Consider the following 186,739-nt stretch of genomic DNA (forward strand, 5'->3'; position numbering starts at 1 on the left):
TATTCCGTTTATCTTGCGGTTACTGATATGGGGGGCATGAATGCTTTACAATCAATTACCCCGACAAAACCAATTGATTTTAACCTTGCATTAGCCATGGTCGTAGGGTCTTTTGTGAGTGCAGGCACATTAACTGCTGATTTTGTTCGCTTTGGTCGTAGGCCAAAAATCGCCGTCCTCGTCGCCATTGTTGCCTTTTTCCTTGGTAATTCATTAATGTTTATCTTTGGCGCGGCAGGAGCCGCTTCATTGGGTATGGCAGACATTTCTGATGTTATGATTGCTCAAGGACTTTTATTACCCGCAATTATTGTTTTAGGGCTAAATATATGGACTACCAATGATAATGCCCTCTACGCATCTGGCTTAGGCTTTGCAAATATTACGGGGCTATCCAGCAAAACCTTATCTATCATCAACGGCTTAATAGGTACTTTATGTGCTTTATGGCTATATAATAATTTTGTTGGTTGGCTCACTTTCTTATCTGCCGCTATTCCTCCAATTGGGGGAATTATCATTGCAGATTTCTTAATGTATCGTCACCGTTATAGCACCTTCGATAGCAATAAAATGCGTGATGTTAACGTTAGTGCATTATTGGCCGTTGCTGCTGGTGTCATTGCAGGTAATTATTTACCTGGGATTGTCCCAGTTAATGCCGTGCTCGGTGGCGCATTATGTTACGCTGTTCTTAACCCATTATTAAATCGCCGCCGCACAACAGACTCGGAGATGACACGTGCTTAATCAAACTTTCAAACATATTCATAATGCCCATTTAGCAGAACGTGATGGACTATGGCGCATTGATATCGAAAACAAAAAAATTCAAGCCATTGTGCCACAACCCGCCGGGGAAATATTGCCTGAAAGCTTGGATGCTGAAGGTGGCTTAGTGACTGCTCCCTTTGTTGAGCCACATATCCATTTAGATACAACGCAAACTGCTGGGCAACCTAGCTGGAACCAATCAGGCACCTTATTTGAAGGTATTGAGCGCTGGGCTGAACGTAAAGCAATGTTGACTCACAATGATGTTAAAAGCCGAGCGTGGCAAACATTAAAATGGCAAATTGCTAATGGAATTCAACATGTTCGTACCCATGTGGATGTTTCTGACCCCACATTAACAGCCCTGAAAGCCATGTTAGAAGTTAAGCAAGAAATCGCCCCTTGGGTCGACTTACAAATTGTCGCCTTTCCACAAGAAGGGATTTTGTCATATCCAAATGGCGAAGCCCTATTAGAGGAAGCATTACGCTTAGGCGCAGATGTGGTAGGAGCAATTCCACATTTTGAGTTTACCCGCGAGTATGGTGTTGAGTCGTTACATAAAACCTTTGCACTGGCTCAGAAATACGACCGCTTAATTGATGTGCATTGTGACGAAATCGATGACGAACAATCACGCTTTGTGGAAACCGTAGCCGCATTAGCGCATGCACAAGGGATGGGGGCTCGTGTGACTGCTAGTCATACAACTGCCATGCATTCCTATAATGGCGCTTACACTTCGCGTTTATTCCGTTTATTGAAAATGTCAGGGATTAACTTTGTCGCGAACCCACTCGTCAATATTCACTTACAAGGCCGATTTGATACTTACCCTAAGCGCCGTGGTATTACACGTGTTAAAGAGATGCTAGCAGCAGATATTAATGTTTGCTTCGGTCACGATGATGTATTTGACCCTTGGTATCCTCTCGGTACAGCAAATATGCTGCAAGTGCTACATATGGGGTTACATGTTTGCCAGTTAATGGGTTATCAACAAATCAATGATGGGCTGAAGTTAATTAGTGAATACAGTGCGCGTACATTGGCTTTAGCTGACTATGGTATTGGTGAAGGGAAGCGGGCTAACCTGCTAGTTTTACCTGCCGAAAATGGTTTTGATGCGGTACGCCGACAAGTCCCTGTTCGCTATTCTATCCGTGATGGGCGTGTGATAGCCAATACTCAACCTGCGGTAACACAAATCCAACTTGAGCAAGCCGAAATTATCAATTACGGTTATTCAGATCGAACTAAATAAGTTATTTAGCCGTTTAAATGGTTCTCTGTGGCCAACAGGTGAACCATTTAAGCTGTCTTCCTATATTTCATTCCCCCCATTTTAAATTTGCTGTTCATCTTTCATACCATTGCCATATTTATATACTAAGCTTATTATTTACATAGTTGATTTCTATAAAATATTGACAATTTTTGATAAGCAATAAACGTCTAGTTACCCCTTATTTTTGGTTATAAGTGCCATTTATAAAAATTAAGTGCAATTTTTATTGAAATTAAACCTGAAGGTTTTATATTTTTTAAAGAGTTATCTAAAACTGGATTTGAGCTTTATTTATAGCAACAATAACGCTAATACACTGACTGTCATACCGTGGTGGTCAATATTCCTGTTTTGCTGTACCGCGAATACGTCACAAATAAAGTTCTCTGAATCCCACTTTGACAAAAATTGGAGATCAGATGAGTACTGAAAATGTAGTTAACCAGAAAGCCTCTATCGACTCTTGGCGGCGTATTGCTTCAGAGCTATTAAATGAAGCAGGCATTGAAATTAATGGTTCCCGCCCTTTCGATATACAAGTTCATAATAACCAATTCTTTAAACGTGTCCTACAACACGGTTCAATAGGGTTGGGTGAAAGCTATATGGATGGCTGGTGGGATTGCGAGCGGTTGGATATGTTTTTTCAGCGCGTTTTACGCCATGGGCTTGATAACAAATTACCCCATCATTTCAGTGATACGTTGAAAGTCGCTGTAGCACGAGTGCGAAATTTACAAACCCTAAAACGGGCTCGTATCGTTGGTGAAGAGCATTACGACCTAGGTAACGATTTATTTTCTTTGATGCTAGACCCTTACATGCAATATTCCTGTGGTTACTGGAAAGGCTTAGACCATAGCCCTGAAAACCTCCCTCTAGCTCAAGAACAAAAATTAAATTTAATTTGTGAAAAATTACAATTAAAACCAGGTATGCGGTTACTTGATATTGGCTGTGGTTGGGGAGGTCTTGCTGCCTATGCAGCTAAACATTTTGGCGTTTCCGTCACTGGTGTCACAATTTCAGCTGAACAGCAAAAATATGCACAGGCTCGTTGTGCTAATATGGATGTCAAAATTTTATTAGAAGATTATCGAAACCTTAATGACCAATTCGACCGTATTGTTTCAGTGGGTATGTTTGAACATGTTGGGCCAAAAAACTACGCAACCTATTTTGATGTTGTCCAACGTAATTTAGCCTCCAATGGTTTATTTCTCCTTCACACCATTGGGTCTAATCGCAATAAAGTTAATGTTGATGCGTGGATCAATAAATATATCTTTCCAAACGGCTGTTTACCCTCAATACAAAATATTGGCGAAAGTAGTGAAGGCAAATTAGTGATGGAGGATTGGCACAATTTTGGTGCGGATTACGACCATACACTGATGGCGTGGTATGCTCGTTTTCAATCAGCTTGGCCTGAGCTTGAAGCTAATTATACACCTCGTTTTAAGCGTATGTTTTCTTATTACCTCAATGCGTGTGCTGGTGCATTCCGAGCTCGCGATATTCAATTATGGCAAATTCTCTGGAGCCCACAGGGTGTTGAAGGTGGCTTGCGTGTTGCCCGCTAAATGTTGAAATTGAATTAGGATTGCAAAAATAAGCTAAAAGAAAGTTCTGTCATCAGAGCTTTCTGGCTTATACCTATTTTACCCATTCAACCATTGTTCAACCAGTTGCAAGCTTTGTTGTATATTCTTCCTTATCATATTGCACTTTAATGACCAGTAATGCCTAAAACCCTACTGTAATGAAACCAGTACTTGACAGCTTAACCCCGTGCTTTCCATAATAATTTCTAGGCTAATGCCTTGTTTAAGTAGCTTACTTGCCAAAACAATTGTTGCCTCTTGTCGTCCTTTTTCTCGCCCTCGCTCAATGCCTTAAAGTAGACCTTCTTGGCGGCCTTTATCCTGTAACCGCTGTGCAATATTCATTATAGTTTCCTTATGTTTTTCGGTTTGCTCCCCCAATGCCTGCACAATATGTTCGAAATTAGTGGAGTCCAACACAATGAACAAATAATTCACGATAGTCACGATATCATTATCACTATTACAGTGTTGAGTGACCAAGCAAGGCCACTATCTGTTTAAGCTAATGCCAGCTCTGGCTGAATTACGCTATAGATTTGATTTTTAAGCGTAGTTTGTTGGGCTAGAAGATAAACATGTTCTGCTACGTCTGCCCGCATCACTAAACCGTGAACATCATCCACTTGTTGTAATATCGCTTTTCCTGTTGCTTGTCCGTGCAGTAAACCACCAGGGCGAACGATGACATAATCGAGAGAGCTCGTTTGTAACCATGATTCAGCAAGGGATTTTTCACGCACGGCTTGACCAAAAGCGGTACGTGCCCGTAAAGACAAATATTGCCATGAATCACCGCATCCAAGCGATGTCACGAGAACCATGCGAGATATACCAGCCTGCTCGGCACAATCAATTACAGTGCGGTGAGCTAAATAATCCTGTGTTCCCCCCATCGTAGAAATAACCGTTGCTGAGGCGCCAGCTGCTTGGCAAGCTGCCGAAACGACGGCCTTATCACAAGCATCACCCCTAAACACCTGTATGCCTTGATCTTCTAGCATTTCGGCTGATTGAGAATTACGCACTATTGCGATAACAGGACGTTTATCCATAACTGCCAGTTTAGCAACCATATTACCGACGCCTTTACCACCAGCGCCCAAAATTAACCAAGGACTCATTCTTGTACCCCTATCAATCTTTATGCCTGTAACTCATTAATATGCAACTTTGATTTAATCAAATTATCAATCTACTGCTCCTAGCCCGTCTATTTCATCCTACCCCCACAATAAAACATTACTTATTTTAATGTTTTATTGTGAAATACTATTTTTTACATTCATTAAAATGTGACTAATCTAACTTTTTTATTAAAAATTTTTTAAGTGAAAAATAAATAAAACAACAATTAATTTACAAAAAAATTTTTAATATCAATAGCTAACACACCAAATACCGAGTCTATCATATTGATACCCATAATAATATCAATGTTAATGCGAAGAATTATCATTTGCATTTATATTTTTATTTGATTTAATGACACCCGTTATATATCAGAAAAATGATAATTACCATACTAGTAATATCATTATTATCTTTAATTAAAATGGAGTATTCCGATGAAAAAGTTAAATGTTATTGCTCTAGCATTCGCAGCATGCGGAATGTCTTTTAGTACCTTTGCCGCTGTCGGTTCTGATCAAAGCCAGCCTTTTGATCCATCGGGCCCTTCCGTACAAGTAGGTGCCACAGAAGGTACTGCTGGAGGCCATGGTGGCGCAATTGGTGACCCTGGAATAGGAGTTCAAGCTGTCTATGGCGGCAAAACTATTTCTTTTTCTGGTTTAACAAAAATGGCTCCAAAACAAGCTGGAAATGAAGCCCATGTGATTTCAATGCCTAATACTCCTGGCAATCCAGCTACACACAACAAAATGGGCGTATTCAATTTTGCACAAGTTGCCAACGCTGAAATTTACTTTGGTGAATGGTCATCAACAGGCCAAGTCAATGACACCACACATACTGCTTATTACTCAGGTAAAGATGTTACTAGCAATATGCCAACGGCAGGAACTGCGGAATATTCAGTGAAAGGGATTAGCCAATACAACGGCGGTGCACTAGCGACGGGAACTTTGACGGCTAACTTTGGTAGCAAATCATTAGCAGGGAATATCGGTAGCACAAATATCGATGCCAAAATTAAAAATAACGCAACCTTCGCAGGGGATGCAACGCTAAATGGCGCTGTCGGTGAAGCTCGCGGTCACTTCTTTGGCGACCAAGCGAAACATATAGCGGGTGTGACTAAATTTAACGACCAAAGTAAAGATATGGCCTTTGGTGGGAGCCGAGGAGATATCTCCCAGTAACGTGTAAATCAATTTAGGTGGTCAACAAAGCATGATTGACAGTTGGCTGCCTACCTTTAATGCCGAAAACAACCTATGCAATATTTTTTACTTTTTTCCGTCACAACTATATTAGTACTTTCTTTCCCTACATTCTCAGCAAGTCTGAATACAGACCGAGAACAATTATTATGGCAGAAAGACAAACAAAACTATCGTGATAAAAGCGCCGTTGTTCCCGGCAAAGACCAACAGTTACTCCCTGATGACATGTCTATTAATCTTAGCGGTAAAACTTACACGCTGAGAAACAATGCCCAAGATTTAGGGCAAGCAATTTATTTAGCCATTAACCATCGGCAATTTCAGGATGTACAGCGTTTATTAAAACGCTATCAGGCTTTGTCTGACGCTGATCCGTTATTGATTTTATTTGCTAAAGCCGAAATAGAAAAATCGCAAAATCACTACTCTCAGGCCATTGCGTATTATCAACAGATATTAGCGTTATCCCCCCAATTTCTACGAGTCAAGTTGGAATTGGCTCGTGCCTATTTTGAAGACAACCAAAATAAAGAATCATTAGCGTTATTCCAAAGCCTAATTAACGATGAGACCCTCGCTTTGCCTGCTGGGGTTCAACAAACTATTCAACAGTTTATTGGCGCGATTGAAAACCGTACGGCTTGGACAGGAAGTTTATCTTTTGGATATAAATACAACAGTAATATTAATCAAGCCCCTAATAAAGATAAAGTTTGGCAAACGCCGGGCGGCACATGGAAAATGGCCAACCCAATCGCGTCTTCAGGGCTTACTTATGATGCTAGCCTCAGTAAAATTATCCCAATAACAGGAAACCATTCCCTTCAAATCAAGGGAACATCCTATGGTGATCGCTATCCACATTATGCTGAGTATAGTGAAAACACCTCATCTTTCGCTGCCTTATATCGCTTTAATAATGCAAATACAACCGTATCTTTGGGCCCGCAACTCGAACTAAAAACCGTCAATGAAAAGCGTCGATATTTAGGAATGGGGGGACGAATAGACGCAGATTATCAATTCACCCCTCAAGTGATCCTGACAACTTCAGCTGATTATCAACAACTTCATTATCAGAAACCCTATGACAGCGCTGATGGCTCGCGAACAGCACTTCATATGACGGGGATTTACGGTATTACACCTAATAGTTCCATATTTTTAGGTGCTGATGCCACTCGCGTAACCACTGAAGTTCGCAGTGACAACTATGACCAACTTGGCGCACGGGCTGGCTTTTATACGGTATTAACACCCGATATTCATTTCTTAGCATTAGCAACTTATCGAGAAAGCCAATTTGGTGCCTTCAACTATTTGCTAAATGTTAAGCGTCATGACCGTGAAACTATGTATTTTGCGCGATTAAATTTTCCAAATTACACACTACTAACCTTCACGCCTTATACCAGTTACCGCTTTCGAAATAATAAAAGCTCGGCAGATGGGATCTATTCCTACCATCAGCACGAGGTTTCAGTTGGGTTAGAAACCCGCTTTTAAGTGTTATGGCATAGAGAAAAACAAAATGTACAAATACAAATTAAAACCTATTACTACTGCAATTATTACCACCCTCTTTTTCCCAGCAACGACTCAAGCGGAAAAGAAAGAACATATTGGCACTATTACTGTTCAGGATTCCGCAAAAACCATCAAGGAACGAGACCAACAAGGCTACGATGATCAATATGATGCCAAGGGTTCTAAGGTATATTTAGGTAAAGATCTAGTTGAACGCTATAAAGGAACCAGCACCGCTGACGTACTAAATAGTGCAATTGGTGTATACAGTGGCGATGCGCGTAATAGTGGAGCATTAGACCCTAATGTCCGAGGTATTCAAGGTCAAGAGCGCGTCCCCGTCACAGTCGATGGCACAGAACAATCTTTAACGGTCTATCGTGGTTATAATGGCGCCAATAACCGTAATTATGTAGACCCTAACCTCATTAGCAGTATTGATATTGAAAAAAGTGGTTCACTGGTTAGCGATATCAAAACATCCGTTGGTGGTGGGATAGCAATTAGAACTATAGGAATAGATGATGTTGTCGCCCCCGATGAGAAATTTGGCTTTAGTTTAAAGCTAGAAACCAGTAGTAATTCGACACGAGAACGAGTACCAAACTTTGGATATGGTAGCGATTATCGAGATCACCCTGAGATCTATAAAAACAATAACTATGTTTTTTCAGACCCCGTCGTTAATATCACCCCAAAATCTCGCGGTAATGCGCAATTTTTCAATTTTAAAGATAACGGTGGGAGAATAGCAGTAGGTACCCGCCAAGAAAAATTTGATGTTATGGCGGCCTATGCATACCGCCGACAAGGCAACTATTTTGCTGGCAAAAAAGGCGCTCATCGCTACCAAGAAGCAATTCAGCTCAACGAACAACAAACAGTGCAACAGCAGCTAGGCCCAGACCCATACCTCCCTTTCGCAGCCAAAATATATGGTCCCGGGAAAGAGGTCACAAATACATCTAATGAATTAGAATCTTATTTAGTTAAAACAAATTTGTATCTCACTGAAAACCAAACATTACATTTAAGTTTTAGGCGCAGCGAAAGTACCTATGGTGAAATTATGCCTTCGCGTATCGGCTTTAAAGAAATTGAAGGGAAACAAGTGCTTCCTCAATGGCCATTAGCCCACTTTACGGTAAATGCCTATAATGCAGAATATGCATGGAAACCTGATGACAATCCATTGATTGATCTAAATGCCAATATCTGGATGACACACTCTGTTGGTGATACAAATACCTCAGGGGGTTACCCTCGTGAACCTAAAGAACGTGATTGGGGGTTTGAATACGGCTATGGAAACGGTAAAGACCCTAATATTGACGGTTCTTTAATTAATACTGCCGCAACAAACTCTGAAAATGACCGCATCGGTTTCAACTTGCGAAATACAATGGCACTTACACCAGATCTGGACTTAACGCTACGCGGGTCAATGCTTAAAGAAAAATTAGACTCTAATGATGTGCCCCCCTCCCAATCAGCTAGCCCCTTTATTGCTCTCCCCCGAAAAGGGCATCGGCAAGAGACAACCATTGCTTTTAACTTTAACTATAGGCCAACAACATGGTTAGAGCTTGATGCAGGCGCAAAATATATTGATGGTTGGACAGAAGATGATTACTTAAAAGAGCAAATGAGAAAACGCACCAATGGTTTTCAAAACCCTGATGAACGCCTTGCTAGAAGGATCAACTACAACCGAATTTTGACACAAGAAGAATATGACAAAGCCGTCGCTAAAGGTTATCAACCCTTTGGCGGTTCTTATCGTAATAAACAAATTTTAACTGAGGTATTAGGGCTTGATGATGTAGATTACCATGTTTATATCACCGAGAGAAAAGACCCTCAGCGACCAAACGAAAATGGCGTTTTAGACGTCAGTTTCCGTACTGACTGGAAATCGGATAAAGATGGCCGTTACACAACAAAAACGAACCCTTTCCACAATGGCACTATCGACCCACAAGCACGCGCAATTGACCCCGTCACAGGTAAGGAAGTGTTTGTTTATAATAAAGCGTATGAACATCCAGCAAGCGAACTTAAGCGAAAACTCACAGAGGAAGAAAAATGGCAGTTTCCCGGCAAACAAAAAAGTCATGGCTGGGCCCCTGCTTTTGGTGCAAATATCTGGTTATCGGATAATGACCGAGTTTATGCACGCTATATCGAAACAATACGTTTACCAAGTATTTTTGAAAACAGTATCGGCTTTGCAGGCTCAAGTGAAGCCCGCAAAGAAAAAATGGTTTTTAAACCAGAACGAGCTAAAACCATGGAATTTGGCTATTCTCGTAACCTTCAAAGCTTATTAGGCGCTGAACGCCATGCAGATATAAAAATAGGTTACTACCACACTGTAATCGAAAATGCGTTTGACCGTGATGGTCGCCTTAACTTTATTCAAGTAAAAGAACATAAAACCGCAGGGATTGAAGCCCTCGCTCGTTATGATAATGGCGGGGTATTTATGGATATAGGTATTGATTACCGCTTGAAAAATGAAGTTTGCGATGACTCCGAGCCTGCAAAAGTAGACATTGGTAATCAATATAATATTTCCCAATGTACAACAGCTGGATTTCCCGGCGGCTTCTTGAGAACGCAGTTACAGCCCAAATATGCGATTAACTCGAACCTTGGGATGCGTTTTATGGATGAAAGCCTTGAAGTAGGAACTCGTTTACGTTACACCAGCAGCGTGCAAAATAAAGATGAAAAGAAAATGATGCAGCGTTACCCCGGTAGTTATTCAATGGCGAATAATAGCCCTATGCACTGGACTCCAACATTAACCGCCGATGCCTACGCTCGCTACCAAATAGATAAAAACATCAATGTTGAGTTTTTAGTTACCAATTTAACTGACCGTTATTATATCGACCCATTGACTCGTAGTATGATGCCAGCGCCTGGGCGCACATTACGCTTAGGATTAAATGCACAATTTTAATATTGGTTAGTTATTTATCATAAAAGGATACCCGTATTAATATGTAACGGATATCCTTAACTTATTTAAACGCCTTAACTCAAGTATCAATCTTTTAATCAAAGACCTGATATACCTTACCGCTCTATTATTTCTCTTATTCTAAAACGCATCATGATTCGACAGTAAGCCAAAGCCATCTTTACTTATTATTCTCGATCACCTAGGCGTTATTTAGTCTCTATAACCTTGAATAAACACACTTCATACTCCCCTCACCAGAACCAATGAAAGCAAATGAAAAGCAAAAAGCTCACCTTATGCCAAATGAAAGTAAAAATGTAAAATTTGCAACCCTTATCACAAAATATCAATTAATAGTTCTAAATCATATAGATGAATATAATTCACCACACTTACACTATTTTGTTTTTCTTTCGAAACAAATCACAGTAGCTTTCGATTGGTCATTTTTTGTGATCATGACTTCAATTTCGACATTTTCGATCACTTACTTTTTGATCTTATGCAAAAGTATAAATAATATATAAAAACACAAAACGAAAGAAAACGTAAACAAAGAGGAAGAAGCAATGACTGTTTCGCGCAGAAGCTTTATCAAAGGATTAGCAGCCAGCGGTGCAGCAATGTCGGTTTCTAGTCCCATTTTAGCCAACTCAGGGAAACCTTCTAATGGCATGCCAGCCCGTCCTGATAATGCTCCAAATTTATTGATCATTTTCCCAGATGAAATGCGTGCACATGCATTGCAATTTATGGGAGAAGATCCTTCGATTACACCTAACCTAAATAAGTTTGCCAAACAAGCTAAAGTCATGACACAAATGGCGTCTAACTACCCATTATGTTCACCATTTCGCGGCATGTTTATGACGGGTCAATATCCTGTTCGTAACGGCATAACAGGTAATGCTCATGACTATGGCGGTAAGGTCGGTATTGATTTATCTCCTTATTCGAAATGTTGGTCCGATGTATTGAAATCACTCGATTATAGTACAGGCTATATTGGAAAATGGCATTTGGATGCACCTTATGCCCCTTTTATTGAAAGTTATAATAACCCGATGGAAGGCCGTTATTGGAATGAATGGGCAGCACCTGATCGCCGCCATGGCTTTGATTTTTGGTACTCCTATGGCACTTATGACCTACATATGAAGCCTATGTATTGGGGGAATGATACACCACGTGAGAAGCCAATTTATGTCGACCAGTGGGGGCCTGAACATGAAGCTGATATGGCTATCAAATTTCTACGCAATGAAGAGGGTAAATACCGAGATACATCGAAGCCATTTGCTTTAGTGGTTTCCATGAACCCTCCTCACTCCCCTTATGACCAAGTGCCACAAAAATATTTAGACGCTTACAAAGGAAAAACCTCACAAGAACTTAATACCAGACCAAATGTAAAATGGGATACTGAATATCAAGAAGGCTATGGTCCCCAATACTTTAAAGAGTATTTAGCGATGGTAAACGGCGTTGACGACCAATTTGGTCGCATCGTTGACGAACTAGAAAAACAAGGTCTTGCAGACAATACGTTAGTCGTCTTTTTCTCTGACCATGGTAGTTGTCTTGGGGCTAATGGGCAGGCAACTAAGAACAACCCTTATGAAGAGTCTATGCGCGTACCAATGATGTTCCGTTTACCCGGAAAAATCAAAGTAGGACAAGATGATGCATTGATGTCTGCGCCAGATATATACCCAACAATATTAGGGCTACTAGGGTTAGAACACTGGATCCCCGGCTCAGTTGAAGGGAGTAATTTAGCGGAGCGTATAGCAACAGGTGAAGGCGATACCGCTAATTCACAGCTATACCTGTTTATTCCTTATGGCGAACCTTCATTTGGTAAACGGGGGGTAAGAACTAAAACCCATACATTAGTTATTGATCGCCAAGATGGCCAGCCTCTGAAATATACTCTTTACGATAACGTAAATGACCCTTATCAAATGAAAAATGTCGCTGATGAGAATAAACCGCTTATCGATAAATTAATTAAAGAAGAGCTAGTTCCTTGGTTAGAAAAGACAGGTGATTCTTGGAGACCAAGTGAATTTATTACAGCAACAACAAATAAATTAAACAAAAAAGTCACAGAATGTGAAACTAAATAATTAATATTAATTTGCCACCTCTCCTTAGGTGGCAATTTCATAAAAAATAAAACAATAAATTCTCTAATAAAACAGGGAACTACTACCATCATGCTTAAAGCATACAGCTTGGAATAAAGATAATGAAAAAACTATTTATCACTAGTGCCGTATTATTTGCAGTTTCTTCACAATATGCACTCGCTAATAACTATAAAACGACAATTGAATACCGTCATCAATATTTAGATGCTTCTGGGAAAAGTGGCGACCGTATTAAAGCCTTTTTGGATACTGGGAAAAATATTGGCTTTGAGTTAGATGCTCGCTATGGAAATAAAGATGGCGCATATGATGCAATGAAAATTGATGGTTCTGAGTTTTCTGCATTTTATTATAAAAAACTCAATCCAAACCTCGTTGGCCTTGTTGGTGCATCTCTTGATTTTGATAAGCTCGGTCTAGTTTATGTTCCTTACGTCCGCTTAAACTATACGTTTGATAACGGTATTCGCTTACAAGGTCGTTATAAATGGAAGGTTTGGGATTATGGGCAAGTTGGTGAAAACGGCAGCAACTACCACTCTAAAGTTCAAGAATTTGATAGCTGGATTGGTTATAAATGGAATAATTTAGACTTACAATATCAATTAGACTTAATGTGGGAAATGGCTGATAACGCACAACCTATGTATAACAATAAGAAATTTGATTATCAACATAACGTGCGCCTACGTTATGATATTAAAGCTGATGATGGCGCATTATGGCGACCATTTGTTGAAGTAGGTAACGTGAAAGAAAATCGTTTCTCAAGCGACCGTCAAACCCGTTTCCGCGTTGGTATTCAATATACTTGGTAATTAAGCAGCGGTTATTATTAATCTAAAAACATTAAGACCTATTTCTGAAATATTGAATAGGTCTTTTTATTTAAAAAAACATTGAGCACCCTACATTCTACAGTAATAACAATAAAAAAAACCGGTTATGTTTTATTACTAAAAACATAACCGGTGAAATAACAAATATAGTATTAAAAAGTAATAACAATGAGCAATGCTAAATGAATTTATAACCTAACAAAATAAATTGATAACTTCACTACCCGCTAATAAATAAGCTCCCGCACCATAATCCATATTATGTTCAAAATTAACATCTCTCGGGTTAAATGCAGGTAATTGTACATAACCTAACATACCATTAGGGTGAATACAGTCGCGTAATGCGACCCAAGCCTTTTCTAATACTGGGTAAAAAGTCTTTTCATCTAAAATATTATGATTAATTCCCCATGCTATTCCATAACAAAATAACGCTGCCGCACTACTTTCAGGCGCCGGGAAACTTTGTGGGTCAAGCAAACTCGTACGCCAAAAACCATCTTCTTGCTGATAAGGAATGATTGCAGCCAGTAATTCTGTAAACAAATCAATATAACGTTGACGATCGGGATGGTCACTCGGTAAGTGTGGTAAAATCCGAGGAATTGATGCGATAACCCAACCGATCCCTCTGCTCCAAAACACTTTCTCGCCATTCGCCTCACGTAGCTCACTACCTTGGCCATCTGGGATATAACGATAATCACGATAAACAAGCCCAGTCTCAATATCGCGTAAATGCTCAATTGCATCCCAATAAGCTTGATTCATGTAGTTTAAATAACGTACATCTTTTATTTTTGCCGAAAGCGCGGCAAATGCTGGGGGCGCCATAAATAAGGCATCACACCACCACCAATCTTCGCGACCCGCTTTGGGCTCTGCTAACATCAAATCAAACGCTTTAATCGTTGGCTCAAGAACTTCCGGTTGTAAAAATTGGCTACTCGCCACTAAATAAGCTTGCGTACAAACATGGTCATCCGCAAAGCGTGCATTAGGGCCTGGGCGAAACCCAGTATGAAGTGTGTAATTCATCACACCATCAAGGTATTCCTTATCTTGTGTCGCTTGCCATGCCGCAGCAACACAAGACCACAGAACGCCACGCTCCCAATCCGTATCTTTAATAAAACGGGTTTTTCCACTACGGCGGATCACACTACGTACCTGATTCGCAGACTGAAAACGGTATACTCGTTTCATATCCTGCAAAACAGTATTTCGTTGTAGCGATTGAGGTAATAATGATTGTTCCATTCTTATTCTCCTGATGGATTAACGGGCCAACCATCCACCATCTACCGCAATGGTATAACCATTAATATAGTCACTGGCTTTTGAAGCTAAGAAAATGGCAGGCCCTGCGAGATCATCTGGAGTTCCCCAACGGCCGGCAGGTATGCGCTCCACGATTGCTGCATTACGAGCCGCATCAGCGCGCAGTGCCGCCGTATTATCTGTTGCCATATAACCAGGTGCAATGGCATTAACATTAATATTATATTGAGATAACTCTGTTGCCAGTGCGCGAGTCAGCCCCATTACCGCGGACTTACTGGCCGTATAAGATGGCACCCGAATACCACCTTGGAAAGATAGCATTGACGCAATATTAATGATTTTGCCACCATTGCCTTGTTTTACAAACTGACGGGCAACGCGTTGTGATAGGAAGAATAATGTTTTTTGGTTAATGTTGATCACATCATCCCAATCTTTTTCACTAAACTCTAATAAGTCTTCACGGCGAATAATTCCCGCATTATTAACTAATATATCAATATGACCCATTGCCGATACTGCTTCGTCAACTAAATCTTGTAAGCCTGATTGTTCCATTAAGTTCATGGTAATGTAATGAAATTTGCGCCCTAATGCTTCTATCTGCTGTCGTGTTTCAGGTGCATCTTGTACACCAACCCCAACAATATCAGCTCCTGCTTGTGCCAAACCAATAGCCATACCTTGCCCTAACCCAGTGTTACACCCCGTAACGATGGCAACTTTCCCAGTTAAATCAAATAAATTCATGATGAGTTCCTCTAACGATGTGGGAATATTCCACATCGTTTTACTGTATAAGAAAAAAAAAAGAGTGAAAGGAGTAACTATTTCAGATCTTTCATTGCGACATGGTCCATATCATGGAAAACTTGATTTTCCCCAACCATGCCCCAGATAAAGGTATAAGCCGCGGTACCTACACCGGAGTGAATCGACCAGCTAGGGCTAATCACCGCTTGTTCGTTGCGGACCACAATATGGCGAGTTTCTGTTGGTTCACCCATATAGTGGAAAACCACATTATCTTCTTTCATATCGAAATACAGATAAACTTCCATACGGCGCTCATGGGTATGACATGGCATGGTATTCCACAAACTTCCCGGCTCTAATACCGTCATCCCCATTGATAACTGACATGTTGGTAGGATTGACGGGTGCAAAAATTTATAAATAGTACGGACATTGCAGTTTTCAGCATTACCCAGTTTCTCAGGCGATGCTTGGTCAATCGTAATTTTACGGCTTGGATAAGCATGGTGAGCCGGTGCACAATTGATATAAAAACGAGCAGGTTCTTTCGCATCAATACTCATAAACTCAACTGTTCGAGTCCCCATACCAATATAAATGGCTTCACGCGGGGCTATCTCAAACACATCGCCATCGATAATAACTTTACCTGCCCCACCAATATTGATTGCGCCTAATTCACGCCTTTCTAGAAAAAAATCAACACCTAAGGCTTTCCCCACCATTAACGCTAATGGCGCACTTGTTGGAACAATACCACCGACAATAATACGGTCGATATGGCTATAAGTGAGATTCATTTCCCCTTCACGGAACAGATCTTCAATCAGAAACTGTTGACGTAACCCTTCGGTATCGAGCGTTTTAGCATGCTCACTGTGAATTGGTTGACGAATTTCCATTATAAATACCTCATAAATTTACTGATGGGTTAACCATCTTAGTGATCGGCTTTCCCGAATACAGAGTGAACGTGTTCACCTCTGATGAATGTGTCTGTTAAATAAAAATTGTTATCAACAACAGCAAAATTGGCTTGAGCACCTTTACGGATATAACCAAATTGCTCGCTAATACCGAGATATTCAGCCGGTATTGCGGTTGCCATCTGAACGGCTTCCCATTCAGGTATGTGAGCTAAGCGCACCATATTGCGCAATGCACTATCCAAGCTACATGTACTCCCCGCTAAAGAACCATCGACAGCTCGAGCTTGGCCATTCGTGACTTTGACCATTTGTGCGCCAAGGGCGTAGTCACCATCAGGAAGCCCCCCTGCCCGCATGCAATCAGTAATCAATGCAATCTGTTGGTAACCTTTTAGGCGATAAGCCAGTTCCATCATGACAGGGTGGACATGAATACCATCGGCTATCAATTCAGCGAGTACATTGTGATATAACACGGCACCACAGCAGCCAGGTTCACGGTGATGTAACCCCGTCATCCCGTTATAAAGATGCACGCCACAATCTGCGCCACGCGCAAAAGCTTGGCTAGTCTGCTCATAATCCGCCGCAGTATGTGCAACACTGGTTTTAATTTTATGTTCAACAAGCCAATCAATAGCTGAAGTGGCGCCTTCGGCTTCAGGGGCTATAGCAACACGCAATAAAGAACCTTCTGCACATCGATAAAGCTCATCAAGCTCAGCAACTGTAGGCGCTTTAAGGTATTTCACTGGATGCGACCCACGATGCCTTTCTGTGAAATAAGGGCCTTCAAGGAAGCTTCCTAGCAGTTGTGCTCCGGATGTTTGTGGTTTGGAGGTAAAGTCTCGGATGCTGGTTAACGCTTGCTGGATATCATCCATTGGGGCTGTGACCGTCGTACCGACCCATGCCACAACTCCCGTTTGGACTAATTCATCTGAGATGGTTTGCAAAGCAGATTGACTTGCATCCATCACATCACAGCCGGCTCGTCCATGAATATGAATATCGACGAATCCGGGTAGCAAACTGCGGTCTTTAAGATGGATAATCGGGCAGTTTTCAGGCGCGATATTCGTAACTTCCTGTACAATGCCATCATTTATCACCACATACTGCTGGTAACGGATGCCCTCTGGAGTGAACGTCCTATCCGCTAAAATTGCATATTGCTGGTTCATAAACCATCTTCTTCATTTTCAGGTTCAGACGACATAGCAAGCTGCTCACGGAGGTCTTGGATACTTGTCATACCAATCTCTCTCAGAACCGACAGTAACTCACTGGCGGTGGTATCTTCACGTTCAAATGCAGCATTAACTATCATAGGAAGGTTGACGCCAGCTAAGACTTCAACAGAGGGGTTTTCCATCATAATTGCCATGGCACGATTACATGGAGTGCCACCCGGAAGGTCGGTGAGGAAAACAACTTGCTCACAAGACATCGATTGAATAGCGGCACGCATTTGCTGCTCTAATTCATCGGGCGATATTGATTCAATGAAATCAATAAACACCATATTCTCCTGTTCACCTGCGATAGCTTTTACTGCCGATGCCATACCACTTGCAAAATTGAGGTGACCCGAAATAATCAAACCAATCATTCGTATACTCCTAAGCGGGCAAACCTATTTGCCCGCAAATATCTAACTTACTTACAGAACACCCAATACGTGACCAATCACACCGAATGCCAACATTGAAAAAATAAGTACAGGAGGTTTAGCCCAAAAGCCTGTGCCCTTGACCATTTTGAACATCAGGAAAACCAAGCCTAGCGGTAGTAAATTCGGCATAATTTTGTCGAATAATGCACTTTGCAGCTCAACAACCTTGCCACCTAATTCAATCGAGGCCGTTGTTTGCACCTTTATGAAAGTAGCGGATAACGCACCGATAACAAAAATCCCCATAATGTTGGCGGCTTTCGCTAATTTTTCAGTCGCATCACTCATATTGACCATCGCAGCTGTACCTGCGCGATAGCCCATAAACATCAAACCGAAATACACAAAGAAGTGGATTATTTGATAGAGAAAGAAAAAGACAAACGGCCCTGCAATAGACCCTTCCATTGCAATAGAAGCGCCTAATGCTAACGTCAATGGCATTAATGTCATGTGGTCGATAGCATCACCAATCCCACCTGTAGGCCCCATACCTGCAACTTTCATCACGTTGACCGTTGAAGGCTTCTCTTTGTTTTCCTCCATAGCAACCGCTGTGCCGAGCAAAAACGTAAACAACTTTGGACTCGCATTGAAAAATTGCAGATGGTTTTTTAGTGATGTCGCATAGTCCCGCTTGTTGTTTCCATGGATTTTGCGCAAAGCAGGGATAATTGAAAAAGCAAATCCACCACCTTGCATGCGTTCGAAGTTAAAATTACCTTCCATAAATAAACCACGAAACGCACATTTCCAAAGATCGCCTTTCGTTATTACCTTACGAACCGTTGTATCCTGATACTCATCAACACCATCAACATAGGACTCAACAGGGAGGTTTTTCGTTTGTTCGATTGCTTTGTTATCAGATACCATCTTCAAAATCCTCATTTTTCTGTGAGTTATTGTTGTTACTGTTACCGCTGAAGAAGTAATACAGTGCTGCTGCGGATGCGCCAAGTATTGCTACCGCCATGATGGGAAGCTTCAAGTAAGTTGTCATAACAAATCCAACGAAGAACACGCCCGCCACTTCTTTTGACCACATGATTTTTAGCAACATAGCAAAGCCAATTGCTGGTACCATTTTCGCGCCAATACCTAAACCTTCTAGCAATACTTTTGGCGTGTTTTGATCTATCCATTCCGCAGCATGTTCACCAAAATAAACCGTGACGAATGCAACAATGGAATACAGTAATGAACGAACAGTAATAGTGGCTATCAACAGTCGAGAAATACCCGATGCATCGGCTTTTTCTGCATAACGGTCTGCTTTACCCATAGTAAATGCAGTCATGGCGAAGAAACCGATAATGATCATTTGCATTAGCACTGCGATAGGCATCCCAATCCCCATCGCAACTGCAGGTGATTGATTAGTCATGATGGCAAAAGCAACGGCCGCTATAGTCCCTAATGTGACATCTGGTGGCTGAGCCCCTGCATTAGGAACTAACCCTAACCATGCAAGTTCCAGCGTAGCGCCTGCAATCAAACCGACTTGCATATCACCCATAATCAACCCAACAACAGGGCCTGTAATGAGTGGCCTGTGAATGTTTAGCGCAACATCATACTTATCTATACCGCAAAAGAAGGCCCATAAAGCCACAAGAGAAGCTTCATAAATCATAATAATTCCTTAAACACAGTTGTTTTAAGTTATGCCTCAAGCAGCCTTAAGCCGTTGCAAGCGCTAACACATCCACTGGAGATTGGTCAGGTGTATTTTGCACGGTACAGGTGACGCCTTTATCCACCAAACGGCGAAATGCCTCCAAATCACGTTCATCAACAGACACCGTCTTCGCAATCTGTCTTTTCCCTTCATGGAAATGCATATTGCCAACATTACAGTGCGTTATAGGAACACCACCTTCAACTAAACGAGCAACGTCAGTTGGGTTATTGCAAAGTACAAAAATTTTCTGGCGAGGAGATGCTTTACTAATCACATCAATGGTTTTTTGAATAGAGAAAAAGCGGACCGCATATTCTCCACCTGCTGATGCTTTCATGCCAGCTTGCATAAAAGCAGAATTGGGTCCATCAGCAGCGTCATCATTCGCAACAAGAATTAAATTTGCTTCCGTGTGTTTACCCCATGTAATACGAATTTGCCCATGTAATAAACGTTCATCGATTCGGGTCCAGACAATATTTGGTGTGTGCATAACTTGCTCTCTTATTATTTGTTGTGTTTATCTCAAGATAGCGATTCGCCATCTTTTTGATATGAGAACGGGTAAATAGTAACACCTTGAACAACCCGGTTAATTTCTCCTGTTGGAGAAGGGTTATCCGGTGTATTCCCCAGTGCAATAGAGCTATGAAAAGCAAATGCTTGCGCTAACATTAGATAAGGAAAAAGTAACGCTGCGTCAGAACAATGCTCCAGTTTTGAAATATAAATGAAATTATCTTTCAAAAAAATATCTTCAGAGGACGCAGTGATCCCGATCACCTTGGATGATGCATTATCGTGAATTACCTCTCGTAATAAGTCAGTTTCATACTGTCTGGTATACGGGTCATTCGAAAGAAATAAAACGACTAGCGTGTCTTTGTTAACGATTGATTTAGGGCCATGACGAAATCCTAATGGGGTATCAAAACTAGCCACCACTTTACCTGCGGTAAGCTCTAACATTTTCAAAGCCGCTTCCTGTGCAAGCCCCTGAAGCCCCCCACTACCTAAATAAATCACACGTTTGAATTTACCTGCATAGCTCTCACGAATTATTCGGTTAAACTGCTGATAATTCTCATGATATTGAGTGAAAAATGGTAAGATTTGTTTATTAAAGAAAGTATCATCTAAGAAAATGGATAGTGCGGCCATCATCATAGATGAAAAACTTGATGTCATGGCTAAAGAGCGGTCATTCGACTCTTCTGGCATCAAAAGAGCCAATGCATTAGGGTTATTTTGGCAATATTGGAATAATTGCCCCTGTGAATTGCAAGTCAGCACTAAGTGGTAACATTGAGATAAACACTTTTCAGCGACATCAAGAGCTGCAACACTTTCAGGGCTATTTCCAGAGCGAGCAAAAGAAACTAACAAGGTCGGCACATCTTCAGCTAAATACTCTTTCGGGTCAGAAACCAAATCTGTTGTTGCTATTGCATCAACACGACGCTTAAGATGCCCAGTTAATATAGGGGCCAGTGCACGTCCGGCAAATGCAGAAGTGCCTGCTCCAGTCATAATAATACGAGCATCTGGTGCTGATAAAACTTTAGCTAAAAACGCATCAATTTCAGTACGTAATGCTTTCACTGATAACGCCGTTTTTTGCCAACATTCAGGTTGCTGCTCAATTTCTTTTGCTGTCCAGAACGCATTAAGTTGTTCTAGTTCAGCCGGTTGATAACTTAAATATTCCATGTCAAACCTCAGTGACTGAATTTACACGCATCGGCGTACACCGATAACACATCGCGAATTTTTGCGAAAACAAACGACTTAGGTGAGCCATCAATCAGACCTTCTCTCAATTGTTTAAATTGATGTGGCAGATATTGGCTAAGTAAAGGTAATGGGATTGGTTTAGCAGATAAATTATTCATTAGCTTATCTATTGCATCGCTAATTTCTTTATCCGGCCAATAGTAACGAATGCGGTCGCTGAAGCTATATACCCGAGCAAATGCTTGTTGGTGAATATCGCCATGATAATACTTCTGCCAGAAATGCGGCTCGCTACACATCAAGCGCTCCATTTTTTCTTTTAAATGAGAACATTGCTTGGCAGGAAACATTTCATTCTCAATTTCGCACAATGAATACAGCGCTTCGCGCATTGCAAACGTCAATGCGGGGCCTACTTTCAAAATAGCAAAATGGTCACGAACCAATTGTTTATAAGCATCTTCTGTTTGGTAATCAGTTGAGTGAGCTTCGAAAACCAGATGTGAATAATCATCAACTACTTTACTCAATGCCTGTGCTTTTTCGGGTTGATAATCAATCACACCGGTATGATCAAATTCCACTCCAGGTTGAACGACCAATCCGATAACCCGTTGCCAACAATCCCCCACACCTGCTTTTTCGAATGCTTTCGCATGACACTCTAAGGTTTTGCGAGCGGCATCAGGGGAAGTGACCTCTACCCCCTCTAGAGCTTCTGTGGCTCCGCCGGGAACAGGAACTTCAGTACCAATGACATACACAATATCGCTACGACCGAATTGTTGTTTAGCTGTTTTTTCTGCGATAACCGCAAGGCGAGCCGCCCGCTCAGCAACAATTTCATCGGTTAAAGGAACAGGGTCATCAGCGCAAGACATGCTGCAATCTAAATGAATTTTTTTAAATCCAGCGGCAACATAAGCTGCGATTAAAACATCGGCATTATCCATGGCATCTGCAGCAGGGAGGTCTTGCCAACGGTTAGGGCCTAAATGGTCACCACCAAGAATTAGCTGATTGAGAGGAAAGCCAACTTTCTCTGCTTTTTCAGTAACATAATGATAAAAATCAGCAGGTGTCATACCGGTATAACCACCGAATTGATCAACCTGATTAGAAGTGGCTTCAATAAGAAGAAAGGAATTATTGTCCAACGCTTGCTGCAATGATGCTTCAATAACAAAAGGATGAGCAGAACAAACAGAATAAATACCGTTCTGTTGACCTAACTTATTTTGCTGAACAATTTTTTCTAAAGGATGCATTAATACTAACTCCACAATCAACACCGGCAGTGCTGTTAATGGAGTTAGTCAGCTATAAATCTTTATCGACGATAATGACTTCGATTTTATGGTCCTTTAACTCTTGGACATATTCATCAGGAATACCAGAGTCTGTTACCAAAATATCAATATCACCAAACTCACGGATCATATGACAGCTGCGTTTACCGAATTTCGTAGAATCAGCAACTGCAATAATAGTCTCTGAGATATCACACATTAAACGGTTGAGGCTCGCCTCTTGTTCATTGTGTGTCGTGATACCAACACGTAAATCGAATCCGTCAACCCCAAGAAAAACCTTATCAAATCGGTAATTTCTTAGGCTGCTTTCTGCTTGAGAGCCAGAAAACGATAAAGCATTCTTTCGCAATGCACCGCCTGTCATTAATACATCAACGCCTGCGGTATTCGCCAACTCCATTGCAACATCTAAACCGTTAGTCATGACCACTACGTTTTCACGCGATTTTAAATGTGTCGCGATTTCACGCGTAGTTGTCCCCGAGTCTAAAATAACGGTATCCCCATCCTTAATTAGCGTGGCGGCAGCTTTCCCTATTAACGTTTTTGTTCCCGCATTTTGCCCACGTTTTTCGTGGATACTCAGTTCTGCAATAAACCCTGTATTCGGTATTGCAGCGCCATGAGAGCGAATAACATAACCATTTTTTTCAAGAAAACTTAAATCGCTGCGAATGGTGACACTTGAAACTTTAAAAATTTCGGCTAGATCCTCAACTCTGGCTTTACCATGTTGGTTAACCATGTCGAGTATTTCCATACGCCGCTCAACTGCCGCTTTCACTTTCGTCTCCTTACGAAACCAAACAAAAGACTTTCATTTGATTTCGAAATTAGTTTACTACGCCAAAAATTACCGACAACGTAAAAAAACAAAACTTTTGATCTCTTTCACAAAGTTTCGATTTGTTCACTATTTGCTTACGGATATTTTCATAATTGAAATATCATAGCTTCGAATGAGAAACTATCCAATATATAAAGTGTTAATCAGTGTATTTTAATTAATCTAATCGTCAGACTGTCGTCTCTAAGCCCAGATTCGTGAAATTTTAGTAATGAAATGACTCTAAAATTAGCAAAACGTGCTGAAAAAACTTTTTCTATTCGAAAGATGTCGGGTTCCGTTTAATTAAAAAGTATATTTTGGAATTTTAACGACAAAATACTTTATCGTGAATCCCCCATTTATTCCCCTCCCCCACCTTTCAAAATCTTTCATTTTCCATTTTTGTGATTTCAATCTCTTTTGATTTTACGAAAATTGCGTAATGCTATAAAAATAACCTGACTTCTTTCGGATAAAAAAATGGCTTCTAACCAACCAACTAACTTTCATATGATGGCGAAACCCACTAGCTATCGCTGTAATATCAAGTGTGAATACTGTTTTTATCTCGAAAAAGAGAATGTATTTAACGAAGAAGTAGCAGATAACCATCATGACGTGATGCCTGACAATGTATTACGTCGTTACATTAAAGACTATATTCAGTCTAACGCGAGTGACCAAATTGATTTTTCATGGCAAGGCGGAGAACCTACACTCGCTGGGTTAGCGTTTTTTGAGCGTGTTGTGAAGTATCAAAAACAATACGCACAAGGAAAAACGATCACAAATAGTGTCCAAACCAATGCAATTGCAATAAACCGTCAATGGGCACAATTTTTTGCCGATCACCAGTTTTTACTCGGGGTTTCTATTGATGGACTTGAAGCGGTGCATGATAAATATCGTATTTCAGTCAATGGTAACCCAACCTTCGAACGCGTTAAAAAATCAATTCAGTTACTCAACGAATATGGTGTTCAATTTAATACACTTACCGTCGTGAACGATCAGAATTGGCGTAAAGGAAAAGAAACGTATCAAGCACTAAAAGATATCGGCTCGACATTCTTTCAATTTATTCCAATTGTTGAAGTAGACCGACGTTTTCCACATATGCAAGGGGGGCACTATGCGCCCGGTCCGAATGCTGTTATGGCGTCTTTCTCAGTTTCAAGTGAAGGATACGGACAATTTATGGCTGATATTTTCGACGAATGGATACGCCAAGGTGATGTAGGAAAAGTATACATCCGTTTGTTCGATAGCTTACTTGGTACATGGATGGGTTATCCTGCGTCCACTTGTATTCAATCCAAAACCTGTGGACAAGCATTAATCATTGAATCTAATGGTGATGTTTACTCCTGTGACCACTACGTTTACCCTGCAAACCGCTTAGGTAGCGTCCAAGAAAACACCTTAGCTCGTTTAGTTTCTTCTAAGCAACAGACACGCTTTGGTCAAAATAAATACGACAAACTCACCAGTATTTGCCAACGTTGTGAAGTCCAAAGCTTATGCTACGGTGGCTGCCCTAAACACCGAATTGTGGCAATTGATGGAGAAAAATATCGCCACAATTACTTGTGCCGTTCTTATAAAAAAATATTTCATCATACCGCACTAGGCATGCAGTTAATGCAGCAAGCTATTTCCCGCGGGGGATTGGCTAGCGATGCACTCCCTGCCTTAAAAAAAGCTTATTTTCAATAAATTAACCTTTCTGGAGAGACTTTTGTGATCTTACCTACTGTAAAAAAAAGCCTACTTGCTGGCCTTATAGCCACTAGTTGCTTAAGTTTTCCCTTAGCTGCAACTGCTGGAGAGACCCCTGAAAAACCCAATGTTTTACTTATTGTTATGGATGATTTAGGGACTGGTCAGCTTGATTTTGTGTTAGACAATCTTGATGTTAACGAGCTAGCAAAACGCCCTACCGCCCAACGTTATGATGGCGACATAAATAAAATGGTCGAAGCCGCGAAAATTGCGATGCCAAATGTCACTGAAATGGCAGCCGGCGGAATTAAAATGACTAACGCCTTTGTTGCTCACCCAGTTTGTGGGCCGTCTAGAGCAGGGATTTTTACTGGTCGCTCCCCTGCAAGCTTCGGTACCTATAGTAATGATGATGCTATGTTAGGCATTCCAGAGGACATAAAATTATTACCCGCTTTATTCCAAGCCGATGGTTATGCAACTGCCAGCATTGGGAAGTGGCATAATGCGAAAGTGATCAAAAAGCCCAAGATAGCTGAAGATAAACAAACTCGTGATTATCATGACAACATGATATCAACACCAGAACCTGGGTTTGCCCCCCATGAAAGGGGTTTTGATTATGCCTACAGTTATTATGCCTCTGGCGCAGCGTTGTGGAATTCACCAGCGATTTGGCGTAATGGGGAAAATGTCCCTGCTTCTGGCTACCTGACTCATTTATTGACGGATGAAACTGTCAAATTCATAGACAGTCATAAAGATAAGCCTTTCTTTATTAATTTGTCGTATAGCGTGCCTCATATCCCACTTGAGGAGGCTTCACCTGCCAAATATATGGATAAATTTAATACAGGTAATGTTGAAGCTGATAAGTATTTTGCCGCTCTGAATGCCGCAGATGAAGGGATCGGAAAAATAATTGCCACGTTGAAAGAAAATGGAGAATTACAAAATACGTTAATTTTCTTTATTTCAGATAACGGGGCTGTTCATGAATCCCCAATGCCAATGAACGCAATGGATAAAGGCTTCAAAGGCCAAATGTTTAATGGCGGAGTGCGTGTCCCTTTTGTTGCTTATTGGCCGGGCCATATCCCAGCAGGTAAACAGAGTGACATCATGGTTTCAGCTATCGATATCCTGCCGACGGCGCTGAAAAGTGCAGGAATAACTATCCCAGATACCCTGAAAGTAGAAGGGAAAGATATTATGCCCGTACTAACAGGCAAAGACGATAAATCTCCACATCAATACCTTTATTGGACAGGCCCAGGGACTAAACACTACAGCGAAGAAAATCAGGCATTCTGGCACGGTTACCATGAATGGATAACATACCAACGTAAAGAAATCCCTAATAACCCTAACCTAGAAAAACTATCAAAAGGCTCATGGGCGATCCGTGATGGCGAATGGGCTCTGTATTTTTATGACGATGGCTCAAACCAACCTAAGCTATTCAATGATAAACAAGACCCTGCTGAATCAATTGATTTAGCACGTCAGTATCCAGAAAAAGTTAAACAGCTAAAATCTGCTTATTATCATTGGGTTAAAGACAAACCAAAACCTGTTGTATGGGGACAAGACCGTTACCAAATACTTGTTGATTCTGCACGATAGAATCGGATCTTTGGCCAATTAAGTGAGCATGGAAGCTCGCTTTTTCTAACAATCGAGAATAAATATGACTACACCTATTATTCCTACTGAACGTCCAAAACTCCCCTATGAACACCCTAATATAGCCATCTATCAACGACTGTTTAAAGAAAATATTATTAGAAGATGTATCCGAAAACGGGCTTACCACCACCATGACCAACTTATTGCCGATACCTTTCGCGATAATCAAAAGCCATTATTATTTCTTTGCGAAACACTCACTCGCTATGTCACGGAGGCTTTTCATCATTATCAAGTTTGGGATTATACCTATGCTTATTACCCCGGAAGCCCCGGACAACAAACCGTCAAGACAGATGCTATGGAAGGTGTTAGCCGAGTATTACCCCTGCTTGCAGCATGGTTAGTTCATCATCAGCAACCGATAATCAAAGGGCTAAACCAACAACCATTTAATATTGCAGAGATGATTAAAAGCGCATTTGTGAATGGGACAAACCCTTCCCATAAAGGCTATTGGGGGAAGCTTGAAAACTACGACCAAAAAATATGTGAATCTGCAGACTTAGCTCTCACCCTTTGGCTCAGTCGTAAATGGGTATGGGATCAGCTTGATATTAGCTTACAACACCAAATTATCACGTGGTTCGAACAAGTTAATCACTGCGAAATCGTTGATAATAACTGGCATTTATTCCCACTCACCGTCCAATTTGTTATCAAAGCATTGACGGGAACTGACCATATTACCCATTGGCGTTATAACAGAATTAAACAATTTTATGCTGGCGACGGTTGGTTCCGTGATGGTGCAAAAGGGAATTTTGATTATTACAATGCTTGGGGTTTTTACTATGGGCTTTACTGGCTAAACCAAATTATTCCAGGCTTCGATCATGAATTTATAAAGCAATCCCTTAATCAGTTTAATCGCAGCTATCTACCATTTATTACAACCAAAGGTATTCCATTTTTTGGGCGCAGTGCATGTTACCGTTTAGCGGTGTCAACTCCATTAATCGCAGGTGTTGATTTAGGTTGTGATTCCGTCAGTATCGGTCAAGCCAAACATGCCTTAGAAAGCACACTTCGCTACTTTATTAGTAATGGTGCATTAAAAGCGGGAGCACCAACGCAAGGCTTATTCGCGCAAGACTCTCGTCTTGTCGATAATTACAGCGGACCTGCAAGCAGTTTCTGGTCATTACGGTCTGTGGTCATCGCTTTATATTGTGGTGAACGGCTTCAGCTTTGGCAAACTCCCACCAGCGAACTTCCAATCGAAAAGGCCGATTTTCGTTTCGAAATTCCATCGATTCATGCTTCGGTAATAGGAGTTAAAGATACGCAGGAAGTTACGGTGATATTTCGGCAGGAGTATACTCAACAGCAGTCTCCTTTAAGTCGCCGCTTAGATAAACAACCTCTCACTCAAAAGGTAATTGAAACAATTATAGGTCAATCAAAACGTCCTAAAAACAACCTATTACGTAAAGGTGTGACAACTTATAGTTCTAAAATGAGTCATTTTTTTTAGTTTTCTTTCATTACCTTTCGGTGTGAAACAAATAAAATGTGATTTAGATCTTTTACCTTTCTTTATCTTTCGATTATTATAAATCGAAATTAAATGAAAGAAGAGGCAACTATGTTTCTCGTATCGACCCGTAGTATGTTAAATAAAGCCCAACAAGGTGGCTATGCTGTGCCTGCATTCAACATCCACAATCTCGAGACTATTCAAGTTGTGATGGAAACTGCCGCAGAAATGGGGTCTCCAGTGATCCTCGCAGGAACACCAAGTACCTTTGCCTATGCGGGGAGTGATTATCTTATTGCTATCTGCCAGCAAGCGGCTGAACGCTATCATATTCCTGTCGCATTACACCTAGACCATCATGAAGATATTCCTGATATTTTCCAAAAGGTGGTCTCAGGAGTGCGTTCCGCAATGATAGATGCATCCCACTTTCCTTTCGAAGAAAATATTCAAATTGTTAAACAAGTTGTTGATTACTGTCACCAATGGGATTGTACCGTAGAAGCGGAACTTGGACGCTTAGGGGGCCAAGAAGATGATTTGGTCGTTGATGCTGCAGATGCTTTATTTACAGACCCAGAGTCTGCCGTAAAATTTATTCAACGCACTGGTATTGACTCACTTGCGGTCGCAATTGGTACAGCTCATGGTATGTATAAAAGCGAGCCGCACTTAGATTTTGACCGTTTACAAGCAATCCGTCAAAAAACAGAAATACCACTAGTATTACATGGTGCATCAGGGATACCCGATGCAGATGTACGCCATTGTATTGATCTAGGTATTTGTAAGGTAAATGTGGCAACTGAACTGAAAATAGCCTTTTCCGATGCCATCAAACACTACTTTCTTGAAAACCCAGATGCTACTGACCCTCGTCACTATTTAGTTCCAGGCAAAGCTGCAATGAAATCGGTTGTCATGGATAAAATTCGCGTTTGTAAAAGTGATGGAAAGTTATAATTCATTGAAATAAATAATAAAGGAATGACATGAAACAAGTTGCTGTATTACTCGCAGATGGCTTCGAAGAAGGTGAAGCCGTCGTTTTCATTGATATTATGCGTCGATTAGATATTCATGTTGATGTTCTTTCATGTATGAATACCCTGACACTAAATACTTATTTTGAAACTAAAATTAGTGCTGACTACTTGTTAACAGAAAAACTATCTCACAGTTATGACGCAGTAATGATGCCTGGCGGCCCAAAAGGCACCGATCGCCTTAGTAGCTCACCACAAGTTATTGAGTTTCTTCGCCGTCATATTTCTGAAGATAAATATATTTGTGCCCTATGTTCCTCTGGTGCCAAAGTACTCGCAGCTCATCAGTTACTTGAAGGTAGACATTATAGTACTGGTGATAAACTTGCTGAAAAATATAATGATGGGCACTACGTTGATCAAGACGTTGTTGTGGATGGTAAATTTATTAGTGCAAAAGGGCTAGGTGTCAGCTTTGAATTTGCATTTACTGTCGCTCGCTATTTACTTGCAGACAATACTGAGAAAGTAGATTGGCAAGCAAAGCATATCTACTTTAAGCACTGGCCATTGCCTTATTTGTAATCCCTTAATTAACGGGATAGTGCGCTGTAACCTCAACTCGCACTAAAGGCGGCCTTCAGCCTTTAGTGCTTTTTAAGACCGAGCAATATAAAAAAACCGTTTTCACTGGTAATCGCAGGGGGTTTTATCGCCCATTTCATTGAAATAGAGCTTATTTTTCTCATTATTTCAGACGCATTCACGTAAAAGAAAACATAATAAAACCACTAAATAGTTACCTACTTTAGTCTGTTCCCCAGTTTATCAACGATAACCTCACCATCTTCTTTGATAAACACCTTTTGCTGCGGATTTGGCAATATGCCTAATACCACCTCAGATGGCCTGCATAATTTCACACCTAATGGCGTTACCACAATCGGCCTATTAATCAATATTGGGTACTGCAACATAAAATCAATTAATTGGTCATCGGTATAAATCGTTTTTTCTAAGCTTAGTTGCTCATACGGTTCCACATTTTTGCGTAATAGCTCTCTTACCGTAATGTTCATATCTATAATCAGTTGAACTAATACATTTTTAGTGGGTGGCGTTTCTAAATAATAAATAATCGTCGGTTCAATGCCACTATTGCGGATCATCGCTAGAGTGTTGCGTGAAGTACCACAATCTGGGTTATGGTAAATTGTAATTTCATTCATGGAGTTGCCCTTAATTTAGCAGTGAAAGCCTTAGCACTAAAGCAATCAATGTGACGGTGAGTACAGGAATAGTCATAATGATCCCCGTTTTAAAATAATATCCCCATGTAATGGTCATATTTTTTTGTGATAACACATGCAGCCACAGCAATGTTGCTAGACTCCCTATAGGGGTAATTTTCGGGCCTAAATCAGCACCAATGACATTGGCATACACCATCGCCTGTTGAATAACTCCCGTTGCTTGGCTACCTTCAATGGAAAGAGCGCCGATTAATACTGTTGGCATGTTATTCATGATGGATGATAAAAACGCAGTGATAAACCCTGTTCCTAGTGTTGCTACCCATAACCCTTTATCGGCAAGGTAATCAAGCGTTTCAGAGAGGTAATCCGTTAACCCTGCATTTCTTAAACCATACACGACCAAGTACATACCTAACGAGAAAATAACAATTTGCCACGGCGCACCACGCAACACTTTTTTGGTATTAATCGTATGACCTCTAGCTGCAATTCCCCATAAAATTAAAGCACCAATCGCAGCAATCACACTAACAGGAATACCTAATGGTTCTAAGACAAAAAAACCGATGAGTAATAGCGCTAGCACAAACCAGCCTGCTTTAAACGTCGTCATGTCCTTGATAGCTAAAGCTGGTTCACTCAGTTTAGTGACATCATATTGTTTAGGAATATCTTTACGGAAAAACCAATGTAACATCACCAGTGTCGCAATAATCGCAGCAATATCCACCGGCACCATAATTGACGCATACTCAGTAAAACCAATATTAAAAAAGTCAGCTGAAACAATATTAACGAGGTTAGAAACAATAAGTGGCAGGCTCGCTGTATCTGCAATAAAACCAGCAGCCATAACAAATGCTAATGTCGTGCCTTTGTTAAAGCCAAGTGCAAGTAACATTGCAATCACAATCGGCGTTAATATCAATGCCGCACCATCATTGGCAAATAAAGCCGCAACAGTCGCACCGAGTAACACAATATAGCTAAATAATAGTTTTCCTTGGCCACCACCCCACTTGGCAACATGTAATGCCGCCCATTCAAAAAAGCCACTTTCATCTAACAGCAAACTGATAATAATCACGGCAACAAATGTCGCGGTGGCATTCCACACAATATTCCAAACAACGGGAATATCTTGAAAACTAATCACCCCAAAAATAAGGGCTAATACCGCCCCTGCCGTTGCACTCCAGCCAATACCTAGCCCTTTGGGTTGCCAAATAACGAACGTAATGGTCAAAATAAAAATTAATGCGGCAATAAACATAACAACCTCGTTTAAAAGGTGCTTTTCTATGCACCTTTTTCCAAAAGTAGAACTTATCCTGCGAGCTGACTTAATGCGGATATCCCCACAGGCTCTGTCTCAAGTAAAGGGACAATAGCAACACGCTTTGCCAATGTTGATGCCACCTTTTCAATCTGAGAAACCTCCTGCTCAGCCCTTGAAAGTAACAATGGTGAGGTTGTTTCTGTGATAGATAGGCTATTATTAATCACCCATGCCCACGGATGTATATCTGCACGTATTAAATCATTTTGTAAGTTTTCCGCCTCAAGCACAGGTGTTGTTTCAGCAAGTGTCGTAATAATCACTTTTGTCCTTTCAGGATCTTGCAATTGCATCATAGGGGTTAAGAAGTGGCCCTTCCCTCCCATTTTCTTAGCAATTTCTTTATGGTATGCCCCAGTTGCATCAAGGAGTAATAATGTATGCCCTGTTGGAGCTGTATCCATCACAACAAAACGTTTTCCAGCATCCCTAATAATGCGAGAAAAGGCCTGAAATACCGCAATTTCTTCAGTACATGGGGAGCGCAAATCTTCCTCTAGTAATGCCCGCCCCTCTGCATCTAAATCTTTCCCTTTTGTTTCTAAAACATAACTACGATAACGTTCAGTTTCGGCGATAGGGTCAATTCGACTAACTTGAAGGTTGGGTAAAACACCATCGAGTGTTGACTCAATATGAGCAGCAGGGTCGGATGTGGTCAGATGAACATCTAACCCTTTTTCTGCCAGTTTCACCGCTATTGATGCTGCAATCGTTGTTTTCCCTACACCGCCTTTTCCCATTAACATAATCAACCCATGCTGTTGTTGAGATATTTCGCCAACCAGTTCTGACAAAGTAGGTAAAGAAATAGGTTGTTTTATCGGGGTAGTAGTTGGAACTTGTGGCATGTCATTAGATAACAACTGCTTCAGTGCATCGACTCCAACCATATTGATATTTTGTAAATAAAGAATATCGACAGGTAACGAGCGTAGTGCTTCAGGCATAGACGCTAATGCGGCTTGTTCACGAGAGTAGAGCGCATGGGATAACTTATCATTGTCAGTTATCGCCGTTTCGGGGAAAACACCATTAACGATCAATTGCTGATTTTTAATCCCCAGAGAAGATAACTCATTGTAGGTTCTCGCAACTTCTCTTAACGCAGCTGACTGAGGACGTGCAACTAATAGTAACCTTGTTAGCGAGTTATCACTCAGCGCTTCCACTGCCATGCTGTACTGCTCGCGCTGTTTTTCAAGGCCAGACATTGGCCCTAAACATGTCGCTCCGTCAGGGTTATCGCTGATAAAATCACTCCATGCACTCGGGAGTTGTAGTAAACGAATGGTATGCCCCGTTGGTGCAGTATCGAAAATAATATGGTCAAACTGACGGGTAATTTCTGTATTAGTCAACAACCCAGTAAATTCATCGAAAGCAGCAATCTCTGTTGTACAGGCACCTGATAGCTGCTCCGTAATACTTTGAATTACCGCTTCAGGTAAACTTTCTTTGATGGGATTAATAATTTTATTTCGATATTCTTCGGCAGCGGCTTGCGGGTCTATTTCAATCGCAAATAGGTTTGGCACTAATGTTATTGGCTTAATGTGGTTTCCAATTGATTGAGAAAATACTTGCCCCACATTAGAAGCCGGGTCAGTACTTACCAATAAAACTTTTTTTCCTTCCTCTGCCAATTTAATTGCTGTTGCGCATGAAATCGAGGTTTTACCGACCCCACCTTTTCCTGTAAAAAATAAATAGTTAGGTGCGTTATCTAAAAATTTCATTGTATATCCCTCGTTAACAACATGTTTTATCGTTACCACAGCACGGCTTAATGACCTCAACCTTCTCAATATTCATACGAATTCCAAACCATCTAGCAAGCTCATGGCGTTTAGGATATCGACCAGTCAACACAATCTCACCATCAAGAATAAATAGAGGGAGTGATTCCGCCCCCGCGGTTTCCAAAAATGTTTTCACTTTTGTATTGTCAACAAACGCTATAGGTTCTTGTGCTAAGTTAAAACGCTTTACATTCGCCCCTTGTTTTTTTAACCAATCTACATCTGTTGCGAAGTCTACTAATACTTGGTCGACTTCTGTTCCACAAACACCAGTGCTACAGCATAGCGCTGGGTCAAATACTTCTAATCTTTTCATATCTCAACCTTATATATGTTTTTTCGAATATGTTAATTTAAAAAATTTTATGCCGAACAATGACCCACTGACACTTTTGTCTCTAGGCTCTTGAGCAAATCTGCGATTCTATTTTTCTCGGTTGCATAGGTGACATCAATGATATTTTTTACCCATGGAAGTAATGTTGGAGATAAGCGATAGTGAACCCATTTACCCTGTTTAGAATCAAGCAAAAGACCGTATTCTCTAAGCATCGCTAAGTGACGAGATGTCTTGGGCTGTGATAAATTTAATGCGGTATAGATATCACAAACACACAATTCACCTGATGCTTTTAAAAGCAACACGATATTTAGCCTTGTTTGATCGCCTAAAATTTTAAACAGTTGTAATGGTTCCATACATGCTCCTTTACTCTCTACTATGTATAATATATACACGCCAAACACATACGTCAAAGCATATGTGTTTTTTAACTATAGGTTATCCTAATCCCCCCTTCAGGCGATGAGCCACCACGCTATGGCAATATTTCATACAGAATATGATTAGCATCATTGAGAGTTAATACTAAAAGTTGTTGTAATTCTTTTTACTTTATTTCACACTCAACTCTAATCTAACCTAAATTAACGAGATATTATGAAAAAGGCATTAATCGTTATAGATGCACAAAATGACTATCTTACTGATGGGCGGTTTCCTTTATGGGATATTGAAACGACCTTAATGCGTATATCTGATAAAATTTTAGAATTCAAAAAAAATGACTGTGCCATTATTTTTATACAACATCTATCACCTCTAGGCTCGGCCTTTTTTGACGAAACAACAAAAGGTTGTGAACTTATATCTCAACTGACTAACCTGTCCCAAGATCATTTCGTTGTAACTAAAAGACATGGCAACTCATTTGATGAAACGCACCTTGATGATTTGCTTATAACGCATAATATAGAACATATTGAATTATGCGGAATGATGACTCAAAACTGCGTACTATTTACCACGATTGCTGAACAAGCAAAGAAATATAAAATAACAGTATTAGGGAATTGCTGTACAAGTGTTTCACCCGTGATTCATGCTGTTGCACTAAAAGGCTTATCGAGAATAACAAATGTGATTTAAAGCGGTAATTGGGTTATTTTTTCTATAGATATTATTGCTAGCAAAAGTATCAAAAGTAATAACCTATGCCTATGATTTATTTAACTTTATTAAATATCATAGGGAATAAAAATAACCCTCACCAACTTCATTTAAAATGGAATTGTTTGTTTTTATTAGTATTTAGAGATTCATAAAAAATCATTAAATACATAGGAGCAAAACTAACCACCCATTTTATTATTTTTTTTCCAAATTATAAAATGGATAACCCCTAAACCACCATGACCATAAATATAAATCTCAATTAAAATAGTGAGTGACTTATGAATACTCCTAGCCTCTAAAGCAAATGGAGACTGCTGTAGCCATAAAATAAACCATGTTATACCTGACAAAATAACAATTGATAAAGCCCCCAACCCCAACCCTTGAACTGTTGCAGCAAGTCCTTTAGGAGAGCTATCTGGTAGCTTTTTAGCTAAAAGAGAATTTATATCTTCTTTGATTTGTTTAAAATCCCCCCAGAGATAGGGATAAAAATATTTAAAACCGCGTTGATTAAAACAAGATACGACTAAAAAGAACGTTAAAAAAAAGAGCACAAAACCAGAAATAATATGAATCCAAGTGAATAAATAAGCCATATCAAAAAAAGGAGGAACGACTGACTTTGTTCCTGTCATCCAATTACTAACAATGATTTGCGATATCACTAAAACTAAAATTAATAAATGTAAAATTCTTATTTTTTTAGTCTGATACAGGCCAAAAAAATCCCAAATCGATTTAAATATGCTCACAGTATCTCACCTTTCTTTTTATAATATTTCATTTACACAAAATTTATTAGTTTATAACTCGACTACCTCGTACTGCCAAACCTTGACTGCAGAATATTGTATATGAAAAATAACATACATCTACTGTTCAATTATGACTCTCTTTTTGTGATAATTATATTTATCATTATAAGGGTGATTCAATTAGACAAGGGTTTACAGACTTTTTACTAAAATTTCAGAAGATAATAAATTACAGAGAAAGGTGTCATTCGCTCAACAAAAAAAACACCTTATCTTATTGAAATTTGATTGAAATATATTTTCACCATAACTATTTTTTATAGTAAAACTATAAACAGTTTACGATTTAAATTATTACAAGATTTTTATGCGCGGGAACTATTAGCTTTGATATTTCAAAGTTACGATAGTAGCGTTAAACAAAGAATGACTTTATATGTTTAACGCTATATTTTGGAAAAACCATCCATTTCCGATAGTTTTAATTACCCGAGAAATTACTTATAACTTCATACGTCAATGAATCATTAGAACTATTTATAATTTTTAGTTTTACATTCCCATAAGAAATAACATTGCTTTTTTTAAGGTTATATTGAAGGTTGTTTCCAAATCCTTGATTTTCAATGTTTGAGCCTATTTTTCTGTAGCTAATATCTACTATTTGATTATTTATCCCATTAAAAATCAAAGCCTGCTCAAATGAATTACCATCAGGGTTATTTAACTCAAGATATTCAATTTGGGCTTTATCACTACAAACAGCAACATTTAAGTCAGTTACAATACAAATTTCATTAGCATTGGCTCCTTTCTTTATTAAAATTGAACTCCATGGCTGACCAAGAGTCTCAACGACAACAGAACCGGAGTCAATGGTTTGAGCTGGCATATAGAAATCACCTTTGTCACTTGAACCAACTTTTTTGAACACACCAGGAATAATTTTATAAGCCAGGTCTATTTGTATTGGGTTCAATACCTTAATCGCTTTCAGCTCGCTTATATCACCTTCCCTAACTAAACTTTGACCTATGATGGCACGATTAACACTACCTACTTTCGGCTCACTTATTTTATGTGAATCTGGCGTGTAATTATATTCGGTCACTGCACACCCAGATAATGAAAGAATACAACTAACAGAAACTAACAAATTTTTCATTTAATAAGACCCGTGGAAAAAAACATATGTGGACATCAAAGGTTACATTTATAAACAAGTTCTAACAAGCAATTCTCTGCGCTCCTGTTAGCGGATAACCACTAAATCACTCATAGTAACCTGTAACTTTCTTCCTTTCTGGCAGGTCACCCGCTACAACGCGTTAATTTAGAGGTGGCTTGACTTTTTCAGCATCCTGAATAGCTCTGATTCTTTCCATTTGAGTCATTATTACCATTACAGGTTTTAAAAATTACTGGTAAGAAGTTATCCCACCTTATACCTATAATGAGTCTGTCGTCGTTTCAGTGATCAATTTAGTACTATCATAAGGCATAGATAACGGGCACATTATCGCTGTACGAATTCATGGGCTTAGCTATCAAGCTAAAGGCGGTAAAGTATGGGATAAGGATATTGTAGGTAAGCTTATTTAATTATAAAACAGGTAGAGGGGCGGTTTTAGCTAACTAACTCGCCCTTCTAACAAAAAAGGATTAGGAGAAACTATATTAGCTATGTTTAATAAAGGCAGTTAGAAGATGACCAGTCTTTAATTAATCCATTTTTATCGGTAATAAAGTTATCTACGCATAAGCGAGGGTTATTAAGGTACGGGTCATTAGAACTGTTTTGGGTTTTCTTAAAGGTATACTGAGATCCCCCATCCTGTCTCTTATGAACCCCAAAAGGGCTGCCCCTTTGCATTATTAGGTCATCTATAGATTTACCAATCCAACTTTGGCGGCGATTTTTGAATTCATACTCCTCTTTTTCTCTTTCTAATTGTGCTTTTGATTTCATTGCAGTGGTGTTATTTCCATTGTTTTTGTGCTTTGCACCAGGGACACCCGTTAATGCATAAGTTATATCTGATATGGTATCTCTATGTTTCTGAGTACAACCACTTAATATGATCAGTGAAACTAAAATTATACTTAAATTGAATTTTTTATTCATCGAAGATAGCTCAAAATTAATAATTATTAATTATTTCATGTAGATATGAAATTCAAGTGTATCTTATACTAACTATAGTAATTATTAGACATATGAGAATCATCCGATATTGAAATAAACACAACCTAACCCCCAAATATTGCGCCGTTCAAAACGGTACGAAAGATATCGCATGGCTATTTTTTCGCTCTACCAATTACAATCTCTTACTAAAACTTTTGTATCATAATAATCTATTGACCTAATCATTTTTATACATCTGATATTGTGAGCGATAATTAATTTCAATCTGAAGTTTTCTGTGGTAGTAAACTGAGAACAACAATTAATAGTAGGCAATTATTGGATAAATACAGCCATTAATAGGCTTCAATACTCTATTCCCCTTCAAGACCAACTACGAATTCACTCTTTTTCTCGCGATTTAAGCACGGTTTTTCTTGGTGATATTCACGATCACATACTGTGATTACTCAATCCTGAACGCTGTGTCAGTCGTTCTATTCTTATCCACGTTTTGTGGTTACGAGAACCATTCAGGATAGTCGGTTATCTCCATGAGATATCCATAAAAAAGCCCCCTATATGTTGAATGATATGTCCAACTTTTTGGGTGCAATTCATAAGCGGGTTAGTTTTTGATGGCTACTGAGCTCTTCCTAAATGAACCCCATCAACCCTATCAATACGTATTCTCCATAAGAATAGTGGCATATCTGCGGATGGGTGGCTTAGTATTTTAACGTCTTTCATGTGTAGTGTTGTTACTATTTTCAATGGATTTGCGTCAAAGTCAGCAATTAAATGGTTGTAATAAAACTGAATAATTTCACCACATTAAGAGGTAGCTTATCCATAGGATATATTATCATTACCAATTTAAATTGTATTTCTGATTAATTGCACCAATGTAAATATCTATTTAGTAAATTATATCGTGTTCTATTTAGTTGTCTTGTTATTAAAATAGTACAGACTTAATTAATAAAAATGCATGAAATTACTAGTTACAATGCACATAATTAAGATAAATTTATTTATCTGCACAATAACCAATCATGATTAATTTTGGCATTTAACTCTGACAAGTTAACTTTTGGTGCTTTCAAGTTTTACATCGGTATTTATTGGTAATATAATCGGCTAAATTCATTATTCCTATCATGTAGTAAAGTAGAAATAAGAAAATCGTAATATTTTACAGTTTATATAATTAAAGCAATTGTTTGGGTTTGTTATATTTTAAAAATTATACTGCGATGTAAATTTACTACCTACAATAGTTAATGTCGCCAAATATCTCTTTATAATGGGATAGTCGTATGAAAGATTTAATTCTAGGGGGTACGGTTTTTATACCCGGTATTGCTTTGGTATTTTTTTTAGGTTTCTTTTTTTGGTTATTGATTAGGGTGGTTTACGCAAATTTAGTGTGCAAATATGAATATGCGGGGAGTTTATTCGATATTTCCATACTATTTTTCTGCGTTTTGGCCGTTCATTCATTATTAATTTATAGTTGGTAATATAATGAATATAAAGAAATACTTATTAATTATTATATCTGTTTTTATCATCATTTCGTCTATATATTTATTATGGAACCATTATGCATTAAGTCCATGGACTCGTGATGGTAGAGTGCGCGCTGAAATCAACCAAGTGACAGCTGAGGTTTCAGGGAAAATTGAACAATTGATGGTCATTGACAACCAAGAGGTCAAACAAGGTGAATTGTTACTCATCGTTGACCCTACTGATTATGAAATTAAACTACGTCAATCTGAATTAGAACTTAATGATTTAGTAGTTCAATACAATTTTGCAAAGAACCAATTAGCAAGGCGGACTAAATTAAGTCAAGTTGCAATATCTAAGGAAGAGCTAGATGATGCTAGAGCCCGCCAGGAAAGCTTAGCTAAGAAAATTGAATTAGCAAAAGTGAAGATTGAAAAAGCTAAACTTGACCTATCAAGAACACAAATTCATTCACCAGTAAATGGTTTTATTACTAATTTGAATTTACGTTCAGGGAATTATATTAATGCAGGTTCCCCTTTATTTGCGATCGTTGATAAAGACTCTTTCTATGTGATTGCTTATTTAGAAGAAACTAAAATGACCAATGTTGTGGTTGGTGATAGTGCAAGTATAAAGTTATACAGCAACAATCATGAATTAAAAGGCAAAGTACAAAGCATTGGTAGAGCAATTGATGATAACAATTCCACGACAGGGAGTCTGTTACTTGAAAATATACAGCCTAACTACCCGTGGGTTCGATTAGCGCAAAGAGTACCAATTAAAATATCATTAAATGGCACTCAAGGAGTTACACTTATACCGGGTACGACTTGCACTGTATTTATTGAAGACTAAGTGATGAAACTAAACTGGATATTCGCAGTTAAATATATGCTAGCGATTTTATTGGCTTGGTATATATCTTCATATTTTGGTTTTGATAAGCCCTATTGGTCAATGATGACGGTCGCAATCATTGGCTATCCAGACCCATCATTAAGCTTGGCTAAAATGGTGGCACGGCTTGCTGGAAGTTTTATTGGCGTTATAGCAGTAACATTAATCGCTAATATTAGTATCAGTGACCACTGGCTGTTTACCGCCCTGATTATTATTTGGCTGTCAGTATGTTTATTTATGGCGCTGACCTCACGTTATATGATACCTTATATGTTTTCACTTTCGGGGTATACTTCCGCAATTATTGCTTTTGGTACTTCAGTTTATCCATTGCCTATGACTATATTTAATTTGTCTCAAGAAAGGCTAATGGAGGTCATGATAGGTATCATTATTTATACATTTATTAGTTATGCTTTGCCAAATAGAACGAATAATCTACAAACAGCTCTACTGAAAAGTAAAATAAGTACGGATAGAAAAGATGTGTTATCAAGTGTGTTCAAAGGAAACTATGATAATACGATGAAAAATCTATCTATTATCATTGCTGATAGTATTGCCCATGATGAAGTGAGTAAATATGAAAGTCATTTTTTATCTTTTAAAAAGGCACACAGTAAGGTATTAAAATTACCTATGCTGGTCACTATATCTATTATTGGTTTAGTCGATCGAGCATTTTTACAGTATGAAAAATATAATCAAATATTAAGCTTGAAGAACAAGGTTGATAATCCCTCTACCTCTCAGTTTTATGTTTTTTTTGATTGGATAGATGCTTTTTTAAATACATTAAGGTTAGTTGTAAGCCTAGTGATTAGTGTCATTTTTTGGCTTAATACTGGTTGGGAATATGGCTACATATTACCTGTGCTAGTGAGTATTTCTTTTACTTTTGGGGTTACTATTCCCAATGCGAATAAGCTTTCTTTTATTGTATTTATTGTTGCTCTGTTGGTTATCGCACTTAGCTATGTATTGAAGTTTTTCTTTTTAATACAAGCATCAAGCTTTATGCAAGCAGCTTTGATTATGACCCCTGTTTTCATCCTTTTAGGTGTCCTGAAAACAGTCGGTAAATTAGCATTTCTGATTTCACATATTATGTGTATCTCATTAATATTTTTAATTAATTTTACTAATCCAATGAGCTTTGATTTTGTCTTTTTTGCTAATACAGCCATAGCACTTATTTTTTCTATCATTATAGTGATCTTGATGTTGTATATCATCCCATTGAGTAATACACAGCAAATAGAATCTCGTAAAGTTAATTTTATTTTACAGAAGATAAATACAATACCGTTAAATGAATTGGCTCTCATAAAAATCCGTAATACCTTACTAATGAATGTGAATTCATTATATGAACATAAAAATATTAACCAATTTTACGTGTTAATTGCATTGATTAGCCTATATGAATTATCGGAATCTGAGCAGGTAAGAAAGCTGATAGTAAGTATCATTAATGCAGTATCAATAAAAGATGATAAAGATAATATATTGAAATCTCTTAATGGTACTGAAAAATTTTATTCTGATATTAATGTAAAGTATGCCAAAGACGTTATTGGCTTGTTGTTATAACCATAAATATATGAGGTGGTCATGTTTGAATTATTAACTGCAATAGGTATTGGGTTAGTGGTATTGTTGCCATTATCAAATCCACTAACTACAGTTGCATTGTTTCTTGGTTTATCAGGTGGAATGACAATTGAGGCTCGTAAAAAAACTATAAAAATGACGCCTGTATATGTCTTTTTTATTATGTTGGCCTCATGGTATTCAGGGCAAGCGATCATGAATACCTTTGGTGTTACTATTCCTGGTTTGAGGATTGCAGGTGGTTTTATTGTTGCCTACATTGGTTTTCGTATGTTGTTTCCTATCGCTGAAAATAGCCGTAATGTTGAAGGGGGAAAAGCGGTAGATAATACATCTAGTATTGCATTTGTTCCTTTAGCTATGCCAAGTACTGCAGGGCCAGGTACTATAGCGATGATTATTAGTATGGCTTCATCAGTAATCACCAATGAAAGCGCTTACCCACATTGGGTTGTTATTGTCGCGCCACCGCTGGTATTTTTAATTTTTTCTGTGATCCTGTGGGCCAGTCTAAAAAGCTCAAATCTTATTATGAAGTTTTTTGGTAAAAGCGGTATTGATGCAATATCTAGGCTGATGGGATTTTTACTGGTTTGTATGGGCGTGCAGTTTATCATTACGGGTATAGGAGAACTCACACGTTCTGGTTTTTTTAGCTAGTTTTGATCAATGTTATCGTGTATTGCTCTGATTTAATATATAAATAACACCTTATTCAGCTCTTACTCCTCAACTGAATAAGGTGTTATAGCGTTTTATTTTTCATCGCCAGTCAACAAAGGTGATAAATTAATATCGAATAGTATTAATTATCTTTACCATCTCTAAATCCTTTTAGAATATACAAAAAATACATTAGTGAATATGTTATTACTTAATTTTTAAATATAGTTACTAACTATTTGAAATTACGACGCCTTTTCATATTTACATGAGAAGTGGATATAATTTAAATATAATGTTAAAAAACTATCTAACTACCTTTGTTAACGAGCCCGAAAATCATCATTCTTATTCCCCTACCAATAATCAACTATTCCCCATAAAAACTAATTACTTTTAGGTTTGTATTTAGCCCTGTAAACCCGTTTTTCATCATTAACACACTCCAAGGTAAACACTTCATCTATTGATCCGACTCTTACTTTAAAGTGTGTGCTGCTATCAACATCAATTACTGTTGGGTAGGCGTTACTGAAATTAGAAATTACAATCTTTGCTATTGATTTACATTCATTAAATAGCATTTTAGAGCTATCAAACTTATCCAAAACGGGGGTTTCGCTATTCGGGATTTTATTGGTAACGGTCATCTCTAATAGCTCTAAGGGAGTATAAACAACGGTAGTCTTCTCCTTAGCGATACCAAAAACTGGAATTAACATACATAACCATATTATTTTCTTTATATTTTTATATCCATTAATGTTACCAATAAATGATTTAATCAAAATCGCTATCATGTTGAACGGACCTATTTTTTGTCTTATAAAAAGGTATGGTCGACACTACTCGATTGTTATCCACTAGAAAACAGAAAGCACTGCGCCCTATGGTGTGTAAGAATCTCACGCTATCAGCTCTAATGTGAATATCTACCATATCAATGATTGGCTTCTCACACATTACAATTATACATATAAAGCCAGCCTTTTATCTTTACCAGCATATCTATATTTTATACGCCAATACTTAGAGCCATTCGGGGCAACTTCTAAATACATGGCTAAAGCCGCGACAGAAAAACCCATCAATTATCTACAAATATCTTTTCAGCAAGACTGATACAGTAAGTATTGATATCGTATTTGAAAGAGCACTAATTCACCACACTAATGATTACAATAGTAATTATAATGAAATCCATAGAATTCTAAATGATTATGGGTATTTTATTATTCAGGATAGAAGCATAAAAATGTTGCCCTATCGGGTGGAGAACAACACTTACGTGGTTTCCTCTTTGAATGCTTTCCAAACTGATTGAAATTGGAGCTATACGCAGTCCAATTCAGCAGCAAATTGAAACTGTATTACAGCAATATGGCTTCAAACTTGTTTCCTCACAGTTTTTTTGTGAGGCGCAACGTGTTTATGAAAACTTTTCTTCCCTAGAGCGAGATATTAGCGCTCGTACAAACCGCTCCATTTGCATGAGTTAGATAATAATGAAATTACCTTTTTAACAAACACATTAACCCAACTTATCCAAAAATTATTAAATAATATTATTGGTATATTTGGGGCGCCAAAAAAACTATTGATTCTATTTACTTTTATTTCTAGCACTTCAAGAGACTCTATGACTATCCAATATTTCAGTCGCCATACATCGCAGTTATCTAATGACCAAAAAGAGGTTATCTACACTTTGTTATATCAAAGCTTTGACTGTGATTTTTCTCGAGATGACTTTCAGCATGCTTTAGGCGGCATGCATATTTTAGCTTACGACCAAAAACATGTTGTTGGCCACGTATCCATTGTTCAGCGCAATATGGCATTAGGTCATCACCCAGTCACTGTCGGTTATGTTGAAGCCATGGCAGTATTAGAAAGTTATCGCCGCCAAGGTATTGGTCGACAGCTCATGCAGGAAACCAACAAAATTATAGAAAACTGTTATCAACTCGGCTTACTTTCTGCATCTGAAGAGGGTTTTCCTCTATATCAATCAGCAGGATGGCATGTTTGGGAAGGAAAGCTGTATGAACTCAAACAAGGCTCTTATATTCATTCCATTGATGAAGAAGGCGGCGTTCTTGGGTGGACAAAAGATAAAACGATTGATTTTTCCCAACCACTCTATTGCGATTTTCGCAGTGGTGATCAGTGGTAACAGCTTGAAGATAATTTATAACGATACTGAGACTATTTATGAAAGAACAGAATATTTATGATAACCCCATTTTTTTTTAAAATTATCAAACATTAAGGGTCAATGATACGGGCCTTAATGGCATCATAGAAGAACCTGCATTAAGGGCTCTATTACCTGATTTAAAAGGTAAAATAATTCTCGATTTGGGATCTGGCTTTGGTGATTTTGCACGGTACGCACACAGCAAAGGGGCGAAAAAAGTTTACGGTATTGAGCTTTCAAGTAACATGATAGAACAAGCCAGAAAACTGACCCAAACCGATGATATTGAATATATTCATGCGTCAATGACTAACCCTATGACTTTCGATGAACGTTTTGACTTTATTATTTCCTCCCTCGCAATCCACTATATCGAAAACTTTAATCAGCTCGCAAGCGAAGCATATTCTCACCTCAAAGAGGGTGGGAAATTTGTATTCTCTGTGGAACATCCGATGTGTACCGCACATGCTTCTTCATTTATGAAAAATGAATCTGGTGAATTTATCTGTATGCCTGTCGATAATTATCAGAATGAGTCTATACGTCATACCTCATGGTTTGTCGATGACGTTATTAAATATCACCGAACAGTCGAAAGTTATATTATGGGATTACTCAATGTGGGATTTGTGATTGATGCTCTTAAAGAGCCTAAAGTCATCAATGACGCCCTATTGGAAAAACCGGAAGCTGAAATTTTTAATCGATATTCACCTTTTTTAATTATTAGTGCACACCGTTTGTAATAGCAAAGTTGTAATATCCGCTCTGAGTTAAGTTAAGGTGTCCATCACGTAGGATCACCATCAAGGGGGGCACATGACGGCTTATAGAGCGGAGTTTTTTACATTGGAAGATGAACAAAGAAAGCGTAAAATCAGTTAACCCACTGAATTTTAGGCATAAAAATAGACATCATTTGAAGTCTACAGGATTCAATATAAAGACATACCTCATTAATTATAAACATTTTATATTCATTCAATTTCGTATCATGCTTCCAATTATGTCCCCTTTTTATTTTGTGACTCAAAAATTAAGAGGTTCAGGCTTCAGTTTTCCCAAAGCCACCAGCATTGCAAAATATCATCAATTGGTAATTTCATTGCAGATAATGAAATACCAACCGGAAATAGTTCTACTCGTGTTTTCCACGACTTCGTTTCAAACGGAACTGTAAAATTAACACAGGTACGACTTCAAATTTAATCAGCTATTAATCAATCTTATTTAAACTTTACTTTCAGGGTTTAGCTTGAACATGATGGTTGTTGATTCAAGGTCGCCATGAATTGATTGAGCGAACTCAGGGATTTCACCACTAACCTGCCATCCTAGAGAGGTATATAAGCTAACAGTTATTCCTTTGGTATTTGTATCTAATGTTAGAAGTGTCAATCCTATTTCCCATGCTATTTGCTCAGCCGCTAGCATTAATCTCCTTGCGAGACCTTTGCGCCTGTAATCAGGTAATACCAATAATTTACAAATTTCTCCTCGGTGTTTGCCATTTGGCTTTGTACACAAATCAAGTCCAACAACACCAACGATTTTATTATCTACCTCTACTGAGATAAGCTTAAAATTGTTTGTTGATAAAGAGTGATTGACACCAACCCAATAATTTTTCATATCACCTATTTGATCTTTTGCGTCAGTATATCCAACACTAGCCCCACCAAGGACGCATCTATACAATAAATTGGTCAGCTCATCTATTTTGTTATCGCTTATTTTGTCACTATAACAACGTATAATCATATTTGCGCCTCAATAAGGGTCTCATTGCACAATAAGTTAGTAGATTAACTATGAATTAATTGAGCACACAAGTAACTAAAATTTTATAGATATATTTGAAACTCCTCGGTAACTTCGGAGCAGCTGAACAGGTCATCTTAAAGAGGAACAATGAAAGGTAGGTAACTAATTGTGGGTTAGTCTAAAGATGTGAAATGTCCTCTTTAGATTTTCCGATTTCAAATCAGCTTATGATACTAACTTTTACTAAGTAGTAACTATCTGTACCCCTGTTAGCTGATAGCCATTAAACCTCTGTAGCTTTATGAGTAAATTATTAAAATAATAGTTCGTAATTAATTGTTAAATATCAGACTAAGAGGATATTATAATTTTAATTACGAACTATAGTAACTATTCTAAGAAAAATGAAACATCAATACTCCCTCGATAGCTTCCCGCTTTGATATTTCCATTATGACAAAGGTTGAAATATAATGTTTCTTTAGTACTACTATTTGACATATTCCCTAACTTAATACGGTCATAATATGGAATAGCATCACCATTTCCATTTCTACAAATATCTGGGGTGGATGCTGCTCTTGAGGTTACAATATATGGCCTTTCTGTTGAATCCGCTGTATTGCCACTAAGTGAGTCCAAAGCCATTCCAGCCAAATTTGTGCCTGAATTATTTCCCAAACCTGTTTGCCCATGTAATTGCTGATTAGCTGAAACTACCATTAAAAGCTTACCTGCTGTTACACAATTAACATGTATGCTCGCAAGTTTAGTTTCAAGCAATTGGTTCTGTTTTCTCCCCGCAAGTTGATTACCAAATTTAATATCAGTCGAGCTAAGAGGTGCCACGGTACAAGAGTCTAATGCCTCAACACTTAAACTGTCGTTATCTAAAAAGTAGGGGAATAAAAATGACCATCCTGAATTATTTCCATATAAATCATCTTTATATCCAAAAGCGATAGACTCACCAGGCAATAATTTATATTTACCTTTAACCACTGAGGCATTTCCACCTGAGACTGAACTTGCATAAGCAGAGAGGCTGGAAATGCTTACTTGATTAAGACCGTCATTTCTTTTTGCATTCGGATAAAAATAATTTGGCCTATTTATGCTATTATTTTCAAGAGCCCAAGTCAGAATACCGCTTGGTACAAGATTTCCAGATATTTGTTTCGATTTTTGTAAGACAGCAGTTTTTGTTACATTATTGCCATTATACTCTTTATATCTTGTAGTTACCGTACCATTAAATAACAAAACTATAATTCGAGAATTATCATTCTCATTAACTAACTTTATCCCATATGCTGAATTATATTCAGCAAAAGCTCCTCCATTTGTAGTGAGAAACTTTATATAGTCATTTGTTTTAGGCAACATTGGATAATTGACATTTGGATCTGAAGGATACATAGTTTTCTGGGGATGCCTGTCATTATTAAAAATTCTTACTGATGGATATAGCTCCCCTAAATATCCAGTTTGACCTGCCCTTACTGTTAATTTATCAGTTGCTCCAAATGCTGATAATGACATTCCAAGCAGTATGATAGCGGATAGCTTTCTAGTTACTCGTTGATAACGCATTAAGTTTGATTGCTCTATTTTCATAATGATGTTCACACCAAAAAATAAGTTTTTTAAATATTCGGACACTAATTCTCTATCAAGCTCAATCATTGTTTTAAATAGTGTCCCATCTATACCTTATATAAATTCTATAAGGATCATACCTCATTACTCTGTACTTGAGTGTTAAATAAATGCCATAAATGTAACAATAGATTACTCATATAATGAGTTTACTTGAGATTTAATACTGAAAGTCCATATATTGGAAAGGTAATATAAAACCATAAAATTATAACTTTTATCGCTAAGCACTATCTCAAAACCAGATTAATGCTCATTGGTCATCGTTTCAGTGACCATTGGTAAGGGGTGACAACGCATTGTTTTTATTGCGAGAGGTCACAGTGACCACTAACCATGTCACAACTCATTGATGCAACTACAAACGGTCAATTTGACCGCCTAAAACATTAGGGTAACATTAGGGTTAATACCTTACCGTAACCTTACCGTTATCGGCTTAATCCTCCCCGTAACATCCCCGTTTAACCTTGCCGTAATCTTGCCTTTCAATCGCATTATACGGACCGTAATAGGACCGTTATTTTAGCTTTGGTTATTCATGTTCTGAGTAGATAACCCATTGATTTAATCGGTAACGCATATTTGCGTCACGGTAACTTATTGATATTTAGTCAGAGTGCTTATTTGCATTGTGGTATTAATCACCATCGGTAACCATTCCTGAGTGGTTACCGATGGTGGTTACCAGTGTGGTTACTTTTATCTCATGACCATTATTAGAAATATTGCCAGCCAGTGACGAGCCTCCAATTTCAGAGCCTCATGACTCCTTAATATCAAGGAGTCCTATTTAACCGCCTTAAGTGCCCTTGATTCCAAGGCAACCTATAGCCTGTATACCAGTGAACACTGGTGAGACAGGAGAAAGGAAACCATGTCAATATTCCAAAGAGGAAAGCAAATCAGGTCAGGCTATCGGTGTTGCATTGAATGATACATCTTGTCAGGTTCTTAAGGAACAAATAGGAAACCATCACAAATGGGTATTTGTTCACACTGAATCCAAAAAGAGATCAGACGGAACATTAACGCCAAGCGTTAGAAAAATGCGCGTTGATTCTAACACAGCATGGAGAGCTGCACTAAAAAGAGCAGGGATAGAAAACTTCCGCTTTCATGATTTGCGGCATACATGGGCTAGTTGGTTGATTCAGTCTGGCGTCCCGCTTTCAGTTTTACAGAAAATGGGCGGCTGGGAATCAGTTGATATGGTGAGAAGATATGCACACTTAGCACCTAATCATTTAGCTGAACATGCGAAGCAAATAGACACTATTTTCGGTACTTGCGTCCCAAATACGTCCCAGTTAGCAAAAGTGGAGAATTTTAAATGATGGTAAGTGATTGAAAATTAATGGTACGCCCTACAGGATTCGAACCTGTGACCTACGGCTTAGAAGGCCGTTGCTCTATCCAACTGAGCTAAGGGCGCATTGATAATGCAGGTAGCCTATATGGCTGATGGCGTTGAATTATACGGTTGCTGAGCGCCGAGTCAATGGCTTTTCGCTACTAAAATTACTAGATGCTCAATTTATGTAACAGTTTGAACTGACAATAGTGTGAAGTTCTGACAAAATAGAGATATTACCGTGTCTCATATATGGATTAAGTTACAGATGTTAGCAAAAATTATTGATGGGAAAACGATTGCGCAGACAATTAGGCAAGAAGTTGCCCAAAAAGTACAGTTACGTTTAGAACAAGGAAAACGCGCTCCAGGGCTTGCCGTTATTTTAGTCGGTGCCAACCCTGCCTCGCAAATCTATGTTGGCAGTAAGCGTCGTGCTTGTGAAGAAGTCGGTTTTATTTCGCGTTCCTATGATTTACCTGATACAACGTCAGAAGCGGAATTACTAAAACTGATTGACGATTTAAACCAAGATACCCAAATTGATGGGATCTTAGTTCAATTGCCATTACCTGCGGGCATTGATAACGTTAAAGTTATTGAACGCATTCATCCAGACAAAGATGTTGATGGCTTCCACCCCTACAATGTGGGTCGCCTTTGCCAGCGAGCACCTCGCTTACGCCCTTGCACACCAAGGGGCATCGTTACGTTGCTAGAACGCTATAATATCAATACACACGGTTTAAATGCCGTTATTATTGGCGCATCTAACATCGTTGGTCGCCCAATGAGCCTAGAGCTACTATTAGCAGGTTGCACCACAACCGTTACCCATCGTTTTACCCAAGACTTAGAACAACATGTGCGCAATGCGGACTTACTTGTTGTTGCGGTTGGTAAGCCTAATTTTATTCCAGGAGAGTGGATTAAACCTGGTGCTATCGTTGTTGATGTTGGTATTAACCGTTTAGAAAATGGTAAAGTAACAGGGGATATTGATTTTGATGAGGCGTCAAAACGCGCATCTTGGATAACCCCCGTTCCCGGTGGAGTTGGGCCAATGACCGTAGCAACCCTGATTCAAAACACGTTACAAGCGTGTGAAGAGTACCACGATATTTAATGTAATCTGGAGCAACAATGGAAATTTTCAATCTTGATGGGCATCCGCACGTCGAACTGTGCGATTTGCTAAAAATTCAAGGCTGGGCTGAAAGTGGCGCAATGGCTAAAGCAATGATTGCTGATGGCTTAGTACAAGTCGACGGCGTCGTTGAAACACGTAAACGCTGCAAAATTTTGGCTGGAAAAACCGTTTCAATGGGTAGTGAAACAGTCAGAGTTGAAGAATAGTTTATTTGGGTAAGCTGAGCCATTCAGCTTACCCACCTCCCTCTTTACCCCCATCATAACAACCCTTTATCTGTTAGCTCATTTCCAAGTAAACCATCAACAATTTATTTTGAGATATTTTTTACCCCCTGCCCCCTGCCTTTTAAAAAAAACATTATTCTTTGTTTCTGATAATAAAATAATTTCAGCAACACTTCAGCTCGCAATAAAACTCTCCTTATAAAACGTATTTATTTAAGTTAAAAAATTTAACTTAGATCTCAATTTCAACATAATTTTCTTCTATTCCATAGACAAGACTAAACGATTCAGCTATCGTTGTTAACGATAACATGATTAACAAACAATCAGATCTGCTCGTAAGCATTCTTTCTGGCTGGTCCGGTTATCACTAAATAATCAGGAGAAATTATGTTTAGCCTATCAATTAATGATATCCATCTTGCTGCATCAGCAACTGACAAAAAGAGTGCCATTGAACAAGTGGCTCTAGCATTAGAAAACTCAGGTTATGTTAAAAGTGGTTATGTACAAGGGATGCTTAATCGAGAACTGCAAGCCCCCACTTTTTTAGGCAATGGGATTGCTATTCCTCATGGGACAACAGACACTCGAGACCAAGTATTAAAAACGGGTTTCTCTGTATTCCAATTTCCTCATGGTGTTGAATGGGGCGATGGGCAAACTGCTTACATTGTCATTGGTATTGCTGCTCAATCTAATGAACATTTAGAATTGCTTCGCCAATTGACCCACGTTATTAGTGATGAAAATATTGCGCAAGCAATGGTAAAGGCAAATACACCTAAAGCACTAAAGCAATTATTAATGGGAGAAAGCCAAATTCAGCCATTAAAATTTGACGATACGATGGTTACTATTAATGCCCATGCAGATAATATTAATACATTGAAAATACAAAATATTATTAACCTACAAAATGCCCAAATAGTGAGTACTGACTTTATTACGCAAGTGCTCACTGAAACACCTTATTACCTTGGACAAGGTATTTGGCTAAGTGATAGCCCTGTTGGGAACATTCAAAATGGTATTGCGTTATCGGTCGCCAAAAACACCTTTCATTTTCAAGAGCATCCAGTCAAAGCCTTAATCACCATTTCTTATGCGAATAACCAAGTTGAGTCATTTCTATCAAAAGTAAGTCAGTTATTACAAAACCAACAAATCAGTCATATTTTAAAAAATGATAACGTTAACTCTTTAGTTTCACGCTTTACAAATGAACAAAACACAAACTCCCCTTCCCCCTCCGATTCACTTATAGAACCAAGCCAGTCTGGGATCACTCAAGATTTTACCATTATGAATCCACATGGCTTGCATACTCGTCCAAGTACCCTGTTAGTCAGCACTATTAAAAAATTCGAAAGCACAATCACCGTCAGTAACCTTGATGGGACAGCAGTACCTGTTAATGGGCGTAGTTTAATGAAAATAGTCAGTTTAGGCGCTAAATGTGGCCATCGTTTACGAATTCACGCAGAAGGAGTTGATGCACAGCAAGCGATAAGCACGATTGGCGAAGCCATTAATTCCGGACTTGGAGAACAAATTCCATGAGTAGAAGAGTTGCAACTATCACTTTAAACCCAGCTTATGACTTAGTTGGTCTGTTAACTGATATCCATCGTGGTGATGTGAATTTAGTTAAAACTGCAGGTCTTCACGCAGCAGGAAAAGGGATCAATGTCGCCAAAGTACTTAAAAATTTAGATATTGATGTCACCGTCGGTGGTTTTTTAGGAAAAGAAAACCAAGATGGCTTTCAAAAAGTCTTTAGTGAAACGGGTATCGCGAATCGCTTCCAAGTCGTTGAAGGACGTACACGAATTAATGTGAAACTCACAGAGCAAGCTGGGTCTGTGACTGATTTCAATTTTTCAGGTTTTAGCATTACCAAAGCAGATTGGCAGCGTTTCGTAACAGACTCACTAAGCTGGGCTGGGCAATTCGATATGATTTGTGTTAGCGGAAGTTTACCTCAAGGCGTCGACTTAAATGATTTTACCCAATGGATGCGCCGCCTGCGTGAACAATGCATGTGTGTGATTTTTGATAGTAGCCGCGAAGCCTTTGTCGCAGGCTTAAAAGCATTACCTTGGCTAGTCAAACCCAATCACCGTGAATTAGAAATTTGGGCAGGCAGAGCACTATCTACCCATCAAGAAATTGTTGAGGCCGCGAATCAGCTCCGGCAGCAAGGTATTGCCCATGTTGTCGTTTCTTTAGGTGAAGAAGGTGCTATGTGGGTTAACGCATCAGGGGCTTGGTTTGCAAAACCACCTAAATGCGAAGTTATCAGTACTGTTGGTGCCGGAGACTCCATGGTTGGCGGGCTAATCTATGGCTTATTAATGAGCCAAACTAGTGAACATACCTTACGTCTTGCTACAGCGGTATCCGCACTCGCAGTCTCACAACCTAATGTCGGTGTTACTAACAGAGCTCAACTTGCACGCATGATGGCTCAAATTGACTTACAGCCGTTTACAGTAGAATAAGGGTAAACATGATGAAAATACTAATCGCTCCGAGTCATCAACAAGGTCCTGCTATTGTCTGGCTGGCTATTGATGCCTTAAAAAAAATATCTGCTAGCCAAAATATTACGTTTACAGAACAACTTTCAGATGCCGATATTATCATTTGTTTTGAAAATCAACTACCTGATAACTTTACTTGCATTGATAAAAAAGTTTATTTTGGCCTTCCTGAGCACGCAATTAGGCAACCTGCTGAATTTCTTTCAGCAGCTCTTAGCCAAGCTATATTCTTAACAGAAAATGCTTCAGCACCTTCTCATTCGTCTCCTCTATCTGTTCTGGCAGTTACCGCCTGCCCTACAGGGGTTGCACATACCTATATGTCAGCAGAAGCTCTTGAAACTGAAGCCAAAAAACGTGGCTGGCATATAAAAGTAGAAACTCGAGGTTCCGTCGGTGTAGGAAACGAAATTATACCAGAAGAAATAGAACGGGCCGATCTTGTTATCGTCGCGGCAGACATTGAAGTCAATGTTGATAAATTTGCGGGGAAAAAAATGTACCGCACCTCCACCAGTGCGGCATTGAAAAAAACAGCTCAAGTAATGGATAAAGCTATAGAAGAAGCGAGTCTATTCACGCCACAATGTGGAACCCCCTCCTCGCAATCACATAAAACCAATGAAAAACGTGGAATATATAAACACTTACTCACTGGAGTGTCTTATATGCTTCCGATGGTTGTTGCCGGAGGTCTGTGCACCGCACTGTCATTTGCGTTTGGTTTGGACGCTTCCAACATTGAAGGGTCACTGGCTTGGGCACTTAGCCTAATTGGTGGACAAACAGCTCTCGCGTTGATGGTGCCAGTGCTATCCGGTTATATCGCCTACTCTATTGCTGATAGGACTGGTTTAACGCCAGGTCTAGTCGGCGGTGTACTTGCAACCACTTTAGGTGCTGGGTTCTTAGGTGGGATTATTTCTGGCTTCCTTGCGGGTTACAGTGCTCATTTTATTAGTACTCGATTAAAATTACCGCAAACAATGGAGGCACTAAAACCAATTTTAATCGTGCCACTAATTTCTACCTTAGTGACCGGCCTAGCCATGATCTATGTAATAGGGCATCCCGTCGCTTGGTTAATGGATTGGCTAACAAACTGGCTAAATACGATGGGAACCACCAATGCCGTGATCTTAGGGGCGATTCTCGGTGCAATGATGTGCACTGATATGGGAGGCCCGGTCAATAAAGCTGCCTATGCTTTTGGTGTGGGCCTGTTAAGTTCACAAACTTATGCGCCAATGGCAGCGATTATGGCAGCAGGAATGGTTCCCCCTCTTGCAATGGGTATTGCAACCTTTTTGGCTCGTCATAAATTTGTTCCAGCGGAACGTGAGGCAGGCAAAGCTTCATTTGTTCTAGGATTATGCTTTATTTCTGAAGGAGCCATTCCCTTTGCAGCAAAAGACCCTATCCGTGTTCTCCCTGTTTGTATCATTGGTGGCGCAATAACTGGAGCGTTATCCATGTACTTTGGTATTCAGTTGATGGCACCTCACGGGGGTCTATTTGTGCTGTTAATACCCGGAGCCATTAATCATGTATTGATGTATTTATTCGCGATAGTAGTTGGCACAGTGGTTTCAGGTGTGCTTTATGCCATTGTCAAAAAAGCAACCCCTAAAGAAGCTCAACAAGAAATGGCAAGTATCGCTTAGTCATACCAATTTAAGTTCCATTCCTAGTCCCTGTTGGTAGTCTTATTCCCCCCTTAATTGGGGGGCTTTTATCTAGAACAAAATAAAAACGGTTAGATATCACTACCTAACCGCTTAAATATCTAACGCTTTATTTTTAACTCAATTTATATTTGAAATAAAACTTATATTAATATGCTGAATATTTAATGTTATTGCTAGGCACCGAACGCGGATAACTCGGGGAGCATACAAAAGTATGTGACCCAAGTAGCCAAGTGATGGCAACACCGCCACAGCGTGAAATTAACACTTATTAATACGCTAAATAGTTCGTATTGTGGCTAGGCGCCGAAAGCGGATAACTTGGGGAGCATACAAAAGTATGTGACCCAAGTAGCCAAGTGATGGCAACACCGCCACAGCGTGAAATTAACACTTATTAATACGCTAAATAGTTCGCGTTGTGGCTAGGCGCCGAAAGCGGATAACTCGGGGAGCATACAAAGGTATGTGACCCAAGTAGCCAAGTGATGGCAACACCGCCACAGCGTGAAATTAACACTTATTAATACGCTAAATAGTTCGCGTTGTGGCTAGGCGCCGAACGCGGATAACTTGGGGAGCATACAAAAGTATGTGACCCAAGTAGCCAAGTGATGGCAACACCGCCACAGCGCGAAATATGACGCGTATTATTTGCGACGCCACGTAGTGCCAGCCGCACCATCCTCCAACACCACCCCCATTGCAGTAAGTTCATCACGCGCCGCATCCGCTTGTGCCCAATCTTTATTCTGACGCGCATCTAAACGTTGTTGAATTAATGCCTCAATTTTTGCCACTTCTGCATCATCTTCAGTCTGTGCGCCACCTTTTAGGAAACTTTCTGGGTCTTGTTCTAACAAACCTAGAACACCGGCTAGCTCACGAAGTTGTGCCGCCATCCCATTGGCCGCTGACATATCTTCTGATTTCAAGCGGTTTACTTCACGTACCATATCAAACAATACAGAATAGGCTTCTGGAGTATTAAAATCGTCATTCATCGCTTCAATAAAACGAGCTTTAAATTCTTCACCGCCAGCTGGTACAGCTGATTTATCGGTGCCTCGTAATGCGGTATACATGCGCTCAAGTGCTGTACGAGCCTGCTTTAAATTTTCTTCGGTATAATTGAGTTGGCTACGATAATGACCAGATAACAAGAAATAACGTACCGTTTCTGCATCGTAATACTCAAGCACATCACGAATAGTAAAAAAGTTATTGAGAGATTTAGACATTTTCTCTCTATCAACCATCACCATCCCTGAGTGCATCCAATAATTAACATATGGGCCATCATGGGCACAGGTAGATTGTGCAATTTCGTTTTCATGGTGTGGGAACATTAAGTCAGAGCCCCCACCGTGAATATCAAAATGGTTACCTAACGTTTTGCTATTCATCGCGGAACATTCAATATGCCAGCCTGGGCGACCTAAACCCCAAGGTGACTCCCAACTAGGTTCACCTTGTTTGGACATTTTCCACAACACAAAATCCATTGGATTTCGTTTAACATCCGCAACTTCAACGCGTGCACCCGCTTGCAGTTGTTCTAAATCTTGGCGCGACAATAAGCCATAATTCGGGTCAGTTTTTACCTCAAACATGACATCGCCATTACCTGCAACATACGCGTGTCCACGTTCAATTAAACTTTGGGTTAATTCAATAATTTCACTAATATGACGTGTTGCACGTGGCTCGCTGTCTGGGCGCAAGATATTTAAAGCATCGAAATCTTTATGCATTTCAGCCAGCATACGCGTTGTCAGCGCTTCAACGCTTTCATTATTTTCCGCCGCACGTTTAATGATTTTATCGTCAATATCAGTCACATTACGAACATAATTCAAGTCATAACCTAAATAACGTAAATAACGGCTAATTGCATCAAACGCTACAAATGTACGGCCATGACCGATATGACACAAGTCGTAGATAGTGATGCCACACACATACATCCCAATCTTACCTGCGTGGATGGGCTTAAACTCTTCTTTTTGACGACTTAGTGTATTAAAAATTTGCAGCATCTGAACTTTTCCATTTTATTTGAAAAATGATTATCGATTTCTATCGATAAAATATCATGTTATTGAACCCCGTTCACCTTAAGAATGCAAGGGTTTAACCGACCTTTACTATCGGTTTTTTCATTGTATTTAAGACGCACCTATTATGCTATAAAACAGCTACAATGCGTACTGCTGCTTCAAGTCAGGTTTTATCTGTGATATAAACTTGCTGATCTCAACGCTTTCGCAAGATAGCGCATAAAAAACAATTATTCAGGATAGCTATTATGGTTACATTTCATACCAATCACGGTGACATTGTTATCAAAACCTTTGACGATAAAGCCCCCGTCACAGTCGAAAACTTTTTAACTTATTGTCGTGAAGGTTTCTACAATAATACCATTTTCCATCGTGTTATTAATGGTTTCATGATCCAAGGTGGTGGTTTTGAGCCCGGCATGGAACAAAAAAACACTAAAGCTCCTATCAAAAATGAAGCTAACAACGGTGTCAAAAACAGCCGTGGTACATTAGCAATGGCTCGTACCAACGACCCACATTCTGCAACCGCACAATTTTTTATTAACGTTGTTGATAATGACTTCTTAAACTTCCGCTCAGAGCGCCCTGATGGCTGGGGTTACTGCGTATTTGCAGAGGTTGTTGAAGGCATGGACGTTGTCGACAAAATCAAAGGGGTATCGACTGGTCGCAGTGGGTTCCACCAAGACGTTCCTCGTGAAGATGTAATCATTGAGAAAGTGACAGTTAGCGAGTAAGCCTGAGCGCATGTCCACTTATATCATTGCAGATTTGCATTTGAGTGAAGATGAACCGGCGATCACCGCCGGTTTTATTAATTTTATTCAACAGCAAGCCATCCACGCCGATAGCCTGTATATCCTCGGTGATTTTTTTAATTATTGGGTGGGTGATGATGATCAAGGCCCGCTTCATCAACTTGTTGCTAACGAATTAAAAACACTGACAAGTCAGGGAGTCCCTTGCTATTTCATTCACGGAAATCGGGATTTTTTGATGGGTAAACGTTACGCCAAACAATGTGGCATGACTATTTTGCCCCAAGAAACATTGCTGGAACTTTATGGTAATCGCATTTTGATTTTACACGGTGATACTTTATGCACTGATGATGCCGCTTATCAAAACTACCGTAAAAAAGTCCATACTCCATGGGTTCAACGTATTTTTCTTGCACTTCCCTTATTTATTCGCCGCCGCATTGCCCAAAAAATGCGCCAAAATAGCCAGTATGCAAGCAGTATGAAAGCAGAATCCATCATGGATGTTAATCCTCAAGCGGTTATTGACGCACTAAAAAGGCACCAAGCCCAATGGATGATCCACGGTCATACCCACCGCCCTGCTATTCATGAAATCAATATTGGTGGTAAAGTTCATTTTCGTGGCGTGTTAGGTGCATGGCATCATGAAGGTTCTGCCTTTGTTATCAATCAACAAGGTATCGAACTCATTTTCTTCCCATTCGAATAACGCTTCTGCAACTTCTTGGTTGTAAACACAACTGATTGCCTATTTATTAATCACGCAAACGTTTTCCTTGCTGCTTTGTCGTGATATGATCGACACAATTCAATTCTCCGCCTTCGGGTGACGTTTTTTTCAATACAGGAAAGCACCAAATGACTGCCCAAGCTTCTGATCAATCTGCGGCAAAAATCGCCATTGTTATGGGTTCGAAAAGTGACTGGACAACCATGCAGCATGCTGCTGATGTGTTAACCGAGCTCCAACTCCCTTTTCATGTCGAAATAGTCTCAGCACACCGCACCCCAGACAAACTGTTTTCTTTCGCTGAAAATGCGAAAGAAAATGGCTTTGATGTGATTATTGCCGGTGCTGGCGGAGCCGCTCATTTACCGGGTATGTTAGCAGCGAAAACCTTAGTTCCTGTATTTGGCGTTCCTGTACAAAGTGCTGCACTCAGTGGCGTCGATAGCCTCTATTCTATCGTACAAATGCCCAAAGGGGTCCCCGTTGGGACCTTAGCTATAGGCAAAGCAGGCGCTGCCAATGCGGCTTTATTAGCCGCTCAAGTACTCGCAATCAGTGACTCCGTCGTTTTCAATCGCCTCGCTGCATGGCGTGCGACGCAAACTGATGATGTGTTAAACAACCCAGATCCGAGGGAAGCCTAATGAAGCCCGTCTGCGTTCTTGGTAATGGCCAATTAGGCCGAATGCTTCGCCAAGCGGGCGAGCCATTAGGTATCGCTGTTTTTCCTGTTGGCCTTGATGCGGAACCTGAGGCGGTTCCTTATCAACAAAGCGTGATCACTGCGGAAATTGAACGCTGGCCTGAAACCCCATTAACAAAAGAACTCGCACGTCATAACGCTTTTATTAATCGTGATATTTTTCCACGCCTAGCGGATAGGTTCCCACAAAAAAGCCTATTTGATAGCTTGCAGCTTGCAACGGCGCCTTGGGCACGGCTTGAGTCACCAGAACAATGGCCTGAGCTATTCGCTACGTTAGGGGACTTTCTCATCGTCAAGCGTAGAACTGGCGGTTACGATGGCCGAGGGCAATGGAGAGTGCGCCCCGGCGATGAAACTCAATTGCCCGCAGAAATTTATGGTGAGTGCATCGTTGAGCAAGGCATTCCCTTTGATGGCGAAGTGTCTGTGATTGGCGCACGCAACCAAGCAGGGGAGTCCGTTTTCTACCCAATCACCCATAACCTCCATCAAGAAGGGATCTTGCGTACCAGCGTCGCTTTCCCTAAATCTGCTACTCCATTACAAGCGCAAGCGCAGGCGATGTTAAGTGCAGTCATGGATGAATTAGGTTATATCGGTGTCATGGCAATGGAATGTTTCGTGGTTGGCGATAACTTACTTATCAATGAGATTGCCCCTCGCGTTCATAATAGTGGGCATTGGACTCAAAACGGTGCCTCCATTAGCCAATTCGAATTACATTTAAGGGCAATTTTAAACTTGCCGATGCCATCCCCTGAGGTTTATAGCCCTGCGGTTATGGTCAACCTTATTGGCACTAATATCAACCTTGACTGGCTTAAACTACCGCTTATTCACCTACACTGGTATGAAAAAGAAGTACGCCCTGCCCGTAAAGTTGGTCATTTAAATTTAGCCCATAATGATTACCAGCAACTTATTTCAACCCTTAATAGCCTAATTCCGCTTTTACCAAATGAGTACAAAAGTGGCATTGAGTGGGCAAATGCAAAATTAGACTGGCACTCTCAGCAATAAATAGCGAAAATAACGCTTAATCGATGCCCGAACATGTTTTCGGGCATTCTGCTATTTTTGGCCGTCACCCAATCAATACGTATCCTGGTTTCAAGGTGTGCGGCATTACCGGAGTTAATATGTCCTCGCAGCCTTTTAGTCCGCTTTATCAATGGTGCATTCTCATCCTTTTAGGGCTGGTTTACTTTTTAGCCACCGCAACAACCTTTACCTCTTTGGGTGTGGTACTACCGGAGATGATAAGCGAACTTAAATGGAGCTGGAGCGAAGCAGGCTTCGGTTTTACTTTACTCGGGTTAACCTGTGGTCTCGCCAGTTTTCTCCCTTCACTTCTTATCCGTAAAATGGGGGTACGCACCACTTTACTGTTGGGAACATTGGTCTTTATCACGGGTTTTTATAACTTATACTCCACACATACCATCAGTACTTATTTTCTTGGCACAGCACTAATTGGGATAGGTTTTACCCTACTGGCTACCGTTCCAGGGACTTATGTCCTCTCACGGTTATTTGAAAAACAATCTCTCGCCTTTGGGATGTATTTCACCATAGGCGGGTTAGGTGGCGTAGCAGGCCCATGGATCTACTTTTATGCCTCTAATCAGCTCGGCTCATGGCGTATGCATTGGGTACTTTGCGCCGTTTACCTGAGCATTGTTACTTTAATCACGATTTTTATGTTGCGCGAAGGCAAACAAGAACAAGCTCATGCAAAAAAAGTGATGCAAAAACAAGTGAGTGATGCCAATAAACCCATTTATCGTACTGCTGAAGTATGGACTGTCGGCAGAGCACTGCGTACATGGCAATTTTATTTAATTGCAGCAACCTACACCTCTTTTTTATGGTGTGGCATTACTGTCAACAGCTTTGCCGTGGCACATATTGAGGAGCGCGGGTTTGGTATGACCGTTGCAGTTTCATTACTTAGTACAATGGCATTTGTTAATGCATTCTCAAGGTTTATTGGTGGAGCTGCTGGTGAATGGTTAGAACCTAAAAAACTATTAATTGGTAGTCTAATCATTATGGTACTTGGCGTGGTTTTCCTAAGCATTGCGACATCTTGGTTATGGCTCATTTTATTCGTACTGTGTGTCGGTGTTGGGTATGGTATGACCTTCCTTGCATCGAGTGTTCTGCTGTCTAACTATTTTGGTCGTGGCCCTTATTTAGAATTGTTTTCCGTGGTAAATTTAATTTCTACTATTGCCTGTTTGGCCCCTTTTATCGCCGGCGCAATAAAAGATTTTACAGGCAGCTTCACCCCAGCATTTTTAATTATTGCTGCCCCTGTTGTCGTTATTTTACTGCTAACATTGATGATGAAGCCCCCTGTACTCAATACTCAATAAAAAATCCCGAGACTCTAGCTCGGGAAAGATTAAAACCAAGGGAAAATAAGCTAAAAGACCAGATATTGGATCAACACATGCGTATCAGTTTATGCCACCCAACATCGTGTTAAAGTGGCATAAAATAAATTAAGGTTTTAGTAACTCAGGGACTTTCAGTAAAATAAATTCGTTGTCATCCGCTTTATTCGGGTCACGGCTCGATGAGAATGGGAAATTATTGTCATTCCCCACAATAATATGTTCATCATCCACAATATCCACATTTTCAATAGTAAAGAATGGGAAGGTAAATACGCCCTCGTTTAACGCTTTTCTTGCTTGGTTATTCGGGTCTTTAATCTGCATCAAATCTATATATGCTTGCTTATCGACCGCACCGCCTACATTTTTATCCGAGAACTCAATGCGATATACGCGTTTAAATTTCGCTAAATGACTAAAACAATTTTCAGTCTTACTACTACCCGCTGCACATGCCTTGTCAGCTGTCCCCTCGCCATTATCACGCTCAATAATTAAACCGTGGGTATCATCAATTAAATTGAAATCACCAATCGCATTTTGGTTATCTTCAAAGACATACAACCAACTTCTGCCTGTCCAACCTTGTTTCTTGACATCAAATTCCAAAATGCGAGCGGCTCGCTTACCATCCACACTTTCATAGTCTTGCTTTTTATCGTCCCAAATTGCCCCTTCTAGCATCGGATATAATTTTGAGCCATCCGGTGATGATGCCATCCCTTCGAAACCTTTTGAGCGATTAACTTGAAAAGCCACTGTATCAGATGGTTTGCCTGGCGTTGTTACTTGGTAGTGATCTGGAGAAATCACTTTTTCCCCATTCACTTGGGTTTCAAACAATGCCAAGACTTTACCATCAAGGTCCATCTTGATTAAATAAGGGCCAAATTCATCACCTACCCATAACGCACCATCAGCAAACTGAAAGCTTTCTGGGTCGAAATCACTCCCCGTCAGATAACGTTCTTTTGAGTCTTCATTAATAATATGAAAAGGAATAATTTTATTTGGGTCATGGAAGAAAACGGTTTTCAATGGTGTCGTTTTACCTGATTTAAAATCAATATCATATTGCGTGATATATAACATAGAATCTGGTGAATTTACTTTGTTACCAAAGCCGTTATCAGTCAAAACCCAATAAGTACCATCAGCCATATGCTTGATACCTGAATGACCTTGCCGCGGTTGACCTTTAATTGGAATAGACATCCCTGTTGGTCGATCAGCAGATTTACCCTCGACTTTACCGAGAGTATCAACACGAGTCCCCGTAGTAAATTTACCGCTAACTTGTAAACCTGAAGGCGCATTGTGTGGCGCTGAAACCGTTGAATCAACAGGCAAAATAGAATGCCCAGCCAGCGTTGCTGGTACTTCCTGTTGAGCGAACCCTGAAATGCTAAAAGTAATTAAACTTGCCAACAAAGATAAAGAACCGAACTTACGCTTAATAGAATTGTTATATTGCATTGTTATATTTCCACTGTATGACCATCAATAATAGACAGCGGAATCATAACTATAGTGAATGACAATTTTGTGATGAATTAAAGACAGTTATTTGACTAGAGACACCAACAAACGGCCTGCTATGATTAAGGGCAAGCAAACAGCACTCATACTTGCCCCTTTATTTAAGTTAACTTTTAGCATTACAGACCGCCTAACGCTAAAAATCACCCTGTTAACTATTTGGTAGCCGCCTGTGCTGGTTTCCTGTTCCAACCAGACGCAGCCCCAGCCACCCGCCACAAATAGATAACAATAAGGCGGCACTTAAAGGGAGTAATACCCACATACGCCACTCGGGTTGCCATGGAAAATCAAATACTTTACTTTGCAGTAACCATAACGCGATTTCTGCGCCAAATGCAGCCGCAAGACCCGCCATTAAACCAAGTAAAGCAAATTCACTCCACAATGTTCTTCGCATCAGTTTTTTACTTGCACCGAGGGTGCGATAAACAACCAACTCACGTTCGCGCTGGCTCATTCCCACTTGGATCTGCGCTAATAGCAACAGTATTCCACAGAAGATAACCAACACAACCATTACTTCAAGAGCTTGGCTGACTTGCTGAAGAATTTGCTGGATCTGTGTGATAATCGCCCCAGTATCAAGGACATTAATAGTTGGATACTGACGACTAAGTTGTGTCAATAACTGACCATCGCCTTCGTAATGGAAGCTACTTAGCCAAGTTGCTGGCATGGCCGATAACGTTTCTTCTGAAAAAATAAAATAGAAGTTTGGCCGTAAACTTTCCCAATCAACAGTACGAATACTGCTTACTGTTGCCGAAAACACCTGAGCACCTGCGTTAAAAGTAAGTTTATCGCCGATTTTTAAACCTAGCTCTTTAACCACCGTCTGTTCAATTGAAACTTCACCCGCTTTAGGTGGCCACGTCCCTTCATCCACTACATTCGCAGGGGCTAATTCCGATTGCCATGTTAAACTTAATTCACGCCTAACCGTATTATTATTGGGATCTCGCTCATCTGCCCATTCAATAGCAGATTGATCGTTAATATCCGTTAAGCGTGCAAGTACCACAGGGTTAAACTCTGTCGGTTTAACTTGGTACTGTGCAAGTAATTTTGTCACAGGCTCAAGCTGTGAGTGATTCATGTTGATCAAAAAATAATTAGGGCTATCCGCAGGAAGTTGCTGCTGCCAACGATCAAGAAGATCACCGCGCACTAAGATCAATAACGCCAATAACATAAACGATAATGAAAATGCACTCATCTGAGTAATCGTTTGTAGTGGTTGCCTTAGTAACCGGCTCACAGAAAGACGTAAGCTAAGCTGGCGGAATTTAATATGTCGAAGCCCCCATAGCCCTAGCCAACCAATTAAAGCCAATAAAATAGCAACAACCACAATCCCTGCTAGAATCGACCATAACAGTGGGTTTACCCCCGCAAAGATAAATAAACCACCAACAACAATGAATACTACGATAGGTAAATAATAATATAGTGGCCAAACAGGAGACTGAGCATCATCCCGTAATACCCTTGAAGGCTGAGTTGCCATAAGTTGGTAATAAGGCCGGCTACCAACAATAATAGCAATAATAAATAGGGTACCTACAGCCCAAACCCAAGGCATTAAGCTTGCTGATGGAAGTTCTTTCGGTAACATGGCACCAAGGATTTGCATTAAAATGCCTTCAAAAGCCAACCCTAATAATGAGCCGAGTAGTGCCGCAGCAATTAAGATCACCAACCATTGGCCAATAATCCATTTCCGTAACGCATTTCGCCCTGCACCTAAGGTTTTAAGCACTGCTATTAACTGATGACGGCTGCGACAATAATGGGTCATAGAAACCACTACCGCGGCAATGGCTAACAATAAGGTTAATAAAACTGACAGTAACAAGAACTGTTGCGCCCGCTGGAAGGTTTTTCCGACCGCCCCGTTATTCTCACTTAAAGTATACCAACGTTGGTCACTTCGGAGCTGTTGATCAAATTTTTGTTGAAAACTGCTGACCATGTCGGTATCACCAGCAAACATATCGCGATATGTTAAACGGCTCCCCAATTGAATTGCCCCTGTTAATGGTGCATCTTCAATCGCAATTAATACCCTTGGCGCTATTTGAAATGGGTTAAAACCGCTATCAGGTTCTTGGAGCAATTTACCTGAAATTTTAAGTGTGGCATCACCAATATCGAGGCTATCTCCAACTTTAAGTCCCAATAACTCAAGTAGCCGTGGTGCAACTAAAACCTGCCCTTGTCTAGGCTGTAAGCCTTCAGGTTCAGTTACTAACCCACCATAGAGTGGGTAAGCGTTATCTGCGGCTTTGACTAGTACCAGTTGCGGCCTTGCATCTTCATCTTCGGTTGCATATGCCATCGTCGAAAATGAAATCTGCTGGCTCAGCTGTAGCCCTGTATTTTTCGCTTCTTGCAACCATTTTGGGTCAGCGGGGTGTGAAGAACGTAAAACTAAATCACCAGCCAGTAACTCACGGCTTTGGTAACTCATACTATTTTCAATACGATCACTAATGCGCCCCAACGCTAATACGCAGGCAACAGCAAGCGTCAATGCAAGCCAAACAATAAGTAGCGATGGTGTTTTCCATTCACGCCAAAACCAACGCCAAATCATATTTCTTCCCTCAATTGCCCATCAACTAACCGTAAACGACGCTGGCAACGAGCGGCTAATTCGTTATCATGAGTGACTAAAATTAAGGTTGTGCCATGGTCTTTATTCATAGCAAATAATAAATCAGCAATTTTATCCCCAGTATGGCGGTCTAAATTCCCCGTTGGCTCATCTGCAAACAAAATTTTCGGGCGCCCATTAAAAGCGCGAGCTAATGCAACCCGTTGCTGCTCCCCTCCTGAAAGCTGAGCCGGCATATGATTAAGGCGTTTCCCTAGCCCTAATTCAGCCAGTAAATCAGCGGCTTGTTGGTAGCTTTTTGATTCAGATTCACCACGTAATAAGGCAGGTAGCTGCACGTTTTCAACCGCATTTAATGTTGGAATAAGCATAAAAGACTGGAAAACAAAACCGACACTTTCAGCACGTAAACGCGCACGTTGTTCTTCATCCATACGGGTTAGCTCTTGCCCTAGTAAACTAACCGTGCCACTAGAACCATCATCTAAGCCTGCGATGATCCCCAATAGGGTCGATTTTCCAGATCCAGACTCGCCAATTAAAGCAATTGTTTGACCGGGCTCGACAATTAGCTCAACACCTTGCAATATAGTCAGTTCATGTTCACCTTGACCAACACGTTTAATGAGATGATGAACTTCAAGAATATTATTCGCCGACATATATTGGTTTTTCTCCTGTTACTAACCGCGAGTGGACACGCACTGGCGTCAACTAAGTTATTGATCTTAGGGGATAGCCTGAGTGCAGGCTACCGTTTACCGGCTGAGCAGGCTTGGGCCTCGCTACTTGCCGACCGTTGGCAGAAACTGTCACCGCCCATTGCAGTTATTAATGGCAGCATCAGTGGGAATACCTCAGCACAAGGGCTTGAACGCCTTTCTACCTTACTTACACAAAACAAACCAAACTGGGTTCTGATTGAATTAGGTGCCAATGATGGCTTACAAGGCCTCCCTGTTGAGGATCTCGAAACTAATTTACAGCAAATTATCGACCAAATAGAGCAATCTGGTGCAAAACCGCTCTTAATGCAAATTCGTATTCCACCCAATTATGGAAAACGTTATACAACAAGCTTTGAAAAAGTTTATCCCAAACTTGCTGAAAATAATAAAATACCTTTATTACCATTTTATATGGAAACGGTGATTACAAAGCCTGAATGGATACAACAAGATGGTATTCATCCTACAGTAGAAGCCCAACCATCAATTGCTGATTTTATGGAAAAGCAACTTTCTGCGCATATTTTACCGCCTAAGCAGTAAAATAATGGCTAAACTCAGAGTATAAAAGCCCTCTTTTATACTCGAAATAATTTAAATTGCATGGAATCAAGGTAAAGTTATGCAAACATCAGCACGAAACAAAAAATCAATCTTGGTTACCGGAGCATCGAGTGGTATTGGCTTTTGTGCTGCACAAACCCTACGCCAGCGTGGTTACCATGTTATTGCCGCTTGTCGAAAAGAAAGCGATATTTTACGCCTTCAAGCACTTGGCTATGACACGGTCTCCCTTGATCTTAATGATAACAATAGCATAGATGCTGCGGCACAAACTGTATTATCTCTCTGTAACCATCGGCTTTTCGGATTATTCAATAACGCAGGGTTTGGCGTATATGGGCCTTTAAGTAGCATTAGTCGCGAGCAACTCGAAGCGCAATTTTCCACCAATTTTTTTGGTGTCCACCAGCTTACCTTACAATTACTCCCTTCCATGCTAGAGCACCATGAAGGCCGAATAATTCAAACTAGCTCCGTAATGGGCATTATTTCGACCCCTGGCCGCGGGGCCTATGCAGCCAGTAAATATGCCCTTGAAGCTTGGTCAGATGCATTACGATTAGAGCTAAAAGGTAGCGGTGTATTTATCAGCTTAATTGAACCCGGCCCTATTCATACTGCATTTACCCAAAATGTCGAACAAACTCAAAAAGATAAACCCATTAAAAACCCAGGGATTGCTTCTCGCTTTACATTAACGCCAGAGCATGTGGTTGAGAAACTAATCCATGCTTTAGAAAGCCCACACCCCAAAGTACGCTATTCAGTCACATTATTAACCGTTGCCGTGCGTATACTTAAACGTATTCTACCCGACAAATTAATGGATAAAATACTGGCAAATCAGGGGAAAAAGGCTTGAAAAAAGCAAAATCAGCCCCACTCTACTATTAATGTTAAAAAAATTCTAAAGAGATACCTTATGTTTGCTAACGCTCAAATTATCGATATCAACGAAACTAACCTGCATCAAGTCATTGAACAATCAATGAACTTACCTGTCATGTTTTATTTTTGGTCCCCTCGCAGCCCACACTGCCAAGATTTTGGTACCCTGTTGGAAAAAATCACCAATGACTATGCAGGTTTATTTATTTTAGCTAAAGTTAATTGTGATGAAGAACAAATGATTGCAGGTCAATTTGGCTTAAAAGCAATCCCAACCGTCTATGTATTGCAAAATGGTCGCCCCGTCGATGGCTTTGAAGGGCCACAACCTGAAGAGGTTGTGCTAGAAATTTTATCTCGGGTACTCCCTAGCCCAGAAGAAATGAAAGCGGCACAAGCCGCGGAGCTAATCGCGGAAGGTAAAGCACAAGAAGCATTACCATTATTAAAAGAAGCTAACCAACTTAACCCTAAAAATAGTGACATCACACTATTATTGGCAGAAACACAAATTAGCTTAAACTTAGTTGATGATGCCCAAATCACCCTAAATAGTGTTCCATTACAAGATAAAGACAGCCGTTATCAAGGTTTAGTTGCTCAGATTGAATTGCTGAAACAAGCTGCAGATACCCCAGAAATTCAACAATTGCAGGATGAATTTAACCAAGAACCACAAAATACAAATTTAGCAGTACAATTGGCATTAAAACTCCATGAAGTGAACCGTAATGAAGAAGCACTGGAATTATTATTTGGCTTCTTACGTAAAGATTTGGGCGCTGGTGAAGGTGCCGTTAAAAAAACTATGATGGATATCATGTCAGCAATGGGTACTGGCGATGCGTTAGCAAGTAAATATCGCCGCCAAGTTTATTCATTACTTTATTAATTAAGAGGTCGATATGGACTTGTTCGCCTATGGTGCAATACCGATTATCATTTTTGTCGCTATCGTTATTGTTTTTACCTGTGTTAAAACAGTGCCTCAAGGTTTCCAATGGACTGTAGAGCGCTTTGGTCGTTACACCCGTACCTTACAACCAGGCTTACATATCATCGTGCCATTTATGGATAAAATAGGCCGTCGTATTAATATGATGGAACAAGTCCTTGATATCCCATCTCAAGAAGTCATTTCTCGGGATAACGCCAACGTCACTATCGATGCCGTGTGCTTTATTCAGGTCGTAGACCCTGTTCGTGCAGCTTATGAGGTCAGTAATCTAGAGTTATCCGTACTGAATTTAACCATGACCAATATTCGTACTGTATTAGGTTCAATGGAACTTGACGAAATGCTGTCTCAACGTGATTCTATCAATACTCGCTTATTACATGTCGTTGATGAAGCAACTAACCCTTGGGGGGTTAAAATCACCCGTATTGAAATTCGTGATGTCAAACCACCAAAAGAACTTATCAGCGCGATGAATGCACAAATGAAGGCTGAACGGACTAAGCGTGCTGATATTTTGGAAGCTGAAGGGGTTCGCCAAGCGGCTATTTTAAAAGCCGAAGGTGAAAAACAATCCCAAATCCTAAAAGCAGAAGGTGAACGCCAGTCTGCTTTCTTACAAGCAGAAGCGCGGGAAAGAGCCGCGGAAGCCGAAGCGAAAGCGACTCAAATGGTGTCCGATGCTATAGCCGCAGGGGATATGCAAGCGATTAACTATTTCGTTGCCCAGAAGTACACTGATGCGCTAACCAGTATTGGTTCCGCTGAAAATAGCAAAGTGATTATGATGCCATTAGAAGCTAGCAATCTAATGGGAGCAATCGGCGGAATTACAGAGCTAATCGGCGAAAGTAAAAAAGCCAACAATACCAAAAAACAGGTCGCAGAATGATAGAGCTTATCAGTGCTCAGCCGGCATGGTTTTGGCTGTGTCTTGGTGGGCTATTGCTAATTGCCGAACTACTTGGTACTGGCGGCTATCTACTATGGTCAGGAATTGCCGCTGTTGCCGTCGGGTTACTCACTTGGTTACTGCCATTTCTTGGTTGGGAATGGCAAGGAATTTTATTCGCCGTATTAACGGTTGTGTCTGCCGTTTTATGGCGTAAGTGGTTAAGTGGGCGAAAGAAAACGACTGCCGATGACGTCAATCAAATTAGTCACCAACTGGTTGGCTTCAAAGCACGTTTATTAACCGATACTGAAGAGGGCTATAGCCGCATACGCCTTGCCGATGGCAGTTGGCGTGTTTATAGCGACGTCCCTCTTTCTGTAAACACTGAAGTGGTCGTCGTTGCCGTTGATGGTATCACTTTGAAAGTTAAGCCTTCTGATGGTGACAACAACTACGCGCCAAATGGTCAATAATTGGGCAGTCAGCACCATCATCCCCGGGGCACACATCGACAAGCTCTTGTAATGTATCTCGAATAGCAGACAATTTTACGATTGTCTGCTCTATTTCATTTATCTTAGCAATAGTTGTGCTTTTTACATCCGCACTATGTCTGCTGGGGTTACGGAATAACCCTAACAGCTCGCCACATTCATCCAGTGTAAAGCCAACGTCTTTTGCTTGTTTGAGTAACACAAGTTCATTCAAGTGCCTCTCTTGATAATAGCGGTAGCTATTCTCCCCCCTTTCTGGTGGAGTAATTAGCCCTTTCTCTTCATAAAAACGAATCGCTTTTGCAGTTAGGCCAGTTTTTTTGGCAATTTCACTAATATTCATAATTCCTCTTGACCTTAACCTTGCTGGAAGGTGTAACCTTTGCATATCGACGAATTATAGACCAAATTAAAGATAAAATTATAGACCCATTTACTAAAAGGGTTTGGAGGCTGGAAAATGAGTAATAAAGTTATATTGAAATTACAAGGGCTAAGCTGCATGCATTGCGTCAGTTCAGTCACTAAAGCATTGGAAAGTCGTGATGATGTGGCTAACCTTAAAGTTACCATCGACTATGCTGTTTTTGACAGTGATACCGATGCAACTGATTTTATTCCTACAATCACCGACGCTGGCTATGAAGCTACAGTCGCAACAACCCCTGACGTACAATTACAGCTTTCCGGTCTAAACTGCATGAAATGTGCAGCTAAAACCCAGCAATCACTTGAATCCGTTGATGGTGTTGCCGTCGCAATTGTTGATACCACGCATGCAAAAGTCTATGGAACCGCTGATCCACAAGCTTTAATTAGCGCGGTTCAGCAAGCCGGTTATCATGCGGAGCTTGCACTACCTAATACAACAACACTAGCTCTTTCTGGCTTAAGTTGCATGAAATGTGCAGCGAAAACGCAACAAGCTTTAGAAGCCGTTGAGGGGGTTGAACGTGCTGAAGTTGATACTAAATCGGCTGTTGTTCACGGTCATGCTTCCGTTGATGCACTAATTAGTGCAATTGAAGGGGCAGGATATCAAGCATCCCTCAGTCAAGAAGGTTCTGAATCCCCAAAAACTGAGCCGCTGACGATAGAAACTGAACAGCCGGAAGCTGATTCAGCGGCAATATGTGATATTCCGGCACAGCAGTCTGATTTAGATGAACAACCTGACATAACACCAACTGATGACAGTGTTCAATTATTATTAGACGGGATGACTTGTGCCAGTTGTGTCAGTAAAGTGCAAAAAGCATTAAATAGCGTCCCAGGTGTTGAGAATGCACGTGTAAATTTAGCTGAACGCAGTGCGTTAGTTACAGGAACCGCAGTCCCTGAAGACCTGATTAACGCCGTCATAAAAGCCGGTTATGGCGCTGAAATTATTCAAGATGAAGCAAAACGCCGCGAACGACAGCAAGAAGTGGCGCAGGGAAATATGCGTCGTTTTCGCTGGCAATCAGCGTTAGCACTCGCTCTTGGTATCCCAGTGATGGTCTGGGGGATGATGGGCGATAATATGGTGCTCACTGAGCAAAACCATACTATTTGGCTAACCATTGGTCTGTTAACCCTTGCCGTCATGGTGTTTGCAGGCGGCCACTTTTACCGTAATGCATGGCAAAGCCTAAAAAATGGCAGTGCCACAATGGATACCCTAGTTGCACTAGGAACAGGTGCAGCTTGGCTTTACTCTATCGTCGTCAATATTTGGCCAGAGTGGTTTCCTGATCAGGCAAGGCACCTTTATTACGAAGCCAGTGCAATGATTATCGGTCTGATTAACCTAGGCCATGCGCTAGAGCAACGTGCTCGTCAGCGTTCATCAAAAGCTCTCGAAAGGCTATTGGATTTAACGCCCCCCACTGCCCGTGTCGTCACAGAGCAAGGCGAAGTGGATATGCCATTAGAGCAGGTGACAAAAGGGATGGTGTTACGCTTAGCGACGGGCGACCGCGTACCTGTCGATGGTGAAATCATTGAAGGAGAAGTCTGGCTAGATGAAGCAATGCTAACTGGTGAGCCAATCCCTCAGCAAAAAAGCAAGGGTGACCAAGTCCATGCAGGTACTGTAGTTCAGGATGGAACTGTGCTATTTCGCGCAGCAGCTGTGGGGAGTCAAACTACCTTAGCTCGTATTATTTATCTTGTTCGCCAAGCACAAAGCAGCAAACCACAAATCGGCCAACTTGCTGACCGTATTTCTGCGGTGTTTGTACCTATCGTCGTGGCTATTGCTTTGATTTCAGGTGCCATCTGGTACTTTGTTGGCCCTGCCCCACAAATTACCTATGCACTGGTCATTACCACCACGGTACTTATTATTGCTTGTCCTTGTGCCTTAGGTTTAGCGACGCCTATGTCCATTATTTCAGGCGTAGGTCGAGCTGCTGAATTTGGTGTCTTAGTGCGTGATGCAGATGCGTTACAACAAGCCAGTGAATTAGATACCATAGTATTCGATAAGACAGGTACATTGACTGAGGGTATGCCACAAGTTACCGATATCCATGTATTTAATGGTTATGAACAAGATACCGCCTTACAACTGGCGGCCTCATTGGAAAATGGTTCTAATCACCCATTAGCACGTGCGGTATTAGCCCGAGCAAAAGGCTTAACATTACCAACCAATGAACAATTTAGGACTCTCGCAGGCCTTGGTGTCAGCGCCATCATTAATGGGCAAACCATTTTATTAGGCAACCAAAAGCTGTTAACACAAAATAATATCGACACCCGCGATATTGAAGAGACATTGCATCAACAAGCAACTCAAGGTGTAACACCTGTCATGTTAGCGGTGGATGGCAAAGTCGCTGCACTATTATCTATCCGTGACCCATTACGTGAAGACAGCATAAGTGCGCTGGCGCGTTTACATAAACAAGGTTTCCGTTTAGTCATGTTAACCGGAGACAACCCAGTAACCGCCAATGCGATAGCCAAAGAAGCGGGTATTGATGAAGTTATCGCCGGCGTAATGCCTGACGGTAAATCAGCAGCAATCGAAGCCTTGCAAGCCAAAGGCCACAAAGTGGCGATGGTCGGTGATGGTATCAATGATGCCCCTGCTCTAGCCCGAGCTGACGTTGGTATTGCGATGGGTGGCGGTAGTGATATCGCGATTGAGACCGCATCCATTACCTTAATGCGCCAAAGCTTACATGGCGTTGCCGATGCAGTGTCTATTTCAAAAGGAACACTGCGTAACATGAAACAAAACCTGTTTGGTGCCTTTGTTTATAACACATTAGGCATTCCAATCGCGGCGGGTATTTTATACCCAATTACGGGGACTTTACTTAACCCTGTCGTTGCAGGTGCAGCAATGGCCTTATCATCCATTACCGTGGTCAGTAACGCCAACCGCTTATTACGCTTTAAACCTGAGAAATAACCCTGTAAGGAGAGGAAATTGATTTCCTCTCCTTTTATCCATTCTCACAGAAAATGCTTTATGCAGTAAAATCTTATTATCTTATATGTTATTAATTGAAAGCGAAGTCTATAATGTTAAATATCCCGTTATTTAATATTTGGAGTACAAAATGCTTAATATTGATAGTAATAAGCTCGCAAAACTCGCTAGTGAAGAGTTTAAAAAACAGCGCACCATTTTGTTAATATTATCTTTTTTACTATTAGCAGGTGGGATTTTTTGTATTATTAACCCAATGATATCTGGTATCGCCGTCAGTACAGTACTAGGTGTTTTGCTTATTATTGGTGGTGTTGGCGCAATTGTGAGCATCTTAAGCACCGTTATTTACACGGGGTGGTCACGCTTATTTGGCTTTATTATTGGGCTAATCTATATCATTGTTGGCTATTCCTTTATCAAAGACCCGCTCCAAAGTCTAATTGCTCTCGCCATTTTTGTAGCCGCTCTTTTTATTATTGGTGGTGTTATTCGGCTATATGTTGGCTTCCAACAAATCAGCTCCGCTAGCGGTTGGTTGCAAATTATTATTGGTCTTTTAGATTTCTTTATCGCCTATTTACTCATCGGAAACGGCCCAATTACGTCAATCACTTTACTGACAACATTGATTGGTATTGAAATGGTATTTAGTTCCTTTAGCTTATTTACGTTGTTAAGCGTGTTTAAAAATATCAATAAGCAAAGTTAATCACTGATAATGCCTCTATTATAGAGGCATTATTTCCTCGGTTTTATCCGCCCTTTATTTAATCACTTTTAATGACAAACACACTAAAAATGCGCAATTGACGTTCAACATTCGCAAAATGACCAAAGATTGTTTAACCTAGTTGTCTAACTAAGAATTGGGTAGGGAACATGGGAAAACTTATCGAAAATTTAAAAAATTGGCTCCATATGGAAACTGCGCCAGTCTATCCTTATCCCGCCATTGATGTTCGACTATCAAAGTACCTCAAACTGCACATAGTGGGCAGTATTCATATGGGAACAGAAAATATGTTTCCCTTATCTAGCGTACTATTAGACAAACTTAACCAAGCAGATGCATTGATTGTTGAAGCGGATATTACTGATACCCACTCACCTTTTTCTGACGGTAATACTGAGCTACCTCCAGTCCAACAGCGGTTAACTGATAAAGAGTTCAGTCTTTTCTTACAGTCTTGCCAAGAAATACACCAATCACCTGAACGCTTTGACGCACTACCTTCATGGCAAATCGCATTGATCTTACAAGCAACACAAGCCCAAGAACTGGGTTTGCGCGGTCATTATGGCATAGACTATCAATTACTCCGCAGTGCCCAATCGCAGAATAAACCTATTATCGAGCTTGAGGGAACCCATTCCCAAGTTGAATTGTTGCTTTCCTTGCCTAATAATGGGCTTACGTTATTACAAGACTCACTGGTTCACTGGCGAGAAAACGCACGTTTACTGCAAACCATGATAGGTTGGTGGCTAGATTACCAACCCAATAATCGAACGATTCTCCCAAATACCTTTAGCGAAGGGACATATCAAGTATTAATGAATCAACGTAATGCAGATTGGGGAAAGAAGCTCAAAGCGCTCCCTGATGGAAATTATGTTGTCGCCGTGGGCGCATTGCATTTATTTGGTGAAAATAGTCTTGTTGAATATTTGCGTTAGTAAGTCATAACTCAATAAAAGGCAAAAGAATGACTCCAGCCGTTAAATTACTCGAAAAACAAAAAATTCAATTTACACTGCATCCCTATGAACATGACCCCAATGAAAGTAACTTTGGTGATGAAGCCGTGCGTAAGCTCGGGTTAGATGCCAAACAGGTATTTAAAACACTCTTAGTCGCCTTAAATGGTGACCAAAAAACATTAGCCGTTGCTGTCACCCCTGTTTCAGGTCAATTAGATTTAAAGTTAGTCGCCAAAGTATTTAAAGTAAAAAAAGTTGAAATGGCCGACCCTCAGATAGCCCAAAAAACAACGGGGTATTTGCTTGGGGGGATTAGCCCATTAGGCCAAAAGAAGCGTCTGCCCACCGTTATCGATGACCAAGCACAACAATATGCGACGATGTTTATTTCCGGGGGAAAACGTGGATTAGATATTGAACTCGCCCCCACAGACCTCGCTAACGTACTGAATGCCACCTTTGCTGAAATTCGCAAGTAGCTGCTGATTTAATGTTTCCCGTTACTATTGAATGGGTATTAACTAAAAATGGTGGTAGAAAACAACTACCGCCAATCGGGCTCTATTATGCAGTCGCTCACTTCGATATCCCTAACAGTAAAAATTGGAGTGTAGTATTTCAACTTGAAATCCACTTAATAAATAGCCATCAGTTGTGGTTAACACAAGGAAAAGTTCGTTTCCTTGTTGACCATGCACCTAATGACTATTTTAAGCACTTATCTACTTTCAAGATCTTTGAAGGACCACGTTTAGTGGCAAATGTATTTTTGCGATAAAAAAGCCCCATATAAATGGAGCTTTTCTACTGGTTTTATGAATTATTTATTGTTGTAAATAATTTCACCTTTAGGTTCATAGTCCGCGGCCTTCAGAGGTGAATGTTTTTCAATATACCCCTTGAGGACTTCTGCATCGACAAAACCTGTATTGACGTAGTTTGGATGGTTGTCGATTTTCGGATAACCATCTCCACCGATAGCATTGAAGTTTAATGTTGCCATGCGATAAGTTTTGCTAGGGTCAACAGGCTTACCATCAATTTTAACATCACTGATAGTGCCATCTTTATTCAGTGTTAAATTCACATTATAAAACTGACCATACGCACCCGCATCAGGCTTCATATTTGCCACAGCTGTCAAATAAGGGATCACTTCATCCCCTTTAAAATCAACATACACTAGCTCATTAGCAAACGGTTGAACTTTAAGGACATCTTTGTAGGTAATATCACCACTTTCAATAGAATCACGAACACCACCACCGCTCATGATGGCGAAATCGGCCCCTGCTCGCTCTTTTTGTGCAGCTAACAGAAGATGCCCCATATTGGTTTGAACAAAACGAACTTTACTGCGGTCACCTTCAAGTTTACCTTCAACTGACCCCACCTTCACACTAAGTTGCTTATCACCTTTTTCTTGGTAAGGCGTCAGAAGCTTGGTCATTTCAGGGTTGTGAGCTATTTCTTGCGTATAATAAACGCGCTCACTCGTGCCGTCTTCTTTCGTGATTTTTTTCTTTAAGTTAATTGGAATTAACTGGTAATGTTTCAGGGTAAACTTACCATTTTTAAATTCAAAATCAGCACGTCCGACATATTTACCCCATTCGTGTGCTTGAACAATCCAAGTCCCATTTTGGTTATCTGGCGCACAAGGCGTGCCTGGCACATAATCAGCTTGCTTGTAGTTTTTATTTTCTTGAGACATACAAACAGGGTCTTGTGAATGCCCCCCAACAATCATATCTAAATAACCCGCGGGTAAACTACGAGCCATTTCTACATCACCCGGCGCATTTGAACCATGATTGCCATCATCATAGTGCCCCATGTGGGTTGCGGCGATGATGATGTCTGGTTTTTCTGTTTCTCGTAACTCTTCGACGACTTTTTTCGCTTCATCAGCAGGTACGCGAAACTCAACGTCAGGGAAGTTTGCTGGGTTACCGATACGAACTGTATCATCGGTTGTTAGCCCCATCACGGCGATTTTTACGCCTTGCTTATCGAAAACTTGGTAAGGCTTAAATAAACGCTTACCTGTGCTTGCCTGATAAATATTGGCAGATAAGAAAGGAAACGTTGCCCATTTTTCTTGCTGGCGCAGAGTTTCCAAAGGATTATCAAATTCATGGTTACCCAATGCCATTGCATCGTAACCTACAAGGTTCATACCTTTGAAGTCAGGCTCTGCATCTTGCAGATCTGATTCAGGAACACCTGTGTTTATATCACCACCAGACAGCAATAAAACGCTACCACCCTGCTTTGCTACTTCATCGCGAATTTCATCAACCACTGTTTTCTGAGCTGCTAGCCCGTATTCGCCATGGTCATTATGCCAAAAGTGCCCATGATGGTCATTGGTATGCAAAATAGTGATATTATAGGTTTTATCTTTTTCCCACGCATTTGCCATAGTGGCAGGTATTAACGCTAATGATACCGTCAATGCACATGCGGATGCCTTAAATGTAAACCTCATACATTTCTCCCTGCTGGTATAGGAATTTTAATTGACTAATATTAGATTATAGCTTGTCACGACCCTCAGTTTTATAGCACAAAAATATGAACAGGATTTGATACCTATTGCAGAATAAGAAATTCGTTTCATAAAAATGAGATCGCCATCAAATAAATCACTGGTGTTATTTTTTCATGTGACTTATTTATTCATTTAAATAAATTGTATTTCAGCTATATTGATAACAATTATGTAACACAGAAAGTTGATAATTATGAGTGAGCAAACCACAACCCCAAATAACACGAATCCATCAAAACCACTGAATAAAACTGGGAAAACTGTTTTTAGTATTCTAACTGCTATCAGTGTTTCTCATTTACTCAATGATATGATCCAATCGTTGATATTAGCGATTTACCCTTTGTTGCAAGCTGATTTCTCATTGAGTTTTGCCCAAATAGGGATGATCACCTTGACCTATCAGATTACGGCTTCATTATTGCAGCCTATCATTGGGTACTATACCGATAAGCACCCACAGCCGTATTCATTGCCGATTGGAATGACCTTTACCCTAACGGGGCTTATTTTGCTCGCAATGGCTGAAACTTTCCCTACCATTTTGCTCGCTGCCGCTTTAGTCGGAACCGGCTCTTCGGTCTTTCACCCTGAATCTTCGCGTGTTGCTCGTATGGCATCAGGGGGGCGTCATGGCCTCGCTCAGTCCTTTTTCCAAGTTGGCGGCAATTTAGGCGCTTCTTTAGGACCATTACTCGCGGCTTTAATTATAGAGCCTTATGGGAAAGGGAATATTGGCTGGTTTTCATTAGCGGCATTACTCGCCATCGTCATTTTATTACAAGTCAGTAATTGGTATAAGCAACAGCACCGTGCTGCAAGTAAAAAACCCGCTTCTACCGCTGATATTAACGTGTTACCACGTAAAGCGATTATTGGTTCACTAGCAGTATTGTTAGTGTTGATTTTTTCCAAATATTTCTATTTGGCCAGTATTAGCAGCTATTACACTTTTTATCTGATCGATAAGTTTGGTGTTTCTGTGCAAAACGCCCAGATCCACTTATTTGTTTTCTTATTCGCAGTTGCAGCAGGCACCATGATTGGCGGCCCTATTGGTGACAAAATAGGGCGTAAATACGTTATTTGGTTCTCAATCCTCGGAGTTGCACCTTTTACCTTAATTTTACCTTATGCCTCACTGTATTGGACTGGTATCCTTACCGTGATTATCGGGATGATTTTAGCCTCCGCTTTTTCTGCTATTTTGGTCTATGCGCAAGAACTAATCCCCGGTAAAACAGGCATGGTGTCAGGGTTATTCTTTGGTCTCGCTTTTGGAATGGGAGGCGTCGGTGCTGCCGTCTTAGGGCATATCGCTGACTTAACCAGTATAGAACAAGTTTATCATTATTGTGCTTTCCTACCATTACTTGGCATTTTTACAGTATTGCTGCCGAATATCGGTCACAAATAGATTTATTTTGTTATATTTCCCACACTTACCTAAAAATAAGTGTGGGTCTTTCTCACCACATTAGAGATAAATTCCAGATAAAAATCCCATAATCTTATCGTTTGTAACGATTTAGCACCCTTAAAGTGTCTTTTTTTTAAAAACATTTCATTTTTTTAAGGAAATTTTTCTCAAAAAAAGTTAAAATATAAAAACATCGCATTTGCATTTTAAAATGAAGGCCTCATTTTAAAAGTCAACGGCATGTACCCACCTATTATTATTTATACTAATCAGAGGAGACTAAATGGAGCATTCAACGCCCTTAATCACAACCATTGTTGGTGGTCTCGCCCTTGCATATGTGTTAGGTATGATCGCACAGCGATTAAAAATCTCCCCTTTAGTTGGTTACCTTGCAGCAGGTGTTCTCGCAGGTCCATTTACGCCAGGGTTTGTTGCGGATGCGGCTCTTGCACCCGAGTTAGCTGAAATCGGTGTTATTTTACTGATGTTTGGGGTTGGCCTACATTTTTCACTGAAAGATTTACTCGCCGTTAAATCCATCGCCATTCCTGGGGCAATTGCACAAATCGCAGTAGCCACCTTACTTGGTCTTGGGTTATCCCTATTGTTCGGCTGGGGGATCTTTACGGGTATTGTTTTTGGTCTTTGTCTTTCGACCGCCAGTACTGTGGTATTACTTCGTGCATTAGAAGAACGGCAACTGATTGAAAGTCAACGTGGGCAAATTGCGATTGGCTGGCTGATTGTGGAAGACTTAGCCATGGTATTAACCTTGGTCCTACTCCCCGCAGCCGCTGCCATCATGAATACCGATGACGCAAGCTTTAGTGAATTAGCATTAGGCCTAGCTTGGACTATTGGGAAAGTTGTTCTATTCATCTTCATTATGATAGTGATTGGCAGAAAGGTCATTCCATGGATTTTATCGCGCACCGCTTCTACGGGGTCTCGTGAACTATTTACCCTTGCAGTACTTGCGCTAGCATTAGGTATTGCCTACGCAGCCGTCGCGATTTTCGACGCTTCATTCGCTCTTGGTGCTTTCTTTGCTGGGATGGTATTAAACGAATCAGAATTGAGCCACCGCGCAGCACAGGATACCTTACCATTACGTGATGCATTTGCTGTTCTGTTCTTTGTCTCCGTCGGGATGCTATTTGACCCAGTCGTACTTATTGAACAACCTTTAGGCATTCTTGGTGTACTCGCCATTATTATCATTGGTAAATCTGCGGCGGCATTAGCACTAGTCAGGATGTTTGGCCATTCACGGCGAACCGCCTTAACCATATCAGTTAGCCTTGCACAAATCGGTGAGTTTGCATTTATCTTAGCAGGTATGGGCTTAACACTCGGTGTCATGGATAAAGACGCGCAGAACCTTGTGTTAGCAGGGGCAATTGTCTCTATTATGCTTAACCCTGTGTTATTTACTTTATTAGATAAATACCTCGAAAGTACCGAAACCATTGAAGAACAACTTCTGGAAGAAACGCTGGAAGAAGAAACTCAAGTGCCTGTCGATATTTGTGGCCATGCCATCATTGTCGGTTATGGGCGTGTAGGCGGTATGCTAGCAGACAAGCTACGTAGAAAAGAAATCCCTGTTGTTGTCGTTGAAGATACTCGAGCAAGGTTTGAAGAGCTGGCCGAAAATGGCTTTAGTGCGATTTTAGGTAATGGCGCGAATAAAGACATTATTAGCCTTGCCCGCATCGAATGTGCCAAAACGTTACTGCTAACCATTCCTAATGGTTATGAAGCAGGTGAAATTGTGGCAACAGCTAAAGAAATGAACCCTAACATTACTGTGATTGTTCGTGCTCACTATGATGACGAAGTCAGCTTTATCAAAGAACGCGGTGCTGACCATATCATTATTGGTGAACATGAAATTGCCAAATCAATGGCGACACTCATGTGCCACGATGTAGAGGAATTTGGCTGTTCTGTCGATGATTTTATTGATGGTGACAACGATAAAAAAGGTGAAGGCAAGAATTTAGCGGAATACCTAAAACCTAGCCACTAGAGCCTTATTCCCCCTTTAAAGCCGTAACTCGAGTTACGGCTTTTTTACACAAACTTTTTGATTACACCTTCTATATTATTTCCTACTCGTTAAAATTCAGGAAAATAATAAATGAAAAAAAACCACCTGCTTTGCTTATTGTCATTATTTATTTCATCGGCTTATGCAGTAGATGACTGTCGTGATGAGTTACGAAACACACATCGTGAAAACTTGCATTTAATGACTCAAAAGATAGTCTATGGCCCTATTAAATCAATAAAGTCAGTAAGCTATGCATCAACTCCCACAGGCTCGCCTCTAGATACAAAAACGCTACAAATGCAGTTTTCAACTTGTGGTGCTTTAGAAAGCTATCAAAGTGAGTCAAAATGGTTTTTAGACAAAGAACTAAACTCATCACTAAAGAGAACCATCCAAAAAAATCCAACCTATGAAATGGTAAATATTATTTCATTCGGCCAGCCAATACAGAGTATCGAAGGTAAGTTCACCTTTGAGCAAGACCCATCCGGGAAAATATCCACAGTCAAAACCCATGACCAAGCAGGTAATGACTATACAGTCAGTACCACGTACAAAAATGGCAAAATAGATTCCACAAAGGGCTTTACTGAAGGAGTCGAGGTATTTTACCAATATTCCTATGATGACCAAGGAAAACTGGTCTCAATGGTCGGTAATTCAGGGCAAGATATCCGCCAGTTTAGTTATGACACTCACGGTTTTTTTAAACAAGAAATACGTAAAATCAAACTCAATAATGAGGAAGTCTCCACCACTATTGAGTGTTTAGAAACTGATAAATTTGGTAACTGCCTAACAGAAAAGTTAACGAATTCACGTAGTAATCTACCTGATACTTTAATTGAAACGTTCAAATATCAGTACGAATATTATTAAATAATTGGCATAAATAAAAAGTCCATAACAACAATAGGTTATGGACCGATTTATTTTATGGCTGGAAATTATTTTTCCATTTGAGCCTTAAACTCGTCGCCAGTCCAAACAGGCAAGCCTTTATCTTTAAAAAATTGAATTTCTGCCGCAACACCACCACTCTTTTCCCAGCCGGGTAACGTCAATACAATTAACCCATCACAACGTTTCAAGAATTCCATATCGATGGAAGACCAAGCCACTTTTTGTCCTTGTGTTGCAAGAAATTGATTTATTGGATGAGTCATTGTGATCTGGCTATAAGTTGCAATCCCTTGAAGGGCGAGTTCAGCGGCAAATTTTGTACACTCCTGAAAGCGCATTTCCACAACATTGCTATCAGGGTCTGAGTAAGGGCAAGCAATAAAATAAAGGCTCATAATAATTCCTAGTGTTGGCAATAACGTATTTTGGATAAAGTAACCCTATAAAAAATAATTCATTATTTTCCATAGGGAGAACTAAAATTTAATTTTTAAAACTACAGCTTATTCAAGCTCTGCAATAATAATCTTTGTTTTTGGTCGTTTTTTATTTTCAGGTAATTTAAAGTCTTTGCTGGTTGTCACTAAATAATCAATATTATCCCAACCTGTAACAAAATTAATGGCATGCTTATTGGCTTTTGTGCCGTCCGCTAATACCATTAATTTGTCACTATTTTCCATCATTTTTTGCGCAATAGCAGCCTCATCAACATGTTGATCCATAACCCCATGTAATGAATGAATAGCCCCTGCACCTATAACCGCATAATCAGCAAAAAATTCAGCAATATTCTTTAGCGCAATAGCCCCTAAGCAGGCATTTTGCGCTGCATTAAATTGCCCACCAATTAAAATAGTTTCAATTGTTGGGTTTTCCTGCAATATATTCGCTAATAGCGGTGAGTTAGTAATTATTGTTAGGTTATCAATTAGCTTTACTCGCTGGCTAAATTCAAATGTTGTTGTACCAAAATCGATAAACAACGTATCACCCGGTTTAATAAATTCAGCCGCTTTCGCTGCAATCGCTTTTTTTTCATCAACCGCGGCTTGAGCCCTTTCAGTAAAATTACGTTCAAACTTTGACTGAATATTAACTGCGCCACCATGAATTTTCTTAAGTAATTTTTGAGTTTCGAGCTTACTCAGATCTCGACGGATAGTTTCTTGCGCGACATTAAAATGCTTTGCGAGCTCTTGTACATACACCTGACCCTGAGTAGAAAGTAACTCAATGATGGTTTGATGACGTACTTTTGAGGAACGCCCCTCACACATAGTTTAACCCTTCTTGACCATTTACATTTCTAGCACTATACAACAGCGATACTAATTTCAGTAGCATCTCGTTGTATTTTTGTTAAATCTATATTTTTCAGCAAAATACGCCTAGTTGGCAAACCTCGATGGTGCTTTTCATATAATAATGTACTGCCAGCCATAACCTTAATAGTGCCATTCACCGCGTGCTCGACTTTAATATTAAAATTAATTTTATTTATTGAATTATCATTAATATCAATGCAAGCAGGCACACTAAAGCAAATTTTATCATCCAGATGCACTGGAAGCCGTTGAGTCTCTTTTAGTTGCTGTTGGTGATGATTCGCCAGTAGGTCATCTGCAATCTGTTCACCTACCCAAAGCCCCTCTTGGTAACACTGATCACCCATATCTGCAGGGTGTAACATATTACCAGCAGCATAGTAACTCGTATCAGAGCAACGACCCCGTTGGTCCGTTACAGGTTTGCCTGTCGCCGCATCATAATCAAGGTGGCTTTTGCGAATTAATGTATTTTCCCCAACAAATTGCCCAGTAAAAATGACCGAATCACACATAATTTTGTGAGTTTTACCGGCACTTTCAACTACCACATACTCTACACGCTCTAATCCACCAATTTCAGTAATTTGGCTATTAAGAAACACTGGCGTTCCCATTGCTTTGGCAAATAATGTGGCTGGCTTAAAGGCCAAAATGCGATCACCACTTTCAATCATAGCCTGCGCTTTAACGCCTGCATTTTTTAGTGTCCATAAAGCAGAAAAGCTTACCAGTTCGCTCCCCACAATAACTGGGTTACGACACGGTTTTTTACCATTAAGATACACAAATTGCTGTAATGCACCTGCAGTGATAATACCTTGGGGACGCAACCCTGATACCAAGCGTGGATGCCTTGGTGTCTCCCGCACTCCTGTTGCAATTAAAACACGTTTTGCTTGCGCCTCTACAAGCCCATCAGGAGTAGAAATGGTTAAATGCCCATTAGGGTGAAGCTGAGTCACCGTACTACGGGTAAAGATAGGCGTGTCTCCCAGTTGAGCTACAATCTTTTTAGCAAACTGGTTCCCTTTCATTGGGCGCTTAAAGGCAAGTACCCCAAACGTTGGGTGCTGACAATGACGCGGAACCCCGCCAGCGTCAGCTTCACGTTCAATGATAGCAACACGTTGAATACCGCGACGGCGCAACGAATACGCAGCAGCAACCCCAGCAGGCCCTGAGCCTATGATAACCACATCATAATTCAAACTCATTTTACTGCCTCCACTGCTAATGTATGGTCAAACCGGCCATTGATTATTTCTGCTACCTGACTGCTACAATAAAACCCATTACAACGCCCCATCATCACGCGCGTTCTACGTCGCAATGCCCCTAAGCATTCAGGCGGAATATCGGAGTCAAACGCAGCTTCAATTTCTCGCTGCGTAACAAGCTCACAGTGACATACGATGCCACCGTTACTTTTACACTGATAATCCCGTTGGTGATATTCGGATATCATTGGCATTGTTGGCCAAATTAGCGTTTCTGGAGGAGAAAGCTCAAATAATGGCGTAAAGTGTTGTTGGTATAGTTTTGCCAAGTAGTTAGCAACACCTAAAGCAGAGGTTAACCCCGTTGAGCGGATCCCGCCTGCGCATATCCAGTGTTTTTCAGGATAATCATTTATACGATAATGTTTTTCTTCTGTTGCAGGGCGCAGTCCCGCATAAGTTGCCGTTACACTATAATTATGTAATGAAGGTAACATCTGAGAGCCTTGGGAGATTAAACCCTCTAGCACTTCTTGTTTCACTTCCGCTTTCCAACGGTCATCCTGTTCTTCTGCTGTTGGGCCTAATAATAAGTTACCAAAAATAGTTTTTGATAATAGTACGCCTTTAGTTATTGCGGTTGGCACTGGTAAAATGATCGCATTAATATCGGCAGCGGCGGCTTTGTCATAAACCAAAAACTGCCCTTTGCGTGGTTTTATTTGGAATGGTGATGGGTGGCAGATCGACTCCACAATATCACCGTTAATACCAGCACAATTAATTACCAAACGGGCAGAAAACTCACCTTTTGATGTGGTTAAATCCCACACCCCATTGTTTAGCGAACCGTTTTTTACTTCACAATGAAAACGATATTCAGCACCATGTTTCACTGCTTGAGTTAAATAAGACAGTGGCGTACTCCAAGGGTCGATAACCGCTTCACCGGGGACATGAACTGCAGCCAGCGCGCCCTGAGCCAAATGTGGTTCTCGGCGATATAACTCCTCTTTATCGATGATTGCCACATCTAATACATTGTTAGTGTGTGCTTGCTCAACAATCGCAGGGAGTTTACTCAATTGCTCTTCATTCCATGCAACAACTAATGCTCCGGTTTCGAGTAACGGTAAATTCATTTTTTCTCTGATTTCAATGAATTCACGATACCCATCTTGCATACATTCAAGTTCCAGACTCCCTGGTGTGGCGTCAAAACCCGTATGTAATAGTGCACTATTTGCCTTACTTGCTCCCGAAAGAATGTCTCCACCACGCTCTAACAGCAGTGTTTTGGCACCCATTAGTGTAAATTTACGTGTCACAGCACAGCCAATGACACCACCGCCGATGACAATGACATCCCAAATTTTTTTATTATTAATATCCATGGCTGAGATCCTTAATTTCTAACTTGCACACATAAAACCACATAATTCCCACAACCACAACAAATAAAACAACACAAACCACAACATTAACAAAAATATTATTCACATTGTTACAATATTGTGAGTTTTATCACATTAGTGAAACTTATTGTGAGTTTTTTGTGGATTTTATTTCCGATTAAACGATAGTAAGCAAAAAAACAGACTAATTTACAACATTTACAACACTGGGAATATTGCGATGCTCAATCAACGTTATGCGGCTATCGATCAGGGAACAACGGGAACCCGGGTCGTTGTCTTTGAAGAAGGCGGCCATTATCACTCCCCAATGAGCATTCCTCATAAACAAATCACGTTGAACAGTGGTTGGGTAGAACATGACCCTGAGGAAATCTTGGCAAATATTATTAAATGCTTAAATAGCTGCGAGGTTGTTGATGCGATTGGTCTTTGTCATCAAGGTGAAAGCATTGTCGCATGGGATGCTCAAAGTAAGCGCCCTTTATACAATGCGATCGTTTGGCAAGATTTACGCACTGAAAAAACCATTTCACGACTGAAAGAAGCAGGCTTGGAACCACTAGTGCAATCTAAATCAGGTTTGCCACTAGACCCTTATTTTTCCGCCAGCAAAATGGGATGGATTATTGAGAATGTGGTGGGAGCGAAAACGCTAGCGGATAAAAACCAGCTACGGATAGGCACAATGGATGCTTTTTTCCTCGACCGTTTATGTGGTGTATTTGTCACTGACTATAATTCCGCATCACGAACCTCACTACTCAATATTCACACTTTAGAGTGGGATCAACAACTATGTGACATTTTTGGTGTGCCTATTCATTGTTTGCCACCTATTAAAGACAATATTGGTGATTTTGGTGCCATCAACCTCGATGGGCATTTAACCCCTGTCACGGCAATCATTGTTGACCAGTTTGCCGGCACATACGGTCATGGCTGCCGTGAAAAAGGGGATGCAAAAATTACTTTCGGTACAGGCGCTTTTTTACAAGCACTGACAGGGGCTGATATTCCTAAAACTCACGAAAGTGGATTATTACCAACCTTGTGCTGGAAATTTCCGGGTACACCTGCCGTTTTCGGATTAGATGGAGGGGTATATAACGCAGCATCAGCCATTAATTGGGCGCGTAAAATTGGCCTTTTCGACTCATTCGATGAACTCACCGATTTTAGAACTGAACCAGCAATTAAACGCGGCCTTGCATTCGTACCTGCATTATCTGGCTTAGGCTGCCCTTACTGGGATCGGAGTGCCGCGGGGTTATGGGCGGGGCTTTCTCTAGATACCGATAAAAAAGATATGATGCAGTCCGTTCTTGAAGGAATAGCAGCTCGTTCAGCGGAAGTTATTTTTGCAATGGAGCAAGTTTCACCTTTAGGTCAGTCAATTTCAGTCGATGGAGGGTTATCTTCAAATCAATACTTTAAGCAGTTTTTAGCCAATTTATTACAAAAAAATATTGAAGCACCAGCAAACCGTGAAGTAACAGCATTAGGCGCAGCCTTATTGGCTCGTAAAGGCCTAGGTATCACTCACGAAATGGCAGTTAGACGCAATGCAACCATAACACGCCCAGATGGAACCAACATGCAAGGCGTGATGGAACAGTATCGCGACATCATTGCCCGTTCTCGCCAATTAAGACACTAAAATAATAAAAGGACCCTACCATGGCTGAATTCGGAAATTACATTATCTATTTAATCATGTGCGGTGCGATTATAGGCGCAGTCGCATCTATTGTTAGACCAACAAGTGACCTCGGAAAAGAGTTTGTTAATGGTATATTCTCTATTGGTCCCGTTTTCCTTGCACAAGCAGGGATTATGGCAGCCGTACCGTTACTATCACAGTTAATATCCTATGTGCTTGGCCCTGTTTTTTCATCTGTAGGGTCAGATGTTTCAATTGCTGCATTGTCAATTATTGCAGTCGATATGGGTGGCTATCAATTAGCTGATGCACTCACAACAAACCGCGATATGTGGATCACGGCCATGTTGATCGGCTATACCTCTGGTGCCACCATTGTTTATTTGATCCCTGTTGGTTTAACCATGTTAAATCGTAAAGATCATAAATATCTAGCACTGGGTGCGATGGCAGGTCTGATCTCGATCCCCTTTGGCGTACTGGCATCCCTGTTGTTAATTACATTCAATAATATTCCAGTTAGAGACATTATTTCGACTAACTCACCCGCAGCGCATCAATTAACCTTAGACTTCTTCACGATGTTGCAATACTTGATGCCACTGTTTGTATTCTGTTTCTTACTCGCTGCTGGGTTAAAATATCGCCCAATGCTAATGGTTACCGGTTTTTTAATTTTCGGTAAGATTATGGATGCATTTGTGAAATTAGTCTTAGCATTCTCTATTGTTGAGCATTTTACTGGCGTATTTAGTAAAGTCTTCGGTGCATGGGGCTTTGACCCACTGTTTGCAGATCAAAATGAGCTATTCCGTGCAATCGAAATTGCAGGTTATATTGGTATCATGCTGGCAGGGACATTCCCAATTTGTTACCTGTTCCAACGTTACTGTAAACCATTAGTTCGCGCATTAAGTAACCGTTTAAAATTGAGTGATACCGGTTCGTTAGGTTTTATTATGGTAATGGCAAACATCATTGCAACTTATCACTTATTCAAAGATATGCGTGCAAGAGATAAAGTATTATGTGTTGCATTCGGTGTTTGTGCACAGGCTACCATTGGTGATCACTTAGCCTTTACCGCAAATTTCCAACCGACGCTTGTTCTCCCCATTTTACTTGGTAAATTGGTCGGTGGGGCCTTAGCCGTATTTATTGCAATCAAAATATCAGTCCCTCAAGCTATGCGCTATGAAGAGGAAGATGCAAAAGAATCTGAAAAGGTGGAGGTAGAGCACCAACTTGCTACCACTAAATAAAAATAATTCACATTAGTTATGTTTATATAATTATTATTAGAGATTAGCTGCATTTGAAATGTCTATACCCATAAAGTAGGATGCAGCTTTTATTTATTCGTCGCTTTTAAATGCCAAAATTCATCCATTAACTACATTTAGTTAATGCCCCATGATTTATTTCTTGTCATCATTATTCACAATTTATCTCATAATTTGTTACTAATTAATTAATATATTAATCAATTAATATATAGATGTTATATATGGATATAAAAAACCCCAATATTTATATTGGGGTCAATTAACTTAACATACTTCAATAATATAAATATTGAATATCATTTTTAACTTAGCGATCCCAGTAGGATTCTTCCAAACTATCTTCTTTTTCAGGTAACCCGCGAGTTAACCGTGGTGAATGCTGTGTTAACACTTGATAACTAACACGATTAGCATACTTACACACTTGAGCTAAAGATGAATATGTTAAGTATTGGCGTTCATGTTTACTGGAGTTTGGGACGTTTGAACGATGATAAGAATTTGCTGTGATATCATGGAGTAATGCAGATAATGCGCCGTCTCCTGCACCATTCGTATTCATTATTTTTTCCGGCCCCCCCATATAAGGTTCAATATGAGAAAAAATCCGTAATGGTACTTGGCAATCTTGCTGGCGCATTGCACGACTAAACTCATACAAATTAAACTCTGCAATCGCCCCTGGTAACAATGGGTGCTGTGTTGTACGTTTATAGCTTTCTTCTGTGTACCCAGCCATATACAACCCTGACGGCCCAGCGGTACAAAGCACTAAATCAACCCAATCTAAAGCCATATTCGAGGCTAATAGAGGGTCACTTAAACCGGTTAGTTCTTGTGCTTCATCTTCGTTCATCGCGACTACTGAAATATGTTCGGCGAGAAAATCACGCCAAAACTGTGGGTCCTGAGCAATAACGAATTTAGTCCCCAAAGTTAATACCACTGGCACATTATGTTTTTTCGCATATGTAATGGCTTGCATCGTCGCTTCAGGCATGGTCTCACCTGGCTTACAACGTACTAAATAGGCCGTTAATACTAATGCAGAAGCCCCTGCAATAATATCTTCAGGGATACTACTAGGCTGTAAGCGGTTCATATGGCCAGGGCTAATAGCAAACGTCCGCTCACCATTTTCAGTAATTAGCGTGAAACAACGCCCAATAGGGCCATCAACACCTTGCAAGAAATTTAAATCCATACGGCTAGAGGTATGACATAAATAACGATAAGCATAACTGCCAATTTGGATATTGTTACACATTGTGCCTAACAGGACAGAGCGATCATCCGCTAAGACAGAATAATTATGCAATGTATTACCAATCGTACCACCCGCAAATTCATGTGTAATCAATGCGTTATCTGTTAATTCTTTATATAACGCCTCAGCAATAGCATCTTCTATAACCAGTGAGTGCCCTTTGCTTAATTGATAGCGTTGAATAAACTCATCATCCACTTTTGCTTCGATGTCGACCAAAGTTTGGTCGATACCAACAATATAGGATTTACAGTTTTCTTCATCAGCCAACGTTTCTTTTAGGGGCTGTAAAAGCGGATCTCTGAGACTAACAGGGAAGTAATGTTTTGACTTACGCTGACCGGGGAATTTCATAATTAGGAGATTAAAAATGGAACATCTCCCTATTCTAACACGATAAAGCTAAGCCAGCACCTCAAAAGAAAGTGCTGGCTTGATTACTATCATCTAGCTGAATAATTACACATTTTGCTGTTTATAATCACGATATAACTGGCGACTCAATACAAATGAACAGCTCAATATAAAGCCGAGAACTGCGCTCAATGCCACAATAAGCGATGATTTAGGTGAATCTTTTTGTAGTGGGAAATCCGGTGTCAAAATAAACATCACGGGTGCAAAGTCTAACTCCTTGCTCGTTAACGCATTAAGTTCATCAATATAAATTTGACGGTTCTGCAAGGTTTCGCTCATTAAAGCTAAATCACGGTTTTGTGTCTCAATCAGTAATTTCTTTTCTAAGGCTTCTGTACCAAGCGCAATTGGGTAGTCAGGGTCATCGTTGATCGTTACAGAATCACTCGCAATCGGTTTTTCTATCCCAGCAGCTTTCGCGATGTCAACAGCTCGCTTTAAGCGTTCAACTTTAACATCATATTCCGTTTGGATTTTACTGACTTCGCGTTTCAGTGATTCGCTAGCAAAGATCAACCGCTGAGAAACAGTGTTATCTATCTCAACTTTAATTTGCTGCCTCACTTTTGATGCACTATAGCGAATATACCCCTCAAGTAAGTCTTGTGCTTCGATAGGTAAAGACGCCGTAAACTTTAAAACAATGTCATTGGAGGTACTGTTTTTTTCTTTCGATTGGTCTTGAATTTGGATATCGTTGGTAATGATTTGATTCACTAACCGTTGTTGACTAGCAACATCATCTTTCGGTTCGATATTTTGCGCTAACTGCTGAAAATACCGTGTACTTTTTACATATTCGCTCTGGTTAACTTTTGAACGAAACTGATCAACAAACACGCTAAAAATGCGCTGAGCACTTAAATCAATAGGGATTTCTAGTGCGTCTAATTGCGCTTTTAATTTGTTTACTTCTTGGATGTTTTCAGATGTAGGAGGAATAACAATTGCTGTACTACTCCATTTTTGGGGTAAAAAGCTGACAATCCCCGCGCTCAACACAATACAGAAAGCAGTAAAAATAATAATTAAGAGCTTATGCTTTAATAAAATCGAAAATAATGCCATGAGGTCAATTTCATCATTCTGCTGTAAATGAAACTGAGGAGCAGTATTTGATTTCTGCTCTATATTATTGCCTCGTGGCGGTTGCTCATTGCTCATATTAATTCCAAAAGACATAAAATTTGTTTAATCGTTTTTAATTTCAGATAAGTTATTATAGTCTATAATCGAATTTTTGATATATCGATAAGCTAACTTTTTTGTATTAATTGTATGCATTGACTACTTTAATACATCTTCAATTATTAAATTAATCATGCTAATACTATCTTGATTATCATTTAAAGCCGATATGTAATTATATTTATGACCACCACTGCTAATAAAGAACTCTTTATTTTGTTCGCTTATCTCTTCTAATGTTTCCAAACAATCAACTGAAAACCCAGGACAAATAACCTGAACTGATTTTACACCTTGGCTGGGTAATTCATGCATTGTTTTATCCATGTAGGGCATGAGCCAAGGCTCTCGTCCAAAACGTGACTGGTAAGTGAGTAACACGTTATCACTTGGATAATTTAAGGCTTCACGCAATGCCTGAGCGGTTTTTTCACATTCTTGCTGATAGATATCACCTGTATCACAATAACGCTTAGGAATGCCGTGGAAAGACAATACCAGCCTATCTGGTTCACCGTGCTTGGCAAAACTAGCTTCAATAGAAGTTACCAGTGCTTTAATGTACGCAGGATGAGTGGCATAACTCCGAATAAATTGAACTGACGGAATAGTACGTCGACCTTGAAATGCCCTTGTAACTGCATCATAAACCGCAGCAGTTGTGGTACATGAATATTGTGGATATAAAGGTAAGACCACTAAATCAGTAACCCCTTGCTCCATCAGGTTATCAATCGCAGTTTTAATTGATGGTGAACCGTAGCTCATCCCTATATCTACTGGAATATTAGGCAACAAAGCGGCTAATTTTTGCTTTTGGCGTAAAGAGTAAACCAATAATGGGGAGCCGTCTTCTAACCAAATAGATTGATATAATTTCGCGACTTTCGACGACCGAATAGGCAAAATTGCACCATATAGAATAGGTTTCCAAATTAGACGAGGTACATCAATAACGCGAGTATCACTAAGAAATTCTGCTAAATAGCGTCTAACTGCTGAGGTTGTTGGGGCATCAGGTGTTCCTAGGTTAGCCAATAAAATGCCGTATTTTTTTTCTGACATGAAACAACTCCTAATTGATAATCATTCCCAACATTAACATAGTTAAATAACTATTTTTATCACCAAGTGGTATAACAATAAAGGCAGCGATCTCGCTGCCTTATACTTGGTTTACACCCTTAATAACGCAAGTTACTGTTATACAGTAACAAGAAGCATAAGGAGTGCCAATATTAACCTAAAATTTTTGCTAATTCTTCACTAACTTCAGAAACTTTACGTGTACCATCCAATTTGAAGTACTTCGTATTACCTTGTTTTGCTTCATTTTGATAATAAGCAATTAAAGGAGCCGTTAATGCATGGTACTCAACTAAACGTTTACGTACGGTATCTTCTTGGTCATCTTTACGTATCGTTAATTCTTCACCGGTTACATCGTCTTTACCTTCCACTTTCGGTGGATTAAAGTTGATGTGGTAAACACGACCAGATGGTGCATGTACACGACGGCCAATGATGCGCTCAACGATGATTTCGTCTGGTACATCAAATTCAAGGACGTTATCAACGGTAATACCCGCTTCTTTCATGGCATCCGCTTGCGGGATTGTGCGAGGGAACCCATCTAACAAGAACCCATTACGGCAATCATCTTGTTTGATACGCTCTTTAACTAATGCGATAACCAATTCGTCAGTCACTAATTTACCGTTATCCATTAATTCTTTAGCTTGCAAACCAAGTTCGCTCCCTGACTTAACAGCTGCACGTAGCATGTCACCTGTTGAAATTTGAGGGATCCCAAACTTTTCCATAATAAATTGAGCTTGAGTGCCCTTACCAGCGCCTGGAGCGCCAAGCAGAATGATACGCATTGCGTAAACCCCTTGCTATTTAGATTTTTATAATTTGAAAAGAAAACAAGCTACCATACCATTAGCATGGCGCTTTACTCAAGAACACACGTAAACGTTTTCGCATTTATCTTTTTTCGCAAAAGAAAAAAACCACGCTAAAGCACAAGCAAAAGCGTGGTTTATGTTCAAAAACGAAAGTACAAAATTAACTTATTTTAAAAGCAATTCGTTGATTTTCCGTATAAATAAATTTGGATCTTCCAATGTACCACGCTCGGCCAATAATGCTTGATCCAATAACACATCAACCCAATCAGCAAATACAGACTCATCTGACACTTCAGACGCTTTTTTCACCAATGGGTGTGCTGGGTTTAATTCGAAGTTGTATTTCACTTCTGGCGCAGCTTGACCAGCCGCAGCGAATAATTTCGCCATCTGAGTGCTCATTTCATCAGCATTTGTGGTGACAATCGCTGGAGTATCGGTTAAACGATGCGTCAGTTTGACGTCTTTAACCCTTTCACCCAAGAATGATTTTACACGCTCAACAAATGGTGCTAATTGTTTATCCGCTTCTTCTTGTTCAGCTTTGTTTTCATCCGCAAGTTTATCTAATGACTCATCAGCTTTACTGACTGATTGGAATTGTTTGCCATCAAACTCAGACAAATAGTTCATCATCCATTCGTCAATACGGTCGGATAACAACAATACCTCAATACCTTTTTTACGGAATAATTCGAGGTGTGGGCTACCTTTTGCCGCCGCATAGCTATCTGCGGTGATATAGTAAATTTTATCCTGCCCTTCCACCATACGGCTAACGTAGTCTTCTAAAGAAACATTTTGCACGCTGCTATCTGTTTGAGTGGTCGCGAAACGCAGAAGTTTAGCAATGGTTTCACCATTTGCCATATCTTCCGCAGGGCCCTCTTTCATCACTAAACCAAATTGTTGCCAGAAAGTTTGATATTTTTCCGCATCTGTTTTCGCCAATTTTTCAAGCATTTGTAGAACACGTTTAGTCAATGCACTACGTAAACTGCGTGTTAATGCGCTATCTTGCAATATTTCACGAGAAACGTTCAATGGCAAATCATTGGAATCTAATACACCACGAATAAACCGTAGGTAATTTGGCATAAACTGTTCAGCGTCATCCATAATAAATACGCGTTGAACGTATAATTTCAGGCCATGCTGTTGGTCACGATTCCATAAGTCGAATGGTGCTTGAGAAGGAACATACAGTAAACTGGTATACTCTTGTTTACCTTCAACACGGTTGTGCGTCCAAGTCAAAGGGTCAGCATAGTCGTGGGAAATATGTTTATAGAATTCAACATACTCTTCATCAGAGATATCAGACTTACTACGTGTCCATAGTGCTTTAGCTTGGTTAATCTTTTCCCACGTTACCGTACCGTCTTCTTCATTTTTATCTTCAATTTCAACAGGTAGGGCAATATGGTCTGAATATTTACTAATTACTGAGCGTAGACGCCAGTTATCAAGGAATTCTTTTTCATCGTCACGTAAATGCAACGTAATTTCTGTACCGCGTTCCGCTTTTTCAATATCGGCAATAGTATACTCACCTTCACCCGCAGATTCCCAAAAAACACCTTCATCCGCAGGGGCTCCTGCTGCACGGCTACGTACTGTGACTTTATCTGCGACAATAAAAGCTGAATAGAAACCAACACCAAATTGACCAATCATTTGGCTATCTTTTGCCTGATCAGTACCTAGAGATTCTAAAAATGCTTTCGTACCTGATTTTGCGATAGTCCCCAAGTTATCAATAACTTCTTCACGGCTCATACCAATACCGTTATCACTAATCGTTAATGTACCTTGGTCTTTATCTGCGCTAATACGTACACGCAATTCACCATCATTCTCATACAGTTCTGGTTTAGATAACGCACGAAAACGCAGTTTATCCGCCGCATCTGATGCGTTGGAGATCAATTCGCGTAAGAAAATCTCTTTATTCGAATAAAGAGAGTGGATCATTAATTGGAGGAGTTGCTTAACTTCTGATTGGAAACCACGCGTTTCCTGTCCTTTCATACTCATTAATCGCCTCTATTTCATCAATCTAATTGGATAGGTTTGACTTATCGATGCAGATTAGTTGGGGGCGAAAAACAAAAATTCAAGCGATAAAGACAAAAAAATTTACTGAAGAAAAAACCAAAACCAATGATTAGAAAGGAAATAATAACAACCGCAATCATTTTAAAGATAGTTAATGAAAGAAATAATTCTACTCATCTCCAATCATATACTCTAAATAATTTGTGCTGTAGCTAGGCATCAAAATACGTTAATCCCCAGGAGCATACACCAGTATGTGACCCAAGTCACCGAGTGTAGCCCCCACGACTCAAATTAGTAACTGAATTCTGTAGGGTGATTTTAAAAAAACGAAATCAATACTATCCTCTAAATAGTTCAAGTTGTAGGTAGGCGGCAAATGAGGAGATCTCGGGGAGCATACATCAGTATGTGACCCGAGTCGCCGAGTGTAGCCCCCACGACTCAAATTAGTAACTGAATTCTGTAGGGTGATTTTAGAAAAACGAAATCAATACTACCCTCTAAATAGTTCAAGTTGTAGATAGGCGGAAAATGAGGAGATCTCGGGGAGCATACATCAGTATGTGACCCGAGTCGCCGAGTGTAGCCCCCACGACTCAAATTAGTAACTGAATTCTGTAGGGTGATTTTAGAAAAACGAAATCAATACTATCCTCTAAATAGTTCAAGTTGTAGGTAGGCGGCAAATGAGGAGATCTCGGGGAGCATACATCAGTATGTGACCCGAGTCGCCGAGTGCAGCCAACACCCCTACAGCTTGAAATATGACGAGGATATTACAATCGAGAGCGGCCGGAGAGCGAATGAGACAGCGTCGTACTATCGACTAACTCTAATTCCCCACCCACAGGCACCCCATGAGCAATTCGGCTCGCTGCCACCCCATATTGTGCGCACATTTCCCCAATATAGTTTGCTGTTGCTTCACCTTCTACCGTCGGGTTTGTCGCTAAAATCACTTCTGTGATCGTCTCTACCGCTAAGCGTTCTTCTAACCTATCAAGGCCAATATCTATCGGACCAATACCGTCCAATGGCGATAAATGCCCCATAAGAACAAAATAGCGCCCTGAAAATTGCCCAGTTTGTTCAATGGCATAGATATCTGCTGGGCTTTCGACAACACAAACTAAACCATTTTGCTGACGACGCGGATTCGCACAAATATTACAAACCTCTTGCTCGGTAAACGTTCTGCAATCACGGCAATGACCAATTTCAGACATTGCACTTGTGAGAGATTGCGCTAAACGCATCCCACCGCTCCGGTCACGCTGTAGAAGATGGAAAGCCATACGCTGCGCTGACTTTGGCCCAACGCCGGGAAGACAGCGCAACGCTTCCATTAATGATTCAAGAAGCGGACTTGTTTGCATTAGAATGGCATCTTAAAGCCTGGTGGTAATTGCATACCACTAGAAACGCTCGCCATTTTCTCTTTTTGTGTCTCTTCAATGCGTCGAGCCGCATCGTTAAATGCCGCTGCAATCAAGTCTTCTAACATTTCTTTGTCATCTTCTAACAAGCTAGGGTCGATCTCAACACGGCGGCAATTATGCGAACCATTAATTGTCACTTTCACTAAGCCAGCACCAGACTCGCCTGTAGCTTCAAGTTGAGCGATTTCTTCCTGAACTTTTTGCATTTTATCTTGCATTTGCTGGGCCTGTTTCATCAGGTTACCCAATCCACCTTTACCAAACATAGTTTTCTCTCACAACTGAGGCTACAGATTAACCAATATACTGTAGCGTTAAACGGGGCGAATACTTTCTTCATCCAACTGCGCATCAAACATAGAGCGAAGTTTTTGAATCGTCTTATCCGCAATAATTGACTGACGAGCTTGCGCCAGTTTCTCTTCATAAATCGCCTGTCGCCATTCTAGTGGTGTTTTCACATCACTATTATCATCATGAACGATTTTCAGTTCAACAGAACGACCATACTGCTCGCTCAGAGCTTCCTCTAGCGCTTTATGCGCTTGGGGCTTATCGAGGTGCTTCTGAGATGAACGCAAATGTAAAACAATTTGCGACTCACTTAATTCTTCTATATATGAATTCAAAGCTAATTGTTCAACCAGCTTAGGAATATTTAATTTTGCTATTGTCCCGGACCAGCTGTCTCGCTCCCGCCCTTCTTCAATAATTTTTACTGCTAATTCAGGGGTTTTCTCATATTCTAACGCTTCTTTGATCTCACTTGGCGTCGTAACGGCATCTTTTTGAGCCATTGTTTCTTTGTTCTGAGCTTTCCACTGATACGGCTTTGGTTTCTGAGCTTTCACCCCTTGTGAAGCTTTGTTTTCCACATTTTGTTGGTGTTTGCTGGTCACGGCGGCCAGCCTTTCTAGTGCTGATACCGCCGGCTTAGCCTTTTCAGACGTCGCCGGTTTAGCCTTTTTTAGGCCAGGGTCCTCGCTTTGGGGTGATTGCAGGGTCTGCCTAGCTTTTAATAACTGCAAGGTTGGGCTATTTTCTGGCAAATTCTCTGCACGAGTTTGTGGCGGCGCTCCCCTTTGAGGTGCACTCTGTGTTACCGTTTGTGTGATCACCCGAGGAGGCGCTTCAATTTCTTCGATTACACTTTTAGGGTGAAATGCCAGTGCTCGCAATAAGGCCATTTCTACCCCCATACGCCGCTCAGGTGCATAGGGCAATTCTTTTCTTCCTACCAACAAGGTTTGGTAGAAAAGCTGTAAATCTGCTGGAGAAATAACCCTTGCAACTTGCCGCAAGCGCCCGTCTATCGAAGATGGGTCTGTTTCTTGCTCCGCAGGAAGAAGTTGGATCATCGCGATGCGGTGTAACTGGGTTAAAATTTCAACCAGTAAATTCTCCCAGTCCGCACCTCGGCTAGCCGCTTGCTCCACTTGGCTCATCACGGCGATGCTATCAGCACGGACTAATGCCTCAATGATAGCTAATGGTTGCTCATCATCCAGTGTGCCAAGCATTTGACTCACTATGTCAGCAGTTACCTTGCCTTGCCCCATCGCGATGGCTTGGTCTGTTAAACTTAATGCATCACGTAAACTACCATCAGCGGCTCTCGCTATCAGCTGGCGAGCACGCAGGTCATGTTCAATATTTTCAGCATTAAGAATTAATTCAAGTTGTTCGCTAATTTGAGTGACATCTAACGCTTTTAGATGGAACTGCAAGCAACGTGACAAAATAGTCACGGGAAGTTTTTGTGGGTCAGTCGTCGCCAAAAGAAATTTTACGTGTTCTGGCGGCTCCTCAAGGGTTTTCAACAAGGCATTAAAGCTATGACGTGACAGCATGTGGACTTCATCAATCAAGTAGACTTTGAAGCGACCGCGTGCTGGTGCGTATTGGACGTTATCGAGTAATTCGCGGGTATCTTCCACTTTAGTTCGTGAAGCTGCGTCAATCTCAATTAGGTCGACAAACCTGCCCTGTTCAATTTCCAAGCAGTTGACACATTGACCACAAGGGGATGCCGTGATCCCTTTTTCGCAATTAAGACCTTTGGCAAAAAGGCGAGCAATCGTCGTTTTCCCTACGCCTCGTGTGCCCGAGAAAAGATAGGCGTGATGAAGCCGCTGGTGCTCCAGCCCATTAGCAAGTGCAGTCAAGACGTGTTGTTGGCCAACAACGTCTGAAAATTTTTGAGGTCGCCACTTACGGGCAAGTACCTGATAGCTCATGGTTCCCACAGTAATTTAACATGATACGTGAATAAATATAATCTTAGTACATGCTACCACAGCCTCAACCCTTACGGCGAGGTTGTGATAAAAATAGAGGGAAAATAAAGATTAGTGCCCAGGGAATTCAACTAAGCTGTAAGAAGATACGCCTTCTTTTTGTAGCCGCTCCACACCACCAAGGTCAGGTAAGCTAATGATAAATGCGGCTTCAACCACATTAGCACCGAGCTGCTTGATCATTTTAACTGTTGCTTCGACAGTGCCACCAGTTGCTAATAGGTCATCAACAACCAATACATTATCATTTGGGGTAATGCTGTCTTTGTGGATTTCAAGGGTATCGGTACCGTATTCAAGGTCATAAGTCATACTTAATACTTCACGCGGTAGTTTCCCTTTTTTACGTACAGGAACAAAACCAACACCTAAACGTAATGCGACAGGTGCACCGAATAGAAAACCACGTGCTTCAGTCCCTACAATTTTAGTAACCCCTTTATTTTGGTAATGCTCAACTAACATATCAATGGTTGCTTGGTATGCTGCTGGGGTGTTTAACAAAGTCGTGATATCACGAAAAATCACACCTTCGATTGGATAATCTTGAATAGATGCGATACTTTCTTTAATCAATTGCAGTTGTTGCTCTTTAGCGGTCATAATAAAAGCCAATATAGTAAACACGAAAGTGTAGAATTTATGTAAAGTACCATAAAAATGCAACAAGAAGCCGACTATTTGCAGTTGCTTTTGTTGCTGAATATCAATATTACGCTATTTTTCACATTTAATGAGAATAAAAAATGAAAATCCCCGCTCTTTTAGATGCGTTAAAAAAGCAGATTGATGAATTAGAGACGCGAGTGAGCCCAATAAAGGACCTTGAGTTTTCGCATTCCCGCTTTGATGTGCAATTATTTAATCGTAAGTCGACGCGCCTTGGTGATTGCCAAAACGAGTTAAAAGCGCTTTATCTACAGCTTTGCCATAGTGTCACGCTAAACCATGCAGAGCAGGTCAATTTCCTCACAGAAAAAATCGTTCACCAGATACAGGCAATTTCTCGTGAGATTTCGACACAACCCTTGCGGGAGAAAGAATCAACATTTACCAAGAAGAAAGAGCAGATTGATTTATATGAACGTTTATCACAACATCAAGACTACGAACGCCGTTTGCAGTCAATGGTCAGTGAAAAAGAACTTCACCTAAGCCAACTAACGGATCATCGTTTACAGCACCAATGCCAAAAAGAACTTGCCGTATTGGCAGGCCGTTTATACCGTTGCCGACAAGCACTGTTACGGATAGAAAAAGCTATTGAGCACCAAGAAAACCAATATTTTGATTAATCAACATTAACGACAAAAGGAATTGCCATGTCTTCGCTTAAAGATGCACCGCTAGAAATACAGCTTGCCGTTGATTTGATTTATTTATTAGAAACCTCAGAAATAGACACAGATATCGTACTAAAAGCCCTTGATATTGTTAGAAATGACTATATTTCGAAGCAAATGCAGGCGGCCCAAGCCACCTGCACGAAAGACCGCTAATTAGCTAAGTTGCCATCACCGTCTTTTAATGTACGCTTGACTTCTTGCACTTCATCCCCTTGGCTATTATGCAAATGAACTTCTAGTTGGTTGAAGGCAATATCAATATCATTTTCTCTACATAGTTTGTCTATCGCTCGGTTTATTTCATCATTCGTTACAGACCGATCACCAATTTGGCGTACGTAAAAACGCAATTCGTGATCTAAAGTACTCGCGCCAAAACTAGTAAAATAAACATTAGGCGCAGGTTCTGTCATTACTTTGCTGTTACTGGTCGCCGCAGATAATAAAACTTGCTTAACTTTGTCGAGATCTGACCCATAAGCAACACCAATTGCTATCGTTACCCGTGTGACGGTGTCTGAAAGCGACCAGTTGATCAACCTTTCAGTCACAAAAGCCTTATTGGGAATAATGACCTCTTTACGATCGAAATCAACAATGGTAGTCGCTCGGATGCGGATCTTACTCACCGTCCCTGAATATTCGCCGATCGTCACCGTATCACCAATACGAATTGGCCTTTCAAATAATAAGATGATCCCAGAAACAAAGTTAGCAAAAATTTCTTGTAAACCAAACCCTAAGCCAACGGTTAAAGCAGCGGCTAACCACTGTAATTTATTCCAAGTTACGCCAATCATCCCCAGCGAAGCAATCGCTCCTATACCAATAATACTGTAAGTTAATATGGCTTTAATGGCGTAGGTTGAGCCCTGACGCAACTTCAAACGAGATAATACCAGGACTTCCAATAACCCAGGTAAGTTATGCGTCATCACCCATGACACAACAATAATCACTAACGCTAAAATTAAATTGGCAAGCGTCACGTATTGTAAAATATTGCCACCTTCCGCCGAAGTCGCCGTGTAGCCCCACAAATTCACGCTGTCTAAGAAGGAAAAAATCGTAATAAAGTCAGACCAAATAGCATAGAACGCTAGTGCAAAGATAATAAATAAGACCATTGTCATTAAGCGCAACGACTGTTGGCTAATTAAATCAATGGCCATAGGGGGTTCTTTAATTGGCTCATTTTCTGTCTCTTCTTGCTTAGACATCGCACGTCGTTCAATAGCTCGTTGATACGCAAGCTTTCGAGCGACTAATGTCAACCCCCTCAAGCAGGCATTATAAGTGATATGCCACAGCAACAATAAATATAAGCTGTCTATCCAACGATTCGTCAAACGTAATGTGGTGTAGTAGTACCCCGCCATCATCAACCCCACTAAAATCAATGGTGAAAATGTCAGTAGTGCCACAACAATACTCCGAGTTAAATGACTGCCCCTTTCTTGCCAAACCCGCTTACAAAATGGAGTGGTAAAAATACACAGTAGCACTAAGGAAATTAACACTACTAGCTGACCAATCACATCTTCTGACACTTTTAATGGATTGCTAATTCCGTAAGTCGAAAAGAAAATAAGCGGTAACAAAGGGATAGATAATCTGAACAGACCACGTCGAGCAAGTGTTATTTTCTCTTTTTCGATAGCAAAGTGTTTTTGCGCGATACCTTGGGGTTTAAGTACCCGATAAGTTAGCTCAAATAACACCCAGAAGATGGCTAATTGCTGACAAAATTTCCAAACAAAGGGCCCTTGAGCATTACCTGTTTTCAAAAACCAATAACCAATAGCTAATAAAAACAATGATACGGGCAAGGTCTGCATTAACGTTAATAATAAGGCAAATGGTGTACTTAATACGCTGTCACTACGTAAACTTGAAAGGTGCTGGTCGATATCCTGTAATCGTCGATTAATCTTACGGTTAAACCAAATAAAAATTAGCGCGACTAACACTAACGGAATAACCACCAGCAAAGAGTTACTGACGCCCTTCATAATGCTACGGCTTGAAATGGATAAATCAACATTGTCGAATTGTGCAGTCGCCGCTTCGGGAAAGGCTTTCAGCCATTCTAAATCAATCGGTTTATTACTGTTCACCCAAAATATTTGCTGTGCCAATATGTTTTCAAGAGAACTCACAACACTCAATAATTGGTTTTGATCTAACTCTAAATTAATTGCTTGTGAAATTTGCCCTCCGAGTTGTTGATTCAGCTCATCTAACAACCCTCGGCGAACTTCCAACAGTTTTATTAAAACCGCTTTGTCTTCCTCTGATAATAAGGTTGACGCTTCTGGGTCATCCCCCGTTTTAACCTCTAATTGCTGTTCTAATTTAGTGATGTAATCACTGGGTTGGTATAGTTCATCACGCTGCTGATTAATATCAAATTGTTCAAGGCGCAAATCAGCAATTGTCGTAGGTAAGTTTTTAGTTAAAATATTAGCGGGTAAATCAATTTGTTGTTGAAATAAAATTCGAGATAACAACAAACTACCTCGTAATACATTGATCTGTTCTTTTAAGTTTCGCTCTGATTGTGTCGCTCTTTCAAGCCACGTTTTAACTCGTATACCATTTTGTACTAATTTATTACTGTCTTCTGTCACCGCAATAAGCCGATCACTTAATGTATTATTAATCGCAATTTCTTTTTGAATAATCGGGTTTTGTTGAACGTTAATATCTGTTTCAGAGGTACTCAATGCTTCACGTACCGTCGATTGGGAATCATTAAGCCGCCGGTGGCTAATTTCAGCTTGGATCTGTTGAATGTAGACTTCGAGCTGTTCAATATAAGCCGCGGTATAATCGCGTTGTTTTTGCAATACATCTTGCAATTGGGTATTGCTTTGTAGAATGCGTTTTTGATACTCATTTTGCTGCTGTAATAGATATTGTTCTACCAGTAGCATATTGATTTGGGTTGGCCTTAAGCTCACCACATCGTCTTGTGTATTATTTAATTCATTACGAATATCTTGCAAACGCTTCGCATTTTCTAGCATCAGCGCTTGGGCTCGTTCAGGTTGAGTTTGTAACCCTATCAATTGACTACTGTAGGTAGCGAGGTCACTGTGTTCAACTTGAAGGTTTTCTAGGTAAGATGATTTCAATGCTTCTAATTGGGAAAGTGTGCTTTTTTGAATTTGTTCAGCGAAGTTTGCTGCAACTTGTTTATTTTCTTTTTTTATTTGCTGTAAACCTTGAACCGCTTTTCTCGAATCTTCACTGGTATTGTTGAGTTTTTCTTGTAGTTCTTCAGTTCGTTGTTCTAATTTACTCAGTTCCTCATAAAAATCAGATGTTTTTTCTAAATCCGCTAACGCTAATTTATCATCTTCATTCAAGGCACTTTTTTTATTCAATGCATCGAGTGCACTTTTAATCTCATTTTTACTCGGTAAATGACTCGTGGTTAATGCGTTAACAGGATAGGAAAAAAGCACTGTGGCAAATAATAAGATTATGCTAATTAAATGTAGCCAATTCCGTTGTTGTTTCATCATAACAACATCCCTATATACTCATAATAAGCTTTCACATATTGTTTTATTACACAAAGTGCTGATAAACAACTATCAGCACACTAGGTAAATATTGCACGACCCCAGACTAGAACGTTAATACTTTCTCAGCACTTAATGTCCAACTGGCGAGTTCAACAAGCGTCCCAACCTCAACACCGTCCGCTAAAGCAAGTTCGCTAATTCCTCGTGCATCCGTACATGTTTTACACAATTTCACGGGAACATTTTGTGCGGTTAAAATTTCTAACATCTGTTGAAGATTATAACCTTCTTTGGGTTTTTGCGCAGCCAAGCCCGCAGCCACTGCATCTGACATTAAGAAAACTTTTAAATCCAACTGTGAATTTTGCTCTTTTAAGGTGATCGCCAAACGCAATGAGTTAAATAATGTTTCACTGCCGTAAGGTGCGCCATTGGCAATAATCAGGATAGATGACATTTTACACTCCAATTATTCAGTTTGAATTGGTTTAAGCCGTATTGCGGCATTACTTTTTAAAGTCTCTAATAGTGTATCAACCAATGTAATGGTGTGTTGATTTATATTGAAGTTTTCTGTCTGGAGTAGCCAGTTTTCCAATAAACCTGACATCAAAGAACGGATCATAATAGCAGCGCAGTCGACATTTAGGTCTGCCGGTAATTGCCCTGCCGCAATACACGAGTGTAAGTTTTCAACAATTCGACATTGGCTAGCAACATAATTAGCCCGTTTAAAATCAACTAGCGCCGCCATTTCACCGACTAATTCGCACTTCAAAAAAAATATTTCCATCAGAGCGCGGTTTTTAGGGCTTTCAATGAAATCAGTTAAAATAAAAACTAACAATTCTCTTAGTATTGAAAGTGGATCATTGGTATATTTAGAACGATAATATTCTTCAGCTTGTACAATTTGGTTATCACCAAACTCACAGGCTTGATAAAAAAGATCAACTTTATTTTTGAAATGCCAATATATCGCCCCACGGGTAACCCCGGCGGCTTTTGCAATATCGGCTAATGATGTGGCAGAAACGCCTCGTTCAGAGAATGTTTTGATAGCAGCATCTAATATTTCCTGACGAGTTTCTTCAGCCTGTTGTTTAGTTTTTCGTGCCATTGTGACCCGTTTCTATCGAAAGCTGATTTACATACAATCGTGTATGTTTGTACTATAGCACAGTGATAAATCATATTGTTTACCATTTTTCTTATTTTTGTTTTGAACTCATATTGATTAATTGAGGTTAACTTATGCGAAAAAACAGAGGGGTGTTACCTCTGGCTCTGTTGGTTCTTTCAGGTGGCTTAGCTTTATCCGGTTGTAACGACGAACAACAAGGTGGCGGAGAACGCCCGGCGCCTGAAGTAGGAATTGTTACGCTTAAAGCCGAACCTCTGACGCTCAAAACCGAGTTACCAGGCCGTACATCTGCATTTCGTGTTGCTGAGGTTCGTCCTCAAGTTAGTGGCATCATTTTGAAGCGCAACTATAAAGAAGGTAGCGATGTCGAAGCTGGCACATCTTTGTACCAGATTGACCCTGCACCATTCCAAGCAACCTATGACAGTGCAAAAGCTGAATTAGCGAAAGCGCAAGCAAATGCAAATTTAGCAGGATTGACAGTTAAACGTTATAAACCATTGTTAGGCACTAATTACATTAGCCGTCAGGAATACGACCAAGCAACATCAACTTATGCACAAGCTCTTGCTGCTGTTAAAGCGGCTGAAGCCGCAGTTGAAACTGCACGTATTAACCTGAACTATACCAAAGTAACTGCGCCAATCAGTGGTCGTACTGGTAAATCGAATGTCACTGAAGGGGCATTAGTTTCTACTGGTCAAGCAACTGAGTTAATGCGTGTTCAGCAACTAGACCCTATCTATGTAGACGTCACTCAATCAAGCGATGATTTTTTACGTCTAAAAAATGAGATAGCCAAAGGTGCTGTCCAAAGAGAATCTGGTCAAGCCCCTGTAAGCTTAATCAGTAATGATGGCCTAGAATACGCACAAAAAGGTGTTCTCGAGTTCTCTGATGTGACTGTTGATGAAACAACAGGTTCTATCACAATGAGAGCCGTTTTCCCTAATCCGAACAAAGAGTTACTTCCAGGTATGTTTGTTCGTGCGGTATTAGAAGATGGCATAATTGAAAAAGCGATTTTGGTGCCACAACAAGGGTTATCCCGTACAGCTCAAGGGACTTCTCAAGTTATGGTCGTCAACGCTGAGAATAAAGTTGAAGTCAGGGCGGTTAAAGCTGGTCAAGCTATTGGCAATAAATGGCTGATAACTGATGGCTTACAAGAAGGTGATCGCATCATTGTCATCGGCTTACAAAAAATCAAACCAGGAATTGTTGTGAATCCTAAGGAAGCTAACTTAGAAACGCAATCCATAGACAATCAGGCAAAACCTGAAGAAAAGTCTAAATAAGGGAGCGGCTGATTAATGCCTAAGTTTTTTATAGAAAGACCAATTTTTGCGTGGGTAATTGCAATTATCACCATGCTTGCTGGTCTGTTGGCAATTATCCAGTTACCTGTTTCACAGTACCCAACCATCGCGCCACCGGCTGTTTCTATTTCAGCTAACTATCCGGGAGCGGATGCTGAGACTGTACAGAACACCGTAACTCAGGTTATCGAACAAAATATGAACGGTATCGATAACTTGGTATATATGTCATCGAGCAGTGATTCATCAGGTTCTGCTAGCATCACAATAACGTTTGAAGCAGGTACTGATGGTGATATAGCGCAAGTACAGGTACAAAATAAATTGCAACTGGCAATGCCATTGCTGCCACAAGAGGTTCAGCAGCAAGGTATTAGTGTTGATAAATCAACTAGTTCCTTCTTAATGGTTGCCGGTTTCGTTTCTAATGATGGCTCAATGGGGCAATACGACATTGCTGACTATGTTGGGTCAAATATTAAAGACCCACTTAGCCGAGTAAATGGTGTCGGTGAAACGCAACTATTTGGTACGCAATATGCGATGCGTATCTGGTTAAAACCAGAACAGCTCGTTAAATACAACATGACCACAACGGATGTCATTAATGCTATCAAGGTTCAAAACAACCAAGTAGCAGCAGGGCAACTCGGTGGTTCACCTTCAATTGCTAACCAGCGTTTAAACGTTTCTATCATTGCACAAACACGTTTAAATAATGCTGAAGAATTTAGCAATATTTTGCTGCGTGTAAACCAAGATGGTTCACAAGTACGCATTAAAGATGTTGCTGATGTCGAATTAGGTGCAGAAAACTACAGCACGATTGCCCGTTTTAATGGTAAACCTGCTGCTGGTATTGGTATTAAGTTGGCGACAGGTGCAAACGCATTAGATACCTCTAATAACGTGCGCGCAGCTCTTGAAGATATGAAACCTTTCTTCCCTCAAGGGTTAGAAATTGTTTATCCATACGATACAACCCCATTCGTTAAAATTTCGATTAACGAAGTGGTTAAAACGTTGGTTGAAGCAATCATGCTAGTTGTTGTGGTAATGTATTTGTTCCTACAAAACATTCGTGCAACCTTAATACCTACAATTGCCGTTCCAGTCGTATTATTGGGTACTTTTGCTATTTTATCGGCATTCGGATACTCGATAAATACCCTGACGATGTTCGCCATGGTTCTTGCCATCGGTCTTCTGGTCGATGATGCCATCGTTGTTGTTGAAAACGTTGAGCGGGTAATGCAAGAAGAAGGCTTGTCACCAAAAGAAGCGACCAAAAAATCAATGGGTCAAATCCAAGGTGCATTAGTCGGTATCGCAATGGTACTTTCGGCAGTATTTATCCCAATGGCTTTCTTTGGAGGGTCTACGGGGGCTATTTATCGTCAGTTCTCAATCACGATTGTATCATCAATGGTATTCTCAGTTCTGGTGGCAATGATTTTAACGCCAGCACTGTGCGCAACCATGTTGAAGCCGATTGAAAAAGGCAGTCACGGTAGCCAGAAAGGGTTCTTCGGTTGGTTTAACCGAATGTTTGAAAAGCAAGCTCACCATTATACTGACAGTGTAAGCCGCATGCTTAACGGTACAGGCCGTTATCTTGTCATCTACCTGATATTAGTGGCGGGCATGGCCTTTATGTTTGTGCGTTTGCCGTCTTCTTTCTTACCAGCAGAAGACCAAGGGGTATTCCTGTCAATGATCCAATTACCACCTGGATCAACCCAAGAACAAACGCAAGCGGTATTGGATGAAGTTAACAACTACTACCTTACCGAAGAAAAAGCAAACGTTGAGTCAGTCTTTACCGTTGGGGGCTTTAGCTTCGCAGGTCAAGGACAAAATATGGGTCTAGCCTTTATCGTTCTGAAAAACTGGAGCGAGCGTAAAGGTGATGAAAACCACGTCGATGCGATTGTACAACGCGCTAATATCGCGCTGTCACAAAAACAAGAAGCGCTAATCTACGCATTTAACCTACCGGCAATTGTTGAGTTAGGTACCGCCGACGGGTTCGACTTCGAGCTTGTAGATAAAGCTAACTTAGGGCATGAAAAATTAATGGAAGCCCGTAATCAGTTACTTGGATTAGCAGCTCAGCACCCAGAAATGCTGCAAGGTGTCCGTCCAAATGGTCAGGATGATACCTCACAGTACCGTATTTATATCGACCAACAAAAAGCACAGGCACAAGGTGTTGCGATTAGTGATATTAACGCAACATTAAGCTCGATCTTCGGTGGAGCCTACGTGAATGACTTTATCGACCGCGGTCGTGTGAAGAAAGTTTACGTACAAGGTGACGCAGAAAGCCGCATGCTGCCAAAAAATATCAGTAACCTGTATGTTCGTAACAACCAAGGTAAAATGGTTCCATTCTCTGCATTTTTGGACACATCCCAAGACCCTTGGAAGTTTGGTTCACCACGTTTAGAGCGTTATAACGGTGTCCCATCAATGAACATTCAAGGTCAGGCTGCCCCAGGTAAAAGTACCGGGGATGCTATGCTGCTAATGGAAAAACTCACGACTGAAAACCTGCCAAAAGGAATTGGTTATGAGTGGACGGGGATGTCTTATCAAGAACGTTTAGCAGGTAACCAAGCCCCTGCTCTATATGCGATTTCCTTGATAGTCGTCTTCCTATGCTTGGCAGCACTGTATGAAAGTTGGTCAGTTCCGTTCTCTGTTATGTTAGTCGTTCCGCTAGGTATTATCGGGGCATTAATCTTCACCTCAGTTCGAGGCTTAGATAATGACGTTTACTTTAAAGTAGGTCTACTAACAACCATTGGGCTCTCGGCGAAAAACGCAATATTGATTGTTGAATTCGCCAAAGACTTAATGGAAAAAGAAGGGAAAGGGTTAGTCGAGGCAACACTTGACGCAGTTAAGATGCGTTTACGACCAATCCTGATGACATCACTGGCATTTATGCTAGGTGTTATTCCACTGGTATTTAGTAATGGTGCAGGTTCTGCATCTCAGAACTCAGTAGGTACGGGTGTTCTGGGTGGTATGTTCGCAGCAACTTCACTGGCTATTTTCTTTGTCCCAGTCTTCTTCGTGGTGATCCGTCGCCGTTTCTCTAAGAAGTCTGAAGATATTGAACACAGCCATCCACCAGCTTCGCATTAATTACCTATAAGACTTAAAAAGAGCCACTTACGTGGCTCTTTTTTTTAACCTGATCACTATTTAATGTTGATTCACTGTATCGAATAATAATGTATCGGAATAACGTTGCCCTTGCCCTAAGGCTAATTTCTGCAACGTATTGACTCCATCATCCACAGCCATTTGAGTTGTAAATCCCCCTAATAGCGCAATTTCGTCATTTATTCTTAGCTGCTCATTAAAATAAGCGGATAAATACATTAAGCCATGACGAACCTGAGGGCGTTCAGCAAGAATACTAATATCAATAAATTGTTCAGTTTCACCAATTTGAATTTGTAGGTGACGGTAGGAGTCAGCCTGTGAGCTATAAGCTTTATATATACATAACGATGTATTGTTTATTGGGTCCGTAATGATTAAATCCTCCCCTTGGCGACTAGCATATATATCCCCCAGTTGAGCTTCTATGGGGAGAACTAGCCGATCAACAACCCGATCTGCCGAGTAATTATTGATAATAATCGCTTTATAATACTGCCAATCTGCTTTCTCGAAATTATACGTATCTGAGCCTTCACCTAAGCTAATAATCAAAACAAATGTATTTCTGAATTCCTCTAACTTTAAATTATCATCACCCCTTGTTCCTTTTATAATTAACGATGAACTTAGCTGTTTATTATTCTGCAAAATTGGGTGATATATAATTTCATCACTATCTATTTGTAGCATTAAACCACCCGCTATTTTTTTTACGGACTTAAAGCTGAGGTTTGGGTATAAATCCATATATTCAGGTAGGTTCTCAGGGTGTATCATAACCCTATTCTGATCAAAAATGCGGTTAAATTGAGCAGAGTCAATTGCCTTTACTTGATATAATTTCTTTGATTTTGTATCAAAAATTATGCCCTGCTGTTTAGCATCATCAAACCCCATGATTTGTAATTCACTCTCCGGTGAAAATGATGGTGATATGATAATTTTACCTTTTAAATACCATGCAGGTAATATACGTTTCCCATCAGCACCTTTTAACCCAAATAACGCAATAGGGTGTTTTTCATTTGAAAATTGGTTGAAATTACTCCACTTAAAAATTGACTTATTAAACCAATTTTTATTAAGGGCAACTGTATCAGCAGTGCCGTCAGCATTAAGTTGCTTTACTGTGCCATCATCTTGAATAATTAAAATATTATTCTGCCAGTTAATAACGTTCTCGATCTGGCGGAAATTTAAACGTAAAGCCGTTGGGTTATTTGGTTCAATAATATCTTGCCCAAGCCCCTCTTGGTAAAAAACTACATCTTCTTTTCGACTATAAAAAAAGAATACTTCCTGTCCACTTTGATTAAACAGGCTACCAACCAATATTAAATCTTCAGGTGATTGCCATACCCACTGGTCGCTTCTCAAGTCATAGAGATCATGAACTACCCCCAAAACCTTGGCTAAGGTTGCTTTCTTTCCACTAATTTTAAATAAATTCTCAGCTCGTATTAAGTGTTCTTGTGATATACCAAAATGAGAACTTTCCATAATTGTTTTTAGTGGTATACCTGGTTTAGCTAATAGCAAATCAATTTCGACTTGTTTTTCTGCCGTTATGGAATATCGCCGTAATAACTGTGAACTTAGCTGGCTATCATAATTATCAGGTCTGGCTAAATTACACTTAATTAATGTCCCACTCTCACTTCGTAACCAATAACGGTAAGTAAAACCTTTGTCTGTCCCTATTAGCTTTACGATTTTCCCAACGGAAGTTTCGGTCTGTGAACTAGGGTTTCCAATATGTTCAGGATGATAAGTAAAACCTTGTTCCCTTTCGTGGTTTTGCTCCTGTTCTGTGAGTATGACGACTTTCCTAACATTTGGCTCAATAGGCATGTATAAATCTGAACTAGAATTTATTACTTCATCAGAAAAAACTAAGTAGTCATGTTGTAACAGTTTTTGACGTTGTTCTTGAGATAATATAGTCGGGGTATTATGAAGCATATTAATTAACTTTCTATTATTAAATACCTTTGTTAGCTCTAATTTATCTCTAAGCACTCGATAAGTGCTATCTATTTTCTGCCCCAGATGATTTTGACGTAATGTAATATTAAATTGATTATATTCTAATGAAGCATGAACAATTTCTGCTCCACTACCTAAAACTGATGAAGCCTCTATTTTATGGGTAATATCGCCGGTCTTAACATTGGCTTGCCAAGCTATCGCTTTTTCTCTCGAATAGAAATAAACCACATCACCAATAACGCCGATTAATTCTGCTGTTTGGTTTTCTTCTGATAATGAATTCGTAAATAACATACGTTTTGTTGCAACGTCATAAAAAGCACGCCCAACATCTAAGCCATTATGCTGATAACTATTAACTACTACATATTGCCCATGTAATTCATGTTTATCCGCTAATTCATTAAGGTGTTGTTCAATAGATTGGCCTTTTACACTCCATCGGTGTCCATCTAAACTAATGGGTTCAATTGTTTGAGCACTAAAGTTAATTATATTAAGCTCATTCTTACTATTAATAACTTTTATCAGGCTTGATTTAGCTGTAGCATCAATTCCAATCGTAAACCCATTTATTTTAATATGGTCATCATAAAATGAAACGTTAAGTTCTTTACCATCATCAATCAGACTTGTATCAAGTATCCATTGGGATAGCTTATCACTGCTTAAGCCTTCCATTAGCCGCAAGGAAGCACCATGGTTAACTGTAATTTGATATTCCCCGCCATTCCCTTTAACAACATGTTCTATATGACCTCGCCATGGTTCAGGCATTAGTGGAACAACCAAATGTTTATTTTCAGTGTTAAGCGTAACTTGAATTTTAGTATTGACATACTCATGCACTAATTCTGAGATTATGTACTCGGCACTACAATAGAGAAAATCAAAATAAAATTGGTAGTCTTCCTCCATTTTCCGCAATATTGAAAAGCCATTATCATCACGTACTGTTCCCCCGAAAAGAACACTGTAGTTATAACGAATATAAGATTGCGGAACGACGGGCAACACAATAATATGAGACTGTCCCCCATCAAAGCTGACCTGATTATCTACAACGCCAACCGCTTCCCTAATATTAATGGCATTCTTTCTATCAATATCTGCTCGTGGCGCTGACTGAAAATCACTCATACAACAATGCGGAATAGTCCATGTCATGTTTTCACCACGGTAGATATATTGACTCCCCAGTTTAAAAAAACCTCTTTGAAAGTTAATTTCTTCTATTACTACTCCATAAGTTGGGATTAAAAGTTTTTTTTCATCATCATAAGCTATTGCCGCATTCTGGTAACTTTGCTGATAAGCCGTAAATTCCAGACCAACAGCAGTTGCTTTTTGTGCGTGGCGTTCATTAATATTGATTAAAGCAGTAAAACCAATCCCTACCCCCATAATCGGTACAGATAATGGCCCAGTAATACCTGCGACGGTTTCAGCACCGAGTATAGAGGCACCTATACCGACAAGACCAGCTCCGAGTGACGCTGAGTCAAAAGCCAATTGCGTTCCGAACACGGCTCTTTGTGCTTCATTTTGTGCATTAGCTAACTCATAAATATCAAATACAACCATTGCTCCTTGGAAAAGAATACCAAGCCCTTCATTTGCCATACGTACTAGCGATAAAGAAAAATTGTTCATCATTGTTTTAGCCGCTACGCTTCCTTCTCGCCACAATGAGTAAGCTATTTTCCCTACTTTAGCAGCATCATTGATCACCCCATGTGCCATCATTGAATAACTAATGTAAGTATGAATACGTAATGCTGTTTCTAGATTTGATGGCTGTTCCGAAGAAGCCGCTGCCTTGCGATTTCGATTTGCAGACCATTGAATTATTGCTTGTATACCCATTGCTATATTGAGGCCATCTACATGTTCCGCTTCCCCAATACCACTTTTTCTTTGTAACTCCTTACCATTAAAAGAATAATTTTTCTTTAGTATTGCTATCTGTTTATGAAAATATTCTTTAAATTCAAAAAATGTTGCGTTTTCTGTTTCAATCCACCGTGTTTTTGCTTCTACGTCTTGGTGAATAAATTGAATGCGGTATCGGTCATCGCTCAATTTCTCAACATTTTCAAAAACGGGTAACCACTTTTCATCTAATTGATGTTTATTAATCACTTCATAAAGAGCCGATTCAAGGCGTTCTCCCAACCGCTCTGACTCTAAAATGGCTAAGGAAGCCTGTATTTGCTTGTCTCTTGCGATTAAGTCTTGACGAGCAATTATCTCTGCTACCTCCTCGCTTTGGTGAATAGACTCCGTTAAATCATCCGACTGAACTAAATCGGCAACAGTTAAACGGCTACCAATTTGAACATCAGACATTTGCTCTGTATCAATTGATACCATTTCAAATTGACCACCGACAACTGAATAGTGCTGAGCCATGTTATTTTCAAACATAAATTTATTCAAAGCAGAAAATAATTTATCAGGATCATCAAAAGCATAAATACCAAAGTTAGGATCATAAAAATAATAATTTGTTTCATCATTAATTATCGTTTTCCCTAATAGCATCGAGTGTGTAACACTATTAAGTGCATACATATTTGATCCTTTAGAATCAACCAGAATTTCTTTTACCTTATTTAATTCAAATGTACCAAGAACTGTTGATGCCTGAGTCGCCTCTATATTTAAATGGAGATTCTCCAGTGCAAATTTTAATAAAATTGAGTTTTTATCTTCAGGTGATGCTGCTGCAAAAAACATTTTATTAAGAAATTTATTTGCACCTATCATCCCCTCTGACTTTAATGCAACAGACATCGTCCTAACTAAAGGATAACAACGCCCCCCCGAATTATCCCCCATTAAAGGCAAGTAAAAATCTTGGGGAGCAATTCGTTGGTCAATCCCCCCCGCGTCTCGAAACAATGAATTAGATTTCAAAGTGAAGCTTAAAATATTACTTTCAAACTCTGCTTTCTCCTTTCTAATTATATGTTGGTATAAAGCCCCCCTCTTTTCAATACTTAATTCACTCTTAATATATAACTCTTTCATTTTTAATGATGACATATCATCATTAAAACCATCAATAACTATCTGATCATATTGTTCAATACCCTCATTAAATTTAACATTATGTTTTACTATGTCATTATATAACACCAGCTCATAAAGCTTTTCAATTGGCTGGGTTTTAAAATTAATTCCACTCTGGATACTCGGGTCTTCCATTTGAATAATTGAAGATTCCCCATGTTGTTTTTTATTTGTAACCATAACCAATTGCGTTCAACGACTAATGCTTCTGCCAAAATAGAACCATACTTCTGCCTATAGTATCCACGTGTAATCTTATGTTCCTCAATAGATTTTTTAAATTGTGCAATTCTAATCGAATCCTCATTACTATGTGTTTCTTTTCTATTTAACGCTGTCAATTCTAAATTTATTTCTTCTATTTTATTATTTAGTATATTAATATTTTTAGCAATTTGAATTTTTATCTCATCACGTAAATTTAACCAAGGCGTAATAGCAGGATGCTGTAATGAAAACTCCCCTTCAAAATACACGCCATCTAAAATATTATCAGTATCAATACCAAATTCACTTGCAATTTGTTTTAATTTTTTATGTATTTCATTACGATGAAGGTTAAATTTATCTAAAACATCATGAGAAAGCCGCTCATTTGGGTATAAAGCACTAATCGAGGCACTATTTCTACGCAATATGGGGGTGGGAGTGCCATTAATGACTTCATATTCTTGGCGTTGTAGTAATAATTGCCACCCACCATGATTAAACTGCATATAAGCAACGGCAAGCCCTTCTTCAGTGCCAGATATTTGATAATCTTTAAAATCAAATGCCATTACTACGTTATCATATAATACTGAACTGTTTACTCGGCCATCATGATAAACACGGTATGTTGTCTCGTTTAACTTTGTGACAATAACAGAGCACCCTGTCAAAGACCCTGTAAATAAAAAGCTATTTTCAGTTGCTTGTATAGGTATATCAACATAAGCAGGTGTTTTAATTGACTGATTAGCCCCATTATAGCCTAAAAAATAGGCTTCAACGGCTAATTTAGGGTCCATTCTTGAAGGCTCATACAGATATTCAGCTGCATAACTGTTTGGTGCTAGCTTGACTAATTGAGCACGGCCGTGTGGAGGAAGCTTCCCCATTTTTGTCATGTTATCGCCACTAATGGCATTCAGTCTAATAAAGGATAATGGGTCTGTGGCTAATTGCTGAATATCATGGCTTGCAAGACCATTTTTTGTTTGTATCCTTCGCCCCAAAAGGCCCGTTTTTAAAGATCTATCCCGCAATACTTGAGCTATTAATTCGGGGCTAACTTGCATTATTTTCTGTGCTAATACATTTCCTACATATATTAGCTTAATCCCAAAATGTTTTTTTATAATTAAAAAATCTAGCAAACTATATTTATCATTCAACATTTATATCATTCCTTTGATGTAATAATCTATTAATTAAATAATCATTTATTAATTAACACTATAAATTTAAATAATTCAACTAAAAAACAAAAATAAACAAATAAACCCCATACAGTCACCATGGGAAATAACTGATATTTTTTATTATCATGGTGTTTTTTTTGTTATTTTAAAAACCTTACTTTTAAGTATAATCAACACTGTTCAGGAGTCATTATAATAGCAAGGAAGTTATATATGAAATTAATAATTGTAAAAACCGCCACATATCTAAGTTTATTTCTACCTTTTATTTCTAACTCAACCCCTCCCAACATCGATAAAGCAAAAGTCATTAACATTGAAGCTCCACTTAAAAACCATATTTCATTCAATACTTTTGAGAGTTTATCTTCCAATGAAGACGGTTTAGTTTTTAACAATGATATAAACAGCAATAGCAATCTTAATAATAAAGCTGCCAAGCTTATATTTGCTGAAGTAACAGGAAATGAAGAAAGCCAATTACAAGGAGTTTTAGGCATAAAAGGCCAACGGGCTAACCTAGTTATCGCAAACCCAAATGGTATTTCATGGAAGAATGGCATAACTAATAATATAAATAGTTTGTCATTAGTAGCAGGAAAGTTTGAAAGGCAATATATCAAAAATAAAGAAAAAGATAACCAACTTGAACCAAAAAAATTAGAGGACTACAGCCAACTAAAGTTTTCAACCCAGCCAGATAGCCTTGTCACCATTACTCAACAACAAGGTAACCCTATATTATTGTCAAAAATAAATGTATTCGCTGACCAAATAAAGCTACAAAACACTCTCAATATCAATGCAGCTATACAAAATTATATTAGTGCATCCGGTATCGGTACACTGTCACCTAGTGAAGCAGTCATTAAATATAGCTCAAAGTTTAAAACAGACATTCCTTACATCCAAGGAAACCAATTTGAACTGGACGAACAAGCAAAATTAACTGGGAGAAATATTACACTTGAGAGCCATCAGTACCAATGCCAAGATAACTTCCTTTGCCCACAAAATAAAATTGATATTAAAGGCCTTATCAGTGCAATGAGTCTTTCAGTACGTGGAGACGGTGATATTATGCTTTCAGATAAAGGTGCTATAAAGATAGGTAAAAACCAACAAATACTCATCGCTCAGCCACCCCAGTAATACCAATCTTACGAAATAACAAACAAAACGGCCTCCGAATAAGAGGCCGTGTGTTAATTCAAATTTGGGCTTAAGTTACATCCAAACGAACCATGCAAACAGTGAAATCACTATGATACAAGCAACGTTCAACACTGCCCCAACCCGCACCATTTCGATTTGCCTAATATAGCCAGAACCGAACACAATCGCATTTGGTGGTGTCGCAACTGGTAACATAAATGCACAAGATGCACCAATACCAATGATCATCGTTAATACAATAACTGGCATACCTAATGCCTCAGCAACTGTCGCAAAAATAGGCACTAATAATGCCGCACTCGCTGTATTACTGGTAAATTCGGTTAAAATGATGATAAAAGCTGTGACGGCGATAATAATCACAAACCAGTGACTTTGGCCAAATGTTAATTGCATCCAATCTGCCATGATGCGGCTCGCACCTGAAGAGCTTAAAATTGCGCTCAGGGTCAAACCTCCACCAAATAACATTAGCACGCCCCATTCAGTATTCTTTTGAATTTGCGCCCAACTAGCTACGCCAGAAATACCAATTAGGATCGCGGCACTGACTGCAATAATAGTATCTAAGTCTTTAACACCACCGAATGCATCACTGATAAATGTACTGGTGATCCAACATACAACAGCTAATAAGAAAATAACCATTGTTGTTATGCGTTTACCATTCCATTCCACGTGTTCTAATTCAATTTCAAAACGGTGTTTAAGATTAGGACGCAGCATCATATACATCAATACAAACATCATTGGCAGTAATACCACCATGATAGGAATACCGTATTTCATCCATGATAAGAAATCTAACCCTAATGCAGCAGCTGCGATCGCATTAGGTGGGCTACCAACAATGGTCCCCAAACCACCAATACTGGCACTATACGCAACACCCAATAATACAAATACAAAAGTGTTACGTTCATGGCGAACATCTAGGTTAGATAAAATACCCAACACTAACGGTAGCATCATAGCAGCAGTTGCAGTGTTACTGATCCACATCGACAGTAAAGCTGTAACGCCAAATAATAATAAAACAGCAACAGACAAGCGACCGCGAGCTGCCATCAGTAAACGATTAGCAATTAGCCTGTCAAGACCTTGAATGTGCAATGCTGTTGCTAATGCAAACCCACCAAAAAATAAAAAGATAATTGGGTTCGCAAAAGATTTCAGCGCATCACCTGTATTCATTAACCCAAGCACTACAGCGAGAATTGGAATACATAAAGCAGTGATTGTAACGTGAATAGCTTCGGTCAACCAAAGCACGCCAATAAAGACCATCATAGCGAGGCCTGCATTAGCTTTGTCATCAAATGGCAAGTATTTCAACAGTAACAGCAATAGTACGATATCAACCGCTAAGATTATCCAACCCCGCTTGTTTGATGGACCAGGCCCTACTGCTGGTGTTAAAGATTCAGAAGCATCCATGTAAACTCCATAGCTCGGAAGCAAATTCAGTTTCGAGTTTTATTGTTAATATTTATTTACGAGAAGTGAAATATAGAGTTAATTTATTAGGATGAAAATGTGGATACTCCAAAATTGCGATCTATGTTGTGTAATTTAGCTATTTTTTCATTGTAATGACAATAAATAATCGACTTTATCGATTAAAGTAGCTTAGATATGCTGCCCTAAGTCCCCGATAGAAACAAGCCTCGCTAAGCTTAGCATCTTATGTCAGCCAGCCTAACAACACTGGCTGTATTTTAATCCATAATTAACAATTACTGTTTTTCATTAAATAAAGAAAAAACCTGTTCAGATGTATGTTTTTGAAGATGTTGATTTGTTGCGTCACTGGTTAAAAATGATTTCTCACTGCTAAAAGGCGCCATCACTTCAGTTAACCTAGATATACTAAGATCACTAAACTCCCCTTTATAAGGGGCACTCTCAAGCTTTTTTCTTAAACTAACTTCAGTACTCAATCGACTTTCAAATGATGCTTTCTGAATCAGTTCATCCACGTTGTACGAAGCAAACTTATTAATACAGTTTATCTGTAAATGTTTATGAGTTTGAGATTGTTCTCCGAAAACTTGGCGTAACATTAATATTGTCCCCGTACTGGGGTCAGTTAAAAGCAGATCATCATTGTACTGATTTACTAGTAAAGAATCTAAATCATCAACAGGCAAAGAGATTGTATCTATTAAAGAGTCATTTGCGTAATTATCAATAACAATTACCTTATAGTGCCGCCAAACAGATCTGATTAATACATACCTACCTAGTCCCTCACCTCCGCTCAATACTAAATTTTTAACATTAGAAATGACTGGAGGAATAAGTATTCCATTCTCTTTTTTTGCTTGGATAATTAATGATGTCCCCACAGGGCTAGGTTTATCCTCACCATTTAAAATTATATCATGATAAAGTATTTCATCATTTTCTGTAAAAAGAAGCACCCCTGAATTGACTCTTTTGACACTTTTAAACTTAGTATTAGGATGTAATTCAATAATAGAAGGCAAGCTAGAAACCTCCTTAATTTGGTAACCGGAACCAAACGAGTCTCTTAACTGCTCAGGAGTTGCGTACTTTTGTATGTAAATTTTACGACTAACTGTATCAAAAATAAGTACACCGGAGTCGTCCTTATTTCTACCTAATAATTTTAGTGTGTTTCCTGTTAACAATTCTTGGGCGATAACAACTTTGTTATCTACATACCATGCAGGTACCGTATCCTTACCATTTGACGATTTAATACCGAATAATGTCAGTATAGGCAAGTCACTGAATAATTCATTCAAACTATCCCACCAAAAAGGGTGTTGCTCAAACCAAAAAGTATTAAGTGCGACTTGATGTGATTTCCCATCTGCATTTATTTGATAGACTATTCCATAAACATCTATGGCTAAAATACTTTTTTCCCAAAGAATAACATTTTTTAAATCAGGTATCTCAATACTCTCCATGACTGATGACGTTGAGTTTAAATTTTGTTTTTCAAAACTTTCTTGGCGATAGATTATTTTATTCTTATCATTATAAAAATAAAATACTTCATTTCCTTTTTCATCTAACAAGCCCCCCACTAAAAATAAATTAGAAAGTAGAGATGTATCCTCTTTAGTCGGATTTAATGATAAACCACCTCTTTCTCTTATAGAATTATAATTAGGAATTATTATTTTATCATTTTCTATAAAATACCAATAACGCTGTGATACCTTACCTTCACTTTCTTCTGATATCATAACTATTTTTGCTAATTCAGAAGTAGTATAGTTTGATATCCGACCATTGTCTGTAATACCTACCATATGTTCAGCTAAAAAAGACACCGTTTTATTTGATGATATCTTATCAAATAATTCAGAGGGATTTTCTTGTGATATCACATCAATGGTAATACTCAACAACTGTATTTTATTATTATAAAATAAGTGGGTAGTTTTAACTAAATTACCTTTTACCATTATTTCACATGAAATATAAATACTTTCATCCTCTTGCCATATATCAATAATTTCAATTGAAGCAGTTTCCGGATAGGTCATTTTATACTCAGACAGAATATCTCCGGAGCTAATATCAACCCCCAACATTACATTACTTTTTAATACATAAAAGTATGCCACTTCGTCAAATGCCGTTCCAAGGACCATATTATTATTTTTATATTTTTCTGAATTAATGAATATAAATCGTTCTTTATCCATTTCAAAAAAAGCACGCCCGACGTTTATCTCATTGTGTTTATAATTTTCTATAACTATATATTTTTCATATAATTTATTTTCATGAGATAATTGCCTAAGATGACTAACAAGCGTTTGCTGACTATTTCCCCATTGACTCGCATCTTCACTAACAACACTCACTGTTAATGCTTCAAAATTTACTTTGCTCAACTCATTATTTTTATCTAATACAAAAATATTATCTTTATTTAAATAAGATGAAATTTCTATTTCAACACCACCGATATTCAGGCCATTTTCCAGAACCTTAATGCTTGGGTTATTCAGTTGCTCTGTATTTATCACCCAACGAGATGCCTTCCCATCATCATCCATTAACTTAATTTTAACGCCTTCTTGTATGCTTATTTGATATTCACCCCCACCACCTTGGATTTCATATTTTATATACCCATGCCATTCCTTGGCTAATTTTGGAACAAATAAATACCTATATTGTTTATCTAACCTAACTTCAATTGGTGTATCAACATATTCATGGTAAATTTGTGTAATTGTATTCTCACTCGGGAATATATAAAAATCATAATCAAAGTTATCTTCATTTTCTAGGCGCCTAATCACATCAAAACCGCAATCATGGCGCATTGTTGCTCCTGGCCATAAGTTATAATTATATTTAATATACGATTTAGGTATGACTGGCAAAATTAGCGCTTCTACATTTTCGGTCTCTAATTTATGTACCTTATTTTGATAGCCTATCCCATCACGAATATTAATCGCTTTATCTTTATCAATTACCATTGTAGGGAAATTGCCACCCCAAAAAATATAATTTCTCCTTCCACCACCGGCTGATACTGAACTGGTTCGATAAATATATTGGCTATCAAACTCAATTTGCTTCGACCTTAAATCAATTTTTCTAAATACCGCACCAAAACGAGGCACTAACGCTTTTTTGTCACTTAAATAATCATATCCATTACCTTTATAAGCTTGATCAAGAGCATAAAAATAACGACCAACTGCTTTTGCATTATCACCTATAATAGCAAAATTACGTGCTAGCCCCGCAAACCCAATGCCAAGTCCTGCGAATATAACACTCGCACCTCCCAAAGCCATCGAGGTACTCGCTGCACCTAAAAAACCTGCCCCCGCACTACCAGCCCCTGCAATTAGCCCTACTGAATCAAAAGCTAATTGAGTACCAAACACCACGTTTTGAGATTCATTTTCTGCATGTTCTAGTTCATAAATATCAAAGCCAACAACTGCACCATTAAAAATTAGCCCTACACCTTCATTTGCTACATTAGCTAAAGAAAAAGAAAAATCACTAATTACCATCGCCGATGTATTGGATTCTTCGATTAATACTGTTTTAACTAATTCCGTTATTTTCACTGCATCGGTCATTGTCCCATGAGCCGTCATCGTATAGTTAACATAGCTATGCAATTTAAGTGCTAATGATAAATTAGAGGAGTTCTCGTTATCTTCACTCAACTTTTTCGTTCTATTTTCAGCCCATTGAATTATAGATTGTATTGCTATTCCCGCATTTAAGCCTTCAATAGGTACTGTATTAATATCCCCCCCTTTTGGAACCACTTTATTTTCATTAATATAATAATATTGCTCAAATGCCAGCATATTTTTTTCATAGTAATTTTTAAATGCCATTAATGAGCTGTCTGTTGTTTCAGCCCAATAGGTTGATTGTGGATCATCTTTATTAATGAATTGAATCCGATAGTGGTTATCTTCAATTTCCTCGATATTTGAAAATAAAGGAAGCCAACTTTTCCCTAACCGATGTTCAGATGATATTTTTTCTATCGATTTACTTAGTGATTTCCCCCACTGCTGTGCATCTAAAATAGTAAGTGATGTTTTTAACTGAATATCTACTTCAACTATATCCTGTCGTTCAATTAGTTGAACAACCGATTGTTGGCGCTCTGAAGCTGTACTGAGAGACTCTACATCACTTAAATTGTCAACATTTAAATAATTACCAACAGGAACTAATGCCATATCATCATTGACAATTGTCAGCACTGAAAAAGTAGGCGTACTATCTGTACCAAAGGCAGAATAATACTTCGCCATTTGGTTATCTATCATAAACTTATTTACCGCAGAAAAAAGAGATTTGCTTTTATCAAAAGAGAATAACCCAAAGTTAGGGTCATAAAAATAATATAGTGTATAACCATCCGTAACTGTTTTACCAATCAACATGGAATGTGTTCTTGTATTTACTGCAAACATCATATTTTTTTCTTTTAAAGTTAATAAATTTTTTATGTCATTTAAGTCCATATATCCATGGGGAATTGAAGCCTCTACTGCACTAATATTAGAATGTAATTTAGCTAATGCTGATTTAAACAAAACAGAATCCGTTTCGTTGGGGGTTGCTGAAGCAACAAATAACCTATCAATTAATAAATTAGCGCCCTTTGTTCCTCGGTTTGATAATGCAACTGACATGGCCCTAACTAATGGATAACACCGCCCATTAGATGTATCATCAGCAAGCATCAAATAGAAATCTTGTGGTGCAAGGCGATTTTTTACACTACCATTTAAATAAAAAAGCTCGCTAATTTTTTCCGTTTTATTTAATATATTATCGATATATTCTTTATGCTCAGACTCTTCTATTTTTTTATATAACGCCCCTCTATTTAATGCAGTTAAATTTTGATTTACATATATTTCTTTCATTTGTAGGGATGTCATATCATCCCTAACTAAAGCTATGCTAATCTCACTAAATTTTTGCATCCCATTATTAAAATCTATTTTGAATTTTATATTATCTGAGTTTTTGTGGATATAAACCAAGTTATGATAACGGTTTGTAATTAAAAGATCAGACTCGATATTTCGTCGTTTAATTGACTTACGTTCAATAACCCAATCCATCCCTTTTTTTTCTTTGACTTGATACCATAACCAACTCCGCTCCGCATCCCGAGTTTCTGAAAGAAGCGATTCATATTGTTCTGTTATAAATAATAAATACATTCTATTTTTGGCTATTTTTGTTTTTAAAACATTAATTCTATTTCTTTCTTTTACCTTGTTAAGACTTAATGATTCTAAATGTTTTAATTCAGATTCCCATTTTTTTAAAAGCTGTTTAAGTAAGATTGAGTCCGACTTAATTTTATTGCTTATATTGTTTATTATTACCACCCAAGGATTAGATGCTAAGTTATCTAATGAAAAATCGTCAAATTCAAAATTATCTTTATTTATATCATTTGTAGGAACATTATATAGCTTTGCTAAATTCAATATTCTCTTGTGTAACCTACCCCTATATTCTATAAATTTTCGCTTTTTGTATGATAGAAAATTAACACTTGCATGATAGCTATCTAATGGTTTGTTTTCATCTCGAAAAATAGGGATAGCAATATTGCCCTCTATTTTATATTTTTGCTTTTGTAATAAAAGTTGCCATTTACCGTTAATATATTGCATATATGCTGCGGCAATTCCTCCGTGACTCCCTTCTACTCTATAGTCATTATAGTCAATAGCCATAACGACATTATCATAGAGGATAGAACTATTAGTTCGCCTATCTTGATAAACCCGATAACTCTCTGAATTTAAGTCAGTTACTATTATTGAGTGACCTGAAAGCGTCCCTGTAAATAAAAACTTTATTTCTTTTGCATTTTTAGGGATATCTATATAAATAGGTCGCTTATTATTATCGTTTATTCTGTTACACCCTAAAAAATAACTTTCAATACTTTCTCCATTCCTAAGTACGTCAGAACCACTGACATATTCCATACTATAAGCGCCATCCGCAACCTTAATGAATTGTATTCGACCTTCTGTAAATGGCTGCTCAAAATGTGTTATGCTATCAGTATTAATGGCATTTCTTTGAGTAAACTCGATAAAATTAGACGTAGTTAAATTAATATCATTGCTTTTAATTAGTTCTTTTCCTATTTTTTTTTGCGCATCATTTATTACAATCATTAAATACCCATCCCTATTGAATACAGGTTAAAATTAATATAAAAACAGTTAAACACTATTAGTTATAAAAAATTTAAGCAATAACTCATTAGGTAATAGAACTAAAATAAGAACTAATTCAGCTGGTAGAAAATAATATATTAATTATTTAAATTTATTATCTATGAATAGTAGATAAAAAAGGGAAGCCTAAGCTTCCCATGTAATAATATTATTAAGGTCAAACTAAATTAAGCTTGGCCTTTCACTTCTTTCAGGCCATTGAATGGCGCATTTTTGCCTAATGCTTCTTCAATACGAATCAGCTGGTTGTATTTAGCAACACGGTCAGAGCGGCTCATAGAACCGGTTTTGATTTGGCCTGCTGCTGTACCTACAGCTAAATCTGCAATAGTTGCATCTTCAGTTTCACCTGAACGGTGAGAAATAACCGCAGTATAACCGGCATCTTTCGCCATTTTAATTGCAGCCAAAGTTTCAGTTAACGAACCGATTTGGTTGAATTTGATCAGAATAGAGTTAGCAATACCTTTATCGATACCTTCTTTTAAGATCTTAGTGTTCGTTACAAATAGGTCGTCACCAACCAATTGGATTTTGTCACCAAGTACTTTAGTTTGGTATGCGAAACCGTCCCAGTCAGATTCGTTCAGGCCGTCTTCGATAGAAACGATTGGATACTGTTTAGTCAGTTCTTCTAAATAGTGAGTAAACTCTTGTGAAGTAAAGGTTTTGCCTTCACCTTTTAACTCGTAGTTACCCGTTTCTGCGTTATAGAACTCAGATGCTGCACAGTCCATCGCTAGAGTAACGTCTTTACCTAATACATAACCAGCTTGTTCAACGGCTTCTTTAATTGCGGCTAAAGCTGCTGCGTTTGATTCCAAGTTAGGAGCATAACCACCTTCATCACCAACTGCTGTATTCATACCTTTAGATTTAAGTACTTTAGCTAAGTGATGGAAGATTTCAGAACCCATACGAACCGCTTCTTTCAGTGTTGGTGCACCAACAGGCTGGATCATAAATTCTTGGATATCAACGTTGTTATCTGCATGCTCACCACCATTGATGATGTTCATCATAGGTAAAGGCATAGAATATTGACCATGAGTACCATTCAGATCAGAGATATGCTCATACAGAGGCATGCCTTTTGCTGCTGCTGCTGCTTTTGCGCTTGCTAAAGAAACAGCCAGAATTGCGTTTGCACCAAATTTAGATTTGTTTTCTGTGCCATCAAGGTCAATCATGATTTGGTCGATATTGGCTTGATCTTTTGCATCTTTACCAGTTAGGGCTTCTGCGATTGGGCCATTTACAGCGGCAACTGCTTTCAGAACACCTTTACCCAGAAAACGTGCTTTATCACCGTCACGCAGTTCCAGTGCTTCACGAGAACCTGTAGATGCACCTGATGGTGCAGCTGCTAAACCAACAAAGCCGCCTTCTAAATGAACTTCAGCTTCTACAGTTGGGTTACCACGAGAGTCAATGATTTCACGGCCGATCACTTTAACAATTTTGGACATTAGGTTTTCCTCAGTACAAGTTAAATTTCGGGAAGCTGGCACACCTGCACCGACTTCCCCATATCTTATTTCAACTCACCTTTCTGGTACTTACCAGCGGCTTTAACAAAACCTGCAAACAATGGGTGACCATCTCTTGGAGTAGAAGTAAATTCAGGATGGAACTGACATGCCACAAACCATGGATGATTTGGATTTTCAATAATTTCCACCAATTTGTTATCTACTGAACGACCTGCAATTTTCAAGCCTGCATTTTCAATGCGTTTCAACAGTAAATTATTTACTTCGTAACGATGACGGTGGCGTTCAATAATGGTTTCTGAACCATACATATCACGCACTAAGCTACCATTCACTAAGTGACATGGCTGACCGCCGACTCGCATGGTACCCCCAAGGTCACTCTCCTCAGAGCGAACTTCAAGGTTACCCTCTTCGTCACGCCATTCTGTAATCAACGCAACAACTGGGTATTTACAATCTGCTTTAAATTCTGTTGAGTTTGCATCTTCCATATTGGCAACGTTACGAGCAAATTCAATCAACGCAACTTGCATTCCCAAACAAATACCTAAATAAGGGATGTTATTTTCACGTGCATATTTTGCCGTCAGAATTTTCCCTTCAATGCCACGTTCACCAAAACCACCTGGAACTAAAATAGCATCCAAGCCTTTTAGTAATTCAACACCACGAGTTTCAATATCTTGTGAATCAATTAATTTAATGTTCACTGTTAAACGGTTTTTCAAACCACCGTGTTTTAGTGCTTCAATAACTGACTTATATGCATCTGGTAACTCAACATATTTACCTACCATCCCAATAGTGACTTCACCTGCAGGATTAGCTTCTTCGTAAATAACTTGTTCCCATTCAGATAAATTCGCTTCTGGGCATTCGATACGGAAACGGTTACAAATATATTCATCCAAACCTTGTGATTTTAACAATGCTGGGATTTTATAAATAGAATCAACGTCTTTTAAGGAAATAACCGCTTTTTCTGGTACATTACAGAATAACGCAATTTTTGCACGCTCATTCGCAGGGATAACACGGTCTGAACGACAAATTAATACGTCAGGCTGAATTCCAATTGATAGTAACTCTTTCACAGAATGCTGCGTTGGCTTAGTTTTCACTTCACCCGCTGCTGCAAGGTATGGCACTAAAGTTAAGTGTAAGTATAAAGTACGCTCACGACCTACTTCTGCCGCCATTTGACGAATAGCTTCTAAGAATGGCAATGATTCAATATCACCAACAGTACCACCAATCTCGACAAGAACGACATCATGGCCTTCGCCACCACGGATAATTCGGTCTTTGATTTCATTAGTGATATGCGGGATAACTTGAATTGTCGCACCTAAGTAATCACCACGGCGCTCTTTGCGCAGAACTTCGGAATAAACACGCCCAGTCGTAAAGTTATTGCGACGTGTCATTTTGGTACGGATAAAACGCTCATAATGACCTAAATCTAAGTCAGTTTCAGCGCCGTCTTCTGTAACGAAAACTTCCCCGTGTTGGGTAGGGCTCATTGTACCTGGATCTACGTTGATGTAGGGGTCCAGTTTCATAATCGTCACATTGAGTCCACGGGCTTCGAGTATAGCCGCCAAAGAGGCTGCGGCAATGCCTTTACCCAGAGAGGATACGACCCCGCCGGTCACAAAAATATAATTAGTTTTCATGCTGAACCTGAAAGTTTAGGTTTAAAAGATGATGGATATAACAGGACGGGAAAACAGTATACCCGAACCTTAATTTCGCTACAAATGTTCTAAGCATAATAAGGCTAAATTTCATCAATACTCTAATATTATCAGCAAGTTAAAAACGAAAATTATTTATCGCTTTAAAAGTAGTCATCTATGTCTGTTTTTATAGATTAACACAGTTTAAAGGCAAAAGCTAAATCCTTTCAGCTGATTATATGGCGTAAAAAATGCGATTCTGCACTAACTTTGATTTTGAATAACTATTTACTCTATCACCCGCTATTTAACGCCCAAAAATGCCACGTTATTCATTGTTTTTGAAGCTTTGTTTGGGAATGTTGAATAAATTACTTTTAGAATAAACCAACAATATCCAAATCTTAAAACGACAGATAGTTTCAATACTTACATATAATGGCTCTAAATAGTTCGCATTACAGCTAGGCAGCAAGAGAGGATATCTCGGGGAGCATACATAAGTATGTGACCTGTGTAGCCGAACGCAGCCAACAACGCTGTAGTGCGAAATATGACGAGACATTTTATTCTTGGCGCTTAACCTGCTGCCAAAGTGCTTCCATCTCCTCAAGTGTAGCACTTTCTGTAGATTTACCACTTTCAGCTAAACATTTTTCAATTTGACGAAAACGAGATTCAAATTTGTTGCATGCTTTTTGTAGCGCTATTTCAGGTTTATGCCCCAAATGGCGAGATAAATTTACTGTGGCAAATAATAAATCACCAATTTCTTCTTCAAGGCGCGTTTCATCGACAACAACCTGAGTTGCTTCCTCCATAACCTCTTCTAATTCTTCATGAACTTTACCAACTACAGGACCCAGTGTATCCCAATCGAAACCCACTGATGCACATCGTTTTTGAATTTTATACGCTTTCATCAGCGCGGGTAATGAGCTTGGAATATCATCCAGCACAGAAAACTGGGATTTCTCAGCTCTCTCTTTCGATTTACGTTTTTCCCACCCGTCAATCACCTCTGTACTGCTCAGCGTATTATCAGCATCAAAGATATGGGGATGGCGGTGCTCAAGCTTATCACTCACGGCTTGGCAGACATCATTAAAATCAAACAATGACTTTTCATTCGCCATTTGTGCATAGAAAACCACCTGAAATAATAAGTCCCCTAATTCACTTTTTAAGTCAGCAAAATCTTCACGCTCTATTGCATCTAACACTTCATAAGTTTCTTCAAGTGTGTATGGTGCGATAGTTTTAAACGTCTGTACTTTATCCCATGGACAACCGCTTTGAGGGTCGCGTAGCTGTGCCATAATAGACAATAAGCGTTCTATCTGAGGATTGGCCTGACTCATTTTTATTCCCTTTTTTCTTTGATTTTGTACGCGTTGGCTTTTTATCACTGACTGATTACAAGATAGAACCAACTGAAACGATTTTTACAATGGCAGTTTTATATTTTAATTAATGCAAATTGCATGTAGACGACAAACAAAAATAGTCTGATAGGCATACACCAATGCGTAATGCAGTTACCTGAATGCCCGTTCCATGCAACTTGAAGTATGACGAGTATAATATGGGAATTCAATAAGCTATCTCCCCTTCATCAACTATCAATGACGATAAAAAAAAACAAATTCGACATTTTTACCTTCATTTATGAAAAATACTGTCCAAAAAATAAGTATGGTAAGAAAAACATTAAAGAGCTAATAGCATGTTTAATAAAATTACGTATCCAGTCAGTGAACTAAACACAACGGATATCACACCAAAAAATCGCCTTAAATCTTTGTTTTCAAAAAAAAGTAAAATTAATTAGCAACTCTTCAATCAACCTTCATCCGAAAGGAGTTGGTAAAGGGTATGAAACTTGCAAAGCCTTTAGCTTTGAGAAAAGTACTCGATCAGATATCTACTTTAAAATCGGTTATATCAGTGATTTTAAAGGAATGAAGGAAGAGGCTCTAACCATACACGGAACTCCTAATGGACAAGTTTCAATGTATTCGAATAATACGGCCAATAGAAAATACTTAACGGTAAAAGAGGCGATATCTCCTATAAAATCAGTTCACAATGTTGACCTTACGGTTTCCCAAAAACCACTGCATGTCCTATCATGCTTTGGTGTTACTAATGGTGTCTATCAATCATTTGCGAATGAATTAAACAGAGAAGTCATAGGATATGGGGATGGAGGTGTGCTAAGAGGTAATGATACCTCTGAATATTTATCTAATCCCAATGTTGACCCTCTACTTTCGGTCATTGACCACAATACACCACAAGAAAAAACGATGATCGCGAGTGTTCATAAGTATTACCCTGCTCACGCAAAAAAATAGTATTTGGCTAAAGTAAAAGACCGCAGCCAACAACGCTGCGGCTCAATATCTGACGACAACCTATGATGAATGGCGTTTTGCTTCTATCACATCAGGTAACTGATTTAATTTTGCGAGTACCCTGCTTAGTACCTCAATGTTATAAAGCTCAATTGTCATATCTATTGTCGCTAGTTGCTGTTTAACATCACTACGACTACTGACACCAAGGACATTAACTTTTTCGTTCGCTAAAATTGTCGTAATATCGCGTAATAACCCACTACGATCGTTTGCGACTACCCTGACGACTAAAGAATAACCACTTGAATAGTTTTCCCCCCATACGGCATCAATAACACGCTCAGGGGCATGGCTTTGCAATTCAGCCAACTGTTCACAATCCGCACTGTGAATGGAAATCCCTCGCCCTTTGGTAATAAAACCGACAATTTCATCACCCGGGATTGGCTGGCAACAACGCGCAATATGGTGCATCAGGTTACCCACCCCTTCGACGACCACACGACCACTTCCATGAGATGGTGCCCTTGGAACTGAAGACTTACTTTCCAGCGTCTTCATCGCTGCACGGTCTTCTTCTTCTGCTGTCGCCTTATTAAACTTACTTTGTAGGAAGTTAACTAATTGGTTGATACGAATATCACCACCACCAATACCCGCTAAAACTTCATCTAATGAATGAACGTTATACCGCGCTATCAACAGCTTTTCTGCTTCTCTAAGACTAATATCGAGGTGAGATAACTCGCTATCCAATATTTGGCGACCCGCAAGGATATTTTTGTCTCTATCTTGCTTACGGAACCAGTTTTGTATTTTCGCTCGTCCACGGCTAGTGGTAACATAGCCAAGGTTAGGATTTAACCAGTCACGACTAGGATTTGGATGCTTTTGCGTAATAATTTCAATTTGATCACCCATTTGTAGTTGGTAACTAAATGGCACGATGCGACCACCAATCTTAGCCCCTATACAACGGTGACCCACATCACTGTGGATATGATATGCAAAATCAAGTGGCGTCGAACCCGTTGGCAAATCAACGACATCACCTTTAGGTGTAAAGACATAGACTCGGTCATCAAATACTTGGCTACGCACCTCATCCAGCATTTCACCAGAATCGGCCATTTCTTCTTGCCATGCAATTAACTTACGCAGCCATGCAATGCGGTTTTCATAGCTACTGCCCTTGCCAACACCCGTTGCGCCTTCTTTATACTTCCAGTGCGCTGCAACCCCTAACTCTGCATCTTCATGCATTTGACGAGTTCGTATTTGAATTTCAAGGGTTTTACCATTTGGCCCAAGTACCACCGTATGAATCGATTGATAACCATTTGGTTTTGGATTCGCCACATAATCGTCAAACTCATCCGGCAAATGACGAAAGTGGGTGTGTACAATCCCTAGAGCAGCATAACAATCTTGCAAGCGTTCGACGACAATACGCACTGCACGCACATCGAACAGTTCATCAAACGCTAAAGATTTTTTCTTCATTTTGCGCCAGATACTGTAAATATGCTTAGGGCGACCGTAGATATCAGCTTGAATACTCTCTTTTAACATATACTTTCGTAATGTCCCTACGAAGTTATCAATGTATTCTTCACGATCGATACGGCGCTCATGGAGTAATTTAGCAATTTTTTTATACTCATCAGGGTGCAAATAACGGAAACAAAAATCTTCTAGTTCCCATTTTAGCTGGCCTATCCCCAAACGATTCGCTAAAGGCGCATAGATATTTGAACATTCTTTAGCGGCTAATACGCGCTCATCTTCTGTTGCATCTTTTACCTCACGTAAATGTGCGATGCGTTCAGCTAATTTTATGACAACACAGCGGAAATCCTCTACCATCGACAGTAACATACGACGGATATTATCCACTTGTATCGAGCTTGTTTCACTCGACTGCGTGGCTTTGAGCTGGCGAATTGCGTCCATTTCCAACACGCCCTTAACAAGTTCGTTAATAGAATTACCAAACTCATCAATCACATCTTGCTCTTTTAGCTCCCCTTCTTCGACTAAAGGGAAAAGCAAAGCTGCTTGTAAGCTACCGATATCCATACTCAATGTAGAGAGTATCTCGGTCATTTCAATGCCGCGCCATAGCAATAAAGGCGCTTTTTCTTGTCCAGCTAATTTGTCATGACAGTATTGCCAGGTATGGATGAGCTTTTCTTCTGATTGCTTATTGCCCAAACCTAAACCATTAACCCAATTTTCTGGGGCAAACTCACCTGCTGGGGTAAGATGTGCACTTCTTACTGCAACCATATATTCTCCCTACCGATTAAACCTCTGGGCGACGGATAAATAACGCCATTGATTCTAAATGGCTAGTGTGCGGAAACATATCCAACATCCGCAAATGTAATAATTGATAACCCCCACCAAGCAAAACCTTGCTGTCCCTAGCTAATGTTGTAGGGTTACATGAAACATAGACAATTTTTTCTGGCATCAGTTTAATTAAATGTTCCATTACACCAGCAGCTCCGGCCCTTGCAGGGTCTAATAACACTTTATTAAACCCTTGAGCTGCCCATGGCTGTGTATGAATTTGTGCTTCTAAGTTCTCATTATAGAATGCTACATTATAAATAGTATTGAGCTGAGCGTTGTTTCGTGCTTGTTCGACTAAATTTTCAACACCTTCAACCCCAACGACAGATTTCGCTAGCCGAGCAATAGGCAGTGTAAAATTACCCATTCCACAAAACAGGTCTAATACCCTGTCTTCACTGTTGATATCCAACCATGCTAACGCCTGCTCGACCATTTGTTGGTTAACTTGCGCATTAACTTGAATAAAGTTTGACGGATTAAATCTCAACCTTTCCCCTGCGACTTGATATTCAGGTAATGGGGAAGCCTCAGTCAGCGTATGTAAGTTTTCATCATTACCTGCTAACCAGATAGACACTCCGTGCTGATTTTCAAAATCAATGAGTTTTTGTTTATCTGAAGATAGCAAAGGAGCCAAATGCCGGATCAATACAACTTTGCAGTTATCCGCATAAATTAATTCAACATGCCCCAGTTTCGCGGCAATACTGAGTTGGTTGAGGCATTGTGAAAGCGGCTCAAGCAATATGTCTAGATCGGGTGATAAAACAGGACAATGTTTTATATCAACCAAAGTATTCGATTGAGTTTTTCGAAAGCCCATGACTAACCGATGGCTTTTAGAATGGTATTGCAAACCCAAGCGTGCTCGTCGACGGTAGCCATATGACTCACCGCTGATAACCGGGGTTGCTGGTTTATCTACCCCCGTTTCGCGTAACATTACATACTGTAAAGCAAGGGCTTTACTCTCCCTTTGTAGTTCAATATCAACATGCTGTTGTTGGCAACCACCGCATTGTTCAAAGTAACCGCAGCGTGGCTTAACCCTTTGTGGATTGGTACTCAACCGCCTAATAACCTTCGCTTTTGCAAAATGACGTTTATCTTCTGTTAATTCAATCTGAGCTTCTTCATTAGGCAATAAGCCTGCCACAAAAATCGTTTTGCCATCGACACGAGCGACACCTTGCCCAGCAGCATCAAGGCTTTCAGCAATAACCGTTATTTGACGGCGTGAAGTAGTACGGCGGTTCGGAGAGTAAAATTGAGCCATAAGTAGTCACTACGGAGTATTAAGTTATAAAAATAATGATTGCCGTTTTTCCCGTTTCAACACGTTGCTTTTTCCGCCTATTAATAAGGAAAAACCTGTCCCCTTAGTATACCTGTTTTTCCTATCATTTTATTGAATACTTTGCGAATTTATTACATAACATCAATATAATGTTAGTTGCTGACCATAAATTTTCTATATTCTTCATAGGCATAGTGATCTGTCATCCCACTAATATAGTCTTGTATTAAACGTGCCCGGTAATAAAACTCGAGGATTGAGCGGTCAGACTCATTGGTCGCAGAAATTTTTTCAAGCGCTTCAGTATAAGATAAGCGGTGCTTATTAGATAACTTATGGAATAAACGAGTTTCAATAAAAAAATGCTTATGATAGTTTTTGTCCACTAGTTCCGCAAAATCTGTTCTGCTCATCATTAATAATGGGCTATAGAAATCGAGTAACCCACTAATAATGCGATACCCTTGAAGTTCTAGTTCCTCAACTTCATGGTGGTTAAAAACATGCTTAAATGCCACTGTTTTTAATACTTTCAATAACCTATGCTCAGGGCTTTTATCTTCCAGTAATGCGCTATTAAAATTACCATGGTAAATTTCAGGTAAGTTTTTTATAAACTGTTGAGCACTGTAATGGCATAACTTACTCGTAATATTGACGCGTAAGTACATAAAAAACTGATCTTGTTGAATGCGCCTTGTGTGATTATCACTAATATTGTTATAAGCACGCATAATGGTTTGGTCAAACAAATCGTTTGGTTCAATAGGACCCCATTCTGCCTTTAAATAATCGATTAATTTTTCGACGGTAAAAATACCTTTTTCAGCAGCGTCATCCAGATCAGCAATGCAATATGAAATATCATCAGCCGCTTCCATAATATAAGAGAGAGGGAAGCGACAATATTTCTCCATATCGAGTTTTTTTGTCAATTCACTGACAAAATCTGATTCAGACCAATAATAACCCGGTTTTTTCATTAAATAGTCAAATTCTGCAGGGATCGGAGCTAAATCATAAGCCCCGCGAGTATATTTCAAAATTGAACCAATCTGTGCGTAGGTCAAATTTAATTTGAGCAACCGATGAGCCATACGCAACCCTTGAGCATTGCCTTCAAATGAACACAAATCGTGCTTCAATTGACGACGAAAAAGGTCTTGCTTTTCATTACCTGTCAATTGTAAGGCGTGTATTTGGCATGGATCAGGAGAGTCTGGTGTATAAAGATAGCCGGGAGCCAATAATTTACTGAACCAACGCTGTATTGCAGCTTCACCAAAATGACCAAAAGGTGGGTTGCCGATATCATGCATTAAGCAAGCCATTTCAACGAGGCTTTCAAAGGCGTCACACCTTTCATCTAACCCATAGGTTTCTAATAACTTTCTCTTTTTTAATTCACCCAAAACGGTTTTACTAATGTAACGCCCCACTTGCTGAACCTCTAGTGAGTGAGTCAATCGGCTACGTACAGCAGAATTTTGTTCTAACGGAAAAACTTGTGTTTTTTGTTGTAAGCGACGAATGGCAGCAGAATTAATGATACGCCCCCGATCACTTTCAAATAAGCGATTAACGGCGTCTTCATCTTTTTCCGAAACTTTTTGATTCTTTGCGCTACTCGTATAATTACGCTGAAAGCTTAGCTTTTTAAGAAAGTTAATCTCCCCCATTCTTTCCTCTCCCTTATCTAAATTTATTAGTCATTATATAACCAAAGTGCAGGAAAAATACTTCACGCCTCAACTTTCAATGCTACACTTCGTACAGCTTTGTAATTTCATTGCTTAAACATGAGATATTGCAATATTAGTTGCGATAGCGCTCGAAGATCAAAGCAATAACACAACAAAATTCTATTTTCCCTAAATAATGTGTTGTAAACACTAAGTAGGGGAATATGGTGAAGGAGACAAAATGAAAGTTGGGGTCATTGGTGCAATGGAGCAAGAAGTTGCTATTTTGCGCTCACAAATTGAAAATTGCCAAACGATCAGCCGCGCAGGCTGTGAAATTTATACCGGAAAAATTAATGGTGTTGACGTTGCTTTATTAAAATCAGGTATTGGTAAAGTTGCGGCTGCAATCGGTACAACATTATTACTAGAACATTGCCAACCTGATGTAGTTATCAACACTGGGTCCGCAGGTGGGTTAGATCCTCGTTTAAATGTTGGTGATATTGTTGTCTCTACTGAAGTTCGTTATCACGATGCCGACGTCACCGCGTTTGGCTATGAGCCAGGCCAAATGGCACAATGCCCACCAGCTTTTGTCGCGGATAGCAACCTGATAAACGTTGCGGAACAATGCATTAATTTATTGGATATGAATGCAGTACGTGGTTTAGTCTGCAGTGGTGATGCTTTTATTAATGGAGCAGAACCATTAGCTCGTATCAAAGCCATGTTCCCTCAAGTTGCTGCAGTTGAGATGGAAGCGACTGCGATAGGGCAAGTTTGCCACCAGTTTGGCGTACCATTTGTTGTCGTTCGCGCCATTTCTGATGTAGCCGATAAAGAGTCTCATACCAGTTTTGATGAGTTTTTACCTATTGCTGCTCGCCAATCTTCACTGATGATCAACGCGATTTTAACAAAACTCGCTTAATTTTCTCCTATGAAAAAGCATAACTAACATTCCGTTATGCTTTTTCATTGCAGCTAAGATAAATGATAGTCATGAAAAGAATTCCTCATTTTTATTCCTTCACAGTTACCTTGTTATGTACCTTGTTGGTTACTTTTTCTGCTCTAGCTACCCCCAAACAACGGGTTATTAGTTTATCACCAGCAAACACCGAACTCGCCTACGCGGCTGGATTAGGTGATAATTTAGTTGCAGTTAGTGCTTACTCCGACTATCCAGAACAAGCAAAAAAAATAGAACAAGTTGCTGATTGGCAAGGGCTAAATGTGGAGCGTATTATCGCACTTAAACCGGATTTAATTCTTGCATGGCGAGGAGGAAACCCACAGCGCCCTCTCGAACAACTCGCATCTTTTGGTATTCCTATTATTTATTTCGACCCGCAAAGCATCGATGAAGTGATTAATTCAGTAACTGAATTAGCACAATACAGTCCTAACCCCAAAATTGCACAACACAATATTGAAATGATGCGGGCAACCTTAGCCTCTTATCAAAATAAAAAAGCCTTAATCAACAAACCAAAACGTGTGTTTATTCAATTAGGTATCCAGCCTTTATTTAGTACTGGTAATCAGACATTGCAAAATGATGTTGTGGAATTTTGTGGTGGTGAAAATATTTTTGCTAATAGTACAGTGCAATGGCCGCAAGTCAGCCGTGAGCAAGTACTCACCCGCAAACCAGATGTGATTATCATGACAGGTTCAGCAGAACAGGAAAAAGCAGTGAAAGAATTTTGGCATCCCCAACTCAATGTCCCTGTTATTCGGTTAAACGAAGATTGGTTTCATCGAGCAGGCCCAAGGATTGTGAATGCAACCGAACAACTGTGCGAACAGCTAAACTTACTATCTAATTGATAATTAGGAACTAAAATCCGAGAATTATAGGTTATAGGTTATAGGTTATAGGTTACAGGTTACAGGTTACAGGTTACAGGTTACAGGTTACAGGTTACAGGTTACAGGTTACAGGTTACAGGTTACAGGTTACAGGTTACAGGTTACAGGTTACAAGTTACAGGTTACAGGTTACAGGTTACAGGTTACAGGTTACAGGTTACAGATTACAGGTTACAGATTACAGGTTACAGGTTACAGATTACAGAAATTTTCTAAATAGTTCGAGTTGTGGCAAGGCGGCAAATGAAGATATCTCGGGGAGCATACACAAGTATGTGACCCGAGTAGCTGAATGAAGCCAACACCGCCACAGCTCGAAATATGACGAAAATTTGGCAAGGCGGCAAATGAAGATACCTCGGGGAGCGCACACAAGTATGTGACCCGAGTAGCTGAATGAAGCCAACACCGCCACAGCTCGAAATATGACGAAAATTTGGCAAGGCGGCAAATGAAGATACCTCGGGGAGCACACTCAAGTATGTGACCCGAGTAGCTGAATGAAGCCAACACCGCCACAGCTCGAAATATGACGAAAATTTGGCAAGGCGGCAAATGAAGATACCTCGGGGAGCACACACAAGTATGTGACCCGAGTAGCTGAATGAAGCCAACACCGCCACAGCTCGAAATATGACGAAAATTAGACGCTAAAGGACGACCCACACCCACAAGTAGACTTAGCATTCGGGTTCGTCACAATAAAGCGCGAGCCTTCTAAACCTTCAGTATAGTCAACACTTCCGCCAACTAAATATTGTAAGCTCATTGGGTCAACCACAAGAGCAACACCTTGCTTCTCAATGGTCATATCACCTTCATTGATTTGGTCATCAAATGTGAAACCATACTGGAAACCACTGCATCCGCCACCGGTAATATAAACACGTAAACGCAGATTTGGGTTATCCTCGTCAGAAACTAGATCTTTAACTTTTATTGCTGCCGCATCAGTAAATTGTAAGGGCAGAGCTGAATCATCACTCATTTTTAGCTCCAAACCGGTAACCGGTAAATTCATGGGAAGCAAAAGCCGCCCCAGATCAATTAATCTAATTATCCGCCACTTGACTAAATCGTTCAAGTGTTGTTACACAATTAGACACATTGTGCATATCTTAGGATCAACATTTGGTTTAATTGAGACAGTGCTTTAGAATGGAGGCAAATTTCTATTTAGCCTCTTTTTGGAGCCCTGCCATGTCGCAATCTGAAAAACTTTATGCACTAGCAAAAGAACAAATCCCTGGTGGTGTAAACTCACCAGTTCGTGCCTTTAATGGTGTTGGCGGAACCCCTTTGTTTATAGAAAAGGCTGACGGTTCATATATTTATGACGTCGATGGCAAAGCCTATGTGGATTACGTTGGCTCATGGGGGCCGATGGTCTTAGGGCATAATCACCCAGTTATTCGTGATGCAGTAATTAAAGCTGTGCATAAAGGTTTAAGTTTTGGAGCGCCAACCGCAGCGGAAGTTGAAATGGCTGAACTCGTCTGTGAACTAGTGCCCTCTATGGATATGGTACGTATGGTGAATTCAGGAACAGAAGCTACCATGAGCGCTATCCGCCTTGCTCGGGGCTACACTGGACGTGATAAAATTATCAAATTTGAAGGTTGTTACCACGGCCATGCAGACTGCCTATTAGTAAAAGCAGGGTCAGGGGCACTCACTATGGGGGAGCCGAATTCTCCAGGAGTCCCTGAAGATTTTGTTAAACACACCTTAACCTGTACTTATAACGATCTTGCCTCAGTTCGCCAAGCATTTGAAAACTACCCTGAAGATATTGCTTGTGTGATTGTTGAACCTGTTGCTGGCAATATGAACTGCGTCCCTCCTACAGCTGAGTTTTTACCGGGTTTACGTGAGCTTTGTGATGAATTCAATGCTGTATTAATCATTGATGAAGTCATGACAGGCTTTCGCGTAGCTCTGGGCGGCGCACAAGACTATTACGATGTTCAACCTGACTTAACTTGTTTAGGTAAAATTATCGGTGGCGGTATGCCTGTTGGCGCGTTTGGTGGCCGACTTGAGATCATGGAAAAACTCGCGCCAATTGGCCCTGTTTACCAAGCTGGTACATTATCGGGTAACCCTGTCGCGATGGCAGCGGGTCTCGCTTGCTTAAAAGAAGTCGCTCAGCCAGGCGTCCACTCACGTTTAAATGAGCTAACAGAAAAATTAGCCCGTGGTTTAAAACGCGTATCCCAAGAACAAGGTATCCCGATGGTAATCAACCATGTGGGCGGTATGTTTGGGGTTTTCTTTACTGATGCACCGACTGTAACTTGCTACCAAGACGTGATGAAGTGCGATGTAGAACGGTTTAAGAAATTCTTCCATTATATGTTAGAACAAGGCATTTACCTTGCACCTTCGGCTTTTGAAGCTGGTTTTATGTCTATCGCTCACAGTGATGAAGACATTGAAAAAACGATCAAAGCCGCCGAAACTGCACTGATGAAAATTAAAAACAATTAATTTACACTAACATTATAGAGGTGAAGCTATCTCCACTTTCACCTCTATTCTTCTTATAGTTAACGATAGATAACTATATCCTCATGCAATAACTCAAACTGTACTTAGTAATTCTCTCAATAATTCAGCCCGTCGCTAGATGATTAGTGAGCTAGAACTTAAGGTATACAACCGTGTGGGGCTAAATCTAGTGAATACAGCCAACAACGCTAAAAAGTGAAACGTTACGCGGTAATTCTCTCAATAATTCAGCCTGTAGCTAGGCGGTAAGTGAGCTAGAACCTAGGAGCATACAATAGTATGTGACTAGGTCTAGCGAGTGCAACCAACAACGCTAAAAAGTGAAACGTTACGCGGTAATTCTCTAAATAATTCAGCCTGTAGCTAGGCGGTAAGTGAGCTAGAACCTAGGAGCATACAATAGTATGTGACTAGGTCTAGCGAGTGCAACCAACAACGCTAAAAAGTGAAACTTTACGCGGCAATTCTCTAAATAATTCAGCCTGTAGCTAGGCGGTAAGTGAGCTAGAACCTAGGAGCATACAATAGTATGTGACTAGGTCTAGCGAGTACAACCAACAACGCTAAAAAGTGAAACGTTACGCGGTAATTCTCTCAATAATTCAGCCTGTAGCTAGATGGTTAGTGAGCTAGAACTTAAGGTATACAACCGTGTGGGGCTAAATCTAGTGAATACAGCCAACAACGCTAAAAAGTGAAACGTTACGCGGCAATTCTCTAAATAATTCAGCCTGTAGCTAGGCGGTAAGTGAGCTAGAACCTAGGAGCATACAATAGTATGTGACTAGGTCTAGCGAGTGCAACCAACAATGCTACAGGTTGAAGTATGACGAGAATTTAGGGATTATTGCCAAACATATCCTTAACCCAATCCGGTGCATCATTTTGTGGCTCATCGTTATTGCCATTTAGGTTCCAAACTGGGTCTTGGTTTTCTGATGCTTGGCATAAAGCTTCGGGGTTATCCGTCCAGATTGGTAGCATTCTACCCCCACCAAAATTTGAACAGCTTAATTGCCCATCGGCAGTCACTTGCATATCTACAACCCCTTCTGGGGCACGATTGATTAATGCCAAAGGTGTTTGATTATCAAGGTAACGTTGATATACCTTCAGTGCTCCTGTTGCACCAGTTAATTGCGTAGGACCATTGTTATCACGACCTACCCATACAATCGCGACTTCCTTACCGTCAATGCCGGCATACCAGCTATCACGCAAATCGTTAGTTGTCCCTGTTTTACCTGCTAAGTTATATTTGCCATATTTAGACAATAATACACGGCCAGTCCCTTGCTTAACCACTTGTTGCATACCGTATAACGCTAAGTAGGCAGCTTGTGAAGGTACAGCACGCTCTGCAGATGGATAGCTTTGATAAATCTCTTTACCATCACCATCAATCACTGAACGCAGCGCAGATAATTTAGCACGATTACCGCCGCCGCCAATGGTTTGATAAACTTGTGCGACTTCAGCTGGTGTCAAATTTACCGCCCCTAGTAGCATCGCAGGCACTTTTTCCATTGCTGCAGCTGGCGCTCCTAGACGTACAAAGGTATTAAATACCTGATCTAGACCAACTTCCAACCCTAAGTTTACTGTTGGGATATTCTGTGAGCGAGCAAGTGCATCGACTAACATCATACGGCCATTAAAATTACGGCTATAATTCCTTGGGCTCCAATTTTGATTACCCACCTTAACAGTGAGTGGTTCATCTTTTAACCATGTATTTAAACGATAGCGATCAGGCTCACTCAGTGCAGCAAGGTAAACAGGAGGTTTCGCTAACGAACCAATACTACGGCGTGCATTCAATGCTCGATTGAAGCCAGAAAACTGAGGTTGAGAGCCACCAACCATGGCACGAACTTCACCATTAATACGGTCAACGACCACCATTGCGCCTTCGATATCGTCTAACTTACGAGCCTTACGTAAATCAGCGACTCCATTTTCCACCGCATTTTCCGCAGCCGTTTGAGCGACAGGGTCTAAGGTTGTAAAGATTTTTGCACCGGATAACTCTTTAACTTGATCACCCAGTTTTTGATTTAACTCTAAACGTACCATTTGCATAAAGGCAGGCTGAGAAGCCACCAACCCTTCTTTATTTTTCACGCCAAGAGGCCTTGCACTGAGCACTTGGTACATTTCTTGGTCGATTACGCCGCGTGTTTCCAAGATTTTCAACACAATGTTACGGCGTTTAATTGCATTTTGTGGCTTAGTCCATGGGTTATAAGTTGATGCCCCTTGTACCATACCCACTAACAGTGCCTGCTGGTCAAAACTTAACTCATTAATTGGGCGACCGAAATAATACAAACTTGCTAGCGGGAAGCCACGAATTTCATCATTACCATTTTGGCCTAAGAACACTTCGTTTAGATACAGCTCTAAAATACGTTCTTTGCTGTAGTTATAATCCAGCAAAATAGCCATGTAAGCTTCATTGGCTTTACGTTTTAATGTGCGTTCATTAGTTAAAAATAAGTTTTTTACTAACTGCTGCGTCAGGGTACTGCCCCCCTGAACCGAACGCCCAGCCGTTAAGTTGGCAACAACAGCACGGCCAATAGAGTATAAACTGACCCCATCGTGCTCATAGAAGTTGCGATCTTCGGTTTCCAGTAAAATTTTGACCAACGATTCGGGGAAATCAGACAATGGCAATACTAAACGTTGTTCATTATTCGCCGATTGCATCATCGTGATCAGTTTAGGGTCTAATCGGAAAAAGCCAAATGAACGGCCATTTTCCATATTTTCAATTTTACTTAACCCATTATTTTCAAACACCATACGCGCTAATATTTGCCCTTCTTTTTGATCAGGGAAATTAAAAGGACGGCGTAAAATTTCAATGCTATTACCGCGAACCACAAATTCGCCGGAGGTGGTGATTTTACTCACTTTTCGGTATTGCATACCTTCGAGCAGGCGAACCATTTCAGCTTGGCTATAGTCCATTCCCGGTTCAAGGTTAACCATCCTGCCATATACTGCCGCAGGTAAATCCCACACCTTGCCATCGAGACGTTCTTTAATTTGTTGATTTAAATAAAAACCGTATGCTGCTAATAAAACAGCAAACACAATCATTAGTTTGACTAACAGCCAGAACCAACGCCATTTGCTTTTCACTTTACGTGGTTTGTTATTTTTCGAGCCTTTTTTAGCCATTTGCTCTTCTTCGTCTTCATCATCGAGATATTGTTGGTCAATATCATCATTTTCGAATAAATCTTCATCGTCATAATCATCGCGGTCTCTGCGACGGCGGGATGAAGATTGTTTTTTCCCAGCAGATTTTTTGTTGCGTCTGCCTATTGGTTCAAAATCTTTACCTGACATGGTCGCTCCATATCACCTTACAAAATAACTTAACAACATAATCATTCACTATTTGAATAGCTTAGTGGTTAATTTTGGCTCATAACCTTAGAGATTTCACCAAAGAAAGCTCTTAATTACATTTCCTTACTCACATTAAGCAGGGATAAGCCATTTTTATGAACCTGCTATTAGAGCATAAAAATAGTTTATTTCGCACCCATCATCGCTTTTTTTGTTTGCCGCGTTGGTGCTGTATTTGCTGGGTCATCGGGCCATAAATGTTTTGGGTAGCGACCTTTCATTTCTTTTTGTATTTCTTTGTAGCTTCCATGCCAAAATGCGCCGAGATCTTGTGTAATTTGTAATGGGCGCATCGCAGGGGAAAGCAAACAAACCGTTAACGTGATTTTCCCTTGCGCAACAGTTGGATTCGTTTTCTCACCATACATTTCTTGCATACGAATTTCTATGACAGGCGGCTTATCCAATGCATAGTGAATACTCACATCATGTGAAGAAGGTGCGCGGTAAGTTGTAGGGAACATGTTCGCTAGCCACTGCTGTTGTTGCCAATCTAACCGGTTTATTAGCAATTCTGCTAAATTAATTTGCTGCAACTTTTGTTTATTGGTTACCTCAATAAGATAAGGCTCAAGCCATTCATCTAATGTTGATAACAATGTACTTTCATCAAAGGATGGTAATTCAAACTCAGGGAAATATTGCTGTGCTAACGTACAACGAATACACAGTTGCAACGCATCCTCTTGCCAATTCAATTGTTGCAGCCCATTTTGTTTTAGCCAATAAACCAACGCTTTACTGATATCAGCTTTATCTGGGTTACTCATGCGTTCTGATTTCACCACTAACTGGCCGCACTGCAAGCGCTTCCATGCTAGCAATGTCCCTTTTTGCTCATCCCATTCAACGGTTTCTTGCTCATTAAATAGTTCAGTACAATCTTTTTGCAATTCTTGTATATCAATGGGGTACGCAAGTGCCACTCGTGCATCTGCGCTATTTTCTGGTTGCCACAACAATGGCACGATTAACCAAGAAGTTCCCAATAGCCTATCCGTTTCGTGTAGCGATGCTCCAAGCCCACTGGATAACTGATAACGCAATTGATTGTCCCTCGTTTTTGCTATTTGGTCGGGAAAACCGGCTGCTAATAATGTTGGTAACCACTTACTTATCAGTGCGGTTTGCTGCCCTATACTCGCGTTAACTTTTCGTCCACTTAAAATGGTCGCACGCCGGCACCAGCTTTCGCTTGGCCGGTCTAAGTAATAACGTAAGTCGCACTCACCACCTCTTGGCGGCTCTTCAATAATAGCCACTAATAATGCGGCTAATTGCAAAACTGACTCATCTTTAGCGACTTGTGCTTTATACAATATCGCGGCAGTACGTACTGAGCTACCTAGTTCTGCCATCTTCTGTCCCATGATAGACAGTTTCCCTTGTGCATCAATCGCGCCAAGTTTAGCAAGTAGATTTTTTGCCGCCCCAATCGCGGGGGCTGGGGGTAAGGTGAGCCATGATAATTGTGTCACATCATGGCAGCCCCACTGTAGTAAAGAAAGCCATAGCCCACTGAGGTCACTTTGGTTGATTTGTGCTTCACTAAATTGAGCCGCACGCTCCGCTTGCTCTTCACTAAATAGATGCCAACATACCCCAGCTTCTAAGCGCCCCGCTCGCCCAGCCCGCTGTGTCATTGATGCTTGGCTAATGCGTTGCTTAACTAATTTTGTTATCCCTGAACGAGGGTTAAACTGCCCTACTCGCTCCAGGCCGCTATCCATCACTAAGCGAATACCTTCTATAGTTAAGCTGGTCTCCGCAATATTAGTCGCTAGCACAACTTTACGTTTCCCTTCAGGAGCTATTTGGATTGCTTGCTGCTGTGCTTTAAGAGATAAAGCTCCATATAAAGGACACAAAAGTATGTCCTCACTCACTATCGAAGCTAATTCAGCTCTTACTTTTTCTATTTCTCCCACGCCCGGGAGAAATAATAATAGTGACCCTTTCTCTTGCTGCAAAAACAGCCATGCTGCTGCCGCGACTTCTTTATGAAATAATTTATTAGGATTTATGGGATGATATTCACGAATAACGGGGAAACTGCGTCCTTGTGAAGTGATCACTGGAGCATTAGGGAACAACTGGGAGAGCCCTTGGTTATCAAGGGTAGCAGACATCAATAACACCCGCAGGTCATCCCGTAGAGCTTGTTGTGAATCAAGTAATAATGCAAGGCCAAGGTCTGCTTGTAAGTTGCGTTCATGAAATTCATCTAAAATCACCAACCCAACCCCTTCAAGCATAGGGTCATTTTGTAATAACCGTGTTAAGACGCCTTCCGTTACGATTTCTAACTGAGTATCACGACTAACTTTAGTTTCTGAACGCATACGTAAACCAATGGTATGGCCAATTTCTTCCCCAAGTTGCTCCGCTAAACGCGCGGCAACTGCTCTAGCCGCAAGACGCCTAGGTTCCAACATAATAATCCGCCCATTAACCACCCCGCTTTTTAAGATTTCTAATGGCAAAACGGTGGATTTACCGGCTCCCGTCGGTGCATGTAATAGCACTTGAGGGGATGATTTTAATGCGGTAATTAGTGATTCTCTGACGTCTAATATGGGGAACACTTTGGTTATCACTCCATGCATTTAACTTTTACTATCAGACATTGTAGCATTAGCCACTTTCAATCATATTAAAATCAGTGTATTGACAACTCACCTCGTATGACAGCGGAGAATATATGGAGTTTAATCCTTGTTTAAAATCGGCCACGCTAATTAAGCGCTATAAACGCTTTTTGGCTGATGTCACCCTGCCTAATGGTGAAGAAATCACTATTCATTGTGCTAACACCGGCGCAATGACTGGCTGTGCGACACCGGGTGATACTATTTGGTATTCCACATCTGATAACCCAAAACGTAAATATCCCTACAGCTGGGAACTTACCCAAACAGCTAATGGCGATTTTATTTGTATTAATACGCTGCGTGCGAACCAATTAGTTGCTCAAGCTTTAGCCGAAAAACACATTCCAGAATTATCCGAGTACAGTGTAATAAAGCCAGAAATGAAATATGGTTCAGAAAATAGCCGAATTGACTTTTTTCTCTCAGACAGTGAATTACCAGATTGCTTTATTGAAGTTAAATCAGTAACTTTACTTGAAAATGGCCACGGTTTTTTCCCTGATGCCGTCACGCTAAGAGGGCAAAAACATTTACGCGAGCTATCACAGATTGCTAAAGAAGGAAAAAGAGCCATACTATTGTTTGTTGCTTTACACACAGGTATTCACGTAGCATCTGCGGCTGCACATATTGATAAAAAATATGCGCAGTTATTAGAGGAAGCGCGGCAAAGTGGTGTTGAAGTACTTTGTTATCAAGCTGATATAACTGTTCAACAAATGGCGTTAGGGAAGCAGATTCGCTTTAACTCTATTAAATAAAGTTTTTTTAACCAATTTTTATACGAGGCCGCTGAGTTCTGGGCGCTAGAAAGGGAATAAACACGCTCGCCCTCACAGCATTACAAAACTCATTGCAGGAACGATTGCCAAGAGAGCTCTCTTCTGCTATTTATAGCGACCTTAATTTTTCCCCTTTGGGGTTTTTGTAAAATTTGCGTGTGTAGGAGAAGCATTATGCAAGAAGGGCAAAAACGTAAGACATCGTCCTTAAGCATTCTCGCCATTGCTGGGGTTGAACCCTATCATGAAAAAGCTGGCGAAGAGTACATGAACGAGGCCCAGTTGGCGCATTTTAAGCTCATTCTCGAAGCATGGCGCAATCAACTCAGAGATGAAGTGGACCGGACTGTTACTCATATGCAAGATGAGGCAGCTAACTTTCCAGACCCCGTTGATAGAGCCGCTCAGGAAGAGGAGTTCAGCCTTGAATTACGTAACCGGGATCGTGAGCGTAAACTGATCAAGAAAATAGAAAAAACCCTGAAAAAAGTTGAAGATGATGACTTTGGCTTTTGTGAATCATGTGGCGTAGAAATTGGTATCCGCCGTTTGGAAGCCCGTCCTACTGCTGATTTATGTATCGACTGTAAAACATTAGCTGAAATTCGCGAAAAGCAAATGGCAGGCTAATAGCTCAGATGGAGTCCTAAACGGCGCATATTACGTGCGCCGTTATAAGGTTTTGTCACCGTGAAAACTTGCTCTCCCAGCATTCTCCTCCCCGTTAGTCATGGTTTATATTGGTTACCCCCTGCATTTTTATGGTATTTTTAAGCTATCTTGCTGTTTTATCTAAATTTAGTATTATCATTAATACTAAATAATACTCATCCATTACACCTAAAATTTTAGAGGGCTTAAAATTAGCCATTTTTTTGGCCAATGATTAAAAAAAACAAATAACCTAACGCCCTAAAATAGCTTAAAATAAGGCATTGCAGGTCATATCTTACGAAAGCAAAAATAAATTATGCTATTTTTTGAGTTAATTTTATTGGTAAAATTAATGATTAGACATGACTTTTATGCGTTTAACCATTCTCAAAGAAACTTCTGTGAGCTATGATTAGCCGCTTATTTTGTTTAATGAATATTGGTAATCACATCGAGGTGTACTATTTTTAACCGTGTAGCAAATTTCTGCCGTAATATTTTATCTCGCAATACAAATGCATCAGATGAAGATGCATCACAGCATCGTGACATTTTACGAGATACTCAGGCAGCCGGTAAAAGGCCAGTCACTCATTCTGCTGATGCGCAAACTGCATCAAAAGAACAGAACACTAAGCAAACTCATAAAACAGCGCCTATTAAAAAAACGGTTCGTCAATCTCAACGTGCCGACCCTACGCCTGAGAAACACACCATAATGACAACCGTTAACGACGAAAACATTACTGTTATTCCCCGTGCGGAGCACTCTATTTCCCGTAGTGATATTAGTGATAATGCTCTAAAAGTCCTCTATCGATTAAATAAAAGTGGCTTTGAAGCCTATTTAGTCGGCGGAGGGGTTCGCGATTTACTTTTAGGTCAAAAACCTAAAGACTTCGATATCACCACCAATGCAACACCGGAACAAATTCGTAAGCTATTTCGTAATTGTCGCCTAGTCGGCCGCCGATTCCGTTTGGCTCATATCATGTTCGGTCCTGAAATTATTGAGGTGGCAACGTTCCGGGGGAATCATGACCAAAATGCTTCAGAAGATAAAAACCTGTCTTCTCAAGCACAAAACGGCATGTTGCTGCGTGATAATATCTTCGGCTCTATTGAAGAAGATGCGATTCGTCGTGACTTCACAGTGAATAGTCTCTATTACAATATTGATGATTTCTCCGTACGTGACTACGTTAATGGGTTAAAAGACTTAAAGGATGGGGTTATTCGCTTAATTGGCGACCCTGAAACCCGTTACCGTGAAGACCCAGTTAGGATGCTAAGAGCGGTACGCTTCGCATGCAAACTCAATATGAGTATCGAGCCAAAAACCGCAGATCCTATTTATTCACTCGCTCATTTATTAAAAGAGATACCGTCGGCAAGGCTGTTTGAAGAATCACTTAAGTTGCTACAAGCTGGGCAAGGTTATACCACTTATATGATGCTCAAAAAATATGGTTTATTTGAGCAGCTATTCCCTGTTGTTGCTAGCCGTTTCACTGAAAACGGTGACTCACCAATGGAAAAAATCATTGAGCAAGTCCTGAAAAATACCGATTTCAGGCTTAAAAATGATAAACGCGTTAACCCTGCTTTTTTATTTGCGGTTATGTTATGGTACCCCGTAACCGAGCATGCTGAAAAGCTTACTCAGGAGGGCGGATTGGCTTATTATGATGCCTTTGCGCTGGCCATGAATGACATTTTAGACGAACAATGTCGGTCGATTGCAATACCGAAACGTATCACAACCACAATGCGTGATATTTGGTTATTACAACTTCGATTACCTCGTCGTCAAGGCCGCCGTGCAAATAAACTAATGGAGCACCCTAAATTCCGTGCTGCGTTTGATTTATTAGAACTAAGAGCCAATGTCGAAAACCGGAATGAACTACAAGAATTAACATTGTGGTGGGCGGATTTCCAACAAGCTAATAATAGCAAGCAGCGTGAGATGATTTCCGAATTAGGCAATATGCCAACGCGTCGGCGTCACCGCCCACAACGCTCATCAAACGCTGGGGCTCGCAAGCCTAATAAGTCATAGTAATACATAGAGAGAGTACCATGGAACAAGTCTATATTGCTGTAGGAAGTAACCTTGGTAAGCCACTACAACAGGCTCAGCAAGCTATTGCAGCATTAGATGCGATCCCTAACAGTCGTGTCGTTTCAATCTCTTCTATTTATCGAACTAAGCCTTTAGGGCCACAGGATCAGCCAGATTTTCTCAATCTGGCTGTATTACTAGAAACAGATCTCGAGCCCGAAGAGCTACTTGATCACACACAAAAAATCGAATTAGATCTTGGACGAGTGCGTAAAGAAGAACGTTGGGGTCCTCGCACTCTTGACCTTGATATCATGCTTTTTGGTAACCGAGTTATCCATACCCCCCGGTTAACCATTCCACATTACGGGCTAAAAGAGCGGGAATTTATGTTGTATCCGCTCAGTGAAATTGCCCCCACCCTAGTTTTTCCTGATGGCGAAACGCTTTTGGAAAGACTCACACAAGTTCCTCGCAATGGCCTGACGCTTTGGGACATTACCCCTTAAAGTGTGCAACCTCTTATGAGGTATGGTCGCAAGGAGATCATTTCCGGAGGTTATTATAATGAAACCAATTTCTCTGGCTGATTTATGTCAGTTTAAACAAGACAAACGCAAGTTCGCAACCATGACAGCCTATGATGCTAGTTTTGCTCAATTATTTTATGAGCAAGGAATTCAAGTCATGCTCGTTGGCGATTCACTTGGCATGACTATTCAGGGCGAGTCTTCCACATTACCCGTTACCGTTGAACAAATTGCTTATCACACACGTTGTGTTCGTAAAGGGGCTCCAAACGCCTTTATCATCGCTGATATGCCTTTTATGAGCTACGCCACACCAGAACAAGCTTGTGCAAATGCCGCTATTTTAATGCAAGCAGGCGCCAATATGGTAAAAATTGAAGGCGGCAGTTGGTTGTGTGACACCGTAAAAATGCTATGTGAACGCTCCGTTCCTGTTTGTGGCCATCTTGGTTTAACACCACAAGCCGTCAATATACTCGGGGGCTATAAAGTCCAAGGGCGTGATGAAGTGACTGCTAATCAAGTCTTGAAAGATGCAATCGCCCTCGAAAATGCAGGAATGCAATTATTAGTACTTGAATGTGTTCCTACTTCATTAGCGAGTCATATCACTGAAGAATTACTGCTCCCCGTTATTGGTATTGGCGCAGGAAATGAAACTGATGGTCAGATTCTCGTTATGCATGATGCACTTGGTATTACAGCCCGCCCACCAAAATTCGCTAAAAACTTTTTAGCGCAAGCGGGTAATATCAATGATGCTATCCGCATGTATATTCAAGAAGTGGAAGATGGGATTTACCCAAGTGAAGCTCACTCCTTTTCCTAATTGACTACAAAAAACCATAAGGAACACACGTATGCTTATCGTTGAAACGGCACTTATACTACGCCGTGAAATCCGTCGCTGGAAACAAGAAGGCAAACGTATTGCACTTGTGCCAACAATGGGCAATTTGCATGATGGTCACTTAACACTCATTGACCAAGCTAAACAGCAAGCTGATATTGTTATTGCCAGTATCTTTGTTAACCCAATGCAATTTGATAGGCAGTCTGATTTAGCAAATTACCCGCGAACGTTGCAAGAAGACTGTGAGAAATTAAAACGTCTTGGTATCAATTTAGTTTTTGCACCTTCTCCTCTCGAATTTTACCCTGACGGGATGGAAAAGCAGACATATGTTGAAGTCCCTGAACTATCAACGATACTAGAAGGCGCAAGTCGTCCGGGGCATTTCCGTGGTGTCGCAACTGTTATTACTAAGCTGTTCAACTTAGTACAACCTGATATTGCGCTGTTTGGTAAAAAAGATTATCAGCAATTACAATTGATTCGTAAATTAGTTAATGATTTATCATTCGATACCCAAATCATCAGTATTCCAACAGTTAGAGCAAAAAATGGGCTAGCCTTAAGTTCTCGCAATAATAATTTATCTGCTGAAGAGCAAAAAATAGCCCCTCAGCTTTATCAAATTATGTTACAAGCCGGGCAAAAATTAGCAGAAACCCCTAGCATTGCAAATGACCTTGTCAATGAAATGGAAGAGTCTTTACGCCAAGCTGGTTTTACACCAGATGAGCTATTTATTCGTGATGCAGAAACCTTGTTACCCCTTAATGGGTCGAGTAAACGAGCCGTCATCCTGATGGCAGCATGGTTAGGGCAGACTCGACTAATTGACAATTTGCAAGTTGACCTTCCCGTCGATATTGCATAAAAACAAAGTACTTATAACAATAAAACAACACACTGCAATTACAGAGTTTACAGCTAGGCGTTCAATAAACAAATCTCTAGGAGCCTAAGACTAGGGAGGGAGAACGTCAACAACGCTGTGGGCCGAATGAGGAAGAAAAAAATGTTAAGAAGAATGTTGCAAGGAAAACTACACCGCGTCACTGTTACTCAGGCTGACTTACACTACGAGGGCTCCTGTGCTATTGATCAAGACTTCATGGATGCAGCCGGTATCCTTGAATACGAAGCGATTGATATTTATAACGTTGATAACGGGGAACGCTTTTCAACTTACGCGATTTCAGGTGAACGAGGTTCGAAGATTATCTCTGTGAATGGCGCGGCTGCACGTCGTGCCGCTGTTGGGGATAAACTTATTATTTGTTCTTATGTACAGATTGAAGATGAAGATGCTCGCCTTCATAAGCCTAAAGTCGCTTACTTTGATGAAAATAACGTTATGAGTCGTGTGGCAAAAGCGGTACCCGTACAAGTGGCTTAACATAAGACTAAAGCGTCATCATATTAATGGCGCTTTAGTTTATTCAATATCTATTATTTATTGATAGGTCACTTCTATATCCATCGAAGCATTCGCCGTACCTGGGGTAATCGCTTTATCCATCTGTATATAAGATGATTCAAAATAGATAATTGTTTTCCCATTTACATATGATGGTGATACTGATGTCTTCCCCCCTAGCCTCATCAAGTTCCAACTAGTATAATCGTTACTGTATGAGGTTCTTATCCCAACCCCTTTGGCGCTATCTGAAGATGAAGCTAACCTTAATGTCGTCTCGCTACCTGAATAATTATTACCCCGAAGATAGAGATAAATCACTGTCCCTTCATTACAATCAAAATCAAGTTGCCATCTGACAGCTTTACTTTTCGTATTTACACCGCTCCCAAAGCCAGACGACCCTATTACGTGAACACCAAGATCAATGTCTTGTGTTCTTGAAGATTGAATTGAACATGTATTGGAAGATACACGTCCTGAAATGTTAAAAACGGCATCATAACCGATAGACTGAGCTGAAAAAAAGCACACTAACGCAGTAAGACAATGAGTCGTATATTTGATATTTTTATTCATTGCTTATCCTTAATTATTTCGCACCACAAATGTAATAGAGGCATTTGCAGGCCCAGCTGTTGCGCTATTTGCGAGTTGCTTATAACGTGCACGTAACCGAACTGTATTGCTTCCTGATGTCGTTCCCGATGAACTAACTAACGTGCTCACTTCATTTGCGTTTTTCTCTTCCCAACGCTTACGCTCATCGGAATAAGCTTCAACTTGAATAGCCATTCCACTTGCTGAACCATCTGATTTATCTATCTCAAATAATTTTCGGTCTAGCTCCGCAGGTGTACCTTCTAACGCACCGACTATTTGCCGATTTGCTGTAAAACAACTAAACACTAAGTCAAACTCCACCCAATCTGTTACTGAGTTACGAGGAAAATTACTCCCATTACCTTCAAGAAACCACATACCTAAATCCACACTCTGTGCAGCTGAGGATACACTACATGTTTGAGCTTGAATTGACCCTGTAAAATTTACCTTGATATAAGCATCCGCAGCTATTCCATTCTTCGAGACCAGAAATAACAAAAATGCTATTACTAAATTTGGTATATGTTTCATATTGTATTTACCCTTTATCATTTATACACAAGGGTAACTGTGACCTGTGCATTACCATTAGTCGCTTTGACTTCATTAGACGTTTTGACATACTTGAACTCAAATGTCTTTGTAATGATTGGGCTTAAGCTCGTTTTATCTAGCAAAGAATAGACATAATTAGTGGATAACGAGCGATCTCCCCCCAACCTCAACGGCGATGATTTCCCAGCTTCGTAAACACGAACAGCAAATCCAGGGTTCTCATTGTGATTTTCTAAATAAATAATATCTGTATTAACATTGCTGGGATGCAAATTATCTGCAACTGTATAAGCTACGGACATTATTGTTGGGCAATTAATCGTAATCGACTGCTGAGCATGACCAAAAGTATCCCCGATATTTAAGGAACGAACTTTAGCTATATCATGGACCCCAAGATCAACAGACTGCCGAACAGATGAAATTGAACACGTACGCTGTGCCCAAGAAATTAATGTTGATGTAGGTAATATTTCCCCTACAGATGTTTTCCAGTCCATATCGCCGCTACATTGCACTTTTATTGGGCTAAAGTGTGTTGCCGCCGTATCGGTCCCTTCAATATCCCCTTGAACTGTTTTGATATACATCATTCGTGTTTCAAGTTGTAGAGTCGATGAGCCATCAGCCGCACTAATTTCACTATTATTTCCTGTTAGTGGATACCATTGGCTTGTTCCTTTTTGCCTTACTCCAACGACATAACCCACACCACGAATATTGGTGTTAAACACAGGGTAACTTCCGGAACCATCATTAATCACTATTCCTGTAGGCTGACTATTCACTTGTGGGGTAAACTTAAAATTCCCCGCCATGTCAGCAGCACACAACTCATGATTTGAACTAGGATCAAATTGTTTCCATCCATTACCTAATATGGATTCACGAGGAAGTTTATGCGCTGCAGCGTCAATTTCTAGATCCCCTAAATTGATACGAAATTGACTAATACCGGATGCGCTAAATGAAAAAAATATAATGCCAATCGAAGCAACAATCTGTTTTATATTCATATTAAAAACCTATTCTCATTGGCAGTTAACAGGCAATATAGGTAAATGCTGTTTTAATTGTTCTGCGGTTAATTGATAATCTACAACGCATTGTTCTTGTAAACTTTTACCCCACTTTATCTGTAATCGCCCATGTTCTGGCATTCCACTGAGATAAACATCACCATTATCGCCAACAATTCCTGAGCTAGTATTTTGGTCATCATTTTGAGCAAATTGCGCCATTGCACCAAAAGGTACAGGTTTGCCATTATGGGTTACAGTGAATAAGAGTCGGTACCCCACATGCGTTTGATAATTAGCTAAGATTGCTGCGCCTTTCGTTGGTACAACATTGACGGTATTCGTTTTTAATTCAATATTGTCAGGTAATGAGTCAATATTAAGCGATATTTCATTTTTAATATAAGGGTTTAAATAAGGAACAATCGCATAGCCACGCGAGTCTGTTGAGATGTTTGCTCTGTTTGAAACTTGCACATTTTCTGCCCCAGGGGTTCGAATAATGGCAAAAGAATCATAGGTAGGTTGAGCTAAGGTTATGCCATAGGGGTGAGCAACAATTGCCCCTGTTAAACCGTAGTTTGCCCTTTGTGAATACTTATTATAACCATAAGCCGCATTGGCAATACCATAGCTTCCTCGATAAGATGCAGAGGCATTTCCGCTCGCACGCGTTTTTTTATTTCCATAAGATTGCTGAACGGTATAATTGAAGTTGTTTTTCTCACCTAATGTTCCGCTCACGCCCATCATTGCATCTGTATTACCACTATTATCCGCGGTAATACTACTGTTTATTGAGGTGTAATTACCCGATGAAGTCTGAAGAGGGATCGTGACCGAAAATGAAAAATAGTTATCTGCTTTACGTTGATAAGCGCTATCAGAATAACTGTAATTAAAATTGTAAGTGACCCCGCCAGTGTTATTGTTATAACCCGCATTCAATGAACGCTCTTTACCTGAACGGTTCCAATAATCTTGCTGATAACTTGAGAAATAGATATTACCGTACTCATTTAGTGATTGGTTAAGTGAAACTTGAAAACGGTTCTTTTTGTTATCGCGATAGAGTTTCGGCTGATTGCTATTTGCTTCACTAAATGAATAAAAACCTTCTGTTGAATAACGGTAGTTCGCTAAAGTCACGGAAGTCCCTGTAGACATCACGTTTTTAGAATACTGGAAACGGTATGATTGCCCGCTATCTGAATCTTCTTTTCCTAATAAATTTTGACTATTCCCTTGTGTAATATCAGCCGATAGTGCACCAAAATGACCTAAATTAACGCCCATACCGACTGCATAGGATTGATAATTTTTTGATAGTAAAACCCCTGTATACCCTGTTATACCTTTAGGTAAACCATAAATAACCGTGCTTTGAAAAAAATCAGGCTCCACTTCACCAGAGGTATTAGATTTATATTTCCCCCCCGTTAACGAGTATTTTAATTGCCCTTCACGCTGCATAATGGCAATCGATGAAAAAGGAACGACAAATGAACGTTCCGAACCATCCGCTTCTTTAATCAAGACAGTTAAATCACCACTGGTTCCTGTTGGGTATAAATCATCAATCTCGAATGCCCCAGGCGAAACATATGATTGATAAATAACATAATTATTCTGTTTAACTGTGACTTCTGCGTTACTTTGAGCTATGCCTCGAATAATAGGAGCAAAACCTCTCTTGGAGCTTGGTAACATAGACTCATCACTTCGTAACTGTATGCCTCGGAATTGAAAACCATCAAAAATCTCATTTGGTGTCGCTGTATCACCGATTACGAGTTGTGATTTTAGAAAGTTAATCCCTCTTTCTAAACTAGTCTCAATGTTCTTCCACTGACGCAGTCCATCATTATCAGTGTAAGTAGAATAATTTTTTAAACGCCATGGACCTAAATTTCCAGCACTTCGAAGATTAAAATAATGGGAATTGGTATCTTTAGACTCATTGCGACTCCAATTATTTGAACCACTATAATAATAATTTAAGACCAAAGCGGGAACGCCATTTTCCCACTGACTAGTTGGCACAGTACCTAAGGCTTGCTTATCCATCGCAATTTGAGGGATCGAAATATTTAACTTTTGTTGATTCAATTCCAATATAGATTTTGCATCAGGTATATATTCGCTGATAGGAACAATTTCTTGTTTCTCAGGAAGAGCTTTTAACGCAGGAATCGCATCAACTTTAACGCCCCAAAGTGCTAATTCTTTTTTCGTTAATAGGGGAATTAGCTGATTTGACGACTTATCCTTAACGAACTCAACAACCTTCGACTCCATTAAAATACCATTTACAATTACATCAACATGGTATTCCCCTGCAAGCTGGCCACCCGGATTAGCAAATTGATTTAAATTCGGTAAATCTGCAATATTTTGACCATCAACCACACTTAATGAGCTTGGGCTAAAATAGTCATCAGCAAATGCATAATTAACATTCATACCAGTGAAAATAATTGCAGCCACTGCCTGACATACTTTCTTTAACCGAAAATACATTACCCAATTATGCGAACAGGTTATAGAATTATCACAACGAATTGATAGGAGTTGTTTTCTTGGAATACAGCGCATAATGTATATTCTTCCAACGAATTATTTTAATGTCTGAGTTTTTGTTTTTGTTATCGTTCCATGATCATTAACAGCGCTCCAAGTCACTTGATTTGCTTGAACCCCTGAAATATTCCAAGATGCCTCTCCCATTGGCGGTACCATACCTGGATCTGTTATTTCTTTATTACCCACTTTTAGTTCACCAAAAGAAATATAATAAGGTGTTGGATTTTTAGCCTTTAAATTATCCCCTTGCTTTTCGAAGTTTAATTGTTCATAGGCAGTCAACGCCTCTCCTGTAGGCAAACCTGCAGGGCGGTAAATTAACTTAATCTTGTTATTAATTGAAATCGTCAAATTATTTGTTGCGTTAGGGTCCGAAGGCGGAATTGACTTAACATTTAACCAATAAATAGACTCTTTATCTGATGGTAATTTAGGATCAGTTAAAACAATTCGTATAGCATTTGCTGATTCTGGCTCAATGCGAAAAAGAGGCGGAGTTACTGTAAAGGGTATTTTTTGTTTCTCGCTATTGTCAAAATTATTGACCCACGATTGAACAAGAAAAGGGGTTTTATCATCATTTCTAACGGATATAGAGGCTTCTTTTTTATTACCTTCATAAATAACGCGCGTACCACCTAAAACCACACTTGCATTTACATTAGTTGCAGCCATGCATAAAAGTGCGAAAAAAATAAGAGATTTTTTTCAAAATTTTCCCCTATCAAAAAGAGGGAACAATCTGTTCCCTAGTTTAGTTAATTATTGGTTATATTGAATAGTGACTGTGACATCAGCATTCGCTTTACCTGCTGTAACCTCATTAGCTGTTGTAACGTAACGCGCATAATAAGTTTTTTCACCACTGTTACCTTTTAGATCAATACCATCGGCTTCAGTGTCTGGAATATAAAAATTTGTTCCATTTACATCACCAGAAATACCAATACCAACACCTTCAGCCTCACTCACCGCGTATAGTTTGTTGTCATCAGCATGTGCGGTCCCTCCAAAAGTCACTCGAGCACGGCTTAATGTTGCAGGACAGCCACTCAAACCAATTGTTAAAGGCACGGCATCTGTTAGCTCACCAACGTTGTCAAAGGTATTTGTCATCCAAGTACCTAGCTGAACAACACCTTCATTTTTATTTGTATTATTAACTTCAATAGTACAAGTTGTATCAATAAATTGACCTTTGAAGTTTATCGTCCCTTTAGCATTACCACTATCAATAGCTGCATGCGCCATTCCTGATAGTGAACCAGCAATAATTGATATTATTAGTACCGATTTCTTTAAAATCATAGAGTCCTCTTATATATCAGCAAATATTTATTAATTATGTACAGACTTGGTCGTTAAATTAATTTAAAACAATTATCACCCTGTATATTTAATTCACAAAAAGTATATGGCTTTTTTTAGATAAAATCCATATGAGGAGTAAAGCCATTAATTTAACTTAAGGTGCTATTTTTAGTTAAAATTAAACTAATGCATCCTTTTAATTTAGAAAGTTATATTAATAAACAAGTTAAAACTAGCCTGTTATCGTTAACAGACCCATCATCATAAATTTAAATATAATTTAATTAGTTATAAAAGTTAATTTACCCAATTCCTATATATATATAAAATTAAATAAATACTTTAATTACATTTTAAGACTTTAAGCCTTACACACTATAGGATTGCAGATAAAAACCATATATTTAGAGGGGTAAAATCATATACTACGATTATTTATATTGAAAAAAGAGAGAATTTAAGTTCAAAATTAGTCTAATGTGATTTTCCAAAACTATTTATTTCACAGTGAAACTATTACACATATAAATAAAAACCAAATTCACACCTTTCTCCCACTTATTTTATGTTAAATTCACTTTTGTATTTATACTTCAGACTTAGCGGTCAATAAATTAAGTATTTATACCTAATGCACCTTATTTATATATTACGTATTTTCACTTAAAATCATACCTAATAAAAAGCCATATCTAATAAATTGAATAACAAATTTAGATATGGCCTTAAGAAAAATAAAATATGCTAAGTTAGCTGCGTAACCCTCTACCTTGCTCAATTAAATACCAAGTCAGCAAATAGAAAACAACCAAGAAAATCATAAGCACCCCAAGGGTAATTCCGATAGAAACATCAGCAATACCTAAGAAACCGTATCTAAAACCACTAATCATATAAACGATGGGATTCAGCTTGGATACTGCTTGCCAAAATGGCGGTAGTAATGACAATGAATAAAAAACACCCCCCAAATAAGTTAGTGGTGTTAATACAAAGGTAGGAACAATGCTAATATCATCAAATGTCTTGGCAAAAATAGCATTCAATAACCCAGCTAATGAAAACACAATTGCAGTTAATAGAAGTGTCACTATGACCATAACCCATGAGTGAACCTGTAATGGAATAAAAAATAGTGATACTAAAGTAACCAAGAAGCCAACTAAAATTCCTCTTGCAACCCCCCCACCAACAAAACCAGCAATAATAATATGGGTTGGAACTGGAGCAACAAGTAATTCCTCAATGTTTTTCTGAAATTTAGACCCAAAAAATGAAGAACATACATTTGAGTATGAGTTAGTGATCACTGCCATCATTATCAGACCTGGTACTATAAATTGCATATAGTCCACGCCCCCCATATCGCCAATTCTTGAGCCAATCAGATTACCAAAAATAACAAAGTACAATGACATTGTAATAACTGGTGGTAATAATGTTTGTACCCAAATACGGCCAAATCGGGTAACTTCTTTTATCCAAATGGTTTTTAATGCAACCCAATATAATGAGATCATGGCACTATCCCCTTTTCAGTCACATTACTTTCTTTTTTGACTAAGTTAACAAATAACTCTTCTAAACGATTAGCTTTATTACGCATACTTAAAATCTGAATACCTTGCTCACTAAGTTGGCTAAAGACGCTATTCAACCCTTGCTCTCTTTTAACATCGACTTCAAGGGTTGATGTATCGATTAAACGAGACTCATATCCTAGTAACTGAGGGATAGGGCTTTTTGGCACTAAATCAAAAATAAACGTTTCTGATTCCAGTTGGCTTAACAGTTGCTTCATACTGGTATTCTCAACTAATTCACCATGTTGAATAATACCAATATTGCGACACAACATTTCGGCTTCTTCCAAATAATGTGTCGTTAAAATAATGGTTGTCCCTTGCGCATTTAAACTTTTCAAAAATGTCCACATTGAACGACGTAGCTCAATATCAACTCCAGCGGTTGGTTCATCCAAAATTAATAATTTCGGTTGGTGCATTAATGCACGGGCAATCATTAAACGGCGTTTCATGCCCCCAGACAAATTGCGCGCGCGTTCGTTACGCTTCTCCCATAAATCAAGCTGCGACAAATATTGCTCGGCCCGTTGTACGGCAACAGGACGAGAGACGCCATAATACCCCGCTTGATTAAGCACTATTTGTAATACTGTTTCAAATGGGTTGAAATTGAATTCCTGAGGGACTAAACCAAGTTGCTGCTTAGCTTGAACAACTTGTTTTTCTAAATCGTAACCAAAAACTTTTACAGAACCACTTGTTTTATTAACTAATGAACTGATGATGCCAATTGTTGTTGATTTACCCGCGCCATTTGGCCCTAACAATGCGTAAAAGTCTCCATCTTCAACGCTTAGGTCTATTCCTCTTAGGGCTCTCACTCCACCAGGGTAGGTTTTGGTTAACTGTGATAACTCAAGTGCATATGTCATATGTAAAAAAAACCTTTATTCTTAAGACGGTTTAGAGGCAATATAGTCTTATGATGCCATTTTTTTCTGTTCTATGTTATGCAGAAAAGAGATAATTAATTTATGTAATATAATTCAACATGTTAGTAATTAATGGTTGTCTTGTCTAAATGACAGGTTCATCATAAGGGGGTTGGAATTAGTATAACTAATTATTAATTAATCAATAAATGTTGTATAAAATTTTATCGCAAAGTAACACAACTAGGCTATAAGTCATGATGAGAAAAATCGAAGAACTGTTTGCTAACAATGAAGCATGGTCAGCATCAGTAAAAGAGCAAGATCCTGAATTCTTCAAAGAATTATCAAAAGCGCAAAAGCCAAGGTTCTTATGGATAGGCTGTTCAGATAGCCGAGTACCTGCAGAAAAATTAATTAACGCAGCACCGGGTGATCTTTTTGTTCATCGTAACGTCGCCAATTTAGTTATTCACACCGACCTCAACTGTTTATCTGTTATCCAATATGCTGTTGATGTACTCCAAGTTGAACACATCATTATTTGTGGGCACTATGGCTGTGGTGGTATTGAAGCCGCTGTTGATAATACTGAACTGGGTTTAATTAATAACTGGCTATTACATATACGCGATATCTGGTATAGGCACAGCTCAATGTTAGGCGAATTAAAACCTTGTGAACGCCTCGATCGCTTATGTGAATTAAACGTCGTAGAACAAGTATATAATTTAGGCCATTCCACTATTATGCAGTCTGCATGGAAACGTGGTCAAAATGTTATGATCCACGGCTGGGTATACGGTATTAACAATGGTCGTTTGCAAGATTTACATATTACAGCGGATAGCCGAGAAAAACTTGAACTCTGTTATAGAGAAGCTATTGCAACATTAACCCAAAAAAAATAATTTAAATTGAAAGCTCTCATCTGAGAGCTTTTTTCTTATTTAATCCCAAAATAGAGTAATACAAAAATAAAATAAAATAAAATAAAATAGATTTCCATTAATAATAAAAACAACAAAACAAAATATATATATTCAATGAAATTTAACATTAGCTCTCAATAAGAATAATTATGTAAGTATAGATTTTTAGGTGTTAATACATAGTTATCCCACCATAGAGTAAAGCTTATTTATTGATACTAAAGGACTTAGTAAAAAAGCCTACATTTTAATCCATATTTCGTTTATTAATGAGATTTTATTTTATCAAATAAAAATCAAAGTCAGTTAAACACTTTTAAATATACTTATTTTTTAATTCCATCATAATTTACTGGCTATAATGGAATATCATTAACTTAAAAACATTAATTTCAATTCATCTTAGGGATATCTCTATGAGTCAGCCTATTAAAAATAAATCTTATACTCCCACATTAAAACTGAAGCCAATTGTTCTATGTGTTTCTGCAATTTTAGGTGTTAGCTTTGTTGCCCATGCCGAGATTATTAATACTAACGGTGCTGGTGTAATGAATCAAAGCAATGGACCAACAATTGTTCATATTAATAAAGCAAGTGATAAAGGCGTTTCTCACAATATATATAGTAAGTTTGACGTTGATAATAAAGGCGTTATCCTAAACAATAGTAAAAATAATGTTAATACCCAATTAGGTGGGCTAATCAACGGAAACCTTAATTTATCTGGTGGGGAAGCAAGTGTTATTCTTAACGAGGTTAACTCTAATAACGCAACCACTTTAAATGGTATGATCGAGGTTGCAGGTAAAAAAGCACAAGTTATCGTCGCTAACCCATCTGGTATTACATGTAATACATGCGGCTTTATTAATACTGAAAGTGCAACGCTCACAACCGGTAACCCTCTAGTTAGCAATGGTGAACTTCTTGGTTATAATGTCGCCAAAGGCCAAATCATCGTTAATAAAAATCTAACTTCTGACTCGCCAACAGAACTTATTTCTCGTTCTGTATTCATCAATGGGAAATTAAACGCAGAAGAAATTAAAGTTGTTACTGGCAATAACTTTGTTGATGCTAAAGGAAATGCTGTATCATCTATTGCTGGTACTGGTAACAAACCTTCTGTCGGTATTGATGTTTCCGCATTAGGTGGTATGTATGCAGATAAAATTACTTTAGTTTCCACTGAAAGTGGTGTCGGCGTAAGAAATAGAGGAGTTATCTCAGCTGGAAATAAAGGATTATCCATTAATACTGATGGGTTTCTGACTAATTATAATAATAAAATTGAATCTTCTGGCAATATTAATATAAATACAAACACCTTTACTAATACAGCACTGATTACTGCAAAAAATGACCTTAACATTATCACTAATGAAACTAATGATGATCCTCTCGCTTTTGACAATAATAAAGGTCATCTAATTTCAACCGCTGGCGATATTAATTTGCAGAGCAAAAACAGGATACTGAATCGTTATGATTCTTTAATTAGCGCTAAAAATAACATTAATATTAAAACGAAAGATATTCATAATGAAGAAGGTTTGATCAAAGCTGAAACAGGTGATGTTAATATTGATGCTAGAGGTGCTGTTTATCAATGGCGAGGCAATTATAACTCTAAACCTCAAGATAGACTTATTGCAGGTAGAGATGTCAATATTACTGCCCATAGCATTACTAATGAAAAAGCAAAAATTGAATCAGGTAGAGATGTCAATTTAAATATAACTTCTGATGTAAAAAACACTAACTCAGTCATTACTGCTAAGCGAAAAATAAATATTGAGGCTGATACTTTAACTAATAACTCGTCATCAATCACTTCTACGAATGCAAAATCCGACTTAAATATTGCACAATATATTACTAATGATGCAAATTCTGTTATTAGTAGCGGTAGAGGATTAAATATCACCTCGGCTAAACTGACTAATACGGGTAAAATTATTTCACCAACAAATGTCCCTAATACTCCACCAGTACCAACTTATGTTTCCAATCTCAAAGTAGGTTTTCTTAATAATAAAGGAGGATCTATTTCAGGTGATACACTAAATATTACATCAAATAGCATTCACAATGGTGAAGGATTTATTGATGCCAAAAACCTTCGTATTGATGCTAATTACTTAGATAACTATGGTGGATATATTCGTTCGTATGGCAACATAGTCCTCAATACCAATATACTAGATAACTCACATTCTAGTTTATTTTCTAAAGTATCATCTAAATTTGGTTTAACCAATAAAACTGGTGGTATTGAAACTTTAAATGGCGGGATCACCGTCACTGGCGATAATATTTACAACGAGATAGGCGTATTTAAAAGCGCAGCAGAAGAAAGAACTGCGAATGTAGGAGGAATGGAGTTTAATTTATCTGGGACATTTAAAAATTACCTCGGTGAACTGATAAGTGATAGTAATATCACAGTTGATGCAAATAACTTTTATAACTATAAAGGTAAAGTTAACTCTGGAGGAGGATTAAAAATAAAATCCGCAGAGGCAATCAATAATAGCTATGGTAAACTTAATTCACAATACGTAACTGAGATTTATACTCCTAGTATTTTCACTGATCACAATGATCAGAAAACCTACAGCACTGATGGCACTGGGATTATTTACAACCCTAATGGCCTAAATATTGTTCATATTAAAAAACCAACCAATAAAGGTATTTCACATAATACTTACCAAAGTTTCAATGTGGGCGAAAAAGGTATAATTTTCAATAACAGTAGTTCCATGACTACAACCCAGTTAGGTGGAAATATAGTTGGTAATGAAAATATAACCGCAGGCAAAGAAGCAACAGTTATTTTAAATGAAGTTGTTGGTAACAATATCAGTCTCATTAACGGCATGATGGAAGTTGCTGGTACAGCCGCACAAGTCATTGTAGCTAATGCTTCCGGTATTACTTGTAATAGCTGTGGATTTATTAATGCATCACGTGGAGCCTTTGTAACTGGTACGCCACTGGTTGTTGGTGATAACTTAATCGGATATAACGTCAACAAAGGTCAGATTACTGTTAATAAAAATCTAACATCTAACAATGCTGTTGATTTTATTGCTCGCTCTGTGTTGATTAATGGTGATGTCAAAGCCAATGAGTTAAATATATCAACAGGCTATAATCTGTTTGACCAAAGTGGCAATGTACTTTCTAGTTTATCTGGTTATTATAACCAAAATCACTATGGTGTAACCGTTGCATCTGGCGGCAGTTTAACTGCTGAAAAAATGAATATCAATGTCAATGAATCAGAGCGTTTTCTAAGCAATTATGGCTTAATTTCGACTGGAAATGGTGGGTTAACTGTTAATGGTAGTGGCATAAGAAACAGTGGAATGATCCAAGCTAAAGGCAACATTGATCTAACGTCGACTAGTCGCTTCTCTTTTGATAATGACAAAGGAAATATTATTTCTAGTGCTGGTAATATAAGTATTAACTCTAACGGAGGTTTAACAAACCGTTATAATGGGTTAATTAGCGCAAATAATAACATTAACTTAAATATTTCTGGAGATATCCATAATGAAGGCGGTTTAATAAAAGCTGAAAAAGGCGATATTAATGCGAGTGCCGATACGATCCATAATCGTGCGGATAGTCGTAGCATACATGGAAAAAATAGATTTATTGCTGGTCAAGATATCAATTTCACCGGTGATAGGATTTATAATGAGCAAGCAATAATATCTGCCGGTAGAGACTTTAGCTTCACTGGTCATACAATTGAAAATAAATCATCTAGCACAATCCAAGCTAACCGCCGTGTAACTATTGATTCTGATATTATCAATAACCTGTCTTCGGTTATTCAAGCAGTAACAGGCAGAATGGATATTACTGCGCAAAAAGAAATCACTAATGATACAAGGGGTGTTATTAGTAGTGATAAGCTAATGAATATCACATCACCAAAACTCACTAATAGCGGTATTATTATTTCTAACAACGGTAAATCTACATTTAAAGTTGATAATTTAACTAATAAATCTGGCTATATTAAAGGCTTTAACCTTAACTTTATTTCTAAGTACTTAACCAATAGCAGTGGGTTAATTAAAGCTGATAATAACTTAGTGATGAATGCTGATTATATTAGCAACACTAATTCATCTGATTTTAGCAAAAACACTTACTACCTTGGTTTACCAAGTCAAAAAGGTGGTATTGTTGCCAATAATGGTAATATCAAGCTCAAAGGAGTTCAGTTGAATAATGCTTCTGGTATGATTCAAACCAACGCTATCTTCCCTGCTGCAGGGCAAGCTGACATTGATATTACAATGGACAATGAAATCAATAATAACTATTCTCAAATCAATAGTACAGGAAATCTAAATGCGAGTGCGAACAGAATTTCTAACTATGACGGTATTATGAGTGCAGGTCTTGATTTAACGGCTAAAGCGGATGATTCTATTTACAATTATTATGGGAAAATCAGTTCAGGAAATACCACTAAATTAATTACGCCTAACCTTAATAATAATAATGGAAAAATTACTGGTTATCCTGTCATTATCGAGAATAACTAAAAATAATTCACTGAAATTTCAATGAGAATAAACAAAAGGACAGCATTGCTGTCCTTTTTAGTTATTCGTTATTTATACCTTAATCTTCAAGTAAGGTTACATGACCAATATAAGGCAAATGACGGTACTGTTGAGCGTAATCGATACCATAACCAACCACAAATTTGTCTTCAATTGAATAGCCAATCCACTCGACAGGGACATCCACTTCTCGACGTGAAGGCTTATCAAGTAATGTACAAATTGCGACTGATTTAGGGCCACGTAATTCGAAAATCTCACGGACTTTATTTAAGGTATTGCCTGAATCGATAATATCTTCCACAATCAAGACATGTTTATCACGAATATCTTCATCCAAATCTTTGACAATTTTCACATCACGACTCGATGTCATTGCATTGCCATAACTTGAAACAGTCATAAAATCGACTTCATGGGGAACATTAATTTTACGGCACAAATCAGCCATAAAAATAAAGGAACCTTTTAGCAGACCAACAAGGACTAACTCACCATCAACTTGTTGATAATGAGTGCTAATTTTATCTGCTAATTCACTGATTCGTTGTGCAATCTCTTCTTCAGAGATCATAACTTCAAGGGTATGTTTCATCTTCAATTACGCATCTATGGAAATGGAAAGCGCGTAATTTTAGCATAGGCAGAACCTAGATACTAATAAAGGAAAATGCAGTACTAAAATTTAGTACTGCATTTTGTCCTAAAAATTAGGATATCGCTTAACTTACAGTAAAGCCCATCATCATGCCGGTGTCTTCATGCTCAAGTAGATGACAGTGAGCCATAAAAGGATGCTGCTGTGTTGCAGGGTGATTAAATTCCACCAAAATTTCACTCACTTGCCCTTCAACTTTAACGATGTCTTTCCAACCTTGCCGGTGTGGCGCTACCGCTTGGCCATTTTCTTTTAAAATACGAAAACGCGTTCCATGCACATGGAATGGGTGTAACATCATGTCACCACGCCCTGAAACAACCCAAATCTCTTGCTTACCTATTGGGGCATTAAATGCAGGATGCGTCATTGAGAAAACTTGTCCATTAATAGTATTTGCATTGTGAATGTCTAAATCACCTGAATTAGTTCCACAATGGCCTCCATCCCCCATCCCACCACGTTTATTTCCTTGTCCCATGTTCCCATGGTTCATTTCTCCATTATTCATCATCGCCCCATGACCCATATTTCCCATCATAGCGCCATGTCCGCCCATATTGCCCATCGCTTGCGGACCATATTTTTCACGTAACATCATCATACCTTGCATATCCAAACGCATATCCATCATTAAATGGAACCGGCGGCGATTTAAACCAGCAAGAGAAGGGATAGCCGGTATTGCAGCAAGCGTTGAAGGCAGTTTTCCTTCACTCGGTGTTAATGTTGTTTCGATACGTAAAACAGGTAATGGCTGGTCAAAAGGTGCGATAGTCATACCCATTTGCCCAACAGGTAAGGTCACAAGATCAAAAGCGCGACCATCTGAAGCATCAATAAGTACTTCGAAGCGTTCGCCCATTAAAATAGGTAATTCAGTTAGAGCAACTGGCTCAGCGAGTAAACCGCCATCACTGGCAACAACATACATTTTACGCCCATCACTGGTCGAAATATTTAAGCTACGAGCATTACAGCCATTCAGTAATCTCAAGCGCAGCCAGCCTTTAGGTGCCACATGTTTTGGATAAACAGCCCCGTTAGTTAGCATCATATCGCCAAACCAACCCACCGCGGCACTCATCACATCGAGTTGATAATCAATCTGACCATCATCTTTTAAACGTTTATCTTGTAAAATAACAGGAATATCATCCACTCCCCAAGAACTTGGCAGCCCCTGCTTGGTACTATCATCGTCTTTAATTATCACTAAACCCGCTAACCCCATCGCCACTTGGTGGCCTGTTTTTCCATGAGTATGAGGATGGAACCAGCAAGTTGCTTCGCTTTGATTAACCGTAAAATTGACTTTACGGCTTGCTCCTGGTTGGATAATCGCTTGCGGACCACCATCTTGTTCACCTGAGATTTCTAAACCATGCCAATGAACAGTGGTTTCTTCCGGTAGCTGGTTAATAATATTCACATTCACACTTTGCCCGTTTTTCAAACTAACCGCAGGCCCCAGTAAATTTCCGTTATAGCCCCATGTTGTCGTTTTCTTTCCAGGGACAAATTGAGAAACACCTTGCTGAATTGCTAACTGAATATTTCCCTGTTCATCAGGTTCTAGTAATGGCGGAATAGCAAGAGTTGGGTAATTTTCGGCTGCGACCGCGATGCGGCTCCAAATAGGCAGCGCACTTGCAGCGTATGTGATAGCACTTAACTTAAGAAAATCGCGACGTAGCATTGATAACCTTCCTTTTGTTTATCAAATAAATAATCATTATCAGAGTAATTTATGGCAAATTACCCTTTCTATGCAAAACATGGTTTAATAAAGGAATGATAAAGCCTCCCCTTACAGGAAGGTCAATAAATCCACTCTGTAATTGTGGGTTTATTACATGGATTTAAGAAAAATATAGTTGACTAACAATTCTATTCTTATGCTAACGTAACTTGACATAGAAAACAGATAGAATAACGAATGCGCAAATTTATATTGATGTCATGCCTGATGACTCTGTTAGGGATAACCAATTCTTCCAGAGCACTTTCTAACAATGAAGCTGAAGATCTCGCTGATCTGACGGCTGTTTTCATTTATCTAAAATATGACTGTGGGTACTCCCAAATCCCTGACAGGGAAATCGAACGGGCTATTGTTTACTTCGCTAAAAGTAATAAATGGGATCTGAGCAATTATAATTCTGAAAAAATGACCGTTCTCAATAAAGAAAGTTATAAAGACTTAAAAGGAATACCACTGACAACCGAGTTTAAATGCCAATCACTTGCTCGAGATTCCCTCGGCCTTTTTGCTTATGTTAAATAACCCTAAAATGAATTAATACAGGTTGTTTAAAACCAAGTATAACAAAAGAAAGAAAACACACCCGTACCTTTTCTGTCTGTTTTCTTTCTTTTTACCACGCTACATTAACCTTGCCTTTTAGCCTTTTTTTCCTGCCAAAATAAAGCAATCGATGGAATACTTTGGATAATAACCATTCTGATAATATGGTTTGACATAACAAAGCCAGCATCAAGGTTCATCGTAATCGCAGCAAAGGTCATTGCTTCCATACTACCTGGAGCCCAAGCCAGTAAAAGTACAGAAATATCATAACCCGTTACCCAAGAGGCAAATACAGTAATCAGGAAAGTTAATGCGATATTAATGATAACCACTTGTGCAGAGGAGTAAATATTTTTAATCAATGAGGAAAGTGGGAAAACAATAAAATGATTACCAATGTTCATCCCAATTAATACCATACTCAGTTCAGTTAACATCAATGGGAAACTTAATGGGGTATCTAGAAAACTTTGAATCAACGTTGCTGCAGCTAATGACGTTAGCATAAAAGGAGCTGGAACCCTTAAACGCTGCAAAATAAGCCCTGCCCCCAAACCAACCGCTATAATCACCAATAACCATAGCGTTGAGGTTAAAGTTAGTACTGGTAATTCTATGATAGGTTGCGGATCACCATCACTACCTACAACGATCCCTGCTAATAAAATCAGGATAATTAAGCGAATTGTATGTGAAATAACAATTTTTTGTGGCGGCGTATGGGTATGGTCAGTTAAGGCTAAAATAGCGGCCATTGCCCCAGGCACTGAGCCAAGCATTGCTTCTTGTTTCGTCCAACCAACTTTTCGATAAAACCAAAAAAAACTAAATGAAAATTGTACCGCTAAACATACAACTAACATTAATAATAAAAGAAATAAATTATCTGCCTCATTAAGGGAAACCTGATTAAACATCAACCCAACAGAAGTCCCTAAGGTAACTTGAACGAAAGTAATCGTATGCTTAGGTACAGCAAAAGAAACACCAAAACGATGAAAAATAATAACAGCGATAATCGGCCCAAACATAAGTGCAAGTGGGATACCTAGGTAAGTAAGCCCACCGCCGATCAATGAACAGATGGCAATCCCACCTATCATTTTCAATAACTTCATCATATGGCATTAACCGTTCAGATTATTTATAGCCTTAGTTTATATCATATTAACGATGCCATATGGGGCTAGTATCGATTTAATTATCACCATAGTAATTATTCACTACTAATTGATTATTTATCAGACTTTGATTTTATCTTTTTGACTTCAGTCGATAAAAACCAGTTAAGTCCGTTAACGAATATTTACTTATTCGCATTATCTGCAACGGCTTGGTTCATGATCGCTTTTGCCATCCACTGCGCTAATTCGGTGACTTGGGAATCTTCCATTTTCCAAATATCTTTCAACACTAAAAATATTTCAGAGCCGTAAATAACAGAAAAAGCACGGATCACTTTATCAATAATTTCTTGCGGAAATTCTGATTTCATTGGTGACGTCACCATCGTTAGGATATCTTTACGGTTACCTCTTTCCAGCCGTTTGTCTTTTATACTGAGTGGGGTAGACCGACCTTGAGCCCATTGTTGTAATGATGCTTGTAACGCCGCTCGCAATACTCCTTCATGTTCAAACATTCGAGGAAAAGCATATGTTAATAGCTCATCAATGCGCTCTTCCGTTTTTACGCTTTGTGGGCGCCAAGTTAAAATAGGCCCTAAACTCTCATTAACTACTGCGGTAATTAAATCAGTTTGTGTTGGAAAGTATCGATATGCAGTTGCACGAGAAACTCCTGCTTCTAAAGCGAGTTCCGAAACAGAAGGCATAGCTCCCTTTTCAAATAAATCTAAAGCCGTAGTGACCAATAGTACATAGGTACGTTTTCGAGTGCCCTTATATTGTAGTTCTGAATTAATCTTCGGCATTATTTACCCTTAAAATACTGTTTCTTACCACAAGTTTAGTCAATGTCACTAATAAAGCACAACAACAAGCAAGTAACCATCTCTATTAAAAAGATGAATTTACGCTGTCACCTCGAGCTTTTCCCTGCTCTCCATAAAACAAATTATCATTCATGATAAATTATACTGTAACTTTGTATTACCAACCTAATCATTGATTCACCATCATAAAAAACAATTACTAATATTTATCAATAAGATATAGATACTAACAACTATTTACCTCTACAACAAACCTAAAAATGAGACGGCAGTCTCATTTTACATTTATCCAAAATGATACTATAGTCTCATTGTGATGGGAAATTCAACGACCCGCTTCTATCTGAAAGGATTTTTCAATGAAAAAAAATCAGGGTTTTATCTATGTTGCAACAACACTTGATACCAAAAGCGCTGAAGTTTTTTATGTCAGTGAATTAATAAAAAGTGCCGGATTAGCTGTGCGTACTGTTGACCTGACAACACAAAAGACTCAATTAGAAAAAAATGCAGATGTCAGTGCAAGTACTGTAGCAAGTTTTCACCCTCTTGGTGCAAACGCCGTATTCTGTGGCGATAGAGGTAAAGCAATAGAAGCGATGGCACAAGCCTTTAGCTTATATCTTTCAGCCCAAACAGATGTAGCTGCAATTCTTGGTTTAGGCGGCTCAGGCGGTACTGCGCTAATCACACCAGCAATGCAAGTATTACCCGTTGGTATTCCTAAGCTCATGGTATCCACTATGGCCTCAGGAGATATTTCTGGCTATATCGGAGCCAGTGATATTTCTATGATGTACTCCGTAACAGATGTATCAGGATTAAATGTAATTTCCCGTAAGGTATTAAAAAATGCCGCGAACCAAATCGCTGGGGCTGTTTGGTTTGATCAAGACACCGAAGAAAACATTGATTTGAAACCAGCAATTGCCTTAACTATGTTTGGTGTCACCACCCCATGTGTTCAGCAATTAACCGCGCAATTAGAAGAACAATATGACTGCCTTGTATTCCATGCAACGGGCAGTGGCGGTAAAGCGATGGAAAAACTGATTGATAGTAAGCTACTTCATTCCGTATTAGATATCACGACGACTGAGGTTTGTGATTACCTTTTTGGCGGCGTGTTAGCCTGTGATGAGGATCGCTTTGGCGCTATCGAACGCACTCAGACACCTTGCGTTATGTCCTGTGGCGCTTTGGATATGGTCAATTTTGGCCGCCCTTCTACGGTTCCCGAACATTACCAAGGCCGCTTATTTTATCATCATAATGCCCAAGTCACATTGATGAGAACAACAAAAGAAGAAAACCAACAGATGGGCCGCTGGATCGCCGAAAAATTAAATCGTTGTGAGGGAGAGATCCGTTTTATTGTTCCAACAGCAGGGTTTTCAGCATTAGATATCGATGGGGCTCCTTTCTGGGACCCAATTGCTGACCAAGCCTTTATTGATGCGCTCAATGAAAATTTAATTAAAACAGAAAAAAGACAGCTTATTTTGAGTCCTTATCACATTAACTCCCAAGAGTTTTGTGAGCAGGTTATTCAACTACACCAGGATATTTTGAACAAATAATAGAGGTTAATTATGAAACATAACCGCGCAGATTTATTAAAAAAATTCAGAGCAATGATTGCTCGCGGCGAACCAATTATCGGCGGTGGTGCTGGTACGGGTCTATCTGCTAAGTGTGAAGAGGCTGGCGGTATTGATTTAATTGTTATTTATAATTCAGGCCGTTACCGTATGGCGGGTCGTGGGTCACTCGCAGGCTTACTCGCTTACGGCAATGCCAATGAAATTGTCATGGATATGGCAAAAGAAGTATTACCAGTAGTTAAGCACACCCCTGTTCTTGCTGGTGTAAACGGTACTGACCCATTCTGCCAATTTGATAAGTTTTTAGATGACATCAAAACAACAGGCTTTGCGGGCGTACAAAACTTCCCAACAGTTGGCTTAATCGATGGTAATTTCCGTGCTAATTTGGAAGAAACGGGAATGGGTTATGACCTAGAAGTCGATATGATCCGTATGGCACATGAAAAAGACCTCCTGACAACGCCATACGTATTTAGCGCTGAAGATGCTGTAGCGATGACTGAAGCAGGCGCTGATATCATCGTGCCACACATGGGGCTAACAACAGGTGGTAATATTGGTGCAGAAACCGCACTGACACTGAAAGATTGTGTGCCACTAATCAATGAATGGGCTAAAGCCGCTAAAGCAGTACGTGATGATGTTATTGTGCTTTGTCACGGTGGCCCTATCGCAACACCTGAAGATGCCGAATATATTTTAGCAAACTGCCCTGACTGCCATGGTTTTTATGGCGCAAGTTCAATGGAACGTTTGCCTACCGAAGTCGCACTCACAAAGACTACACAGCAATTTAAAACAATAACACGTTAATTTTTATTATTTTTTTGTTTTGCCAACACCAGGCGCCTATTTCGATAGGCGCTTTTTTATTTTTTATGCCGTTTTAAAAAACGCCACAACACCCAAAGCAGAGAAGTAGAATAGTACAAAACGCCAAATTGAATAATGATTAATGGGTTTTCTGTCATGCCTGTCATTTTTAACATGCCATAATAATTATTCTCTTCAAGGTATTGCTCAGTGAGCCCCCCTTGGGGTAAATAATGCGTTAGAAATACAGCAATGATAAAACACGCAACATAATGGCGTAATTTTGCAATCCCTTCATCGAAGGCATTAAAATTATCAAATTGGCTCCCTTGTTGGCGTCCAATGATAATTCGATTAATTAACGTAGCAGCGTAAATATAAAGAATAGCAGAAGAATTAATCTGTGTTGTATGAAAAATATAGGCCACACCGCCTAAAATAGCAGCCACAAAAACAAAGAAAAAACCACGTTGTAACACTGCCATCATCGTGCCCATATGCACTAAAATAAATTCGAACAGCAGAATCAACACCATATTGTAAACAACTTCAACCCCCGACCAATCGGGGAAAAACCATAAAGACAATAAAAAACCGATATAAAAAATAGTTAAGCCGTGATCCACTAACTCAGGTAAAAAACTCATCATTCCTTGCTGTTTGTCTGATGCAACAAAATGACGTTTCCCTTTCGCTGTAAATGATGTCGAGCGTTTATTGGCATGTTTTCTATTTCTGATCTTCCTTGCCACAATATTACTTCTCTTTTTTTTGGTAAATAGAGTGCCCTTTACACAAAAAATGCATTAGGCAGGCCATAAATAACGGCATTCCAAAGTAAAGAACACCAAAAGCAAAAGCCACATGAGGTTTTTCTGGAAATTCACCGCCTGAAGAAATACTGGAATAATAATCAATGGACCTTAAATACTCTGGCGTTAATCCACCATAAGGAACAAGAAAAGACAAAATAATTACAAAGAAAATACAAAACATGAAATTTAATGCCATCAAAGCCGAATAGCCCATATTTTCTCCGCGTTCTTGTTCTGTACGACTACTGATACCAAAAAGCATTCGGTTCGCCACAGTAGCACTATACAAGTATAAGATTAGCGGAGAGTCACCTAATACTGCCATATTAATTGCTAATGCAAATAAACCATATAGCAACGCAAATAGCATTAATATCCGCCAATCACGAAATACCGCCATAAATACACCGGAGTGAACTAAAATAAATTCAAAGATCAGGATCAGCGTTAGGTTATAGATAATTTCCACCGTGTAATACTCAGGAAAAAACCACACTGATAAAATAAAGCCAACATAGAAAAGAGAGAAACCATAATTAATTAGCTTTGAAAAAACGCGAATAAGACTAAAAGAATGTGAACTTTCTTGCACACTTTTTACTGCTGGTTCTTTTGGGAAAAAACCTTGGTTTTTATTTGTTTTGCTTTCCACTTGTCCATTCCCTGACGACTTCGCCATTATCTTACTCCGTTTTCAACAATATATTTTTTCTTTATAAGCTACTTGATAATACAAATAATAAACAGTGCCTTAAATCTGAATAACAAACTTAGCGTAAGAACAACTGTAATAAATTAAGACAAGATGACATGGAATGAACCTCCATGCCATTAATGAAAAATTACCTATTGTGATTAAACCAATTTGGCAATTAATGTATCTAAGTCACCTTGCAGGAAATTCACTGGTGGGATTTCAATCACAGTATAAGCACCCGCAGCTTGCTTCATGGTAGCTCGAGCAGCAGAAACCATAAACTGTGAGGTTAACGCCGGGTTATTAATGCGCATTGAGTATTCAAATAACTGATTATGTGTTGCCCCTGAAACCCCTTTGTGGGTCATATGAACGCCATGACCAACATCTTTTAGTGCATCAATACTATCGACTTGGCGAATATGCGTCTCATCTGATGAAAAATAACTATCCGCTTTAATGGCTTGAGCCACATCATCAAACTTTGCACCCGCTTCAAGTTCAATGTATACCATGCGGCGGTGAACCCCTGTTCCCAACGGAATAGTCACAGATAGAGCATCTTTTACCCCATCAATGGCTTTGGCTGCCACACTGTGCCCCATGCTCATACCGGGACCAAAGTTAGTATAAGTCACACCTTTTGGCGCCATAGCTAACATTAAAGTACGCATGATAGAATCTGAGCCGGGGTCCCAGCCAGCAGAGACAACCGCCACACTATTATGCTGTTTAGCCACGTCATCTAAACGGTGTTTTAACGCCACAATATCTGAGTGAACATCAAAGCTATCAACAGTATTAATCCCCTTGGCCAGTATTTTTTCTGCTAATGGCGCGATCGCACGCGTTGGCGAACACAGTAGAGCAACATCTACCTTCCCTAGCTTTTCAATATCATCAACCACTTTATAAGCGGAAAGTTCAGCAGGAATATCTTGTGTATTACGACGCACGATGCCAACCAGCTCAAAATCTTCAGCGGCTAGAACAGCTTCTAGTGCATAGCGACCAATATTGCCATAGCCCACTATTGCTGCTTTAATTTTTGTCATTTTTACTCCTATACAGTTCTGATGTTGCTTATTAATTAATTTATAGCGAAATTAAATCTAACAGAATAAGTAAAAGTAAACAAAACATTAGCTTTATTCAGATGGAAGCATTTTAACCCTATTTTCATTGTTGGAATCCATGTAGAATTAGCGGTTCAGAATACTTTCCCAAATACTTATGAATATAAAGGTTCTCAATGCATCAATCCGATGTGACTGAGCGATCACTCTTTTCGCTCAGCTGGCCAATTTTTATCGATATTTTTCTCCATTTGGCCACTTTATTAATTAATACCTATATGGTCAGCCACGTTTCTACTGCCTATTTAGCTGCAATGGGTGTAGGTAACCAAGTGTTTGACCTTTTTATTACTATTTTTAACTTTATTAGTGTGGGGTGCAGTGTTGTTATTGCTCAATATTTAGGGGCTGGACGCCGTGAAAAGGCAAGCCAAGCGATCCATATTTCTATCGCATTTAACTTTATTCTTGGCTTTTCTAGTGCCCTCGTCGCTTTATTTTTTGGTTACAGTATTTTAACCATTATGAATATGCCATCACATTTGATGGCTGACGGTTATACTTATTTACGTATTTTAGGTATTTGCTTAATACCTGAAGCCATTTCCATTATTTTAGCCGCATGCTTGCGGGTTTATGGAAAGGCTCAGCCAGCCATGTGGGTTACATTGATTGCCAACGTAATTACTGTTTTTGGAAATATTATTGTACTTTATGGTTTCTTTGGCTTACCTCAATACGGTCTTGAAGGCGTTGCATGGTCGACAGTTGTCGGTCGTGTTGTTGCCGTGATCCTACTCTTTTGCCTGCTGTTTTATGGCCTACGTATCAAATTTGTGCCGATAATGTTGGTCCACTGGTCACGTAAAATGCTGGGCAAAATCTTGCATATTGGTCTCCCCTCTGCAGGGGAAAACCTTGTCTGGATCCTACACTTTATGACGGCTTCTGCCTTTATTGGTTTAATGGGCGAAACCTCACTAGCAGCGCAGACACTCTATTTTCAATTATCCTTATTTATCATGCTATTTGGTATTTCTATCAGTATTGGTAATGAAATTATGGTTGGTCACCTTGTTGGTGCAAAACGTTTTGAAGATGCCTTTAATCGGGGAGTGAAAAGCCTCAAGATGGGGTTCTACGTCACTATTGGTGTGGTGATCGCCTTTTGGTTATTACGTGACCCTATCCTAAATAACATTACTGATGACCAAGGTATTATTGAACTACTATTGCCACTGTTCTTACTGTCTGTCTTTTTAGAACCAGGTAGGACCATTAATATTGTGATGGTGAATGCATTACGCGCATCAGGAGATGCCCGTTTTCCACTGTGCACTGCAATTATCTTTATGTGGGGTGTCGCTATTCCATTAGGTTATTTCTTAGGCATTAAAATGGAAATGGGCTTACTCGGTATTTGGCTCGGTTTCTTCGCCGATGAATGGTTACGTGGTTTAACCAATGCATGGCGCTGGCGTTCACGCAAATGGCAAAGCAAACGCCTAGACCTTGAAAGTTAGTAACCTACTATGATCACTTTGTCTTGCTCATTTTTAAGCAGCAGGGCAAAGTGAGCGAGTTCAACATTGGGAAAATTTATTCTTTATAAATTAAATTAGGGAAAATTTTTCTCTTTGCATCTTATATCCCCCCAAACATAGCGAAGTTTTTCTCCAGCTTGTTGTTTAAAATAACAAAATCAAAAAAGATTTTATTAAGGGGGACTTGCCATGCATGCTCAATCACAACCATTACTTTGGCAATATTTTATCAATGCGGTAAAACAAGAAGTCAAGCCAGCCTTAGGTTGTACTGAGCCAATTTCATTGGCATATGCAGCGGCTAAAGCGGCGTCCCTCCTTGATGGGCAAGTTATTCGTGTTTGTGCCTTCGTTTCACCAAACTTAATGAAAAATGGTATGGGTGTCACCGTTCCTGGAACCGGTATGGTGGGTTTGCCTATCGCAGCAGCATTAGGCGCCATTGGCGGTGATGCAGAAGCGGGTTTAGAAGTTCTAAAATCCGCATCAGCGCAGGCCATTGCGCTAAGTAAAACGATGTTAGAACAAGGAGCTATCACCGTTGATATTAAACATCCATGCAGTGACGTTATATATTCAGAAGCAACGGTGTATACACAAACGGGTTCAGCTACCGTTATTATTGCGGGTTCTCACACAAATATCGTTAAAATCATTCATAACCAGCAAATATGCTTCGATGCTACATTAAACAAACCTCAATCCGATGATGCTGCTGACTGTGCAGCAGATGTTGCCCTTCCCCCTGTCACCGCGAAGTCAGTTTATCAATTTGCGACCCAAGCACCACTGGAAGATATTCGTTTCATCTTAGAAGCCGCACATTTAAATGAAGCGTTATCTCAAGAAGGGCTACGTAATGTCTATGGTTTACATATTGGTAAAACACTGCAAACTCAACGTGACCGTGGCTTGCTGTCAAAAGATCTAATGTCAGAAATTATGATCCGCACCTCCGCAGCCTCTGATGCGCGTATGGGAGGGGCCGTTTTACCCGCGATGAGCAACTCAGGTTCGGGTAACCAAGGTATTGCCGCAACCATGCCTGTTGTTGTCACCGCCGATTATTTACAGTCCTCTGAGGAGCAACTGGCTCGTGCATTAATGTTGTCGCACCTAATGGCAATTTACATCCATAATCAACTCCCAGCCCTGTCGGCGCTATGTGCAGCAACTACCGCTGCAATGGGTGCTGCCGCGGGGATAGCCTGGTTATTAGAATCCCGCTATGAAGTTGTCGCTATGGCAATTTCTAGCATGATTGGCGATGTCAGTGGGATGATTTGCGACGGTGCATCAAACAGTTGTGCAATGAAAGTTTCCACGAGTGCAAGTGCAGCCTATAAAGCCGTACTCATGGCGTTAGATAATAGCTGTGTCAAAGGGTCTGATGGGATTGTTTCTGACGATGTTGACCAATCTATCGCTAATTTATGCTCACTTGCTGCTGGTTCAATGAAATATACGGATGTGCAAATCATTGAGATTATGGCTGCTAAAGCACGTTAATTCTTCGTCTTGAACGCTGATGGTACCTTAAAGTTCATTGCTCCCCATCAGCGCTAATGACTTTTCGTTGAAATAAACCGCTTTAAATCCGTTTTTCAGCCATGCTTTATTTGGCTTCTAATGCCGCAAATTTTTCACGGATCATCGCTTCAGGAAGGTCGATGCCAATAAAGACTAACACACTGCTACGTTGTTCACCCTCTTCCCAATCTCTATCCCAATCTGCACTATAAAGACGCTGAACCCCTTGAAATAAGAGCCGCTTAGGTTCATCCTTAATGGATAAAATACCTTTATACCGCAATAGATTATCAGCAAAACTGAGCAACAAATCTTCCATCACTTGGGAAACTTCCATCAGTTCAACAGGGTAATCAAATTCAAGTACAATCGACCCCACCTCGTTTTGTTGTTTAGGTGCAAAACGGAAAGTAGGTTGTTTCACATTCAGTGTTGAATCGAGTAAAAAACCTTCAATATCTAATAATAAATTTAAATTGATGTCCCCATGAATAACAGGGTAAATCGGAGCTCTCGCATTGATCCGTTGTAGGCGTTCAATTAAAGCTTCAGTATTCGGCTCAATATCTGTTTTGGTGAGTAAAATGCGGTCAGCATAACCAATTTGCGCTTGAGCAATAGCAAAATCATTCAGTTGTTTCTCTGCATGAACGGCATCCACTAAAGTAATAATACCATCTAACAAATAACGTTCACACAATACCTCATGGGAAAAAAACGTCTGAGTAATTGGCCCTGGATCTGCCATGCCAGTACATTCAATCACTAAACGGTCAAAGTCTAATTTCCCACTATCCAACCCATCTAATAGGTCTAATAATGCATTTTCTAATTCATTGGAACGACTGCAACAAATACATCCATTACTTAATGTGGTAATTTGTGTCGCTCGATCGCCAATTAATGCATTATCGATAGGCACTTCACCAAATTCATTTTCAATCACCGCTATTTTATGGCCATGCTCTGTATGAAGAATATGACTAAGGAGTGTCGTTTTACCTGCACCGAGAAAACCGGTTAAAATTGTGACATTAATTGGTTTCATTATTACCCCCACCGCATTCATTTACCGAAGTAATCATTAACAGCAGCGAAACCCGCCTTTGCCACTGCCACCATATCGTGCATCCTGCCTTTCACGAAAAAACTCGTTATACGTCATCACCGGTTTATCGGAATGATTATCTTTCATATGCTGCACATAAGTATCATAGTCAGGGATACCGATTAACATACGCGCAGCTTGCCCAAGGTACTTACCTGTTTTGCCGAGGTTTCCAAACATCAGTCTCTCCAATGTAAATGCCCTACATTATGAATACACAATGTAGGGCGACCTTTCAGTTGCCGAGTACCTTTCGGTAACTCAGCATGATTGAAGGGTGACTTAATGTGAAGATGAAACTTTCACGCCCTCTTTCGGTACAGGAACATAAGGTGTTTCTTTATCTGTACGCTGCGGATTTTTGTGTGCTTTCATCCCGACGCGGATACCATAGAAAATGATACCGTAAACAACCACTAAGAATAGAACACTCAAGCCAGCATTGGTGTAGTTATTAATAATAATGTGATTCATATTAGTAATTTCTTGTGCCGTTAATTCCGCACCACCCGCTGCAATCTTATCTTTATAAGATTTAGCTAAATACATGAAGCCTTCTAATTGTGGATTATCACTGAATAGTTTCAGACCTAGCGCCCAAGTAGTACAGATTAATAACCATACTGCTGGTAATACGGTAACCATTATATATTTACTGCGCTTCATCTTAATCAGAACAACTGTACTTAAGACTAATGCAACCGCAGCTAACATCTGGTTGGAGATACCGAACAATGGCCATAAGCTCTTAACACCACCCAGAGGGTCAACAACGCCTTGATACAGTAAGTAACCCCATAGACCAACACACCCTGCGGTACCGATAATACCCGCAACCAATGAGTCCGTTTTCTTCAGGAATGGAACAAAGTTACCTAACAAATCTTGCAGCATAAAGCGGCCAGAACGAGTTCCTGCATCAAGTGCAGTTAAGATAAACAGCGCTTCAAACAAGATCCCAAAGTGATACCAGAAGCCCATATTTGCCGCTGGCATAATTTCATGGAATACAAATGCAATACCGACAGCTAAAGTTGGCGCACCACCCGCACGGTTCAAAACAGACGGCTCACCAATATCTTTCGCCGTTTGCATAATTTGTTCAGGTGAAATTACGAAGCCCCAAGAGCTGACTGTTGCCGCCGCATGAACAGAAACATCTTTCAGTTGAGCCATAATAGCTGCGCCGTCAGGCCCACCGAGTTCGTGCAAGTTAGGCATTGTAATACCTAAAGCCGCTGGCGGTGTATTCATAGCAAAATATAGACCAGGCTCGATAATTGAAGCAGCAACCAGCGCCATAACAGCAACGAAAGATTCCATTAACATGGCACCATAACCGATATAGCGCGCATCTTTTTCGTTTGCTAATAATTTCGGAGTTGTTCCCGAAGAAATTAATGCGTGGAAACCAGATACGGCACCACATGCAATGGTAATGAACAAGAATGGGAATAATGTTCCTTTCCAAACTGGGCCAGTTCCATCAACGAATTGTGTTACTGCTGGCATTTTCAGTTCAGGGTTAAGAATAACAATACCGATGGCTAAACCCACGATGACCCCAATTTTTAAGAAGGTCGCTAAATAGTCACGTGGCGCTAAAATTAACCAAACAGGTAATAATGCAGAAATGAATGCATAGCCAACTAATGCATAAGTAATAGTTGTATCTTTAAAGGTCAGTGCAGGTCCCCAATATGGGTCATGAGCAATCACCCCACCGAACCAGATTGATGCGACAAGTAATACAATACCAATAACCGAAACTTCACCCACACGTCCCGGCCGGATATATCGCATATATATCCCCATAAACAATGCGATTGGTACTGTAGAACAAACAGTGAATACCCCCCATGGACTTTCCGCTAGAGCTTTCACCACAATCAATGCTAATACAGCAAGAATAATGATCATAATAAGGAAGCAACCAAAAAGTGCTAGAGTACCAGGGATTGGCCCCAACTCTTCCTTAACGATCTCCCCTAATGATGCCCCATTACGGCGTGAAGAAATAAACAACACCATAAAGTCTTGCACCGCGCCCGCAAGCACAACCCCGGCCAATAACCATAACGTACCGGGTAAATAACCAACTTGAGCAGCAAGCACCGGTCCAACTAATGGCCCCGCCCCTGCAATTGCGGCAAAGTGGTGACCAAAAAGAACGTTTTTATTTGTTGGTACATAATTTAATCCATCATTATTAATGACGGCGGGTGTTGCACGAGTTTCATCCAACTTCATCACTTTTTTAGCGATGTATAAACTGTAATATCGATATGCAATGAGATAGACCGCTACAGAAGCAACAACTATCCATAGCGCACTGATGTGCTCGCCACGTCTAAGCGCGACTACACCTAAACAGACTGCACCAATAATTCCAAGGATCATCCACGGAATATGCTTTAAAATGCCATTTTTGTTCATAGAACACCCTTCTGAGGTAAAACGAACATGCCTTTGATTTTGTATTTACCATCAGTGAAAAATGGATAACTATTTATTGCTAGCGTGTCATTCATCACTGATGATTTTTTATTGGCAGTGGTTGAACGGTAAAAATAAAAATGAGTTCTGCCATGGGGTCTATGGTAATAAATTATACGCCGTCATTGTTTAAAGTTATGCTAAGCGGTGTTATACAGACTTAAGCGGTTTATTTTTTGCTGTGAATGGTTTTTAGGGGGGTTAAACAAGATAAAAACTGTGATCTAAATAACAATTACAATTAGTTTTCAATTAGTTAATTACTATAAATTAATTAACTAAAATGAGTATTATTGTAAATAAATGGCAAATAAAACGTAAAAACAGCCAATCATTCGTAATTAATGTGTTTAAATATCAAAACACGTTACTAGTGAGTAATTGTTGTCCATTTACCACCTGTCCACCAATTGTGCTCGCCATCCGTTTGTGTTTCACAACCAATACCGACTTTCGCTTTCCCACCTTTAAAAGGGTAAGCACAATCATAAATAGCATCGAATACAATTTTCCCTGTGACTTCGTCTGCAAAACCTATTTTGTTCCCTTTACGAAACCGATATAACCCCTCTTGAGGTTCATCAGGCCAATTATCAAAATAATAAAGTTGATAAACCTCATCCCCCTTCTTATCGACCACAACTAACCCCTTATTCGGTAGTTTGTGTAAGCAATATTGAAAATAAGATTGGTTGTCAAAACACTGAATATTGTCTTTCTCACCAGAAACCCATAAACGAAATTGTTCATCAAGACCTTGCCCAACAGACAAAAAAGAGACAAAAACTAATGAAAGAACACTTATAAAATAATGCATCATGGTTTTCCCTTGTTTTAAGTCAGCCTGTATCAATTGTTCTTTATGATAATCAGACACTATCGCTTAGTGATTTCACTTATACACTAGATACTATAACGAGTATCTCCCCGTGTGAAACTCAGAATAAACAGAAATAGCAAATTTTTATAAGAATAATCCCAGAGAGAAAATAGAAAAAACATTGTTTTCACATTTCCCCCTATTTCGATGAGGCTAACAACTATCTTCTTTTAATTAATGGTGTTCTATGTACGTTACCAAAAAAATGATCAAGATTAATTTAAGTGTTAATAGAAAATAAATAATAGGCATTTTTATCACACCTCGTAGTTATTCGTAACATTTAGCCCGCATACGCATCTTGTGTGTTATTTTTAGCGACAAATTATGTACAAATATTAATTTCGGTATTTATGTCTGAATAAACTCAACAATGAACGTATTCTTGGTATATAACACTGAAATACCTCTCGAAATATCAGTTAAGTTACATATAAAACACATAACTTATTGATATCAGATAAAAATAACAATTTGAAAACTATTTGAAAACCATAAAAATGGATTCCCCACCGGTTTGACAACCTATATGAGTAGAATTAATATTATCCACGAACTCTGGTAGACAAGAGTTAATTAAATAGACATAAAGATATTTTAAAATTAAGTTTTTAACCCTAAGCTAATTTAATTTTTTATTAAATAGCCAAATAAATGTATTTATTTTTTGGATTTAATAATGAGATAAATCATATTAAATCTTCATTAATAAAATAAAAACTTAATCTGTAATTCTAAAATTTATATACCCATTAATTTAATCTTTAAATTAAGACGTTCTCACATACTTAGGAATGATTATTATGAAATTGAATAAACTTGCTTTAGTTGGTGCATTCGCGGTTGCTACTCTTTCTTCTCAAGCTTTTGCTGCACAAGATGCAACTGTTAACTTTAATGCACGTTTAGTTGCTGCAACTTGTGATATCAGCGCTTCTAAAGATTTAGTTAGCTTAGGTACACACTCAACTGAAAACCTAAACACAACTAAAGCATTATCTGAAGCAAACTTTAACTTAGTTTTAAATAACTGTACTAAAGTTTATGACGATTCTGCAAACCAAACTGCTGATGCAACGACTGTTTCTATCTTAGCAACAGGTGAAGC

Annotated in this window: 147 protein-coding genes, 1 tRNA gene and 2 pseudogenes (1 of these 150 cut by a window edge); 70 read left to right on the forward strand and 80 right to left on the reverse strand. The window is 39.5% G+C overall.

Annotation, left to right across the window (positions count from 1 at the left end; genetic code table 11):
• From codB to cfa, 3 genes are all read left to right on the forward strand, one after another.
• Nucleotides 1-750 carry the 3' portion of a cytosine permease gene (codB, locus tag ACHB7C_RS07555; RefSeq protein ID WP_395346912.1) on the forward strand. Its footprint begins 498 nt before the window's first position, so only the last 750 of its 1,248 coding nucleotides appear in the window; its start codon lies beyond the left edge, outside the window; its stop codon occupies nucleotides 748-750.
• Complete coding sequence (locus tag ACHB7C_RS07560; RefSeq protein ID WP_042845259.1) at nucleotides 743-2,038, forward strand: cytosine deaminase; 1,296 nt, start codon at nucleotides 743-745, stop codon at nucleotides 2,036-2,038. Before codB ends, ACHB7C_RS07560 begins: the two co-directional genes overlap by 8 nt.
• A 443-nt stretch (nucleotides 2,039-2,481) precedes the next feature.
• Nucleotides 2,482-3,645, forward strand: coding sequence for a cyclopropane fatty acyl phospholipid synthase (cfa, locus tag ACHB7C_RS07565; RefSeq protein WP_395346915.1), 1,164 nt, complete (start codon nucleotides 2,482-2,484; stop codon nucleotides 3,643-3,645).
• 312 nt (nucleotides 3,646-3,957) lie between these two features.
• Here the strand turns inward: cfa and ACHB7C_RS07570 are convergent, their stop codons facing one another.
• Nucleotides 3,958-4,149 carry a hypothetical protein gene (locus ACHB7C_RS07570; RefSeq protein WP_225832987.1) on the reverse strand — a complete coding sequence of 64 codons (192 nt, stop codon included), beginning with the start codon at nucleotides 4,147-4,149 and terminating at the stop codon, nucleotides 3,958-3,960.
• Nucleotides 4,150-4,166: 17 nt separating this feature from the next.
• Entirely contained in the window at nucleotides 4,167-4,790 is a 624-nt protein-coding gene (locus tag ACHB7C_RS07575) for an NAD(P)H-binding protein (protein WP_395346917.1), read from the reverse strand.
• Nucleotides 4,791-5,234: 444 nt separating this feature from the next.
• Here ACHB7C_RS07575 and ACHB7C_RS07580 point away from each other — a divergent pair, with 444 nt between their 5' ends.
• The 5 genes from ACHB7C_RS07580 (at nucleotide 5,235) to ACHB7C_RS07600 (ending at nucleotide 13,483) form a co-directional block, all read left to right on the forward strand.
• Entirely contained in the window at nucleotides 5,235-5,990 is a 756-nt protein-coding gene (locus ACHB7C_RS07580) for a Slam-dependent surface lipoprotein (RefSeq protein WP_042845264.1), read from the forward strand.
• A 75-nt stretch (nucleotides 5,991-6,065) separates the two neighbouring features.
• Nucleotides 6,066-7,520 (forward strand): surface lipoprotein assembly modifier, encoded by a 1,455-nt coding sequence (locus ACHB7C_RS07585; protein WP_395346920.1) that lies wholly within the window; start codon nucleotides 6,066-6,068, stop codon nucleotides 7,518-7,520.
• Nucleotides 7,521-7,545: 25 nt separating this feature from the next.
• Nucleotides 7,546-10,509, forward strand: coding sequence for a TonB-dependent receptor plug domain-containing protein (locus tag ACHB7C_RS07590; protein ID WP_166696586.1), 2,964 nt, complete (start codon nucleotides 7,546-7,548; stop codon nucleotides 10,507-10,509).
• 572 nt (nucleotides 10,510-11,081) lie between these two features.
• On the forward strand, nucleotides 11,082-12,641 hold the full coding sequence (locus ACHB7C_RS07595) for a sulfatase-like hydrolase/transferase (protein WP_048608009.1): 1,560 nt from the start codon (nucleotides 11,082-11,084) through the stop codon (nucleotides 12,639-12,641).
• A 122-nt stretch (nucleotides 12,642-12,763) separates the two neighbouring features.
• Nucleotides 12,764-13,483 carry an oligogalacturonate-specific porin KdgM family protein gene (locus ACHB7C_RS07600; protein WP_042845267.1) on the forward strand — a complete coding sequence of 240 codons (720 nt, stop codon included), beginning with the start codon at nucleotides 12,764-12,766 and terminating at the stop codon, nucleotides 13,481-13,483.
• 216 nt (nucleotides 13,484-13,699) lie between these two features.
• Here the strand turns inward: ACHB7C_RS07600 and ACHB7C_RS07605 are convergent, their stop codons facing one another.
• The 11 genes from ACHB7C_RS07605 to agaR form a co-directional block, all read right to left on the reverse strand.
• Entirely contained in the window at nucleotides 13,700-14,767 is a 1,068-nt protein-coding gene (locus tag ACHB7C_RS07605; RefSeq protein WP_048608011.1) for a glycoside hydrolase family 105 protein, read from the reverse strand.
• Between the two features lie 18 nt (nucleotides 14,768-14,785).
• Nucleotides 14,786-15,541: a 2-dehydro-3-deoxy-D-gluconate 5-dehydrogenase KduD gene (gene kduD, locus ACHB7C_RS07610; RefSeq protein ID WP_042845271.1), complete on the reverse strand. Its 756-nt coding sequence runs from the start codon at nucleotides 15,539-15,541 to the stop codon at nucleotides 14,786-14,788.
• 77 nt (nucleotides 15,542-15,618) lie between these two features.
• Complete coding sequence (kduI, locus tag ACHB7C_RS07615; protein ID WP_395346924.1) at nucleotides 15,619-16,449, reverse strand: 5-dehydro-4-deoxy-D-glucuronate isomerase; 831 nt, start codon at nucleotides 16,447-16,449, stop codon at nucleotides 15,619-15,621.
• A 38-nt stretch (nucleotides 16,450-16,487) separates the two neighbouring features.
• Nucleotides 16,488-17,660 carry an N-acetylglucosamine-6-phosphate deacetylase gene (gene nagA / locus ACHB7C_RS07620; RefSeq protein ID WP_395346926.1) on the reverse strand — a complete coding sequence of 391 codons (1,173 nt, stop codon included), beginning with the start codon at nucleotides 17,658-17,660 and terminating at the stop codon, nucleotides 16,488-16,490.
• A complete protein-coding gene (agaF, locus tag ACHB7C_RS07625) occupies nucleotides 17,657-18,088 on the reverse strand; it encodes a PTS galactosamine/N-acetylgalactosamine transporter subunit IIA (protein ID WP_048608013.1) in 432 nt (143 codons plus the stop codon). The genes nagA and agaF overlap by 4 nt, the downstream gene beginning before the upstream one ends.
• Before the next feature lie 51 nt (nucleotides 18,089-18,139).
• Complete coding sequence (locus ACHB7C_RS07630; RefSeq protein WP_042845278.1) at nucleotides 18,140-19,027, reverse strand: PTS system mannose/fructose/sorbose family transporter subunit IID; 888 nt, start codon at nucleotides 19,025-19,027, stop codon at nucleotides 18,140-18,142.
• The gene (agaW, locus tag ACHB7C_RS07635) at nucleotides 19,017-19,787 is read right to left on the reverse strand and encodes a PTS N-acetylgalactosamine transporter subunit IIC (RefSeq protein WP_042845280.1); all 771 of its coding nucleotides are present in this window, start codon (nucleotides 19,785-19,787) and stop codon (nucleotides 19,017-19,019) included. Before agaW ends, ACHB7C_RS07630 begins: the two co-directional genes overlap by 11 nt.
• 46 nt (nucleotides 19,788-19,833) lie before the next feature.
• On the reverse strand, nucleotides 19,834-20,328 hold the full coding sequence (agaV, locus tag ACHB7C_RS07640; RefSeq protein WP_042845281.1) for a PTS N-acetylgalactosamine transporter subunit IIB: 495 nt from the start codon (nucleotides 20,326-20,328) through the stop codon (nucleotides 19,834-19,836).
• A 32-nt stretch (nucleotides 20,329-20,360) separates the two neighbouring features.
• Nucleotides 20,361-21,545, reverse strand: a complete 1,185-nt coding sequence (locus ACHB7C_RS07645) for an SIS domain-containing protein (protein WP_042845283.1) — start codon at nucleotides 21,543-21,545, stop codon at nucleotides 20,361-20,363.
• A gap of 8 nt (nucleotides 21,546-21,553) precedes the next feature.
• Nucleotides 21,554-22,837 (reverse strand): tagatose-bisphosphate aldolase subunit KbaZ, encoded by a 1,284-nt coding sequence (gene kbaZ, locus ACHB7C_RS07650; RefSeq protein WP_129466363.1) that lies wholly within the window; start codon nucleotides 22,835-22,837, stop codon nucleotides 21,554-21,556.
• A gap of 52 nt (nucleotides 22,838-22,889) precedes the next feature.
• The gene (gene agaR / locus ACHB7C_RS07655) at nucleotides 22,890-23,666 is read right to left on the reverse strand and encodes a transcriptional repressor AgaR (protein ID WP_042845288.1); all 777 of its coding nucleotides are present in this window, start codon (nucleotides 23,664-23,666) and stop codon (nucleotides 22,890-22,892) included.
• Nucleotides 23,667-24,191: 525 nt separating this feature from the next.
• Here agaR and ACHB7C_RS07660 point away from each other — a divergent pair.
• The 5 genes from ACHB7C_RS07660 (at nucleotide 24,192) to ACHB7C_RS07680 (ending at nucleotide 30,173) form a co-directional block, all read left to right on the forward strand.
• A complete protein-coding gene (locus ACHB7C_RS07660; protein WP_042845289.1) occupies nucleotides 24,192-25,427 on the forward strand; it encodes an anaerobic sulfatase maturase in 1,236 nt (411 codons plus the stop codon).
• Nucleotides 25,428-25,451: 24 nt separating this feature from the next.
• Nucleotides 25,452-27,059 (forward strand): sulfatase-like hydrolase/transferase, encoded by a 1,608-nt coding sequence (locus ACHB7C_RS07665; RefSeq protein WP_349483730.1) that lies wholly within the window; start codon nucleotides 25,452-25,454, stop codon nucleotides 27,057-27,059.
• Between the two features lie 64 nt (nucleotides 27,060-27,123).
• A complete protein-coding gene (locus ACHB7C_RS07670) occupies nucleotides 27,124-28,599 on the forward strand; it encodes a DUF2264 domain-containing protein (RefSeq protein ID WP_210831644.1) in 1,476 nt (491 codons plus the stop codon).
• A 111-nt stretch (nucleotides 28,600-28,710) separates the two neighbouring features.
• Nucleotides 28,711-29,565 (forward strand): tagatose bisphosphate family class II aldolase, encoded by an 855-nt coding sequence (locus ACHB7C_RS07675; protein WP_042845292.1) that lies wholly within the window; start codon nucleotides 28,711-28,713, stop codon nucleotides 29,563-29,565.
• Between the two features lie 29 nt (nucleotides 29,566-29,594).
• Nucleotides 29,595-30,173 carry a DJ-1/PfpI family protein gene (locus tag ACHB7C_RS07680; protein WP_048608033.1) on the forward strand — a complete coding sequence of 193 codons (579 nt, stop codon included), beginning with the start codon at nucleotides 29,595-29,597 and terminating at the stop codon, nucleotides 30,171-30,173.
• Between the two features lie 218 nt (nucleotides 30,174-30,391).
• On the opposite strand, the gene arsC is transcribed toward ACHB7C_RS07680, so the two are convergent.
• Genes arsC through ACHB7C_RS07705 form a run of 5 tightly spaced genes read right to left on the reverse strand, consistent with a single transcriptional unit; the run spans nucleotide 30,392 to nucleotide 34,684 of the window.
• A complete protein-coding gene (gene arsC, locus ACHB7C_RS07685; RefSeq protein WP_166685684.1) occupies nucleotides 30,392-30,817 on the reverse strand; it encodes a glutaredoxin-dependent arsenate reductase in 426 nt (141 codons plus the stop codon).
• A 10-nt stretch (nucleotides 30,818-30,827) separates the two neighbouring features.
• A complete protein-coding gene (locus ACHB7C_RS07690; RefSeq protein WP_042845295.1) occupies nucleotides 30,828-32,117 on the reverse strand; it encodes an arsenic transporter in 1,290 nt (429 codons plus the stop codon).
• Nucleotides 32,118-32,170: 53 nt separating this feature from the next.
• A complete protein-coding gene (gene arsA, locus ACHB7C_RS07695; protein WP_210831642.1) occupies nucleotides 32,171-33,922 on the reverse strand; it encodes an arsenical pump-driving ATPase in 1,752 nt (583 codons plus the stop codon).
• A 13-nt stretch (nucleotides 33,923-33,935) separates the two neighbouring features.
• The gene (gene arsD, locus ACHB7C_RS07700; protein ID WP_071548315.1) at nucleotides 33,936-34,301 is read right to left on the reverse strand and encodes an arsenite efflux transporter metallochaperone ArsD; all 366 of its coding nucleotides are present in this window, start codon (nucleotides 34,299-34,301) and stop codon (nucleotides 33,936-33,938) included.
• A 47-nt stretch (nucleotides 34,302-34,348) separates the two neighbouring features.
• Entirely contained in the window at nucleotides 34,349-34,684 is a 336-nt protein-coding gene (locus tag ACHB7C_RS07705; protein WP_042845301.1) for a metalloregulator ArsR/SmtB family transcription factor, read from the reverse strand.
• A 241-nt stretch (nucleotides 34,685-34,925) separates the two neighbouring features.
• Here ACHB7C_RS07705 and ACHB7C_RS07710 point away from each other — a divergent pair, with 241 nt between their 5' ends.
• Entirely contained in the window at nucleotides 34,926-35,414 is a 489-nt protein-coding gene (locus tag ACHB7C_RS07710) for an isochorismatase family protein (RefSeq protein WP_048608039.1), read from the forward strand.
• Between the two features lie 203 nt (nucleotides 35,415-35,617).
• On the opposite strand, the gene ACHB7C_RS07715 is transcribed toward ACHB7C_RS07710, so the two are convergent.
• The 3 genes from ACHB7C_RS07715 to ACHB7C_RS07725 all read right to left on the reverse strand — a co-directional run bounded on the left by ACHB7C_RS07715 (nucleotide 35,618) and on the right by ACHB7C_RS07725 (nucleotide 38,324).
• On the reverse strand, nucleotides 35,618-36,196 hold the full coding sequence (locus tag ACHB7C_RS07715; RefSeq protein WP_129466254.1) for a cytochrome b/b6 domain-containing protein: 579 nt from the start codon (nucleotides 36,194-36,196) through the stop codon (nucleotides 35,618-35,620).
• Nucleotides 36,197-36,680: 484 nt separating this feature from the next.
• Nucleotides 36,681-37,364, reverse strand: coding sequence for a hypothetical protein (locus tag ACHB7C_RS07720; RefSeq protein ID WP_198860847.1), 684 nt, complete (start codon nucleotides 37,362-37,364; stop codon nucleotides 36,681-36,683).
• A 522-nt stretch (nucleotides 37,365-37,886) separates the two neighbouring features.
• Nucleotides 37,887-38,324: a hypothetical protein gene (locus tag ACHB7C_RS07725; RefSeq protein ID WP_048608041.1), complete on the reverse strand. Its 438-nt coding sequence runs from the start codon at nucleotides 38,322-38,324 to the stop codon at nucleotides 37,887-37,889.
• A 1,530-nt stretch (nucleotides 38,325-39,854) separates the two neighbouring features.
• Here ACHB7C_RS07725 and ACHB7C_RS07730 point away from each other — a divergent pair.
• Genes ACHB7C_RS07730 through ACHB7C_RS07740 form a run of 3 tightly spaced genes read left to right on the forward strand, consistent with a single transcriptional unit; the run spans nucleotide 39,855 to nucleotide 43,022 of the window.
• A complete protein-coding gene (locus ACHB7C_RS07730; protein ID WP_042845314.1) occupies nucleotides 39,855-40,703 on the forward strand; it encodes an HlyD family secretion protein in 849 nt (282 codons plus the stop codon).
• A gap of 3 nt (nucleotides 40,704-40,706) precedes the next feature.
• Nucleotides 40,707-42,341: an FUSC family protein gene (locus tag ACHB7C_RS07735; protein ID WP_395346989.1), complete on the forward strand. Its 1,635-nt coding sequence runs from the start codon at nucleotides 40,707-40,709 to the stop codon at nucleotides 42,339-42,341.
• 21 nt (nucleotides 42,342-42,362) lie between these two features.
• Nucleotides 42,363-43,022 (forward strand): MarC family NAAT transporter, encoded by a 660-nt coding sequence (locus tag ACHB7C_RS07740; RefSeq protein WP_129466255.1) that lies wholly within the window; start codon nucleotides 42,363-42,365, stop codon nucleotides 43,020-43,022.
• A gap of 389 nt (nucleotides 43,023-43,411) precedes the next feature.
• On the opposite strand, the gene ACHB7C_RS07745 is transcribed toward ACHB7C_RS07740, so the two are convergent.
• Nucleotides 43,412-43,825: a hypothetical protein gene (locus tag ACHB7C_RS07745; RefSeq protein WP_395346936.1), complete on the reverse strand. Its 414-nt coding sequence runs from the start codon at nucleotides 43,823-43,825 to the stop codon at nucleotides 43,412-43,414.
• A 171-nt stretch (nucleotides 43,826-43,996) separates the two neighbouring features.
• Nucleotides 43,997-44,086: pseudogene (locus ACHB7C_RS07750) on the reverse strand (Arm DNA-binding domain-containing protein); the annotation flags it as partial.
• Between the two features lie 77 nt (nucleotides 44,087-44,163).
• Here ACHB7C_RS07750 and ACHB7C_RS07755 point away from each other — a divergent pair.
• From ACHB7C_RS07755 to ACHB7C_RS07765, 3 genes are all read left to right on the forward strand, one after another.
• Nucleotides 44,164-44,349, forward strand: a complete 186-nt coding sequence (locus ACHB7C_RS07755) for a hypothetical protein (RefSeq protein WP_395346991.1) — start codon at nucleotides 44,164-44,166, stop codon at nucleotides 44,347-44,349.
• Between the two features lie 315 nt (nucleotides 44,350-44,664).
• Complete coding sequence (locus ACHB7C_RS07760) at nucleotides 44,665-45,201, forward strand: GNAT family N-acetyltransferase (protein ID WP_042845323.1); 537 nt, start codon at nucleotides 44,665-44,667, stop codon at nucleotides 45,199-45,201.
• 125 nt (nucleotides 45,202-45,326) lie between these two features.
• Nucleotides 45,327-45,974, forward strand: coding sequence for a class I SAM-dependent methyltransferase (locus tag ACHB7C_RS07765; RefSeq protein WP_395346993.1), 648 nt, complete (start codon nucleotides 45,327-45,329; stop codon nucleotides 45,972-45,974).
• 484 nt (nucleotides 45,975-46,458) lie between these two features.
• On the opposite strand, the gene ACHB7C_RS07770 is transcribed toward ACHB7C_RS07765, so the two are convergent.
• Nucleotides 46,459-46,989 carry a GNAT family N-acetyltransferase gene (locus ACHB7C_RS07770; protein WP_166686110.1) on the reverse strand — a complete coding sequence of 177 codons (531 nt, stop codon included), beginning with the start codon at nucleotides 46,987-46,989 and terminating at the stop codon, nucleotides 46,459-46,461.
• Nucleotides 46,990-47,382: 393 nt separating this feature from the next.
• The gene (locus tag ACHB7C_RS07775) at nucleotides 47,383-48,678 is read right to left on the reverse strand and encodes a hypothetical protein (protein ID WP_395346939.1); all 1,296 of its coding nucleotides are present in this window, start codon (nucleotides 48,676-48,678) and stop codon (nucleotides 47,383-47,385) included.
• An 866-nt stretch (nucleotides 48,679-49,544) separates the two neighbouring features.
• Here ACHB7C_RS07775 and ACHB7C_RS07780 point away from each other — a divergent pair.
• Nucleotides 49,545-49,988: pseudogene (locus tag ACHB7C_RS07780) on the forward strand (site-specific integrase); the annotation flags it as partial.
• A gap of 21 nt (nucleotides 49,989-50,009) precedes the next feature.
• Here the strand turns inward: ACHB7C_RS07780 and ACHB7C_RS07785 are convergent.
• Nucleotides 50,010-50,086 (reverse strand) — tRNA-Arg (locus tag ACHB7C_RS07785).
• 187 nt (nucleotides 50,087-50,273) lie between these two features.
• Between ACHB7C_RS07785 and folD the strand changes: the two genes are divergently transcribed.
• The 5 genes from folD (at nucleotide 50,274) to fruA (ending at nucleotide 55,592) form a co-directional block, all read left to right on the forward strand.
• Nucleotides 50,274-51,131, forward strand: coding sequence for a bifunctional methylenetetrahydrofolate dehydrogenase/methenyltetrahydrofolate cyclohydrolase FolD (gene folD / locus ACHB7C_RS07790; RefSeq protein ID WP_042845338.1), 858 nt, complete (start codon nucleotides 50,274-50,276; stop codon nucleotides 51,129-51,131).
• Between the two features lie 17 nt (nucleotides 51,132-51,148).
• A complete protein-coding gene (gene ybcJ / locus ACHB7C_RS07795; RefSeq protein WP_071548520.1) occupies nucleotides 51,149-51,361 on the forward strand; it encodes a ribosome-associated protein YbcJ in 213 nt (70 codons plus the stop codon).
• A gap of 411 nt (nucleotides 51,362-51,772) precedes the next feature.
• A complete protein-coding gene (fruB, locus tag ACHB7C_RS07800) occupies nucleotides 51,773-52,945 on the forward strand; it encodes a fused PTS fructose transporter subunit IIA/HPr protein (protein ID WP_166686108.1) in 1,173 nt (390 codons plus the stop codon).
• Nucleotides 52,942-53,886, forward strand: coding sequence for a 1-phosphofructokinase (gene fruK, locus ACHB7C_RS07805; protein ID WP_042845343.1), 945 nt, complete (start codon nucleotides 52,942-52,944; stop codon nucleotides 53,884-53,886). The genes fruB and fruK overlap by 4 nt, the downstream gene beginning before the upstream one ends.
• Nucleotides 53,887-53,897: 11 nt before the next feature.
• Nucleotides 53,898-55,592, forward strand: a complete 1,695-nt coding sequence (gene fruA / locus ACHB7C_RS07810) for a PTS fructose transporter subunit IIBC (RefSeq protein WP_395346995.1) — start codon at nucleotides 53,898-53,900, stop codon at nucleotides 55,590-55,592.
• A 674-nt stretch (nucleotides 55,593-56,266) separates the two neighbouring features.
• Here fruA and cysS read toward each other — a convergent pair.
• Nucleotides 56,267-57,655, reverse strand: coding sequence for a cysteine--tRNA ligase (gene cysS / locus ACHB7C_RS07815; RefSeq protein ID WP_129466312.1), 1,389 nt, complete (start codon nucleotides 57,653-57,655; stop codon nucleotides 56,267-56,269).
• Between the two features lie 269 nt (nucleotides 57,656-57,924).
• Here cysS and ppiB point away from each other — a divergent pair, with 269 nt between their 5' ends.
• The 5 genes from ppiB to ACHB7C_RS07840 all read left to right on the forward strand — a co-directional run bounded on the left by ppiB (nucleotide 57,925) and on the right by ACHB7C_RS07840 (nucleotide 62,260).
• On the forward strand, nucleotides 57,925-58,419 hold the full coding sequence (gene ppiB / locus ACHB7C_RS07820; RefSeq protein WP_042848090.1) for a peptidylprolyl isomerase B: 495 nt from the start codon (nucleotides 57,925-57,927) through the stop codon (nucleotides 58,417-58,419).
• A 10-nt stretch (nucleotides 58,420-58,429) separates the two neighbouring features.
• Nucleotides 58,430-59,155 carry a UDP-2,3-diacylglucosamine diphosphatase gene (gene lpxH, locus ACHB7C_RS07825; protein WP_042848091.1) on the forward strand — a complete coding sequence of 242 codons (726 nt, stop codon included), beginning with the start codon at nucleotides 58,430-58,432 and terminating at the stop codon, nucleotides 59,153-59,155.
• A gap of 149 nt (nucleotides 59,156-59,304) precedes the next feature.
• Nucleotides 59,305-59,820 carry a 5-(carboxyamino)imidazole ribonucleotide mutase gene (gene purE, locus ACHB7C_RS07830; protein ID WP_048608054.1) on the forward strand — a complete coding sequence of 172 codons (516 nt, stop codon included), beginning with the start codon at nucleotides 59,305-59,307 and terminating at the stop codon, nucleotides 59,818-59,820.
• Nucleotides 59,820-60,902 carry a 5-(carboxyamino)imidazole ribonucleotide synthase gene (gene purK, locus ACHB7C_RS07835; RefSeq protein ID WP_042848094.1) on the forward strand — a complete coding sequence of 361 codons (1,083 nt, stop codon included), beginning with the start codon at nucleotides 59,820-59,822 and terminating at the stop codon, nucleotides 60,900-60,902. Before purE ends, purK begins: the two co-directional genes overlap by 1 nt.
• Nucleotides 60,903-61,021: 119 nt before the next feature.
• Entirely contained in the window at nucleotides 61,022-62,260 is a 1,239-nt protein-coding gene (locus tag ACHB7C_RS07840; protein WP_129466313.1) for a CynX/NimT family MFS transporter, read from the forward strand.
• A gap of 129 nt (nucleotides 62,261-62,389) precedes the next feature.
• Here the strand turns inward: ACHB7C_RS07840 and ACHB7C_RS07845 are convergent, their stop codons facing one another.
• The 3 genes from ACHB7C_RS07845 to ybbA form a co-directional block, all read right to left on the reverse strand.
• On the reverse strand, nucleotides 62,390-63,760 hold the full coding sequence (locus tag ACHB7C_RS07845; RefSeq protein ID WP_166685774.1) for an esterase-like activity of phytase family protein: 1,371 nt from the start codon (nucleotides 63,758-63,760) through the stop codon (nucleotides 62,390-62,392).
• Nucleotides 63,761-63,974: 214 nt separating this feature from the next.
• The gene (gene ybbP / locus ACHB7C_RS07850; RefSeq protein ID WP_048608057.1) at nucleotides 63,975-66,422 is read right to left on the reverse strand and encodes a putative ABC transporter permease subunit YbbP; all 2,448 of its coding nucleotides are present in this window, start codon (nucleotides 66,420-66,422) and stop codon (nucleotides 63,975-63,977) included.
• Nucleotides 66,419-67,105 (reverse strand): putative ABC transporter ATP-binding protein YbbA, encoded by a 687-nt coding sequence (ybbA, locus tag ACHB7C_RS07855; RefSeq protein ID WP_042848102.1) that lies wholly within the window; start codon nucleotides 67,103-67,105, stop codon nucleotides 66,419-66,421. Before ybbA ends, ybbP begins: the two co-directional genes overlap by 4 nt.
• Here ybbA and tesA point away from each other — a divergent pair.
• The 5 genes from tesA (at nucleotide 67,073) to ACHB7C_RS07880 (ending at nucleotide 70,949) form a co-directional block, all read left to right on the forward strand.
• Nucleotides 67,073-67,714: a multifunctional acyl-CoA thioesterase I/protease I/lysophospholipase L1 gene (gene tesA, locus ACHB7C_RS07860; protein WP_042848104.1), complete on the forward strand. Its 642-nt coding sequence runs from the start codon at nucleotides 67,073-67,075 to the stop codon at nucleotides 67,712-67,714. The genes ybbA and tesA overlap by 33 nt on opposite strands.
• A 79-nt stretch (nucleotides 67,715-67,793) precedes the next feature.
• Entirely contained in the window at nucleotides 67,794-68,597 is an 804-nt protein-coding gene (locus ACHB7C_RS07865) for an SDR family oxidoreductase (protein WP_210831551.1), read from the forward strand.
• A gap of 60 nt (nucleotides 68,598-68,657) precedes the next feature.
• Nucleotides 68,658-69,515, forward strand: a complete 858-nt coding sequence (locus tag ACHB7C_RS07870) for a co-chaperone YbbN (RefSeq protein ID WP_042848109.1) — start codon at nucleotides 68,658-68,660, stop codon at nucleotides 69,513-69,515.
• A gap of 13 nt (nucleotides 69,516-69,528) precedes the next feature.
• Nucleotides 69,529-70,473, forward strand: a complete 945-nt coding sequence (locus ACHB7C_RS07875) for an SPFH domain-containing protein (protein ID WP_042848111.1) — start codon at nucleotides 69,529-69,531, stop codon at nucleotides 70,471-70,473.
• On the forward strand, nucleotides 70,470-70,949 hold the full coding sequence (locus tag ACHB7C_RS07880; RefSeq protein ID WP_129466316.1) for an NfeD family protein: 480 nt from the start codon (nucleotides 70,470-70,472) through the stop codon (nucleotides 70,947-70,949). The genes ACHB7C_RS07875 and ACHB7C_RS07880 overlap by 4 nt, the downstream gene beginning before the upstream one ends.
• Here ACHB7C_RS07880 and cueR read toward each other — a convergent pair.
• The gene (gene cueR / locus ACHB7C_RS07885) at nucleotides 70,903-71,313 is read right to left on the reverse strand and encodes a Cu(I)-responsive transcriptional regulator (RefSeq protein ID WP_129466317.1); all 411 of its coding nucleotides are present in this window, start codon (nucleotides 71,311-71,313) and stop codon (nucleotides 70,903-70,905) included. The genes ACHB7C_RS07880 and cueR overlap by 47 nt on opposite strands.
• Before the next feature lie 117 nt (nucleotides 71,314-71,430).
• On the opposite strand from cueR, the gene copA reads away from it, so the two are divergent.
• The 5 genes from copA to ACHB7C_RS07910 all read left to right on the forward strand — a co-directional run bounded on the left by copA (nucleotide 71,431) and on the right by ACHB7C_RS07910 (nucleotide 76,876).
• Nucleotides 71,431-74,373, forward strand: a complete 2,943-nt coding sequence (gene copA, locus ACHB7C_RS07890; RefSeq protein ID WP_210855330.1) for a copper-exporting P-type ATPase CopA — start codon at nucleotides 71,431-71,433, stop codon at nucleotides 74,371-74,373.
• Between the two features lie 151 nt (nucleotides 74,374-74,524).
• The gene (locus ACHB7C_RS07895; RefSeq protein ID WP_198860862.1) at nucleotides 74,525-75,106 is read left to right on the forward strand and encodes an HdeD family acid-resistance protein; all 582 of its coding nucleotides are present in this window, start codon (nucleotides 74,525-74,527) and stop codon (nucleotides 75,104-75,106) included.
• Nucleotides 75,107-75,276: 170 nt separating this feature from the next.
• Complete coding sequence (locus tag ACHB7C_RS07900; protein WP_129466318.1) at nucleotides 75,277-76,074, forward strand: TraB/GumN family protein; 798 nt, start codon at nucleotides 75,277-75,279, stop codon at nucleotides 76,072-76,074.
• Between the two features lie 29 nt (nucleotides 76,075-76,103).
• A complete protein-coding gene (gene ybaK, locus ACHB7C_RS07905) occupies nucleotides 76,104-76,577 on the forward strand; it encodes a Cys-tRNA(Pro)/Cys-tRNA(Cys) deacylase YbaK (protein WP_042848122.1) in 474 nt (157 codons plus the stop codon).
• Nucleotides 76,578-76,588: 11 nt separating this feature from the next.
• Nucleotides 76,589-76,876: a hypothetical protein gene (locus ACHB7C_RS07910; RefSeq protein WP_042848125.1), complete on the forward strand. Its 288-nt coding sequence runs from the start codon at nucleotides 76,589-76,591 to the stop codon at nucleotides 76,874-76,876.
• 42 nt (nucleotides 76,877-76,918) lie between these two features.
• Here the strand turns inward: ACHB7C_RS07910 and ushA are convergent, their stop codons facing one another.
• The gene (gene ushA / locus ACHB7C_RS07915; RefSeq protein WP_129466320.1) at nucleotides 76,919-78,589 is read right to left on the reverse strand and encodes a bifunctional UDP-sugar hydrolase/5'-nucleotidase UshA; all 1,671 of its coding nucleotides are present in this window, start codon (nucleotides 78,587-78,589) and stop codon (nucleotides 76,919-76,921) included.
• Nucleotides 78,590-78,845: 256 nt separating this feature from the next.
• Between ushA and ACHB7C_RS07920 the strand changes: the two genes are divergently transcribed.
• From ACHB7C_RS07920 to ACHB7C_RS07930, 3 genes are all read left to right on the forward strand, one after another.
• A complete protein-coding gene (locus tag ACHB7C_RS07920) occupies nucleotides 78,846-80,069 on the forward strand; it encodes an MFS transporter (protein WP_042848128.1) in 1,224 nt (407 codons plus the stop codon).
• Nucleotides 80,070-80,355: 286 nt separating this feature from the next.
• Nucleotides 80,356-82,107 carry a YbaL family putative K(+) efflux transporter gene (gene ybaL, locus ACHB7C_RS07925; RefSeq protein ID WP_042848129.1) on the forward strand — a complete coding sequence of 584 codons (1,752 nt, stop codon included), beginning with the start codon at nucleotides 80,356-80,358 and terminating at the stop codon, nucleotides 82,105-82,107.
• A 111-nt stretch (nucleotides 82,108-82,218) separates the two neighbouring features.
• Nucleotides 82,219-83,010: a hypothetical protein gene (locus tag ACHB7C_RS07930; RefSeq protein WP_131680958.1), complete on the forward strand. Its 792-nt coding sequence runs from the start codon at nucleotides 82,219-82,221 to the stop codon at nucleotides 83,008-83,010.
• Nucleotides 83,011-83,078: 68 nt separating this feature from the next.
• On the opposite strand, the gene ACHB7C_RS07935 is transcribed toward ACHB7C_RS07930, so the two are convergent.
• The 4 genes from ACHB7C_RS07935 to ACHB7C_RS07950 form a co-directional block, all read right to left on the reverse strand.
• Nucleotides 83,079-83,429 (reverse strand): DUF1937 family protein, encoded by a 351-nt coding sequence (locus ACHB7C_RS07935; protein ID WP_042848131.1) that lies wholly within the window; start codon nucleotides 83,427-83,429, stop codon nucleotides 83,079-83,081.
• Between the two features lie 108 nt (nucleotides 83,430-83,537).
• On the reverse strand, nucleotides 83,538-84,314 hold the full coding sequence (locus ACHB7C_RS07940) for a DeoR/GlpR family DNA-binding transcription regulator (protein ID WP_042848132.1): 777 nt from the start codon (nucleotides 84,312-84,314) through the stop codon (nucleotides 83,538-83,540).
• Between the two features lie 35 nt (nucleotides 84,315-84,349).
• Nucleotides 84,350-85,579, reverse strand: coding sequence for an NAD(P)/FAD-dependent oxidoreductase (locus ACHB7C_RS07945; RefSeq protein ID WP_042848135.1), 1,230 nt, complete (start codon nucleotides 85,577-85,579; stop codon nucleotides 84,350-84,352).
• Nucleotides 85,576-86,976 (reverse strand): NAD(P)/FAD-dependent oxidoreductase, encoded by a 1,401-nt coding sequence (locus tag ACHB7C_RS07950; RefSeq protein ID WP_166685768.1) that lies wholly within the window; start codon nucleotides 86,974-86,976, stop codon nucleotides 85,576-85,578. The genes ACHB7C_RS07945 and ACHB7C_RS07950 overlap by 4 nt, the downstream gene beginning before the upstream one ends.
• A gap of 241 nt (nucleotides 86,977-87,217) precedes the next feature.
• On the opposite strand from ACHB7C_RS07950, the gene ACHB7C_RS07955 reads away from it, so the two are divergent.
• Complete coding sequence (locus ACHB7C_RS07955) at nucleotides 87,218-88,657, forward strand: FGGY family carbohydrate kinase (RefSeq protein WP_042848140.1); 1,440 nt, start codon at nucleotides 87,218-87,220, stop codon at nucleotides 88,655-88,657.
• A gap of 20 nt (nucleotides 88,658-88,677) precedes the next feature.
• Nucleotides 88,678-89,922, forward strand: coding sequence for an ethanolamine utilization protein EutH (gene eutH, locus ACHB7C_RS07960; protein ID WP_042848141.1), 1,245 nt, complete (start codon nucleotides 88,678-88,680; stop codon nucleotides 89,920-89,922).
• A 331-nt stretch (nucleotides 89,923-90,253) separates the two neighbouring features.
• On the opposite strand, the gene ACHB7C_RS07965 is transcribed toward eutH, so the two are convergent.
• From ACHB7C_RS07965 to apt, 9 genes are all read right to left on the reverse strand, one after another.
• Nucleotides 90,254-91,567, reverse strand: a complete 1,314-nt coding sequence (locus ACHB7C_RS07965; RefSeq protein ID WP_048608064.1) for an inosine/guanosine kinase — start codon at nucleotides 91,565-91,567, stop codon at nucleotides 90,254-90,256.
• Between the two features lie 105 nt (nucleotides 91,568-91,672).
• Nucleotides 91,673-92,794 (reverse strand): LPS O-antigen length regulator Wzz(fepE), encoded by a 1,122-nt coding sequence (gene wzz(fepE) / locus ACHB7C_RS07970; RefSeq protein WP_225832991.1) that lies wholly within the window; start codon nucleotides 92,792-92,794, stop codon nucleotides 91,673-91,675.
• Between the two features lie 123 nt (nucleotides 92,795-92,917).
• The gene (hemH, locus tag ACHB7C_RS07975; protein WP_166685766.1) at nucleotides 92,918-93,883 is read right to left on the reverse strand and encodes a ferrochelatase; all 966 of its coding nucleotides are present in this window, start codon (nucleotides 93,881-93,883) and stop codon (nucleotides 92,918-92,920) included.
• A 173-nt stretch (nucleotides 93,884-94,056) separates the two neighbouring features.
• Nucleotides 94,057-94,701, reverse strand: a complete 645-nt coding sequence (gene adk / locus ACHB7C_RS07980) for an adenylate kinase (protein WP_004913624.1) — start codon at nucleotides 94,699-94,701, stop codon at nucleotides 94,057-94,059.
• A 192-nt stretch (nucleotides 94,702-94,893) separates the two neighbouring features.
• The gene (gene htpG, locus ACHB7C_RS07985; RefSeq protein WP_166685775.1) at nucleotides 94,894-96,762 is read right to left on the reverse strand and encodes a molecular chaperone HtpG; all 1,869 of its coding nucleotides are present in this window, start codon (nucleotides 96,760-96,762) and stop codon (nucleotides 94,894-94,896) included.
• A gap of 806 nt (nucleotides 96,763-97,568) precedes the next feature.
• Nucleotides 97,569-98,168 (reverse strand): recombination mediator RecR, encoded by a 600-nt coding sequence (gene recR / locus ACHB7C_RS07990; RefSeq protein ID WP_042848149.1) that lies wholly within the window; start codon nucleotides 98,166-98,168, stop codon nucleotides 97,569-97,571.
• The gene (locus tag ACHB7C_RS07995; protein ID WP_004260403.1) at nucleotides 98,168-98,497 is read right to left on the reverse strand and encodes a YbaB/EbfC family nucleoid-associated protein; all 330 of its coding nucleotides are present in this window, start codon (nucleotides 98,495-98,497) and stop codon (nucleotides 98,168-98,170) included. Before ACHB7C_RS07995 ends, recR begins: the two co-directional genes overlap by 1 nt.
• 48 nt (nucleotides 98,498-98,545) lie before the next feature.
• On the reverse strand, nucleotides 98,546-100,468 hold the full coding sequence (gene dnaX, locus ACHB7C_RS08000; RefSeq protein WP_042848152.1) for a DNA polymerase III subunit gamma/tau: 1,923 nt from the start codon (nucleotides 100,466-100,468) through the stop codon (nucleotides 98,546-98,548).
• Between the two features lie 111 nt (nucleotides 100,469-100,579).
• The gene (gene apt / locus ACHB7C_RS08005; protein ID WP_042848155.1) at nucleotides 100,580-101,131 is read right to left on the reverse strand and encodes an adenine phosphoribosyltransferase; all 552 of its coding nucleotides are present in this window, start codon (nucleotides 101,129-101,131) and stop codon (nucleotides 100,580-100,582) included.
• Between the two features lie 143 nt (nucleotides 101,132-101,274).
• On the opposite strand from apt, the gene priC reads away from it, so the two are divergent.
• Complete coding sequence (priC, locus tag ACHB7C_RS08010; protein ID WP_042848158.1) at nucleotides 101,275-101,823, forward strand: primosomal replication protein PriC; 549 nt, start codon at nucleotides 101,275-101,277, stop codon at nucleotides 101,821-101,823.
• A 27-nt stretch (nucleotides 101,824-101,850) separates the two neighbouring features.
• Nucleotides 101,851-102,027, forward strand: a complete 177-nt coding sequence (locus ACHB7C_RS08015; protein WP_042848160.1) for a DUF2496 domain-containing protein — start codon at nucleotides 101,851-101,853, stop codon at nucleotides 102,025-102,027.
• Here ACHB7C_RS08015 and mscK read toward each other — a convergent pair.
• The 3 genes from mscK to acrR all read right to left on the reverse strand — a co-directional run bounded on the left by mscK (nucleotide 102,024) and on the right by acrR (nucleotide 106,527).
• Complete coding sequence (mscK, locus tag ACHB7C_RS08020) at nucleotides 102,024-105,404, reverse strand: mechanosensitive channel MscK (RefSeq protein ID WP_131680963.1); 3,381 nt, start codon at nucleotides 105,402-105,404, stop codon at nucleotides 102,024-102,026. The genes ACHB7C_RS08015 and mscK overlap by 4 nt on opposite strands.
• A 106-nt stretch (nucleotides 105,405-105,510) precedes the next feature.
• Nucleotides 105,511-105,864: a DsrE/DsrF/TusD sulfur relay family protein gene (locus ACHB7C_RS08025; RefSeq protein ID WP_042848163.1), complete on the reverse strand. Its 354-nt coding sequence runs from the start codon at nucleotides 105,862-105,864 to the stop codon at nucleotides 105,511-105,513.
• A gap of 12 nt (nucleotides 105,865-105,876) precedes the next feature.
• Nucleotides 105,877-106,527 carry a multidrug efflux transporter transcriptional repressor AcrR gene (acrR, locus tag ACHB7C_RS08030; RefSeq protein WP_042848164.1) on the reverse strand — a complete coding sequence of 217 codons (651 nt, stop codon included), beginning with the start codon at nucleotides 106,525-106,527 and terminating at the stop codon, nucleotides 105,877-105,879.
• 134 nt (nucleotides 106,528-106,661) lie between these two features.
• Between acrR and ACHB7C_RS08035 the strand changes: the two genes are divergently transcribed.
• On the forward strand, nucleotides 106,662-107,849 hold the full coding sequence (locus ACHB7C_RS08035; protein WP_042848165.1) for an efflux RND transporter periplasmic adaptor subunit: 1,188 nt from the start codon (nucleotides 106,662-106,664) through the stop codon (nucleotides 107,847-107,849).
• Between the two features lie 15 nt (nucleotides 107,850-107,864).
• The gene (locus ACHB7C_RS08040) at nucleotides 107,865-111,023 is read left to right on the forward strand and encodes an efflux RND transporter permease subunit (protein ID WP_042848167.1); all 3,159 of its coding nucleotides are present in this window, start codon (nucleotides 107,865-107,867) and stop codon (nucleotides 111,021-111,023) included.
• A gap of 60 nt (nucleotides 111,024-111,083) precedes the next feature.
• On the opposite strand, the gene ACHB7C_RS08045 is transcribed toward ACHB7C_RS08040, so the two are convergent.
• Complete coding sequence (locus ACHB7C_RS08045; RefSeq protein ID WP_395346998.1) at nucleotides 111,084-116,246, reverse strand: TcdA/TcdB pore-forming domain-containing protein; 5,163 nt, start codon at nucleotides 116,244-116,246, stop codon at nucleotides 111,084-111,086.
• Nucleotides 116,159-117,490 carry a hypothetical protein gene (locus tag ACHB7C_RS08050; protein WP_395346958.1) on the reverse strand — a complete coding sequence of 444 codons (1,332 nt, stop codon included), beginning with the start codon at nucleotides 117,488-117,490 and terminating at the stop codon, nucleotides 116,159-116,161. The genes ACHB7C_RS08045 and ACHB7C_RS08050 overlap by 88 nt, the downstream gene beginning before the upstream one ends.
• 237 nt (nucleotides 117,491-117,727) lie before the next feature.
• Here ACHB7C_RS08050 and ACHB7C_RS08055 point away from each other — a divergent pair, with 237 nt between their 5' ends.
• The gene (locus ACHB7C_RS08055; protein WP_042848169.1) at nucleotides 117,728-118,666 is read left to right on the forward strand and encodes a filamentous hemagglutinin N-terminal domain-containing protein; all 939 of its coding nucleotides are present in this window, start codon (nucleotides 117,728-117,730) and stop codon (nucleotides 118,664-118,666) included.
• Nucleotides 118,667-118,741: 75 nt separating this feature from the next.
• Here the strand turns inward: ACHB7C_RS08055 and ACHB7C_RS08060 are convergent, their stop codons facing one another.
• The 5 genes from ACHB7C_RS08060 to mazG all read right to left on the reverse strand — a co-directional run bounded on the left by ACHB7C_RS08060 (nucleotide 118,742) and on the right by mazG (nucleotide 130,980).
• Nucleotides 118,742-120,127: a DASS family sodium-coupled anion symporter gene (locus ACHB7C_RS08060; RefSeq protein ID WP_042848171.1), complete on the reverse strand. Its 1,386-nt coding sequence runs from the start codon at nucleotides 120,125-120,127 to the stop codon at nucleotides 118,742-118,744.
• A gap of 299 nt (nucleotides 120,128-120,426) precedes the next feature.
• The gene (locus ACHB7C_RS08065; protein ID WP_395346961.1) at nucleotides 120,427-126,381 is read right to left on the reverse strand and encodes a TcdA/TcdB pore-forming domain-containing protein; all 5,955 of its coding nucleotides are present in this window, start codon (nucleotides 126,379-126,381) and stop codon (nucleotides 120,427-120,429) included.
• 230 nt (nucleotides 126,382-126,611) lie between these two features.
• Nucleotides 126,612-127,913, reverse strand: coding sequence for a phosphopyruvate hydratase (gene eno / locus ACHB7C_RS08070; RefSeq protein ID WP_042848174.1), 1,302 nt, complete (start codon nucleotides 127,911-127,913; stop codon nucleotides 126,612-126,614).
• Nucleotides 127,914-127,978: 65 nt separating this feature from the next.
• The gene (gene pyrG, locus ACHB7C_RS08075) at nucleotides 127,979-129,616 is read right to left on the reverse strand and encodes a glutamine hydrolyzing CTP synthase (RefSeq protein WP_042848176.1); all 1,638 of its coding nucleotides are present in this window, start codon (nucleotides 129,614-129,616) and stop codon (nucleotides 127,979-127,981) included.
• Between the two features lie 569 nt (nucleotides 129,617-130,185).
• Complete coding sequence (mazG, locus tag ACHB7C_RS08080; protein ID WP_129466331.1) at nucleotides 130,186-130,980, reverse strand: nucleoside triphosphate pyrophosphohydrolase; 795 nt, start codon at nucleotides 130,978-130,980, stop codon at nucleotides 130,186-130,188.
• Nucleotides 130,981-131,631: 651 nt separating this feature from the next.
• On the opposite strand from mazG, the gene ACHB7C_RS08085 reads away from it, so the two are divergent.
• Entirely contained in the window at nucleotides 131,632-131,976 is a 345-nt protein-coding gene (locus ACHB7C_RS08085; protein ID WP_198860868.1) for a hypothetical protein, read from the forward strand.
• Between the two features lie 60 nt (nucleotides 131,977-132,036).
• Here the strand turns inward: ACHB7C_RS08085 and relA are convergent, their stop codons facing one another.
• The 3 genes from relA to dgt form a co-directional block, all read right to left on the reverse strand.
• Nucleotides 132,037-134,268 (reverse strand): GTP diphosphokinase, encoded by a 2,232-nt coding sequence (gene relA, locus ACHB7C_RS08090; protein WP_042848182.1) that lies wholly within the window; start codon nucleotides 134,266-134,268, stop codon nucleotides 132,037-132,039.
• A gap of 16 nt (nucleotides 134,269-134,284) precedes the next feature.
• Nucleotides 134,285-135,616, reverse strand: coding sequence for a 23S rRNA (uracil(1939)-C(5))-methyltransferase RlmD (gene rlmD, locus ACHB7C_RS08095; RefSeq protein ID WP_166685760.1), 1,332 nt, complete (start codon nucleotides 135,614-135,616; stop codon nucleotides 134,285-134,287).
• Between the two features lie 173 nt (nucleotides 135,617-135,789).
• On the reverse strand, nucleotides 135,790-137,316 hold the full coding sequence (dgt, locus tag ACHB7C_RS08100; RefSeq protein ID WP_042848185.1) for a dGTPase: 1,527 nt from the start codon (nucleotides 137,314-137,316) through the stop codon (nucleotides 135,790-135,792).
• Between the two features lie 244 nt (nucleotides 137,317-137,560).
• Here dgt and mtnN point away from each other — a divergent pair, with 244 nt between their 5' ends.
• Nucleotides 137,561-138,253: a 5'-methylthioadenosine/S-adenosylhomocysteine nucleosidase gene (gene mtnN, locus ACHB7C_RS08105; protein ID WP_048608086.1), complete on the forward strand. Its 693-nt coding sequence runs from the start codon at nucleotides 137,561-137,563 to the stop codon at nucleotides 138,251-138,253.
• A gap of 71 nt (nucleotides 138,254-138,324) precedes the next feature.
• Nucleotides 138,325-139,155 carry a vitamin B12 ABC transporter substrate-binding protein BtuF gene (gene btuF, locus ACHB7C_RS08110; RefSeq protein WP_166685758.1) on the forward strand — a complete coding sequence of 277 codons (831 nt, stop codon included), beginning with the start codon at nucleotides 138,325-138,327 and terminating at the stop codon, nucleotides 139,153-139,155.
• A 685-nt stretch (nucleotides 139,156-139,840) separates the two neighbouring features.
• On the opposite strand, the gene erpA is transcribed toward btuF, so the two are convergent.
• Nucleotides 139,841-140,185, reverse strand: a complete 345-nt coding sequence (gene erpA, locus ACHB7C_RS08115; RefSeq protein WP_042848258.1) for an iron-sulfur cluster insertion protein ErpA — start codon at nucleotides 140,183-140,185, stop codon at nucleotides 139,841-139,843.
• 212 nt (nucleotides 140,186-140,397) lie between these two features.
• Between erpA and hemL the strand changes: the two genes are divergently transcribed.
• The gene (gene hemL, locus ACHB7C_RS08120; RefSeq protein WP_042848260.1) at nucleotides 140,398-141,687 is read left to right on the forward strand and encodes a glutamate-1-semialdehyde 2,1-aminomutase; all 1,290 of its coding nucleotides are present in this window, start codon (nucleotides 140,398-140,400) and stop codon (nucleotides 141,685-141,687) included.
• An 858-nt stretch (nucleotides 141,688-142,545) separates the two neighbouring features.
• Here hemL and mrcB read toward each other — a convergent pair.
• Nucleotides 142,546-145,068: a bifunctional glycosyl transferase/transpeptidase gene (gene mrcB, locus ACHB7C_RS08125; RefSeq protein WP_395346967.1), complete on the reverse strand. Its 2,523-nt coding sequence runs from the start codon at nucleotides 145,066-145,068 to the stop codon at nucleotides 142,546-142,548.
• 188 nt (nucleotides 145,069-145,256) lie between these two features.
• Nucleotides 145,257-147,737 (reverse strand): ATP-dependent helicase HrpB, encoded by a 2,481-nt coding sequence (gene hrpB, locus ACHB7C_RS08130; protein ID WP_166696570.1) that lies wholly within the window; start codon nucleotides 147,735-147,737, stop codon nucleotides 145,257-145,259.
• Between the two features lie 95 nt (nucleotides 147,738-147,832).
• Between hrpB and sfsA the strand changes: the two genes are divergently transcribed.
• From sfsA to panD, 7 genes are all read left to right on the forward strand, one after another.
• A complete protein-coding gene (gene sfsA / locus ACHB7C_RS08135; protein ID WP_166686053.1) occupies nucleotides 147,833-148,543 on the forward strand; it encodes a DNA/RNA nuclease SfsA in 711 nt (236 codons plus the stop codon).
• Nucleotides 148,544-148,738: 195 nt separating this feature from the next.
• On the forward strand, nucleotides 148,739-149,194 hold the full coding sequence (gene dksA, locus ACHB7C_RS08140; protein WP_042848193.1) for an RNA polymerase-binding protein DksA: 456 nt from the start codon (nucleotides 148,739-148,741) through the stop codon (nucleotides 149,192-149,194).
• Nucleotides 149,195-149,936: 742 nt separating this feature from the next.
• The gene (pcnB, locus tag ACHB7C_RS08145) at nucleotides 149,937-151,280 is read left to right on the forward strand and encodes a polynucleotide adenylyltransferase PcnB (RefSeq protein WP_206074972.1); all 1,344 of its coding nucleotides are present in this window, start codon (nucleotides 149,937-149,939) and stop codon (nucleotides 151,278-151,280) included.
• 20 nt (nucleotides 151,281-151,300) lie between these two features.
• Nucleotides 151,301-151,792: a 2-amino-4-hydroxy-6-hydroxymethyldihydropteridine diphosphokinase gene (gene folK, locus ACHB7C_RS08150; protein ID WP_042848194.1), complete on the forward strand. Its 492-nt coding sequence runs from the start codon at nucleotides 151,301-151,303 to the stop codon at nucleotides 151,790-151,792.
• 58 nt (nucleotides 151,793-151,850) lie between these two features.
• Complete coding sequence (panB, locus tag ACHB7C_RS08155; protein ID WP_042848196.1) at nucleotides 151,851-152,642, forward strand: 3-methyl-2-oxobutanoate hydroxymethyltransferase; 792 nt, start codon at nucleotides 151,851-151,853, stop codon at nucleotides 152,640-152,642.
• A 31-nt stretch (nucleotides 152,643-152,673) separates the two neighbouring features.
• Entirely contained in the window at nucleotides 152,674-153,537 is an 864-nt protein-coding gene (gene panC, locus ACHB7C_RS08160; RefSeq protein ID WP_048608094.1) for a pantoate--beta-alanine ligase, read from the forward strand.
• Nucleotides 153,538-153,678: 141 nt separating this feature from the next.
• A complete protein-coding gene (gene panD / locus ACHB7C_RS08165; protein WP_042848200.1) occupies nucleotides 153,679-154,059 on the forward strand; it encodes an aspartate 1-decarboxylase in 381 nt (126 codons plus the stop codon).
• A 57-nt stretch (nucleotides 154,060-154,116) separates the two neighbouring features.
• Here the strand turns inward: panD and ACHB7C_RS08170 are convergent, their stop codons facing one another.
• The 8 genes from ACHB7C_RS08170 to ACHB7C_RS08205 form a co-directional block, all read right to left on the reverse strand.
• Nucleotides 154,117-154,659: a fimbrial protein gene (locus ACHB7C_RS08170; protein ID WP_166686052.1), complete on the reverse strand. Its 543-nt coding sequence runs from the start codon at nucleotides 154,657-154,659 to the stop codon at nucleotides 154,117-154,119.
• A gap of 9 nt (nucleotides 154,660-154,668) precedes the next feature.
• Entirely contained in the window at nucleotides 154,669-155,217 is a 549-nt protein-coding gene (locus tag ACHB7C_RS08175; protein ID WP_166686051.1) for a fimbrial protein, read from the reverse strand.
• A gap of 17 nt (nucleotides 155,218-155,234) precedes the next feature.
• A complete protein-coding gene (locus tag ACHB7C_RS08180) occupies nucleotides 155,235-156,257 on the reverse strand; it encodes a fimbrial protein (RefSeq protein ID WP_166686050.1) in 1,023 nt (340 codons plus the stop codon).
• Between the two features lie 15 nt (nucleotides 156,258-156,272).
• Nucleotides 156,273-158,747, reverse strand: coding sequence for a fimbria/pilus outer membrane usher protein (locus ACHB7C_RS08185; RefSeq protein ID WP_233102466.1), 2,475 nt, complete (start codon nucleotides 158,745-158,747; stop codon nucleotides 156,273-156,275).
• 129 nt (nucleotides 158,748-158,876) lie between these two features.
• Nucleotides 158,877-159,518, reverse strand: a complete 642-nt coding sequence (locus ACHB7C_RS08190) for a molecular chaperone (RefSeq protein WP_166686055.1) — start codon at nucleotides 159,516-159,518, stop codon at nucleotides 158,877-158,879.
• Between the two features lie 87 nt (nucleotides 159,519-159,605).
• Nucleotides 159,606-160,151 carry a fimbrial protein gene (locus ACHB7C_RS08195; RefSeq protein ID WP_166686048.1) on the reverse strand — a complete coding sequence of 182 codons (546 nt, stop codon included), beginning with the start codon at nucleotides 160,149-160,151 and terminating at the stop codon, nucleotides 159,606-159,608.
• Nucleotides 160,152-160,903: 752 nt separating this feature from the next.
• A complete protein-coding gene (locus ACHB7C_RS08200; protein ID WP_042848215.1) occupies nucleotides 160,904-161,674 on the reverse strand; it encodes an ABC transporter permease in 771 nt (256 codons plus the stop codon).
• On the reverse strand, nucleotides 161,671-162,612 hold the full coding sequence (locus tag ACHB7C_RS08205; protein WP_166686047.1) for an ABC transporter ATP-binding protein: 942 nt from the start codon (nucleotides 162,610-162,612) through the stop codon (nucleotides 161,671-161,673). The genes ACHB7C_RS08200 and ACHB7C_RS08205 overlap by 4 nt, the downstream gene beginning before the upstream one ends.
• Nucleotides 162,613-162,869: 257 nt before the next feature.
• Here ACHB7C_RS08205 and can point away from each other — a divergent pair, with 257 nt between their 5' ends.
• Together can and ACHB7C_RS08215 are read left to right on the forward strand one after the other, a co-directional pair.
• Nucleotides 162,870-163,523 (forward strand): carbonate dehydratase, encoded by a 654-nt coding sequence (gene can, locus ACHB7C_RS08210; RefSeq protein WP_166686046.1) that lies wholly within the window; start codon nucleotides 162,870-162,872, stop codon nucleotides 163,521-163,523.
• Between the two features lie 437 nt (nucleotides 163,524-163,960).
• Nucleotides 163,961-168,121: a filamentous hemagglutinin N-terminal domain-containing protein gene (locus ACHB7C_RS08215; RefSeq protein WP_166686045.1), complete on the forward strand. Its 4,161-nt coding sequence runs from the start codon at nucleotides 163,961-163,963 to the stop codon at nucleotides 168,119-168,121.
• A 79-nt stretch (nucleotides 168,122-168,200) separates the two neighbouring features.
• Here ACHB7C_RS08215 and hpt read toward each other — a convergent pair whose 3' ends face one another.
• Together hpt and cueO are read right to left on the reverse strand one after the other, a co-directional pair.
• A complete protein-coding gene (hpt, locus tag ACHB7C_RS08220; protein WP_042848219.1) occupies nucleotides 168,201-168,737 on the reverse strand; it encodes a hypoxanthine phosphoribosyltransferase in 537 nt (178 codons plus the stop codon).
• Nucleotides 168,738-168,864: 127 nt separating this feature from the next.
• A complete protein-coding gene (cueO, locus tag ACHB7C_RS08225; RefSeq protein WP_395346977.1) occupies nucleotides 168,865-170,499 on the reverse strand; it encodes a multicopper oxidase CueO in 1,635 nt (544 codons plus the stop codon).
• 240 nt (nucleotides 170,500-170,739) lie between these two features.
• On the opposite strand from cueO, the gene ACHB7C_RS08230 reads away from it, so the two are divergent.
• On the forward strand, nucleotides 170,740-171,087 hold the full coding sequence (locus ACHB7C_RS08230; protein WP_042848221.1) for a YacC family pilotin-like protein: 348 nt from the start codon (nucleotides 170,740-170,742) through the stop codon (nucleotides 171,085-171,087).
• A 104-nt stretch (nucleotides 171,088-171,191) separates the two neighbouring features.
• Here ACHB7C_RS08230 and ACHB7C_RS08235 read toward each other — a convergent pair whose 3' ends face one another.
• Together ACHB7C_RS08235 and ACHB7C_RS08240 are read right to left on the reverse strand one after the other, a co-directional pair.
• Complete coding sequence (locus ACHB7C_RS08235; RefSeq protein WP_166686044.1) at nucleotides 171,192-172,232, reverse strand: AbrB family transcriptional regulator; 1,041 nt, start codon at nucleotides 172,230-172,232, stop codon at nucleotides 171,192-171,194.
• A 185-nt stretch (nucleotides 172,233-172,417) separates the two neighbouring features.
• Nucleotides 172,418-173,044, reverse strand: coding sequence for a TetR/AcrR family transcriptional regulator (locus ACHB7C_RS08240; RefSeq protein WP_042848223.1), 627 nt, complete (start codon nucleotides 173,042-173,044; stop codon nucleotides 172,418-172,420).
• Nucleotides 173,045-173,424: 380 nt separating this feature from the next.
• Here ACHB7C_RS08240 and ACHB7C_RS08245 point away from each other — a divergent pair, with 380 nt between their 5' ends.
• Both ACHB7C_RS08245 and ACHB7C_RS08250 read left to right on the forward strand, forming a co-directional pair.
• Nucleotides 173,425-174,645 carry a Tm-1-like ATP-binding domain-containing protein gene (locus tag ACHB7C_RS08245; RefSeq protein WP_166686043.1) on the forward strand — a complete coding sequence of 407 codons (1,221 nt, stop codon included), beginning with the start codon at nucleotides 173,425-173,427 and terminating at the stop codon, nucleotides 174,643-174,645.
• 12 nt (nucleotides 174,646-174,657) lie between these two features.
• A complete protein-coding gene (locus ACHB7C_RS08250; RefSeq protein ID WP_042848226.1) occupies nucleotides 174,658-175,485 on the forward strand; it encodes a phosphoenolpyruvate hydrolase family protein in 828 nt (275 codons plus the stop codon).
• Nucleotides 175,486-175,541: 56 nt separating this feature from the next.
• Here ACHB7C_RS08250 and ACHB7C_RS08255 read toward each other — a convergent pair whose 3' ends face one another.
• From ACHB7C_RS08255 to ACHB7C_RS08265, 3 genes are all read right to left on the reverse strand, one after another.
• The gene (locus tag ACHB7C_RS08255) at nucleotides 175,542-176,237 is read right to left on the reverse strand and encodes a hypothetical protein (protein WP_166686042.1); all 696 of its coding nucleotides are present in this window, start codon (nucleotides 176,235-176,237) and stop codon (nucleotides 175,542-175,544) included.
• Nucleotides 176,238-176,241: 4 nt separating this feature from the next.
• The gene (locus ACHB7C_RS08260; RefSeq protein WP_129466341.1) at nucleotides 176,242-176,979 is read right to left on the reverse strand and encodes a hypothetical protein; all 738 of its coding nucleotides are present in this window, start codon (nucleotides 176,977-176,979) and stop codon (nucleotides 176,242-176,244) included.
• A gap of 176 nt (nucleotides 176,980-177,155) precedes the next feature.
• Nucleotides 177,156-178,052 carry a diaminopimelate dehydrogenase gene (locus tag ACHB7C_RS08265; protein ID WP_042848233.1) on the reverse strand — a complete coding sequence of 299 codons (897 nt, stop codon included), beginning with the start codon at nucleotides 178,050-178,052 and terminating at the stop codon, nucleotides 177,156-177,158.
• Between the two features lie 197 nt (nucleotides 178,053-178,249).
• Here ACHB7C_RS08265 and ACHB7C_RS08270 point away from each other — a divergent pair, with 197 nt between their 5' ends.
• The gene (locus tag ACHB7C_RS08270; RefSeq protein ID WP_042848235.1) at nucleotides 178,250-179,596 is read left to right on the forward strand and encodes an MATE family efflux transporter; all 1,347 of its coding nucleotides are present in this window, start codon (nucleotides 178,250-178,252) and stop codon (nucleotides 179,594-179,596) included.
• Between the two features lie 210 nt (nucleotides 179,597-179,806).
• On the forward strand, nucleotides 179,807-181,126 hold the full coding sequence (locus ACHB7C_RS08275) for a serine dehydratase subunit alpha family protein (protein WP_042848237.1): 1,320 nt from the start codon (nucleotides 179,807-179,809) through the stop codon (nucleotides 181,124-181,126).
• A 106-nt stretch (nucleotides 181,127-181,232) separates the two neighbouring features.
• Here ACHB7C_RS08275 and yjiA read toward each other — a convergent pair whose 3' ends face one another.
• The 4 genes from yjiA to ACHB7C_RS08295 form a co-directional block, all read right to left on the reverse strand.
• Entirely contained in the window at nucleotides 181,233-182,195 is a 963-nt protein-coding gene (yjiA, locus tag ACHB7C_RS08280; RefSeq protein ID WP_048608108.1) for a GTPase, read from the reverse strand.
• A gap of 36 nt (nucleotides 182,196-182,231) precedes the next feature.
• Complete coding sequence (locus ACHB7C_RS08285; RefSeq protein WP_042848243.1) at nucleotides 182,232-182,435, reverse strand: YbdD/YjiX family protein; 204 nt, start codon at nucleotides 182,433-182,435, stop codon at nucleotides 182,232-182,234.
• A 102-nt stretch (nucleotides 182,436-182,537) separates the two neighbouring features.
• Nucleotides 182,538-184,691 carry a carbon starvation CstA family protein gene (locus ACHB7C_RS08290; protein ID WP_042848244.1) on the reverse strand — a complete coding sequence of 718 codons (2,154 nt, stop codon included), beginning with the start codon at nucleotides 184,689-184,691 and terminating at the stop codon, nucleotides 182,538-182,540.
• A gap of 430 nt (nucleotides 184,692-185,121) precedes the next feature.
• Nucleotides 185,122-185,571: a WG repeat-containing protein gene (locus ACHB7C_RS08295; RefSeq protein ID WP_395346983.1), complete on the reverse strand. Its 450-nt coding sequence runs from the start codon at nucleotides 185,569-185,571 to the stop codon at nucleotides 185,122-185,124.
• An 863-nt stretch (nucleotides 185,572-186,434) separates the two neighbouring features.
• On the opposite strand from ACHB7C_RS08295, the gene ACHB7C_RS08300 reads away from it, so the two are divergent.
• Nucleotides 186,435-186,739 (forward strand): fimbrial protein (locus ACHB7C_RS08300; RefSeq protein WP_395346986.1); only part of this gene is annotated, 305 nt, incomplete at its 3' end.

Source organism: Providencia sp. 2024EL-00732, from assembly GCF_044006275.1.
Taxonomy (GTDB): Bacteria; Pseudomonadota; Gammaproteobacteria; order Enterobacterales; family Enterobacteriaceae; genus Providencia; species Providencia huashanensis.

What these genes read in the sequence shown, in the direction of transcription:
- cfa (WP_395346915.1), top strand. Translation starts at nt 2,482, where the DNA reads ATGAGTACTGAAAATGTAGTTAACCAGAAAGCCTCTATCGACTCTTGG.
- ACHB7C_RS07575 (WP_395346917.1), bottom strand. Translation starts at nt 4,790, where the DNA reads ATGAGTCCTTGGTTAATTTTGGGCGCTGGTGGTAAAGGCGTCGGTAAT.
- ACHB7C_RS07580 (WP_042845264.1), top strand. Translation starts at nt 5,235, where the DNA reads ATGAAAAAGTTAAATGTTATTGCTCTAGCATTCGCAGCATGCGGAATG.
- ACHB7C_RS07585 (WP_395346920.1), top strand. Translation starts at nt 6,066, where the DNA reads ATGCAATATTTTTTACTTTTTTCCGTCACAACTATATTAGTACTTTCT.
- ACHB7C_RS07590 (WP_166696586.1), top strand. Translation starts at nt 7,546, where the DNA reads ATGTACAAATACAAATTAAAACCTATTACTACTGCAATTATTACCACC.
- ACHB7C_RS07595 (WP_048608009.1), top strand. Translation starts at nt 11,082, where the DNA reads ATGACTGTTTCGCGCAGAAGCTTTATCAAAGGATTAGCAGCCAGCGGT.
- ACHB7C_RS07600 (WP_042845267.1), top strand. Translation starts at nt 12,764, where the DNA reads ATGAAAAAACTATTTATCACTAGTGCCGTATTATTTGCAGTTTCTTCA.
- ACHB7C_RS07605 (WP_048608011.1), bottom strand. Translation starts at nt 14,767, where the DNA reads ATGGAACAATCATTATTACCTCAATCGCTACAACGAAATACTGTTTTG.
- kduD (WP_042845271.1), bottom strand. Translation starts at nt 15,541, where the DNA reads ATGAATTTATTTGATTTAACTGGGAAAGTTGCCATCGTTACGGGGTGT.
- kduI (WP_395346924.1), bottom strand. Translation starts at nt 16,449, where the DNA reads ATGGAAATTCGTCAACCAATTCACAGTGAGCATGCTAAAACGCTCGAT.
- nagA (WP_395346926.1), bottom strand. Translation starts at nt 17,660, where the DNA reads ATGAACCAGCAATATGCAATTTTAGCGGATAGGACGTTCACTCCAGAG.
- agaF (WP_048608013.1), bottom strand. Translation starts at nt 18,088, where the DNA reads ATGATTGGTTTGATTATTTCGGGTCACCTCAATTTTGCAAGTGGTATG.
- ACHB7C_RS07630 (WP_042845278.1), bottom strand. Translation starts at nt 19,027, where the DNA reads ATGGTATCTGATAACAAAGCAATCGAACAAACGAAAAACCTCCCTGTT.
- agaW (WP_042845280.1), bottom strand. Translation starts at nt 19,787, where the DNA reads ATGATTTATGAAGCTTCTCTTGTGGCTTTATGGGCCTTCTTTTGCGGT.
- agaV (WP_042845281.1), bottom strand. Translation starts at nt 20,328, where the DNA reads ATGCACACACCAAATATTGTCTGGACCCGAATCGATGAACGTTTATTA.
- ACHB7C_RS07645 (WP_042845283.1), bottom strand. Translation starts at nt 21,545, where the DNA reads ATGGAATATTTAAGTTATCAACCGGCTGAACTAGAACAACTTAATGCG.
- kbaZ (WP_129466363.1), bottom strand. Translation starts at nt 22,837, where the DNA reads ATGCATCCTTTAGAAAAAATTGTTCAGCAAAATAAGTTAGGTCAACAG.
- ACHB7C_RS07660 (WP_042845289.1), top strand. Translation starts at nt 24,192, where the DNA reads ATGGCTTCTAACCAACCAACTAACTTTCATATGATGGCGAAACCCACT.
- ACHB7C_RS07670 (WP_210831644.1), top strand. Translation starts at nt 27,124, where the DNA reads ATGACTACACCTATTATTCCTACTGAACGTCCAAAACTCCCCTATGAA.
- ACHB7C_RS07675 (WP_042845292.1), top strand. Translation starts at nt 28,711, where the DNA reads ATGTTTCTCGTATCGACCCGTAGTATGTTAAATAAAGCCCAACAAGGT.
- ACHB7C_RS07680 (WP_048608033.1), top strand. Translation starts at nt 29,595, where the DNA reads ATGAAACAAGTTGCTGTATTACTCGCAGATGGCTTCGAAGAAGGTGAA.
- arsC (WP_166685684.1), bottom strand. Translation starts at nt 30,817, where the DNA reads ATGAATGAAATTACAATTTACCATAACCCAGATTGTGGTACTTCACGC.
- ACHB7C_RS07690 (WP_042845295.1), bottom strand. Translation starts at nt 32,117, where the DNA reads ATGTTTATTGCCGCATTAATTTTTATTTTGACCATTACGTTCGTTATT.
- arsA (WP_210831642.1), bottom strand. Translation starts at nt 33,922, where the DNA reads ATGAAATTTTTAGATAACGCACCTAACTATTTATTTTTTACAGGAAAA.
- arsD (WP_071548315.1), bottom strand. Translation starts at nt 34,301, where the DNA reads ATGAAAAGATTAGAAGTATTTGACCCAGCGCTATGCTGTAGCACTGGT.
- ACHB7C_RS07705 (WP_042845301.1), bottom strand. Translation starts at nt 34,684, where the DNA reads ATGGAACCATTACAACTGTTTAAAATTTTAGGCGATCAAACAAGGCTA.
- ACHB7C_RS07710 (WP_048608039.1), top strand. Translation starts at nt 34,926, where the DNA reads ATGAAAAAGGCATTAATCGTTATAGATGCACAAAATGACTATCTTACT.
- ACHB7C_RS07720 (WP_198860847.1), bottom strand. Translation starts at nt 37,364, where the DNA reads ATGAAAAATTTGTTAGTTTCTGTTAGTTGTATTCTTTCATTATCTGGG.
- ACHB7C_RS07725 (WP_048608041.1), bottom strand. Translation starts at nt 38,324, where the DNA reads ATGAATAAAAAATTCAATTTAAGTATAATTTTAGTTTCACTGATCATA.
- ACHB7C_RS07730 (WP_042845314.1), top strand. Translation starts at nt 39,855, where the DNA reads ATGAATATAAAGAAATACTTATTAATTATTATATCTGTTTTTATCATC.
- ACHB7C_RS07735 (WP_395346989.1), top strand. Translation starts at nt 40,707, where the DNA reads ATGAAACTAAACTGGATATTCGCAGTTAAATATATGCTAGCGATTTTA.
- ACHB7C_RS07740 (WP_129466255.1), top strand. Translation starts at nt 42,363, where the DNA reads ATGTTTGAATTATTAACTGCAATAGGTATTGGGTTAGTGGTATTGTTG.
- ACHB7C_RS07745 (WP_395346936.1), bottom strand. Translation starts at nt 43,825, where the DNA reads ATGATAGCGATTTTGATTAAATCATTTATTGGTAACATTAATGGATAT.
- ACHB7C_RS07760 (WP_042845323.1), top strand. Translation starts at nt 44,665, where the DNA reads ATGACTATCCAATATTTCAGTCGCCATACATCGCAGTTATCTAATGAC.
- ACHB7C_RS07770 (WP_166686110.1), bottom strand. Translation starts at nt 46,989, where the DNA reads ATGATTATACGTTGTTATAGTGACAAAATAAGCGATAACAAAATAGAT.
- ACHB7C_RS07775 (WP_395346939.1), bottom strand. Translation starts at nt 48,678, where the DNA reads ATGATTGAGCTTGATAGAGAATTAGTGTCCGAATATTTAAAAAACTTA.
- folD (WP_042845338.1), top strand. Translation starts at nt 50,274, where the DNA reads ATGTTAGCAAAAATTATTGATGGGAAAACGATTGCGCAGACAATTAGG.
- ybcJ (WP_071548520.1), top strand. Translation starts at nt 51,149, where the DNA reads ATGGAAATTTTCAATCTTGATGGGCATCCGCACGTCGAACTGTGCGAT.
- fruB (WP_166686108.1), top strand. Translation starts at nt 51,773, where the DNA reads ATGTTTAGCCTATCAATTAATGATATCCATCTTGCTGCATCAGCAACT.
- fruK (WP_042845343.1), top strand. Translation starts at nt 52,942, where the DNA reads ATGAGTAGAAGAGTTGCAACTATCACTTTAAACCCAGCTTATGACTTA.
- fruA (WP_395346995.1), top strand. Translation starts at nt 53,898, where the DNA reads ATGAAAATACTAATCGCTCCGAGTCATCAACAAGGTCCTGCTATTGTC.
- cysS (WP_129466312.1), bottom strand. Translation starts at nt 57,655, where the DNA reads ATGCTGCAAATTTTTAATACACTAAGTCGTCAAAAAGAAGAGTTTAAG.
- ppiB (WP_042848090.1), top strand. Translation starts at nt 57,925, where the DNA reads ATGGTTACATTTCATACCAATCACGGTGACATTGTTATCAAAACCTTT.
- lpxH (WP_042848091.1), top strand. Translation starts at nt 58,430, where the DNA reads ATGTCCACTTATATCATTGCAGATTTGCATTTGAGTGAAGATGAACCG.
- purE (WP_048608054.1), top strand. Translation starts at nt 59,305, where the DNA reads ATGACTGCCCAAGCTTCTGATCAATCTGCGGCAAAAATCGCCATTGTT.
- purK (WP_042848094.1), top strand. Translation starts at nt 59,820, where the DNA reads ATGAAGCCCGTCTGCGTTCTTGGTAATGGCCAATTAGGCCGAATGCTT.
- ACHB7C_RS07840 (WP_129466313.1), top strand. Translation starts at nt 61,022, where the DNA reads ATGTCCTCGCAGCCTTTTAGTCCGCTTTATCAATGGTGCATTCTCATC.
- ACHB7C_RS07845 (WP_166685774.1), bottom strand. Translation starts at nt 63,760, where the DNA reads ATGCAATATAACAATTCTATTAAGCGTAAGTTCGGTTCTTTATCTTTG.
- ybbP (WP_048608057.1), bottom strand. Translation starts at nt 66,422, where the DNA reads ATGATTTGGCGTTGGTTTTGGCGTGAATGGAAAACACCATCGCTACTT.
- tesA (WP_042848104.1), top strand. Translation starts at nt 67,073, where the DNA reads ATGATGAACTTCAAGAATATTATTCGCCGACATATATTGGTTTTTCTC.
- ybbA (WP_042848102.1), bottom strand. Translation starts at nt 67,105, where the DNA reads ATGTCGGCGAATAATATTCTTGAAGTTCATCATCTCATTAAACGTGTT.
- ACHB7C_RS07865 (WP_210831551.1), top strand. Translation starts at nt 67,794, where the DNA reads ATGCAAACATCAGCACGAAACAAAAAATCAATCTTGGTTACCGGAGCA.
- ACHB7C_RS07870 (WP_042848109.1), top strand. Translation starts at nt 68,658, where the DNA reads ATGTTTGCTAACGCTCAAATTATCGATATCAACGAAACTAACCTGCAT.
- ACHB7C_RS07875 (WP_042848111.1), top strand. Translation starts at nt 69,529, where the DNA reads ATGGACTTGTTCGCCTATGGTGCAATACCGATTATCATTTTTGTCGCT.
- ACHB7C_RS07880 (WP_129466316.1), top strand. Translation starts at nt 70,470, where the DNA reads ATGATAGAGCTTATCAGTGCTCAGCCGGCATGGTTTTGGCTGTGTCTT.
- cueR (WP_129466317.1), bottom strand. Translation starts at nt 71,313, where the DNA reads ATGAATATTAGTGAAATTGCCAAAAAAACTGGCCTAACTGCAAAAGCG.
- copA (WP_210855330.1), top strand. Translation starts at nt 71,431, where the DNA reads ATGAGTAATAAAGTTATATTGAAATTACAAGGGCTAAGCTGCATGCAT.
- ACHB7C_RS07895 (WP_198860862.1), top strand. Translation starts at nt 74,525, where the DNA reads ATGCTTAATATTGATAGTAATAAGCTCGCAAAACTCGCTAGTGAAGAG.
- ACHB7C_RS07900 (WP_129466318.1), top strand. Translation starts at nt 75,277, where the DNA reads ATGGGAAAACTTATCGAAAATTTAAAAAATTGGCTCCATATGGAAACT.
- ybaK (WP_042848122.1), top strand. Translation starts at nt 76,104, where the DNA reads ATGACTCCAGCCGTTAAATTACTCGAAAAACAAAAAATTCAATTTACA.
- ACHB7C_RS07910 (WP_042848125.1), top strand. Translation starts at nt 76,589, where the DNA reads ATGTTTCCCGTTACTATTGAATGGGTATTAACTAAAAATGGTGGTAGA.
- ushA (WP_129466320.1), bottom strand. Translation starts at nt 78,589, where the DNA reads ATGAGGTTTACATTTAAGGCATCCGCATGTGCATTGACGGTATCATTA.
- ACHB7C_RS07920 (WP_042848128.1), top strand. Translation starts at nt 78,846, where the DNA reads ATGAGTGAGCAAACCACAACCCCAAATAACACGAATCCATCAAAACCA.
- ybaL (WP_042848129.1), top strand. Translation starts at nt 80,356, where the DNA reads ATGGAGCATTCAACGCCCTTAATCACAACCATTGTTGGTGGTCTCGCC.
- ACHB7C_RS07930 (WP_131680958.1), top strand. Translation starts at nt 82,219, where the DNA reads ATGAAAAAAAACCACCTGCTTTGCTTATTGTCATTATTTATTTCATCG.
- ACHB7C_RS07935 (WP_042848131.1), bottom strand. Translation starts at nt 83,429, where the DNA reads ATGAGCCTTTATTTTATTGCTTGCCCTTACTCAGACCCTGATAGCAAT.
- ACHB7C_RS07940 (WP_042848132.1), bottom strand. Translation starts at nt 84,314, where the DNA reads ATGTGTGAGGGGCGTTCCTCAAAAGTACGTCATCAAACCATCATTGAG.
- ACHB7C_RS07945 (WP_042848135.1), bottom strand. Translation starts at nt 85,579, where the DNA reads ATGAGTTTGAATTATGATGTGGTTATCATAGGCTCAGGGCCTGCTGGG.
- ACHB7C_RS07950 (WP_166685768.1), bottom strand. Translation starts at nt 86,976, where the DNA reads ATGGATATTAATAATAAAAAAATTTGGGATGTCATTGTCATCGGCGGT.
- ACHB7C_RS07955 (WP_042848140.1), top strand. Translation starts at nt 87,218, where the DNA reads ATGCTCAATCAACGTTATGCGGCTATCGATCAGGGAACAACGGGAACC.
- eutH (WP_042848141.1), top strand. Translation starts at nt 88,678, where the DNA reads ATGGCTGAATTCGGAAATTACATTATCTATTTAATCATGTGCGGTGCG.
- ACHB7C_RS07965 (WP_048608064.1), bottom strand. Translation starts at nt 91,567, where the DNA reads ATGAAATTCCCCGGTCAGCGTAAGTCAAAACATTACTTCCCTGTTAGT.
- hemH (WP_166685766.1), bottom strand. Translation starts at nt 93,883, where the DNA reads ATGTCAGAAAAAAAATACGGCATTTTATTGGCTAACCTAGGAACACCT.
- adk (WP_004913624.1), bottom strand. Translation starts at nt 94,701, where the DNA reads ATGCGTATCATTCTGCTTGGCGCTCCAGGCGCTGGTAAGGGCACTCAA.
- htpG (WP_166685775.1), bottom strand. Translation starts at nt 96,762, where the DNA reads ATGAAAGGACAGGAAACGCGTGGTTTCCAATCAGAAGTTAAGCAACTC.
- recR (WP_042848149.1), bottom strand. Translation starts at nt 98,168, where the DNA reads ATGCAAACAAGTCCGCTTCTTGAATCATTAATGGAAGCGTTGCGCTGT.
- ACHB7C_RS07995 (WP_004260403.1), bottom strand. Translation starts at nt 98,497, where the DNA reads ATGTTTGGTAAAGGTGGATTGGGTAACCTGATGAAACAGGCCCAGCAA.
- dnaX (WP_042848152.1), bottom strand. Translation starts at nt 100,468, where the DNA reads ATGAGCTATCAGGTACTTGCCCGTAAGTGGCGACCTCAAAAATTTTCA.
- apt (WP_042848155.1), bottom strand. Translation starts at nt 101,131, where the DNA reads ATGACCGCTAAAGAGCAACAACTGCAATTGATTAAAGAAAGTATCGCA.
- priC (WP_042848158.1), top strand. Translation starts at nt 101,275, where the DNA reads ATGAAAATCCCCGCTCTTTTAGATGCGTTAAAAAAGCAGATTGATGAA.
- ACHB7C_RS08015 (WP_042848160.1), top strand. Translation starts at nt 101,851, where the DNA reads ATGTCTTCGCTTAAAGATGCACCGCTAGAAATACAGCTTGCCGTTGAT.
- mscK (WP_131680963.1), bottom strand. Translation starts at nt 105,404, where the DNA reads ATGATGAAACAACAACGGAATTGGCTACATTTAATTAGCATAATCTTA.
- ACHB7C_RS08025 (WP_042848163.1), bottom strand. Translation starts at nt 105,864, where the DNA reads ATGTCATCTATCCTGATTATTGCCAATGGCGCACCTTACGGCAGTGAA.
- acrR (WP_042848164.1), bottom strand. Translation starts at nt 106,527, where the DNA reads ATGGCACGAAAAACTAAACAACAGGCTGAAGAAACTCGTCAGGAAATA.
- ACHB7C_RS08035 (WP_042848165.1), top strand. Translation starts at nt 106,662, where the DNA reads ATGCGAAAAAACAGAGGGGTGTTACCTCTGGCTCTGTTGGTTCTTTCA.
- ACHB7C_RS08040 (WP_042848167.1), top strand. Translation starts at nt 107,865, where the DNA reads ATGCCTAAGTTTTTTATAGAAAGACCAATTTTTGCGTGGGTAATTGCA.
- ACHB7C_RS08045 (WP_395346998.1), bottom strand. Translation starts at nt 116,246, where the DNA reads ATGGAAGACCCGAGTATCCAGAGTGGAATTAATTTTAAAACCCAGCCA.
- ACHB7C_RS08050 (WP_395346958.1), bottom strand. Translation starts at nt 117,490, where the DNA reads ATGTTGAATGATAAATATAGTTTGCTAGATTTTTTAATTATAAAAAAA.
- ACHB7C_RS08055 (WP_042848169.1), top strand. Translation starts at nt 117,728, where the DNA reads ATGAAATTAATAATTGTAAAAACCGCCACATATCTAAGTTTATTTCTA.
- ACHB7C_RS08060 (WP_042848171.1), bottom strand. Translation starts at nt 120,127, where the DNA reads ATGGATGCTTCTGAATCTTTAACACCAGCAGTAGGGCCTGGTCCATCA.
- ACHB7C_RS08065 (WP_395346961.1), bottom strand. Translation starts at nt 126,381, where the DNA reads ATGATTGTAATAAATGATGCGCAAAAAAAAATAGGAAAAGAACTAATT.
- eno (WP_042848174.1), bottom strand. Translation starts at nt 127,913, where the DNA reads ATGTCCAAAATTGTTAAAGTGATCGGCCGTGAAATCATTGACTCTCGT.
- pyrG (WP_042848176.1), bottom strand. Translation starts at nt 129,616, where the DNA reads ATGAAAACTAATTATATTTTTGTGACCGGCGGGGTCGTATCCTCTCTG.
- mazG (WP_129466331.1), bottom strand. Translation starts at nt 130,980, where the DNA reads ATGAGTCAGGCCAATCCTCAGATAGAACGCTTATTGTCTATTATGGCA.
- ACHB7C_RS08085 (WP_198860868.1), top strand. Translation starts at nt 131,632, where the DNA reads ATGTATTCGAATAATACGGCCAATAGAAAATACTTAACGGTAAAAGAG.
- relA (WP_042848182.1), bottom strand. Translation starts at nt 134,268, where the DNA reads ATGGTTGCAGTAAGAAGTGCACATCTTACCCCAGCAGGTGAGTTTGCC.
- rlmD (WP_166685760.1), bottom strand. Translation starts at nt 135,616, where the DNA reads ATGGCTCAATTTTACTCTCCGAACCGCCGTACTACTTCACGCCGTCAA.
- dgt (WP_042848185.1), bottom strand. Translation starts at nt 137,316, where the DNA reads ATGGGGGAGATTAACTTTCTTAAAAAGCTAAGCTTTCAGCGTAATTAT.
- mtnN (WP_048608086.1), top strand. Translation starts at nt 137,561, where the DNA reads ATGAAAGTTGGGGTCATTGGTGCAATGGAGCAAGAAGTTGCTATTTTG.
- btuF (WP_166685758.1), top strand. Translation starts at nt 138,325, where the DNA reads ATGAAAAGAATTCCTCATTTTTATTCCTTCACAGTTACCTTGTTATGT.
- erpA (WP_042848258.1), bottom strand. Translation starts at nt 140,185, where the DNA reads ATGAGTGATGATTCAGCTCTGCCCTTACAATTTACTGATGCGGCAGCA.
- hemL (WP_042848260.1), top strand. Translation starts at nt 140,398, where the DNA reads ATGTCGCAATCTGAAAAACTTTATGCACTAGCAAAAGAACAAATCCCT.
- mrcB (WP_395346967.1), bottom strand. Translation starts at nt 145,068, where the DNA reads ATGTCAGGTAAAGATTTTGAACCAATAGGCAGACGCAACAAAAAATCT.
- hrpB (WP_166696570.1), bottom strand. Translation starts at nt 147,737, where the DNA reads ATGCATGGAGTGATAACCAAAGTGTTCCCCATATTAGACGTCAGAGAA.
- sfsA (WP_166686053.1), top strand. Translation starts at nt 147,833, where the DNA reads ATGGAGTTTAATCCTTGTTTAAAATCGGCCACGCTAATTAAGCGCTAT.
- dksA (WP_042848193.1), top strand. Translation starts at nt 148,739, where the DNA reads ATGCAAGAAGGGCAAAAACGTAAGACATCGTCCTTAAGCATTCTCGCC.
- pcnB (WP_206074972.1), top strand. Translation starts at nt 149,937, where the DNA reads ATGACAACCGTTAACGACGAAAACATTACTGTTATTCCCCGTGCGGAG.
- folK (WP_042848194.1), top strand. Translation starts at nt 151,301, where the DNA reads ATGGAACAAGTCTATATTGCTGTAGGAAGTAACCTTGGTAAGCCACTA.
- panB (WP_042848196.1), top strand. Translation starts at nt 151,851, where the DNA reads ATGAAACCAATTTCTCTGGCTGATTTATGTCAGTTTAAACAAGACAAA.
- panC (WP_048608094.1), top strand. Translation starts at nt 152,674, where the DNA reads ATGCTTATCGTTGAAACGGCACTTATACTACGCCGTGAAATCCGTCGC.
- panD (WP_042848200.1), top strand. Translation starts at nt 153,679, where the DNA reads ATGTTAAGAAGAATGTTGCAAGGAAAACTACACCGCGTCACTGTTACT.
- ACHB7C_RS08170 (WP_166686052.1), bottom strand. Translation starts at nt 154,659, where the DNA reads ATGAATAAAAATATCAAATATACGACTCATTGTCTTACTGCGTTAGTG.
- ACHB7C_RS08175 (WP_166686051.1), bottom strand. Translation starts at nt 155,217, where the DNA reads ATGAAACATATACCAAATTTAGTAATAGCATTTTTGTTATTTCTGGTC.
- ACHB7C_RS08180 (WP_166686050.1), bottom strand. Translation starts at nt 156,257, where the DNA reads ATGAATATAAAACAGATTGTTGCTTCGATTGGCATTATATTTTTTTCA.
- ACHB7C_RS08190 (WP_166686055.1), bottom strand. Translation starts at nt 159,518, where the DNA reads ATGGCTGCAACTAATGTAAATGCAAGTGTGGTTTTAGGTGGTACGCGC.
- ACHB7C_RS08195 (WP_166686048.1), bottom strand. Translation starts at nt 160,151, where the DNA reads ATGATTTTAAAGAAATCGGTACTAATAATATCAATTATTGCTGGTTCA.
- ACHB7C_RS08200 (WP_042848215.1), bottom strand. Translation starts at nt 161,674, where the DNA reads ATGATCTCATTATATTGGGTTGCATTAAAAACCATTTGGATAAAAGAA.
- ACHB7C_RS08205 (WP_166686047.1), bottom strand. Translation starts at nt 162,612, where the DNA reads ATGACATATGCACTTGAGTTATCACAGTTAACCAAAACCTACCCTGGT.
- can (WP_166686046.1), top strand. Translation starts at nt 162,870, where the DNA reads ATGATGAGAAAAATCGAAGAACTGTTTGCTAACAATGAAGCATGGTCA.
- ACHB7C_RS08215 (WP_166686045.1), top strand. Translation starts at nt 163,961, where the DNA reads ATGAGTCAGCCTATTAAAAATAAATCTTATACTCCCACATTAAAACTG.
- hpt (WP_042848219.1), bottom strand. Translation starts at nt 168,737, where the DNA reads ATGAAACATACCCTTGAAGTTATGATCTCTGAAGAAGAGATTGCACAA.
- cueO (WP_395346977.1), bottom strand. Translation starts at nt 170,499, where the DNA reads ATGCTACGTCGCGATTTTCTTAAGTTAAGTGCTATCACATACGCTGCA.
- ACHB7C_RS08230 (WP_042848221.1), top strand. Translation starts at nt 170,740, where the DNA reads ATGCGCAAATTTATATTGATGTCATGCCTGATGACTCTGTTAGGGATA.
- ACHB7C_RS08235 (WP_166686044.1), bottom strand. Translation starts at nt 172,232, where the DNA reads ATGATGAAGTTATTGAAAATGATAGGTGGGATTGCCATCTGTTCATTG.
- ACHB7C_RS08240 (WP_042848223.1), bottom strand. Translation starts at nt 173,044, where the DNA reads ATGCCGAAGATTAATTCAGAACTACAATATAAGGGCACTCGAAAACGT.
- ACHB7C_RS08245 (WP_166686043.1), top strand. Translation starts at nt 173,425, where the DNA reads ATGAAAAAAAATCAGGGTTTTATCTATGTTGCAACAACACTTGATACC.
- ACHB7C_RS08250 (WP_042848226.1), top strand. Translation starts at nt 174,658, where the DNA reads ATGAAACATAACCGCGCAGATTTATTAAAAAAATTCAGAGCAATGATT.
- ACHB7C_RS08260 (WP_129466341.1), bottom strand. Translation starts at nt 176,979, where the DNA reads ATGGCGAAGTCGTCAGGGAATGGACAAGTGGAAAGCAAAACAAATAAA.
- ACHB7C_RS08265 (WP_042848233.1), bottom strand. Translation starts at nt 178,052, where the DNA reads ATGACAAAAATTAAAGCAGCAATAGTGGGCTATGGCAATATTGGTCGC.
- ACHB7C_RS08270 (WP_042848235.1), top strand. Translation starts at nt 178,250, where the DNA reads ATGCATCAATCCGATGTGACTGAGCGATCACTCTTTTCGCTCAGCTGG.
- ACHB7C_RS08275 (WP_042848237.1), top strand. Translation starts at nt 179,807, where the DNA reads ATGCATGCTCAATCACAACCATTACTTTGGCAATATTTTATCAATGCG.
- yjiA (WP_048608108.1), bottom strand. Translation starts at nt 182,195, where the DNA reads ATGAAACCAATTAATGTCACAATTTTAACCGGTTTTCTCGGTGCAGGT.
- ACHB7C_RS08285 (WP_042848243.1), bottom strand. Translation starts at nt 182,435, where the DNA reads ATGTTTGGAAACCTCGGCAAAACAGGTAAGTACCTTGGGCAAGCTGCG.
- ACHB7C_RS08290 (WP_042848244.1), bottom strand. Translation starts at nt 184,691, where the DNA reads ATGAACAAAAATGGCATTTTAAAGCATATTCCGTGGATGATCCTTGGA.
- ACHB7C_RS08295 (WP_395346983.1), bottom strand. Translation starts at nt 185,571, where the DNA reads ATGATGCATTATTTTATAAGTGTTCTTTCATTAGTTTTTGTCTCTTTT.